Here is a 227,205-nt window from a genome sequence, read left to right as displayed (position 1 = left end):
ACGCGGTTGACGAGGCGCAACTGCTGACGGTTGCCGGCGATGGCGGCGGAGAGTTCCCGGGACAGGTCGAGCTGCCGCTGTACCAGCAAACGGGCTCTTTCGGTCAGTTCCATCGGCAGCGGGCCGATCCCCACCGGCGGCGTGAAGACGGCCCGCTCCGGCTCGGTGCCGAGCAGGTCGCGGTGGCGCAGCATCCGCTCGACGGCGTCGGCCTCGAGCTCCATCGCGTCCAGGGCGGCGCTCCAGGCCGCCGTCCACGAGCCCGTCATTGCCCGGCGGCGGTCACCTGCGCGGCCGCCTCCCGCCACGCGTCGCGCAGCTGCTCGGCGAAGCCCTGGACGGTCTCGACGCGCGCCCGGTCGCCGTTCACGTTCGCCTGGACGAGTTCGTTGATCATGTAGCTGTACAGCGCCGCGAGCCCGGGCCCGCCGCTCCACACCGTGGTGTCGAGCGTCGCGCGCAGCTCCATGATGATCTCCTGGGCGTGGTACACCCGGCTCGAGCCCGTGGCGGAGTCGCCCGCCTCCATGGCCTGGCCGGCGATCATCAGGTCGAGCACGAGCCGGTCGTACAGCATCACCAGCAGCTGCGCCGGCGGAGCGGTGGAGACGCTGTCGGCGACGTACCGGTTGCGCAGTGCTTGTGTGGTCATTCATTCTCCAGGCCGGGTGTCGGATACGCCGGGTGTCAGGGGTCAGCCCAGCGAGGACAGCTGGCCGGCCAGCCAGCTCGACTGGTTCTTGAGCGAACCCAGCGCGGTCTCCATCGCGGTGAACTGCTTCTGCAGCGTCTCCTGCCGGGCCTTCAGCCGGACGTCCCAGTCGCTGATGCGGTCGTTGAGGTCGGTGATCGCGTTGTTGCCGCTGGTGATCAGCTGGGCCAGGGTGCCGGTGTTGAGCTGGGTGGCCTTGTCGGCCATCGCGACCATCTTGTCGACCAGGCCGTCCTTGACACCGTCGTTGTCGGTGTCGGTCGTGGCGCTGAAGTACGACTGCGTCTTGACCGGATCGGCGTTGAGCGCCGCGGTGAACCTGGTCTTGTCGAACGTCAGCTGCCCGTCGCGGGTCAGCTCGATGCCCACGTCCTTGAGCGAGCCCAGCGAGCCGGCGCCGCCCGAGACGGTCTGCAGGATCGAGCTCGCGAGCTGCTGCATCGAGGAGTTGCCGGCCAGCGCCCCGCCGGGCACGCTGCCGCTGGAGTTCTTGGTCTGGGTGCCGATCTCCGTCAGCGCCGCGTTGGCCGCGTCGATCATCGCCTGGACCTTGCTCGCGATGCCGTCGGTGTCGCTTGCGACGTTGACCGTGACCGGCGGGTCGTTGTCGCCCGTCCTGGCCTTGGCGGTGATCGTGAGGCCGTCCATGACGCCCTTGAAGGTGTTCGACGAGGAGGAGATGTCGAACGCGTTCGTGGTGCCGATGGTGAGGATCGCGTCGGAGCCCTCGGTCGCGGCCACGTCCGCGCCCAGGCCGTCGATGCCGCTGATGGTGAACGCGGACTCGGCGCCCGTCTGCGCCGAGGTGACCTGCAGGGTGTACTTCCCGGGGGCGGTCTGGATCGCGGAGGCCTTGACGCCGAGATCGCTGGAGCCGTTGATCGCGTCGACCACGCCCTTGAGCGACGTGTCGGTGATCGACAGGTTCCTGGTCTCGCCGGTGGCCGTGTTCGTGATGGAGATGCTCGACGAGCTGGTGATGCTGTCGCTGGTCGCGCCCACCGAGCCGGAGGAGAAGACCCTCGACTCCGCCGCGGCGAGTTGCTTGACCCGGAACGTCACCGAGCCGCTCTGGTTGTTGCCCGTCGGGCTCGTGGTGGCGAGCACCGAGTCCGAGCTCGAGGTCGCGCTCGCCGCCTTCCACGCGGTGGGGTCGGCCAGCGCCTTCGCCGCGCTCAGCAGCCCGCTCATCTTGGTGTTGATGGACTGGTAGGAGCTGACGACCTTCTGCTGCGTGCTGACCTTGGCCTTCAGCGCCGTCTGGGGCGCGGCCTCGACCTGCATCAGCTGGGCGATGACGGCCGAGGTCTGCAGGCCCGAGACCAGGCCGTCGACGCTTCCGCCGGTGACCATGCGGTACCTCCTGTGGGAAGGCGAGCGGGGAGGAGATCGTGCCCCCTCCCCGGACGGTTCGGTGGTTTACCGCAGCAGTGACAGCACGTTCTGTGGTGCCTGGTTGGCCTGGGCCAGCATGCTGGTGCCGGCCTGGGTCAGGATCTGCGAGCGGGTGAAGGACACCATCTCCTGGGCCATGTCGGTGTCCCTGATGCGGGATTCGGAGGCCGAGAGGTTCTCGACGGCGACGTTGAGGTTGTTGATGGTGTGCTCGAAGCGGTTCTGGTACGCACCGAGCGTGGCCCGGGCGGTCGAGACGCCCTTGATGGCGAGGTCGATCGCGTCGATGGCCGTCGTGCCGGCGGTGTTCAGGTCCAGCGAGCCGACGCCGAGGCCGGCCGAGTCGAACCCGGTCACCGAGGTGAGGCTGCCGAACACGGCGGTGCCCAGGCTGACCGTGATCTGGTCCGCGTTCGAGCCGTTCGCGCCGACCTGGAAGGTGCCCTCGTAGGCGGTGTTGGACGTGTCGAGCAGCTTCTGCCCGCCGAACGCCGTGGTGTTGGCGATGCGGTCGAGCTCGGCGTTGAGCTGCTGGAACTCGGTCTGTGCCGCGTAGCGGGCGTCGGAGTCCTGCGATCCCGTGGACGCCGCCTGCACCGACAGGTCGCGCATGCGCTGCAGGATCGAGTGCGTCTCGGTGAGTGCACCTTCAGCGGTCTGGACGACGGAGATGCCGTCCTGGGCGTTGCGCACGGCGACCTTGAGGCCGCCGATCTGTGAGCGCAGGCCCTCGGAGATGGACAGGCCGGCCGCGTCGTCGGCGGCGCGGTTGATCCGGTAACCCGACGACAGCTTCTCCAGCGACTTGCTCATCTGGCTGTCCGTGATCGACAGGTTGCGGTAGGCGTTCTGCGCGGCGATGTTGTTGTTGATCCGTAGACCCATGGCGCTCCTCCCTGAGTCCGGGGGCCGGTTGTACGCGGCCGAGATCGCGTCTTCTTCCGGTCCCATCGGACCGCGCGGTCAGCGCTTGAGGTTTTCAGGGGGGTATGTGGCAGGGCACGGCGCCCTGGCTGGATGCCGTGCCCTGTCGTGTCCTCGGTTGAGGTCGAGCCCGTCAGTCCTAGCGCAGCAGCGAGAGGACGTTCTGCGGCGCCTGGTTGGCCTGGGCCAGCATGCTGGTGCCGGCCTGGGTCAGGATCTGCGAGCGGGTGAACGACACCATCTCCTGTGCCATGTCGGTGTCACGGATCCGCGACTCCGACGACGAGAGGTTCTCGACGGCGACGTTGAGGTTGTTGATGGTGTGCTCGAACCGGTTCTGGTAAGCACCCAGGGTGGCCCGAGCCGTCGAAACACCCTTGATGGCGATGTCGATCGAGTCGATGGCCGCGGTGCCGGCGCTGTTCAGGTCCAGCGAACCGACGCCGAGACCGGCCGAGTCGAACCCGGTCAACGTGGAACCGCTACCGAAGGCGGTGGTGCTCAGGTCAACCGCGATCTGGTCCGAAGACGACCCGTTCGCGCCGACCTGGAACGTGCCCACATAGGCAGTGGTGTTGACGTCAAGCAGCTTCTGGCCGCCGAACGCCGTGGTGTTGGCGATGCGGTCGAGCTCCTGACCGAGCTGCACGAACTCGGTCTGCGCGGCCGCACGCGCATCGGAGTCCTGGGAGCCAGTGGACGAGGCCTGAACGGACAGGTCACGCATGCGCTGCAGGATCGAGTGCGTCTCGGTGAGAGCACCTTCAGCGGTCTGCACGACCGAGATGCCGTCCTGAGCGTTGCGCACCGCGACCTTCAGACCACCGATCTGGGACCGAAGACCCTCGCTGATGGAGAGGCCCGCGGCGTCGTCGGCCGCGCGGTTGATCCGGTAACCCGACGACAGCTTCTCCAGCGACTTGCTCATCTGGCCGTCCGTGACCGACAGGTTGCGGTAGGCGTTCTGAGCAGCGATGTTGTTGTTGATACGAAGACCCACGATCTTCCTCCTTGAGCCGGGTCCAGCCGGTCCATCCGTGGTCCGGTCGTTCTTCCCATCGGCACGAACCCGTGCCGCTTAAGGGATTCCGAGTATTTTCCTGTTCTCGCGACTGAGGCCGGCCCCGGAGCGTGGAGCCGACCTCAGCCGGTCAGTGATCAGCGCAGCAGGGACAGCACGTTCTGCGGCGCCTGGTTGGCCTGGGCCAGCATGCTGGTGCCGGCCTGGGTCAGGATCTGCGAGCGGGTGAAGGACACCATCTCCTGGGCCATGTCGGTGTCCCTGATGCGGGATTCGGAGGCCGAGAGGTTCTCGACGGCGACGTTGAGGTTGTTGATGGTGTGCTCGAAGCGGTTCTGGTACGCACCCAGGGTGGCCCGGGCGGTGGAGACGCCCTTGATGGCGGTGTCGATCGCGGCGATCGCGGCGGTACCCGACGTGGTCAGGTCCAGCGAGGCGACGCCGAGGCCGGTGGAGTCGAACCCGGACAGCGTCGAGCCGCTGCCGAACGCGGACGTGCCGAGGTCGACGGCGATCTGGTCCGACGAGGAACCGTTGGCGCCGACCTGGAACGTGCCGGTGTAGGCCGCGGCGCTGGACAGCAGCTGCTGGCCGCCGAAGCTGGTGGTCGAGGCGATCCGGTCGAGCTCCTGGTTGAGCTGCGCGAACTCGGTCTGGGCGGCGGCGCGGGCGTCGGAGTCCTGGGAACCGGTCGAGGAGGCCTGCACCGACAGGTCGCGCATGCGCTGCAGGATCGAGTGCGTCTCGGTGAGCGCACCTTCAGCGGTCTGGACGACCGAGATGCCGTCCTGGGCGTTGCGCACGGCGACCTTGAGGCCGCCGATCTGTGAGCGCAGGCCCTCGGAGATGGACAGGCCGGCCGCGTCGTCGGCCGCGCGGTTGATCCGGTAACCCGACGACAGCTTCTCCAGCGACTTGCTCATCTGGGTGTCGGTGATGGACAGGTTCCGGTAGGCGTTCTGCGCGGCGATGTTGTTGTTGATGCGTAGACCCATGCTGACTCCTCCGTGAATGCGGGTCGTGCTGCGCGGGACCGTCCCTGGTCCGCTCGCTTGTCACATCGGCTCGGAAGCGTGCCGCTGAAGGCTTTCTTCAGAAAGTTCGGGGCACGCCGAGCGGATTGGTGATAGACAGGCGCACGCTGAGGTCGCCCTGGGCGGCGATGCCGGCGTAGTACGCCTCGCGCCGGCGGGCCACGCAGCCGTTGCCGCTGCGGGCCGCCGCCACCAGGTGCGGGTCGAGGTGGTTGTTGAGCCCGTCGCGCAGCAGCACGAGCGCCTCGGTGCGCAGCTGGCTGATCCGCGACTCGGTCACGCCGAGCTCGGCGGCGATGTCGCTCATGGGGCGCTCTTGGAAGAAGTACGCGGTCACCACCTTGCGCAGCCGCTCGGGCAGGGCGTTGACGGCGTGGTGGAGGTATCCGATGCGCTCCCGGTGCAGGATCAGCTCCTCGGGGCCGGCGGCGCGCTCGGGGACGAGATCCTCGGCGGTGCCGGCGGTGAAGCCCTGCAGCGACAGTACGACGGCGCGCTGGACGTCCTCGTCGATCGACTCGAGCTCGGCGACGGCCACGCCGAGCGCCTCGGCCAGCTCCTGCTGGGTGGGGGTGCGCCCGAGCCGGGCGGTGAGCTCCTGCCGGGTGGTCTCGGCCCGGCGGGCCCGGGTCCGCACCGAGCGGCTCGCCCAGTCCAGGCCGCGCAGATCGTCCAGCAGCGCCCCGCGGATCCGGGTGGTCGCGAAGCTGCCGAACGGGATGCCCCGCGCCGGGTCGAACGAGCGCGCGGCCGCGGCGAGGGCGGCCATGCCCGCCGACACGAGGTCCTCGCGCGAGACGTGCGCGGGCAGGCGCCCGAGCATCTCGCGCACGAGGTGCCCGACGAGGGGGAGATGGGCGCGTACGAGCTCCTCGCGCTCGGCGCCGGCGGTGCTGATCGCAGGAGTGGCAGTGCTGGTCACGGCGACCTCTTCGTGGCAGGAGGGGTTCTTCGTGGCCGGCGACGGTTCCGGCCGGCAAGATCCAGCCTCGGTCACTTCGGGTACACAATCGGTCTCGTTCGGTTGCGAACAGGTTGTTCTCGGCCGGCGGCGCGGCCTCCGTGCCGCGCCGCTGCCGACGTGCTCCCAGTTCTTCGCCGAGCGCCGCATCCGTGCGTCGCCGCTGTTGCGGACCTCCGTGTCCCGCGTCGTTCCGGCGTCCGTGCCACGCGTTCCCCGGGGGGGCTTCCGTGCCCGGTCTGCTCGCCTCCGTGCCTCGTGCCGACGTCCGCGTCCGTGCCTCGGGCTTCCGTGCCCTTCGTCCTGGCTCCTGCCGCCCCCGACTCCGTTCGGGGTCGCGGCTTTGCAGCGAGTTCGTCCGTCGCCTCCGGAGCTTCCGGGGCGACTCGCTGCGGGTCTTGGGCGATAAGTCGGGCGCTCCGCGCCGCGACTTATCGGATTTTTCGCCTGCCGGGGTATAAGTCCGAAATGTCGGGGCACGGAGTGCCCGACATTTCGTTTTCGGGGTGCGCAGCGCCCGGAATCTCGTTCGTCACGCCGCCTTCGGCATGCCCAGGGGCGTGGTGACGGCCAGGCGGGCGTTGAGGTCGCCCTGGGCGGCGATGCTCGCGTAGTACGCCTCGCGGCGACGGGCCACGCAGCCGCTGCCGATCGGGCCGGCCAGCATCTGCGGGTCCAGGTGATTGTTGAGGCCGTCGCGCAGCAGGACCAGCGCCTCGGCGCGCAGCTGGCTGATGCGGGACTCGGTCACGCCCAGCTCCTCGGCGATGTCGTTCATCGGGCGCTCCTGGAAGAAGTACGCCGTGACGACCCGGCGCAGCCGCTCCGGGAGGGCGTTGATCGCCTGGTGCAGGTAGCCGATCCGCTCGCGGTGCAGGATCAGGTCCTCCGGGCCGGCCGTGCGCTCGGGGACCAGCTCCTCGGCCGAGCCCGCGGTGAAGCCCTGCAGGGACAGCACGACGGCCCGCTGCACGTCCTCGTCGATGGTCTTGAGCTCCTCGACCGCCACGCCCATGGCCTCGGCGAGCTCCTGCTGGGTCGGCGTGCGGCCCAGGCGGCCGGTCAGCTCCTGCTGCACCGTCTCGACCCGGCGGGCCCGGGCGCGGACCGAGCGGCTGGCCCAGTCCAGGCCGCGCAGCTCGTCCAGCAGGGCGCCGCGGATACGGTTGGTGGCGAAGCTGCCGAAGGGGATGCCGCGGCTCGGGTCGAACGAGCGCCCGGCGCCGGCCAGTGCGGCCATGCCCGCGGAGATCAGGTCCTCGCGGGAGACGTGGGCCGGGAGGCGGCCGAGCATCTCGCGGACCAGGTGACCGACGAGGGGCAGGTGCGAGCGCACCATCGAGTCCAGTTCCGCGGCGGTCAGGGTGGTGGAGGCCTCAGCGGCGGTGGTGGTCACGGCAACCTCTTCGTGGCAGGAGTTGGTCGAGAACCAGGCTCGGCAGCCACGGGTGCGGGCCCGGGTGAGGAAAAGTTGCGGACCGGTTGTGCTCAAGCCGGGCATCGAAGTGCCGAACTATCGGGCGATCACGTCGCGATGAGGAGAGGCGGTACCGGATGGGGCTGGCGGATCTCGCGAGCATCCTCTGGCGGGAACGCGAGATGCTGGAGCTGCTGCTGTTCAAGCTCGAGGAGGAGCAGCTCGTGCTCGCCTCGGGCCGGACGCGCTGGCTCGCGCACGCCACCCGGGAGGTCGAGGTGGTGCTGGAGGAGATCCGGCGCACCGAGGTCGTGCGGGCCGCCGAGGTCGAGGCGATCGGCCAGGAGCTCGGGCTCGGGCCGAATCCCAGCCTGAGCCGGCTCGCGGAGGCGGCCCCGGCGCCCTGGACCGACCTGCTCAACCAGCACCGCAAGGCGTTCCTGACGATCACCGCCGAGGTGAGCGCGATCGCCGAGGCGAACCGCGACCTGCTCACCACCGGGGCGCGCGCGGCGCGGGAGACCATGCTCGCCGTCGTCGGCTCCGTCGAGACGTACGGGCGTAAGGGCGAGACCGTCGCGGCCGCCCCCCGTACCCGGCTGATTGACGAGGCGATGTAGATGAGCACCTTCTCGGGCCTGAACACGGCGCTGTCCGCCCTCTACGCCCAGCGCCGCGCCCTGGACCTGACCGGGCAGAACATCGCCAACGCCAACACCGAGGGGTACTCCCGCCAGCGCCTGGAGCTCTCGCCCGTCGAGGCGCTCAGCACCCCGGCCCGCTGGTCGACCGCGCGCGGGGCCGGCGACGGCGTGCGGATCACCGACGTCACCCGGCTGCACAACGAGTTCATGACCAACCGGACCCGGGCCGAGCGCGGGCTGAACGAGTACCTGCAGGCGCAGAGCGCCGCGTACGCCAACGTCGAGCAGACCCTCGGCGAGCCCAGCGACACCGGGCTGCAGTCGCAGCTGTCGAACTACTGGTCGGCGTGGTCGGACGTGGCCAACCGCCCCGGCGACACCTCGGCCCGCACGCAGCTGCTCGCGCGGGCCGGCACCATCACCGACACCATGCACGCGACCCGGCAGAATCTCGACAACCTCTTCGGCGCCACGCGCGAGCAGCTCGCCGCGGACATCGCCGTGGTCAACCAGACCTCGGCCGGCATCGCCGAGCTCAACCAGCGCATCGTGCTGGCCCGCAACGGGAACCTGCCGACCAACGAGCTGTCCGACCAGCGCGACACGCTGGTGCTGCGGATCTCCGCGCTCACCGGCGCGTCCGGGCAGCTCAACGAGGACGGCTCGGTCAACGTCGCGCTGGGCGGCAACCTGCTGGTGCAGGGGGACATCGTGCGCGACCTGCAGGCGGTCGGCTCGACGACCGTCGACGGGATCGGGATCAACCCGGTGCGGGTGCAGTACGCCGACAACGCCAGCCCGGCCGGGATCACCACCGGCAAGCTCGCCGCGCACCTGCAGGTGCTGACCCGGACGATCCCGGACGCGGTGGCCGGCCTGGACAGCATCGCCAACACGCTGATCACCACGGTGAACGCGCAGCATCAGCTGGGGTACGACATCTCGGTCACGCCGCCGTCGAGCACCCCGACGCCGCAGCCGGGCGGGCCGTTCTTCTCCGGCGCGAGCGCCAAGGACATCGCGGTGGCGATCACCGACCCGGCGAAGATCGCGGCGTCGAGCACGCCCGCCACGCCGTACCAGGGCGACAACGCCAACGCGATGGCCGCCGTCGCGCAGGACCCGCAGGGCGCCGACACGCAGTACCGCGACTTCGTGGTCGGCATCGGCATCCAAGCGCAGACGGTCAACCGGCGCGCCACCGCGCAGCAGGTCATCTCCGACGACGCCACCGCCGCCGAGCAGGCGGAGTCGGGCGTCAGCCTCGACGAGGAGATGACCAACATGATCTTGTACCAGCGGGCGTACGAGGCGGCCGCGAAGGTCGTCAGCACGATCGACACCACGCTCGACTCGCTGATCAACATGAAGCGATAGTTCGGGAAGGGGAACGGATGCCCGGCTTCCGCGTCACCGAGCGGTCGGTGGCCACGACCACCCTGGCCAACCTGCAGGTCAACCTGCAGCGCAACCAGGACCTGCAGAACCAGCTGTCCAGCGGCAAGCTCATCACCAAGGCCTCCGACGAGCCCGGCGGGGCGGTCGTGGCCATGCAGACCCGCAGCGACATGGCGACGCTCAACCAGTACTCACGCAACGCCGACGACGGGATGGGCTGGTTGAACCAGGCCGACACCGCGCTCACCAGCGCCTCGACGCAGCTCAACCGGGCCCGCGAGCTCGTGCTCACCGGCATGTCCAGCGGCACCGCGGGCAGCGCCCAGGCCCGCGAGGCGATCGCGCTGGAGGTCGAGAACATCCGCGGCTCGATGATCGACCTGTCCAACACCGCCTACCTCAACCGCCCGATCTTCGGCGGCACCGCCCCGGGCTCGCTCGCCTATGACCACAACGGCAACTACCTGGGCGACAGCGGTGCCGTGAACCGCACCATCGGGGCCAACGCGACGGTCCGCGTCGACACCGACGCGAACTCGGTGTTCGGCGCGGGCTCGAGCAACGTGTTCAACCTGCTGCAGCGCATCGCCGACAACATGCGCAACAACCCTGGCGCCCTGCAGGCCGACCTCGCCGATGTCGACACGGCGCAGCAACAGGTGCAGACGGGACTTTCGGGCGTTGGATCCCGATATAATCAGGTTTCGCAGATGCAGCAGGCCGCGGACAACCGGGTGCTCGACCTGAGATCCCAGCTGTCCGACGTCGAGGACATCGACCTGCCGAAGACCATCACCGAGCTGTCCCTGCAGCAGACCGCGTACCAGGCGGCCCTGGCCGCGACCGCGAGGGTCATCCAGCCGTCACTGGTGGACTTCCTGCGGTAACAGCTCCAGTCATCGTGAGGAATCTATGAGCGTCGCGACCGTTGAAGGCCCGGAGACCACAACGCTGCCGGTGATCGATTTCGTGGCACCGATCCCGGGTTTCCCCGACGATCGGCGCTTCGTGCTCGTCCGGCTCGACGACGCCGGCGTGCTCTACTCGCTGACCTCCGTGGACACCGCGGGTCTGCGCTTCCTCGTGGTGCCGCCGACCCAGTTCTTCCCCGATTACGAGGCCGACATCGACGACGAGACGCTCGCCGCGCTCGGTGTCACCGATGCGTCCGATCTGCTCGTGCTGCTCGTCGTCACCGCCGGTGAGTCGGGCGCCGGGGACGCCACGGCGAACCTGATGGCCCCGATCGTGCTCGACCAGAGCAGCCGCCGCGCGGTGCAGCTGGTGCTGAGCCACAGTGGCCTGCCGGTCCGCCAGAAGCTGATGGTCGCCTGAACGGGGTGGCGCCGGGCTTTCCCGTCCGGCCGAGCCGACAAATCGGGTACTGTTCGCGTATCGCCCAGCGAAGGAGCGGCTCGTGCTCGTCCTGACCCGACGTCCCGGTGAAAGCGTGATGGTCGGTGACGACGTCGTCGTCACCGTGCTCGACGTGCGCGGTGACGTGGTGCGGCTGGGCATCAAGGCGCCCCGCAGCATCCAGGTCCACCGCGAAGAGGTGTACCGGGAGCTGCAGAAGGCCAACCGCGAGGCCGCGTCGCCCAGCGACGTCGCCGTGCGCGCCCTCAGCCGCATGCTGCGCACCGAAACCAAGTAGCCACCGCGCGAAACCCGACTCCTCAGGACGTCCGGGCCGTCGCGGATAGGCCGGGCGGGACGCCTCGAGAAGGGCACGTCAATGGCCGCTCCGCGCAGCTGGTCGCGCAACCGATCGATCGCCGCGAGGCTCGGCGCGGTCATCGTGATCGCCGTCGTCACCGTGGCGGCGCTGCCGGCGGTCGGGGTCCGGGCCCTCGACGCCGACCGGGCTCACCAGCCGCCGGGCCTCGGTGTCCTGACCCGCGGCACGCTCGAGGCCGGCATGGCCCACGACACGCTCCGCGGTGACGTCCCGCGGATCCTGCCGGCCGCCACCGGCGACTCGGCCGCGTCCGGCGGGCCGAGCACGCGAAGATCCTCACGGACGCGATGACGCTGTTCACCGGGCCGGCCATGGACGCGCCGTACGTCGGCCTCGTCACCCAGATCGGGAACGCCGCGATCGCCGGGCCGCCCATCGCGACCGCCTTCGGCAGCTTCCAGACCGCCGATGAACGGCCTCGTCACACCTAGTTTCCTTCGGAGAAGCCCGGATGTTGTACGGCGACGCGGAGCTGTCCACGCTCAGCGGCCCCGACCGGTGGCGGCGGATCGTGCCGTTCCTGGCGGTGACCGTGCTCGCGTTCGCGATCGCCCTGGTGCCGCCGGGGGTCGATCCCGTCGCGCTCGCCGGGGCGGCCGGGCTGCTCGCGGTACTGCTGCTGATGGTCCTGCTGGTTCCCTGGCAACGCCTGCCGGTGCTGTTCGAGGCCGTGCCGCCGCTGGGGTACTTCGGGGTCGTCGTCCTGCTCAACGTCAGCGCCGGCGGCGGCCCGGCCGGCTACGGCCCGCTCGCGCTGCTGCCGGTGCTGTGGCTCGCGCTGTACCACGGCCGGGTCGCCACCGCGACCGGCGTGGCGGCGATGGCGGTGGTGCTGGTCCTGCCGTCCGCGCTGCGGGACGAGCGGATCCTGCACTCGGAGTGGCGCCGCGGCGTGCTCGTCATCGCCATCGGCATCATCGTCGCCACCGCCGCGCAGAGCTGGACGGGGCGCGCCCGCGCCGGCGGCCGCCGGCTCGTCGAGGCCACCCGCGCCGCGCGCCGCGACCGCGACTTCAACCAGGCCATCCTCGACTCGACCGGCTTCCTGGTCCTCGTCGTGGACGCCACCGGCACCGTCACCGCCTTCAACCGCCGGTGCGAGGAGCTGACCGGACGCGCCGCCGCGGACGTGGTCGGGCGGCCGTACCGCAGCCTCGGCCTGTCCGCCCTCGACCGCGACCGGCTCGACGCCGAGCTCGCCGAGCGGGCCGCGGACGGCTTGCCGGACACCGCCGAGCGCGACTGGATCGTGCCCGGCGGCCGGCGCCGGATCGCCTGGAGCGCCGCCCGGCTCACCGACGACGACGGCCGGTTCACGCACCTGATCTGCACCGGCATCGACGTCACCGAGCACCGGCGCACGGAGCGGCTCTTCGCCGGCGTGCTCGCCGCCGCGACCGAGCAGGCCATCATCGGCGTGGACCGGGGCGGGACGGTGACCGTGTTCAACGCCGGGGCCGAGCGGCTGCTGGGGTACCGCGCGGCCGACGTCGTGGGCACCGCCGGCCTCGCGCACTTCCACGCCCCCGGCGAGGTCGAGGACCCCGAGCGCGTCTTCGCGCCCGCCCGGGCCGGCGACACCGAGGCCCGCGACTGCCTCTACCGGCGCGCGGACGGCTCGCTGGTGCCGGTGGCGCGCACCGTGAGCGTCATCCGCGACGGGTCGGGGGAGGTGGGCGGGTATCTCAGCGTCGCCCGCGACGTCACCCGCGAGCGGCGCACGGTCGAGGCGATGCGGCACGCCCTGGACCGCGAGCGCGACGCCACCGCCCGCCTGCGCGAGGTGGACAAGGTGCGCGCCGACCTCGTGGCGACCGTCTCGCACGAGCTGCGGACCCCGCTCACAAGCATCCTCGGCAACGTCGAGGTGCTCGTCGACGGCGACGCGGGCGAGGTCGCCCCGCCGCAGGGCCGGCTGCTGGCGGCCGTGGAGCGCAACGCCCGCCGGCTGCTCGCCCTGATCGAGGACCTCCTCATGCTCTCACGCATCGAGGCCGGCGCCGTGAAGATCAACGCCGGTCCGGTGCCGATCGCCGCCGTGGTCAGCGGGGCGCTGGAGGCGCTGCAGGCGGTGCGGGGGCAGCGGGACGTACACCTGCAGATCGACCTGCCCGAGCGCCCCCTCGTGGTCGAGGGCGACCGCGACCAGCTCGAACGCGTGGTCATCAACCTGCTCGACAACGCGCTGAAGTTCACCCCGGCCGGCGGCAGCGCGCGGCTGGCCGCCGACCTGGAGGGGGAGCAGGTCCGCCTGACCGTCTCGGACACCGGGATGGGCATTCCGGAAGACGAGATCGACCAGATCTTCGAGCAGTTCTTCCGCTCCAGCCGCTCCCGCGAGCGGCAGAGCCAGGGCACCGGGCTGGGCCTGGCCATCACCAAGACGATCGTGGAGCGCCACGGCGGCCGGATCTGGGCCACGCCCGCGGCCGGGCAGGGCACCGTGGTCACCTGCCTGCTGCCGCACCACCCCTGAAGCTCACGGGCGCGCGCTCCCCGCGGCCTCTTCGAGCCACTGTTTCAGCCGGCCGTCGACCTGCTCCGCGGCGGTGATCCGCACGATGTTGACGACCCGCCCGCCGCCGATCGGCAGATGCCTGGCGATGCGCGGATCGTCGATGCGCCGCGGCAGGTAGAGCTCCACCGAGAGGCCGCGTGCCATGGGCCGGATCTCGGCGAACTTCCGCTCGTGCTTGAGGAACACGCCGACCTTGACGGCGTCCTCGTGCACGGGCCCGAGCCGGCGCAGGAACGCGACGATGGTGTCGTAGGCCTCGCGCTGATACCCGGGCCGCCCGGCGAAGGTCTCCTCGACGGTGCACCCCGGCACGCAGACGTGCGACTGCCGCGGCTTGTCGAACTCCCGCTCACACTCCGGACAGACCCACCGCGCCACGCCGACTCCTATCCCCGGGCTCTCCCGCGTTGCGAACCACGTTCTGTACCAGTTGATTCAAAGGCTCTCTGGTCGCTGGAAGCGAGCCCCGGCCCCCTCGATCGGCCTCGGCATCAGCGGCCAACCGTGAAACAGCCCTGGACCCTTTGGATCACGAGATCGGCTAAGACCGGTAGGCGAAGCCCAGCTCTTGCCCGCGATGGCGACGATGAGCACGATCGTCGCGGTGGGCGTGGAGAACATCGCCGAATTGATCGACGATCCCTGCGTGACACGTTGCTCAGCCCGGTAGGCGTGAGCGCTTATCGACGAAGCGCCATTCGCACGAGAAGCGCCGCGATCACGATTATGGCTGGACAAGTCAGCCAGACCCAATGACCACCAAGCAGGTTGCCGGCCCCTAGTGCAGCGATCGCGAGACCCTCCCACAGCAACTCACGCGAGCTTAGAGGCCGCGCGAATAGGTCAAGATCATGGGCCGGGGCGCTTGTCCCACCGGTACAGGGTCCACGCCTGTCGACGCACGCGCTCGTGCGTCGTCGTCGTTCTTGAGGCGCTGGGAAATGCTGGTCGGTGGTCCGTTGGGATAGGGCTGGACGGATTTCGTGCGTGAGATTTCCCCGGGAACAGTTCTCATGTGCTGGCAGGCGCTGATGCTCGCCGGTATTGCTTCGCGGTGTCGTGTCGGCGGGCCGGCGCGGATTCTCGCGGGCGTGCCCGCGCCGCGCCGACGGGCCGGCGGGATGGCGCTGATGCGGTGGGTGCGGCCCGGCGCTGCGAGGCGGGGCCGGGTTGATCGGCGCCATGCGTCGGGTGCGGCACTGCGGTGTGGTCGTCCGAGCCGGCATCGATCGCGGGGTGGTCCGGGCTGCGCGGGCGCTTCGGCCGGTGGCGGTGTTTCGGCCGGTGGCGGTGCTTGGGCCGGTGGCGGTGTTTCCGCCGGTGGCGTGCCGAGGCCCTGTCCTTGGCCGGCGGTGCCGAGGTCCTGGCTGGGGCCTTGGTCGGCGGCCGCGCCGTGGCCGTGGCCATGGCCACGGCGCGGTGCCGGGGTTGTGGCTGGGCCATGCCGGGGTCGTGCGCGGCGCCGAGGCCGGGGCGAGGGTCGTGGCCGTGCGTGGCGCCGAGGTCGGGGCCGTGGCGGGGGCCGGGGCCGGGGCTGTGGCGGGAGCCGGGGTGGCTGGTTCGTTCACTGCGTCTTCCCGGCCGTCGGCAGCCACGCTTGCCGGCGGGGTGCTCGCGCGTATTCGGCGGAGTTTCTCGGCATGTCGTTGAGCGAGACCCCACGCGCGATGCCGAGCATGTTCCCGACGGAACTCCTCATTCGCCGCAGAATAACGACGCGACCTGGTCCGGTCACGCATGGCAGCCAATTCAGACTTGCAAAACAATTGCAACTGCCCCATGCATTCATTCTCCCAGAATCCAGCCCGACCCGCCGCCCCGCACAGCCGGCGAAATGTCAAATGGTGCACGCACACACCGCGTCGAGGCTTGCCACCCCGACGCGACGGAAGCTGGGTCATCGGCCACGAACATGCCGAATACAGGGGCACCCGATCACCGCGCCGGGTCACTGCAATACCCCGCCCCGGCGTCGTGGTGCTTGACGCAGGAAACCTGGACCAAAGGCAGACGACAAAACGGCTCGACAACGCCGATGCCCCCGCCGTGGCAGGCCTCATCGAACGCTGCCCATGTGAGGTCAACAGATTGTCAGTCCGGCCCGGGAGGACATCGCCGTGGACGGATGCATCACCAAAGCTCCCGGCGGCGGTGAGGTCCCCGGCCGCCCCCCGGCCAACCGGGGCAAACATGGGATAAAACGCCCCAACACGGTCGAGGGTACAGGAATCCCCCAGGACCGGGTCCCAGCCAGCGCGAACCGACACGAACCACCACTGCCGCTGGGACCAACCCCCGACACACCAGACGCGTCCGATCCGCTGCCCCAGCAGGTGACGGCGCATCTAGGACACCGGCGACGACTCGGCGGTCACCCGCCGCCGTCGGGCATCAGGTGGCGCGGAGCCTTGTCCCGGCGTCTCGCAAGGCCATGATCTCGTTGTCCACGAAGATCAGTGCGCCGAATGGCGTCTTTCCTTCGTCTTCCAGCGCGTGGCGGGAGAACTCGATCGCGCGGCGCAGGAAGTTGCGGTCTGGGTTGCTGAGAGGGTCAGCCATCTTGCGATTCCCCCGCTCGCTGGTCGACGCTCGGACAACGCGCGACGGCGGCCACGCCCGGAGCGAACCGAGCATGACCGCCGTTGCTGAGGTTGTTCCCAATCCGTACCGGTGGAGAGGCGGGCCTAGCCGGCCACGTCGTACTGGTAGAGGTTGTACTTGGTCATCAGGGCGATGACCTTCGTCGTGTACTGCGGGTCCGTGGCGTAGCCGCCCTTGTGGACCTCGGCGATGAACTGGTTCGGGTTGTTCGTGTAGTTGAACGCGGCCGCGTATCGGGCCAGCGACTTCAGGTTCGAACCGTGGTCGCGGAACGAGTCCACCGATGCGCGATACGTGCGGAACGTCGCCACCGTCGTCGTGCACGTGCCCTGGGCGTCGCACTCCTGCGTGCTGTACGCCTTGCAGCCCGCCGCGTAGGACCCCGGCACGTTGTTGAAGCATTTCATGCCGAAGAAGTTGTTGTCGTTGGCCGACAGCGAACTGCGGCCCCAGCCCGACTCCAGGATCGCCTGGGCCAGGGTGACGGAGGTGGGGACCTTGGTGTCGCGCTGGCTCTGCTGGGCGGCCGGGATGGAGGCGGCGAGGAACTGCTCGTTGGTCATGGTGCCGGTCGGGCCGGCGGGGACCGCGGCGGGCGGTGCGGGCGGGGCCGGCGGGGCGCAGATCGGCAGCTTCGGATTGCCCGAGACGTAGGCGTGCGAGATGAAGTCGCCGAGGGCGGTGCGGTCCCACTGGGCGGTCCGGCGGACGTTGCCGCGCAGGTACTGGCCGCTCACCTTGCAGGTGACGGTCACCTTCTGCTTGTTCCTGACGATCCGGGTCTGGCCGAACCAGTTGGCGGCGCCGGTACGAGCGGCGAGCTGGCCCTTGACGCGAACGCTGACAACGGCGGCGTCGGCCGGTGCAGCGGCCACGACGAGGGTCGTGGCGGTCGCGGCAAGGGCCAGCGCCGGAGCGAAGACGTACTGCTTGAGGTTGCGCAACATCAACTGATCTCCCATGAGGGGTGGGCAGGTCCCCTCAAAGGTCGTCAGCCGGGGTTGCGCGCCTCGTTCCCCGCCAGGTGCCAGGCCGTTGCCGCCCCCACCCGGACGCCGGCGGCGCGCGGGCGCTCGAGCGCGGCGGTGCCCTGCGGCAGGCCGTGCCGGCGCAGGGTCTCCAGGCCGTTGCGGGGTGGGTGCGGGTCTCTGAGCCGGCGTAGCGACACGGGCACGCGCTCGGCGAGCAGCGCGCGGTCGCCGAGGCCGGTGAGCGGGTCGTGGGTGGCGCGACGGGCGAGATCGTCGGCGCGGCGGGTCGGCGGGCGGTTGCGCCGGATGCCGGCGCCGGTGGCCGCGACCGCGCTCGCCTGCAGGGCGGGCCAGGCGAAGCGGCACGGCGTCGAGCCGTCCACCGGCGCGGTCGGCGCCACCAGGGCGAACAGCACCAGGTACGCGTGCCCCGCAAGCGGGGGTCATTTGGTCCCGTACTGCCGTCACCTGGGCCTCCACCAGACGATCGGCCGACCATGATTCGCGCCAGGTCGTCATCAGGCCGTCTCAGACACGCGCCGCAACATGTGGTTGATCGCTCGCCGCGCGGTGATTAACACTTGAAATGTCGGAGTAGCCGCCGTCTGGGAGTTGCGAGCCGCACCACCCAGACGACCGTAAGCACCATTAGGCGCCATCCGTCACCCTGACGAGTGGCCTCAGCGGGCCACGCGAGCGGCAGCGATGAGGTGCCGGGGTCCGCTGAGGAGACGTAGACGACGTGTTAGGCGTGATCATCGTCAGGTTCCACACCGGCGGATGCTATCGCCAATCCCCTTAGCTTAGTGGTCCTTGCAGCCTCATCCGCCAGGCATGGACCCTCTACCGCTGGGACAGCGTCCCACCCGCCGACCATGAACGTCCACCCATTTGCGCGGCCTCTTATTCGGGCTTATCTGTCGGCCCGTTCTCGATCGAATCCCCAGCTTCAATAGCCCCAGTACGAACAAACAGCGGTAGATAGAAGGTCTCGATTCCGAGCCGGTTCGTCATGTTGGCGAGGAATTCGCGCACAAACGGTATAACCTGGCGCATAAGGCTGTTGTTGACGTAGCCCTGCAGGAAGCTCTCCGACAGGTCAGCTTGCCCACGTACGCGGTACCACGCCGAAAACGACACATCGATCGTAACGATCAACTCGCCATCGGCGTTATGGAAGTCATGACTACTCTGCACCAAAAAGCGCAAATCCCCTTCGCTATACGAAGGGTGAATATTGAAGTCTGAATCCACATTACCCGCATCGGCATTGGTGGCATCGCCGCGCTTAACGGCGCACTCTTCAAGCACAAGTGCCTGAAGCTCGATCATTTCCGATGTTTGCAATGATTGGGTAGTCGTCGTCACCGATTGCACCCTTACGCGGCCGTTGTAACGGGACCGGGTTCAGGCTCTTTCGCCTTCCACCCTGTCTTGCCAACGCGGACCGACCCAGTGTGGCCCGTTGAGAGGGATGAAATTCGCACCTTCCCTTTTGCGACAGGTCCGCCGGTCGGCGCACATCCAAGGGCACTGTCAGAAGGTACGTACATCGAATAGTCGACTACACCATGCGGCGTCAGGAATCGCTGCTCAAACAGTTCCACATGCTCGGAGCGTGCAGTCTCGGACAAGCCCGAGGACGCCGCCCCGCCGTCCCGCCGCCTACGCAACCGCTTTGCCGCGCCGTAAATCGGCTCGCGATCAGACCGAAGCGGCATCGCAACAATCTCCAAAGCATACCCCATGGCATGCATAAAACGCGCGAGAGTGCCGATGTGGATATTGCCATCGCCGTTAAGGACCTGAGAAACTCGACCCTCGGTCACATCCAGCTCATCTGCCAGATCTCGGTTAGTCAGCCGAGATTGACTCTTCGCCGTAACCAAAAGACGAACGATCTGAATGGCAAGTCTTGCGGCAGCCATTCCCTGTGCACCCTTACGCGTCGAGTCGACCTCATCGACCAACGATCGGCGATCGTTTTCATCCCGCTTCTTTGTCATGCTGGATGTCCTCCTCTCGCACGGCAACGGCCTCATCGATATCTTCCGACTCCGCCCACTTACCCATCTTGGGCCAGAAGTGACCGAGTCGAATTACCGGATCAAACTCGGGAAACCACCAAAAGTCATCGTCGTTAACGGCCAAATCGCGATCAAGGATCTTAGGCTTCGGCGTGAAGGTGCCGTCCCCTGGCGTATCAAAGAACGTAAGCCGCTTAGCTCCCAACTTGAACTCCCAAATACCCTCTTCCAGGTAGTTGACAGCCCGTTGGTAGGCCGGAAGGCCATCGTTGGCCAACATCTCGAACCACGTCATTAACTTGTAATAGTCGCCAATCTGGGCGTCATCCGGCAACCCAGTTGTGTCAGGATCCTCCTCCCAGGAACCCTGCCTCAGCTGCTCAAGGAACCAGGCCGCTGGCGACGACCCATCCTCCCGCACAGCACATTCGATCATGCAGTAGTCGCCACTGGCGATCCTCTTGCGCCGCACTTTAGCCAACTGTAAACCCTTCCGGCATGGTAGCGCAGCCGACCGTGGTGCCGAGAGTCGCCAATAGCGAACGCTCCGTCAAGCGTGATGTCCAGTATGTCCCGCGTCGCGCCCGACTGAAAGTTCCGATCCACCCGAACGATGGACCACGGACCCACCGCGCAGCCGACGGGTTCCGGCCTGTGAGAACTTTCTGTACGTCTTCAAGGCGGCGCGAAAACGGGCCGCTCGCCCGCGCCGCAGCGGAACTGGCGCAAGCGCCGGGCCGCTCGCCCTTGGCCTTCGGCTCGGGCGGCGGCGTTCCAGTCCGTGGCACCAGCGAACAGCACGAAATAGCGGCGGGCCACCAAAGACGCAAGGCAACAGCCCGGGGCTTTACGAGTTCGCTCTTCAGGAAGCTGAAGCAGCGCGTGACGACGAGTACCAGGGCCCCGGGCTGCACTGACGGTGCTGGGCACGTACGGGTCTTTGATGCCTCCGGCGGGGATCTCGGACTCCAGGATGATTACCGTTCGCTTGTGGTAGTCGGTGGTGCCTGGTGTCATGCTGCCCGCCACCATTAACCCAGGCGCAGCCAAGCGCCCCGCCGCCCGGGGTGGCAGCGTCAACTGTCAACTGTCAACGGCGAGTTGACGGGGCGTCCCGGGCGGAGGGGCGCTTCCAAATGGTGGCGGGTCGACGGCGGACGGGATGGCACCGGGCTGGGCGAGGTCTGGCGCTGCGCCAGGCCGTCTCCAGGCCGTCCGACGACGACCAGCCTTGACTAACACTGGCCGACGTCACGAGCGTTTGCCTAGGTCACGACGGGTGAGTACGGTGTCCACCAGCACCTCATCAAGACCACCTTCAGTTGGTCCCGTACTGTTGCTTGAGCGTCAGGTAGTCGCCGAGCCCGAGCCCGCGGTACGCGGTGGAGCAGTCCGGCAGCCCGTCGGTCATGGTGAGTGCCGAGTGCTGGGCGTATGCCACGTGCCCGAGCCCGAACACGTGCCCGAACTCGTGCGTGATCGTGCCCTCCAGGTCCCAGCGGTTGCTGCACGCCGGCGGGGTGTTGAGGAAGAACAGGCCCTCGGTGTCGTCGATGAGGATGTCGGCCTCGACGCTGCGGCCGTTACCCTTGCCGCCGAACCACCAGATGCACGTGACCGCGAGTAGCCCCTGGTTGAGCGGGCCGAACGACACCGCGTTGTGCCCGTCGCGCTCGCCGCACCCGCCGGAAGGGGTGACGCCGGCGACGTGGTCGGTCTTGCCGGCGTAGGACTCGGAGATGCCGAGGTTCTCCGGCAGGCCGCAGTCGTTTCGCCCGATGTCCACGGTGTAGGCCGCGCTGCGCAGTGAGTTGACGACGGCGGTGCGGTCGCCGAGGTACGCCGGGATGGTCTTCTCGTTCACCCGCCATTTGAACGCGTCGCGCCAGCGCATCCCCAGCCACGTGCCCGCCGGGTCCGCGCAGCGCCCGCCGTCCATGGCCGCCTCGGCCGGCTGTCCGGTCGGGGGCCCCGGGATCACGATCGCGAACCGGGCCGTCTGCATCGTCATGGGCGGTTCGCCCACCAGCCAGGCGGCGCAGAGCACGAGCGGGATCAGGGCCCGCAGTACCGTCGCCGCGAGACCAGTGTCGATCTTCGGCACAGACCCATTCTGGTCCGCATCGCCCCTGGCAGGGGTGACTTTCGGCAAATGCGCCCAAGACGCCATGGTGCTCAGGTTCCCGCCGGCGACGCGTCGACACCCGTCCGGAACCCGGCTGTCGGGTGATCGTCGCGTGTCCTCCGGGCGGCGACGGGACAGACCCGTTCGATCACGATCCGTCATAGTTTGGCTACACCAAGTACGAATCCTGGGGGTTCTGCATGAAGGATCTGCTGGCCAAGCGTTACGGGGACCGGGGCGCGGCGACGCTGGACGTCAGCCTCGCCGCCATCCTGCTGGGGATCACCCTGGTTGCCGCGGTCACGCTGGTCGGCGGCGCCTGGTAGTAGTCTCGGCGCCCGTGAAGGACGCGCTCCTGCTGTCCACCGAGGCGCTGGTGGAGGCCCCGAAACGCTTCGTCCGCGAGGCCCTGCGCATGCGCGACGGCCATGAGATCGACTGGTACTACGTGGACACGCCGCCGAGCGTCATGGTCGTGCCCGTCACGGCGGCGGGTGATGTGGTGTTCGTGCGGCAGTATCGGCACAACCTGAAGCTGGACACCCTGGAGCTTCCGGCGGGTCTCATCGCGGAGGGGGAACCCCCGTCGGCGGCCGCCCTGCGGGAACTGACCGAGGAGACGGGCTACACCCTGACCGGGGAGGGTTCTCTGCACGATCTCGGCCGCTACTACGCGTTGCCTTCGGAGACGAACAAGTACGTCCACGTCTTCCTGGCCACGCCGGTCCACCAATCCACGGCGCCGACGGGCGACACGGAGATCGAGCGCTACTTCGACATGAGCACGACGACGATCCCGTTCGCCGTGGCCCTGGAGGAGGTGGGCCGGACGATCCACGGCCTGGAGACGGCAGCGGCCCTGCTCCTGTCCCGCCGCCTCCTCTAGGGTGCCGAACCTTCCCCGCTACCGTGGCCGCATGGCCGGCAAAGCGGCCGGGCACACGCTGGGCGTCGATGACCGTCCTCTCGTCCCTCACCCAGGAATCCGCTGTCGCGCACTACCGCGGTGCGCTGGGCGGTGCCGCGTGGCCGGTCCGGGACCCGGGCGGCCCGAGCAACCTGCTCTGCGCCGATCGCCGGATCAACGGCCAGCAGGTCCGGTTCATCCTGAACACGGCCGGCCCGGCGTCATACGTCGCCGAGTTCAGCTTCCAGCCGCATCAGCAGGATTCGGCTGCGCCCGGTGACCCGCGGGGAAGGCGGTAGACGGTAGTGGACACCTTCGGCTACGGCAACCAGATCGTCGGGGCCGCGACCTTCATCGCGATGGCCATGCCCGGCGGCCTGGAGGCGTTCGCCGAGGACGTCGCGCACGAGGAAGAGAGGTGGGATCGGTCCACAACGCTTGGCGCCGCAATCGTTCGCGGCGGTAACCTCTGCAGGAGACTGCATAGTGAGCCAGGAAAGCATCCAGGAGCCAGGGCGCGGTGATCATGCGCTACCAACCGATGACCATTGCCGACCTCGCCGTTCACCTGGCTCGTCAGGCCGATGAGAAGACCCGATGGAAGCACGTCTGGGCGTTCCTGGAGGAGTACCGCTGGGAGCCGGCCGGGCGGCAACCTGCCCTTCTCCAGGAGGAACCTGCTCCGACCGGCGACGAACAGTGGGACGCCCTCCTGGCCGCCTTGGCGGAGCATCTCGCCGCCCGGCTCGACCAGGCGCCGCCGCAATGGTCGCGGTCCCGGGTGCTTGCCACCGCGTGGTTCCCGTCGTCGCTGCCGTCCAAGCGTATGGAAGCCCTGGTCTGGGCGCCTGCCGCGTTCCGCAAGCACGGCGTCTACCTGTCCGCTCGCGACCTTGAAGCAGCATGAGCCACGACGGACTCCTCGGTCGAGCGGAGCTCGAGCGGGCATTCGCCGCCTTGGGCGATCGGTTGGTTCGGCGAGGAGTGGTTGCCGACCTCTTCATCGTCGGCGGCGCCGCGACGGCCCTCGCGTACGACGCGAACCGGTGACCCGCGACGTCGATGCCACCTTCGTGCCACACGGCGTTGTCCTGGAGGAGGCACGAAACGTGGCCGAGGCGATGGGGCTGCCGCCGTGGTGGCTGAATGAGCAGGCCAGCACCTACGTCTCTACGCAGCAGGACGACGGCAAGCGCGAGGTGTTCGACCACCCCGGAATCCGGGTCATGGCGGCGTCTCCGGAACACGTCTTCGCCATGAAAGCATTCGCGGCCCGCAGCCGCGATGAGGACGACTTGCGCACCCTCGCCGACATTATCGGCATCAGCACCATCGACGCCGCGCTTGAACTTTGCGAACGCTTCTTCCCCGCCGAGCCGTTGCCGCCCAGATCGCGGGCGATGCTGGAAGATCTTCTCGGCGTGGGAAATCGCTGATCACACGACGTGCGGGACATCTGTGCGGCGGTGTTGGCCGGGGAGTGGGCACTTCGGCCACGGATCGGCGCTCTCATCGAGGATCGTGGGCGCTCAGCGGCCGCCGGGGCCCTGGTCGAGATCTGGACAGCACGACCGGCTACCGGCGCTGGCATGGCCACTTTTCCGCCATGCCAGCGGACGGATATGCGGGATGACCACACGAACCCGTCCCTGTCCTGGTCTCGACCCGAGACAGGCGGGTTCGCGTGTATCTTCGGTTGCTCGGGCGAGATCAGTTGGCGGGCTTGCCGAACCAGCGGGCGAGGTGGTCGTCCAGGTCCTGCTGATCGTCGCCGATCCAGGCGACGTGGCCGTCGGGGCGTAGCAGGACGCACGGAGCATCCAGTGCCGCAGTGGGATCCGCGAGGTAATCGACGCGGTCTGACCAGCCGCCGACGGTCAGGCGTTCGGTGCGGTCCAGTAGCAGGCCGCGGCCGCGATGCAGCAGGCCGTAGAGGTGGCCCTGTTTCACGTCGATGTCGCGCAGGCGGCGGCCGAGCAGGTCGGGGCCGGCGCCGAAGTCGTAGCGGATGCCGATCGCGGTGATCTTCTCGATCAGATAGCGGTTCACCTCGTCGAAGTCCATCAGTTCGGTGAGCAGCCTGCGTACGGCCTGCGGGCCCGGTTCGCCTGCCAGCAGTTCCATCTGGGCGCGGGTGTTGTCCAGCACGTCCTCGGCGACCGGATGACGTTCGGCCTGGTAGGTGTCCAGCAGTGTTCCCGGCGCCCAGCCGCGGATCTGTGCGGCCAGTTTCCAGCCGAGGTTGAATGCGTCCTGAACGCCCAGGTTGAGGCCCTGTCCGCCGATCGGTGGATGGATGTGTGCCGCGTCGCCGGCCAGCAGCACCCGCCCGACCCGATAACGTTCGGCCAGCCGGGTGGCATCGCCGAAGCGGGACAACCAGCGCGGGGAGTGCACGCCGAAATCGGTTCCGGCGATGGCGCGCAGCTGTTGTTGGAAGTCCTCGAGGGTGGGCGGTTTCGCGCGGTCGCTGACCCCGGCGGCGGGGACTACGACGCTGTAGACCCCAACGCCTGCGGGCCGGAGCCAGAATCGATGATGGGGCTCGCGGATTTCGGTCATCTTGGCGGCGATCTCCTCCTGCGGCACGCCCACTTCCATCTCGCCCATCAGCGTCTCGGTCCGCGCGGGCTCGCCGGGGAAGCCGACGCCGAGCAGTTTGCGCACCGTGCTGCGCCCGCCGTCACAGCCGACGAGATAGCGCGAACGCAGCTGTTCCCCGTCGGCCAGTTCGACGGTCACACCGTCGTCGTCCTGCTTGAAATCGGCCACCGCACAACCGCGCCGGACCTGCGCCCCCAGTTTGATCGCATGCTCTTCGAGCAGGTGAACGATGACCGGCTGCGGGATGCCCAGCAGATAGGCGTGCGCGGAATCCAGGCCCTCGGGCGCGGGTTTGCCGATGGCGGCGAAGAAGCCGCCGGCCGGACGCTGTCTTCCGCGTTCGTGAATGCGCTCCAGCAGCCCGCGCATGGCCATCAGCTCGATACTGCGAATGTGCAGACCGACGATGCGGACGAACGACACGGGCTCGGTTTCCTTCTCCAGGACGAGAACCCGCACGTCGTGCAGCCGTAGTTCGGCGGCCAGCATCGCACCGGTCGGCCCGCACCCGGCAATGATCACGTCGAACATGAGGGGCGCGCGCTCGGCGCCAGAGGCTGGCGACGGCTCGGCGGTGAACTGAGAGTGCATAGGTGTTGCCTTTCGGGAGTGCCTGGTTGGCGAGGCGCTCCCGGCGACACCTACGTCAATCGCCCGACCGTGACCGGCAGGGGGAGCACCCACATCGATACAGCGTTCATGGGTCTCACCTCCTCGAGCCGTGTCACGGTCAGCTGCAAGCTACAAGCCCGAGCATCATCCCGTCCAGTCCTTTACCGGCCACGTGATCACGACACGGCGACGTGGAGTAGTGGGTGTGTCCGCCTGGGTGGTTTTGCCAAAAGTTGGCGTTTCGTACAGTAAACAAAGTTAAACATTTGGTTGTTCGGGGTGTTTGGGTAGCACACACTGGGCGTTCCGAGACCCGTCCGCCAGCGGGAGATGCCCATGTTTCGATTGAAGGTTCAGCCGCGCAGCAGGGTGCTTGCCATTGTGGCCGGTGCGCTGCTCGTCGTGGGGATCAGTACCGCGCCTGCCTGGGCGCAGCAGCAACAGCAGCAGGGGCCGCCGGACCCCACGATTCCGGCCAACGACTCCGCCCGGGGGCTCGTCTACGACGGGTTCAAGGTCGGCGCCGGGCGCTGCAAGGGGCTCTTCGAGCTCAAGTCCGTCGCCGGGGCCTGCACGCACGGGCCCGACGCCGCCTTCGCCGGCACCGACGTGAAGCAGTCCGTCGCGCCGCTGTCGTCCGTCGCGGCGGCGCCGCTCAGCGTCGTGTGCGACGGGGACGGGCAGAGCGGCAACCGGGTGCAGGTGCTCTACATCCACGGCTCCGGCAACGCCGACCGGTACAGCCAGTATGTCGCCTCGATCCGGACCTGGACGGCCGGCGTCGACGACATCTACAGCGCCAGCGCGGCGCAGACCGGCGGGGTGCGGCACATCCGGTTCGTCACCGACTCGAGCTGCCAGATCTCGGTCACCAACGTGGCCATCGCCAACAGCGCCCTGGGCGACTTCGGCAACTCCGTCAATGCGATCAAGGCGCTGGGGTACAACCGGACCGACCGCAAGTACCTCATGTACGTCGACGCCACCGCGCTGTGCGGGGTCGCGTACGTGACCATCGACGATCGGCCGGGGCAGGAGAACTACAACAACTCCGGTGCCAGCTTCAGCCGGGTCGACTCCGGCTGCTGGGGGTCCGGGCCGGCGGCGCACGAGCTCACGCACGCCATGGGCGCGGTGATGAGCAGCTCGCCGAACCATACCGCGTACGGGCACTGCACCGACGACTACGACATCATGTGCTACAACGACGGGCCCGGCACCGTGCTGCGCGTGGTCTGCACCGACCAGGCGCAGGACAACCGGCTCGACTGCAACAAGAACGACTACTTCAACACCAACCCGCCGGCCGGGTCCTACCTGGCCACGCACTGGAACACGGCGAACAACAAGTTCCTGCTCGCCAGCGGCGGCGGGTCGAAGACCGGGCCCGTGACGTTCGTGCAACTCGGCAAATGCATGGACGTCAGCAACGCGGGGACGGCCAACGGCACGAAGATCCAGATCTGGGGCTGCAACGGTACCGGCGCGCAGCAGTGGTCGTTCCCCGGTGACGGGTCCGTGCGGGCGCTCGGCAAGTGCCTGGACGTGACGTCCGGGGCCACCGCGAACGGGACCAAGCTGCAGCTGTACGACTGCAACGGGACCGGCGCCCAGCAGTGGACCTACGTGTCCGGCAGCCAGGCGCTGCGCAACCCGCAGTCCGGCCGGTGCGTGGACGATCCCTCCAGCAGTACGACCGACGGGACCCAGTTGCAGCTGTGGGACTGCAACGCCACCAACGCGCAGCGGGTGACGATTCCGGCGTAGGAACGAGCGATAGTACGGCCCGGTCCCAGGGGGAGGGACCGGGCCGTCGTTCTGTGCGCCTACGCGGCGTCGACCGAGACCAGCAGGCCCTGGTTGACGGCGGCCATGAGCGCCTGGGAGCGGTTGTTCACGCGCAGCTTGCTGTACAGCCGGGACACGTACGTCTTGACGGTCGCCTCGGAGACGCTCAGGCGCTGGGCGATCGTGGGCAGGCTCAGCCCGTCGCGCATCAGCGACAGCACCTCCTGCTCGCGCTGGCTGAGCAGGCCGGTCTGGCCGCGGCGGCGGGACAGGGCCGAGGACAGGCCGGGCGCGGTGAAGGAGTGCGGCGCGACGGCGGCGTGGCGGATGGCGGCCAGGACCGACGAGATGGGGGCGGCCTTGGTGACGTACGCCGAGAGGCCCGCGTCCAGCGCCCGGTAGAGCAGGTTGTCGTCGCTGACCGCGCTGAGCAGCACCACGCCGAGGTCCGGGCTCGGGGTGCGCAGGCGGCGGGCCAGGGAGATGCCGTCGGTGTCGGCGAGCGACGCGTCGATGGTGACGACGTTCGCCTGCGTCTCGGCGACGACGCGCTCGGCCTCGGTCGCGCTGCCGGCCTCGCCGACGAGGGTGATGTCGGGAACGGTGGCCACGACCCGGCTGAGACCGAGACGGAGAAGGACGTGTTCGTCGACGGCGACCAGTCGGATCGTCATCAAGGCTCCTAAACGAGGTGTGGCCTGGGCGTTTACCCCTGCCCGAACAGCGTCGCAGCGGGCCGCGGCGCCCCGCCAGACGCTGCAATGGCCTTGCGCTCGTCGGCACCCGTGCTGCACCGAAGGACAATCGGACACCGGATGACACACGTCCCGTTCTAGGCTGGAATCCATGTCCGATCTGGTGACACGGGTGCGCGAGATCTGCCTGGCGATGCCGGGCGTCACGGAGCACGTCAGCCACGGCACGCCGCTGTTCAAGCGCGGGCGGAAGGCCTTCGTCCAGGTCTGGCCGGACGGGCATCACCAGAACCGGTTCCCGCACCTGTGGTGCGCCGCGCCGGAGGGCGTGCAGGAGCTGCTCGTCGCGCAGGACTCCACGGTGTACTTCCGGCCGCCCTACGTCGGGCACCGCGGCTGGGTCGGCGTGGACCTCACCGCGCCCGACTGGCAGGACGTGGAGGAGCGGATCGACTCGGCGTACGAGACGGTCGGATGACTACCGCACGGTGACTCGTGGTCGCAGCGGCCGGGGAATCGGGCGCTCAGCGGGCCGGAAGGGCGATGCGGACGGTCACCCCCGGCCGGTCGACCGACGTGACCATGCTGCCGCCGTGCCGTGCGGCGATCTCGCGGCCGAGCATGAGGGCCAGCGCGCCGGTGCGGTGCTCCTCGGGCCGCTCCGGGTGCGGGATGCGCATGGACAGCAGTCGCTCCGCGGTCAGGGAGGTGCCGGTGGCGGCGGTCACGACGACGTGCCAGCGCCCGGCGGCGTGCTCCGCGGTGACCTCGGCGGGGCCGGTGAGCGCCACGACCTGGACCGCGGTGTGGAACAGCTCGCGCAGCAGGGGGCGATCGCCCATGAGGTCGGGGCCCGGGGCGACCGTTCGCGGTACACCCGGGAAGTCCAGCAGTTCCGAGACGCGTAGCGGGGCCAGGTCCAGGGGCACCTCGTCCGTCTCCAGGTGACTGAGCAGGAGCAGGTCGGCCACGATGACCTGCATGTGCTCGGCGTTGCGCCGGATCACGCCGATCGCGGCCTGCCGGTCGGCGGGCGTGAGCGGGACGGACTCGTCGGCTGACTCGAGCATCGTCGCGAACGTGACGATCGACGTCAGCGGGGTGCGCAGCTCGTGCGACGCGACCCGGATGAACTCCGTGCGCAGCTGGGACAGGTCGGCGGCGCGCGGTTCGTCAGGTGATCGGTCTGCTGTGTCAGGCGATCGCCGGGATGGTACGTCAGCCATCGGCACTCGCTCGGTCCTCCGGAAACGTTACAGGACATGTCATTACATTGCGTAGGATATGTGTGTACCGACAGTAAGCGACAAACGCCGCCATCACTGTCGGCGAGGAGTGCTTTGCGTGGAGAGACCGACCGCCTGGTCGACACCGGCCTGATCGAGGACGCCGTGGTCGACCTGGTGGTGCGTGCGGCGAACGCGGCCACGGTGGTGGACGCGCAGCGGCTCGTGTCCGAGTTGCGGGGCTTCTCGGGCGTGCGCTCGGCCGACATCCTGCCCGCCCTCGCCCCGGTCGTCGGCGCGATCGACCTGCTGGAGCGGTTGCCGGTCGGCCCCGCGCAGTGGGGGCAGGAGCTGCGGGTCGAGTTCAGCGCCGAGCCCGCCCGTGCCGAGCTGCTGCCGGCCGCCGCCGAGATCGCCGCGGCGGCCGACCGGGCCCTGGCCCAGCCGTGCCGCCCGGTGCCGCCCCCGTCGATGCACGGCTCGCCGCTGGCGTGGGCGCTCACGGCCGGCGCCCGCGGGCTGATCCTCATCGTCGACCCGGCCCGCGGCTGGAGCGCGCTGTCCGACTCGTTCACCACGGTGCTCGGCTACGACCGGCACCGCCCGCCCGACTTCCGCCTGCTCGACATCGTGCACCCCGACGATCGCCCGGCGGCCGTCGCGCTGTTCCTGGCCTGCTGCGCCGGGCGGTCGCCGGAGTACTCCCTGGACCTGCGGGTGTGCACCGTCAACGGCCGCTTCCGAACCATCGAGATCGGCGCCCGCAGCTTCGTCGACGACGCGGACGTCGGCGCCGTCGTCTTCTACGGCCTCGACGTCACCGCCCAGCGCGAGGCCGAGCGGACCGCCCGCATCGAGCAGCAACGCCTGGCCCGGCTCGTCGAGACGATGGACGACGGGCTGCTCATGCTCGACGACGAGCGCCGCGTGTGCCTGGCCAACCGGGCCGCGCACCGGCTGCTGGACACCGGGGTGCTGGAGGTCAGTCCCGAGCACGACCCCGACGACGCCGAGCCGCTGGACTGGCCCCAGGTCATCGCGCGCACCATCGCCCGGCTCGGCCCCGACACGGGCCGCCTCGACCGGCTGCGCGCCGGCATGCGGGCCCGCCGCGCCGTCATCGGCGAGGAGCTCGCGTTCGAGGACGGGCGTGTGCTGGAGATCGATCTCGTGCCGGTGACGGGGCCGGCCGGCCCGGGCGGTACCGATGGGGGAACGCTCGTCCACCTGCGTGACGTCACCGCCCGCGTGGCCGTCCGGCGGGGCCTGGAGGAGCGCAGCCGCGGCCTGGAGGAGCGCAACCAGGCGCTGGTCGAGGCGACGGCGCTCAACAACGAGTTCATCGCGAGCGTCTCGCACGAACTGCGCGGCCCGCTGTCGTCGGTCGTGGCGTTCTCGCACCTGCTCGGCGACAGTACGAGCGGGGATCTGTCGGAGGACCAGCAGACGTATCTGTCCGTCATCGACCGCAACGCCAACCGCCTGCTGCGCCTCATCGAGGACCTGCTGCTGCTGTCCCGCCTCGAGGCGCGCACCCTGCAGCTCAAGCCGATGCTCATCCGGCTGCCGGAGCTGCTGGGCGTCGCGGTCGCCGAGCGTATTCCGGCGGCCCACGCGGCCGGCATCGGGCTGACCCTGGATTGCGCGGACGGCCCCGAGATCGTCTGCGACGACACCCGGGTCCACCAGGTCGTGGACAACCTCGTGAGCAACGCGGTGAAGTTCACGCCCAGCGGCGGCCAGGTCACGGTCAAGGCCTGGCCGGGCCCGGACGGCGACGGCTGGAGCGTCTCCGTCGCCGACTCCGGGGTGGGCATCCCGGCCGCGGACCTGCCGCGGCTGTTCAGCGCGTTCTTCCGCGGCTCCAACGTGACCGCGGCCGTCGGGCGGCAGGTCATGCCCGGCACTGGTCTCGGGCTGCTCGTCAGCCGGGCCATCGTCGAGTTACACGGCGGCAGCATCAGCGTCGCCAGCACTGAAGGGGTCGGCACGACGGTCACGCTGTCGTTGCCCACGCGACCGGCACGAAATGGGGGATGATCGTGAGCCGACTTCTCGTCGTCGAGGACGATCCGGATATCGCCATGGCGCTGCGCCTGCTGCTGACGCGGGCGGGGCACCAGGTCGCACACGCCAAGGACGGCCGTACGGGGCTGCGGGACGCCTACACCGAGCGACCGGAGCTGGTGATCCTGGACATCGGCCTGCCGGGGATGGACGGCTGGCAGGTCCTGGAGCGTCTCCGCGACGTCAGCGACGTGCCCGTCCTGCTGCTGACCGCGCACGGCCAGGAGTCCGACAAGGTCCGCGGCCTGCGCGGCGGTGCCGATGACTACCTCACCAAGCCGTTCACCAACGCCGAGCTGGTCGCCCGGGTGGAGGCCCTGCTGCGGCGCAGCGCCGGGCCGGCCTCGTGGGCCGACGAGGTGTACGACGACGGGGTCCTGCGCATCGACCCGGCGGCCCGGCGCACCTTCGTCGCCGGGGACGAGGTGCGCCTCACCCCGACCGAGTTCCGGCTCCTCAACGTGCTGGTCCGGCACGCCGGGGCGGTGCTGTCGCCGAACCAGCTGCTGGCGCAGGCCTGGGACGATCCGACGGGGATCGGGCCGGAGCGGGTGAAGTTCGCGGTGCTGCGGCTGCGGCGGAAGCTGGGCTGGACCGACCCGGACGCCTCGCCGATCGAGTCTGTGCGCGGGTTCGGGTACCGCTACCGGCGGCCGGTCATGGATCGCGCGGAGTAGGGTGATTTATCGCGATAAGTCGGGCGTTGTGCCGGGCGAGCGCGGCGCGCCGCCCGGCTGCGCCCGCCGCCCGTGGCGCGGCCGGTCCAAAGCGTCGCGGCGCCGTTGCGCCGGAGCGCGATCCAGTGCGCCGCCCGGCTGCGCCCGGCCGCCTGTGGCGCGGTCCGGTCCAAGCGCCGAGGCGCGGTCGCCCCGGAGCGGGATGCTGCGCGCCGCCCGGCTGCGCCCGGCCGCCTGTGGCGCGGCTGGTCCAAGCGTCGCGGCGCCGTCGCGCCGGAGCGCGATGCTGCGCGCCGCCCGGCTGGGCCTGCCCGCCCGTGGTGCGGCCCGGTCCAAGCGTCGAGGCGCCGTCGCGCCGGAGCGCGATCCAGTGCGCCGCCCGGGTGCGCCCGGCCGCCTGTGGCGCGGCTGGTCCAAGCGTCGCGGCGCCGTCGCGCCGGAGCGCGATGCTGCGCGCCGCCCGGCTGGGCCTGCCCGCCTGTGGCGCGGCCCGGTCCAAGCGTCGAGGCGCCGTCGCGCCGGAGCGCGATCTTGACGTGCCGTCGAGCGGCCATATCGGGATTTATGGCGTGTCGGGCGAAAAGTCCGAAATGTCGCGGTGCGGAGCGCCCGACATTTCGAGCCGCGGCGGCGGGTGGGGAACCGAGCCGCACCCCGGCGGGAACGTCGGGCGCGACCCGCGGCGACCAAGCTTGAGCAGTACGAAGCCACGACACCCGAAATGAGTGCCGAATGATCGACCTCTCCGCTGACGGTCACGTCCACACCGCGTTCTCGTCCGGTCGCGACAGCGTCAGCGTGCTCGTCGCCGCGGCCGAGCAGGCCGGCCTCACCGAGCTCACGTTCGCTGATCGCGTCGGGCCCGACACGAGCTGGCTGCCGCCGTACCTCTCGGCGATCCAGCGGGCCCAGCAGCGCACCGACCTCGTGCTGCGCCGCGGTGTCGAGGTCGAGGCGATCGGCATCGACGGCTGGCTCGCGTTCCCGTCCGACCTGAGCGGGCTTGAGGTCATCTCCGTCGGGCTCAACCGGCTGCCGCTGCCGGCCGGGCTGCTCAGCCCCGATGCCGTGCGGACCCGGATCGACGACGGCACGATGCGCGCGCTCGACGTCATCGACCAGGTCGTGACCGTGACCGGGCTCGCCGTGGAGCGGGTCTCGCGATACGCCCCGACGCGCCTGGCCCGCCCGCTGGACTTCCTGACCCGGGCCGGGATCGACGAGGCCGCAGTGCCGGACACGGCCATCGCCGAGCTCGTCGAGGCCTGCCGCGCCAACGGGACCGTGGTGGAGATCAGTGAGCGGCACCGGCTGCCGGGGCTGCGCCTGGTGCAGGCGTGCCTCGACGGCGGCGTGCGCCTCGCGGCGGCCAGCGACGCGGTGCGGGCGAGCGAGGTCGGCTACTACCGGTACGTCCGCGAGACCGCCGCGGCCGTGTCGCAGTCGGCGGCCGCCGCGTAACCCCGCGCCACCGCGCCTCGGACCCGCCGTGGGTTCCCCGGAAACCGGCGAATCCCGGCGGGTCCGGCAATTAGCATCAAGATGTGCCGAAGGATCGCGAACTCGTCCTCGTCTCACTTCTGCAGGAGGCGACCCGGATCGCGAACGAAGCCGATGACCTCCGCGACGCCGGGCTGCCGGTCATCAACGCGGTGTGCGCGGCGACCGGCTGGCCGGTGGGGCACCTCTGCCTGCCCGACGAGCGGGACCGGCGGGTGTTCGTCTCCACCGACGTGTGGCACGAGGACGTGCCGGGGGAGTTCGCCGAGCTGCGCAAGGCCAGCGAGGACGTGCGCTTCCCGTTCGGCAGCGGGATCGTCGGGCGCGTCGCGAAGACCGGGCGGCCACAGTGGATCGCCGACCTGAGGACGGAGACGAGCCTCGTCCGGCCCTTGGTCGACCGCGCCGGGTCGGCGATCGCGTTCCCGGTCTCCGCGCGCGGGATCGTCGCCGCGGTGCTGGAGTTCTTCACCCGGGAGCCGGTCGAGCCGGACCAGGGGCTGATGGAGATCATGGCCGACGTCGGCATCCAGCTCGGCCGGGTCGCCGACCGGATGGCCGCGCGGCAGGCGATGATGTTCGGCTCGCGGCGGCTGCAGCGCATCCTCGACAGCTGCATCGAGGCGTTCGTCGCCATGGATGAGGGCGGCATGATCACCTCCTGGAACGCGGCCGCAGAGAAGGTCTTCGGGCTGTCCAAGGAGGAGGCGATCGGGCGGCGGCTGGCCGACACGATCGTGCCGCCGCGGTTCCGCGAGGCCCACCATCTCGGCGTCGGGCGCTTCCTCACGACGGGGGAGAAGCGGTTCCTGGAGAGCCGGATCGAGATCAGCGCGTGGCACGCCAACGGCTACGAGTTTCCCATCGAGCTCGCCGTCTGGGCGGTCCAGGACCCGATGACGGGCTGGACGTTCAACGCGTTCGTGCACGACATCACCGACCGGAAGCGGACCGAGGACGCGCTGCGCCACGCGTACGAGCACGAGCGCGAGGCCGTCGCCCGGCTGCGCGAGCTCGACGTGGCCAAGAGCGACTTCGTGGCCACGGTCTCGCACGAGTTCCGCACGCCGCTGACCAACGTGATCGGGCACCTGGAGGTGCTCACCGCCGGCGACGCGGGGCCGCTCACCCCGGCGCAGACGCGCATGCTCGGCGTCATCAGCCGCAACTGCGACCGGCTGCGCGCGCTGATCGAGGACCTGCTCACCATCTCGAAGGTGGAGGCCGGCGTCTTCGATCTGGAGTTTCGCGAGACCGACCTGCACGAGGTGCTCGCCGCCGCCCGCGCGGCCGTCGAGCCGCGGGCCAAGCGGCGCGGGCACCGGCTCGTGCTCGCCGCCGAGGGGCCGCTGGGCACCGTGGCGGCCGACCCCGAGCAGCTGCGGCGGGCGCTTTCGAACCTGCTCGTCAACGGCGTCAACTTCACCCCGGACGGCGGGCTGATCGAGCTGACCGCGCGGATCGACGGCGACCACGTGGAGATCAAGGTCCGCGACAACGGCGTCGGCATCGACCCGGACGAGCAACCGCGGCTGTTCACGCGGTTCTTCCGCGGCACGTTCGCGGTTCGCGAGGCGGTGCAGGGCGCCGGGCTGGGCCTGGCGATCACCAAGACGATCGTGGAGGGCCACGGCGGCGAGATCGCCGTGGACAGCCTGGCCGGCCACGGCACGACGTTCACGATCCGGATTCCGCGCGAGCGTCCTGTCTGGCTCTAGACTCCGGCGGCTCCGGCGGCTTCGCCGCGAAGGGCTGCGTCTGTACCGTCTGGAAGCCCGTCCTCGTCATCTCGCCCCACACGTGCTTGCCGCCCCGGATCGCCGACCACATGCCCATGACGCGCCACAGCGCCGTGATCTGCCGGTAGCCGACGTTCTCGAAGATGGATGCGAGCACCGAGGCGACCAGGTCCGTCCACCGGTGGTAGCGGTGGAACGAGTACTCCTCGACGGTCAGCGCCACGAGGTTGAGCAGCAGCGCGTAGCCATAGGCGACGGCGATGAACATGAGCGCGAAGCGGGCGTCGACGGCGCCGGCGTAGAGCCCGAGCGGGACCAGGATCAGCCCGGCGAGCTCGATCACCGGCGCCAGCAGCTCGAACAGCACGTAGTACGGCATGGCGACGAGGCCGATCCGGCCGTACCGCGGATTCAGGATCATGCTCTTGTGTTTCGACAGGATCTCGGTGATCCCGCGGTGCCAGCGGCGGCGCTGCTTGCTCAGCACCCTGAACGTGCTCGGCGCCTCGCTCCACGACACCGGCTCGGCGACGAAGACGATCCGGTAGTCGCGCTTCTGCCGGCGCAGGTGCTTGTGCAGGCGCACCACGAGCTCGGCGTCCTCGCCGATGCAGTCGTGCGCCAGGCCGCCGACCTCCACGAGCAGATCGCGGCGGAAGATGCCGAACGCGCCGGAGATGATGAGCAGCCCGCCCAGCCGGGACCAGCCCGTGCGCCCGAGCAGGAAGGCCCGCAGGTACTCCACCACCTGCACCCGTGGCAGCCACTTTCCCGGCATCCGCACGTCGACGATGCGGCCGGCCACGACGGTGCAACCGTTGGCGATCCGGATGACCCCGCCCGAGGCGACCGTGCGCACCGGGTCGTCGGAGAAGGGCTTGGCCACGCTCAGCAGCGCCTGCGGGTCGAGGATGGAGTCCGCGTCGACCATGCAGACCAGGGGGTACTGCGCGACGTTGATCCCGGTGTTGAGCGCGTCGGTCTTGCCGCCGTTCTCCTTGCGCACCACCACGAGCGGGTCGGGCCGGTCCCGGGGCACGTGGATGGAGACGATGCCGCCGCGGGTGGGTGTCGCGTCCGGCACCACCCGGGGCACCTCGACGAGCCCGAACTCCTCCCGCAGCCGCTCGAAGGTGTCGTCGCTGGAGCCGTCGTCGATGACGATGACCTCGAAGACGGGGTACCGCAGCGCGAGCATCGCCTGGACCGACTGCACGATGCCGGCCGACTCGTTGTAGGCCGGCACCAGGACGGAGACGGGCTCGGTGAGCGGGCTGCGGTACGTCTCCTCGTGCCCGGCGAAGGGGACCCGGCGCAGGTGGTGCACGAACTCGGCGCTCGCCAGCACGATCAGCACCAGGTAGCTGCTGTTGATGACCAGGAAGTACGTGAGGATGAAGACATCCGTCACGGTGAGCAGCTGCCGTACCCACTCCGCCATCACAGCGCTGTCCTTGCTTCTGGCATCAGAGCACCTATTGCTTCCGCTTGTCGTCCAGTTCGGCCGCCGCGAGGGCCTCGCGGGCGTGGGCGGCGCCGAGCAGGACGCCGGGGTCGGGCTCCTCGTGCGGGTCGGCGCTGTGGCGGGGGCGCACGTGCGCGCGGTGCTCGGCGGCGACCAGCGCGGCCCGGCCGGCGTTGCCCAGCCGCAGCAGGGAGCGGGCGGCGTTGTGGGCGACGGCGTACTCGGGGTCGGCCAGCAGCGCGGTCAGGGCCGGGGCGGCGGTGACCGCGCCGAGCTCGCCCAGAGCGCGGGCGGCCTCGGCCCGCAGTACCGCCGGATGCTGCGGCTCCAGGGCGTCCATCAGCGGCGCGAGCGCCGTGCGCGTGCCGAGCCGGCCCAGGGTGCGCGCGGCGGCGGTCCGGACCTCCATGGCCGGGTCGGCGCGCAGGGCGCTCTCCACTCGGACCGTCGCGCCGGCCGCGCCGATCAGCCCGAGCACCTCGGCGGCGGTGGCCCGCACGGGGGAGCGGGGATCGTCGAGCGCGGCCAGCAGGGCGCCCTGGGCGGCGGTACCGAGGCGGGTCAGCGCGGTCGCGACGACGTGCGCGGGGATCGGGCGGCGGCTGGGCAGCGTGGCCAGCAGCGGCTGGGTGGCGCCGGCGTCGCCGATGCGGCCCAGCGAGCGGGCGGCGACCACGCGCACGTCGGCGTCGGGGTCGCCGAGCAGCTCGCACAGCGGCAGCAGCGAGTCTTTGCGGCCGAGGTTGCCCAGCACCTCCGCGGCCCGCGCCCGGGCCACCGGGTCGCGCCGCTTGAGCCGGCGGCGGGCCCGCCAGGCGGCGCCGCGGCGCTCGAAGACGTCCACGAGCGCGGCATGCGCCTCGCCGCGGACCTTGCCCAGCAGGGCGATCGCGTTGGGCTCGACCGCGAGCCACACGTCGTCGGGCAGTCGCACGAGTTCCTCGATCGGCGCGGGATCGTCGTCGCCGGCGGCGATCGCGAGCAGCAGCTGCCGGGCGGGTTCGGCCAGCCGGGCCCGCCGGGCCTCGCGGGCGCGGCGCACGGTGCGCCCGCCGACGATGAGGCCGCCGAAGACGAGCGCGGCGAAGAGCATGACGAACAGCGCCACCAGGGCGGCGCCGGCCAGGGTCACGTGCGCATGCGGGCCAGGACCGCCTCGACCCGGCTCACCAACTCCCGCGGGCTGAAGGGTTTGACGATGTAGTCGTCCGCGCCGGCGCCGAAGCCGACCTCGACGTCGCCCTCCTGGGCGCGGGCGGTGAGCAGGATGATCGGCAGGGCCTTGGTGCCCTGCTCCTGGCGCAGCTGGCGGCACACGTCGATGCCCGACATGCCCGGCATCATCACGTCCAGGACCACCAGGTCCGGCGGGTTCTCGGTGGCCGCGGTGAGCGCGGCGAGGCCGTTGTCCACGGCGACCACGTCGTAGCCCGCCTGCTCCAGCTTGAAGGCGACGAGGTCCCTGATGTCCATGTCGTCGTCGGCGACCAGGATCGCGGTCATAGGTCCGCTCGCTCCTCTCAACTGGTGTGAATTTCAGGATATGCGGGATTTGATGGTGATATCCGCCAGATGGCGAAAGGGCGCCGGCCGTTCGGCCGGCGCCCTTGGCGCGCGTCGGGTCAGAGGGGCTGCTGGGGCGCCGGCCGGGTGCGCGAGGCCCGCTCGGGCGCGTGGTGCATCCCCAGGTTGCCGTTGGTGGGCATCGGCTGCGCGGGGCGCTCGTTGGCCGCGTGGCTCGTACCGGAGGCCGAGGCGATGCCGCGGGGGACGCTCGCGGGGCCGGGCCGGGCGCCGGGCATGTTCGCCGGCGAGGGCTTGATCTCGCGGGTCGATGCGGTGGACGACGTCTTCGTCGCCGACTCCTCGCAGAAGCGCTTGAAGCCCTTGAGGTCGGCCTTGAGCCGGCGGTTGAGCACCTCCACGGCGTGCTCCTCGGCCGGCATCAGCTCGCGCGCGTCGATCTGCAGCTCGGCGATGATCCGGGTCATGTCGCCGGCCATCGGCTCCAGCCGCAGCGCCTCGCTGACCTGCGGGCCGTCCATCGCCTCCCAGCACAGGAACTCGTCCGTGCGGCGCTCGGTGATGCGGGCGTCGAACTCGGCCCGGTTGCCGCCCAGGTCGAGCACCATGTGCGCGGTGGAGGCGTCGATCGGGGACATGCTCATGACGCCGGACATGAACTGCGGATAGTTCTCGAAGCGGGTGAGCTGCTCGTAGGCCACTGCCACCGGTACGGCCACCTCGATCGATTCTCTGGCGGTACTCATGGTGGTCCCCCTTGCCGTCGGAGCTGATGTTGGTCACACCGTACGGCGGATTTGTTCGGATTGAGGGGGATTTGCGGGATAAAACGAAGGCCCCCGCCGGAACCCGGCAGGGGCCTTCTCGTCGCGGTGCCGCGATACGTCAGACGGTCAGCGTCCAGCCGGTCAGGGTGCCCTTGTCACCGCGGAAGACGTCCTTGGCCTGCAGCGTCCAGGTGCCGGCGCGGACCTCGGAGGACAGGTCGACCGTGTACGTCACGGTGGTGAAGGCCACGTCGTCGCCCGAGACCGAGCTCTTGAGCTTGTAGCCGGTGCCGTCCGGCGCGATCAGGTCGATGCGCAGGTCGCCACGGTCGGCGTGCTTGATGGAAACCTTGACGGTGGCGGTCTTCGAGGCGGTGCCGGCGCACTTCACGGTGACCTTGCTGGAGGCGGTGCCCGGGTCCGGGATCGCGACCGCCGTGGTGCTGGTGACCGCGGCGCAGGTGGCCGGGGTGGTGGGCGTGGTCGGGTTCGTGGTGGGCGTGGTCGGGTCGGTCGTCGGCGTGGTCGGCTCGGCCGGGGTGGTGCTGATCAGCGAGGTGGTGTTGAGCAGCTTGTTCGGCGAGCCGCTGCCAGCGCTCTTGACCACGCCGTTGGTGGCGCCGGCGACGAGCGCGTCGCGGACCTGCTGCGGGGTGGCCGCCGGGTGGCCGGCCAGGTACAGCGCGGCCGCGCCGGTGACCTCGGGGGTCGCCATGGAGGTGCCGCTCATGCGCTGCGTGCCGGTGTTCGACGCGTTCGAGCTGGAGGTGATGTTCACGCCCGGCGCGAAGAGGTCGAGGCAGTTGCCGAAGTTGGAGAAGCTGGCGCGGGTGTCGTTGGCGTCGGTGGCGCCGACGGTGATCGCCTCGGGCAGGCGGGCCGGCGACTTGCTGCAGGCGTTGGCGGAGTCGTTGCCGCCGGCGACCGCGTAGGTCACGCCGGACGCGATCGACTTCTTCACCGCGTTGTCCAGGGTAGTGCCCGCGGCCCCGCCGAGGCTCATGTTCGCCACGGCCGGCTTCACCGCGTTCTTGGTGACCCAGTCGACGCCGGCGATGATCTGCGAGTACGAGCCGTTGCCGGAGCAGTCCAGCACGCGCACCGCGACGAGCTTGACGTCCTTGGCCACACCGTAGGTCTTGCCGCCGACCGTGCCGGCGACGTGGGTGCCGTGGCCCTGGCAGTCGCTCGCGTCGCTGTCGTTGTCCACGAAGTCGTAGCCGGAGCGGGCGCGGCCGGCGAACTCCGAGTGGGTCAGGCGGACGCCGGTGTCGATGATGTACGCCGTGACGTTGCTCGCCGGGCCGTACGTGTAACTGTTGTCCAGCGGCAGCGCCGCCTGGTCGATGCGGTCCAGGCCCCAGGTGGCGGAGGTCTGCGTGGCCTCGATGGAGACCATGCGGTCCTGCTCGACGTACTGCACCGCGGGGTCGGCCGCGAGGCGGCGGGCCGCGGCGGCGTTCATGCGGCCGGAGAACCCGCGCACCGCGCTGTCGAACCGGTCCTCGATCCGGCCGCCGACCTTGCCGGCCAGCGCGTCCGAGGTCGTCGTGCTGCCGTCCTTCATGACCACGATGTAGCGGTCCTTGATCACGCCGGCCGCGTCCGTGCCCTGCACGGTGCCCTCGGCCGGGGCGGCGGAGGCGGCGGAGCCGAAGGTGAACGCGGTAGCGGCCGCGGCGGCGGTGCCGAAGACGATTCCGGTAATGGCGCGACGGGCGATGTTCTTCGTCATTATGTCTGCATCCCTTTACGGTAGCCGGCATATCGTTGCGTCATTTGATTTGCCGTATCTCGGTGGCGCATTTCCTTGCTGAGATAACAATGCGGCGCGCCGGTGGCGCGCCCGGGACCCCACCGGTAGCGGGGCGGTTGCCGCGATGCTTTTCGCGCTCGCGGCCCCGCGTTGCCGCCGGTTGCGAAACGGGTGAGCACGGCGAAGGCCGCCTGGGCAGAGCCCAGACGGCCTTCGCTCACCGGGGGGAACCGGGTATTACAGCTTGACGTTGAAGCGCGGGTCGGCGGCGATCTTCTGGAAGCCGGCGAGCGCCTCCGGGGTGTCGTCCATGCGGATGTCGTGGCCGCTCTGGTCCTTGGCGGTCTCGAAGTACACCAGGCCCTTGATCTGGGGCATCTTCGCCAGCTGCGGGAGCACGGTGGCGTACACGGCGGCCTTGTTCTTGCCCTGGACCGTCGCCGACGAGTCGTAGACGCCCCACTCGGCGACCATGATCGGCTTGGCCGGGTGCTTGGTGGTGGCCCAGTTGTAGAAGCCCGGGAACTTCGGGTCGTTGGTGCGGTTCATCAGGTAGTTGAAGTCGCCGTAGTGGAAGCCGCCCGGCTGCGCGTTGTTGTACGTGTCCACGCCGACCCAGTCCACGACGTCGTCGCCGGGGTACAGGTCGCCCCACCACGAGGTGTTGTTCCACTTCTCGTAGTTCATGTACGCCACGACGAACACGGCGTTGTTGACCCCGTCGGCCTTCAGGCGCGTCACGGTGTGGCGGAACATGGCCGCGTAGTCCTTGGCGGTCTGGCCCGAGCCGGCGGCCGGGTTCACGTCGTTCTCCGGCTCGTGGTGCAGCACCATGAAGAACGGCTTGGTGGCGAAGTTGGCCTTGAGGTAGGTGGCGAGCCGGTCGATGCGCGCGTCCTGGGCTCCCTTGGCGACGTTGGCCCACGTGGTGCCGTAGCCGACCTTCCAGTTCAGCATCAGGGTGCGCGGGTTCGCCGGGTCGTTGGTCATGGCGATCTCGGCCTTGGTCGGGAAGAGTTCGTCGCCCTTGTGGTACGTGTGGTAGATCGTCGATGTCCGGCCGCTCTTGGCCTCGAACGTCTTCAGGGCCTCATCGCGCGGCACGTCGGAGAAGCCGCCGGCGGCCGCGCCCCACAGCACGCCGCAGGACGGGACGAGCTTGGCGTCCACCTTGCACTCGGCCGGGCTCGTCGGCTCGGTCGGCGCCGGTGTGGTCGGCTGGGTCGTCGGCTGGGTCGTGACCGGTGTGGTCGGCTTCGTGCCCTCCACCGGCTTCGTCGCGACCGGGCGGGAGACGGTGACGTCCAGCGAAGGCTGGCCGGTGCTCGCCTCGGCCGAGCGGAAGCGGGCCGGGGTGTTGGCGACGGTCGAGGTCACGGCGAAGGTGTACGTCCCGGCGCCCTTGACCACGGAGCTCACGTCGAACGTCACCGCGTTCGCGGTGGCGGCCGGCTTCGCGGTGGCGACGACGCCGCCGAGCTTCGGAGCGCTCTTGCCCGACAGTGACGCCTCGGTCCACGCGGTGTCCGCGACGCGGCTCAGCGACAGCGAGCCCGGCAGGTTCTTCGCGTCGCGGGTCAGCGTGACCTTGGCGCCCTTGACCGTGGCCCCGGTGCCGGGGGCGGCGACCTTGAACTTGAAGAAGGCGACCATGGTGTCGCCGCCCTGGCGGCCGGCGACGACCGTCGGGGAGGAGCCGAAGTTGTACGTCGGGCGGGCGCTGGAACTGTAGGTGTCCTCCGCGGCGCCCGAGCGCACGACGTCGGTCGTCTCCGCAGCGGCGGCGGCACCGCTGTGAACGGTGGTGCCGAATCCGGCACCGATGGCGAGCGCGGCGATCGGCATCATCTTGCGGGCATTGCGGCGAATCATCTATTCAAAGCCCTTCCGTGGCTGGTGAAATCCGGTGGAGCGGGTTTTGCCTCCGGCGTTGTCATCCGGACCTCCACAAGATTCGGCAGCCCCGGTTACGGCCCTGGTTCGCCGGAAGTTGCCGTTGGGGTGTCTGCCCGCCGGCCGTTGTGTCCACAGTGGACTTCGCGTGCGGGGGCCACGCTCAGCCCCGCGATCGGCGCCCCGGCCGGGCGCCTGGTGTCGAAACGTTGCCGAGCGGGTATGTGAACTGCCCGCGTGATGCATCAGACGAACGGGCGGAACCGGCAACCGACAAGCGACCGAAAGCCAACGCTTCCGAACTAGGCGCGCAAATCCGGCGAACGTAGTGTTGGCCGAGTAAGCCGCAACACCTCCAAACTGGACACCTCTCACCCGTCGCGACCTCGAGGAGACTGAGATGACCCCGATGCTGATCTCGCGCCCGGCCGTTCACGTCGTCCCCGAGCTGGCGGGGGAGCGCTGCGACAGCTGCGGCGCGGCCGCCAAGCTGACGGTGACCTTCGGCAACGCCGGCGAGCTGGCCTTCTGCGGCCACCACGCCAAGAAGTTCGCGGACCGTATCGCCGCGACGGCCGACAAGGTCGTGGTGGAGTCCGGCTTCGAGTGGCGCAACTGAGTCTCTGGTCGTTTGCTTTGTGGCGCCGCGGCGATCTTCGCCGCGGCGCCACACTGCTGTTGTCGCGGTTTGTCGCGATAAGTCGGGCGCTCCGCGCCGCGACTGACCGGACTTAGAGGCCGCGCAAACAGGTCAAGATCATGGGCGGGGCGTTTGTCCCATCGGTGCAGGGTTCACGTCTGCCGGATCGGGCTATGTGGCGTGGTGATGGTGTCGGCGAGGTGAAGGAACGCGTTGATGACGCGTGCTGTGCGTTGGTAGCTGTTGTGCGAGGGAGTTCGTCCGCTCGACGTGCCATCTCCGGCTCGCCTGGATGGGCGCTTTGTCGCCTTTGTGGGTGGTTTCGCCGTTCAGGGTTCGGGCGGCCGGAACCTCGTGGGTGGCCGCCGGGTCGTCGCCGGTGTCCCAGATGCGCCGTCACCTGCTGGGGCGGCGGATCGGACGCGTCTGGTGTGTCGGGGGTTGGTCCCAGCGGCAGTGGTGGATCGTGTCGGTTCGCGCCGGCCGGGACCCGGTCCTGAGGGATCCCTGTACCCTCGACCGTGTTGGGGCGTTTTATCCCATGTTTGCCCCGGTTGGCCGGGGACCGGCCGGGGACCTCACCGCCGCCGGGAGCTTTGGTGGTGCATCCGTCCACGGCGATGTCCTCCCGGGCCGGGCTGACAATCTGTTGACCTCACATGGGCAGCGTTCGATGAGGCCTGCCACGGCGGGGGCGTCGGCGTTGTCGAGCCGTTTTGTCGTCTGCCTTTGGTCCAGGTTTCCTGCGTCAAGCACCACGACACCGGGGCGAGTACCGCAGTGACCCGGCGCGGTGATCGGGTGCCCGTGTATTCGGTATGTTCGTGGCCGATGACCCAGCTTCCGTCGCGTTGGGTGGCAAGCCTCGACGCGGTGTGTGCGTGCACCATTTGACATTTCGCCGGCTGTGCGGGGCGGCGGGTCGGGCTGGATTCTGGGAGAATGAATGCATGGGGCAGTTGCAATTGTTTTGCAAGTCTGAATTGGCTGCCATGCGTGACCGGACCAGGTCGCGTCGTTATTCTGCGGCGAATGAGGAGTTCCGTCGGGAACATGCTCGGCATCGCGCGTGGGGTCTCGCTCAACGACATGCCGAGAAACTCCGCCGAATACGTGCGAGCACCTCGCCGGCAAGCGTGGCTGCCGACGGCCGGGAAGACGCAGTGAACGAACCAGCCACCCCGGCTCCCGCCACAGCCACGGCCCCGGCTCCCGCCACAGCCGCAGCCACGGCCCCGGCTCCCGCCACAGCCGCAGCCACGGCCCCGGCTCCCGCCACAGCCGCAGCCACGGCCCCGGCTCCCGCCACAGCCGCAGCCACGGCCCCGGCTCCCGCCGCAGCCACGGCCCCGGCTCCCGCCGCAGCCACGGCCCCGGCGCGACGCACGACCCCGGCATGGCCCAGCCACAACCCCGGCACCGCGCATGGCCACGGCCACGGCCACGGCCACGGCCACGGCGCAGCCGCCGACCAAGGCCCCAGCCAGGACCTCGGCACCGCCGGCCAAGGACAGGGCCTCGGCACGCCAGCGGCGGAAACACCGCCAGCGGCGGAAACACCGCCAGCGGCGGAAACACCGCCAGCGGCGGAAACACCGCCAGCGGCGGAAACACCGCCAGCGGCGGAAGCACCGCCAGCGGTGGAAGCACCGCCAGCGGTGGAAGCACCGCCAGCGGTGGAAGCACCGCCAGCGGTGGAAGCACCGCCAGCGGCGGAAGCACCGCCAGCGGCGGAAGCACCGCCAGCGGTGGAAGCACCGCCAGCGGCGGAAGCACCGCCAGCGGCGGAAGCACCGCCAGCGGCGGAAACACCGCCAGCGGCCGAAGCGCCCGCGCGGCCCGGACCGCCCCGCGATCGATACCGGCCCGGACGACCACACCGCAGTGCGGCACCCGACGTATGGCGCCGGTCAACCCGGCCCCGCCTTGCAGTGCCCACCCGCACCCACCGCATCAGTGCCATCCCGCCGGCCCGTCGGTGCGGCGCGGGCACGCCCGCGAGAATCCGCGCCGGCCCGCCGACGCGACACCGCGAAGCAATACCGGCGAGCATCAGCGCCTGCCAGCACATGAGAACTGTTCCCGGGGAAATCTCACGCACGAAATCCGTCCAGCCCTATCCCAACGGACCACCGACCAGCATTTCCCAGCGCCTCAAGAACGACGACGACGCACGAGGCACGTGCGTCGACAGGCGTGGACCCTGTACCGGTGGGACAAGCGCCCCGGCCCATGATCTTGACCTATTCGCGCGGCCTCTTATCCGTTTTTCCTGATATTGAGCTGTCGTGCGTGCGCCACGCAGGGGGTGGCCGGACATCGCGGCGTCCGGTTGGGCCGCCGCGGGCTCGGCGCCGCCGCCGGACCTTGCCGTACGTCGAACAGGTTGTGCGCCCGGTGTACGTCGCGCCGATCGGGGAAATTCGTGGCGCGAAAGGGGCCCGTGCCGCGTGTTGCCCGCTAAGTCGGAAATATCGGACATTTGACCTATAGCATCGGGGCGTGCGTCGCAAGCCGAGCCCTCGTCCGCGGCGGCCCGGGCTGGTGGGTCGTGAGTGGGCGCCGCGCGCGGCCGTGTGGGTCGCGGGGGCGGCGTTTCTGGCCGCCGTACCGTCGATGGTCCGCCAGTTCTCGTCGGTCCTGGCCGGCGGTGTCGCGCTGGTCGCCGCCGTGGTCGCCCTCGCCCTGGTGCGCCGCCGGTCCCGGCGGCTCGCCTCGTCGCTTGCCCAGTCCTCGGCGCATCGGCGCGGGCTGGAGCGGGCCCTGCGGGAGCGGGCGACCCGCGACCCGGTGACGGGGCTGGCCAATCGGGCCCTGCTCACCGCGGTCCTGCACGGCGTACGCCCAGGGCTCACCGTGGTGCTGCTTGACCTCGACGGGTTCAAGGAGCTCAACGACGAGCTCGGCCACCAGGCCGGCGACGCGCTGCTGGTGCAGGTGGCCAGGCGGCTGCGGGCCGCGCTGCCGGACGCCGACCTGCTCGCACGGCTCGGCGACGACGAGTTCGCGGCGCTGTGGCGCGGCCCGGCCCCGGCGGACGCGGCCGAGCGGGCGCTGGCCCGGCTGCGCCCCGCGTACGAGGTCGAGGGGCGCACGGTGTACCTCACCGGCAGTGCGGGCGTCGTCGTCGCCGACAAGCAGCGGACCTCGGCCGAGGTGCTGCGCGACGCCGACCTGGCGCTGGAGGCGGCCAAGAGCGGCGGCAAGGACCGGATCGTCCGGTTCGACGCGGGGCTGCGCACCGCGGTCGACCGGCAGCGCGAGCTGGCCGCGGGGCTGCGCCGGGCGCTGGACGGTGGCGAGCTGGAGGTGCACTACCAGCCCGTCGTACGCCTGGCCGACGGGCGGATCACCGCGGTCGAGGCGCTGCTGCGCTGGTTCCCGCCGGGCGGCGAGGCGATCCCGCCGGGCGTGTTCATCCCCGTGGCCGAGGCGACCGGGCTGATCGTGCCACTGGGCTGGTGGGTGCTGGAGCGGGCGTGCGAGCGAGCCCGGGAGTGGCACGAGCGCGACGGCGTCGGCCTGACCGTCAACGTGGCCGCGCACCAGCTGCGCGAGCCGGACTTCGTGGAGCGGGTGCGGGGCGCGCTGGCCGGTAGCGGGCTGCCCCCGTCGGCGCTCGTGCTGGAGGTCACCGAGAGCACCCTCGTCGCCGACGCGGACTCGACCGCGCGCCTGGAGCAGTTGCGCGCCGACGGTGTACGGGTGGCGATCGACGACTTCGGCACCGGGTACTCGTCGCTGGCCTACCTCGTGCACCTGCCGGTCGACGTGCTCAAGATTGACCGTACGTTCCTGGCGACCGCGGTCGACACCACGCTCATGCGCGCGATCCTGCAGCTGGCCGGCGGCCTCGGCCTGCAGACCGTCGCCGAGGGCGTGGAGACCGAGGAGCAGGCCGCGACCCTGCGGGCGCTCGGCTGCGAGCACGCGCAGGGGTTCCTGTACTCCCGTCCGGTGCCCCCCGAGGCGCTCGACGCCCTGCTCGCGGGCGGCCTGGAACTCGGTGCGGCCCGGGTACGGTAGCGGGGTCTCACGCCGCCTCGAGCTCGCTGCGGCGCGGGCGCGGCAGCGGGGTCGGCCACTGCTCGGCGCCCGCCGGCCGCCTGGTCGCGGCGGGCGTGCCGGCCGCCACGACCAGGTCGCGGCCGGCGCGCTTGGCGGCGTAGAGGGCCCGGTCGGCCAGCAGTACCAGCTCGTCGGGGGCGGTGGTGTCGGCCGGCAGGACCGCGGTGCCGGCGGAGACCGTGACCGCGCGGACGACCCCCGCGCCCAGGTCGACGACGGCCGAGCCGATCGCCGAGCGCAGCCGGTCCGCCAGCGCGGCCGTCGCCGTGGCGTCCGCGTCCGGTACGAGCAGCGCGAACTCCTCGCCGCCGTAACGCGCCACGGTGACGCCCGGGCCGGCCGTCTCGCGCAGCCGGCGCGCGACCTCGCGCAGCACCAGGTCGCCGGCCGGGTGGCCGCAGGAGTCGTTGATGCGCTTGAAGTGGTCGATGTCGAGCAGGATCACGGCGAAGGGCCGCCCGGGCCGCCGCGCGCGCAGGCGCTCCTCGAAGGCGCGGCGGGTGTCCAGGCCGGTCAGCGCGTCGATGACCGCGATGCGGCGCTGCTCGGCGACCAGCAGCGCCATGCGGCCCAGGACCAGCAGGAACAGCACGGCGCACACGATCGCGATGACGGGGACGTCGTGCGTCTGGCCGCGGTGGTACTGCACGAGCAGTACAACTGGGGCCAGCAGTGACGCGGCCGCCAGCGCGACCAGGCGCGCCGAGGTGGTCGGCATCCCGTGTGCCGGCGCCGGCTCGTCGATGCGGCGCATGGATGGGTGCAGCGCGGCGCCGCCGAGCAGCGCGTACGTCAGTGGCCACAGGAAGCTCCCCCACCCGCCGAGCAGGGCTCCCGCGGCGTCGGCGGTCAGGGCCGCGAACAGGGCGCCCAGCAGCATCAGGTAGCTGGGGGAGCGTGCGCCACCGCGCAGCAGGCGCAGGCCGATGGCCAGCAGGAGGAGGTCGCCGGCGGGGTAGGCGACGCTCACCAGGCGCCCGAGCGTGGTCAGGCCCTCGTCGACGGTGTGGGGGCCGATGAGGTACACCCAGCTGACCAGGCCCGCGGCGACGGCCAGGATGCCCGCGTCGAGCAGGGCCGGGGCGTGGCGGCCGGGGGTGCGGCGGCGGATGAAGGTGGCGAGGGCGGCGATGACGAAGGGGTACTGCGCCAGGTAGAAGGCGTCTGCGACGCTCGGCAGGCGGGGATCGCCGCCGGTCAGGCGCTGGCCGAGCTGCAGGGATTCGCCGAGCGTGCGGATCACCTGGCCGGCGCCGAGCAGCAGCCAGCCGGCGCGGCCCGGGGGTCGGTAGCGCCAGGCGGCGGCAAGGATGGCGGCCGCGGTGACCGCGGACAGGCCGGTGTAGAGGATCGCGGCCAGGGCCGGGAGCGCACCGGTCAGGCGCAGCGCGATGAAGCCCGTGCCGGCCAGTGTCCCGAGCGCGACGAAGGTCGCCCAGAAGGGTCGCTGATCACGGACGGTATTCATATCACTATCTTCCGTCATCGGCGCACGGAATCCGTCGTCCAGTCGGATGATCCACAGCTCTGCCGGACCGTTTCGCTTCCACCCTGTCTGCAACCCGACCGGCACGGTCGTGCTCTGCCGGGAGCGTGGACTGGGCCGAGGCGAAGGGAGCAAGCGATGACGCCACAGCTGCTCGAACACGTCCGTGCCGAGGCGCTCTTCGTGTCGGACGTGCAGTCCTCGGATTCGCTCGATCCGGAGCGCATCCGCCGGGCCGTCATGATCAGCGTGCGGCGCCACGGGCCTCGCGGGTGCGCGGCGCTGGTCGCCCACGAGTTCGGCGAGCACCCGGACACCGCCGTCAGCCGGATGTCCTGGGTGCTCGACGCGATCCGCCGGGCGTACGCCCGCGCGCTGATCTGACGATCTTGCCGCGACCGGTTTTTGTCGTACCCCTGGTTCAGAATCTCGGTATGCGATTCGAGGAGCTGGCCGGGGTGTCGAGGGCGGTGGCGGCCACGCCCGGCCGCAACGCCAAGATCGACCTGCTGGCGGAGGCGCTGCGCGGCCTGGCCGGCTCCGGCGACGAGCGCACCGTGGCCGCCGGGGCCGGCTACCTCGCCGGCGAGCTGCGCCAGCGCCAGACCGGGGTCGGCTACGCGGCCCTGCGTGACCTGCCCCCGCCGGCCGTCGCGGCCTCGCTGAGCGTCGCCGACGTCGACCTCGCCTTCGAGCGCATGGCCGGCCTGTCCGGCAAGGGCTCCCAGGCCGCCCGCCGTGCCGAGGTCGCGACCCTGTTCGGCGCGGCCACCGACGCCGAGCGCCGGATGCTCGTCGGGCTGCTCAGCGGCGAGCTGCGCCAGGGTGCCCAGGCCGGGCTGCTCGCCGACGCCGTCGCCCGCGCCGCCGGGCTGCCCGCCGCCACGATCCGCCGGGCGCTGCTGCTCGCCGGCGACCTCAAGGCCGTCGCGGTCGACGCGCTGCTCGTCGGGGCCGGGGCCCTGGAGGCCTACAAGCTCACCGTCGGCCGGCCGCTCGCCCCGATGCTCGCCTCCAGTGCCCCCACCGCCGCCGAGGCGCTCGCCGCGACCGGAGTGCCCGCCGCGGCCGACATCAAGATCGACGGGGTGCGAATCCAGGTGCACCGGGACGGGGAGGCCATCCGGGTGTATAGCCGCAGCCTCGACGACATCACCGCCCGCCTGCCGGGTGTGGTCGCCGCGGTCGCCGCACTGGAGGTGTCGTCGGTCGTGCTCGACGGCGAGGCGGTCGGCGTCGACCCGGACAGCGGCCGGGCCATCCCCTTCCAGGAGACCTCCAGCCGCGCCGCGCGGCGCGACGGGGCGTCGATCCTGCAGCCGTTCTTCTTCGACATCCTCCACCTCGACGGCGCGGACCTGCTCGACCGGCCGGCCGGACAGCGGTGGGCGGCTCTGGAGAAGGTCGTCCCCGAGCCGCTGCGGGTCGGGCGCACGATGCTGGAAACGCCCGAGGAGGCCGAGGAGGCGTTCGCCCGCGCGGTCTCCGCCGGGCACGAGGGCCTGGTGATCAAGTCCGCCGCGGCGGCGTATGACGTGGGCCGGCGCGGAGCGGCCTGGGTCAAGGTCAAGCCACGGCACACGCTCGACCTGGTCGTGCTGGCCGTCGAATGGGGCCACGGGCGGCGCCGGGGCTGGCTGTCCAACCTCCACCTGGGCGCCCGCGACCCGCGGACCGGCGGGTTCGTGATGCTCGGCAAGACGTTCAAGGGCATGACCGACGAGATGCTGCAGTGGCAGACCGAGCGGCTGCGTTCGCTCGCCGTGGAGGAGTCGGAGTGGGTGGTGAAGGTCCGGCCGGAGCTGGTGGTCGAGGTGGCCTTCGACGGGGTGCAGACCTCGCCGCGATATCCGGGCGGGGTGGCGCTGCGCTTCGCCCGCGTGCTGCGATACCGCGAGGACAAGCGGCCCGAGGAGGCCGACACGATCGACGCGGTCCGGGCGATCCACCTGGGTCCGGCTGATCGAGGCGCGTCGTGAGGAGCCCGGCGGCGCGCGGGCTGCCGGCCTATGCCGGTCGAGGTGCGCTGTGAGCGGCCTCTTCTTCGTCGGCCTCCTCATCCAGGAGGTTCGCCGGGCGCGGGCCGCGGGCCTCGCGACGGGCCAGGTAGCCGAAGCCGTAGACGGTCATGGCGGCGAGGAGCCACCACTGCAGGACGTAGCCCGCGTTCTGCAGGGCGTTCTGCTTGTCGGCGGGGACGACGGCGAAGCCCGGGGCCGGCTCGTCGGAGCTGACGTAGGCGTCGAAGAGGGGATAGGGCAGCGCGGGGGCGATCACCGAGGGGGTGATCCGGCGGATCTCCGCGTGGCCGGCGACCTCCTGCGGCCGGCCGCCCCGGCTCTCCGGCGGGCGCAGCCGGCCGGAGACCGTGACGGTGCCGGTCGGCGCCGCCGGCACGTCGGGCGCGATGAGTGCGCCGCCGGCCGCGGGGCGCACCCAGCCCCGGTCGACCAGCACGGCGGTGCCGTCGTTGAGCACGAGCGGGGTGAGCACCTCGAAGCCGACGGCGCCCTCGACCGTCCGGCCGCGCACCAGAATCTCGTGCGCCGGGTCATAGCGGCCGGTCGCCGTCACGCGAGTCCACTCCGTGTGCTCGGCCGGCTGCGGTCCCACCGTCCCCGCCGCCCCGGGCGGGCGCCCGATCACCTCGGTCAGGGCCACCGGCGTGGCCGACGTGCCCGCGTCGATCCGGGCGTTGATCTCCGCCCGCTGGTGATAGCGGTCAAGCTGCCACAGGCCGAGCAGCACCATGACGGTCGCCGCAGCCACCGTGAGCGCGGCGTAGCCGAGCCAGCGGGGCGTCGCGAGAAACCGGTACACAACCATGCACGGTAGCCCGTCCCCTTCCGGACCGTCGCGGTGGCGCCCATTCGGTATCGTCCGGGACACACGTATGCCTCAGCGCCGGAGGAGCACATGAGCACGATCCCGCGGCTGGTGATCAGCGCACCGTCGTCCGGTCACGGCAAGACAGCCGTGTCCGTCGGGCTGCTCGCGGCGCTGTCGGCGCGCGGCTACCGCGCCGCCGGTTTCAAGATCGGGCCGGACCACGTCGACGCCGCCTATCTGGGGCTGGCCGCCGGCCGACCGGGCCGCAACCTCGACCCGCGCATGGTCGGCGCCAAGCGCATGGGGCCGCTGTTCGCCCACGGCGCCGCGTCCCTGGACATCGCCGTCGTCGAGGGCACGATGGGCCTCTTCGACGGCCTCGCCGGGCGCACCGACAGCGAGTCGACCGCGCAGATCTCCGGCCTGCTGCGCGCCCCCGTGATCCTCGTGGTCGACGTCGGGGCCATGGGGCAGTCGGTCGCGGCGCTGGTGCACGGCTTCCGGGCCTATGACGAGCTGCTGTGGCTCGGTGGCGTCATCCTCAACCGCGTCGCCTCCACCCGCCACGAGCAGCTGCTGCGCGAGGCCCTCGACGACATCGGCGTGCCCGTCCTCGGCGCCCTGCGCCGCCACGCCCTCACCGACGCCGGCGACTCCGGAGCCCCGCTGCCCTCCCGCCACCACGGCGTCGCCCCGGTCGTGCACCACAACCTCGACGCCGTGCGCGCCGTGCGCCGCCTCGGCGAGGTCATCGCCGGCGCCGTCGACATCGACCGCACCATGGCCCTGGCCCGCTCCGCGCCCCGGCTGACCTCCGACCCGTGGAACGCCGAGGCCGAGGTGGCCGCAGCCGCCTCCGGCGACGCCGCCCTCGCCTCGGTCGCCGCCACCCGCCTCGGTCGCCGCCCCGTCATCGGCGTCGCGTTCGCCTACCCGGAGACCGCCGAGCTGCTCACCGCCGCCGGCGCCGAGGTCGTCCCGTTCGACCCGCTGCGCGACGAGACCCTCCCGTCCGGCGTCGACGGCCTGGTCATCGCTGCCGCCCTGCCGGAGTCCTACGCGGAGGAGCTCACCTTCAACGGCCGCCTCCGCTCCGCCGTGGCCGCCCACGCCGCCGCCGGCAAGCCGATCGCCGCCGAGGGCACCGGCCTGGTCTGGCTCTGCCGCGACTTCAACGGCCGCCCGATGTGCGGCGTGGTCGACGCCTCGGCCCGCGAGACCGACCTGGTCGTCCTGGGCTACCGCGAGGCCACCGCCCGCTCCTCCTCGGTCATCCTCCCGGTCGGCGCCCAGGTCATCGGCCACAAGATGCACCGCACGAGCATCACCCCGCGCGCCGGCCTGCAGGCCGCCTGGACCTGGGCCGGCGGCCCGGCCGAGGGCTTCGTCCAGCGCGGCGTCCACGCCTCCTACCTGGGCCTGCACTGGGCCGGCACCCCGTCGATCGCGACCCGCTTCGTCGCCGCGGCCGCCGCGACGGCCCCGCCCGCGCCGGGGCAGTGGAGCACGCCCTCCACCAGCCCGTATGGTCGCCCCTCCGTCCCCCTCATGACCTTCCCGACGGCCCCGGTGACCACCGCCCCGGCCCCCGGCTCGTCCCCAGCGGCCCTGCCCGCCGCCGCCCCGGTGACCCCGCCCGCCCCGGTCCCCGCCGTGCTGGTTCCGGCTCCGGCCCCGCCCACTGCGGTCCCCGCCGTCGCGGCCCCGGCCACTGCGGTCCCCGCCGCTCCGGCCACTGCGGTGCCGGCCACCTCGGTCCCGGCCGCCTCGGTCTCGGGCCAGCCCGCGGCCTCGGCCCTTGCCGCGTCGCCGGTGACCTCCGCCGCGGCCGCGGGGCCTTTTGCCCCGTCCGTGGTCTCGCCGTTGGGCGAACTCAGCTATGTGGCCGACTACACGACGCCCGAGACACCGGCGCCGCGGGTGCCCATGACCGCCATTCCGGGCTCGATCCTGGCCAGCCCGTCGGGCCCCGGCTCGATCGCCGCGGGCTCGTTGGGCGCCGAGTCGGTCTCGTCGCCGCCCGCGGCCCCGGCCCCGACGGTGACGGGTTCCTATCCGGTGCGTGGCTCGTCGCTGATGAGCCCGTCGGCGCCACCGGCCGGGCCCGGCGGTTCCGCGCCCTCCGAGACGAGTCCGTTCGCGCCGTCCGAGACGGATGCCCCGGCGCCGTTCTCAGCCGCGGGCGCGCCCGGGCCTGCCGCGGGGGCCGGCACCTCGGTGTTCGCCCCTTCCGCTGGGGCCGGCGCATCCGTGTCCATCCCGTCCGTGGGGGCCGGCCCGTCTGTGTCCACCGCGTCCGCAGGGGCCGACGTGGCCGCGTCCACCCCTTCCATGGGGGTCGGCGTGGCCGCGTCCACCCCGTCCGCAGGGTCCGGCGCGTCCGTGTCCACCGCGTCCGCGGGGGCGAGCGCGTCCGTTTCGGTCCCTTCAGCGGGGGCGAGCGCGTCCGTCTCCGTGCCGTCCGCGGGGGCGAGCGGGTCCGTCTCCGCGCCGTCGGCAGGGGCGAGCGCGTCGGTGTCGGTGCCGTCCGGGGCGGTGAGTTCGTCCGCGCCGGCTTCCTCGGTGCCGGCCAGTGCGCCCACGTCGCCGGGCGCGTCGTCGCCATTCGGGCCGGCGCTCGGGCCGGCCATGCCCACGCCCTGGACCTCGCCGTCGCTCCACGCCGTCGCCCCGTTCCCGGCCTCCTCGGTCTCCCCCTCACCAGCGTCTTCGGTTTCGGCACCGGTCTTCTCCGATCCGTCCCTGGCGTCGTTCGGCCCGGCGCCCGTGCCGTCGCCGGTGTCTTCCACGCCGTCCTCGGGACCGGCCGATTCCGATTCGGCCGCGGCGGATGCGGAGTTCTCCAGCCCGGTGTTTCCGGGGCCGGGGGCGGCCTTCGAGCCTGCGACGGGTGCGGGTGGCGAGCCCGGGCCCTCGGCCGCGCCGGCGGCCTTCGAAGCTGCGACGGGTGTGGGTGGCGAGCCCGAGCCCTCGGCCGTGCCGGCGGCCCCGGCCGACGACTTGGCGCTCGGGGCCGGCGAGCGGGCGGGGCTGCCGGCCTTCGGGGTAGTGAGCGACGGGCCCTGGTCCGCGGGGGACGACGACGCCACGACGGTGCTCGGCGCGGCCGATGGGGCGAGCGCTGGGGCGGCGGGTGTGCCTGGCGCGACGGATGAGGCGAGCGTTGGGGTGCCTTCCGGCGGGAACGGGCCCGCGGGCGGCGCCGGGCTGCCATCGTCTGAGGTTGTGCCGTCGACCGTAGAGAGCCCTCCTCCCGTGCCGGTTCAGTCCTCGTCTCCCGTGCCGGTTCAGTCCTCGTCGTCCCAGCCGGTCTCCGCCCCTTCCGTCCCCTCCTTCGTCGAGCCCGGTGCCTCGGCGACCTCGGCCGCCATGCCGGTCTCGCCGGTGCCGGTGTTCTCGGACGCCATGGCGCAGGCGACGGCACCGGTGTCCGCCGCTCCCGGTGGGGTGACCGCGATGCCGGTCGCCGAGTCGGAGCTGGTGGGGCCGGGGGTGGACGAGGCCGTCGGGGCGTACGCGGCGTCGTCGCCGGCCGGGAGCGGGCCGGCGGAGCAGGCGCCGGTGTCGGCGCCGCCTGTTTCGGGTCCGCCGGCCGGGCAGGGTTCTGCCGGAAGCGCGTCGATTCCCGCCGCGCTCGTGTCGGGGCCGGTGTCGGCGCCTCCCGGTTCGGTAGTAGTGTCCGGTTCTGTGCCTTCTTTGCCGGTTTCGGGATCGACGTCCGATCCGTCCGCGTCGACCGCGGTGTCCGCTCCGCCTGCGCCCGGGTTCGGGCCGGCGGGCCACACCGCCGCGTATGCCTCGCCTCGCCCGAGCTCAGTGCCGTCCGCCGGCGTCACCGAATCGGGTGACGGCGTCGATGGCCAGGACGGCGCCGGCTCCGAGGACTCGGGCGGCGGGCGGGCCGCGGGGCGCCGGTCGGACGGGCCGGCCTAGTGTCCACGTGGTCGGTGGCGTTGCGGCGATTTCCGTCCCTGCTCGTGGAGACGCCTCGGCTCACGGTGCGGCCCCTGTGCGCCGACGACGACAAGCGGGTCGGGGAGATCTTCGCCGATCGGCTCGTGCGGCGGTGGCTGCCCGTGGCGCAGGACGAGATCGAGGAGTTCGACGGGCACGCGTGGTGCACCGAGTTGGCCGTTGAGCGGCGCGACAGCGGGGCCGGCGATCACTACGGGATCGTGCGGCGGGAGGACGAGCGGCTCGTCGGGTGTCTGTGGACCAAGAACACCGACTGGCTGACGCGCTCCACCGAGGTCGCGATCGCCGTGGCCGCCGACGCGCGGGGATACGGGGTGGCGCCCGAGGCCGTGGACGTCCTGGCGCTCTCGTTGCTGCTGGAGCATCGGTTCCAGCGGATCGAGCTGCGGGTCGCGCCCGGCAACCTCGGATCGCGGCGCGTCGCGGAGAAGGCCGGCTTCACCTACGAGGGGCTGCTGCGCAACGCCGGATCGCTGGCCAGCGGGCGAGTGGACCTCGAAAGCTGGTCACTGCTGCCGTCCGACATCCGCTGAAGCGGTGACCCCGGAACCTTGACCGGGGCGCCGCGGGCTTCAGCGGGCTCAGCCGCGTGAGGTGCCGGTGGCTGTGCGGGGTTTTGACCTGGCGGCCGGTTGCTTCTTGCCGACGATCTGTGAGCTTGGGGCGGTGAAGCCGCGGACCGGGGTGCCGGCCAGGGCGTCGCGCAGGGTTTCGGCCACCGTTTCGCGGGGCTTTCCGGCGTTGGCCGCGCCGACTCGGTGCAGGGGGTTGTCCGGATCCGCGGTGAAGGCGGCGATCGTCAGGTCCGGGGTCATCCCTACGAACCAGGCGGAGCGGTCGTCGTCGGTGGTTCCGGACTTGCCGGCGACTGGGCGGCGTACGGTCGGGAAGACCCGGGGAGCGGTCGACCAGCCGCCGCAGTCGCCGGTCGCGGCCTTGTAGCCGGTCACGCAGCGGGCCGCGTCCACCGCGGCGCGGGCGACGTCGGGGGAGAGGACCTGGGCGCAGCGGGGCTTGGCGACCTCGACGCCCTTGTCGTCGACGACCGGCTTGCCGTCGACGTCGGTGATCGAGGTGACCGGGATCGGATCGCAGTGGATGCCGTCGGCCACCACCGTGGCGAAGGCGCCGGCCATCTCCAGCGGGGTCGTGTCGGCCACGCCCAGGGTGAAGGCGCCCCAGCCCCGGGCCTTGGCGGGGGAGGCCTGCAGCTGGTCGACGCCGGTGCGCCAGCGCAGGCCGAGGCGCTCGGCCATGCGCACGGCGGAGTCGGCGCCGACGCGCTGTTCGAGCTGCACGAAGTACGTGTTGACGGATTTTCCGAAGCCCGACCACATCGTCTGGCGGCCGGTCATCGAGTTCGAGGCGTTGGAGGGGCACCAGAAGTCGTTGCCGCAGTGGGCGGGGCTGTTGCGGCCGGTCTTGTACTTCGTCTGGACCGTCTTCGGGCTGTAGATCGCGGTGGACAGCGGCAGGCCCTGCTCCAGCGCGGCGAGCATCGTGAACATCTTGAACGTGGAGCCGGCCTGGTAGCCGGCCATGTCGCCGCCGCCGCCCAGGAGCGGGTTGACCGTGTTCGGGTAGTTGCCGCGCAGGCGTTTGCGCTGGCGCGGGTCGGAGTGCGGGCCGTTGCTGGCGCGGTCCAGGGAGTACACCCGGTTGACGGCCATCGCCCGGATCAGCCCGGTGCCGGGCTCGATCGCGACCTGGCCGAGGGCGTAGGGGCTGCGGGTCTTCTCGCGCTTGAGGATCTGCTGCTCGGCGATGTCCTGCACGCGGGGATCGAGTGAGGTCACGATCTTGTACCCGCCGCGGCGCAGGGCCTCCAGGCGCTCGGTCGAGTTGGCGCCGAAGGCCGGCTGGTCGGCCCACCACGAGCGGAACATCGCGCAGAAGAAGCCCCAGCCGGGCCGGGTCGCCAGGCAGTCGTTCGGCGGGTCGCTGAGCTTCAGCGCGATCGGGGTGGCGTGCGCGGCGGCGGCGTCGGCCGGTGTGAGGTACTTCAGGTCGACCATGCGGTCGATGACGTAGTCGCGGCGGGTCGTCGCGGCCCTCGCGTCCGACCCGGCCGGGTCGTAGGACGACGGGGCCTGCACGAGGCCCGCGAGCAGGGCCGCCTCCGGCACCGTCAGGTCGGCGGGCTTCTTGGAGAAGTACACCTCGGCCGCGGCCAGGATGCCGTAGGCGCGGTGGCCGAAGTAGGCGACGTTGAGGTACCGCTCCAGGATCTCGTTCTTGCTCATCTGCTTCTCGAGCTGGATCGCGAGCTTCATCTCCCGCAGCTTGCGCGCCCCGGTCTGCTCCGTGGCCGCGTTGACCTCGGCGGGCGTGCGGGCGGTGTCGCGCAGGACGTTGCGCACGTACTGCATGGTGATGGTCGACGCGCCCTGCGATACGGCCCCGGCCTTCTGGTTGGCCACGAACGCGCGGGCGACGCCCTTGAAGTCGACGCCGTGGTGCTCCCAGAAGCGGGCGTCCTCGGCGGCGACGATCGCGTGCTGGATGCTGGGCGACATCGTGTCGAGCTTGGTATATGTGCGGTACTCCTCGTAGAACTGGGCCAGGAGGGTCGTACCGTCGGCGGCGTACACATGCGTGGTCTGGGCCGGCATGGCCTGCCGCAGCGCGTCCGGCGGCATCGCCAGCGCGTCCGCGCCCTTTTTCGCCCCCATGCCGCTGACGGCCGCCAGCGGGTAGATCAGCGCGGCCACGGCCAGCCCGACGATGAGTCCGGTCCGCAGGAGGGCGAGGAAGCCGCCGGCTACCCGCATCGTGCGCGTGATCACATTCTTAAGCTAGGGCAATTCGCCTCGCCGTACGCGACGATCGCGTGATGCTGCGGTTCCATGGCGATGCTGAGATCGCGCCCGGCCTCGTCGACCTCGCGGTCAACGTGCGGCAGGAGGCGCCGCCGTCCTGGCTGACCGGGCCGGTCGCGGCCTCGCTGGCACACCTCGGGCGGTATCCGGATCCGGCCGAGGCCACGGCGGCGATCGCGGCGCGGCACGGGCGGCCGGCCGGCGAGGTGCTGCTGACGGCCGGGGCGGCGCAGGCGTTCACGCTGCTGGGGCCGGCGTTGCGGCCGCGGCGGGCCGTGGTCGTGCATCCGCAGTTCACCGAGCCGGAGGCGGCGTTGCTGACCTCGGGGCACGCGGTCGAGCGGGTCGTGCTGCGCGAGTCGGACGACTTTCGGCTAATAAATCCGGAAATTCCGGACACGGCGGATCTCGTGGTTCTGGGAAATCCGACAAACCCGACATCGGTACTGCATCCCGCCGCCGAGATCGCGAAGCTCGCGAGGCCGGGGCGGGTCACCGTGGTCGACGAGGCGTTCGCGGACACCGTGCCCGGCGAGCCCGAGTCGCTCGCGTCGAACCGGGAGTTGCCGGGGCTGCTGGTGATCCGCAGCCTCACCAAGACATGGGGGCTGGCCGGGCTGCGGATCGGGTACGTGCTCGGCCCGGCCCCGCTCGTCGACCGGCTCCGCGAGCACGCTCCACTGTGGAGCGTGTCGACCCCGGCGCTCGCGGCCGCGCTCGCGTGCGCCTCCCCGCGGGCCGTGGACATGGAGCGTGAGATCGCCACGCGGCTGATGGCGGACCGCACGCACCTCGTCGAGGCGCTGGCACGGGCCGGCGTCCCGGTCGCCGGGCGGCCCGCGAGCTCGTTCGTGCTGATCCGGGTCCCGGACGGGGAGCGGGTGCGCGTCGCGCTGCGCGAGCGCGGGTTCGCGGTGCGACGCGGCGAAACCTTCCCAGGACTGGGCCCGGACTGGTTACGTATTGCCGTGCGGGACACTGCCACGAGTGACGCCTTCGTCGCGGTGTTGTCGAACGTACTGGGAGGGTGAACATGCTGAACGAGACAATTGCCGCGATCCGGCCGCTCGACGACGAGGCCATCGCGGCCGCCCGGGCCCTGCAGGCCCGCCTGACCAAGCCGATGGGGTCGCTCGGGGCGCTGGAGGCGCTGTCGCTGCGCCTGGCCGGGCTCGCGGGCGCGTGCCCGCCCCCGATCCCGGAGCCGGCCGTGCTCGCGATCTTCGCCGGGGACCACGGGGTGCACGAGCAGGGCGTGACGCCGTGGCCGCAGGAGGTCACCGCGCAGATGGTGGCGAACTTCGTGGCCGGCGGCGCGGTGGTCAACGCCTTCGCGCGGCAGGCCGGCGTGTCCGTCACCGTGGTCGACGTCGGGGTGAAGGCTACCCTGGACCCGGCCGAGGGGCTGCTGGAGCGCAAGGTCCGGGCCGGGACCCGCGACCTGAGCGTCGAGCCGGCGATGACCCGCGAGGAGGCGATCCGCGCGATCGAGGTCGGGATGCAGGTCGCCGAGGACCTCGTCGCGGGCGGCGCCCGGGCGCTGCTCACCGGAGATATGGGCATCGCCAACACCACCCCGTCGGCGGCGCTCATCGCGGCGTTCACGCACGCCGACCCGGCCGCCGTGACCGGCCTGGGCACCGGCATCGACAGCGAGACGCACGCCCGCAAGGTGGCCGTGGTCACCTCCGCCGTCGTCGGGCTGCACGCCGAGGACCCGATCGACATCCTTGCCGCGGTCGGCGGGCTGGAGCACGCGGCGCTGGCCGGGTACATCCTCAAGGCGGCCGCGCTGCGCGTGCCGGTCGTGCTCGACGGCGTGATCGCCGCCTCGGCCGCCCTGGCCGCCCATGCGCTCGCCCCGCACGCCGTCGGCGCCATGGTGGCCGGGCACCGCTCGGCCGAGCCGGGCGCCACCGTGGCCTTGGGCTATCTTGAGCTGGAACCGCTCGTCGACCTGGGCCTGCGCCTGGGCGAGGGCACCGGCGCCGTCCTGGCGCTGCCGATCGTGGCCAGTGCCGTCCGCGTCTTGCACGAGGTTGCCACTTTCGACTCTGCTGGAGTAGCCCACAAGTGAATCTCTACCCCCTCGGTCTTCAGCTCGACGGGGTGCGCGTCCTGGTGGTCGGCGGCGGGACCGTCGCCACCAGGCGCGTGCCCGCGCTGCTCGATGCGGGCGCCGACGTCGTGCTCGTGTCCCCGCACATCACTCCGGCGCTGCGGGCCCACGCCGACGCCGGCCGGCTCGCCTGGCGGGAGCGCCGCTTCGAGATCGGCGACCTCGACGACGTCTGGCTGGTCCACGTGGCCGTGAGCGATCCGGAGGCGGCCCGCGCGATCAGCGAGGCGACCGCCGCCCGGCGGATCTTCACCGTGCGCGCCGACGACCGCCACGCCGCGACCGCCTGGACGCCCGCGGTGACCAGGCACGGCCCGGTGACCGTCGCCGTCCTCGCCGGCGGCGACCCGCTGCGCGCCGTGGCGGTGCGCGACGCGATCGGCGAGCGGCTGGCCACCGGCGCCCTCGACGCCGGCCCCGGCCACCACGAGCGGGCCGGCACCGTCGCGCTGGTCGGCTCCGGCCCCGGCGACCCGGAACTGCTGACCGTACGGGGCCGGCGCCTGCTGGCCGCCGCGGACGTGGTCGTGATCGACCGGCTCGCGGCCGGCCTGCTCCTGGACGAGCTGCGCCCCGAGGTCGAGCTGGTCGACGCCTCCAAGATCCCCTACGGCCCGTCGGCCGCGCAGGAGGAGATCAACCGCGTCCTGGTCGAGCGGGCCAAGGCCGGCAAGTTCGTGGTACGACTCAAGGGCGGCGACCCGTACGTCTTCGGTCGCGGCGGCGAGGAGCTGCTCGCGTGCGCCGAGGCGGGCGTGCCGGTCACCGTGGTGCCCGGCGTGACCAGCGCGATCGCGGTCCCGTCGGCGGCCGGCATCCCGGTGACCCACCGCGGGGTGGCGCACGAGTTCACGGTCGTCTCCGGGCACCTGGCCCCCGGGCACGCGGAATCGCTGGTGAACTGGGCGGCGCTGGCCCGGCTGCGGGGGACCGTGTGCGTGCTGATGGGGCTGAAGAATCTGGCCTCGATCGCGGCCGTGCTGCAGGAGCACGGGCGGGCGCCGGACACGCCGGTCGCGGTGGTCCAGGAGGGGACGACCCGGGACCAGCGCGCGGTGCGCGCGACGCTGTCCACGATCGCCGACGCCGCGAAGTCGGCCGGCCTGCGCCCGCCGGCGGTCATCGTGATCGGCCCGGTCGTGGACGTCCTGCCGGAGGACGCCCTGCCCGAATGACCGCCGGACGACGGACCGCCCTGCCAGAGGACGACCTGACCGAATGACCGCCGGACGATGGCACCGCACCGGACGTCTCGGCCGCCCGCTCCGGATGGCCGCGGACTTCGGGCGGTGCCGCGCCGCCTTGATCCACCTACCTTAACATCCGCAGAAAAATCCTCGCCTTGATCGATTCGTGGAGTCACCGGATCGTTGCGGAACGGGGTGGCCCCCAAGGCGGCGGGGCGCCCCTCGCGAGAAGGGCGCCCCGAAGATACGTCAGGACCGGTCGAGCTCCAGGGCGCAGCGGATCAGGCCCAGGTGTGAGTAGGCCTGGGGGTGGTTGCCCAGGGCTCGCTCGGTCATCGGGTCGTACTCCTCCGGGATCAGCCCCGTCGGGCCGGCGCACTCGATGAACTGGGCGAACAGCTCCTCCGCGTCGGCGCGGCGGCCGGTGCGCAGGTAGGCCTCGATCATCCACGTCGTGCAGAGGTGGAAGCCGCCCTCGACGCCCGGCAGGCCGTCGTCCCAGCGGTAACGATAGACGGTCGGGCCCTCGCGCAGCTCCGCCTCGACGGCCAGCACCGTGGCCAGGAAGCGGGGGTCGTCGTCCTCCAGCAGGCCGGAGAGGCCGATCCACAGCACCGAGGCGTCCATCTCCTCGTAGCCGTAGGCGACCGTGTACGCCCCGATCTTCTCGTTCCAGCCCTTGTCCAGGACGTTGTCGGCGATGGTCTTGCGCAGGGTGTGCCAGCCGTCGGGGACGGTGCGGCCCTGGCGCTCGAAGAGCTGGATGCCGCGGTCCACGGTCATCCAGCACATGACCTTGGAGTACACGTAGTGCCGGGGCCGCCGCCGGGCCTCCCAGATGCCGTGGTCCGGCTCGTGCCAGCGGCGCTCGACCGCCTCGACCATGGCGTCCATGAGGGCGAAGTCGCCCTCCTCCGGCGGGCGGACGTCGGCCAGGGCGCAGATGAGGTCGGCGACCGGGCCGAAGACGTCCAGCTGCACCTGGCCGTTGGCCGCATTGCCGATGCGGACCGGGCGGGAGCCCGCGTAGCCGGGCAGCGCCTCGATCACGGCCTCGGGGCCGAGTTCGTTGCCGTCGAGGGTGTAGAGCGGGTGGAGCCGCTCCGGGTGCCCGTCGGTGTTGTCGGCGACCCGCAGCGTCCAGCGGATCAGGGACTCGGCCTCCTCCGTGGAGCCGAGGTCGACCAGGGCCTTGGCGGTCAGCGAGGCGTCGCGCAGCCAGCAGTAGCGGTAGTCCCAGTTGCGGGAGCCGCCGATCTCCTCCGGCAGCGACGAGGTCGCCGCGGCGAGGATCGCGCCGGAGGGCTTGTGCCACAGGCCGCGCAGGGTGAGGGCGCTGCGGCGGACGAGGTCCTTGGCGACCGAGGGCAGCTTCAGCGAGTCGGACCAGTCGCGCCAGGCGCTTTCGGCAGCGATCTGGCGCTCCGCGAGCGCGACCCGCGGGGCCTCGATCGAGTCGGTGCCCAGGCGCAGCTCCAGCATCGCGGTGCCGCCGACGGCGCCCAGGTCGACCGTGGCGCGCGCCAGGTCGCTGTGGCCGTCGGAGGTGATCTCCCACTCGATGCCGGGGGAGTACAGCGCGATCGGCTCGTTGGAGCCCAGTACCAGCAGGCCGTCGTCGCCGAGCGGCTGCAGGCGGATGTGCACCTGGCCGAAGTCGGGGCGCGGGACGAAGTCGATGCGTGCCCGGGAACTGCCCGACAGCACCCGGATCAGCGAGTTGCCGGTGCGGTGGTGGTCCAGCCAGTCGGTGACCGTGAGGCCCGACCAGCGCGTCTCCACCGTCATCGTGCCCGGCCGGTAGCGCTGCCCGAGCGGGATGCCGCCCTTCTCCGGCTGCACCGTGAAGTGCCCGGCCGCCGTGTCGCCGAGCAGGTCGGCGAAGACCGCGCCCGAGTCCGGCTTCGGGTGGCACAGCCAGGTGACCCGGGCCGCCGGGGTGAGCAGGGCGACGGTGTGGGTGTTGGACAGCATCGAGTGCCGCTCGATCGGCACCGCCTGCTCGCCGAAGAGCCAGCGGCGGCGGGTGTACAGCAGCAGCTCAAGGACCGCGACGGCCGCCTCGGCGCCGGAGATGCGCAAGCGCGCCTGCGTCTCCTCGTCGCCCGCCCCGACCTTGATGCCCAGGTCGGGGCCGTGCAGGTGGGCGAAGGCCTTCTCGTCGGTGGCGTCGTCGCCGAGGTAGACCACGGCGCTGGCCGAGACCTGCATGCGCAGCGCGTCGACGGCCAGGCCCTTGTCGGTCGGCACCACCGAGAGCTCGATGACCTCCTTGCCGGTGGTCATCTCGATGTCGGGCCACAGCGCCGCACCGCTGCGAACCGCGTCGAAGACCCGCTGGGCGACGTCGCGGGGCGCCGCCCGGGTGTGCACCGCGATGCTCGCGGGCTTGCCCTCCAGCCGCACGCCCGGCTGGTTGCTGCAGATGGCGTTGAGCGCGGCCTGCAGCTCGGCGCGGCGCTGGTGGCGCTCGGGCGGGAGCTCGTCGACGTAGCCGACGTCGAACTCGGAGCCGTGACTGCCGACCAGGCGCACCTCGGCGGGCAGGCGGGACAGCGCGGCGAGGTCGCGCAGGGCCCGGCCGCTGATCACGCCGACGGTCGTCTGCGGCAGCGACGACAGCGCGCGTACGGCGGCGACGGACTCGGCGGTCGGAGTCGCCTTGGTGGGGTCGGCGACGATCGGCGCCAGGGTGCCGTCGTAGTCACACGCCACCAAGAGGTTGGGCACGCGGGCGACGCGTAGCACCGCCGCGCGGAGGTCCGGGTCGAGCGAGAGGCCGCTGCCTGTCGCCGAGATCTGGTTCATGTCCGGCCTGTTCATGGAAGTCGGTTGTGCGTTCAGGGTGTCCGGCAGGGTGTCCGGTGTATCCAGGGTGTTGGATGCACCGGGTGGAGCGGTCGAGCCGGCGCCGGGCCGACGGGCGGTTCATGATGCGGCGCCGAGCGCGTCGAGGAACGTGTCCGCCCAGGTGCGGACATCGTGCGCGCGCAGGTGGGAATGCATAGCATGCATTCGCTTGCGGCCCTCGACCGGGTCGACCTGGATCGCACGCATGAGTGCCTCTTTCACCCCGTCGAGGTCGTGCGGATTGCACAGGAACGCCTGGCGCAGCTCGGCCGCCGCGCCCGCGAACTCGGACAGCACGATGGCGCCGCGGCCGTCGGCGTGGGCCCCGACATACTCCTTGGCCACCAGGTTCATGCCGTCCCTCAACGGAGTCACCATCATCACGTCGGCCGCGACGTACAGCGCGGCCAGCTCAGCCCGACTGTACGACTGATGGAGATAGTGCACGGCCGGTTGGCCAACTCGTCCGTACTCCCCATTGATCCGCCCGACCTCGCGCTCGACGTTCACCCGGAGCGTCTGGTAGTGCTCCACCCGCTCCCGGCTCGGCGTAGCCACTTGTACCATCACCGTCTCGGGCGCCGTGAGTCGTCCATCCGACAGCAGCTCCCGGAATGCTTTGAGCCTTCGCTCGATGCCCTTCGTGTAGTCCAGCCGGTCCACGCCCAGGATGATCGTTCGCGGATCCCCCAGCTCGGTGCGAATCGCGGCCGCCCTGGCCTGCACTTGCGGGGACGCGGCGAGGCGGCGCATCTCCTCGACGTCGATCGAGATCGGATAGGCCTCGGCACGGACCGTGCGCCCCTCCCACTCGACGATTCCGCGGCGCACGCGGGTGCCGAGCAGATGTCGGGCCAGTTGGACGAAGTTCTGTGCGCCGAGTGGCCGTTGGAAACCAACCAGATCGGCACCGAGTAGACCCTTGAGAATGTCGGCGCGACGCGGTAGTTGCATGAACAGTTCGACCGGAGGGAATGGAATGTGCAGAAAAAACCCGATCTTGAGATCGGGGCGGGTCTCGCGCAGCAGGGCCGGCACGAGCTGAAGCTGGTAATCCTGCACCCAGACCGTGGCGCCGGGTGCGGCGTCGTTCGCGACCGCCTTGGCGAATCGCTCGTTGACCAGCCGGTACGAATCCCACCATCGTCGCTTGAAGATGGGTGTCTCCACCGCGTCGTGATACAGCGGCCACAGGCTGGAGTTGGAGAAGCCCTCGTAGTAACGCTCGATCTCGCCCGCGCTGAGTGGCACCGTGTGCAGGTGAACCCCGCCGGCAGTGAAGGTCTCCTCCTGGGTCTCGGCGTCCCCGGTGCCGCCGGGCCACCCCACCCAGGTCCCGTTGCGCTGCTGGAGCACCGGCTCGAGCGCCGTCACCAGGCCGCCGGGGCTCCTGCGGTAGCTGACCTCTCCGTCCGGGCCGACCACCTTGTCGACGGGCAACCGGTTGGCGACCACTACGAATGCACTGTCTCCAGCCACGTGTCGTGTCCTCCCCCTGGGTGATCCACCCTCGTACTTTCAGCCTACTGATCCCCGTAGCGACCTGGCAGCATGCGGAGTGCTGGCTCACAGGTGCGATCCTGCTGTGCATGTCGCGCTACGAGGCCGAATCCGCACCGGAGTCGAACCGCTCCGTCACCGTCGTAATGCTCTCGGTGCTCATTCTCACGGTCATCGGGGCGCTCTTCGGATACGTCCTCGGTCTGCGTGACATTGATGAGGATAAGTCAGCGGCCGGTGACGGCCCGTCGGCGGGACCCACTGGTGTGACCTCCGCCGGCGGTTCGCGCCAGCCGGCGAGCACGCCGCAGAACTGCCCGGCCTTCATCGGCGCCGGTGCGCAGGCCCAGGATCCGGGGGTGGCGGTGCCGCTCAAGCTCGTGCAGTACATCCGGACCGACTCCAAGAAGGAGGCCTGGATCTGCCAGGAGAGCGACGGCTCCGGGCTGTGGTACCAGGGCCACGACATGAAGCGGGACTGGGCCGACGGCGGCGAGATTCCCGAGGAGGGCGAGAACGGCCTCCTGCGCCCCGGCGTCGTGGCCAAGGGGCGCAGCTGGTCGGTGACCAACCTCGACACCACCTACACGGTCACCCCGAAGGCGCTGACCGTGACGGGGAAGCAGACCTCCAGCTACATCGTGATCCAGGCCAACCCGCCGGCTTGAGGCCCGGGTTGGGAGCGTGGCCGCGGGCCTGGAAAGATTGGGGCGACACACACAAGCTGACCGGAGGTAGGGGCGCACCGTGGCGCAGTACATCTACGTGCTCGAGAAGGCGCGCAAGGCGCACGGCGACAAGGTCGTGCTCGACAACGTCACGCTGTCGTTCCTGCCCGGCGCGAAGATCGGTGTGGTCGGGCCCAACGGCGCCGGCAAGTCGAGCCTGCTCAAGATCATGGCGGGGCTGGACAAGCCGAGCAACGGCGAGGCGCGGCTCATGCCGGGATACACCGTCGGCATGCTCCAGCAGGAGCCGCCGCTGAACGAGAGCAAGACGGTCCTGGGCAACATCGAGGAGGCCGTCGCCGAGACCAAGGCCAAGCTCGCGCGGTTCAACGAGGTCGCCGAGCTCATGGCGACCGACTACTCCGACGCGCTCATGGAGGAGATGGGCCGGCTGCAGGAGGAGCTCGACCACGCCGACGCCTGGGACATCGACTCCAAGCTGCAGCTGGCGATGGACGCGCTGCGCTGCCCGGCGCCGGACGCCGAGGTCTCCCAGCTCTCCGGTGGTGAGCGCCGCCGTGTCGCGCTGTGCCGGCTGCTGCTCGAGGCGCCCGACCTGCTGCTGCTCGACGAGCCCACCAACCACCTCGACGCCGAGAGCGTGCAGTGGCTGGAGCAGCACCTGCAGAAGTACGCCGGCGCCGTGCTCGCCGTCACCCACGACCGCTACTTCCTCGACCACGTCGCCGAGTGGATCGCCGAGGTCGACCGCGGCCAGGTCCACGGCTACCAGGGCAACTACTCCACCTACCTGGAGAAGAAGGCCCAGCGCCTGGCGGTGCAGGGGCGCAAGGACGCCAAGCTGCAGCGGCGCCTCAGCGAGGAGCTCGAGTGGGTGCGCTCCAACGCCAAGGCGCGCCAGACCAAGTCCAAGGCCCGCCTCGGTCGCTACGAGGAGATGGCCAACGAGGCTGAGAAGACCCGCAAGCTGGACTTCGAGGAGATCCAGATCCCGCCGGGCCCGCGCCTGGGCAACGTGGTCATCGAGGCCGGCGACCTGCGCAAGGGCTTCGAGGAGCGCGGCCTGCTCATCGACGACCTGTCATTCACGCTGCCCCGCAACGGCATCGTGGGCATCATCGGCCCGAACGGTGTGGGCAAGACCACGCTGTTCAAGACCATCGTCGGGCTGGAGCAGCCGGACGCGGGCACGGTCAAGGTCGGCGAGACGGTCCAGCTGTCCTACGTGGACCAGAACCGCTCCGGCCTCGACGGCGACAAGACCGTCTGGGAGGTCGTCTCCGACGGCCTGGACCACCTGATGGTCGGCAAGGTCGAGATGCCCTCGCGGGCCTACGTGGCCGCGTTCGGCTTCAAGGGCCCCGACCAGCAGAAGCCGACCAAGGTGCTCTCCGGCGGTGAGCGCAACCGGCTCAACCTCGCGCTGACGCTCAAGATCGGCGGCAACGTGATCCTGCTCGACGAGCCGACCAACGACCTCGACGTCGAGACGCTGTCGTCGCTGGAGAACGCGCTGCTGGAGTTCCCCGGCTGCGCCGTGGTCATCTCCCACGACCGGATGTTCCTGGACCGGGTGGCCACGCACATCCTGGCCTGGGAGGGCGACGACGAGAACCCGGCGAAGTGGTTCTGGTTCGAGGGCAACTTCGAGTCGTACGAGAAGAACAAGATCGACCGGCTCGGCCCGGAGGCGGCGCGGCCCCACAGCGTCACCTACCGCAAGCTCACCCGCGACTGAGCGTCGTCAGGCACTCCGTTGGCCCGGTTCATCTACCACTGCGCCCTGCGCTGGTCCGACCTGGACGCGTACGGGCACGTCAACAACGCGCGCTTCCTCACCCTCTACGAGGAAGCGCGCGTTGCGCTGATGTTCACCGCCGCCCGGGCGGCCGGGATGGAGTCGTTCGAGAACGGCATCGTCATCTCACGTCATGAGATCGACTACCTCCGGCCGATCGACTACGGCGACCCGGTCCGCATCGAGCTGTGGATCGAGGAGATCCGGGCGTCCCGGCTGACGGTGGCCTACGAGCTCTTCGACGGCGACGAGCTCGCGTCCCGCGCGCGGACGGTCTGCGTGCCGTACGACCTCGAGGCGGGCCGGCCCCGCCGGGTCCGCGACATCGAGCGCGAGTTCCTTTCCCCCTGGCTCGGCTAGTGGGCTGGCTAGCTGACTCCGGCCGCTCCGACGCCTGCGCGTTCGTCGCGCGGGTGGCGCGGCTGGACCCCGGGGGTCTCGTGCGGTTGCGGCCCGCGGGGCAGGGCGCGGTCGCGCTGTGGTCGCGCCTTCCCTGGGGTGTACTCGTCTGTCGCGGCATTCCCGCGAACGTGGAGCGGGACCGGACCGTCGCGGCCCGTGACCTGCTCGCGTCGGTCGACGGGGACCTTCCCGCATCGCGGGACACGGACTGGCACTGGTCGCTGCCGCCGGTCCCCGGGACGCTCGTGGAGCGCATCCCGGCCGCCGACGTCCTGCGGGTCGGCGAGGCGGCGGCGCGGACCGTGCGGACCGCCGCCGCCGAGGGGGTCGGCGGCCGGCCGGTCGGCTCCCGGATCCTGCGCGACGCCCTCCTCGATCATGTGCCGATCGTGGTGACCACGGACGGCGGGGCCCATATACCCGTCTCGCAGCGCCTCGTCCAGGCGGTCGTGCGGATGGGGTTCGTCGCGCCGGGCTCCGGAGACTTCGTCGATGTCCGGATTTCGGGCCCATGGACGGCTCTGGCCTGCGCATATGGCTCTGCCTGGCATCGTGGGGGCGGAGGGGGCCTCATCGGATAGACGGCTGTAAGACCCTCACCCGAACGGGTGGTGCGAGGGTGAAATTGGGGGCTGCTGAATCTCGACCGAACGGGTACCGTCCTCTTTCGGGTCCACCGCCGAGCGAATTCGGGCGGCGACGGACCGCACATACGGGTGGAGGCGCACGGGGGAGCAGGGAGCCGGGAGATGCCAAGGTGGCCATGGCGGACCGAGCCGTCGAGCGGGTCGAAGACCGACTCGATCGTCGCTCAGCTGACGCGGGAAGACGCAACCCTGACGGTCGACGGAGTTGGCGAGGCGCCGCCGGAGGACAGCGCCGGCGAGATCGCGCCGATCACGCTGCTGCGGGTCGCGGAGGCGCTGGAGAAGCTGGAGATCCGATACCTCACCGACGGTGACGGCAGCCTGCTCGCGCTGTGGGAGCGCCACGCGGTGCTGTTCGCGCTGGAGGGCCCCTCGGACGAGATCCTGGTCATCCGGGCCCGGCCGCACGCGACCGTCCCGCCGGACTGGGCCGACCGGTCCTACCGCGTGGTCAACGAGTGGAACCACACGCGCCGCTTCTACAAGGCGTATGTCGGCGACCCCACGGACCGCGGCCAGCTGCCCATCTACGCCGAGATGCAGGTCCCGCTGCTCTCGGGCGTCCACGACACCCTCGTCGCCGAGCTGGTGGACTGCGCGGCCGTCGTCGCGCTGGGCTTCGTGGACTGGCTCCACGACGAGGGCGCCCTGCTCTGACCGGGCGCGGTTGGCAGCGCGCATGTGACACGGCACATGTGACAGGCGCGACTGTTCAGAACCGCTACAAGACGCAGAGCCTGCCGCAAGACGCAGAGCCTGCTACGAGACCAAAGCCTGCTACAAAACGCGCGACAGGGACCCGCTCCGGAGCGTGCCTGTCGCGACCCACGGCGGCGCCCGGCCGGCGAGGCCGGGCGTGGGGCCCTCTCGCCAACCCCCGTTCCGGACGCAACGGTGGATCGTGGCCAAGTATTCGATGCGCCGCTCTCGATGGCCTCTCGGCGGGCTCTCGCGAGACTCTCGGTGCTGGCGGCTCGGCCAGGAACGTCTATGATGCCCGATTTGGACGGCAAAATCCCCGGAATCCCGCGGAACGCGCGCGGGGCGGGGGCCCGGGTGGCACGGCCGTGAGCCGGTTTCGCCGCGGGCGTGGGACCATGTATGAGATCCCCAGCCCGATGAGGAACGGACGCCTGTGCCACCGACGATCGACCCCGGCGCGAACCGCCCCGGCGCCACCGTGCCGGACCGGATTCGCAACTTCTGCATCATCGCCCACATCGACCACGGCAAGTCGACCCTGGCCGACCGGATGCTGCAGCTCACCGAGGTGGTCGAGGCGCGGCAGATGCGGGCGCAGTATCTCGACCGCATGGACATCGAGCGCGAGCGCGGCATCACGATCAAGAGCCAGGCCGTGCGCATGCCCTGGAAGGTGCGCGACGGCGGCCTGGCCGGCGACGAGTTCGTCCTCAACATGATCGACACGCCGGGGCACGTGGACTTCACCTACGAGGTCTCGCGCAGCCTGGCCGCCTGCGAGGGCGCCGTCCTGCTGGTCGACGCGGCGCAGGGCATCGAGGCGCAGACCCTGGCGAACCTGTACCTCGCGCTCGAGAACGACATGCAGATCATCCCGGTGCTCAACAAGATCGACCTGCCGGCCGCGCAGCCGGAGAAGTACGCCGAGGAGTTGGCCCACCTCATCGGGTGCGAGCCGGACGACTGCCTGCGGGTCTCGGGCAAGACCGGCGAGGGCGTCGCGCACCTGCTCGACGAGATCGTGCGGCAGCTGCCGGCCCCGACCGGGCAGGTCGGCGGCGAGGCGCGGGCGATGATCTTCGACTCGGTCTACGACGTGTACCGCGGCGTGGTCACCTATGTCCGGGTCGTCGACGGGCGGATCGAGGCCCGCGACCGCATCCGGATGATGTCCACCGGGGCCGTGCACGAGCTGCTGGAGCTCGGCGTCATCTCGCCGGAGCCGATCAAGAGCGGCGGGCTGGGCGCGGGCGAGGTCGGATACCTCATCACCGGCGTGAAGGACGTGCGCCAGTCGCGGGTGGGTGACACCGTCACCATCAACGCGCGACCCGCGAGCGAGCCGCTGGGGGGCTACAAGGACCCCAAGCCGATGGTGTACTCGGGGCTGTATCCGATCGACGGCTCGGACTACCCGCTGCTGCGCGACGCGCTGGACAAGCTCAAGCTCAACGACGCGGCGCTGGTCTACGAGCCCGAGACGAGCGCGGCGCTGGGCTTCGGCTTCCGCTGCGGCTTCCTCGGCCTGCTGCACCTGGAGATCATCCAGGAGCGGCTGGAGCGCGAGTTCAACCTCGACCTCATCTCGACCGCGCCCAACGTGGTCTACCGCGTGATCATGGACGACGGCACCGAGCACATGGTCACCAACCCCAGTGAGTTCCCCGACGGCAAGAGCGGCCAGATCTTCGAGCCGACGGTCCGCGCCACGGTGCTGACCCCGAACGACTTCGTCGGCGCGGTCATGGAGCTGTGCCAGGGCCGCCGCGGCTCGCTGCTGGGCATGGACTACCTGTCCGCCGACCGGGTCGAGCTGCGCTACACGCTGCCGCTCGGCGAGATCATCTTCGACTTCTTCGACCAGCTCAAGAGCCGCACCAAGGGCTACGCGAGCCTCGACTACGAACCCTCCGGCGAGCAGCAGGCCGACCTGGTCAAGGTCGACATCCTGCTGCACGGCGAGCCGGTCGACGCCTTCAGCGCGATCGTGCACAAGGACAAGGCGTACAACTACGGCGTCACGATCGCGGGCAAGCTGCAGAAGCTCATCCCGCGCCAGCAGTTCGAGGTGCCGATCCAGGCCGCCATCGGCAGCCGGATCATCGCCCGCGAGACGATCCGGGCCATCCGCAAGGACGTGCTCGCCAAGTGCTACGGCGGTGACATCAGCCGCAAGCGCAAGCTGCTGGAGAAGCAGAAGGAAGGCAAGAAGCGGATGAAGATGGTCGGCCGCGTCGAGGTGCCGCAGGAGGCGTTCATCGCCGCCCTGTCGACCTCGGACGGCCCGGCCGGCGACAAGCCAAAGAAGTGAGGCACTGCCCGCGCTGCGGGGCGCAGACGGGCGACCTGCCCGCCGTGTGCCCCGCCTGCGGCTACGCCGCGTTTCTCAACCCGCGGCCGACCGCGACCGTGGTCATCGTCCGGGACGGGCACTTCCTGGCGATCCTGCGCTCGCTGGAGCCGCGGGCCGGCTGGTGGGACCTGCCCGGGGGCTTCTGCGACGGCTTCGAGCACCCCGCCGACGCGGCCGTGCGCGAGGCCCGGGAGGAGCTCGGGGTCACCGTCGAGCTGGGCGAGTTCGCCGGCATGTACATCGGCTCGTACGACTTCCAGGGCGAGCGGCTGCCCGTGCTGGAGTGCTTCTGGATCGCCACGATCACGGGCGGCGAGATCACCCTCGACCCGCTCGAGGGCAGCGAATACGCCTGGCTGCCGCTGTCCGACCCGCCCGAGATGGCGTTCCCGAACCAGGACGTGGTCCTGCGTGACCCGCTCGTGCGAGGTTCTTCGGTGCGTTTGGTCCCCTGAGCCCGCGGGCAACACAAGTTCAACCGCAAAGCACGGCCCCCTGGTTGAGCTTGGTAAGAGGAGGAAGACCAGTGACTGTCACCGGAATCATCACCGCGCTGATTGTCGGCCTTGTCATCGGCGCACTCGGGCGGCTGGTCGTCCCCGGGCGTCAGAGCATCCCGATCTGGCTGACGATGGTCATCGGCGTCGTCGCCGCGCTGCTCGGCACCGTGGTCGCGAACGCGATCGGCATCTCCACGGACACCCCGGGCATCGACTGGGGCGAACTGCTGATCCAGGTGCTGCTCGCCGCCGTCGGCGTGGCCCTGGTGGCCGGTCTCGGCGGTCGTGGCCGCCGCGCCCTGTAATTTCTCGAATACCGCACAACGCGTACGGCCCCCGGTTTCCCGGGGGCCGTACGCGTTTTTGCCAGGCTTTTCAGCGCAGCCAGGGAATCGAACGGTCCAGCAGACCGCGGGTCTTCAGCTCCTTGCGAAGCGGAATCTCCTCGTCGATGTAGCCGTTCCAGTTGATGCCCCAGTAGTTGGCCGTGTGCGTCGCCTCGCCGCACAGCTGGCGCTGCACGGGCGTGCGGTTGGCCCACCACTCGCTGTTGTGGTCGATCGGCATGTCGTCGAGCTGGCGGATCCAGCGATACGTGTAGCCGATGAACAGCATCTTGCGGGTGATGTCCGAGTAGTTGGGCGACCGCGAGTGCCAGAGGCGGCGGTCGAAGATGAAGCAGTCACCGGGGTTCGCGGTGATCTCCACGGTGCCCTCGGGGTCGGGGTTGTGCACCGTGGTGTCGGCCGGCCGGGGCAGCGAGTTCCACAGGTGGCTGCCGGGGATGACCTTGGTGGCGCCGCGGCCCTTCTCCGACAGGTCGGAGATGACGTAGGCGATCTTCAGCGAGAACATCGGCCGGGGCAGGTTCGGGTCCATCGTCTCCGGGTCGGAGTTCTGGCGATACCCGTCCTGGTGCCAGCCCCACGACGGCGGCTCCTCCTCGGAGGTGGGCGGAGTGACGTCGAGGTGGTTGTGGTGCGTGTAGATGTTCCACCCGGCCAGGCCCCACATGTAGGGGAAGAGGGTCGGCTGGGTCAGCAGGTGCCCGAACAGCTCGTCCCGCGTCAGGAAGCCCAGAAGGTGCAGCGTGCCGTCCTTCTTCATGCTCGTCGAGCCGGCGGCCTTCTCCTCGGCCCAGACCCGGTCCATGGCGGCCTCGAGCGCGGCCCGGTGGTCCTCCTTGAGGACGTTGCGGACCAGCAGGAAGCCGTTGTCCAGGAACTCCTTGCGGTCGGCCTCGCTGATCGGCTCGTAGCCGGTGAGGTCGCCGTAGTCGGGTGCAGCGGACGTCATGTCCTCCCCTTACTTTCGTCTACCCTGTGCTCGCGTTGATTCGAACGACCGATCGTAACGCGAGGTGTTGGCCGGGCCGATTCGGGAGTTGGCCACCTGACAATGTCCGAAGGTGTGACAACCCGCTGGTCGTGCGGAACGTCTAGGTCCTCAGTAGACCTCGGCGACGACCCGCTCGCCGCCGGGACCGGCATCGATGCCGCCACGCTCCGTCACGTGCGCCCACGCGCCGCTCTCCGCCGTCCACTGCATGCCGGCGTAGACGACCCGCTTCACGCCGTGCTCCTGGGCGTGGGCGACCAGCCAGTGCGCGTATTGCCAGCCGGACTTCGTCTCGCGGACCTTCAGGGCCACCCCGACCAGGTTGTTCACGTCGGCGGTGCTCACGTTGCCCCAGTCGAGCGTGAGGTTCGCCCCGAGGGAGCGGGCCGCCTCCGGCCCGCGGCTCTGCGCCTCGGTGACGTTGCACGCCACGGCCCCGGTGACCTCGCCGCTGAGCGCGCTGACCATGACCTCGGAGTCGTCGGCCCACTTCTCGTAGGCCTCCGGGTGGGCGCTGCGCTGCACCTGCTGGGCCGCGTCGGTGACCCGCATCTTCTCCCAGCCCTTGACCTTGAGCAGGCCGGTGAAGAACGCGTTGGCGGCATACCGCGGGTCGGCGATCTGCTCCGGCTTGCCCCAGCCCTGGCTCGGGCGCTGCTGGAACAGCCCGATGGAGTCGCGGTCGCCGCCGGTGAGGTTCTCCAGCTTCGACTCCTGCCAGGCGGTGGCCAGCGCGACGACCAGGCCGCGCCGGGGAATCTTGCGGGTCAGCCCGACGGCGGTGATCGTGGCGGCGTTGGCCAGCTGCTCGCTGTCGAGCTCGACCGCGGTCGCGTCGCCGGTGGCGTTCGCGGAGGCGTTGCCGGCGTTGACCACGCAGGCCCGCCCGGTGGCGATGCGCAGCGGGATGTTCTCACCGAGCTTGTGCACGACGACGTACGCGCACAGCGCCACGGCCACGGCCGCCAGGGCCGCGACTGTCACCACCCGCCGCGCACGCATCGCTCACCTTTCGCTAGATCGCACAGCGTACGGGGCAGATGCCACCGAAGGCTGTCAGGCAACGCCGCGGGAGGCCGTCAGGTGTCGCGGGGTACCCATTCGGGGTCGCGTTTCTCCCGAAAGGCCATGATGCCCTCCCGCCCCTCGGCGGATCCGAAATATGCGACAGACAGGGCGGTCATCGCCCGCACCTCGTCCTGGAAACCCTCCGGCCGCCGGCGCAGCAGCTCCTTGGCGCCGGCCAGGGCGCCCGGGGCACCGCGGACCAGGTCGCGCAGGTAGCCCTCGACCACCTCGTCCAGCCGCTCGGGCTCGACCGCGGCGCTCACCAGCCCGATCCGCTCGGCCCGCACCCCGTCGAAGGTCGCGCCGGTCAGGTACAGCTCGGCGGCGGCCCGTGGGGCGAGGCGGGGGAGCACTGTGGTGGAGATCACGGCGGGCGCGACACCGATGCGGACCTCGGTGAACGCGAACGTGGCGGTGGTGGTGCACACGGCGATGTCGGCGGCCGCGATCAGGCCCAGCCCGCCGGCCCGCGCCGGGCCCGCGACCCTCGCCACGACCGGCTTGCGGCCGTGCCAGATCGCGGTGAGCAGGTCGCCGAGCCGGCTCACCGGCGGCTTGCCGGAGGCGGCCGCGGCCGCGGTCTCCTTGAGGTCGGCGCCGGAGCTGAAGACCGGGCCGGTGTGGGTGAGCACGACCGCCCGGACCGAGTTGTCGGCGTCGGCCGCGGCCAGCGCCGCGAGCAGCTCCTCGATCAGGGCCGTGGACAGCGCGTTGCGGTTGGCCGGACTGTCCAGGGTGAGCGTCGCCACGCCCCGCCCGGTCTCGAAGCGCACGAAGGGCATGCGGGCACACTAGACAAATGCCGGGAGTACTGCCAGAAGGTGAGCCGATGCCGCGCGACGGTGCCCTGCCCGAGGGGGTCGCCGCCGGTGCGGGCCGCCACGGCTTCGGCGTGTACGTCCACGTCCCCTTCTGCGCCAGCCGCTGCGGGTACTGCGACTTCAACACCTACACCGCGAGTGAGGGCGTCCTGGCCGCCGGCTACGCCGAGCAGGTCCTCGACGAGCTCGCCCTGGCCGCGAAGGTGCTCCGCCCGCCCCGGGTCGACACGGTCTTCTTCGGCGGTGGCACCCCGACGCTGCTGCCCCCGGCCGAGCTCGCCCGCATCCTGGAGGGCATCGACCGCACCTGGGGCCTGGCCGCCGGCGCCGAGGTGACCACCGAGGCCAACCCCGAGTCCGTCGGCCCGGCGGGCCTGCGCGAGCTGCGCGCGGCCGGCTTCAACCGCGTCTCGCTCGGCATGCAGTCGGCGGCCCCGCACGTGCTGGCCGTCCTCGACCGCCGGCACACGCCGGGCCGGGCGGTCGCGGCCGCCGCCGAGGCCCGCGCCGCCGGCTTCGAGCGGGTGAACCTCGACCTGATCTACGGCACCCCCGGGGAGTCGCCGGAGGACTTCGCCGGCTCCCTGGCCGCCGTGATCGACGCCGGGGTGGACCACGTCAGCGCGTACGCGCTCATCGTCGAGGACGGCACCCGTATGGCCGCCCGGATGCGCCGCGGCGAGCTGCCGTACCCCGACGACGACGTCGCCGCCGACCGGTACATCGCCGCCGACGAGGCCCTGAGCGCGGCGGGCTTCGCGTGGTACGAGGTGTCGAACTGGTCGAAGGACTCGCCGTGCCGGCACAACGAGTTGTACTGGCGCGGCGGGGACTGGTGGGGGTTCGGGCCGGGCGCGCACAGCCACGTCGGCGGGGTGCGCTGGTGGAACGTGAAGCACCCGCACGCCTACGCGGCCCGGCTGGCCGAGTCCGCGTCGCCGGGGCAGGCTCGTGAGGTACTGACGCCGGACGAACGGCACATGGAGGACGTTCTGCTGCGCATCCGGCTCGCCGACGGCCTGGCGCTCGGGGCGCTCGACGAGGCCGGCCTGGCCGGGGCGCGCGACTGCCTCGCCGACGGGCAGCTGGAGCCGGACGCGTTCGCGGCGGGCCGGGCGGTGCTCACCCTGCGTGGCCGCCTGCTGGCCGACGGGGTGGCCCGGGCGCTGACATGACACGACGCCGGGGCGACCCGGCAGGGCCGCCCCGGCGTCTGACCTGAGCGCTTACTTGATGAAGCGGAACGTCATCGGGTAGCGGTACAGCTCCCCGTTGTTCGCCTTCATGCCGCCGATGATGGCGAAGATGATGATGATCGCCCACGGCACGATCAGCGTGATGAACAGCGTGCACACCGACAGGATGGCACCGACGAACAGGATGATGCCCCACGTGATGTGGAAGTTCAGCGCCTCGTTCGCGTGGGCCTTGACGGTCGGCGACTCGTTGCCCTTCGCCAGGAGCGCGACGAGCGGGGCGATGAAGCCGAAGAAGATGCCGCCGAAGTGGGCGATGAGCGCCCACGTCTTCTCGTCGCTGTTGGCGTAGCCGACCGGGGCACCCGGCTGGCCGTAGCCGCCGGGCTGACCGTAGGCGCCCGGCTGCTGATACCCGGGCTGCTGGTATCCGGGCTGCTGGTAGCCCGGCTGCTGGTACCCCGCGCCGGACGTGGGCGGCGGGGGGTAGGCGCCGCCACCGCTGGACGGCGGTGGACCGTAACCGCCACCCGAGACGGGGGGCTGGGGCGGGTACCCGAAGTTGGGGTCCGACGGCGGGCCGTAGTCCCCCGGAGGGCGAGGTGGTTCACTCATGGGGGCCACGGTAGGTGCATCGATCAAGTGGCGCCAGCGACACGGCATGACGACTTTAGGACATCTTTTGCCCAGTCCAGCGGCCGTACGGACGATCGTGCGCCAAACGATCATCGCGTGCCCCCGCGCGACTGACGTAGACTGGCACTCACGGTTTGGGAGTGCCAGTCCCCGAGGAGGTGCCATGGCCCTTGACGAGCGGAAGCTTGAGGTGCTGCGCGCCATCGTCGAGGACTACGTCGCCACTCAGGAACCGGTCGGGAGCAAAGCGCTCGTCGAACGGCACAACCTGCGGGTCTCTCCGGCGACGGTCCGTAACGACATGGCGGTGCTGGAGGAGGAGGGATACATCCGCCAGCCGCACACCAGCGCGGGCCGGGTGCCCACCGACGCCGGCTACCGGCTCTTCGTCGACAAGCTCTCCAGGGTCAAGCCGCTCAGCCCGGCCGAGCGCCGGGCGATCGAGCGGTTCCTGATCGGGGCGGTCGACCTCGACGACGTGGTCCACCGCACGGTGCGGCTGCTCGCGCAGCTCACCCGCCAGGTCGCCGTGGTGCAGTATCCGAGCCTGTCGCGGGCGAGCGTTCGGCACTTCGAGCTGGTGCCGATCTCCACCACCCGGCTCATGGTGGTGATGATCGCCGAGACCGGCCGGGTCGAGCAGCGCCTGGTCGACCTGCCCGGGCCGATCCTGGCCGACCACGTCACCGAGCTGCGCCGCCTGATCAACGACAAGCTCGTCGGCAAGCGGCTGGCGGAGACGCCTCCGCTGGTGGCGGCCCTGGTCGAGGAGGCGGCGCCGAGCCTGCGGCCGCCGATGACGGCCCTTTCGACAGTACTGCTGGAGACGCTGCTCGAGCGGTCCGAGGAGCGCATCGCGCTGGCCGGCACCGCGAACCTGGCCCGCGGCGGCCTTCTGGACTTCCAGGGCTCGCTGCGGCCGATCCTCGAGGCGCTCGAGGAGGAGGTCATCCTGCTCAAGCTCTTCGGCGAGGTGGAGCCGAGCATCACGCGGGTCCGCATCGGCGACGAGAACGAGATCGAGGACCTGCGTACGGCGTCCATCGTGGCGACCGGGTACGGCCCCGGCACGATGGTGGTCGGCGGGATGGGCGTGCTCGGCCCGACCCGGATGGACTACCCCGGCAACATCGCGACCGTGCGCGCCGTGGCACGCTACGTCGGCGACCTGCTGGCACAGAGTTGACATCTATCTCAGGGGCATAGGACTCAGTGGCGAAGGACTATTACGGGATTCTCGGGGTCAAGCGGGACTCCACGGCCGACGAGATCAAGCGGGCCTACCGAAAGTTGGCCCGCGAGTTTCACCCGGACGTGAATCCCGACCCGGCCGCGCAGGAGAAGTTCAAGGAGATCAACGCCGCCTACGAGGTCCTCTCCGACCCGCGCAAGCGCGAGATGGTCGACCTCGGCGGCGATCCGCTGGCCCCGAGCGGCGGCGGTGGCGGCCCCGCCGGCGGCGCGTTCGTGGGCTTCCAGGACATCATGGACGCCTTCTTCGGCACCCAGTCCGCCCGCGGCCCGCGCCCGCGCGTGCGCCCCGGCGCCGACGCGATCCTGCGCCTGGACCTCGACCTGCACGAGACCGCGTTCGGCGTCGAGGCCCCCATTCAGGTCGACACCGCCGTGGTCTGCACCACCTGCCAGGGCGCCGGCACCGCGCCCGGCACCCACCCGCAGACCTGCGAGATCTGCCAGGGCCGCGGCGAGGTCCAGTCCGTGCAGCGCACCTTCCTCGGCCAGGTCGTCTCGGCCCGCCCGTGTTCGGCCTGCCAGGGCTTCGGCACCGTCATCCCGCACCCGTGCGCGACCTGCGGCGGCGACGGCCGCGTCCGCACCCGCCGCTCGCTGACCGTCAAGATCCCCTCGGGCGTCGAGGACGGCATGCGCATCCGCCTCGCCCAGCAGGGCGAGGTCGGCCCCGGCGGCGGCCCGCCCGGTGACCTCTACGTCGAGATCCACGAGCGCCCGCACGACGTGTACTCACGCAAGGACGACGACCTGCACTGCCGCGTCACCGTCCCGATGACCGCGGCCGCCCTCGGCACCCGCCTGACCATCAAGACCCTCGACGGCGAGGAGACGGTCGACGTCAAGGCCGGCACCCAGCCGACCTCGACGCTGCGCATCCGCGGCAAGGGCGTGCCCCACCTGCGCGGCGCCGGCCGCGGCGACCTCTACGTCCACCTGGACGTGCGCACGCCGACCCGCCTGGAGCCCGAGCAGGAGCGGCTGCTGCGCGAGTTCGCCCGCACCCGGGGCGAGGAGGTCGCCGAGTTGTCCAAGCAGGGCGGATTCTTCTCCCGGATGCGGGACGCCTTCAACGGCCACGCGTGAGCCCGCCCCTCTTCCTCGTCCCTGAGCTTCCCTCCGGTTCGGCGTTCGTCCTCGACGGGCCGGAGGGGCACCACGCGGCGGACGTGCAGCGGCTCACGCCCGGTGAGGCGCTGCTGCTGTGCGACGGGCGCGGTGGCCTGATCCCCGCCGTCGTCGCCTCGGCCCGCAAGGGCGCGCTGTCGCTCAGCCTGGGGCCGGCCTCCTTCGAGCCCGCGCCCTCGCCCTCGATCACCGTGGTGCAGGGCATCGCCAAGGGGGAGCGGGCCGAGCTCGCCGTGCAGCTGCTCACCGAGGTCGGGGCCGACCGGATCGTGCCCTGGCAGGCGGCGCGGAGCATCGCCCGGTGGAAGGACGCCCGCCCGGTCGAACGGTGGCGCTCCACCGTCCGCGAGGCGGCGAAGCAGTCGCGGCGGGCGTGGGTTCCCTCCGTCTCCGACGCCTGCACGACCAGGCAGCTCCGGCCGGCCGGGACCGTGCTGGTGCTGCACGAGGAGGCGGACACCGCGCTGTCCTCGGTCGCCCTGCCCGCGGCCGGGGAGATCACGCTGGTGGTGGGGCCCGAGGGCGGGGTGGCGCCCGAGGAGCTCGAGGTCCTGGGCGGGACCCCCGTCCGGCTCGGGCGTGAGGTGCTGCGGACCTCGACCGCCGGGGCGGCCGCGGTGGCCGCGCTCTCCGTCCGCCTCGGGCGTTGGTGAGTCAGCTCTCTCGGTTCTTCGGTTCTTCGGTTCTTTCGGTTTTTTCGGTGAATCAGCGGAAATAGCTCGCGCCGTTGAGGTCGAGGATGGCGCCTCCGGGGAGGCCAGGTAGAGCACCGCGGCGGCGATCTCCTGCGGGGTGGCGACCCGGTTGAACGGGCTCTGGGCCCGGATCGCCTCGCCCTGCGGGGCCGCCAGCAGGTCCGCCACCAGGTCCGTCGCCACGAAACCCGGGGCCACCGCCGTCACCGCGATGCTGCTCGGGGCCAGGGCCCGCGCCAGGCTCTGGGTCATCGAGTTGAGGGCGGCCTTCGCGGCACCGTACGCCGGGTGGTCGGGCTCGCCGCGGAAGGCGCCGCGCGAGCTCACGTTGATGATGCGGCCGCCGCCGGTGAGGTGGCGGGCCGCGGCCCAGCAGACGTTCGCCGGGGCCAGGAGGTCGACGGCGAGGGTGTCGCGCCAGGCGGACTGCCACTGCTCGTACGTCGTGTCGAGGATCTTGTGCTCGATGTACACGGCCGCGTTGTTGACCACGACGTCCAGGCCGCCCAGGGCCTCGGCGGCCGCGTCGACCAGGGCGCGGGTCGCCTCCGGGTCGCTCAGGTCGCCGGTGACCACCGCATGCCCGTCGCCGGGCAGGCCCGGGTCCGCAGGGGTGCGGCGGTGGACGGCCACGCGGGCGCCGGCGGTGGCGAAGGCGTGCGCGATCGCGGCGCCGATGCCGCGCGCCGCGCCCGTGACGAGGACTCGTTGGGTAGGCATGCGCGTACCCTAATGGCGGTGACGAGTGACTGTCTGTTCTGCCGCATCGTCGCCGGTGAGATCCCGGCGACCGTGGTGCACGAGACCGAGACGACGCCGGCGTTCCGTGACATCAGGCCCCGTGCGGCGGCCGTCCATGGGCTGGTCATCCCCAAGAGCCGCCACGCCGACGTCGCCGCGCTTGCCACGGCCAACCCCAGGCTGGCCGGCGCGGTGCTCGCGACCTGCGCGGACGTCGCCAAGGCCGAGGGGCTGACCGGCAGCACCGGAGCCGACGGTGGTCAGGAAGTCTTCCACGCGCACGCCCACGTGCTGGGCGGGCAGCGTATGGGTCCGATGGTCCGCGCATGAGGGCGCCGCAGCAGTACGAGCGAATGACGCGCAAGGTCCAGGCGGAGGCCCGGGTCCCGGCCCTCAGCGTCGCGGTGCACCGCGCCGACCGTCCGATGTGGACCTTCCAGGTGGGCGAGGGCGTCGACGCCGCCAGCCAGCTGCGGATGGGCTCGATCACCAAGACCTTCACGGCCGTGCTCGTGATGCAGTGCCGCGACGCGGGGCTGCTCGACCTCGACGACCAGATCGCCCGCCACCTGCCCGTGAAGGCCCACGGCGAGCTCACGGTCGGGCGGATGCTCGCGCACGTGTCGGGGCTGCAGCGGGAGCCGCACGGCGACGTGTGGGACACGATGCGGGCGCCCGGCCTCGAGGACCTGCTCGCCCAGCTCGACCGGGCCGAGCAGGTCCTGCGCCCGGGCCTGCGGTTCCACTACTCCAACCTGGCGATCGCCCTGCTCGGCCACCTCGTCGGCCGGCTGCGCGGCGGCACCTGGGCCGAGGTCCTGCAGGAGCGCATCCTCGACCCGTTCGGCCTGCACGACACCGCGGTCACCCCGTCGCGGCCGGTCACCGGCTACCAGGTCGACGCCTGGTCCGACTACGCCCACCCCGAGCCGCCCACCGACTTCGGCGCGGTCGGGCCGGCCGCCCAGCTGTGGAGCACCGCCGCCGACCTGGCACGCTGGGCCGCGTTCCTGGCCGACCCGCGCGAGATGGACCCCAACGGCACCATCCTGTCGGCCGCGACCGTCGAGGAGATGCGCGCGCCGCAGGTCGTCACCGAGGACGTGCTGTGGGCCCGCGGCTTCGGGCTCGGCCTGATCCTGCACCCCCGGCCGGGCGGCGAGCGGATCGTCCACGTGGGGCACGACGGCGCGATGCCGGGCTTCCTGGCCGGCGCCTACGGGCGGGTCGGCGGCGCCGGCACGCCGAAGGCGCTCGGGGCGGCGGCGCTGGGCTCGAGCGGCACGGCGGGGGAGATCTGCGAGCTGCCCCACGACCTGCTCGACGCCGTCGTCGAGCAGGACCCGGCCGACATCGCCTCCTGGGTGCCGGGCCCGCCCGCGCCGGCCGTCTACCGCTCGATCCTCGGCCGGTGGTGGGGCGAGGGCTTCGAATACGCCTTCAGCTGGCGCGACGGCTCCTTGCACGCCCGCCCCGTGGACGCGCCGGGCAAGCGGCCGCCGGCGGTGTTCGCGCCCGTGGACGGCTCGCCCGACGTCTTGCGCACGGTCTCCGGGCGCGAGGCGGGGGAGCTGCTGCGGCTCACCCGCGACCCGGAGACCGGCGATGTGGTGCGGATGCACTGGGCGACCTACCGGTTCACGCGGGGCCAGGAGGCGTTCGACGGCTACCGGTTCTGACGGGTTCCGCGCCGCTTGATGACACCCTAGCATTGTGAAAATAATTCACGTTCCGCCCGTCACGGACCGCGAGAATCCATCACCCGCCGTCACCGGCTGATGAGGGTGAAGACGGCGCCGTTCGGATCCTCGATCACAGCCATGCGCCCGTGCGGGGAGTCGAACGGGCCGTGCTGCACGCTGCCGCCCGCGGCCAGGGCGCGCTTCGCCGCTGCGTCCGTGTCGTCGGTGGCGAAGTACACGCTCCAGTGGGCCGGGACCCCCTCCCAGGCCGGCGTCATCGTGAGACGGCCGGCGACCGGGTCGGCGTCGCCGAGGCTCCACGCCGAGTAGTCGATGGCCTCATCGCCCGAGTCGACCGTACCGGGGACCCTGGTCTGGCGGTAACCGAAGAGGTCGCGGTAGAAGAAGTCGGTCACCGTGGGTTCCCGGGTCGTCACCTCGGCCCAGCATAGGGCGCCGGTCTCGTCGTACAGCTGCGAGCCCGTGTGGCGGCCCGGCTCCCAGGCGCCGAACGCGGCGCCCGAGGGGTCCATGGCGAAGAGCATGCGGCCGTTGCCCGGGATGTCCATCGGCGCCACCAGCAGTTTTCCGCCCTGCTCCTCGATGCGGTACGCCGTCTCGGCCAGGTCGTGCGACATGAGGTACAGGCTCCAGGCGGCCGGCAGCTGCTCCGAGCCGGGCATCGGCGGGCTCATCCCGGCCACGATCCGGCCGTTCTTCAGGCACATCACGTAGTGGCCGAAGTCGGCGCCGGTGTCGGTGTACGTCCAGCCGAAGACGGACCCGTAGAAGTGCTGTGCGGCTGGGACGTCGGCCGCCACGACGTCCGCCCAGCAGGGCTCGCCGTCAACGTATCCGGTGCGCTCGACCATGGCGGGGGCCTCCAAACTGAATCGGTCAACTGCCTCCCTACCAGCACGGGTAGGTCTCGCGCGGGCGATTCGCCGCAGACCGCATGATCGGCCGAACCCCATCGTGGCGAAAAATGGGAACGGTCGCGCGAGCGCTCAGCCGATACCATGAAGAGCCTGGACAATCCGCCAGGCTGGAGCGAGCCCGGAAGCAGGTGCTTGAGGCCCAACGCGGCCAAGGTATGACCGAGACCCCAAACCCCGTGCCGGCAGCGTCGTCGGAGCAGTCCGTGCGGGCCATCAGCAAGATCACCGTTCCCGACCCGCACGTGATGGTCAGGCTGCTCGGGGCCGGCGACGAGATCCTCAAGCTCGTCGAGCGGTCGGTGCGCAGTGACGTGCACGTGCGGGGCAACGAGATCACCATCACCGGCGAGGCCGCGGACAACGCCCTGGCCGAGCGCATCTTCAGCGAGTTGATCGAGCTGGTTCGCAAGGGGGAGATCCTGACCCCGGACAACGTCCGGCGCACCGTCGGGATGCTGCAGCAGAACACCGCCGAGCGTCCGGCCGAGGTGCTGACGCTCAACATCCTCTCCCGCCGCGGGCGCACGATCCGGCCGAAGACGCTGGGGCAGAAGCGTTACGTCGACGCGATCGACCAGCATACGGTCGTGTTCGGCATCGGGCCCGCCGGCACCGGCAAGACCTACCTGGCCATGGCCAAGGCCGTGCAGACCCTGCAGGCCAAGCAGGTCAACCGGATCATCCTGACCCGCCCGGCGGTCGAGGCCGGCGAGCGGCTCGGGTTTCTGCCCGGGACGCTCTACGACAAGATCGACCCGTATCTGCGCCCGCTCTACGACGCCCTGCACGACATGATCGATCCCGAGTCCATCCCGAAGCTGATGGCCGCCGGGACGATCGAGGTGGCGCCGCTGGCGTACATGCGCGGCCGGACCCTCAACGACGCCTTCATCATCCTTGACGAGGCCCAGAACACCACGCCCGAGCAGATGAAGATGTTCCTGACCCGGCTCGGCTTCGGTTCGAAGATCGTCGTCACCGGTGACGTGACGCAGGTCGACCTCCCCGGGGGGACCCGCTCGGGGCTGCGGGTCGTCCGTGAGATCCTCGACGGCGTCGAGGATGTTCACTTCGCCCTGCTCGGCAGCGCCGATGTCGTGCGCCACCGGCTGGTCAGTGAGATCGTCGACGCCTACGCCCGCTGGGACGAAGCGCAAGAGGCTCAGCAGCCGGTGCGCGCCGTCCCGGACCGAGCCGCACAGGGCGGCCGGCCCGGGCGACGCAGATAGCCACGGGAGCTTTGTTGTCCATCGAGATCGCCAACGAGTCCGGCGTCGACGTCAACTCCGACACCATTCTCGCGGTGGCCCGGCACGCACTCGACGAAATGGGCGTGAACCCGCTCGCCGAGCTGTCGATCCTGTGCGTCGACGTGGAGTACATGACCGAGCTCAACCACCGGTGGATGGACGGCGAGGGCCCCACCGACGTGCTGGCCTTCCCCATGGACGAAGGTAGCGTCGACCACGGCCCCGGCGAGGGCTCCGGCGAGCCGGCGCTGCTCGGCGACATCGTGCTCTGCCCGGAGGTGGCCGCCAAGCAGGCCGCCGCCGCCGGGCACGCCGCGATCGACGAGCTGGCGCTGCTGACCGTCCACGGCATTCTGCACCTGCTCGGATACGACCACGCCGAGCCCGAGGAGGAGGCCGAGATGTTCGGCCTGCAGGCCCGGCTCCTGGAGAGCTGGCGAAAGTCGTGACTGACGGTTGTGAACGACTACCGAGGGCCGTGGACCGGTGAGTGACGTCACGCTCCTGACCACGGTTGCGGGGCTGGTCGTACTCGCGGGCCTGTTCGCGATGACCGACGCGGCGCTCAACGTGGTTTCCCCGGCGCGCGCGCACGAGCTGGCCCGCGAGGGCAAGCCCGGGGCCGGCGCGCTGGAGGTGGTCGCCGCCGACCCCGCGCGTTACATCAACCTCCTGCTCCTGCTGCGCCTGCTGTGCGAGCTGACCGCCACCACGCTGGTGGCCCTGATGACCGCCGCGGCCGTCGGCGGTCACCGGGACTGGCTCGCCGCCCTCATCACCGCCGGGGTCATGACGGTGATCAGCTTCGTCGTCGTGGGGGTCGCGCCGCGGACGATGGGGCGCCAGCACGCCTATCACGTGGCCCGCTTCGCCGCTCCGCCGGTGCGCTGGCTCGGCACGGCGCTGGGCCCGCTCGCCCGGCTGCTGATCCTCATCGGCAACGCGGTGACCCCCGGCAAGGGGTACCGCGAGGGCCCCTTCGCCACCACCATCGAGCTGCGCGAGCTCGTCGACCTCGCCGAGCAGCGCGGCGTCGTCGAGCACGGCGAGCGCGACATGATCCACTCGGTCTTCGCCCTCGGCACCACGATCGCCCGCGAGGTCATGGTCCCCCGCACCGAGATGGTCTGGATCGAGGCGCACAAGACCGTCCGCCAGGGCTTGATGCTCGCGATGCGCAGCGGCTTCTCGCGGATCCCCGTCGTCGGCGAGAACGTCGACGACGTGCTCGGGATCGTGTACCTCAAGGACCTCGTCCGGCGCACCGCGGGCAACGAGATCGGCGCCGCCGAGATGCCCGTCGCCCAGGTCATGCGCGACGCCACGTTCGTGCCCGAGTCCAAGCCCGTCGACGACCTCCTGCGCGAGATGCAGGCCGCGCGCACCCACATGGCGGTGATCATCGACGAGTACGGCGGAACGGCCGGGCTCGTCACCATCGAGGACATCCTCGAGGAGATCGTCGGGGAGATCACCGACGAGTACGACGTGGGCGAGCGCCCGCCGATCGAGGAGCTGCCCGACGGTTCCGTACGCGTGACGAGCCGCCTGCCCATCGAGGACCTCGGCGAGCTCTTCGGCGTCGAGCTGCCCGCCGACGAGGTCGAGACCGTCGCCGGCCTGCTCGCCCAGGCCCTGGGCCGCGTCCCGATCCCGGGCGCCACCGCCGTCGTCGGCGGCCTGGTCCTCGTCGCCGAGGGCACGGCCGGCCGGCGCAACCGCATCGACACCCTGCTGGTCCGGCGCTCCGAGCCCGAGGACGAGGAGCCGGCCGGCCACGAGAGCGAGAGGCAGCACGCCGATGCCTGATCTGTCCGCCGAAGACGCGAAGCTGGTGACCCTGGCCCGGGCGGCCCGGGGGCGCATCGGGGCCGTGGAGGGCGCCGCCGTCCGCGACCAGGACGGCCGCACCTACAACGCGGCGACCGTGGCGCTGCCGTCCGTGTCGCTGAGCGCGCTGCAGCTGGCGGTGGCGTCCGCCGTGTCCTCAGGCGCGACGAAGCTGGAGGCGGCCGCGGTGGTCACGGAGGCCTCGACGCTGGACGCGCTGGGCCGCGCGGCGGTCCGTGATGTGTCCCCCGCCGCGCCGATCCACCTGGCCGGCCCGGACGCAAAGGTCTTCGACACCATCGGCGACTAAACTTTAGTTTTAACCTGTGATCTTGGGTTTTGTTGCTGTTGGTTCGTCCGTTGCGGGCTTCTTCTTCCCGACGGGGTAGTGGGTTCGTGGTGGTCGGGTGCTGCCGGTGGGGCGGCCGGGTCCGGGGGCGGTGAATTTTGGTCTACCGGCCGGGGTGCCCAGGTGTCGGCGTAGTTGGCCGAAACCCCGCCGGACCCTGCCCGGGGTGATCGGTGTACCGGTTGGGATCGGTTGCTGCCAGGGCCGGCGCAGATCGGTGGTGAGGGTCCTGGCCAGCCGAAGCTGGGTGTGCGCGGCTATGATCAGCCAGGTCCAGCGCTGCGCCTGCTGCGGGGTGCGGATCTGCGGTGCGGTCCAGCCGAGGGTCTGCTTGAGCAGCCGAAACGTGTGTTCCAGATCGAACCGGCGCAGGTACGTTTTCCACAGCAGGTCCAGGTCGAACCCGGTGCCGGGCGGTGCGGTGTGCCACAGCCACACATCGTCTGGCTTACGGTTGCCGGGGAGGTGCTCGACCTGGATGCGGATGACCGTGCCGGGCACGATCGGTAACACACCGGCGAAGTCGGTCCAGCCGGCCTGCCTGCCCAGCTTCTGGTGCAGTCCATGCCAGGCACTGACCTGCACCTGACCATAGCGTGGACTCTGTGCGGACAACCGCTCATCGGCTGGTGGCAGCGACGCGGGCGTGGACAGTTCGAACCGGTCGCCGTGCCGGCGTGGCCGCCCCGGCCGGCCGTCGACCCGTCCGGCGTAGCCCGGCGCGGCGTAGAACACCCGGTCGCTGCGGACCCGGCCGAGCACCTGCACCCGCGCGCCGCGGGTGCCGAGGAGGTAGCTGATCCTGGTCAGGTCGTAGCCGGAGTCGAACACGAATATCGGGGCGGGCCGCCCCACCAACATGCCGGCCGTGTCCAGCCGCGCGGACACCTCGGCGACCTGCTCGACCGTGACCAGGGTCGGGTCGTCGTGCGGGCCGATCCGTACCGCGTCCAACAGCGTCGTCCACGACGAGGCGCCCCACTGCAGGCCGGCAGCGAACGAGAACGGCCACCCCGGGATCGTCTTACGGGCCCCGTCGCAGCGGCAGGCGGTGTAGCAGTGACACCGTTCCGGGGAAGTTTCCGCGTCCGGACGCGGCCACGACGACACATCCACCGCGATCTTCACCGGCCCGTCGTCCAGACCGTCCCACGAACCGGCAATCAGCTCGCGCAGCGCCGCAACATCGATCACCCCGCAGGCCAGGGCGTCGTACAACGCCCCATGACCCCGCCGGAACGCCTTCTCCAGCGACAGCTCCACCAGCGAACCCACCGGCCCCTGCGCGGTGAGCACCGCATCGACCAGTTCGAACAGGGCATCCGCACGCCTGCCGAAACACCGGTACAGCGCCGCCCGCCACGCGATCAGCCCGGCACGACACACCACCGGCTCAGCCGCGACCACCGCCCGCAAACCTGGCATAGTAGGCCCCACGGCCACCCCACATCCTTCGAAGCTTCAGCACTCCGAATGATCACGGGTGGCCGTACCCATGTCCTTACGACACACCGAAACCGGCCCAAAAGATCAAAGACCTCTGAACCGACCGGTTAAAACTAAAGCTAAAAGCGATCGGCGATAGGCGTCCTGCCAGCGTCTCCCGCCCGCGGTGCGGCAGGGGGGTGAGGGCCCGCCGCGACGAGGCGTGATCTTGACCAGTTCCAGCTGGGGCGTGATGAGTCGCGGCGCGTCAACGCCCGATTTATCGGCCGAAAGGTCCAGCCGTCGGTCGGCGTGGACAAAATGCGGATAAGAGGCCGCGCGAATAGGCCAAGATCATGGGCGGGGCGTTTGTCCCATCGGTACAGGGTTCACGTCTGCCGGATTGGGCTATGTGGCGTGGTGATGGTGTCGGCGAGGTGAAGGAACGCGTTGATGACGTGTGCTGTGCGTTGGTAGCAGCGTTGCGGGCGGTTGGTGGTGTTGTGTGAGGAGTTCGTGCGCTCGACGTGCCATTTCCGGCTGGTCTGGCTGGGTGCTTTGTCGCCGTTTGTGGGTGGTTTCGCCGGCCGGGGTTCGGGCGGCCGGAACCTCGTGGGTGGCCGCCGAGTCGTCGCCGGTGTCCAGATGCGCCGTCACCTGCTCGGGCGGCGGACCGGACGCGTCCGGTGTGTCGGGGGTTGGCCCCAGTAGCAGTGGTGGATCGTGTCGGTTCGCGCCGGCCGGGACCCGGTCCTGAGGGATCCCTGTACCTCGACCGTGCTGGGGCGTTTTATCCCATGTTTGCCCCGGTTGGCCGGGGGGCGGCCGGGGGCCTCACCGCCGCCGGGAGCTTTGGTGGTGCATCCGTCCATGGCGATGTCCTCTCGGGCCGGGCTGACAATCTGTTGACCTCACATGGGCGGCGTTCGATGAGGCCTGCCACGGCGGGGGCGTCGGTGTTGTCGAGCTGTTTTGTCGTCTGCCTTTGGTCCAGGTTTTCTGCGTCAAGCACCACGACGTCGGGGCGGGGTATTGCAGTGACCCGGCGCGGTGATCGGGTGCCCGTGTATTCGGCGTGTTCGTGGCCGATGACCCAGCTTCCGTCGCGTTGGGTGGCAAGCCTCGACGCGGAGTGTGCGTGCACCATTTGACATTTCCGTCGGCCGTTCGGGGCGGCGGGTCGGGCTGGATTCTGGGAGAATGAATGCATGGGGCAGCTGCAATTGTTTTGCAAGTCTGAATTGGCTGCCATGCGTGACCGGACCAGGTCGCGTCGTTATTCCGCGGCGAATGAGGAGTTCCGTCGGGAACATGCCCGGCATCGCGCGTGGGGTCTCGCTCAACGACACGCCGAGAAACTCCGCCGAATACGCGCGAGCACCCCGCCGGCAAGCGTGGCTGCCGACGGCCGGGAAGACGCAGTGAACGAACCAGCCACCCCGGCTCCCGCCACAGCCACGGCCCCGGCTCCCGCCACAGCCACGGCCCCGGCTCCCGCCACAGCCACAGCCACGGCCCCGGCTCCCGCCACAGCCACAGCCACAGCCACGGCCCCGGCTCCCGCCACGGCCCCGACCTCGGCGCCACGCACGGCCACGACCCTCGCCCCGGCCTCGGCGCCACGCACGACCCCGGCATGGCCCAGCCACAACCCCGGCACCGCGCGTGGCCATGGCCACGGCCACGGCGCGGCCGCCGACCAAGGCCCCAGCCGGGACCTCGGCACCGCCGGCCAAGGACAGGGCCTCGGCACGCCACCGGCCGAAACACCGCCACCGGCCCAAGCACCGCCAGCGGCCGAAGCACCGCCAGCGGCCGAAACACCGCCGCCGGTCGAAGCGTCCGCGCGGCCCGGACCGCCCCGCGATCGATGCCGGCTCGGACGACCACGCCGCAGTGCGGCACCCGACGTATGGCGCCGGTCAACCCGGCCCCGCCTTGCAGCGCCGGGCCGCACCCACTGCATCAGTGCCATCCCGCCGGCCCGTCGGTGCGGCGCGGGCACGCCCGGGAGAATCCGCGCCGGCCCGCTGACACGACACTGCGAAGTAATACCGGCGAGTATCAGCGCCTGCCGGCACATGAGAACTGTTCCCGGGAAATCTCACGCACGAAATCCGTCCAGCCCTATCCCAACGGACCACCGACCAGCATTTCCGAGCGCCGTAAGAACGACGACGACGCACGAGGCACGTGCGTCGACCGTGTCCCTCACAATGGGTGGCGCGAAGCTGCGCCGGTGCAAGAAGCTGCAGCAGTGCGTTGCGGCTCCGCTCGTCTTAATTTTATGGCCGGTGGTGCATCCTTTGCATCCGCTGGGCTGTCACCGTCCGCGGGTGGCGGATCGGTTGGTGTTCGAGAAGTTCCGGAACCGGCGTGACGAGTGGATCGCTTTGGGTGTGTTCAAACAACTCAACATGATCGTTTTGGGGCTTACGACCGGATTGTCGGCCCGGCCCGGGAGGACATCGCCGTAGACGGATGCATCACCAAGGCTCCTGGCGGCGGTGAGGTCCCCGGCCGGTCCCCGGCCGACCGGGGCAAACATGGGATAAAACGCCCCAGCACGGTCGAGGGTACAGGGATCCCTCTGGATCGGGTCCCGGCCAGCGCGAACCGACACGATCCACCACAGCTGCTGGGGCCAACCCCCGACACACTCGACGCGTCCGGTCCGCTGCCCGAGCAGGTGATGGCGCATCTGGGACACCGGCGACGACTCGGCGGTCACCCGCGAGGTTCCGGCTGCCCGGAACCCTGAACGGCGAAATCACCCACAACGGCGACAAAGCACCCATCCAGGCCAGCCGGAGATGGCACGTCGAGCGGACGAACTCCTCGCACAACGCCACCAACCGCCTGCAACGCTGCTACCAACGCAGAGCACGCGTCATCAACGCGTTCCTTGACCTCGCCGACACCATCACCACGCCACATAGCCCGATCCGGCAGGCGTGAACCCTGTACCGGTGGGACAAGCGCCCCGCCCGCCGCCCATGATCTTGACCTATATGCGCGGCCTCTAAGTCCGAAATGTCGGGCGCCTCGGCGCCCGACATTTTGTCGGATCGCTCAGGTGGTCAGGGTCGGGACGACCGGGTTCGGGATCGCCCCGCCGAAGCGGCGGTCGCGCTTGGCGTAGACCTCGCAGGCGTACCACAGGTGGCGGCGGTCGAAGTCGGGCCACAGGGTGTCGACGGAGACGAACTCGGCGTACGCGGCCTGCCAGATCATGAAGTTCGACGTGCGCATCTCGCCCGAGCTGCGGATCATCAGGTCGACGTCCGGGAGGTCGGGCTCGTCCAGGTACCGCGCGAAGGTCTTCTCTGTGATGCGGTCGGCCTTCAGCCGGCCGGCCTTCACGTCCGCGGCGATGCGCGCCGCGGCGTCGGCGACCTCGGCCCGGCCGCCGTAGTTGACGCACATTGTGAACGTCAGCTTGTCGTTGTGGCGGGTGAGCTGCTCCGCGTACTCCAGCTCGCTGATCACCGAGCGCCAGAGCCGGGGGCGGCGGCCGGCCCAGCGGACCCGGATGCCCATCGCGTGGAACTCGTCGCGGCGGCGGTGGATCGTGTCGCGGTTGAAGTTCATCAGGAAGCGGACCTCGTCGGGGGAGCGCTTCCAGTTCTCGGTCGAGAACGCGTACGCGCTGATGTACTTGACGCCGAGTTCCAGGGCGCCCTCGATCACGTCGAAGAGGGCAGCCTCGCCGGCGGTGTGGCCGGCGGTGCGGGGCAGGCCGCGCTGCTTCGCCCAGCGGCCGTTGCCGTCCATGATGATCGCCACGTGCTGTGGTACGGCCTCCTTCGGCAGCGCCGGCGGACGGGCACCGCTCGGGTGCGCCGACGGCGGGCGGAAGTCCCTGCTCACGAGCGTTCCTTTCCAGAGGAGGGGAGGGAGCGCGACGGGCGCTCCCCGGCGACGTCGTCGTCGGAAGCGGAGCGTGGGCGCAGCGGGCGCGCCTCGCGGTCGACCAGCGGCAGCGAGCGCAGCGAGCGCTCCAGGTGCCACTGCAGGTGGGCCGCCACCAGGCCGCTCGCCTCGCGCTGGTGGCTCGGGGCCGCGGCGTCGGCCACGGCCCAGTCGCCCACGGTCAGCGCCGACATCAGCTCGATCGTGGCCGGGGCGGGGTGGGCGGCGCCCGGCGGGCGGCAGTCGGGGCAGACCGCGCCGCCGGCCGGGACGGAGAAGCCGCGGTGCGGGCCGGGGGTGCCGCAGACGGCGCACTCGCGCAGCGCCGGGGCCCAGCCGGCGGTGCTCATGGCGCGCAGCAGGTACGCGTCCAGCACCAGGCCCCCGGCGTGCTCGGCCACGGCCAGCGCGCGCAGGGCGCCCAGGGTCAGCTGGAACAGGCGCAGCGAGGGCTCCTGCTCGACGGGCGTGAGCCGCTCGGCGGTCTCGGCGATGGCGCTGGCCAGCGTGTATCGCGAGTAGTCCGCCAGGAACCGCCGGCCGAAGAGGTCCACGCCCTCCACCTGGCTGATCACGTCGAGGCTGCGACCCTCCAGCAGCTGCACGTCGACGTGCCCGAACGGCTCCAGGCGCCCGCCGAACTTCGAGGTGGTGCGGCGCACGCCCTTCGCCACGGCGCGGATGCGGCCGTGGTGGCGCGTGAACAGGGTGATGATCCGGTCGGACTCGCCCAGCTTCTGCACCCGCAGCACGACGGCGTCGTCCCGATAGAGCTTCCCCTTGAAGCCGGATCCACCGGACATCAGCGAGTTCCCGGCGAAGGCCTGAGGAAAACAGTCATCAGAAGCCCAGGCGGCGCAGCTGCTTCGGGTCGCGCTGCCAATCCTTGGCCACGCGCACGTGCAGGTCCAGGTAGACGCGGCCGCCGAGGAGGTCCTCGATCTCGCGGCGGGCCCGGGTGCCGACCTCCTTGAGCCGGCTCGCCTGGTGGCCGATGACGATCGCCTTCTGGCTGGGGCGCTCGACGTAGATGTCGGCATAGACGCGGGTGAGGCCGTTCTCCTCGGACAGTACTTCCTCGACGAGCACGGCGATCGAGTGGGGCAGCTCGTCGCGGACGCCGTCGAGGGCCGCCTCGCGGATCAGCTCAGCCATGAGGACCTGCTCGGGCTCGTCGGTGAGCATGCCGTCCGGGTACAGCTGGGGCGAGCGCGGCAGGTGCGAGATCATCACGTCGACCAGGGTCGAGACCTGCTCGCCGGAGACGGCGCTGACCGGGACGATGTCGGCGAACTCGCCGAGCTCCTGCACCGCCAGCAGGCGCTTGGCCAGCGTCGCCCGGTCGACCAGGTCGACCTTGGTCACGATCGCCACCAGGGTCGCCTTGAGCTCGGCGATTTCGCCGCTGATGAACCGGTCGCCGCGGCCGATCTCCTCGTCGGCCGGCAGGCACAGGCCGATCACGTCGACCTCGCTCCACGTCGAGCGCACCAGGTCGTTGAGGCGCTCGCCGAGCAGCGTGCGGGGGCGGTGCAGGCCGGGGGTGTCGACGAGGACCAGCTGAGAGTCCGGCCGGTGTACGACACCGCGCACCGTGTGCCGAGTCGTCTGCGGCTTCGGTGACGTGATGGCGATCTTCTGGCCGACGATCGCGTTGGTCAGCGTCGACTTGCCAGCGTTGGGTCGGCCGACGAAGCAGGCGAAGCCCGCACGGTACTCACTGTGCTGCACAACGCTTCAGGGTACTCAGACTTCCAGCCGCAACTGGCGGGGGCGCTGTGAAGGTGTCGTGAGCTTGCCCGCGACGGGCTTCGGGGGAGCGGTGGCGACCTGCAGTTCGACGCTGCCCTCGACCAGTCCCCGGCCCGCCGTGCGCAGCACGATCCGGCCCGGCATGAGCCGCGACAGCGACGTCGGCACGGAGCTACGCTGCTCCGTTGCGAGCACGAGGTGTACGCCGACCCCGTTCCCGCCCGCCGCCACCGCCGTGAGCACCTCGTTGAGCAACGCGTCGTGCCCGTCGACCAGCACCAGGACCCGGGCGCCGTCGTGCTCGTCCAGCGCGGCCCGCTCGGCGACCAGCTTCTCGATCGTGCCGAGCAGCTTCGCGGCGGCCTTCACGTCGGTGGCGTCGACGCGGTACACGCGCAGCTTCGCCCCGTCGTACCGCCGCTCGAACGCGGCCGCGACGGTGTCCAGCAGCGTCGACTTGCCGGCCCCGGTCGGGCCGTAGACCAGCAGGTGCCCGAGCTCGTCGAGGTCGAGCGGCCACACCTGCACGGCCTGTGAGTTGGGCAGGTCCACCATCCCGATCGCCGCCGCGAACGCGTCCCGCGCTGATTCGGGCAGGTCGGGAATTTCCGAAATTTCGTAGGTGGGGGCGAGTGGCGCGTGCCACGCCTTCGGCTGGTCCGGGACGCGGGCCTCGCGGTGAGCGGCGGAGATGGCCGCGACGAGGCGCTGGAGATCGGTGACCTCGCCGTTGTCCGGGATGGGCTCGCGGTGAGCGGTCGGGTTGGATGAACCGGATTTATCGGAAATGTCCGAACCGAGCCGGGCGGCGGTCGAGGCGGCGCGGGAGGCGTCGCCGGGAGCGGTTGCGGCGGCGCGGGAGCCGGCCGAGGTCGCGGTGGAGGAGGCGGCTGAGGCGGTGCGGGAGTTGGCCGAGGTCGCGGTGCCGGGGGCGGTTGTGGCGGTGCGGGAGTTGGCTGGGGTCGCGGTGCCGGGGGCGGTTGTGGCGGTGCGGGAGTTGGCTGGGGTCGCGGTAGAGGAGGTGGTTGAGGCGTATCTGGCGGTGACGGTCGGGGTGGAGGCGGCGGTGCGGGGCTCGGGGGTGCGCGGGGTGGCGTCGGGGCCGGGGTCCAGCGGGGGGACCGGGGTGTGCAGGCCGGACTCGAAGCGCCATTCGGTGACGATTGTCGGGCCGGCGGAGCGGTCGGACGGGGAGCGGGCGCCGCCGTAGGCGATCTGGACCGCGTCCGGGTCCGAGGTTACCGTCCGGACGAAGGCGCGGCCGGGCAGCAGGGGGGACAGGTGGGCCGCGTCCGGGCGTTCCAGGACCTCCAGGCTGTCCTGCTCCTCCTCGACCCGCAGGGCGATGCGCAGCGGCGCCTCGGCGCGCAGGTCGTCGTCGACGGCGCCGTGCGGGTAGGCCGTGGACAGCAGCAGGTGGACGCCGGCCGGGCGGCCGCGCCGGGCCAGTTCCCGCAGGCCGGTGACGAACTCGGCGGGCGCGGCGGTGAACTCGGCGACGACGATGAGCAGGTTCGCCGGGGCCGCGGCCGGGTGGCGGCGCTCCATCTCCACGATGTCCTTCACCGAGTGCCGGCGCAGGACCGCCTCCCGGCGGCGGACCTCGGCGCCGAGGGAGACCAGGACGCGGCGGGCGAGGTATCCGTCGTCGCCGGTGAACACCCCGACCGTGTGGGGCAGCTCGGTGCACTCGGCGAACGTGGCGCCGCCGTTGTCGACGAGCACGAAGGTGAGGCGGTTGGCCGGGTACGTCGCGGCGAGCGCGGTCAGGTAGGAGCGCAGCAGCCAGGCGCGGCCGGAGCCGGGCGCCCCGGCGATGATGCCGTTGGGCCCGTCGCGGCGCAGGTCGACCACGAGCGGGCCGGTGCCGCCGAAGCCGATCGGGGCGGCCAGGCCGCGGTCGCGGGTCGAGGGGACCCAGCGCTTCACGATCGCGCTCGGGGCTGGCTCTCCGCCGAGGCCGAGCACCTCGCCGAGCGGGGCCATGCGCGGTGCCGCCCCGCCGGCCGCGTCGCGGTTGGCGGCCAGGGCGTGTGCGACCCGGTCGGCGACCGCCGCGCCGATGCCGTCGCCGGACAGCGCGACCACCCCGGCCGGCAGGTCCTCGGGCGTCTCGGCGCCGGTGACCAGGCTGATCCCGCCCCGGGGGCCGTCCTCGACGAGGCGGGCGAGCGACTCACGGGGTACGGAATCGGGGTCTGGAAGCACCACCACCACGTGCGGCGAGAACTGCTCGGCGATCGCGTGCCGGCCCAGCCGGCGCTGCCGCAGCAGGGCCTCGACCAGGGCGAGGACCCGGCGCCGGTCGTCGTCGGCGGCGGCGACCGTGCGGGCGCCGGGCGCGAAGGCGGCGGTCAGGGTGCGGGTGTGCGGCAGCCAGCCGGTCCACGTCCAGTGCTCGGCCTCCTCGGGCGTGGCCAGCACCACCAGGGCCAGGTCGTTCGGGCCGGCGAGGGTCGCCAGCTGCACCACCCACGAGCGCAGCACCGCCCGGCGGGTCCCGGCGTCCCCGGCGGCGCCCAGCGCCCCGAGCGCGCGCAGGTCGGCCTCGACGGGCACGTCGGGGTCGGTCGCGTAGCGCTGCCGCAGGGCGCTGATCCGATCGGTGTGCGTGGGGTCGAACTCGCCGGTGGTCGGCGCCTGCTCGAAGCGCAGCCGGCTGGGCTGGTCGGCGGTGGCGATCCGCAGCGTGAGGAAGTCCCGGTCGTCGGGGCGGCGGGCCGGCTTCTCCTGCCGGTCGGCGGCCCGGGCCAGGTGGGCCACGCTGGGCGACTCGGCCCGCCGCGCCTGGATCACGGCGCGGTGCTTGATCGCCGCGTCCGCCTCCGCGCGCTCCATGGCGGCCGCGAACTCGGCGGCCGGATCGGCCGGACGGCGCCGCAGGGTGAGGCGGCGGCGTTTGGGCGGCTGCGGTACGACCGGAAGCCACACCGCCGGCGGCGGCCCCTTGGGCGCGGGCGCGTCCGCGGGCACCTCCTCGACCGTGATCAGGGTCGCCCCGAGGCGCAGCAACTGTCCGCCGGTCAGCGTCGCGGTCCCGGTCAGCGGCTCGCCGTTGAGGCGGGTGCCCCCGGGGGAGCGCAGGTCCGTGGCGGCCACCTCGTGGCTGCCGATGCCCAGGTGCAGGTGGCGGCGGCCGGCCGTGGTGTCGGTGAGCACGAGGTCGCTCGCGGGGCCGGTGCCGATGACGAACTCGCCCGGGGCCAGCGGCACCCAGATCCCGGCGTCCGGGCCGGCCAGGACCAGCAGCTCGAAGCGTTGCCCCTCGACGCGGGCCGGCCGCTGCGGGCGCTGCTCCGGCGGGGCCAGCAGCACCGTGTCGCCGCAGCGCAGCCCCTGGTCGCCGAGGGGGCGGTTGGGGTCGAGGCGGCGGCCGGTGCGCAGCAGCCAGGCCCACGTCGTCTGCTGCGGCCGCTCGGCCGGGTCGAGCAGGCCCAGCAGCGCGGTGATCAGGTCCGGTACGGCGCCGCCCGGGTCGGCCCGCAGCCGGACCATCCGATCCAGCGTCGCGGCCGAGTCTCGCCTCGCCACTCGCACGTCGATCAGCAGGTCCATCGACCGGCCCCTTTCTTTCCCGCGCGGCATCGTCCATCGTCTTTGCCCAGAAAGCCTGGTGGCGGGGCGGACGCGCTGCAGGGCTTCCGCCCTCGACAGTAAGCGCCGCAACGCCGAGTGGATCGCATCGACGCGCGCCAGGATTTCGTGCTATACGCGAGTAAAACGGGCGGAACGGTGCATGGGTTACCCTCGTGGACCACGACGGTGCGAGTCGCGATGTGGTCCGGCCCCCGGAACGGCTCCACCGCGCGGCCCGACGCGGTGGAGGTCGACGAGCCGCCCTGCGCCCACTACCACCGCCGCGGCAGCTACTCCTCTTCCTTCGCGATGTCCCCGAGGGCGATCAGGAGCTCGCGCAGGCGGTCCGCGGCCTCGGCCACGAGCGCCTCCGGCACCGGGGCGAACAGCCGCGCCTGGGCGGCGGTGACCGCCCGCACGATCCGCTCGGCCGTGGCGACCCCGCGCTCGCTCAGCCGCACCCAGGCGACCCGGGCGTCGGCGGCGTCGGCGGCGCGCTCGATCAGCCCGCCCTGCTGCAGCCGGCGCAGCACGTTGCTGATCCCGCCGGAGGTCAGCAGCAGCCCGGCGGCGAGCTCGGAGGGCTTGAGCGCATAGGGCGGGCCGGCTCGGCGCAGCGCCGAGAGCACGTCGAACTCGGCCGGGGTGAGGCCCAGGGCCGCGGTCTCGTCGCGCACGGCCTCCTGCAGCCGCCCGGCGAGGCGGTGCACGCGCTTGCCCAGCTCCATCGACGGGCCGACGACGTCGGGCAGCTGCTCGCGCCACTCGCCGACGACGGCGTCGATCTGGTCCCTGGGCATGGGTACGACATTAGTAGGGCCCGCCGGGAAAACCCGGCGGGCCCGTTGTTCAGCGTTGGTTCAGTGATCGGCGCAGCAGGGCCGGTTGTTCGGCGGCTCGAAGGGGACCAGCACGCCGTTGCGGGCGAACTGGGTCACCAGTGTCAGGACGCCGTCGCGCCAGATCGGGCGGACGAAGTCCCGCGTGTCGACGAGCATCTCCGGCACCGCCCGCATGCCGCCCAGGATGACGACCTGCTCGATCGCGGACCCGGCCACGATGGCCGAGACCGGGATCGTGCCCTTCAGCCCGGCGGAGCCTTCGAACAGCACCTGGCGGGCCCCCTCCGGGGGCTGCTCCGCCTCGGCACCGACGTTGACCTGGCCGCCGGCGAAGTACGTGAACGCGGGGCGGCCTTCCGTCAGGATGTGATGGTCGGCCGCCTGGACGTCGGGAAACTGCATTACCGGGGCAGGACCCAGATCGGGTTCGCGTAGAACCAGAGGTCCTTCCACGGGTCGGCGTCGCCGAGCACGTCGATCGCCGGGCCGGCCGGGTCGATCGCCGCGCCGAGGTAGCCCGGGGCGGTGCGGTTGCCGTCGGTGCCGCGCAGGCGGACGTAGAACGGCTGGTCGGCCACGCCCAGGTCGTAGGTGAACGACACGGTGCCGGTGGACTTGTTGACCTCGAAGGACTTCACGACCTTCGTGTTCGGGGCCTTGAACGTGTCCTGGTCGGACACGGCGCCCTTCACGTCGCCGCGGATGACGTCGACACGGGCCAGCTTCGGCACGAAGTTCGCCCAGTTCGCCTTGTCCGCCAGGTTGATCCTGATGACCAGCTCGGCGCGCTGGCCGCGGCGCAGCACCAGCGAGTCGCCCAGCGTGACGCCGACCGGCGAGCCCTTGACGCGCACCTGCACGTCGAGGCCGCTGATCAGGCCGCCGTGGTCGACCCAGACGCGCCCGGCGCGCATTCCGTCCATGACCGCCGCGTAGCTGAAGTTGCGCGAGCCGACGTGGGTGCGGCTGTAGTAGCCGGGCCAGAAGTCACCGGGGGTGAGGTTGACCGGCTGACCGTACACCGGGTCGAAGTGGTAGCCGTTGGTGTTGAAGTCCGTGTTGTCGGGGCGCTTGGCCGTCTCCTCGTAGACGACGTGCGAGTCCGAGTTCGCGGTGATCCACCACGCCTTGCCCTCGGCCAGGAGGCTGTCCCAGAGGCCGCCGACGGTCGAGGTCATCCAGTCGAAGCCGCCCCAGGTGCGGTAGCTCTCCGGCGGGTAGGCGGGGAACGACTTGGCGTTGGGGGCGTTCTCGTAGTAGCCACGGCCGCCGCCGCCACCGTTGGGCTTGGCGATGCCCGCGGCCTGGTGGCCGGGCGCGCCCTCGAAGCCGATCGCGATCCGCGGGTTGGCGTCGCGCCAGCCGCGGATCTCGTGCGGCGAGTCGATGCCGTTGCGGGCCGGGTGGTTGGCCAGGAACAGCGCGTCCTGGACCCGCCGCTTGGTGACCTGGTCGCCGAGGAACTTGATGCCGGCGATGGCCAGCGCCTCGGTCACGTTGGCCGGGTTGACCGCGCCCTGGACCGTGCCGTCGAAGGTGTTCTCGAACTCCTTGAGGACCGCGACCTCGTTGGCGCCCGGGTGCACGAAGACGGTGCCGTGCTCCGCGGCCGGGATGTTCCACTCCAGGCCCTGGAAGACCAGCATGTCCTTGTAGTCGTCGCGGGCTTCCCGGATGAGCGGGTTGACCTTGTCGACGCCGATCTTCGAGTGCTGGACGGTGCCGTGGTCGGTGATGACCATCCAGTCCAGGCCGAAGGCGGAGGCGTGCTTCACGTGGTCGTCGACCCGGTACATGCCGTCGCTGGAGAACTGGGTGTGGATGTGGTGGTCGCCCGCCAGCCACTTGTAGTTGTTGGACGTCGGACGGTTGTGGCCGTGGCGGTTCCAGCCGTCGAAGTCGTGGTTGTCGTCCTCGCCGTGCGCGTGCGCGATCCCGGCGTTGGCCAGCGCACCGCCCGCGGCGGCGGCCGCGCCGAGCAGGCCGGCGCGGCGCAGGAACCCGCGGCGGGAGACGTCGCCGGGGGAGAGCTCGCTGTCCGGGATCGAGGCGTCGAGCACCGCGGGGACGTCCCCGGCGGCCTGTGGCATGTCGTCGTGGTGATGGTGGTGGCCGTGGCCCATGAAGGCTCCTTGCAGGTTCGATGGTCCTCACGGCCGACCCTCGACGCCGAAACCGAACAACAGGTAGCGATACTCCTATGTCCGCGCGAACTTCAGCAAGATCACTACCATTGCCAGGGCCAGGCCGGCCGCCACCACCAGCGCATCCGGCCAGCCGAAACGGGTATCCCGGGCGATCGTGCGCGAATCGCCCCCGTCGAAACCGCGGGCCTCCATGGCCGTGGCGAGGCGGATGCCCCGCCGGATGGCGGCCACCAGCAGTCCGAAGAGCGTGGAGAACACCCCGGCCCTCGTACCGCGGGCGCGCCGGGCCAGCCGGATCAGCCGGTACTCGTCGGCGAGCAGCGGCGCCAGGCGCAGGGCCGCCAGGGCGCCGATCGCGAACCGGGGCGAGACCCGCAGGTGCGCGACGAGCGAGTCGGCGAGGTCGGTCGGGTCGATGGTCGCGAACACCACGAACCCCGGCAGCCCGACGGCGAGCAGGCGCAGCGCGTACCCGGCCGCGTTCTGCCGCACGTCGAGCCCGCCGAGCCAGTCCAGGTGGGCGACGACCGGCGAGTCGCGGGCACCGAAGAGCACGGTGAAGACGAAGATCCCGGCCGCCGAGGCGAGGATCGGCCAGCCCCGCCGCCACAGCGTGCCGAGCCCGACCCCGGTGAGCGGCAGCAGTACCAGCAGCGCGCCGATGACGCTCAGCGACGCGACGGGGTCGAGGGTGCTCACGACGGCCGCGGTGACCAGCAGCGCGGCGAACAGCTTGGCGATCGCGTCGCGCCGGGCCAGCCAGGTGCTCACCGGGTCAGCTCCAGCCGCCGGTCGCCGATCGCCGCGACCAGCTGCGGGTCGTGGGTGACCAGGACCAGGGCCCGGCCCTCGTCGCGCAGGTCGGCCAGCAGGGTCACCAGCTCGCGCCAGGTGCGCAGGTCCTGGCCGAACGTCGGCTCGTCGAGGATCAGCACCCGCGGGGCCGCGGCGAGGGCGGTGGCGACGCTGAGCCTTCGCTGCTCGCCGCCGGAGAGCGTGAACGGGTTGGCCAGGGCCAGGCGGTGCAGGCGCAGCCGCTCCAGCAGGGCGTCCACGGTGGACGCCGGCGCCCCGCTCAGGGCCAGCTCGGCGCGCACGGTGTCGGTGACGAACTGGTGCTCCGGGTTCTGGAACACCGAGCCGATCCGGGCCGCGAGCCGGGCGGCACGCCAGCGGTGCGGCGGGCGGGCCGCGTCCCGGCCGGCCAGCGCCGCGGAGGCCACCACGCGGCCGCGCGCCGGCCTCGTCAGGCCGCCGAGCAGCAGCGCCAGGGTGGTCTTGCCGGCGCCGTTGGGGCCCTCGACGGCGAGCGCCTCTGCCTGCCGTACGACTTCGGAAATGGTGGTGTCGTTGTGCGGCAGGCCGAGCGCCTCCGCGGTGAGCAGCGTCTCGCCCGGGGCGGTGGCCGCCCGGCGGGACGGCAGCGGGGCGCCCGGCGTCCACACCGCGCCGGGATCGTCGCCGATGACGATCGTGCGGTCCACCAGCGGCAGCGCCTCGTCGACGCGGTGCTCGACCAGGACCAGGGTCGCGTCGAGGTCCTGAACGACCTTGGCGATCGCGGTGCGGACCAGCTGGGCGCCGTCCGGGTCGAGGTTGGCGGTCGGCTCGTCGAGCAGCAGCAGGCCCGGGCGCAGGGCGATCACCCCGGCGATGGCGAGGCGCTGCTGCTCGCCGCCGGAGAGCGCGGCGGTGCCGCGGCCCCGCTCGTACGGAAACCCCACCGCCGACAGCGCCGCGTCGACCCGCAGCCAGATCTCCGCCCGCGGCAGGCCCCGGTTCTCCAGGCCGAACGCGACGTCGTCGCCGGCCCGGCTCATCACCAGCTGGGTCTGCGGGTCCTGGAAGACGATCCCGGTCTCGCCGCGGGCCTGCCGGGCCGGGCGGCCGTCGACGAGCACCTCGCCCTCCTGCTCGCCGGAGTCCTCGGCGAGCAGGCCGGCGAGCGCGGCGAGCAGGGTCGACTTGCCGGCCCCGGAGGCGCCGGCCAGCAGGACCCGCTCGCCGTGCTCGATGCGCAGGTCGAGGTGGCGGACCGCCCAGGCCTTGCGCCCGGCGTGCCGCCACCCGAAATCACGAAACTCGACGGTGCTCACGCTCAGACGGCGACGCGTTCCCGGCCGGAGGGGAACCGGTCCAGCACACCCGTCTTGGACAGCGCGCGCTGCAGGGCCCAGCTGCCGGCCCCGGCCACGATCGCGCCGCTGGCCACCACCAGGGCCGCGTACGTCCACTTCTGCGCGGCCGTGAACGCGTCACCGTAGTAGACGCTCAGGTCGAACAGCGCCGCGCCGGCACCGGACAGCGCGCCCGCGACCAGGGCGTTGACCAGCCGGTACCCGCGGTAGCCGGTCGCGGCGAAGCCGAACTCGCCGCCGATGCCCTGCACCAGGCCGGACACCACGACGGTGAGCCCCCAGGCCGAGCCGAACAGCGCCGAGACGATCGCGGCGACGAGTTCGGTGTAGAGGCCGGCGCCGGGCTTGCGGATGACCAGCGGCCCGAGCACGGCCGGGATCAGCCACACGCCGTAGATCACCGCGCGCCACGGCAGCGCGAAGCCGCTCTCCAGCGCGTTCCACAGGTTGTTCCAGGCGTAGAACACCGCCGCGAAGGCCACGGCGACGACCGACGCCACGACGATGTCGACGGTGCGCCAACGGGTTTGCATTGCTGGATGCCTCCCAGTTCTCGTGAACCAGAAGGAGACGCGACGCCATGCCGCCACTGGCGCGGGCATGGCGGCTGGCATGAGGTGACCGAACTCCCTGCGCTGGCATTACCCAGATCAGGTTCGAGGGTCTGCGGCGCCGCCCCGGCGGCCGCCGCACTCTCAGCGCTGTGCGCTCCCCTGTCGGATGTGAAGTTGTTTCCTGACGGTAACAGTGAATGCCGCCGGCTCGTAGTCTCGGGTCATGAAAATCACGGCGCGCTCGATGGTCTTCGACGTGTTCGAGGGTGGCCCGGCCGGCGGCGAGCCGGTCCTGCTGCTGCACGGGTTCCCGCAGCACAGCGGCGAGTGGGCGGCCGTGACGCCGCTGCTGCACGCGGCGGGCCTGCGCACCTACGCGCTCGACCAGCGGGGGACCTCGCCAGGCGCCCGGCCCGAGGGCGCCGAGGCCTACCGCATCGAGGAGTGCGCGCTCGACGCCGTGGCCGTGCTCGACGCGCTCGGGGTTTCGTCGGTACACCTGGTGGGCCACGACTGGGGCGCCGTCTGTGCCTGGCACGTGGCGCTGCGCCACCCGGCCCGGGTGCGGACGCTGACCGCGATCTCGGTGCCGCACCCGCACGCGAGCGCCTACGCCTACGCGCACGATCCCGACCAGCAGGAGCGTTCGGCGTACATCAAGCTGTTCCGGCACGTGGACAAGGCTGAAGAGGTGCTTCTCGGCGACGGTGCGCGGCGGCTGCGCGGCCTCTTCGCCGGGGCCTCGATCGACACCGACGTCTACGTCCGGCCGCTGCTGGAGCCCGGCGCGCTGACGGCGGCGCTGAACTGGTACCGCGCGATGAGCCCCCTCGACCTGGTCGGCCTCGGCCCGGCGAGCGTCCCGACCACGTACGTCTGGAGCGACGGCGATGTGGCGATCGGCCCAGCGGCGGCCCGCGCGTGCGCGGAGCACGTGGCGGCGGACTACCGCTTCGTCCCCCTCGCGGGGATCAGTCACTGGATCGCCGACCAGGCGCCGGCCGAGGTCGCCGCGGCCGTCGTGGCACGCTGCCGCTCCTGGGGCATAGGCAAAGCTACCCGCGGGTAATAACCTGGCAGCAGGAGCGTCTACCTGGGGGTGTCCATGGTTGCGACGTCGGTGCGCGCAGAGCGGGAGGCGCGCAAGGTCATCGAGGAGAACCGCGAGATCGAGTGGAAGAAGCCCAGCTTCGGCAAGGAGCTCTTCCTGGGGCGGCTCCGCCTCGATCTCATCGACCCGCTGCCGGAGCTCGATCCGGCCGCCGAGGCGCGCGGCGTCTCGTTCCGCCAGAAGCTCGAGGCGTACCTGGCCGCCGAGGTCGACGGCCAGCAGATCGAGCGCGACGCGCGCATCCCGGACGAGGTGCTGCGCTGCCTCGCCGAGCTGGGCGCCTTCGGGATGAAGATCGACGAGAGGTACGGCGGCCTGGGCCTGACCAACCTCGACTACTGCCGGGCGCTCATGCTCACCGGCTCGGTCAACCCGTCGATCGGCGCGCTGCTGTCGGCCCACCAGTCCATCGGCGTGCCGCAGCCGCTGAAGCTGGTCGGCAACGACGAGCAGAAGCAGCGTTTCCTGCCCCGCCTGGCCGCCGGCGAGGTGTCCGCGTTCCTGCTCACCGAGCCCGAGGTCGGCTCGTTCCCGGCCAACCTGCGCACCTCCGCGGTGCCCACCGAGGACGGCGACTACCTGCTCAACGGCGTCAAGCTGTGGGCCACCAACGGCACCCTGGCCACCCTGTTCGTGGTCATGGCCCTGGTGCCCAGCGGCGATGGGCACCGGGGCGGCATCACCGCCTTCGTCGTCGAGGGCGACGCCCCCGGCGTGACGATCGAGCGCCGCAACGCCTTCATGGGGCTGCGCGGCCTGGAGAACAGCGTCACCCGCTTCCACGACGTGCGGGTGCCGAAGGAGAACGTGATCGGCGGCGAGGGCCACGGCCTGCGCATCGCCCTGAGCACGCTCAACACCGGCCGGCTCTCGCTGCCCGCGATGTGCGTCGGCGCCGGCAAGTGGTGCCTGGGCGTCGCCCGCGAGTGGGCCGCCGAGCGCGTGCAGATGGGCCGCCCGATCGGCGCCTTCGAGGCGATCGCGAAGAAGATCGCGTTCATGGCGGGCTCGACGTACGGCATGGAGGCCATGCTCGAGGTCGCCTGCCGCCTGGCCGACGACAACCGCAACGACATCCGCATCGAGGCCGCCCTCGTCAAGCTCTACGCCAGCGAGCTGGCCTGGAAGATCGCCGACGAGCTGGTGCAGATCCGCGGCGGGCGCGGCTACGAGACGGCCGACTCGCTGGCCGCCCGCGGCGAGCGGGGCATCCCGGCCGAGCAGATCCTGCGCGACCTGCGGATCAACCGCATCTTCGAGGGCTCGACCGAGATCATGCACCTGGCCATCGCCCGCGAGGCCGTCGACGCCCACCTCAGCGTGGCCGGCGACATCATCGACCCCGAGGCGGGCCTGGGGCGCAAGGCCAAGGCGGCCGGCCGGGCCGGCGGCTTCTACGCCCGGTGGCTGCCCACCCTGGTGGCGGGCAAGGGCCAGCTGCCGACCGGATACGGCGAGTTCGGCCACCTGGCCCCGCACCTGCGCTACGTCGAGCGCGCCTCCCGCCGCCTGGCCCGCGAGACCTTCTACGCGATGGCCCGCTGGCAGGGCAAACTGGAGCACAAGCAGGGCTTCCTCGGCCGGGTCGTGGACATCGGGGCGGAGCTGTTCGCCATGTCGGCGGCCTGCCTCAAGGCCCGCACCGAGCGCGACGCGCGGCCCGAGGGCATTGAGCTGGCGGACCTGTTCTGCCGCCAGGCGACCCTGCGGGCCGAGGCACTGTTCCGCGAGCTGTGGGACAACGCCGACTCGGTCGAGGTGTCCGCGGCGAAGCGGGTGCTGGCGGGGCGGTACCGCTCCCTGGAGGACGGCATCGTGCCGGCGCCCGCCGACGGCCCGACGACCGCGACCTGGTCGCCGGGGCCATCGACCGAGCAAGACGTCCGGCGCCGCCTGTAGATTCATCGGTTTTGTTCGAACGTTCGGTGGAGATCGGGGCCGCGGCGGGCGGGATATTGTCGGGGCCGTGACGCGGGAGGCCAGGCCATATGTGGTGGCCACCGTCAGCGTCGTGGCCCTCGGCACCGGCTGGTATCTCGCCTTCGCGACCGTCGGGGCCGGCAGCGAGGCCATCGCGTACGTCTTCGTCCCCGTCGGCGGCGTCTTCGCCACCGCGTCCGTGCTGCACCTCTACCGCCGCGGCGACCTCGACCCGGTCGCCCGGCGGTTCTGGCGCGGCGTGCTCACCGCCGCGGCCGCGATGACGTTCGGATACGGCTGGCTGGCGCTGGACATGCTCACCCACGCGGCCGAGGCGCACACCCGCAGCATGCCGCCGGCCGCCGCGGCCTGCGTGGCCGCCGGGTTCGCCGTCGCCATCTGGGCGGTCGGCCGGGTCCCGGTCGTGCCGACCGGCGGCGAGCGGTGGCGCATGCTGCTGGACCGCACCATCGCGTTCCTCGGCTGCGCGGCCGTGCTGTGGTACGCCGGGCTGGCCCCCATGCTCGCCGCCGCCGAGCCGTGGAGCCCGCAGGCGATGCTGCTCACCGGGCTCGCGTTCCTGGTCACGGTCGGGGCCGCGACGAAGGTGTCGTACATCGCCGGCGGCCCCGTCGACCGCACCGCGCTGCGGCTCATCGCGGCCGCCGGGGGCGTCACCGCCGCGGGCGTGGCCGTGCTCGCGGCCTGGTTCGGCATCTCCGCCAGCATCCCCGCCCAGGCGATCGTGATGCCGCTGACCCCGGTCCTGGCCGCGCTCGGCGTGGCCGCCCAGTGGCGCACCGGCGCCGGGCCGCGCCGCGAGCCGGGCCGCGTCGGCATCCTGCTGCCCTACCTGGCCGTGGCCGCGGTCGACCTGCCGCTCGTCGCGATCGCGCTCGGCGCGCCGCTACGCTGGCCGGGGCGCGTGGTGCTCGTCGTCGCCGTGGTGGTGACGGCGCTGGTCACCGTCCGGCAGTACATCGCCTTCCAGGAGAACGCACGGCTGCTTGCCAACACCCGGGTGCAGGAGGAGCGGCTGCAGCACGAGGCCAGCCACGACGGCCTCACGGGCCTGGCCAACCGGGCGCTGTTCCGGGACCGGCTCGCGGCCGCCCTGGCCACGGGGGGCCACGCGGCGGTCCTCCTCGTCGACCTCGACGACTTCAAGGCCGTCAACGACCTGCTCGGCCACGGCGTCGGCGACCGGCTGCTGGTCTCGGTCGCCCAGTTGCTGCGCGCCGAGGCCGGGGCCGGCGGCCTGCCGGTGCGCGTCGGCGGCGACGAGTTCGCGGTGCTGCTCACCGGCGCCGGCGCCGACGCCGAGGAGCTGGCGGTGCGGCTGCTGGCCGCGCTCGACCGGCCGATCAGCGAGTACCGCCTGCTGGTCCAGGCCAGCATCGGCATCGCGGAGGCCGGGCCCGGCGCGACCGTCGACTCGGTGCTGCGGGACGCCGACGTGGCCATGTACACGGCCAAGCAGCGCGGCAAGGCGGGGTTCGTGCGATACGCCGAGGGCATGGGCGAGCCCGTGCTGGCCCACATGCAGCTCGGCGGCGAGCTGCGCCGGGCCCTGGACAACGGCGAGTTCCAGGTCGTCTACCAGCCGATCCTGCGCCTGGACGACGGCTGCGCGGTCGGCGTCGAGGCCCTGGTCCGCTGGCATCACCCGACCCGGGGCGTGGTCGGTCCGGCCGAGTTCATCCCGGCGGCCGAGCGCACCGGGCTGATCGTGCCGCTGGGCCGGTACGTGCTGCGCGAGACCTGCCGCCAGGCGGCCGCGTGGCTGGCGGCGTTCGGCCCGGACGCCCTGCAGGAGGCGGCGCTGAACGTCTCGGCACGACAGCTGCACGATCCCGACTTCGTCGCCGACGTGCGCGCGGCCCTGGCCGAGACCGGCCTGCCCTGCTCGCGCCTGGTGCTGGAGGTGACCGAGTCGGCGGTCCTGCGCGGCCAGCAGGTCTCCCGCACCCTGCACGAGCTGGCGCGGATGGGCATCCGGCTGGCGCTGGACGACTTCGGCACCGGCGAGTCCTCGCTGAGCCTGCTGCGCGCGTTCCCGGCCGCGATCGTCAAACTGGACAAATCGTTCGTCGACACGATCGAGATCGACGACGGTCAGCCGGCCGCGGCTGAGGCCCGCCGGGCGGTGGCGCGGGCGGTGATCCAGCTTGCCCGGGCGCTGGGCCTCTCGACGGTGGCGGAGGGCGTGGAGAGCGCCGAGCAGGCGGCGGTGCTGCGGGAGCTGGGCTACACGCTGGGCCAGGGCTACCACCTGGCCCGGCCCCTGAGCGCGGAGGACGTGTCCGGTCTGCTGGCCCGCCAGCAGACGGTGGCGATCGCCGACCTCTGATGAGTCACATCCGCTGTTTGCGCTGCGCTCCGCGTCGGGCCGTGCGGGTGTTCAGCTTGTCCTTGAGGCGCGGGGCCTGCCGAAAAGTCGGGCGCTCCGCGCCGCGACTTTTCGGATTTTTCGCCTGACGGGGTATAAGTCCGTTATGTCGTGGCGCGCCAGCGCCCGACATAACGGGTGGTGTTGCTGGTCGGCGCAGGGTGAGGCGGCGCGGTTTCAGGCGGGTGCCTGTTGGTCGGGCGCTGCTGCGCCGTGGCGTGGCAGCGCCCGATACGGCGGGTGCGTAAGTGGGCTCAGCGCAGGCCGAAGGAGCGCAGTTGCAGGCTGGCCAGGGCCTCGACCGCTTCCGGGTCGCCGCGGCGCCAGCGGGCCGCGATTTCGGGGTCGATTCTCAGCAGGCGCTTCAGGGGTTGTGTAGCCAGGGCGCGCAGGGCCAGCAAGTCGCGGCCCGCGGTCGCGGCGCGCAGGCGGGCGGCCGAGCCGGCCCGGCGTACCCAGCGAATGCGCAACGGCAGCCACACGCCCACGACCAGCAGGACCGGGACGACCACGATCACGACCGAGAGGATCCACGCCAGGTCGTTGACGATGTCCTGCTGTTCGCGGCCCGCGTTGGCCAGGGACGTCGCGGCGTTCGCGGCGTTGGTGAAGGGGGTCGCCATCGAGTCCGGGACGCCCGGCAGATCCTTGATGTGCTCGCCGGCCGAGTTCAGGTTCGACGCCAGGCCGTCGCCGGCGCCCTCCAGCTTCCGGCCGGGGGCCGCCAGCTTCTGGACCAGGTCGAACAGGGCCATCCCGAGTCTGATCCAGGCATAGACCCAGATGACGACCAGGGCGTCGGTCAGGAATTGCCGGGTGGCGACGGGGGCGCGGTCGGCGTAGAGCTTCATGGCTGCAAGCCTGGCGTACGCGGCGGGTTACTGCAGGGCCTGGTACACCGCGTCGGTGGCCTGCTCCACCTCCGCCGAGTCGGGGCGGTCGATGGTGATCGGCTGGGCGAAGGCGGCCAGCTGGGTCGTGGACGTCGCGGCCGGCGCAGTGCCCACGGGCGGAGTGTGGGTGACCAGGCTCGTGACGTACCCCTGCGAATTGACCTTCGCCTCGAACGGGACGCTCTTGAGGGCATCGGCGGCGTCGGTGCCGCTCAGCAGCGGGCTTTTCGTGCGGTCCAGGGTGCCGCTGAACGAGCCGGGCGCCGTCTGCCGCACCGAGACGATCTCGTCGGACAGGGAGCCCAGGCCGGTGGGGTTGCCGGTCGGGTCGAGGCCGAGCCGGGCCAGCGACTTGATCTTCGTCATGTCGACGTGGGCCCAGCGGTCGGTCGTCAGGCCGGTGACCTTCAAGTAGAGGTCCTGGCCGACCAGGATCGCGTCGATCTCGACCTTGCGGTCGGCGGTGAGCAGCTCGCCGTGGTAGCCGGTCGACTTCTTGCGCGGGTCGGCCGCGCCGCTGCCCTTCTGGCTGCCAAGGGTGCCGAGGTCGGTGTCGATCGTGAACGTCATCGTGTTCTGGTTCGTCTTCGCCACCGCGGCCTTGAAGATCGCGACGGGATCGGTGCTCGCCGGGGCCGGGGCCGCGGTCGTCGCCGCCGGGCTGTCAGGTTCGTCCGATTTGGTGGTACACCCTGTGAGAGTCATCACCGCGACCACCGCGACCGCCACGAGGCGCCTAGCCCTCGCGAACGTGGCTGACCGCGTCGGCGACGATGTGCGCGACGTGTTCATCGATCAGAGCGTAGGCGATCTCCCGGCCGCGCCGGGAACCGCGCACCACGCCCGCCCCGCGCAGCACGCGCAGGTGCTGGGAGACCAGTGGCTGTGGGGCACCCAGCGTCTCCACCAGCTCGTGGACGCACCGCTCGCCCTCGGCCAGCTCGGTCACGATCCGGATGCGAAGCGGGGCGGAGAGCGCCTTGAGCAGCTCGCCGGCGGCCTCGTAGCCGTCGGGCTCAGGCGCCGGCACGGGCCCCGGCCTCCTGCGGTACGGCCGCCTCCCGGTGCCGCGCCCGGCGGGCGGCCCGCACCGCCGCGACGCCGACGGTCACCGCGAAGAAGCCGGCGATGGCCAGGAGCACCACCGTGGCGCCCGGGCCGGTGTCGATCGCGGTCGACAGCCACACGCCCAGGCCGGAGACGAGCAGGCCGAGGCCGATGGCGGCGAGCATGGTGGCGCGGAAGCCCCTGGTGATCTGCTGGGCGGTCGCCACCGGCACCACCATGAGCGCGCTGACCAGCAGCAGCCCGACCGCGCGCATGGCGACGGTGACGGTGACCGCGGTGGTGACGGCGAGGACCAGGTTCAGTGTGCGCACCGGCAGGCCGGAGACGCGGGCGTACTCCTCGTCGTGGCAGACCGCGAACAGCCACGGGCGCAGCAGGATCGCGACCGCGAGCACGGCGGCGCCGAGGATCAGCATCACCGTGAGGTCCTGGGGGCTGGTGGTCAGGGGCGAGCCGAAGAGGTACGTCACGAGGCTGCGGCTGCTCTGCGCGTCGGACAGGTTCACCAGGACCACACCGCCGGAGATGCCACCGTAGAAGAGCATCGACAGCGCGATGTCGCCGGACGTGCGGCCCCGCTCCCGGACCAGCTCGATGACGACGGCGCCGGCCGCGGCGGCCAGCACCGCCATGATCACGGGGGAGCGGTGCAGCAGCAGCCCGAGCCCGACGCCGGTGAGCGCGACGTGTCCGAGGCCGTCGCCGATGAGCGAGAGCCGGCGCTGGACCAGGTACGTGCCGATCGCCGGGGCGGACGCGCCGGTGATGAGCGCCCCGAGGAGGGCGCGGATCATGAAGTCGTACGTGAAGATGCTCATCGCGCGTCAGGCCGCGGCGGCGTGCGGGTGCACGTGGTCGTTGTCGGCCACCGGCGGCGCGCCGTCGTGCACGATCTCGCCCCGGCTCACGACGACCGCCCGGGTGATCAGCGGCCGTAGCGGCCCCAGCTCGTGCGCGACGAACACGACCGTGCCACCCTGCCCGACGAACTTGCGCAGGCACGCGGCGAACAGCTCCTGGCTGACCGCGTCGACGCCGGCCGTAGGCTCGTCGAGCACGAGCAGTTCGGGCCCGCCGGCCAGCGCGCGGGCGATGAGTACCCGCTGCTGCTGCCCGCCGGAGAGCACCGAGACGGGCTCGCGCGAGCGCGCGGCGAGTCCAACGGCGGTGAGGGCCTCCTCGACGGCCCGCTTGTCCGCGGAGGAGGCCGGGCGCAGGAAGCCGCGCCGGGCGAGCCGCCCCTCGGCGACGACCTCCCCGACGGTCGCGGGCACGCCGGCTCCGGCCCCGACCCGCTGCGGAACGTATCCGATACGGTGCCACCCACGGAAGCGCCGCAGCGGCGTGCCGAAGAGCCGGACCTCCCCACCGGCCAGCGGGGCCAGCCCCATGGAAGCCTTGACGAGGGTGGACTTACCCGAGCCGTTGGCGCCGAGAATGGCGACGACCTCACCGGCGCGCACCTCGAGCGAGATACCGTCGAGCACGGGCCGCCCATCGTAGGCGACGACCGCCCGTTCGACCTGGAGAACCACGTTTCGAGCGTGCCTGATAATGGGAATCGTTGTCAACTTCGGCCGTTAGTGGCGTGTCCGACAACCCAGGGTGCTCCGCGCCGCAACTGAGTACTTCGCACGCGACGAACTCGGCCGCTTCGCGCTGCGGCGCAGAGCTCGGCAAACTGGCCCCTGCCTGCGCTTTTGCCCGCCCGTCGGTGCGCTCGCGTCGCGGCGGCTCACGCCGCGCAGCATGGTCTGGCTCACATCGGTCGGTCGGTGATGCCGGGTGGCCGTTCGGCAACCAGGGCGACAGCGGAGCGCGCAACCGTTGCACTCGCGGCCGTTTCGGGGCCTGGCCTGACAGTGCTCGCTAGCCGCGCCGGGGTCGTTGGACGAACGCGTGCGAAATGTCCTACCACATGCGTCGAAGCGAGTATTGGGTTCGTGCTGCCCGAACTAGCGCAACAAAGGTGGACGGAGACATGACGCGGCTGTGAAGGCTGAGTGCTCGGCGCTGGTACGCCGCCAGAAATCCTCGATCTCTCGTGACGCAGTACACGTGAGCTAGAGGATCGTCCCCTGCTAGCGTTCTGCACGCGCCATAGACCATGCCGTCCTCATGGTCGAGAGGCGGATTACCGTCCGGGAACTGGTCTCCCAGGGTGCCGCCGTCGGAGCGTTCGACAAGGCCATATATCAGCTCGTCGACGAGCGTTTGGGCCTGCTCCCTGCTCCAGCCCAGGCCTCGATGGCCAGTTGCTGGATCAACAACAGCCGGTTGTTGCGCCTTGCCTCGCACGATGGTGTCGATGTGGCTCGACGTCCACACCTCGAGTGCTTCCTCGCCCGCGAAGCGTCCGGACGTACACACTGCCATCGCGCGAAGAGAGTCGTACGCCCGATCAGTGGGATGCGGAACGGGCTCACGGGAGTTTCGTGCCACAGCGGCATCGAACTTGGGCCACGTAAACGGCGGCCCCAGCAAGCCTGCTGCGTCTAGGAACACGTTGCAGTCGAACACGATCACATGTCGTTGGAGCTCGTCGGCAGGGTCCACGGACTAGGCACCGGCATGCGCCCGGCGGCGCTCCTTCCGAATCCCGTCGGCGTTGTAGTCAAGCGCAGACGCCAGGTTCGCGCCTCCCCATGCGTCGTCGCCTGGATCCGACAAGGCATCTCCGAGTGAATCGAGTATTTCATCCACGCTTACCGGACCGGCAGTGGCGGGCGACGCCAGGTGGACGCCTGCCGCCGCGAGGTCTGCGGCGGTACGTCCACCGAGCCGACGATGCGACCGGTAGAAGCGCGCCATCGTTTCAGTGCTGATTGGACCGGCGCCGTGGGCATCAGGTGGAAGGTCGCCTCGTGCCTCCAGCCACGGTGCCTCGACGTGCGTGAGCGCGCTGAGCTCGTCGCCCGACATGGATCCATAGGTGGCCAGGACCAGGTCGATCAGGTCCAACGTGTCAACGCTGAGCTGTATCTCGTCGACAGCCTGATTCCTGGCGCGGCGCGACGATTGCTCCTTCCGTGCGTGCCACACCTCAGGCACCACAGGCCCGTCGCGCCAAGCTTTGAAACGGTCCTCGAACAGCGGTTCATCTGTGATCGCCAGATGCCATGCCTGGACGTAGTAGAGCAGCTTCTGAAGGGTCATGGCATCGAGCCACAATCCAGATCGCACGATGATCACGGAAGCTACCTCATTGGCTGTTGGCACGTGATCACCCCTTGTTACAGCTTCCGGCGGTCCGCAACATTACGGCGCAGTGCAGCTGCCTGCCCTGCTTGCGTCAAGGATCGCACACTGCTATGAGGTCGGCGGATCTGTCATATCGAACACGTGTTCGATCATACGCGAACACGTGTAGTTCCTTCAACCCACGAACCGGGGCCGGGTGCAGTAGTGACCGCGGCGACGTGCATGGTTGCGGTCAGGTGGCCTTGTAGGCCGCGATGGCGATGACCAGGATGAGGATCAGCACGCGGGGTGTGCGTGCCGTTGGTGGGGTGGCCGGCCATGTTGTGGCCAGGAGCCAGGCCATGCCTGCGGCGAAGATCAGCAGGACCGCGGCGCCGATGATGCCGGGGAGCAGTAGGCCCAAGAATGTCACCGCGGCGGCCGTCAGGAAGACCAGGGTCTTGTTGAGGCGGGCCAGGCGCAGGAGCACGCGCTCGGTCATCAGGGGTCCTTCCGTATGCTCGGCGGCATGCTCGTGGTGACCAGGTTCGTCGTCGACGGCGAGGCCGATGACTTCGTCAGGCGGGCGCATGCCGCGCTCGGCGCCCTCGCAGCCTGCAAAGGGTACCTTCGCGGACGCCTCGGCCGGGCGTACGACGACCCGGCGCACTGGAGCATCGTCACCGAGTGGGAGTCCGTCGGGGCCTACCGGCGGGCGCTGTCCAACTTTGACGTCAAGGTTCACGCGACCCCGCTGCTCGCCCAGTCGCTGGACGAGCCGTCGGCGTTCGAGGTGCTGGCGGAGAGTACACCCGGCGGTGATCTCAAGGTCACGACGAGTGACCGGGCTTGAGGCGCTTGATCGCGTTGCCGGTTGGATAGGCTGATCGCATGATGCCGCCGCAGGTCGGCCAGCAACCCGACCCGCAACCGCTGTGGAACACGGCCGACGACGTTCCGCCGCCGCCGCGTGGGCCGGGCGTGGTCGCGCCCTTCGCCTCGCCGCCGCGCGACCGTGACCTGCGCGGGCTGTGGATCGGCCTGGGCGTCGGTGGGTTGATCATGGTCCTGTGCTGCGTCGGCGGGGTCATCGGCATCGCGTTCCTGCTGCCCTATGCGGACTCCATCGGCAAGGGCCAGGTCGCCGCGGTCGTGGAGAACTACCTCACCGCGGTGCGTGACCGGGACTTCGTGGCCGCCCGCCGTCAGTTGTGCGAGAGCGAGCAGCGCACGCACTCGCTGGGCTGGTTCTCCGACCATTTCGGTGCCAACCCGGTCACCGACTTCACGGTCAACGCGGACGACGTCGTGATCAGCAACCGGATCACGGTGCCCGCGCGCGTGGAGGAGGGCTCGCAGTGGACGCAGAAGGAATTCCTCATGCAGCAGGACGGCGCGCAGTATGTGATCTGCGGCGGGGTCGACTGACCCGACCGGAGCGCGGGGCGCCTGGGGCCGCCGGTTAATCTGGTGCGGCTCGCCGCGGCGTAACCGTACCGTCGATGGTGGCGTTTGATGGTTTGCCCAGCTCTTCCTGCCCAGCTCGACATCCGACCACGACCAGCCTTGCCGACAGCCAGTCGCCGTGAGGCCGAGGAGGAACCATGGCCGTAGATCGCATCGATTCCGTCGTCAGCCTCGCGAAGCGCCGCGGCTTTGTCTTCCCGTCGAGCGAGATCTACGGAGGCACGCGCTCGGCCTGGGACTACGGCCCGCTCGGCGTGGAGCTCAAGGACAACGTCCGCCGCCAGTGGTGGAAGACGATGGTCCAGCAGCGCGACGACGTCGTCGGTCTCGACTCCGCCGTGATCCTCGCCCGTGATGTCTGGGTCGCCTCCGGCCACGTCGACGCGTTCGTCGACCCGCTGACCGAGTGCGCCTCGTGCCACAAGCGGTTCCGCGCCGACCACCTCGAGGAGGCGTGGGTCGAGAAGAACGGCACCGCGAAGGCGTTCGTGCTCGGCGAGATCAACTGCCCGAACTGCGGCAACAAGGGCACGTTCAGTGAGCCGCGGATGTTCAACGGCCTCATGAAGACCTACCTGGGCGCGGTCGAGAACGACGAGGGCCTGCACTACCTGCGGCCGGAGACGGCGCAGGGCATCTTCGTCAACTTCAACAACGTCTCCGGCGCCGCCCGCAAGAAGCCGCCGTTCGGCATCGCGCAGGTCGGCAAGAGCTTCCGTAACGAGATCACCCCGGGCAACTTCATCTTCCGTACCCGCGAGTTCGAGCAGATGGAGATGGAGTTCTTCGTCGAGCCCGGCAGCGACGAGCAGTGGCACGAGTACTGGCTGCAGGAGCGCTGGAACTGGTACATCGACCTGGGCATCTCCGAGGCGAACCTGCGCTTCTACGAGCACCCGAAGGAGAAGCTGTCGCACTACTCGAAGCGGACGGTCGACATCGAGTACCGCTTCCGCTTCGGTGGCCAGGAATTCTCCGAGCTCGAGGGCGTCGCCAACCGCACGGACTTCGACCTCAACACGCACTCCAAGCACTCCGGCGTCGACCTGTCCTACTTCGACCAGGAGAAGAAGGAGCGGTGGGTGCCGTACGTCATCGAGCCCGCCGCCGGCCTCACCCGCGCGGTGCTGGCGTTCCTGCTGGAGGCGTACGACGAGGACGAGGCGCCCAACACCAGCGGCAGCGTGGACAAGCGCACGGTCATGCGCTTCGACAAGCGGCTCGCCCCGGTGAAGGCGGCCGTGCTGCCCCTGTCGCGCAACGCCGACCTCTCGCCGAAGGCTCGCGACCTCGCCGCCCAGCTGCGCAAGCGCTGGACGGTGGACTTCGACGACGCGCAGGGCATCGGCCGGCGGTACCGCCGCCAGGACGAGATCGGCACGCCGTTCTGCCTGACGGTCGACTTCGAGACCCTCAACGACAACGCCGTGACGGTCCGCGACCGTGACTCGATGAGCCAGGAGCGGGTCTCCCTCGACCAGGTCGAGCGGTACCTGATCGAGCGGCTCCCGGGCTGCTGAGCTGCATCAGAAGGCGAATCCGCCGGGCCGGTCGTTCCTGTCGGCGACCAGCCCGGCGAGGGCCGCCAGGGCGATCTCCGGCGGCGTCTTCGAGCCGATGTTGAGCCCGATCGGGCGGTGTACCCGGGCGATCTCCTCCTCGGCCACGCCGAGCGCGCGCAGCGCCGCGAGGTGCGGCCCGGCGTGCCGCGGGCTGCCCATCACCCCGACCCAGCGGGCCGGGGACGCGAGCGCGTCGCGCAGGACCGTGCCCAGCTCGGGCCGGTCGTGGTCGCACACCACGACGTCGGTGTTCGCGTCGATCTCGATCCCCGCCAGGCCCGGCTCGGCCAGCGCCACCCGGTAGCCCAGCGTCGCCGCGAGGTGCAGCAGGTGGGTGGCGACGGGGGAGTCGAAGACCGCGACGACCGCCCGGCCGTCGGGGGCCTGTTCGACCGCGCCATGAGCGAGGGCGCACGCCTGGGAGTCGAATTCGGTAGCCATGCGATCACACTCCGTGTGTTCGTTTGCGCTTTGTCCCGACGGTACCAATCGACGCGGTAGCCTCCTGAGCGTGACGCTGACCCAGGAATCACCCGCCCCAACCGAGGAGGCGCCTCCCCGGCGCGGGTGGCGCCCCGGCTCCGTCGAGGTGCTCGCGGCACTGCTCGTGCTCGTGGTCCTGCTGCGCGGCCCGATCACCCGGTCGCTGGCCACGCCGGCGCTGCAGACCTGGCTCACCGTCTTCGTCTCCGTGCTCACCCAGGCGATCCCGTTCCTGGTCTTCGGCGTCGTGCTCTCCGCGATCATCGCCGTGTTCGTCCCGCCGTCGTTCTTCGCCAAGGCGCTGCCGTCACACCCGGCGCTGGCCGTGCCGACCGCGAGCGTGGCCGGCGTGGTGCTGCCCGGCTGCGAGTGCGCGTCGGTGCCAGTCGCCGGCGCGCTGGTCCGCCGCGGGGTCACCCCGGCCGCCGCCTTCGCGTTCCTGCTCGCCTCGCCGGCCGTCAACCCCGTCGTGCTGGTCTCCACCGCGGTCGCCTTCCCGGGCCAGCCGCGCATGGTGCTCGCCCGGGCCGTGGCGAGCCTCGTCGTCGCCTGCGTGATGGGCTGGCTGTGGCAGGCGTTCGGCAAGGGCAGCTGGCTGCGGATGCCCTCCCAGGCCCACCTGGACGGGATGGCGCGCTGGCCGGCGTTCTGGGCGTCCGTGCGCCACGACGTCCTGCACGCCGGCGGCTTCCTGGTCATCGGGGCCGCCTCCGCCGCCGTGATCGCCGTCGTGGTCCCCAAGACCTGGCTGGAGCACGTGGCCTCCAACCCCTTCCTGGCGATCGTGGTGCTGGGCCTGCTCGCGGTGCTGCTGTCGATCTGCTCGGAGGCCGACGCGTTCGTGGCCGCCTCGCTGACCCAGTTCTCGCTCACCGCGCGCCTGGCGTTCCTCGTCGTCGGCCCGATGATCGACCTGAAGCTCTTCGCGATGCAGGCGGGCATCTTCGGCCGAAGGTTCGCGCTGCGCTTCGCGCCCGCCACGTTCGTCGTGGCGATCCTCGTCTCCGCGTTGTTGGGTCCGGTGCTTCTATGAGGATGCCGTTGTGAACAAGCAGGCTCAGGCCGTGATCCTTCTGCTGGTCGGCGGCGCGGTGCTGCGGGCCAGCCTCTCGGGGCAGTACCTCAACTACGTCAAGCCCGGGCTGCAGCCGTACCTCATCGCGGCCGGGGCGATCCTCGTGGTCGCCGGGGCCTTCACGCTCTGGTACGAGCTGCGCGGCGCCCGCCGCGTCGAACAGGAGCACGACGACGGGCACGGCCACGCGCCCGGGGGCCCGAAGGTCGCCTGGCTGCTGCTCGCGCCGGTGCTCGGGCTGCTGCTCTTCGCGCCGCCGGCCCTGGGCTCCTACGCGGCCGGGCGCTCCGGATCGGCGGTGACCGCCCGGTCGGAGTATGCGCCGCTGCCGGCCGGCGACCCGCTGAGCCTCCCGATGCTCGACTACGCCTCGCGGGCCGTGTTCGACAAGGGCGTCTCGCTCGGCGAGCGGCGCATCCGGCTCACCGGCTTCGCGATGCGCGGGCCCGAGAACTCGTGGCTGCTGGCGCGCATGATGGTCAGCTGCTGCGCGGCCGACGCCCGGCCGGTGAAGATCGCGCTCGGCGGTGAGCTGCCCGACGGGCTGCAGGACCAGCAGTGGCTGCGGATCACCGGGAAGTACAGCGGCCGCCAGCTGCAGGACAACGTCAACGGCGAGGCGATTCCGTTCATTGAGGTGTCCGAGGTCACCTTGATTCCGGTGCCGCAGGAACAGTACGAGTCATAGGTGGAAACCTCGCGCCCCGCCCTGCTGGTCCTTGTCCGCCACGCCGAGTCGGCGCGGAACCAGGCGAAGAAGGGCAGTGTGTACTTCGCCGACGACGCCGCCCGCCAGGTCGTCCGCGGCGTGCCCGACCACCTGATCGAGCTGACCGCCGACGGGCGCAAGCAGGCCGAGCAGACCGGGGTCGGCATCCGGGAGCGGTTCGGCACCTTCGACCACGTGTTCACGAGCGGATACGCGCGGACCGAGCAGACCGCCGAGGGCATCCTGGCCGCCTACCCGGCCGTCGAGCGGGCCCGGATGCGCGTCAAGGCTGACCTGTTCATCCGCGAGCGCGACCCCGGCTTCGCCTACGACATGACGACCGCCGAGGCCGAGGCGGCGTTTCCGTGGCTGAATGAGTACTGGCAGACCTTCGGCGGCTTCATGGCCCGCCCGCCCGGCGGCGAGAGCCTGGCCGACGTCACCGGCCGGGTCCACACCTTCCTCAACTCGCTGTTCCGCGACCACGCCGGCCAGAAGATCATGGTGGTCACGCACGGCGGCACCCTGCGCTGCTTCCGGTTCCTGCTGGAGGGCTGGAGCTACGCGCAGGCCCAGCGCTGGCCGGACGGCGTGGCCCCGGCCAACTGCGGCGTGACCACGTATCGCGACGCCGGCGATCGGCTCGCGCTGGCGGAGTACAACCGCGTCTACTGGACCGTGGGTTCGGCCGCCGACGGGATCTGATCGCCCCGCCGTCGTGATCGTCACGCAGGCCCACCACCGGGCCTCGCCGTAGCTGCCGATGTTCGCGTCCGGGTGGCCGCGCTCGGCGTCGGGTCATGCCAGCACCGCGACGAAGATCAGCAGGACGCTGGTCGCGCCGGTGTACAGCACCGCCTCATGTGCAGCGTGAACCGGATCGCGGCGTACGCCACGAGGAGCGCATCCACCCGGCCGCCGTGCACCGCTCCCAGGCGTCGGCGCGCCGGTCACTGCGCATGGTTCTCGGGCACAGCACGCACCCCGGGGGCGGCGCGGGGGAGCGATTCAGATGGCGTACTGTCGCGGCAGCAATCGATGAACGGGGAGCGATGCACATCACGCTGACGGTCCAGCCGGACCGCGGCCGGACGCGCAGGTCGGTGCGGGCGCGCATGCGCCGCAAGCTGCGTTCGTGGAACTTCGTCGCGGGCGGCCTCTCCGTGGCCGGCCTCGGCGCGCTCCTGCTCGGCACCCCCGTCGGCGCCGGCGTCCTGCTCGCCCCCGGGGTGACGATGCTGCTCGGCCCCTGGCTGCTGACCCACGCGGCGGCGAAGGCCCGCACGGGCGTGTTCGTGGAGACGGCGACGTACGTGCTGACCGACGAGGCGGTGCGCGTGCAGACGAAGAGCCTCCGGGCCGGGCACGCGTGGTCGTCGGTCGAACGGGTCGAGGACAACGGCGAGTTCTGGATCGTCGTCGTGGGCGGGAGCGGGGCGCTGGTGCTGCCGTTCACGCTGCTGCCGGAGCCGGAAGAGCGCAAGCTGCGCGACTTCCTGACCGAGCGGCGGCTGCTGATGCCGGTCTAAGGCCGACAAGTCGGGCGCTCCGCGCCGCGACTTGTCGGATTTTTCGCCTGTCAGGGTATAAATCCGATTCAGGGTGCGGGATGGCCTGGCCGGGCTCGGGAGGGCCTGAAGCGTTCGGGTTCGAAGCGACAAGTCGGGCGCTCCGCGCCGCGACTTGGTCGGATTTTTCGCTCGCCAGGCGAAATGCCCGACTCGGGCGGGATGGTGGCGAAGTGCGAGGGCATGGAGGCGATTCGCGGTGTCGTCGTGGTCGGTCGGTCGGGCGGCGGCTGGTGGGAGGCCGTCAAGTGGCGGATCGGGCGGGATGGTGGCGGAGTACGAGGCGGTTCTCGGTGGCGTCGTGGTCGGTCGGGTGGGCGCCGGTCGGCGGATGGTGGAGGTCGTTAGCTGCCGGATCGGGCGGGACCGGTGCGCAGGGCGAGGGCGTAGAAGTGGTCCTCGGCGTCGTCATAGTCGCTCAGGTGCCAGCCGGCGGTGTGGCAGGAGGCTGCCAGCGGGGCCTTTGACAGGGGCTCGTCGGGGCGCAGGGTGCGGCCGTGGCGGGCGGCCAGGGCGGCGCGGCCCGATGGGTGGAAGAGGACCAGGCGGCCGCCGGGTGCCGTGGCGCGGGCCAGTTCGCGCAGGCCCTCGGTCGGGTCGGGCAGGTGCATGACCAGGCCGGCGGCGAAAATAGCGTCCAGGGCCGCGTCGGCGAACGGCAGGCGGCGGGCGTCGCCGAGGATCAGGGGCTCGGCTCGGGTGCGGGCCACGTCGAGCATCTGCGGGGTCAGGTCGAGGCCGATGACGGTCCCGGCTGGGCCGACCGCGGCGCGCAGGGCCGGCAGGGCTCGGCCGGTGCCGCAGCCGGCGTCGAGGACCCGGCCGCCGGTGGGGAGCCCGGCGCGCTGGACGGCGGCCGCGTAGGCGGGCAGGTCGTCGCCGAACTTGCTGTCCCAGGTGGCGGCGCGCACGCCGAAGAAGGCGCGGGACTCGCGCAGATACCACGTGCCGTGGTCCAGCAGGCGAGGGGCGATGTGGCGCACGACTGGCCAGGCCCGGTCGTGGAGGTCGACCACGATGTCGGCGGCGTCGCCCCGAGCCGCCTCCTCGGTGTGGCGGTCGCGGGATGTGCGCAGCCAGACGAGCACCCGCGGGCCGCCACCGGCCACGGCGATCGTCGCGGCTGGTGGGCTCGCGTCGGCGTCCCGTGATGCGGTCATCGTCCGCTTGGCGCCCGCCGTGGTCCTGGGGTCCGTGACCGGGTCGGCCGTCGCGGTCTCGGCCACGGCGATCGTCGCGCCTGGCGGGCGGCCCGCGTCGGTGTCCTGCGGTGCGGCGGCGGGGTGGCCCGCCGGTGCGGTCTCCCCGTCTGCGTCGCGGTGTGGGTGGGTCGCGGTGGTCTTGGTGGATGTGCCGGCTTCGCGTAAGGCGGTGGCGAGGCGGGCGGTCGTTGATGCTACGGCCTCGGGGTCTGTGCCGTCGACCACGATCGTGGCGGGGCCGGGGATCACCGCGTGCGTCACGAGGTTCAGCACCTCGGTCCATCGCTGCGTCATGGGTACATCATGCCTGGGTCGATTATCTGGGGCAGATGCCAGACCTCAGGCCCATTCTCCCTCGCAACTGCGGAGGATAGGCTTTCGCCCATGAACACCTTCCGCATCGGCGAGGCGGCCGAGTTGCTCGGTGTCAGTGCCGACACCATGCGCCGCTGGGTCGATGCCGGCCGGCTCGCGGCGGAGCGGGACGACAACGGGCACCGGGTGATCGAGGGCGTGGACCTGGCCGCGTTCGCGCGGGCGCGGGCTGCCGAGGACGAGGGGACCGAGACGTCGTCGGCGCGTAACCGGCTGCGGGGCATCGTCACCGCTGTGGTCAAGGACACCGTGATGGCCCAGGTCGACATCCAGGCCGGGCCGTTCCGGGTCGTGTCGCTGATGAGCCGGGAGGCGGCGGACGAGCTTGATCTGCAGGTCGGATCGCTCGCTGTCGCCGTGATCAAGTCGACCACCGTCGTGGTGGAGCGGGACCGAGGGAGGAGTCACTCATGAGGCGTGCCATGCTGGCGGGGCTCGTGGCCGTCACGGTCGGCCTGACCGGGCTGGCCGGATGCGGCGATGACAGCAAGACCGACTCGAACAACCAGCCCGCTGCGCCCACGTCGGGTGCGGCCGCGGGCGTGACCGGCACCATCAACGTCTTCGCGGCCGCGTCGCTGACCGAGTCCTTCAACAAGATCGGCAAGGACTTCGAGGCGGCCAACCCGGGTGCCAAGGTGACGTTCAACTACGGCGGCAGCTCGGCGCTGGCGACCCAGATCAACCAGGGCGCGCCCGCGGACGTGTTCGCCTCGGCGGCGCCGGCCAACATGAAGACGGTCACCGACGCCGGCAACGGCTCCGGCGACCCGGTGACGTTCGTCAAGAACCAGCTCGTGATCGCCGTACCCAAGGGTAACCCCAAGGCCATCAAGGGCCTGGCCGATCTCACCAAGCCCGGCGTGAAGGTGGCGCTGTGCGCGGAGCAGGTGCCGTGCGGCGCGGCGGCGAAGACGGCCCTGGGCGCGGCCGGCGTCAAGCTGACCCCGGTGACCCTGGAGCAGGACGTGAAGGCGGCCCTGTCGAAGGTGACGCTGGGCGAGGTGGACGCCGCGCTGGTGTACCGCACCGACGCCAAGGCCGCGGCGGCCAACGTCGAGGGCGTCGAGTTCCCGGAGTCGGCCGGCGCGATCAACAACTATCCGATCGTCGTGCTGAAGAGTGCCCCCAACGCCGCGGGCGGCAAGGCGTTCGTCGACTATGTCCTGTCGGACAAGGGCAAGACCGTCCTCGCGGGCGCGGGCTTCCAGGCCCCGTGACGATCCGCGGCGGAGCGCGGCCGTGAGGCGGCGCGACGGAGGCCGCCGGGTGCCGGTCGCGCTGCTGGTGCCCGCCGGCGCCGGGCTGGCCTTTCTCGTACTGCCCCTCGCTGGGCTGCTGATCCGGGCGCCGTGGACCACGCTGCCCGAGCGGATCACGCAGCCCGGCGTGCTCACCGCGCTGCGGCTGTCGCTGCAGAGCGCGACGATCGCCACGGTGCTGTGTCTCGTGTTCGGCGTGCCGCTGGCCTGGCTGCTGGCCCGGGTCGACTTTCCCGGGCGGCGGCTGGTGCGGGCGCTGGTCACGGTGCCGCTGGTGCTGCCGCCCGTGGTCGGGGGCGTGGCCCTGCTGCTGGTGTTCGGGCGGCGGGGAATCGTGGGACAGTGGCTGGACAGCGCGTTCGGGATCACGCTGCCGTTCACGACCAGCGCGGTGGTGCTGGCCGAGGCGTTCGTCGCCATGCCGTTCCTGATCATCGCGGTGGAGGGGGCGCTGCGGGGGGCCGACAGCCGATACGAGGAGGCGGCCGCCACCCTCGGGGCCGGGCGGTGGACGACCTTCACACACGTGACGCTGCCGCTGGTGGCGCCCGGGATCGCGGCCGGCGGCGTGCTGTGCTGGGCGCGGGCGCTGGGCGAGTTCGGGGCGACGATCACCTTCGCGGGGAGCTTCCCGGGGCGCACGAGGACGATGCCGCTGGAGGTGTACCTCGCGCTGGAGACCGATCTGCAGGCCGCCATCGTGCTGAGCCTCATCCTGCTCGCCGTCTCGGTCGCGATCCTCGCCTCGCTGCGGGACAGGTGGATCGGCACATGAGCGGAGCGGGGGTCGCATGAGCGGTCCGGAGCGAAGCGGGGAGGCCTATCTCGACGCGCGGATCGTGGTGGATCGCGGGGCGTTCCGGCTCGACGCACAGCTGCGGATCGCCGCGGGGGAGGTGGTCGCGCTGCTCGGGCCGAACGGGGCCGGGAAGACCACCGCGTTGCGGGCGCTGGCCGGGCTCAACTCTCTCACCGACGGGCACATCGCGCTGGAGGACAAGGACCTCGATCGGCCGGCGCGGCGGGTCTGGATACCGCCGGAGAAGCGGCCGATCGGGGTGGTGTTCCAGGAGTACCTGCTGTTTCCGCACCTCACGGTGCTGGACAACGTGGCGTTCGGGCCGCGTCGGCACGGGGTCGACCGCAGGCAGGCCCGGGCGGAGGCGCTTGCGTGGCTGGGCCGGGTCGGACTCGCGGACTTCGCCAGGCGCAAGCCCCGGCAGCTTTCGGGTGGGCAGGCGCAGCGGGTGGCGCTGGCGCGGGCACTGGCCGTACGACCCCATCTGCTTCTGCTTGATGAACCGCTCGCCGCGCTCGACGCGGGGACACGGGCCGACACGCGGGCCGAGCTGCAGCGTCATCTCGCCGATCATCCGGGCGCCACGCTCATCGTGACGCACGATCCGCTCGACGCTCTGGTGCTCGCGGACCGGCTGGTGATCATCGAGGGCGGCGCGGTGGTGCAGGAGGGGGACGCGGCCGAGATCACGGCGCGGCCGCGGACCGAGTACGTGGCGCGGCTGGTGGGGCTGAACCTGTACCGGGGGCGGGCCGACGGGCACGCGGTCGACCTCGGGGGCGTGGTGCTGACGGCCGCGGACGAGCTGCACGGGGACGCGTTCGTGGCGTTCGCGCCGTCGGCGGTGGCGCTGTATGCGACCCGGCCCGACGGCAGTCCGCGCAACGCGTGGCCGGCGACGATCGCGGGGATGCAGCGGCACGGGGACAACCTGCGTATCCAGCTGGCGGGGGTGCTAACGGCGGCGGCGGACGTCACGCCCGCGGCGGCGGCGCACCTGGAGCTGACGGCCGGGCGGGAGGTGTGGGCGGCGGTGAAGGCGGCCGAGACCCGGGCCTATCCGGCCTGACCCTACGATGGCGGCATGCGCAAGGTGTTGATCATCGGGGTCGGGGCGGGGGATCCGGAGCACGTCACAGTACAGGCGATCAACGCGATGAACGCCGTCGACGTGTTCTTCGTGCTCGACAAGGGCGAGGCGGCCGCGGAGCTGACCGAGGCGCGGCGGGCGCTCGTCGAGCGATACGTCACCCGCGCGGACTCGCGCACCGTCATCGTCGCCGACCCGCCGCGGGACCGCGCGGCCGCGGACTACCAGGGGGCGGTGAAGGACTGGCGCGACGAGCGGGCGCGGCGGCTCGCGGCGGCGATCGAGGCCGAGCTCGGGCCGGACGGGGTCGGCGGGATTCTCGCCTGGGGGGACCCGGCGCTGTACGACGGGACGATCCGGGTGCTGGACGGCATCGGCGTGCCGTACGACGTCGTCCCGGGCATCAGCAGCGTGCAGATCCTCACCGCGCGGCACCGCGTGACGCTCAACCGCGTGGCCGGGGCGGTGCTGATCACGACCGGGCGGCGGCTGTCCGCCGGGTGGCCCGACGGCGCCGAGGACGTCGTGGTGATGCTCGACGCCGGGCTCGCCTGCCGCGCGTACCGCGACCAGGAGATCGACATCTACTGGGGCGCGTACCTCGGCACACCCGACGAGATCCTGCTCGCCGGCCGCCTCGGGGACGTGATCGACGAGATCGAGTCCGTGCGGCGGGCGGCGCGGGAGCGCAAGGGCTGGATCATGGATACGTACCTGCTGCGGCGCATAGGGTCGTAGGCATGCATCAGCCGATCATGCCGGCGGGGATGGCCCCGCCCGCCGCACCGTACGCGCACGCCATGCTGGTCACGAACCCCACCCGCTGGCTGCACACCGCCGGGCAGGTGGGCATCGACGCCGACGGGACCGTGCCGGACGGGGTCGCGGCCCAGGCCCGGGTCATCTGGCGCAACATCGCCATACTGCTCGCCGAGGCGGAGATGACCGCCGCGGACATCGTGAGCGTCACGACGTTCATGGTCGCGCCGGCCATGGGCGACGGGCTCGCCGAGGCCATGGCCGAGCGCGACGCGTTCATGCGGGGGCGGATCGTGGCGAGCACGCTGCTGACCGTGCCCGCGCTGGTCCGCCCCGAGTGGCTGATCGAGATCCAGGTGGTCGCGGCTCGCTAGATCGCGACGGCGGCCCAGGACCACGGCTCGTCGACACGCTGGCCCCCCTCTGGACGACCCCGCACTCTTAGAACCGTCTTAGGTGCGGGTGGAACTTCCCCGGCGCGGGCGGCGACAATCCAACCGTGGAGTGTGAGCAGTACCGCGAGGCGTTGTCGGCAAGGCTCGACGGCGAGGACGAACCGATCGAGCCGGCGCTGGTCGACGCCCACCTGGCGGCGTGCGCGCCGTGCCGCGAGTGGGAGCGCGAGGCCCGGTCCGTGACCCGGCTCGTGCGGCTGCAGCCGATGACGGCCACCCCGCCCCCGGCCGAGTCCCTCCTCGCGGGCTTCCGCGCCCCGTCACCGCGCCGGCCCCGCCGGCTCGTCCTCGTGCTGCGGGTCCTGCTCGGCGCGTTCGGCGCCGCGCAGTTCGTGCTCGGCATCGCCCAGGCCGCGACCGCCGCGAGCACCAACCATCTCCACGGCGCCGGCCACGTCTTCCACGAGTCGGCCGCCTGGAACGTGGCGATCGGCGCCGGCTTCGCCTGGATCGCGACCCGCCGCGCCACCCCCGCCGGCGCGCTGCCGATGCTGACCGCGTTCGTGGCGCTGCTGGCCCTGCTCAGCGCCAGCGACCTCATGAACGGCACGGTGGAGACGACTCGCCTGATCAGCCACGCCTTCGTCCTGGCCGGATACGCGATCGTCGTGGCCCTGTCCCGCCCGGCGCTGGACCCGGGCCGCCCACCGGCCGGTCGTCAGGGCCCGCCGTGGCGCTGGCGCCGGCCGGCCGCGCTCGACGAGGAGCCCGCCGCCCCGGCCCCGGCCGCCCCGGCCCGCCTGCGCCTGATCCAGGGCCAGGCCCGGGTCGAGGATCCGCTGCGCCGGGCCGCCTAGTAGTGCTTTGTTAGGTCTGGTGGTGTTTGTTGTGGTGTAACGGTTTCACCGTTTGGTGGCAGGTGGGGCATGCGCCGGTCCAGGTCGCGAGCAGGTGTTGCAGCTCGTGGATGACCTTGTAGAGGGTCAGGCCGGCGCATCCGCTTTTGGGTCGAGTCGCAGCATGGTGATGAACAGGTGCGCGGCGGTGACGAGGGTGACGTGGCGGTGCCAGCCGGTCCAGGAACGGCCTTCGAAGTGGTCGAGGCCGAGGCCGGTCTTGAGTTCGCGGTAGTCGTGTTCGATCCGCCAGCGGATCTTCGCGTACCGGATCAGGTCGGTGGCGGGGGTGTCGGCGGGCTGGCTGGACAGCCAGTAGGTGACGGGTTCGGGTGCGGTGTCGGGCCATTCGGCGATCAGCCATCGTTCGGGCAGGCTGCCGTCGGGGTCGCGGGGGATGCGGTGCCCGGCCGGGCGGACGCGCAGGAAGACGAACTGTGAGGTGAGGGTGCCTTTGCTGCCTTCCCGCCAGGAGACGGCGACCGCCGTGTCGCGGCTGGCGGCGGTGATGTGCTCGGCGAGGCTGACCGCGTCGTCGGGGTAGACGGGTGTTGTGGACGACGGTGGGCGGCCCAGCCCGGACCATGCCCGGGCGGCGGGGACCGCGTCGGCGGTGTGGGCGAGGGCGTCGCCTTTGACCTGCACGCTGTAGACGACGTTGCGTTCGTCCAGCGCCGTGCGGAACTGGCTGGTGTCACCGTAGCCGGCGTCTGAGGTCAGCAACGGCGGCCGGAGCCCTTGGGCGGCGAGCGCGTCGAGCATCTCGACCACCAGTGTCCACTTCGGACGGTGTCCCTCTGAATCGGGGATCGCGCACCGGCGTCGGCGCAGCCGCGCCGCCTCGGTCACCGCCTCGACGTCCACCGCGCCGGCGGCATCCCGGCCGGCCGGTGCCGGCGCGGCCGCTCGCGGCGCGTTCTTCAAGGTCTTGCGCTGCCTGGCTTTCGCTGCCCGGATCGCGGCCGGGGCCGCTTTCGCCTCGTCCCACGACTCCGGCAGGAACAACCGCCAGTCCAGGGGGCAGGACGCGGTGTCGGTGACCGCGTGGACACTCACGCCGATCTGGCAGTTGGCGACCTTGCCCAGGGTGCCGGAGTACTGCCGTGCGACACCGGGCGAGCCGGTGCCGTCCTTCGGGAAGCCGGTGTCGTCGACCACCCACGCCACCGGCTCCACCAGGTCCACCGCCCGGCGGGCCAGCCGGGCCCGCACCGCAGCCGTGTCCCAGGTCGACGTGGTCACGAACTGCTGCAGCCCTTGATGATCCACGCCGAGCCGTTCCGCCATCGGCTGCATCGACTTGCGCCGACCGTCCAGCAACAGCCCACGCAGGTACGTCACACCCTTGGCCCGCTGATCCGACCGGGGCAGCGGCGCGAACACGTCCGCCGCGAACGCCTCAAGGCGTTGCCGCACAACCGAAAGCTCGTCAGGGGTCACCGGACCATGAAACTACCGATCCGGCTCGAGGATGCCCACGACACGCCGACCTAACAAAGTACTACTAGGCCGTGTCGCAAAGTTTCGGCACAGCGATGGCACTGGGGGCCGTGTGGCCCTATATTGGTCGGTGTGGCGGCAGCGGGGTCGATACGGCGGCGCGGACCGAACCAGGCGACGCCGTGGCGGTACGACGGTCCGGTGTCGGTGTTGCGGCTGCCGTTGGATGTGCATGAGCCGGGGGTGCGGCGGCATGTGGAGCGGGTGTTCGCGGCGGTGTTCGCGGTGCGGCGGGCGGTGCAGCGTGACGCCCGCGCCAAGGTCGACGCGTACTGGGCCGCGCATCACGTGCGAGCCGTCGCAGGTCCGGCCGCGGTCCGGGATCGGCTGGGGTTGTCCAGGGCGGGGTTGGAGTATGCCGCGTACCGGCACGTGGATCGTGCTCCGCATCTGCGCCGCTCCTGTACGAAAGCGGTGGCGATGCACGTCGCCGACAGCGTGTGGCAGGCTGCCGATCGGCACCTGTTCCCCGACGCGACCGGACGCCGCCACGGCCGGCCGAAGGTCGGCGGCTGGTGGACGTTCAGCCGCATCCCAGGGCGGGCACGTTCGCACACCAGGGCACGGAAGTGGGAGACATTCCGTCTGGCCGGCACCCTGGCGGGGCATGACGCGGTGTTCGACCGGGCCGGCCGGTTGTGGCAGCCACGGCGGATGCCCGCCGTCACCCCCACTGCCGGTGGCCGGCCGGTGCGGTCGTGGTGGGACCACGACGGCCCCTTCGCCGTCGTGCTGACCGGCACCGGCGCCCCGGGACCTGGTCCTGCCGGTCCGCCTCCCCCAGGGCCCCCGTCGTCAGCCGGTGCTGGAGCACTACCTCACCGACCCGCGCCGTTGGCACAAGATCGACCTCGTGCGGTATCGCGACCCGGGTTCCCCGGGTGGGTGGCGGTACGAGGCCCATGTGATGGTCCTCGGCCCCGGCTACACCTCCCCCACGGTCACGGCCCGCCGCCAGACGGCCGCGGCCCTGCACCGGCGCGGCGGCGTCGACGTCAACGTGTCCAACCTGGCCGTCGTCTCCGTCCCGATCGCCGGTGGTGGTGCCGGGGTGCGGGCCACACAGATCACGAAGACCGGCGCCGACGCCGACCGGCTCGCGGCGGAACGGTTGCGGCAGCGGCGGCGTAACCGCGCCCCTGCAACGCTCCCGCCGCGCCACCAACCCCACCCAATACCGGCTCTCGCCCCGGCAGCAGCGGCGAGCCGACCGTCGCCAAGCCGCCGGCCTGCCCCCGGCACAGGTCGCGGTGCCGGGCGGCGCCCGCATCGCCAACACGGCAGGTATCCCGGTGCAGGCCTACCGCCGCGACCAACTCTCCGCCGGCTACCTGCGGCTGCGCGGGCAGGCGGCTGCTGACGGCGCGGCCCGTACCCAGGCCGGGCGTACCCGCGCCCGGATCGTCGCCGCCGGCATCGTGGCCAGCCACGGCCCGGACCTGGTTGTCGAGGCCGGTGACCTGCGGGCGTGGGCACGGCGGTGGGGCCGTAGCATCCACGCGTTCACCCCCGGCATCCTCGTCGCCGCCCTTGATCGGGAAGCCGCCAACGTCGCTCAACGTGGGCTGGTCCGGGCCGGGACCCGGCACACCGCCTGGACCCAGCACTGCCTCTGCACCGCCCGCGTCCCCAAACACCTCCACCACCGCCGCCACACCTGCCCACAGTGCGGCCTCACCGGCGACCGCGACCTCGTCGCCGCCCTCATCGGCGCGCACACCGTGCTGAGCGACCCAGCCGTGCCCGGCACCGCCCGGGTGGATTGGGCCGCCGCACAGACCACCCTCGCCACCCACGGCATCGAAGCGATCCATGAAGGGCTGCAAGGAGCCCTGCCCGAGTCAACCGGACACCACCGCCCCGACCGGCACCCAACCAGTGCCCGACCGCGGCGGCCGCAGCGCAGCACCAGCCACCCCAGACGGCCGGTGCCGGCGTGCTCGGCGAACTCCCGGAACGACGCCCTCGACAACCCCGGACCAGACCCGCACCCCAACATGCGGGACCACACCGGAACGACGAGACGCACAACCCGGACTGTTCCATCTCGCGGACACCAAACCCGAGTTTGCAACAGGCCTTAGTCGTACTCCTTGGTGACAGTCGGCTGATCGGGGGTTGGCCCATTCTTGAACTGTTCGACCTTGCCGTTGGTCCGCGGGGGAGCTCGATTTGACTCGTTCCAGAAACGGTGTCAGGTTGGAGTGGACGGAATTGGTCCGGGGGATATTCCGGGTTCCGCCGTCGCGCGGGCGTCGCACGAGGAAACGTCGGTTGGCGGAGAAACCGGATTCCCGTTCGAGGCATTGGAGGTCCGCGTGACGACCAACGAACGCCCACCGACCACGACCGACGCCGGGATTCCCGTCGCCAGCGACGAGCATTCGCTGTCCGTCGGCCCCGACGGGCCGCTGCTACTGCAGGATCACTACCTGATCGAGCAGATGGCGGCGTTCAACCGCGAGCGCATTCCCGAGCGCCAGCCGCACGCGAAAGGTGGCGGCGCCTTCGGCACGTTCAGGACGACCCAGGACCTGAGCGGCTTCACCCGGGCGGCGGTGTTCCAGCCCGGGGCCGAGACCGACGTGATCGTCCGGTTCTCCACCGTCGCGGGGGAGCGGGGCAGCCCCGACACCTGGCGCGACCCGCGGGGATTCGCGGTCAAGTTCTACACGAGCGAGGGCAACCTCGACATCGTCGGCAACAATACGCCGATCTTCTTCATCAAGGATCCGCTGAAGTTCCAGCATTTCATCCGGTCCCAGAAGCGGCGGGCCGACAACAACCTGCGCGACCACGACATGCAGTGGGACTTCTGGACGCTCTCGCCCGAGTCGGCGCACCAGGTCACCTATCTGATGGGGGACCGGGGGATCCCGCGGACGTGGCGGAACATGAACGGGTACGGCAGCCACACGTACATGTGGATCAACGCCAAGGGCGAGCGGTTCTGGGTCAAGTACCACTTCAAGACCGACCAGGGCATCGAGTGCTTCACGCAGGAGGAGGGCGACCGGATGGCCTCGGCCGACGGCGACTTCCACCAGCGCGACCTGTACGAGCACATCGCCGCGGGGGAGTATCCGAGCTGGACGCTCAACGTGCAGATCATGCCGTTCGAGGACGCCAGGACGTACCGGTTCAATCCCTTCGACCTCACCAAGATCTGGCCGCACGGGGACTATCCGCTGCGCGAGGTCGGCCGGATGACGCTCAACCGTAACGTCAGCGACTACCACACCGAGATGGAGCAGCTCGCCTTCGAGCCGAACAACGTCGTGGCCGGCACCGGCCTGTCGCCGGACAAGATGCTGCTCGCCCGCGGCTTCAGCTACTCCGACGCGCACCGGGCCCGGCTCGGCGTCAACTACAAGCAGATCCCGGTCAACACGCCGAAGGTGGAGGTGCACAGCTACTCCAAGGACGGCGCGATGAGGATCAAGAACGTGACCGATCCGGTGTACGCGCCCAACTCCTACGGCGGCCCGCAGGCCCGCCCGGAGCTGACCGACGACGGCGGCAAGTGGTACGCCGACGGCGACATGGTCCGCGCGGCCGCGACGGCGCACGCCGAGGACGACGACTGGGGCCAGCCCGGCACGCTGGTCCGCGAGATCATGGACGACGCGGCCCGCGACCGCCTGGTGAACAACGTCGTCGGCCACCTTCTGGAGGGCGTGAGCGAGCCGGTGCTGGTACGCGCGTTCGAGTACTGGCACAACATCGACAAGCACGTCGGCGACCGCATCGAGGCGGGCGTACGCGCCGGACAACGCTGAGCTACTCGGCGCCGCGACCCGGGCACCGTCCGGGGTCAACGCGACCGCGGCGGCCTACTCCATGGCGCCGGTCACCGCGTCGTACACCTGCACCAGGTTGCCGCGATCCGGGTGCCGTTCGGGCTCCAGGCCACGTCTTGGATGCTGCGCCACCTGGCCAGCCGGCAGGTCGCCCCGGACTCGACGTCGGCGATCGTGATCTGGGACGAGCCACCCGTCGGGGCCGAAGGCGAGCCCGTTGGCGTTCTGGCCGTCGGCCAACACCAGGTGGTCCGCGTCGGCGGCGGCATGCTTCACGACCGCGCGCTCGTCGCAGGAGGCGATCCAGCGCCGATCGGGCGACTAAGCGACGCCGAACACGGTGCTAGGGCCGTCGCGTCTCCGAATCCGCCACGCTGGCCGGCCCCTTGAACCTGGTTGAGTCCGCGTCGTCCCATCCGGCGTGGTTCCCCTGCGCTACCGCCGAGAAGGTGGCAACGCCGACAACCGGCGACGGACGTCGAGCAGACAGGCGCCCTTTCCTGAAGTGGGGTCGCCGAGGCCCTTTTTGCGGGCGGGATAATCACGGGCGTGCATGGAGCTCGGGATCGGACCTGAGCCACTGCCGAGTTTCTTGAGGTATGGAGTGCCGGAAAGCGCCCGCGCCACCACCTTGTCTCGTTCGTGAGTTTCACGTCAACGGTCCGGGACATGCTGAGATGACGGCTTTGAACTTCATCGAGAAGAACGGTTGGACCCTCCTGGGCGGTGCCACGAACCGCATCACATGAGCCTATTGTGAGAATGCCATGCGAGAACGTCGCATCGGACTCGAGGGTTCGAAGTTCAAGGGACGCGTGACTATGGGTGGCTTCTTCAGCTACGTGGGTGAGAGGATCTTCGGGCCAAACGCGCGCCTCGTCGAGATGGTTCCGCCGCCCAGCGCTGGGCGGCCAGCTCCGGACTGGCGCGATGTCGAGTCGCGTCTCGGCGTCGTACTGCCCGCGGATTACAAACGGCTGGTCGAGGTGTACGGGCCGGGCAGGTTTGGAGACTTCCTGGAGGTCTATACGCCCGGAGCTGCAAGCCAATGGGTGGACATCTTCCATCAGGCGGGCCGGGGCGAGTGGCGGGTCCAACAATTTGTTCAGCACGGCGAGCAGTTGCCGGTCGAACCGTCATCGCTCCTGCCCGTGGCCGGGACCGATAATGGTGATACGGTCTACTGGGTCAGGAAGCCGCTGGATCAACCCGACCGGTGGACGATAGTCGTGAATCAGGCGAGAAATTTTCTCGATTGGCCTGCATTCGATGGAGGCTTGGTAGAGTTTCTCGTGGCGGTGTTCTCCAAGGAGCACAAGAACAGGGCGTTCCCCGACGATTTTCCTGATCCGGTGGAGCCCACTGTGTTCACTCCGTCGACGTATTCCTCGCCGGACGAATGAGGCGGGCGCCGCAACGCGCCGAAACTCGCCCGCCGACCCGGGCCGGCAACGCCACACCGATCACCACCGCCGATTGACTCGGCACGCTTCCATTCCGACGCCCAGGCCGCGCTCGCCCGGCAGCGCATCCAGGCCCACCTTCTGCTCTGCTGGCTGGCGCTGCTGCTCGTGCGGGTCGCCGAGCGGCGCACCGCACAGACCTGGAACTTCATCAACACCCAGCTGTCGCGGGTGCACCAGGTCCTGTTGCAGGGCCCCGACGGTCAGGTCCTGCAAACGACATCTCTCAATGAACCACAGCAGGCATTGTTCACCGCCGTCGGCGTGCCCAAACCACCGCGAATCACCGCGATCCACCCCGCCTGACCAGGTCAGCGCGTAGGCACACGACCATCCGGCCTCACCCTGCCCATTTTCGCAGCCCACAGCCCAGATTCGGCATGATCGTCTGCCCACCAACTGTGGGACGCGGGTGGAGTGCAGGCATCCCTGGGATGGGCCGGATGCGCTGAGCGGGGGACCTGGAGTCGATCGGTAGCGCGATCTTCGACCCGCGCACTGGCGACCTGCGAGATGACCTTGAGGATTTCGGGGTCGGTGGCGGCGGTTCGGTTCCCGTCGTCGACCGTATCGAACTTGGCAAGCGCTGGCGAGGACACGGCCTCGGCCCCCTACTCGCGGGCCACGCAATCAGACGGCTTGGGCGCGACGCCCGTTTCGCGGCGTGCCTTCCTTTTCCGATCGGCGTACCCCGCACGGATGTTCGCCACACCGAAGCCCTGAAAAAGGTGCAGCAGGCGTGGGAGATCCTCGGTTTCGTGCCCTACGACCACGGTGTTCATGCGCTGGACCTCACGATGGTCCACCTCGACAACGGCCTCGCGGCGCTGCGGGACGCGTTTGGCCTCCGCGATCCGTGGTGATCCGGGGGTGAACGGCCTGGGCGCGGGAGCCGGCGCCTGCGCCCCCGGTGGCTCCGCGCCACGTACTTGCGTTGGACCCACGCCACGCGGCCCGGCTGGATGGCCAGCATGCCAGGATCGTCCGCTGTTGCGGGGTGCCGAGGATGCGCAGGGCCACGCGTCCGGTGTACGGCGGGCGAGCCTCGGTCTCTCTGGAGTTTCCGGCGTCCATCTCCTAGCGTGTGCGCCGCGGAAGGCGACGACGGGGGAGGGCATCTCATGGCTCGCAAGAAGACGAAGCAAGAACCGGTCGCCTGGTGGCGGCGGTACACGATTGCTCAGCGCTGGCTCGCGGGCGGCGCGGCCGCGCTCGTCGTCGCGATCGTGTTGGCGATCGCGCTGTGGCCGGACCCGGCGCCCGAGCCCTCCCGGGAGCGCGAGTACCTGCAGTTCACTGCCTGCCTGCTCACACCGCAGGACGGGGTCCGGGACCTGGCGGCCGAGCCGATCTGGGCGGCGATGCAGGACGCGTCGCGCCAGACCAGGGCGAAGGTGCAGTACCTCGAGATCACCGGCGTCCAGACCGTGGAGAACGCGGTCACGTTCCTGAACAGCCTCGCGCAGGGCGGCTGCGGCCTCATCTTCGCCGCCGGCGACCTGCCGGTGCGGGCCGTCGCTCAGGGCGCGAAGACCTTCCCGGCCAAGCGGTTCGTCACCGTGGGTGGTAACGCGACGGCCAACGTGTCCACTGTGGACGGCATCACCCCGCACGATGAGGTTGTCCGTTTGATCACGAATGCGGTGGCAGCGGCTCAAACTGATGACAGTGACTCCTATCCCAGTGATGATGGCCAGTCTGTTAGGCAACCGTCATATTGGCTGCCCAGGTGGGGTGTGGGGGAGTATCTGCATGACGTTGATCAATGTTGCTGAAATCGGACACAGGGTGATCATTCGTCGATGTCTATCGGTTGAACGGTCATTGTTTCTGTGAGTCTGCTGGGTGAGCCTCTCCGTGGCAGTTGTTGCTTCACGGGGAGGCACCGGCATGACCGCTGGTGGCCTCCGTGCCGCCGGGCGTCGTGCACGACGCCCGGGGTGCGGGCTTCCCGCTGCACCTGCCATCGTGGCTGCAGCCGGACTCTTCGCGAGACCTCGGCCGCGAGGCGTTCAACGGCGTGCCGAAGCAGCAGTCCGCGCCGCCGGCCAGGGCGCTGAGTCGCGAGCAGCTCGACGCGCTCGGGCGCGCCGAGCGCGGCGCCGGTAGCCCGGCCGGCAAGGGCATCGGGGCGACCGGGCCCTACGAGGCGCCGAAGCACAAGGTCGCGGTCGGCAAGTCGGCGACGAAGTCGGGGCCGGCGAGCTTCGACGCCAAGACCAGCAAGCTGGTCCCGGCCAAGGGCAGCGAGGATTCCGAGCTGTACCAGAACGCCGACGGTTCGTTCACCCGCAAGCAGTTCGCGGGCCGGGTCAACATCAAGGCCGCGGACGGCACCTGGAAGCGCATCGACACCGGCCTTGTGGCGCAGGGCGATCGGTTGCAGCCGAAGGTCTCCGCCGCCGACGTCTCGGTCGCCAAGACGGCCGACGACCCGAACCTGGTGACGCTGAAGAACATCGGCGGGGGCACGTTCGGCTACTCCCTGTTGGGTGCGGCCAAGGCGCCCGCCGAGGTGAAGGGCGACACGGCCACCTACAAGGCGGTGCTGCCGGGCGTCGACCTGGAACTGCGGGCGACCGGCGACGGCGTCAAGGAGAACCTCGTCGTCGCCTCGGTGGACGCCGGCAGCGAGTGGGTGTTCCCGCTGAGCCTGACGAACCTGACGGCGCGCACCGGAGCCGACGGCGCGATCGAGCTGGTGGGCAAGGACGGCAAGGTCGCGGGCACCATCCCGAGCGGCGTCGTGCACGACTCGAAGTTCGACCCGCAGTCGGGCGGGTTCGAGCAGGCGACCGAGGCGAAGTACCAGCTGACCACGGTGAACGGCAAGCCGGCGCTGAAGGTGAGCGTCGACGAGGCGTGGCTGGCGGATGCCGAGCGGGTGTGGCCGGTGGTGGTCGACCCGACGGTGACGACGGCGCAGGAAGCGTCGCAGGACACGACCGTGCGCAACGACCGCACGAGCGACCAGCAGACCCAGCACGAGATGTCGATCGGCAACAACGGCTTGGGCGTCAAGGCGTACTCGTTCGTGAAGTTCAACAACTTCTACAGCCAGTTCGCCAACGTGAATGTGACGGCGGCGAAGCTCAACGTCTACGACTCGTGGGCGTACACGTGCGCGCCGAAGTCCTTCGAGGTCAACCCGATCACGGTCGGCTGGAACCCGGGCAATCTGACCTATCCCGGCCCGGCGTTCGGCGGCGCGATCGGCTCGCTGACCGCCAACCCTGGCGTCGCCTGCACCAACGACGACGGCCACCGGGACATCGGCGTCTGGATGACCGTCAACCTGACCACGGGCACGTTCAACAACTGGGCTCGCAACGTCGGCAACAACGGCCTGGCGATCACGACGTCGCAGACCGACCCGATGCACTGGAAGAAATTCACGACCGCGAACTTCGGCATCGAATACGCGCCGTTCCTCGAGATCACGTACCAGTTCGAGACGCCGGTCGTGACGAGCAACCTGCCGCCGTACGGCTACTCGGTCACCTCACTCACCCCCGAGCTCCAGGTCGTGGCGTACGACCCCGACCACGCGCCGAACGCGAACCTCCAGTACAACTTCGTCGTCCAGGACAAGAACGGCGCCAACGTCTGGACGTCGGGCTTCCAGGCCTCGCCTGCCCTCCGCGTCCCTGCCGACAAGCTCAAGTGGGGCGAGCAGTACTACTGGATCGCCTACGCCAACGACGGCGCCTCCACGCAGATCAATGAGGACTGGTACACCTTCTCCACCAACGTGCCGCAGCCCGACATCACCTCGACGCTGTCGCAGAACGGCGACCTGGGCTACGAGCCGAGCGTGCGCAACTACACGACGTCCGCGACCGACGCGAGCGTGGCAACTGTCGGCCCGGCGCTGACCATCGAGCGCGACTACAACAGCCTCGACCCGCGGACCAACTCCGCGTTCGGCCCGGGCTGGTCCAGCGTCTTCGACCTGTCCGTCACCGAGGTCATGTCCGGCGATGCCACGCCCGCGGTCAACACCGTCACCGTGCGGTACCCGGCCGGCCAGGAGATCGCGTTCGGTCGCAACAGCGACGGTACGTTCTCGCCGCCGTCCGGGCGGTATGCCACCTTCACCTCGCTCGGGGCGGGCGCGGGCTACAAGCTCGTCGACAAGGACGGCACCACCTACCTGTTCACCGCGCCGCTGGTGACGGGCAGCGCGACCACGCCGTACACGTGGGGCATCACCTCGATCACGGACTCTTCCGACCGGACCGAGACGTTCACGTACACCAACAACCGCATCGACACCATCACGTCGGCATCCGGCCGCGCGCTGCACGTCACGTGGTCCGCTTCCGGCGCCGGCACACCGAGCTACACGCAGACCAGCGGCCCGGCGACGTTCGTCGACCAGACCGATGACCCGGCCGCCACCGTCCTGGCGCTGACCGGCGACGACGCGACGACCGAGGTGACCCTGCCGTTCACCTTCCCGCTGTACGGCGAGAATCACACCACCGCGCGGGTGTCCACCAACGGCGTCATCGCCTTCGACGCCATGGCGGGATTCGCCGACGGCATCAACAGCGATATCCCCAACACCGCCGCCCCGAACAACGCGCTGTACCCGTTCTGGGACGACTTCGAGATCGACGGCTCCTCGAAGATCACCACCAAGACCAGCGGTACGGCCCCCAACCGGTCGTTCAGCGTCGAGTGGTACAACGCCCTCCTGCTCGGCCGCGGGACCCGGGTCACGGTCAAGGCGACGCTCAGCGAGAACGGCGTCATCACCTTCTCGTACAACGACATCGACAGCACCAACAACGAGGACAAGGGCATCAGCGCCGTCGTCGGTGTCGAGAACGGCACCGGCACGGCCGCAGTCAAGTACTCGTACCACCAGGCGGTGCTGGCCAGCAACACCCAGATCACCTACAGCCCGACCGTCGTCGTGCCGCCCGGCGCACCCGCCCGGATCGCCACCGTCACCACCGACCCGGCCGTGGCAGGGGATCCGGGATCGGCGTTGACCTGGTCGTACACCTATGACGGAAACGGTCAGCTGCGGACGGTCTGCCCGCCCACGTCCAGCACCGAGTGCCACAGCTACACCTACGGCGACGCCTCGCTGTATCAGTCCGCCGTGCAGAACCTCGGGCCGCGGGGCTACTGGCGCCTCGGCGAGACCTCCGGCGCGACGGTCGCGACCAGCGAGGTCATCGAGAACCAGGGCGCGGACAACGGCAACTACGGCAACGTCACGCTCGGCGGGGCAAGTCCGCTGCCCGGATCGGGCATGACCTCCGCCGCGTTCAACGGCACGTCATCGTACATGTATGTGCCGTCCCAGGAACTGCCGTTCAGCGGCGGGTACCAGTCGGTCAGCATGTGGTTCAAGGCCGCGCCCGGCGACAAGGGCGTGCTGCTCGGGTTCGCCAAGGACCCGGTCACGGCGGGCAGCCAGACCGGCGGATACACCCCGGCGCTGTACATCGGCACCAGCGGCAAGCTCTACGGCGAGTTCTGGATGGGCTCGGCGCAGCCGATCCCGAGCCTCGCCGCGGTGAACGACGGCAACTGGCACCACGTGGTGCTGTCCGGCGCCGGCAGCACCCAGAGGCTCTACCTCGACAACGTGTTCCAGGGCTCCCGCGACGGCACGATCGACATGCTGCAGTACAACACCGCCACCACCGCGACCTTCGGCGCCGGCTGGTGGGGCGGCACCTGGCCGGACGAGCCGGCCGCGAACGGCGGCCCGGCGGTCGGCTGGTTCAAGGGCTCGATGGCCGAGGTGTCCACCTTCGACCGTCCGCTGTCGACGGCCAACATCGCCTCGATCTACAAGGCCGGCACCGCGACCGCCCGCCCGCTGACCGGAGTCATCCGCCCGTCCGGCAACGCCACCGCGACCGTCGTCTACGAGCCCAAGGACTCGACGGTCAAGACGGTGACCGACTCCAACGGCGGAGTGTGGGAGCTCACCCCGCCGACCACCCGGGGCTCCAGCAAGGTGTACGCGTCCGCAGTGCTCGCCGGCTCCCCGGCCGACTACTACCGGCTCGGCGACGGCGGCGGCGTGGCCTACGCGACCAACGAGGTCAACGGCAACCCGGCGGCCTACAACAACGTCGACCTCGGCCTGCCCAGCGGTCTGTTCGAAGACTCGACCGCGGCCCAGTTCGACGGCTCCTCGTCGTACCTGCAGCTGCCCGACACCGGTCCCGGCAGCGACGTGCCGACCTCGAACGCCTTCTCCGCCAGCCTGTGGTTCAAGACCCAGACCGCGGGCGGGATGCTGCTCGGCTCGTGGAACAACACCATGGCCACGGCGACGTGGTACACGCCGCACCTGTACGTCGGCACCGACGGCAAGCTGCGGGCCGGGTGGTGGACCAACTCCGGCGCCCTGCAACTCGCCTCGGCGGCGACCGTCAACGACGGCAATTGGCACCACGCCGCCGTCGCCTCGTCCGGCACCAGTCAGAAGCTGTATCTCGACGGCGTCGAGGTCGCGTCCGGCTCGAGCACGCTCGCCTCGGACAACACGACGCACTTCACCGTGGGCGCCGGCACCTGGCCGAACTGGGCCAGCACCAGCGGCACCGTCAGCTACTTCAAGGGCTTCATCTCCGACGTCGCCTACTACCGCAACCAGATCTCGGCCGGGACGGTCGCGAATCAGTACGCGGCCTGGCGGAAGAGCAAGAACGCCAGCGTGCCGGTGAAGATCGTGACCGTCAAGGCCCCCAAGGACCCTCAGGACCCCAACGACCGGGTCCTGACGTACACCTTCGACCTCGGCACGGGCCGCAAGGTTGCCGAGACGGACGCGTTGGGGAACGAAACCCGCTACGGCTACAGCGAGAACGGCTTCCTGCGCACCACCACCGACCCGCTGGGCAACATCACGACCAACGAGCACGACGTGCGCGGCAACGTGGTCTCGACGGCGACGTGTCAGCTGCAGAAGAACAACGTGTGCAGCACGGTCTACTTCGAGTACTTCCCAGACGGCGGCGCGAGCAACAAGACGCCGAGCCCGGACCGCCGCAACGACATGCTCATCCGGCAGCGTGACGGCCGCTCCACCAGCGCCACCGACAACCGGTACGTCACCGAGTACACGTACGACGAGAACGGCAACCGGACGTCCACCAAGGACCCGCTGGGCCGGATCACCAAGACCGACCTGACGACGGCGACCACGCAGGCGTTCGGCGCGCCGGCCGGCACCTACGTGCCGAAGGGCCTCCAGCGGCAGGTGACGCTGCCGTCGGGCGCGCTGCAGACGATCGACTACTACGCCAACGGCGACATCGCCAAGCTGACCGACCCGGCCGGCAAGACGGTCACGTTCACCTACGACAACCTCGGCCGCATCAAGACCCAGATCGAGGTCTCCGAGTCGACGCCGGCCGGGTCCGGCAGCACGTTCACCTACGACGGCCAGAACCGGGTGCTGACCCAGACCGGCGCCGCGGTGACGAACCGGGTGACGGGCGCCAACCACACGACGGTGACCACGACGACCTACGACGTGGACGGGCACGTGACGTCGCAGGTCGTGTCGGACCCGACCGGCGGGGACGCGTCGCGGACGGACTCGAGCACGTACAACAACTACGGGCAGACTGCGACCGAGACGGTCGGCGGGAAGACGACGACTTACGAGTACGACGTCTCCGGCGACGTGGTGAAGGAGATCGAGCCGGACGGCGGGGTCACGCTCAACGAGTACGACGCCGAGCACCGGCTGCGGTTCACCCGCATCCAGAACTACACCGGCGACCCGAACGCACCGTCCGCGCCGACGACGCTGACGCTGGCCGAGAAGCAGTACGACGCCAACGGGCGCCTGGTTGTCGAGATCGACGCCATGGGCTTCCAGACCGTCCACAAGTACACGGACAATGGGCTCGAGGCGCAGGTCATCCGCAAGAACCCGACCGCGGGTCAGCCGGACTTCATCGAGGTTGATAACTACTTCGACGGCGCCGGCAACGTCGTGAAGAGCATCACCGACAACGGCACCGCGACCAAGACGTACACGTTGGACAACGCCTCCCGGGTCACCGGGGAGACGTTCGACCCGGCCGGGATCAACCGGATCACCACGCTGTCGCTGTCGCCCGACGACCACGCGATCGCCAGCGTCGTCACCGACGGCTCCGGCACGGTCCTGTCGCGCTCGGAGAACACCTACGACGAACTCGGCCGCGAGACCTCGCAGACCATCTACAACACGCCCGGCCTTACCCCGGTCGCCCGGTGGAAGCTCGACGAGGGCTCCGGCGCCCAGGCCGGCGACTCGGTCGGTAACGCGGGCGCGAGCGGCTCGGCAGTCACCTGGTCGACCGACCACCCGGCGACGACGAGCGGGTCGATGGCCTTCAACGGCCAGACGTCGTACGTCTCCACGCCGGGCACGGTGCTGGACACGACGAACGGCTTCACCATCTCGGCGTGGGTGAAGACGCCCGGCGGCAGCGGTCTCAACGCGAGCACGATCGTGGCGCAGCGGGGCATCAACCGGTCCGCCTTCGCGCTGCAGTACATCCCGGACAACAGCGGCCGGTGGAGCCTGACCTTCGCCTCCGCTGACGACGGCCTCGCCCCGGAGACCCGGGTGACGGCCGCCTCGACGGCGCCGCTCAACGCGTGGACCCACCTGGTCGGCGTCTACAACGCCGAGGCGCACACGATCTCGCTGATCGTCAACAACGGCACGCCCGTGACGACGTCGTTCACGCAGGGCTGGAAGCCGCGCGGCCCGATGGAGATCGGCCGCGTCTCGCCCGGCGCTCAGGCGCCGTACCTGACCGGCCTCATCGCGGACGTGCAGGCGTACTCGCGTCCGCTGAGCTCGGCCGAGATCGGTCAGGTGTACTCGGGCGCCGCCCCGGCGGCCGGCGCGACCGTCACCCGCTCGACGTCGAAGCTGGACAAGGCCGGCCGAGTGCTGTCGGAGACGGACCCGATGGGCAACGTCACCGACAACACGTACGACCAGGCCGGCCGTCTCGCGGTCGTCACCGGGCCGGCCGTGCAGGCCGAGTCCGACGGCGGAGCCCCGGTGTCGACCCGCCCGGTGACGTACATGGGCTACGACACCTTCGGCGCGCGCACGCACGTCAAGGACCCGCGCGGCAACGTGACGCGGACGACCTACGACTCGGCGGGCCGCGTCCTGACGAGCATCGCGCCGTCCTACACGCCGCCGGGCTCGTCCACGGCCGTCACGCCGACCACGACCCGCGTCTACGACGACACCGGTCAGCTGGTGAAGCTGACCGACGCGCTGAGCCACGACACGCTGTACTACTACGACCAGCTGGGCCGGGTGTCCAAGACGGTCGCGGCGGACACCGGCGTGACGAAGTTCGAGTACGACCTCAACGGCGACCAGCTCAAGGTCACCGACCCGACCGGCGCGGCGACCACGAACACCTATGACTTCCTGGCCCGCAGGCTGACGACCTCGGCGGTCGTGCGTCAGGACAACACGCACTACGACACGACGTTCGAGTACGGCACCGACGGCAAGCTGAAGAAGACGACCTCCCCGACGGGCGTCGCTCAGGAGCTGACGTACACGGCCGCCGGCGACGTGCAGACGTCGAAGGACGGCGCGGGCAACGTCACGACGACGACGTACGACGCCGTCGGCCGCCCGATCCGCACGACGCTCGCCGACAACTCGTACACCCAGGTCACCTACGACGTCAGCGGCCGCCCGACGAAGACGGAGACGTTCGCCGCCGGCGGTGGGACGGCGCTGACCACGACGTCGCAGACGTACGACCGTGGTGGCAACATCCTGACCAAGACCGACGCCCGCAACACGACGAACACGTTCACCTACGACGTCGAAGGCCGGGTCACGTCGCAGATCCAGCCGGTCGACACGGTGGCGGCGAACAACATCGTGACGTCGTTCGGCTACGACGTGGCGGGCAACCAGACCCGGTTCACCGATGGGCGCGGGAACGCGTTCATCACGAAGTACAACTCCTGGAATCTGCCCGAGGAGCAGATCGAGCCGTCGACGACGGCGCACCCGAACCTGTCGGACCGCACGTTCACGGTCGCCTACGACGCGCTCGCCCGCCCGGCGACGCAAACGCTGCCCGGCGGCGTGACGATCACGAATACGTACAACGAGGTCGGCAAGCTCACCGGCCAGACGGGCACCGGGGCGGAGGTGACGACCGCCGCGCGGAGCTTCGGCTACGACCTCGCGGGCCACCTCACCTCGACCACGGTCTCCGGCGACGCGAACACCTTCACCTATGACGACCGTGGTCTGTTGCGTACGACGTCGGGCATCTCGGGTTCGGCGACGTTCGGGTACAAGGCCGACGGCCAGCTGGGCAGCCGACTGGACGCGGCCGGGACGACGGCGTACGCCTACGACTCGGCCGGCCGTCTCGACACGGTCACGAACACGGGCACGTCGGTCGCGACGAAGCTGACGTACAACACCATCAACCAGCCCAAGACCGTCACCTACGGCGGCACGGGCAACGTGCGCACCTTCGGCTACAACAACCAGCACCGCCTGGAGACGGACGAGCTGAAGACGTCGGGCGGCGCGTCGGTCGCGAAGATCACGTACGGCTACGACAACAACGGCAACGAGACGTCGAAGGCCACGGTCGGCTTCGGCGGCACGGTCACCAACACCTACACGTACGACCTGGCCGACCGCCTGACGTCGTGGAACAACGGCACCACCACGACGAACTACACCTTCGACAAGTCGGGCAACCGGCTGACCAACGGCGCCAAGACGTTCACCTATGACCAGCGCAACCGCCTGCTGACCCAGTCCAGCGGTACCACCTACACCTACACGCCGCGCGGAACGCTCGCCTCGGTCAACGGCACGCTGACGAAGACCGACGCGTTCGGCCAGGTGCTGCAGCAGGGCACGACGACCTACACCTACGACGGTCTGGGCCGGCAGACGAAGACGGGCCTGTCGTACTCGGGTCTCGAGAACGACCTCGCCGCGGACACGACGGCGACGTACACCCGGGATCCGGGCGGCGCGGTCGTCGGGGTGAAAGGCGCTTCGGCGCAGTACGCCTACACCGACCTGCACGACGACATCACCGGTCTGTTCACGGCGACGGGTACGGCCCTGTCCGGAACGACGGTCTACGACCCGCTGGGCAAGGTCCTCGCCACTACCGGCATGCAGGGCAGCCTGGGTTACCAGTCGGAGTGGACCGACACGACGACCAACCGGGTCAACATGATGGCCCGCTGGTACAACACCGACACCGGCCAGTTCGACACCCGCGACACGGTATCGAACAGCCCGGTCCCGAGTTCGGCGGCGGCCAACCGCTATGCCTACGGCGACGACAACCCGCTGACGACCACGGACCCGACCGGCCACTGGGGCCTGAAAACGCTGACGAAGGCGTGGAACGCGACCACGAACTTCATCAAGACGGTCACTCCGCCGGTCGTCTACAACGCGGTCAGCTCGTTCGTGTCGGCCGCGGTCGACTTCGGCAAGGCGGCGTGGAAGGTCGCGGCGCCGTTCGTCGCCCCGATCGTCAACACCGTCAACTCCGCCGTGCAGGCGGGCAGGAAAATGGTCGCGGCGGTCGGCCACAAGATCTCGAAGGCCTATACCGCGACCGTCGCGAAGGCCAGACAGGCGGGCAGCTACGCCAAGACCCAGGCGATGAAGATGCCGGTGGTCAAGAAGATCGCCGACGCATCCAAGGCCGCGGTCAAGTTCGTCAAGGACCATAAGAACGCCATCATCGAAGGCCTGGCGGTCGTCGGCGGCATCGCAGCCGGCCTGGCCTGTACGGCGGCGACTGGTGGCGTCGGAGCGGTCGCTTGCATGGTTGGCGCGTCGGCGTTGATCAACCTGGCGAAGGACGCCGCGCAGGGCAATATCCACAGTTGGAAGGACGCCCTGGGCTCGGCCGGTACAGGTGCTCTGCAGGGTCTGGCCGGCGCGGCGGGCGGCTACCTGGGCGGCGTGGTCGGCGGCAAGGTGGCGTGCTGGGCGGCGAACAAGCTGGGCGGCCTGGCGGTCAACACCTTCGGCAAGGTGGTCGCGGGCGCGCTCTCGGGCGGTCTGAGCGGCGTGGTGAACGGCGCGATCTCGGACGTGGTCAGCCAGGTCGGTACGACCGGCAAGGTCGACTGGGGCCAAGTCGGCACCAGTGCCGCTATCAGCGGCGTCACGGGTGCGTTCACCGGGGGTAGGGCCGGTAAGAGGTCGCCGTGCGGCAGACACAGCTTCGACCCACAGACCGCCGTCCTGATGGCCGACGGCTCGACGAAGAAGATCGAGGACGTCAAGCTCGGCGACGAGGTCGCGGCCACCGACCCTGACACCGGCACGACGTCGGCGAAGCCCGTTATAAGGCTGTGGCTCAACCACGACACCGAACTCACCGATCTGACGATCCGCGTGAAGTCCTCGAGCGCCGACAAGGCGGCGTCCTCGAAGACCTCGAAGGTGGCCAAGGTCGGCGCGGCCCTGGTCGCGGCGGCGGTGGTCGCGGTCGGCGTCACGACGACGGTCCTGCACACCACGCAGCACCACCCGTTCTGGAACCGCACCACCAACGAGTGGTCAAACGCGGTCGACCTGAAGCCCGGCGACGAACTCAAGACGGACGAGGGCGCGACCGCCGAGGTCGTCGAGGTCCACAACTTCACCGGCGCCCAGGACATGCGCGACCTCACCGTCGCCGACGTCCACACGTACTATGTTGTGGCTGCCGGCCGGTCGCTGCTGGTGCACAACATCGCCGGCTGCCCCATTGACGATCCAAAGATCAACGTCACCGACGCTAACGGTGATAACGTACGGCTGCCGGTACATGAGATCGATTCTGACCGCTTCCCAGACATCGCGGACAACTTCCGGAACTACAAGAGAAACGGTGGAAGTCCGATCTTGACTCGTCAGACCGGCAGGGCGAACATCGATACCAATCGGCGTAGGGCTCAGGCTGGCCTTCCTCGGCCGAACGGGCTCGGCACCGATGTGAATGACCAGGAACTATCGTGGGAGGAGTTCCCGCCGGCTTCAACGAAGGAAGGCGGACCCGGGGCGACCGTTCGACTGGTTAACAAAGAGCAGAATGTCACACATGGCCGTGACCATCTGAACGAGTTCTACAAGCGCAACAATATTAGCAACGGCGACCAGTTCTATGTACGTGTGAAGGGTGAGTGACGTTGAGTGACCTTACGGATGAACTCGCGCGATTGGAGCGGTTCCTGGTTGAGTTGGATCGTCCGGTAGTCGCCAACCTGTTGCCCGGCCTTGATGTTACTGCGATCGATTCGCCGCTCGGCGAGTTACCGCAAGGGGTTGTCGAGTGGTTCGCTTGGCACAATGGTGTCGGTGGTGAACGGGGGCAGACAATTGAGGAGGCGAGCCTGATTCCCGATTACATGCTTATCTCCTTCGAGGAGGCGCTGAGGCAGATCTCTGTCTATGCTGGCGACCCGGTCCTCGGCGACTTCTGGCTACCAATCATGGAGAATGGTGGCAGTGATATCTATGCCGCCGTCTGGTCGCCTGGCAGCGAAGCGCGTGTGGCCCGCTTCATCGTCGGAGAGGATACCGAAATCGACTTTGAGAACCTTGTCAATATGGTTCGCATGTTCAATGCATGCTACGACTCTGGCGTCTATTTCGTTGGCGATGATGGCTTCATTGACATTGCCGGTGATAGGTACGAGGAAATTTATGCGCGTTACGCGTTACATGCTTGATGGTACTTAACTTCCCTCGTCATGCCAGTTAGGTGGACGTGCTTCCCGCGAGTGTCGATCGCGGCTCGGTAGGCAGGGTCATTGCGTTCTCGGGTAACTGCTGGTTACGGCGGTAATTAGGTCGTGGGAGCGGCGGTTGGCTTGGCGGGTGGCGCAAACGATGTTGGTCGCGCCGGTGGTGCGGTGCCAGCCGATCGCGGTGTTACACATCGCGGTCAGCGTGCTCCGACCGGCCGGCACCACCACGATCGCCCGAGCGCTCCGCGCCAACGCCAGAGACCCCCGCCGACCGCTGCGGGTTCTCGGCCTACTGACGTAGCGCAAAAGCGGTCAAATACCTACCTTGCAAAGGCCCTGTGGCCAAGCCGGGTGTCCATTCACGGGTGGGGTGTGATCTGCGGGTTGTGAGTTTGAGCGGCTCTGGCTTGTGACGCGCCGGGCTGGGGTGCTTGATCTTTCGGCGTGGATAGCGATGATCGTGACTTTTGTCCGATGTGTCTGCTGTGGAGCTGGTTGAGCAGTTCCGCCGTGCCAACGCCGGGCTGCGGGAAGTGCTGGCGGCCCGCGACGCCCAGATCGGCGAGTTGCAGGCGGTGGTGCACGCGCTGGGCTTGCAGGTCGCGGAGTTGCAGCGGCGGCTGGGCTCGGGGAGCGACGATTCGGGGACGCCGTCGTCGAAGGAGTCGATCGAGGCGAAGGCCCGCCGCAAGGCCGAGCGCGTGGCCCGCCGGGAAGCCGGGGGTGGATCGTCGCGGCAGCGTTCGAAGGACAAGTCTCAGGGTGGTCAGCCGGGGCATCCCGGGCACGGGCTGCGGCGGGATCCGGACCCGGCCCAGCGGTTGCCGGTGAACCCGCCGGTCGAGTGCCGGGACTGCGGTGACGATCTGACTGGCGCGGCCGATGCCGGTACGGCCTGGTCACAGATCTGGGATGTGAAGATCCTCCCGTGGCGGGCCGAGTACCTGCTACCCCGGCGGCGCTGCGCGTGCACAGCGACGACGACCGCCCGGCCGCCGGACGGCGGGGTCGTCAACGGGATCAGTTTCGGGCCGGTCCTGAACACCGCCGCGGTCGCGTTGACCGCGTTCGGGAACGTCCCGACCGAACGCGCCAGCAATCTGATCACGATCCTGTACGGCCAGAACGTGTCGGTCGGGTTCGTCGACCGGGCCAACGCCCGCCTGGCTGCGAAGCTGACCCGGGCCGGGTTCGACACGGCGATGCTCGCCGCCCTGATGGCCGAGCCGGTCCTGACCGCGGACGAGTCGCCCGTGCAGGTCGTCACCCCCGCAGTCGATGAGGACACCCGGCAGCCGATACCCGGCAGCCCGCACGTGCTGGCCATCCGCACCCCCGACGAGCGCCTCGCCTGGCTGACTGGGCTGACCTCCCGCAGCTACGACACCGTCATCGCCGCCCTGCGCACCTTCGCCGGACATCTGATCGTCGACGGCTACGGCGCCTACCAAGGGCTACTGTCCGGCGTCGACACGGTCCTGGCCGGTATCCAGCAATGCTGCCAGCACGTCATGCGCCGCTGCCGCGCCGTGGCAAAAATCGGCCCCGGCACCCTGCAATCACACTGGACCGGCCAGGTCACCGATGCCCTGACCACAGCCCACACCACCGTGCAGGAAGCGAAAGCCAGCCACCACAACGCCCTGGACCCCGACCTGCTCGCCCGGCTACGCGAACGCTACGACAAAGCCGTCGACAGCGGCATCGTCCACAACCGGCACCGCGACTGGCACGACGGCAACCACCCCGGCTACACCCTGGCCACCTGGCTCGCCACCCACGCCGGCCAAGTCTGGCACTTCACCAGTCACCTCAACGTCGACTGGACCTCCAACGCCGCCGAACGCGGCGTCAAACCCGCCAAACGACACCAAGCCGTCTCCGGCTACTGGCAAACCCACCACACCCTCAACCGCTGGTGCCTGATCAACTCCTACCTCACCACCACCCGCAACCACGGCCTCACCGCCCTCGACGCCATCACTCGTGCCCTGACCGGCCGACCCTGGCTACCCACACCCGCCACAGCGTAACGAGACCCGTTCACGACGCCAACCCGTGAATGGACGCCAAGCCGGGGGAGTATTCCGGCGCGGGAATTCCGCAGTACTGGACGATCGACCGGGACGCCGGCCAGACGGTCACGATGTACCGCCTGGTCGATGATCGTTACGAGATTCGCGAGACTACCCCGCTGGCGTGGGTGCTCAACACATCCGTTGCCGACCACCTCAGCGTTGGCTGACAAGTGCATCAAGGAAGCACGCTGCGGGCTGAGAAATGGGCGAAGCGCCGGATGGGAACGGCGTAGGGGCAGTCGCCGGAATCGTCTAGTTCCGCGTCGTGGGGAATGTGGTCCAGTCGCGGTCGTTCAGCCAGCGGTCGGGGACGATCGCCTTGCCGGGTGTGCCTGTTCGACCTCTGGGTTGGCCGAGGACTTCGTGGGGGAATTCGGCGGTGTGGTTTTGCTGGTGGGCGGCGACAAGTCCGGCAACTGGCGGCGGTGGTACCACACGGCGATACCGATCGCCGGATCGGCATATTCCGAGCACCTGCGTCGGCTGCAAGAGAAGGACGGCGAGCGATGATGGACCACCTCAGGGACCCCCAGGCGATCTCCTGGGAAGACATGCAGGACGAACTCGGCTTCACCGACGACGAGCGGGCGCGTATCGATGCCGGTGCGAAGGAGTTGATCGCGCAGGCTCGTGCTTACCGCCTGGCCGAGGTGCGCCGTCGTCAGCATGCGACGCAGACGGACATTGCGAAGGCGATGGGCGTGACGCAGGCGCGAGTGTCTCGGATCGAGAAAGGTGAATTAACCCGCAGCGAGGTCGATACGCTCGCCGCCTATGTGCATGCGCTTGGCGGAAAGCTGAAGATCATTGCCGACTTCGGCGACGAAAGCTATGTTTTGGGATAGCTGATCCGGTCGCGGTAGGGCTCCGGCCGCCGCGCTGGCGTCCCCAGTATCGTGTCGCCGGCACGTTCGGCCGGCGTCGCGCTCGTCAGCGCGGAGCGGACCGACCCGCGCGTTCAAGGGCACCCTCGACCCGGTCAGGGCGGACAAGACCGCGATGATCTTCAGGGTCAACGCGGGGTCGCACGAGACTGGGCGGCGTGGTTCGGCTCAGGCGCTCCCATTCGAGGTCGCGCTCGACGCCCGGCGCCATGTCACGACCCTCGTCTTGCGCGGGGCCGCGGTGATCGACGCTCAAGCCGGCTGCGACGACGATCCACCTGAGCGACTACGCCAGCCTTGGCTGTCGGGAGCGCATCGAAGGAAGAATCACGCAGCGGGTGCGGGAATGGACGAAGTGTCGTGTGTGAATGGCGCGGGATCAGCCGCCGGAGTCGTCTAGTTCGGCGTCCTGGGGAATGTGGTCCGAGTCGCGGTCGTCCAGCCAGCCTTCCGGGAGGGTCACCTTGCCCGGTGTGCCTGTTCGGCCCCTTGGCTGGCCCAGGATCTCGCGCGGGAACTCGGCGTTGTGGTCCAACTGGCCGAGTAGGTCCGACAGCTCCGCCAGGGACGAAGCCATGGCCATTGAGCGGCGTAGTTCGCCGCCTGCCGGGAAGCCCTTTAGATACCAGGCCACGTGTTTGCGGAAGTCCGTCACGCCGTCGCGTTCCGTGCCCAGCCACTCGGTGAGCAGTTCGGCGTGGCGGTACATCAGCGCGGCCACCTCGCCCAGTGTCGGGAGCCGGCGCTCGGACGAGCCGGCGAACGAGGCCGCCAGGTCGGCGAAGAGCCAGGGGCGGCCCAGGCAGCCGCGGCCGATCACCACGCCGTCGCAGCCCGTTGACGTCATCATGCGGTGGGCGTCCGTGGCCTCCCAGATGTCGCCGTTGCCCAGGACGGGAATGTCCAGGGTCTGCTTCAGTTCGGCGATCGCGGACCAATCCGCCTCACCCGAGTAGCGCTGGGCGGCGGTGCGGGCGTGCAGGGCGACCCAGGCCACGCCGGCGTCCTGGGCGGTCAGGGCCGCGTCCAGGAACGTGCGGTGATCGTCGTCGATGCCGATGCGCATCTTCACCGTCACTGGCAGTGGGCCGGCGGCCGTCACCGCCGAGCTGACGATGTCCCGGAACAGCCGGCGTTTCCACGGTAGGGCGCTGCCGCCGCCGCGGCGGGTGACCTTCGGTACCGAGCAGCCGAAGTTCATGTCGATGTGGTCGGCCAGGTTCTCCTCGACGATCATCTCGACCGCCTTGCGGATGGTGGCCGGGTCCACGCCGTACAGCTGCAGGCTTCTGGGGTGCTCGCCCTCGGCGAAGCGGATCATCGACATGGTCTTGGGATTGCGCTCGACCAGGGCGCGGGTCGTGATCATCTCGCACACGTAGAGGCCGGCGCCCTGCTCGCGGCACAGCCGGCGGAACGCCACGTTGGTGATGCCGGCCATCGGGGCCAGCACCACCGGGGGGTCGACCGTGTACGGGCCCAGCTGCAGCGGCACGCCTTCGAGGATCGCACGGGGCGCGAGGGTGACCCAAATCGTGTCGCTGCGCGAAAGTGCGTGAAAACGGCTTCTGTGATTCATCAACAAACATTCTCGGAAAACGGGAAAGAGAGCGCTCTCTGACTGAACTTGCGCATGGAACCGCTCCCAAAAGCACGCTGAATCGAAAAGCGTGCCAGTTGCCGTGCAACTCCTATGGGACATGTCACCCGGCATGGCAAACGATCGAAAAGAAGCCTTACGGTGTCCCGCACCACCTGATACCTAACGCGGGTTCAGGGGTATGGAGGCGTTGTGCAGAAGTTCGTGTACGACTTCGAAGAAGGCAACCGCGAGCTCAAGGAGCTGCTCGGGGGCAAGGGCGCGAACCTGGCCGAGATGACCAATCTCGGGCTTCCGGTCCCGCCCGGCTTCACGATCACCACCGACGCCTGCCGGGCGTTTCTGGAGTCCGGCGAGATCCCGGGCCGCGCGGAGATCACCGAGCACCTCATGGCGCTGGAGCGGCGGATGGGGCGCCGGCTCGGGGACCCGGGCGACCCGCTGCTGGTGTCGGTGCGTTCCGGGGCCAAGTTCTCCATGCCCGGGATGATGGAGACGGTGCTCAACGTCGGGCTCACCGACGACAGCGTCGCCGGGCTGGCCGCGCAGGCCGGCGGGGACGAGCGCTTCGCCTGGGACTCCTACCGGCGGCTCATCCAGATGTTCGGCAAGACCGTCTGCGACGTGCCGGGCGAGAAGTTCGAGCACGCGCTGGACGATGCCAAGCACGCCGCCGGGACCCGCGACGACGTGGGGCTGAAGGCCGGGCACCTCAAGGACCTCGTGCAGCGGTACAAGGAGATCTTCCGCGAGCACACCGGCCGGGACTTCCCCCAGGACCCCCGCGAGCAGCTCGACCTCGCCGTCGGCGCCGTGTTCCGGTCCTGGAACGCCGACCGTGCGGTGCTGTACCGCCGCCAGGAGCGCATCCCGAGCAGCCTCGGCACCGCCGTCAACGTGGTGGCGATGGTGTTCGGCAACCTCGGCGCGGACTCGGGCACCGGCGTGGCGTTCACCCGCGACCCGGCCACCGGCGAGCGCGGGGTCTACGGCGACTACCTGGTCAACGCCCAGGGCGAGGACGTCGTGGCCGGCATCCGCAACACCATGCCGCTGCAGGACCTCGAGCAGCGTGACAAGGCCAGCTACGACGAGCTGATGTCGATCATGGCGAAGCTCGAGGAGCACTACAAGGACCTGTGCGACATCGAGTTCACCATCGAGCGCGGCAAGCTGTGGATGCTGCAGACCCGGGTCGGCAAGCGCACCGCCGCCGCCGCGTTCGTCATCGCCACGCACCTCGTCGACGAGGGCGTCATCGACCTCGACGAGGCCACCCACCGGGTGAACGGCGCGCAGCTGGCGCAGCTGATGTTCCCGACGTTCGACCTGTCCCACGAGCCCGAGCAGCTGACCCGCGGGGTCGGCGCGTCGCCGGGCGCGGCCGTGGGCAAGGCCGTCTTCGACGCGCAGCACGCGGTGGCGATGGCCAAGGAGGGCGAGGCGGTCATCCTGGTACGCCGGGAGACCAACCCCGACGACCTGCCCGGCATGATCGCCGCCCAGGGCATCCTCACCAGCCGGGGCGGCAAGACCTCGCACGCCGCCGTGGTCGCCCGCGGCATGGGCAAGACCTGCGTCTGCGGCGCCGACGAGCTCACCGTGGACCTCCACAAGGGACAGTTCACGGTGGACGGTCACGTCGTGAGCGAGGGCGACGTCATCTCGGTCGACGGCACGACCGGCCGCGTCTACCTCGGCGAGGTGCCGGTCCAGCCCTCGCCCGTGGTGCAGTACTTCGAGGGCACCCTCGAACCCGGCGCGGACCCGCTCGTCTCCGCCGTGCACCGTATCCTCACCCACGCCGACGAGCGCCGGCGGCTGCGCGTGCGCACCAACGCCGACACCGGCGAGGACGCGGCCCGGGCCCGCCGCTTCGGCGCCCAGGGTATCGGCCTGTGCCGCACCGAGCACATGTTCCTCGGTGAGCGCCGCGCCCTCGTCGAGCGGCTCATCCTGGCCCGCACCGGCGAGCAGCGCGACGCCGCCCTCGCCGAACTGCTGCCCCTGCAGCGCGCCGACTTCACCGAGCTGTTCCGCGAGATGGCCGGCCTGCCCGTGACCGTACGGCTGATCGATCCGCCCCTGCACGAGTTCCTTCCGCCGCTCACCGACCTCGCCGTGAAGGTGGCCGTGGCCGAGGAGCGCGGCGAGGACCCGGGGCGGGACAAGGACCTGCTCGACGCCGTACGCCGCATGCACGAGGAGAACCCGATGCTGGGCCTGCGCGGCGTGCGCCTCGGCCTGGTCATCCCGGGCCTGTTCGCCATGCAGGTGCGGGCGATCGTCGAGGCGGCCGCGGCCGTCGAGGGCGCCCACCCGGAGATCATGGTGCCGCTGGTCGGCGCGGTGCAGGAGCTGGAGACGATCCGCGCCGAGGCCGAGAAGATCATCGGCGAGTTCGCCGTGGACGTGAAGATCGGCACGATGATCGAGGTGCCGCGGGCCGCGCTGACGGCCGGCGACATCGCGCAGGCCGCCGACTTCTTCTCGTTCGGCACCAACGATCTGACCCAGATGGGCTGGGGCTTCTCCCGCGACGACGTCGAGGGCGCGTTCTTCTGGCGATACCTGGAGCTGGGCATCTTCGGCGTCTCGCCGTTCGAGTCCATCGACCGCGACGGGGTCGGCCGCCTAGTGCGCATCGCCGTGGAGGAGGGCCGCGCGGCCCGCCCGGACCTGCACTTCGGCGTCTGCGGCGAGCACGGCGGTGACCCCGACTCCGTGCACTTCTTCCACGAGGTGGGCCTGGACTACGTGTCCTGCTCGCCGTTCCGCGTCCCGGTCGCCCGCCTGGAGGCCGGCCGCGCGGCCATCGAGACCACCGGCTCCGACTCCCGATGACGTGAGTCGAGCGGTGCCCGATCACCGGGTTTCGAGTCCCCGGTGAACATATAGAGAAAGGCCGGGGCAATGGCGCCCCGGCCTTTCCTCTGTGCGGCGTCACATCTCCAGCTCGTCCTCGACGCGCAGCAACTGGTGGCGGGCCAGGGCGAGGTTGGCCCGCGAGCGCGCGAGCGCCAGGTAGAGGAACAGGCCCTTGCCGGAGCGGCCGGTGACCGGGCGGATCAGGTGGTACTGGTTGTTCAGCGTGATGAGGATGTCCTCGATGCCGTCCTTGAGGTTGAGCATCTCGATCGTGCGCATCTTGGCCCGCACGACGTCGGTGTTGCCCGCCGCGGCGACGGTCAGGTCGAGGTCCTTGGAGCCGCCGAGCACACCCAGCGCCATCCCGCTGTTGTAGTCGACGAGCGCGACGCCGATCGCGCCGTCGATCTGCATGAGTTCCTTGAGCGCAGTCTCCATGTCCGCCATGGCTACCTCCGTGAGTCGCTTGCTTGGTGAAGTGGGGGAAGTGGGGGAAGTCGGTGATGCATTACTTCGTCCGTACCTGCGGTGGGCGCCACCGTTGCGGCTCACTGTGCCGCCGGCTCCGGTACTGCCTGCGCGAAGCCCAGCGCCGCGTCGGTCATCACCCGGGACACCACCGCGATGGCGCGCCGGGCCTCGTGGTGCAGCCGCGCCACGTTCGCGTCGGCCCTCGCCAGCAGGACCAGGACCGCGCCGTGCCCGGCCATGTACATCGCGACGTGCCCGCCCGAGCTGCTGATGAGCACCTCCTGGAAGTCCTGGTGACCGGCGCTGTCGGCGATCCGCTGGCTGACACCGAGGCAGGCGGCCGAGAGTGCGGCCACGCCCTCCACGGCGAGCGAGTGGGTGTCGTCGGCGATGAGCAGGCCGTCGGTGGTGGCGACCAGGCAACCGGTGATCTCCGGCACGACTCGGCGTAGCCGGCCGAGCTCCTGCAACAGCTCGCCGCGCAGCTCCGCGTCGGTCCTCATCGAGCCGGTTCCTCCTCTGCGAGGTCTTCGATACTTTTCGAGGTCTCCCATGTGTGCCGGCCTATCGCAGCGCCTGCAGTGCCGCCCGGATGCGCTTGAGCAGCGATTCGTCCGGGGCCTTGTCGATCGCCCCGGGCAGCACCGCCAGCGCGCTGACCCCCGCCGGCAGCTCGCGCCGCGCCGCCACGGGCGGGGGCTCGTCGAACGTGAAGGTGCCGGGGACGCGTTGCGGCAGCGACTCCGGCTCCGGCTCGGGCTCATGGGGTACGACCGCGATCGCCCTGATGACCGGCGCCTCCTGCGGCGGCGCCGGCGGCACGATCAGCCCCGCCGCGGCGAGCCGGCGCACGTCCAGCGTCACGGCGTAGGCCGAGCGGCCCAGGAGGCCGGCCAGGTCCTGCGGCGTGCGCTGCCCGTCGGCGTGCAGGATGATCTCCCACTGCAGTCCGGACAGCAGCACCCGGTCGAGGCCGGGCCGCAGGACCGGAACGACCGGGGCCATGTCCGTAGCCGCCGAGGGGTGCACCTCGTCGAGCATGCGCCGTTGCCGGGTGACGTGGTCGCACACCTGGTCCGCCGTCACCGTGCCGTCCGCGCCGAGCCAGTGCTCGATGCCCGGGTTGAAGCGCAGCTCGGGCCGGGCGGTGCCGAGCACGAAGAACGCGGCGTCGTACAGCGACTGCAGGGCACACAGCTCGATCTCCGCCACCGTCACGTGCCCGCCCTCGACGAGCGCCCGCGCGGGGCGCGACGGGATGGTCTCCCACACCCGCTCGGCCACCTTGCCGCAGGCGGTCAGCAGCCGGTCCACGCTCGGCGCCGCCGGCGACTCGCAGCCGTTGACCAGGCCGTCGCGCAGGAACACCACGCCGCCGGGCTCGCCGTGCACCGTCAGCGCGCCCGTGGCGCCCTCGGCGGCGAGCTGCCCCAGGGCCTTCGCGGGTGTCGTGCCCCGCGGAAAACGTGGCTGCTTACCGGGGGCGCTCGCCTTCGCCCCCACCGCGACCGAGTTCACGCGAGGTCGTCGGCCAGGGAGCGGACGCGGCGGCGGGCGATGGCCAGGTTGCCCTCGTTCCGGTCGAGCCAGACGTACAGGACCAGTCGCGAGTCGAAGCTGGTGCGTACCGGCCGGATCAGGTGGTAAGCGGCCGATGTGCTGATGATGACGTCCTCCACGGTGTCGCCCGGCACGGCCGGAGCATAGGCCGCCGTCTGCATCGCGGCATGGATGACGCTCGCCGTGCCCAGGGCGGCGGCGGTCGGGTCGGCGTGCGGCGCGACGTTCTCCTGACCGCCTTCGAGGCCCAGGGTCTGGCCGGTGGTGTAGTCGATGAGGCTGGCCCCGATCGCGCCCCGGATGGTCATGGCGCGGCGGAGACATTCATCGATCACAGGCACAGGTGCTCCCGGTTCGCGGTGCGGAGTCGCGCAGGCGCCGTCCAGTGGCGTACGACGATGCGCTCCCGGAAAATTACCAAGCGTTCATTGATCCACTACTCCGGGCTTCGGACAGTAAGGTCTGACTGATCGTCTTTTGAATTTTGCATTTTGCACGTTTCGCCTTCGGAGGTGACGGAAACGTACTAGGCTGCCCAACCCCTCCGCCGCCGCACGTGGCTGCGACGGGCGGGGACCCGGCGTATGGTGGGTCCCCACGTCGACCGTGGAGGTGTTTATGGGGAGTCGGTGGTACGCCCTGATCGTGGACGCGGTCGACCCGGAGCGCCTGGGGCGATGGTGGGCCGAGGTGCTGGACCATCGCGTGGAGAGCGTGTCCCCGCGCGAGGTCGTGATCGGGCCGGCGATCGACGGTCATCCCCGTATCGTCTTCACCTCCCACGACCCGGAGGCCCCGGCCCGCAACCGGCTCCACCTCGACCTGCGCCCCGACGACCTCGACGCCGAGCTGGAGCGACTGGTGAACATGGGCGCCCGGCACGTGGACGTCGGTCAGCCCGAGAATGCCGCCTGGGTGGTCCTCGCCGACCCCGAGGGCAATGAATTTTGCGTCATCCGGCCAAAACGATGACCTTCGCAAAAACCTACCGGCTGGCGATCGCCGCGGGGCTCGGGCTGCTCACCGTCGGCCTGGGCGCGTTCGCGGTGTACTCCGTCCGGCAGGTGCTGGTCCAGGTGATCATCGCGCTGTTCGTGGCGGTCAGTCTCGATCCCGCCGTACGCCTGCTGATCCGCCACGGCGTGCGCCGTTCGATCGCGGTCGGCATCATCCTGGTCCTGGCGCTTTCCATCCTCGCCTCGTTCATCTGGTCGCTGGTGCCGCCCCTGGCCGGGCAGGCCGGGCAACTGCTGGACAACGTCCCGAAGTACCTGCAGGAGCTGCCGCAGCGCTCGCGGGCCTACCAGGAGATCGCCGAGCGCTACGGGCTGACCGAGAAGCTGACGGAGTACGCCAGGACGCTGCCCGGCGAGATCGGCGGCGGCGCGCTCGGCGTGGTCACCGGAATCTTCAGCGCGCTGGTCAACGTGCTGCTGGTCGCGGTGCTCACGATCTACTTCATGGCCGACCTGCCCCGCATCCGCCGCGGCCTGGTGCGCCTGGTCCCGCGGGCGAACCGGCCCCGCGCCGCGCGGGCGATCAACGTCGTGGTCGACAAGGTCGGCGGGTACATGATCGGAAACCTGATCATCTCGCTCTTCGCCGGCGTATCGTCCTTCGTCTGCCTGTTCGCCCTCGGCGTGCCCTTCGCGCTGCCGCTGGCCGTGTGGGTCGCGCTCACCGACCTCATCCCGATGATCGGCGCCACCGTCGGGGCCGTCGGCTGCTGCATCGTCGCCCTGGTCACCGGCGACGTCACGTCCACGATCGTGCTGATCGTGTTCTTCGTGGCGTACCAGCAGCTGGAGAACTATCTCATCGCCCCGCGCGTGCTGCGCGACACCGTCGACCTGTCCTCGGTCGCGGTGCTGCTCGCCGCCCTCGTCGGCGGGGCGATCCTCGGCGTCGTCGGCGCGCTGATGGCCATCCCGGTCGTGGCCGCCGGCAAGGTCCTCATGACCCCGGTGGTCGAGGCGCTCAACGAGCCGCCGGTGCCGATCCCGGCGCCGGGAGATGAGGACTCTTCTAAGCTCGAAGCGTGACCAGCGCTGACGAAGACCGATTCGTGCCGGAACCGCTGAAGGACACGGTCACGAACTCCGCCGACAACGGCCGGACGCCCTTCCAGCGCGACCGCGCCCGGGTCCTGCACTCCGCCGGGTTCCGCCGGCTGGCCGCCAAGACCCAGGTCCACACGGCCGGCACCGACGCGTTCCTGCGCACCCGGCTCACCCACTCGCTGGAGGTCGCGCAGATCGGCCGCGAGATGGGCGCCCGGCTCGGCTGCGACCCCGACGTCGTGGACACCGCGTGCCTGGCGCACGACCTCGGCCACCCGCCGTTCGGGCACAACGGCGAGGACGCGCTGGACCAGGTCTCCGCCGCGTGCGGGGGCTTCGAGGGCAACGCGCAGACGCTGCGGGTGCTGACCCGGCTGGAGGCCAAGGTCGCGGGCGCCGGGCTCAACCTCACCCGGGCCTCGCTGGACGCGGTGTCGAAGTATCCGTGGCCGCGGGAACCCGGCCGACGCAAGTTCGGGGTGTACCCCGACGACGCTTCGGTCTTCGCCTGGCTGCGCGACGGCGCCGGGCCGGGTAAGTGCCTCGAGGCGCAGGTCATGGACTGGGCCGACGACGTCGCCTACTCCGTGCACGATCTCGAGGACGGGATCCATGGGGGGTACGTCCACCTCACCCCGCTGCGCATCGACGCCGCCGAGCGCGTGGCCCTGTGCGCCGACGTGGCCGCCGCCTACTCCCACGAGTCCCTCGCCGACCTCGACGCCATCCTGATCGACCTGCTCGCCGACCCCGTCTTCGAGCCGCTGGACGACTACGACGGCAGCCACCCCGCGCAGATCGCTCTCAAGCGGATGACCAGCGTGCTGACCGGCCGGTTCGCGGCGGCCGCGGTCACGGCGACCCGCGAGCGCTACGGCCCCGCCCAGCTGCGGCGGTACGACGCCGACCTGCTCGTCCCGCCGCTCGTGCGGGCGCACTGCGCCCTGCTCAAGGGCATCGCGCTGCGATACGTCATGCGCCGCCCCGGCTCCGAGCAGCGCTACGCCGACGAGGCGGCCCTGCTGCAACGGCTGGTTTTCGTGCTGCTGGAGCGCGAGGGTCGTGACCTCGACCCGGTTTTCGCGCCCATGTGGCGTGTCGCCGATTCTGATCATGCTCGTCTTCGTGTCGTCATCGACCAGGTCGCCAGTTTGACCGACCCCGCGGCGGTGGCGTGGCATGCGCGGCTCGCGGCTCCTGACAGCTCTGTGTGAAAGGCTTGTCCCCATGGCTGATGAGCGCACGTTCGTGATCGTCGGGGCGAGCCTGGCCGGCGCGAAGGCGGCGGAGACGCTGCGCGCCGAGGGCTTCACCGGCAAGATTGTCCTGATCGGCGAGGAGACCGAGCGCCCCTACGAGCGCCCGCCGCTGTCCAAGGCCCACCTGCAGGGCAAGGAGGGCGCCCGCGAGAAGGCGTTCGTGCACGAGCCGGGGTGGTATTCCGAGCACGACGTCGACCTGCGCCTCGCCACCCGCGTCACTCACCTGGACCCGCCCGCCCACACCGTCACCCTCGACGGCGTCGACGAGCTGCACTACGACAAGCTCCTGCTGACCACCGGCTCCCGCGTGCGCACCCTGCCCGTCCCCGGCGCCGACCTCGCCGGCGTGCGCTACCTGCGCACGCTCGACGAGTCCGACGCCCTGCTCGCCCACCTGCGCACCGCCGCCAACGTCGTCATCATCGGCGCCGGCTGGATCGGCCTGGAGACGGCCGCCGCGGCCCGCCATCACGGCGCGAGCGTCACCGTCGTCGAGCAGGCCGACCTGCCCCTGCAGCGCGTGCTCGGCGACGAGGTCGGGCGCATCTACGCCGACCTGCACCGCGCCCAGGGCGTCGACTTCCGCTTCGGCACCTCGGTCGCCTCCTTCACCGGCGCCGACGGCCGGCTGAGCGCCGTCGAGCTCTCCGACGGCACGTCCCTGCCCGCGGACCTCGCCGTGGTCGGCATCGGCATCCAGCCCAACACCGAGCTCGCGGTCGACGGCGGCCTGGCGGTCGACAACGGGATCGTCGTGGACCCGGGCCTGCGCACGTCGGCCGACGACGTCTACGCCGCCGGCGACGTGGTGAACCTCGACCACCCGCTCCTGGGCCGCCGGATTCGCGTCGAGCACTGGGCCAACGCGCTCAACGGCGGCAAGGCGGCGGGCCGCGCCCTGCTGGGCGAGGACGTCGTGTACGACCGGGTGCCGTACTTCTTCTCCGACCAGTACGACCTCGGGATGGAGTACAGCGGGTACGCGCCGCCGGGGGAGTACGACCGGGTGGTGTTCCGCGGCGACCCGGCCGGCCAGGACGGGTTCATCGCGTTCTGGGTGAAGGACGGCCGCGTGCTGGCCGGCATGAACGCCAACGTCTGGGACGTGACCGACCCGATCCAGGCCCTGATCCGCGCCGGCTACCAGGGGCGCGCGATCGACCTGGACCGCCTCGCCGACCCGGCCGTCCCCCTGGCGGACCTTTTGGCCTGACCGCGCTGCCGGGGCGGCCGGCTCAGAATTCCTCCCACGTCGCCGGGTCCTGCTTGACCGGTATGCCCGCGTCGACGGCGTCGACGGCCGTCATGTCCTCGGCGGTCAGCTCGAAGCCGAACAGATCGGCGTTGGCGCGCTGGCGGCCCGGGTCGCCGGAGTGCGCAACCACGGTGATGTCGCGCTGCAGCAGCCAGCGCAGCACGACCTGGGCGCCGGTGACGCCGAGGCGCGCGGCGATCGCGGCGATCGACGGGTGCTCGAGGACGCCGGTGTTGCGCTCCAGCGGGCTCCAGGCCTGCACGACCGTGCCCTGCTGCGCCACTTCATGGACGAGCCCGGGCCGCGAGTGCGACGGGGACACCTGCAGCTGATCGACGGCCGGCTGGATGCCGGTCTCGGCGACGACCGCGGCCAGGTGCTCGGGCAGGAAGTTGGACACGCCGAGCGAGCGGATCAGGCCCTCGCGCTGCAGCTGCGCCATCTCGGCGTAGGACTCCACGTACTTGCCGACCCGAGGCAGCGGCCAGTGGATGAGGTACAGGTCGACGTACGACAGGCCGAGGCGCGTGAGCGACCCCTCCAGGCCCGCTCGGGTCGAGCCGCGGCCCTGGTCGCTGCCGCGCAGCTTGGTGGTGACGAACAGCTCGGCGCGCTCCAGGCCGCACTCGCGCACCGCCGCACCGACGGCGTCCTCGTTGCCGTACGCCGAGGCCGTGTCGATGAGCCGGTAACCGGACTCGATCGCGGCCAGGATCGCGTCCGTGGCCCGGCGGCCCCGTAGCGGATAGGTGCCGTAGCCCAAGACCGGCATGTCGTACCCGGAGTTGAGTCTCACCGTCGGGATGCTCATGACTCCACCCTAAGCAGGATCTCCAGCCCGTCGAGCTCGAAGCGGGCCTCCTGGGCGGCGCGCGGGAACCTCAGCCCTCATGATCCGGGCGATGATGCGCGAGGCCCGCCGCGCCGCCTACGCATTGCGATTTCTTGACCTCATGGGGTTTACTTCAGATCCGGTTTGATGCGTCGATGTATAGGGTGCAGGGTCGGCCGGATCTGGGTGGGCGCGCGATGAGTCGTGATCGGGATGCGGAGATGGCCGCGATCCGCTCCGTGCATCGCATCACCGGCCGGATCAACACCGGCACCACCCTGGCCGAGACGCTGGAGCTCATCGTCGACGCCGTGGTCGACGGGGCCGGGTTCTCCGTCGCCGTCGTCAACTACCTGCACCCCGAGGGCGTCTACGAGGCGGTCGCCCTCGCCGGCTCCGAGGAGGCCCGCGCGGCGCTGCTCGGCACGCGATACCCGCGGGAGGAGCTGGAGGAGTACCTGGGGCGGGCGGAGGAGTGGGGGCAGCTGCGGTACCTGCCGCACGAGCGCCATAGCGACCACATCCACTCCTGGGTGCCCGACGAGGTGCCGGGCGGCGACGGCGTGCCCGAGGACGAGCGCTGGCACCCGCTCGACGCGCTCTTCGCCCCGCTGCGCGCACCCGGCGGCGAGCTCGTCGGCATCCTCGGCGTCGACCTGCCCACCGACGGCCGCCGCCCCGGCCCCCTGCAGCGCGAGCTGCTGGAGATGCTCGCCGCGCAGGCCGGCATCGCGATCGACAACGCCAACCTGGTCGAGGCCCTGCAGCGCGAGCGCCGCCACCTCGCCGCCAGCGAGGAGGCCTTCCGCCTCGCCTTCGACGGGGCCGGCACCGGCATGTGCATGATGAACCTCGACGGCGACGAGACGGCCCGCATGTCCCGGGTCAACCCCGCCCTGTGCGAGCTGCTGGGCCGCACCGAGCCCGAGCTGGTCTCCAAGCGCGTCGCCGACCTGCTGCACCCCGACGACGTCGACCGTGCCCGGCTCGCCTTCGCCGCCGCCCTCACCCACGAGGGCACCCCCGTACGCGACTACGAGGTCCGCTGTGTCCGCGGCGACGGCCGCGCCATCTGGATCGCCGTCACGATGTCGATCGTCGCCGGCCCGCCCGCCTTCGCGATCCTGCAGGTCCAGGACATCACCGGCCGCAAGGCCACCGAGGCCGACCTGGTCCGCCGCGCCTCCCGCGACCCGCTCACCGGCCTGGCCAACCGCGACGCCCTGGCCGCCCCGCTGGCCGCCGCGATCCGGCGCGCCCATGCCGGCCAGGCCCGAAGCGCCCTGCTCTTCTGCGACCTCGACGACTTCAAGGTGGTCAACGACACCCTCGGGCACGACGCCGGGGATGCCGTACTCGTCGCCGTCGCCGAACGCCTCCGCGCCCTCGTCCGCCCCGGCGACACCGTCGCCCGCCTCGGCGGCGACGAGTTCGTGGTCCTGGCCGGCGACGGCCCGGACGCCGCCGGCGCTGCCTCCGGTGGTTTGGACGTCGCCGCCGTGGCCGCCCTGGTCGACCGCATCGAGAGCGCCGTCTCCTCACCGGTGGTGCACGACGGTCACGTGATACGCGTCCAGGTCAGCGTCGGCGCCGCCGTGATCGACGACACGGCCCAGGATGCCGTCGCCGTCCTGCGCGCCGCCGACCGCGCGATGTACCAGGTGAAGGGCCATCGCCACGGCCGCGGGATGACGGACCGGGTGACAGCGCACGGTGAGCGAGCCGGTGCGTCGGGTGGTATCCCGTTGCTGCGGTTGGCCGAGGCGGAGAAGGCCTAGTACGGTCGGGTGGTCTGCTACGGGCGACGCGTCTTCCAGCCGGGAGGCCACCGAGCAGGCGCCGTCGAGCCGCGCCGCACACTTCGGCGTCGCGGGCCGGGGACCCAGGCACCATCTGGGGTGTATCCGTGACCGAGTCACGGTAGGGCGAATCCTCCCGTCCGAACCCGTCAGCTAACCCGGTAGGCGGCACCGGAAGGAGAACCACTGTCATGCTGCACTTCGATGCCCATCGCATTCCTCTGGGACAGGTATCCACTGGAACCTGACCGTCCCGGCGTCTCCCGGATCTTGCCGGCGCTTCCCGGTCCTGCACCGACCGCCTGAGCCAAGGCGCGCCTTCTCCCGCGCCGCAAGGGGTTCTGTCCGCGCCCGTGTCCTTTCGTGCCGACGGCCTGAACCACGCAGCGATTCCCCGGAAGCGGGTCCTCGCGACCGTGCCTCTGACGCCAACCGCGTGAGGTACGCAGCGATGTTCCCGGACCGCGGGGTCCTCGCGACCGTGCCTTTGACGCCGACCGCGTGAGGTGCGTAGCGAGGTCCCCCGCACCGTGGGTCCTTGCGACCGTGCCTTTGACGCCAAGCGCGTGAGGTGCGTAGCGACGTTCCGCGCACCGCGGGGTCCTCGCCCACGCCCTGACGCCGACCGCCTGACTGACCGCGCGATCCCTTCCGCACCACGGGATCACGCCGATGCCGCGCGCCCTGTTCTCGTGCGCCGCGCTCCTGCATGCCCTATGCGGCATGCGGCTTCGCCGTGCGCTCTACCCAGAGGAAGCCTTTCTTGAAATCATTACCGCGCCAGTTCAGTCCTCGACATCGCCGCGCCGCCCGGCCGGCGGTAAAGATCGGAACCTTCTCCGCCGTAGTCCTCTCCGCCACCCTGCTGGCGTCGGCCTCCGGCTCAGGCCCCGGCGCCCGCCCGGCCGCCCCGCTCCCGTTCGCGGCCCCCGCCCCCGCGCACGCCGAGGACGTCTCGCTGATCTTCCCCACCAAGTCCCCATCCGCTTCCGCGTCCCCAACCCCGTCGAGCACCCCGCCCGCGCCGGCGTCGACGACCCCGCCCCCACCGCCGCCCCCCGCCCCACCGCACCCGGTGGCCGGCCTCAACCAGACCCAGATGAACAATGCGGCCGCGATCGTCCGCCAGGGCCGATCCCAGGGCATGCCGGAGAAGGGCCTGATCGTCGCGGTGGCCACCGCAATGCAGGAGAGCGACCTCTACAACGTGGCCAGCACCGCCGTCCCGTCCTCCCTCAAGCTCCCGCACGACGGCGTCTCGGTCGACCACGACTCGGTGGGCCTGTTCCAGCAGCGAGCAAGCCAGGGCTGGGGCACCGTGTCCGAACTCATGGACCCGTCCCACTCCGCAATGCTGTTCTACAACGCACTGGGCCGGGTAGCGGGCTGGCAGAAAATGAGCGTGACGGCCGCCGCCCAGGCGGTCCAGCGCTCCGCCTACCCCAGCGCCTACCAGAAACACGCCAACCGCGCGACCCAGGTAGTCGCCGCCTTGAAGTAACCGCACCGCCAAGCCCGCCGCCGCGCCCAGTCCGCCCACCGAGCACGGACCGCCCACCGAACACGGGCCGGTCGCCGTGCTCGGGCCACTGACCGCGTCCAGCCCGCCCGCCATGCGCACGCCTCCCGTCGCGTTTGAGCCGCTCGTTGCGTTCAGCCCGCCCGTCGCTTCGGATCGCTGATCGCCCCGGAGTTCGCTCCCCCTAGCCATCTGCTGTACCTGAGCCGTTTGGCGTGTCCAGGCCGCGCGTTGCGCCTGGGCCCTCCGCTGTCCTTGGGCCGTCTGTTGCGCCTGGGCCCTCCGCTGTCCTTGGGCCGTCCGCTGCGTTGGGCAACTTGGTGCGGCCCAGGCCACCCGCAGTGCCCGAGCCGCTCCTGCGTCCGAGCCGTGGCGCGGTTCTGGCGATGGCGCGCTGCGGTCGGCTGGGCGCATTTCCCGAGCCGCTCCGTTGCCGCGCCCGAGCCGCTTCGTACGCCCGAGCCGTGGCGCGGTTCCGCATGCCCCACTGTGGTCGGCTGGGTGCAGGTCCCGAACCGCCTGCCGTGACCGAGCCGCCGGGCAGCGGGTCACGGCTGTGGTGGCGAGCAGCCCGATCGCCCCGGGCCTGAGCTGCTCGCTGTGCTCGGACCGGCCCCGCGCCGCGCCGGACTGCCCGCTGTGCCTGGCCGCCGGTGCGGTCGGGCGTCGGCTTAGTAGCGGATCGGGTCGATGGTCCAGTCCTTCACGTCATCGAGCACGTGTACGGTGCCGAGGTAGGTCGGGCCGGGGCCGGGCAGGTCTACGCCGGTGTCGGGCTCGAAGACAGCCGGCATAGGGCCGCCCGGGGTGATTTGGATGCGCATGCCGGGGCCGTTCCGCTCCGGTGCTGGGACGTACGCATGGGTGTTCAGCGTCAGCGTGGTGCGTGTCAACCCCGTGGCCGGGTTTCGGGCGCGGTCAAAGCCCACGAGGAACAGGCCTGACGGGACTGATTCGACATACGCGGCGATCGGCACCGGCCGCTGCGCGTTCGTGGCGAGTTCCTCGGCGATGTGCCGCCAAAGCGCCTCGTCTTCGGTCCTGGTGCCCGGCGCGAATCCGTCGATGGTCGCATACGAGTCCGGGGCCCACTTCCAGAGCATGCCGGTGTGGTCCGGGTTGCCGGTGTAAGAAAACCACTTCGCGTGCCCGGCGTCCGGCTGCCGTGACTCGTCGGCCGACCCGGTGGACTGCGGCCCGGCGCCGGCTGATTCCGTGGATCGGGTCGTCCCAGGGGCGGTGCCAGCCTCGGCGTGGTTCAACGAGTTGGGGACGAAGCCCTTGGCGTAAAGCGTGATGGTGAAGTCGATCGTGCCGTCCTGATTCTTGTAGTGCTCGGACTGCATCGCCGCCCACAACGACGGGTCGGGGTCGGCCGTCACGCCCTGGGGGAGCCAGCCTGGTTTCAGGCGGAGCAGGAGCACTGGGTCGAAGCCGCCCGCGCTGGGGCGCTGCGGCATGACCGACTGGCCTGCGTCCTGCGACGGCATCCCGTCCGGCCGGCCGCTCTGGAGGGCGAGCGCCACGGTTCCGGTCAGGGCGAGTATCGCCGCGGCGGATACGGCGCTCGTGGCCAGGCCGCGTCGGCGGCGCACGCGGCGGCCGTCGCTGACCACGCGATCGAGGTCGACGCGCGACGCCGGTGGGGCGTCGTCGCGATGCATGAGGACCCGTAGGTCCCCCTCGTCCAGCTCGTTCACTTTGTCCTCCCCGTGTCGATGAGTGTCGGGGCCAGGATGCGGCGCATCGTGCCCAGCGCCGCCGACGTCTGGCTTTTCACGGTGCCGGGCGCGCAGCGCAGCGCGTCCGCGGTCTGTTCGACGGACATGTCGCAGAAGAACCGCAGCACCAGTACGGCCCGCTGGCGCGGCGGAAGCTCGGCGAGGGCGTTTCGCAGGTCCAGCCCGACCGCGACGCTCTGCAGTGCCACGTCCTCGACCGAGCGGTCGGGTAGTCGCTCCACCAAGTGGACCCGTGACCACCAGCCGCGCCGCTGCTCGTCGATGAACCGGTGAACGAGCACCGTGCGCACGTACGCATCGATGTTGTCGAACCCGCGCACCCGTTTCCACCGCGCGTAGACGTCCGTCAGCGTCCGCTGGACGACGTCGTCGCCGCGCGACCAGTCGCCGCATAGCAGATACGCCGCTCGGCGCAGCGCGGGCATTCTTGACCGCGCGAACTCGTGAAACTCTTCCTCGACGGCGTCCGCCATGACTCGCCCTCCCCGTGCTTCAACCCATTAGGCGTGAGCGGGGGCCGATCCGGTTCGGCGGAACGGAGAAAATCTTGAGACGCCCGAGACGCATGGGATATGGCCGGTAAAGGCGGCGAAATCGGCCACGCTCCGGGTGGAGGAGAGCGGCCGGACGGTGACCGACGGTGAAGGACCGGCCGGAGCGGTCAACAGCCGGCGGGGAAGTCCGGTGGGCGGCGAACGAACCCGGCGCCGGTCGGGAAACGCTGAAGGGGTGGCGGCGGATGAGATCCGGCGGGCGGCCGACGAACCTGACGCGGGTCGCGGAACGCCAAGAGGGTAGCGGGTGAGATCTGGCGAGTGATGCAGCAGAGGGACGGTGGTGCCGCAGGGGTCGACGGTTGCGCAGATGAACTGGCGGACGGTTTACGGGAAGCGGGGAGTGGTGCAGGTGAAGTCCGTGAGCGTCGTACGAGAGGCCTGGCAGCAGTGCCGGGAAGGCTGGCGAGCGTCGGCGCGACGGCGGGGCTGGTCAGCGGGGCGTGGCGGTCGCGCGGCGGGCCAGAGCGACCAGCTCGGCCACCGCCGCCGGGGAGGGCGAGGCCAGGTCGAGCGCCAGCAGGGCCTGCGACAGCAGCTCCTCGGCCTGCCGCCGGCACCAGTCGCGCGCCCCGGACTGCTCGATGGTCTTCGCCGCGCGCTCGGCGTCGGCGTCGCTGAGCCGGCCACGGCCGTCGAAGAGCGCGACCAGCTCGTCCGCGCCGGCGGCGATCGCAGCGGCGACGGGGAGGGAGCGACGGCGGCGGCGCAGGTCGGGATACGACCGTGGGGAATGCCGGCCGTCGCCCCAGATGCCCAGGAGATCCTCGGTGAACTGCACGGCCAGGCCCAGCCGGACGCCGAACAGGCGCAGCCGCTCGACCTGAGCCGCGTCCCCGCCGCCGGCGACGGCGCCGAGCGCGCAGGCACAGCCGAACAGGGCGCCGGTGCGCTGCTCGACCATGGCCAGGCAGTCGCGCAGCAGGTCGGTGCGCTCCTCGCCGCCGGTCTCGGGGCGGGTGTCGCGCAGGGCGAGGGACGCGTGCTGGCCGTGCAGCAGCTCCTGCACCGTGTCACCCAGGATGCGCAGCATCGCGCGGTCGGGGCCGGCCTGTCCGGATCGCTGCCGCGGCCGGGCTGGTGCGTCAGGGTCGAGCAGGGTGAGACGGCGCGCGGGGGAGCTGTGCGTCGGGTCGCCGGTCGCGATCACGTCGAAGGCGAGCGCGAGCAGCGCCTCGCCGCCGAGCGAGGCGGGCTCGGCACCGAGGATGCTCCAGGCCGTGCCGTCGGCGCGCTCGTCGACCAGGTCACGGCGGATCGCCGACCAGTGGTGCATGAGCTCGACCGCGACCGCGGAGGGCATCGCGTCGTGCGGGTCGCCGCCGACAGCGTCCGCGCATACCAGGGTGAGCGCGCTGCGCAGCGAGGCGGCCGGGGCATCGTCCCCCGCGTGCCAGCCGAGTTGCAGCTCGGCGACCTCGCGGGACGGCTCGGGCAGTCGTCCGATCGCCGTACGCAGCGGCGGCTCGACCAGGCGGCCGGCCCAACGCAGGACGTCGTCCGTGGTCCGCAGGACGATGACCACCGGCAGTCGCACCACCCATCGGGGAAGAGGTTCTCAACGGATCGGGCCGTGCCGATGCGGTCGCCGGCGCCACGAACCTGGTCAAGTATGCCGTCGCGGCCGGGCGCGCACGACGAAAACCGCAATGGCGGGGCAGTGTGGCGAAGTCGGTTGTCGCCCGTCTGGTGCGTGTCGTGGCGAAATCCGCGTGTTGTCCCGGCGGACGTGCCCGGTTCATTCCGGACCCCGGAGGTTCGAGTAGCCATAGGGCCTTACTTGGCCCGGCGGTCCGCCGAGAGCTCGCGAGTCGTAGATTGTCGTAGCCGCGAGGCAGGATGTATGGCGTCGGACTGCGGGGAGGTGGCGGTTGGCCGGCAAGATCAAGGACGAGGACATCGCCCTGGTCCGGGAGCGCACGTCGATCGAGGACGTGATCTCCGAGCATGTCACGCTGCGCTCGGCGGGCGGCGGCAACCTCAAGGGGCTGTGCCCGTTCCACGACGAGAAGACCGCCTCGTTCAACGTTTCGCCCACCCGGAACGTGTATTTCTGTCACGGTTGTGGCGCCGGTGGCGACGCGATCAAGTTCCTGATGGACCACGACCACCTCACGTTCGTGGAGTCGGTCGAGCGGCTGGCGTCGCGGGCGGGCCTGCAGCTGCACTACGTCGAGGCCGGCAGCGCCCCCGTGCGGCCCAGCGGGCAGAAGCACCGCTTGGTCGCCGCGCACGCGGAGGCCGCCCGCTTCTACTCCGAGCAGCTCGGCACGCCCGGCGCTCGCAAGGCCCGTGAGTTCCTGGCCCAGCGCGGGTTCAGCAAGGAGGCGGCGGAGCGCTACGGGTGCGGGTTCGCCCCCGAGGGCTGGGACAACCTTGCCAAGTACCTGCGGCTGAAGGGGTTCACGGCGCAGGAGTTGACCACCGCCGGTCTGTGCCGCGAGGGGCGCTCCGGCGGCCTGATCGACCGGTTCCGGCGCCGGCTGGTGTGGCCGATCAAGGACATCTCGGGTGACGTGATCGGCTTCGGCGCGCGCAAGCTGTTCGACGACGATGACGGGCCGAAGTACCTCAACACGCCCGAGACGCCGCTCTACAAGAAGTCGCATGTGTTGTACGGCATCGACCAGGCCAAGCGCGAGATCGCCAAGCAGAGTCGGGTCGTGATCGTGGAGGGTTACACCGACGTGATGGCCTGTCACCTGGCCGGCGTCCCTGTCGCCGTGGCGACCTGCGGCACCGCGTTCGGCGGTGACCATATCTCGGTCCTGCGCCGCCTGCTCATGGACGCCGACGGCTACGGCGGCGAGATCATCTTCACGTTCGACGGCGACGCGGCCGGGCAGAAGGCGGCGTTGCGCGCGTTCGAGGACGACCAGCGGTTCGTCGCGCAGACCTTCATCGCCGTCGGCCCCGACAACATGGACCCGTGCGAGCTGCGTCTGGCCAAGGGCGACGCGGCCGTGCGTGACCTGGTCGCCGACCGCCAGCCGCTGCTCGACTTCGCGCTGCGCTCCGTCATCCAGCGCTTCGACCTCGACACCGCCGAGGGCCGCGTCGGCGCCCTGCGCGCGACCGCGCCCCTGGTCGCGAAGATCAAGGACCGCACGCTGCGCCCCGAGTATGCCCGTAAGCTCGCCGGCGACCTCGGCATGGAGCTCGAGACCGTCCAGCGCTCGGTCGCCGCGGCCGCGAAGGGCGTCGTCGACCCGCTGCCGGCCTCGGCCCAGCGCCGAGTGCTCGCGCCCGACAGCGCCGAGGCCCTCGTGGAGCGGGAGGCGCTGAAGCTCGCGCTGCAGCAGCCCGCGCTCGCCGGGCCGATGTTCGACGCGATCGGCCCGGAGATGTACACCCATCCGACCTATCACTCGCTGCGCACGGCGGTCCTGGAGGCGGGCGGCGCCTCGAGCGCCGCGGGCGGGGCGGTCTGGATCGAGCAGGTCCGCGAGGCCTGCTCGGAACTGACGGCCGGCGCGATGGTGGCCGAGTTGGCGGTGGAGCCGCTGCGGCTGGACGGGGACCCGGACCCGCGATACGTCGAGGTGACGATCAACCGGCTGCAGCTGATGGCGCTGAACCGCACGATCGGGGAGCTGAAGTCGAAGCTGCAGCGGATCAACCCGGTGAGCAGCGCGGACGAGCACCTGCGGCTGTTCAGTGAGCTGGTGTCGATGGAGCAGCACGCCCGCGCCCTGCGGGACCGCGGTGCGAGCCGCTGGTGATCGTCGTGGCCGTGGCGGCGGTCGTGTCGTCGCCGGACGCCGCGGTGATAGGCGCGACGGCGGCGAGCCGGATGTCGGCACCGGGGTGTGGCGAGATTCGTCGTCGGCGGGGTAGCGGGGGCGGGCGGAAGGTGCCGTGCCGGGATACTGCAGACATTTCATGAAGTAGAGGGCACTGTGTTCGGCTTTTTGAAGCGGCGGCATTTGCCCGCCGGGCAGCGGCCCAAGCTTGGGCCGGACGAGCGGGTGGTTGCGTGGGCCGGGGCGAGCGGGGACAACGTTGTCGTGGCGACCAACCACGGGCTGTGGCTACCGGGGGCTGATGATCGGCTCGGGTGGCACGAGATCCACAAGGCCACGTGGTCGGGGCGGCAGCTGGCCGTCGTCGCGGCGCGGGAGGTGCCGGTGGACGACGAGGAGTACGCGGTGATGGAGGACCTTCCGCCGCTCATCGTCACGCTGCTCGATCCGGACCGGGTGCCGGAGCAGGTGCGGGTGCGGGTCAACAAGTCGATCGCGCACACCTCGCACCACCCGCTCGACGGGCTGACCGGAGCCAGGGGCGGGGTCCGGGTGGTCGGGCGGCGCGTGCCTGGGGTGAACGGGCTGCGGTGGACGGTTCGCTACGACGAGGGCGTCGACCGCGAGGCGCCGGGCGTGGCCGAGCAGACACGCGAGCTGGTCAGCTGGGCGAGGTCAGGCGTCGGCACCGTCGCCTGAGCGCGCGGTCGCCCGGCCGTGGAGGCCGGGTAGTGCCACAGGTCGGCGGCGGGTTCGGGCGAGACGCACTATTAGCGCCACGACCAGGGCGAGGTCCAGGAACGCGCCCGGCACCTTGGTCTTCGTCGCGAGGCCGAGGCTGTCGGGGAGCGTGAGGAACGGCAGCGCCACCACGGCCACGTGCACGCCTGTGCGCAGGCGGCCGGTCAGGCGCGTGCCGGCCAGGACCGTGATGCCGGCCAGCGCGTACCACGCGTAGAAGACCGGGCCGAGCACGGCCATGGCCAGCAGCGCCAGCCCGGCGGCGGTGAGCACGGGATCGACGGCGGGCGCGGCGTTCGGGTCGGCGTGGCGGACCGTGCGCAGGGTCCGCAGCCACAGCCACAGCAGCAGGGCGGCCAGCGTCACGAAGCCTACCGCGCGGGCAACGGCCACCGCGGTGCCGAATGCGCCGGGTTGACCGCTCCAACGCAGAACGTAACCGATCGCCATGCCGACGCCGCTGGGGATGGACAGCCACTGCACGAGGCCGGCGGTGGCGCCCAGCGCGCGCAGGAAGCCCAGGCCGTGGCCGGTGACGGCGGCGAGCGCCGCATAGACCGCGATCGCGGTGGCGGTGAACGTGACAGGATCGCGGCGCCTTCGCGAAAGCAGCAGCAGTACTGCAAAAGGGGCTGCAACCAGCGCGGTCACCTTGATCGCGGCCGCCAGGCCGAATGCCAGGCCCGACAGGGCCGGGCGGGCCCGGGCCGCCAGGGCGAACCCGGCGAGCACGAAGGCCGCGAGCAGGATGTCATTGTGCACGCCGGAGACGACGTGGACGAGGACCAGCGGGCTCGCGGCCAGCACCGCGTTGCTGCCGGTGAGGCGGTGTGCGGCGGCCACGCAGAGGATCAGCCCGAGCACGGCGACGAGGCGGAACAGGCCGACGGCGACGGCGAGGTGGCCGTGCGCGAGCCACGAGACGCCGCCCGAGATCGCGAACCACAGCGGGCCGTAGGGGGTGGGGGTGTCGCGCCACAGCGGCGGGACCTCGGACAGCCACGTGCAGGGCAGCGCCGACGGGCCGTGTTCGTAGAGGTTGATGCCGGCGTCGAAGAGCTGGCCCTGGCAGGCGTACGCGTACACGTCCAGGGCGCCCATCGGCGGCGCGACCAGCAGCGGCAGGCTCCAGATCGCGGCCGTGACGAGCAGTTCGCGCGGGCGGGTGACCCCGCGCAGCCCCCACCACGCGTAGCCGAGCGCGAGCAGCGCGACGAACCACACGCAGACGCCGCTGACCCAGGCGGCGTCGTGGTGATACGGCTTGCCGGCCAGGAAACCGCTGACGGCCAGCAAGGTGGTCGCGGCCAGCCCGAGCCAGCGCGGGTTGAGGCGCACGAGGGCGATAGTAATGGCCGCGAAAATTGTCGTACCCCACGGCTATGGTCGGGGCGTGGCTGACAACGGGGCTTTGATTGCGGCGACGGCACTGGTCAAGCAGTTCGGGAACTTTACGGCAGTCGATGGGATCGACGTGCGGGTGCGGGCGGGGGAGGCGTTCGGGTTCCTCGGGCCCAACGGGGCGGGCAAGTCCTCCACGATGCGGATGATCGGGTGCGTGTCGCGGCCGACGAGCGGGTCGCTGCGGATCCTCGGCATGGACGCGGCGCGCGACGGGCCGGCGATCCGGGCGCGGCTCGGGGTGTGCCCGCAGCAGGACACGCTCGACCCGGAGCTGACGGTGCTGGAGAACCTGGTGGTCTACGCGCGCTACTTCCGCGTGCCGCGCCGGGTGGCCCGGGAGCGGGCCCGCGAGCTGCTCGACTTCGTGCAGCTCGGTGACCGGGCCGGCGACAAGGTCGAGCCGCTGTCGGGCGGCATGAAACGGCGCCTGACGATCGCGCGGGCGCTGGTCAACGAACCCGACCTGGTGCTGCTCGACGAGCCGACGACCGGGCTCGATCCGCAGGCCCGGCACCTGGTGTGGGAGCGGCTGTTCCGGCTCAAGCAGCGGGGCGTGACGCTGGTGCTCACCACGCACTACATGGACGAGGCTGAGCAGCTGTGCGACCGGCTCGTGGTGATGGACGCGGGCCGGATCGTGGCGGAGGGCTCGCCCCGGGAGCTCATCGAGCGCCACTCCACCCGGGAGGTGGTCGAGGTGCGCTTCGGCGCCGAGCCGGCGCAGGACGCCTCCGGCAAGCTCGACGGCGTCGGGGAGCGCATCGAAGTGCTGCCGGACCGCGTGCTGGTCTACACCGACGACGGCGACGCGGCGCTCGCCGAGATCGCCGCCCGCGGCCTCGCCCCGGCGAGCACCCTGGTGCGGCGCGGGTCGCTGGAGGACGTGTTCCTGCACCTGACCGGCCGGACGCTGGTGGAGTGAGCGATGGGCACGCTCGCCGCGCTGGAATATCACCTGGTCGCGTATCGGCGCGTGTGGCGCGCGTCGGTGTTCGGCACGTTCGCACTGCCGGCGATGTTCCTGGTCGCCATGGGCTTCACGGTCGGCGGCTATGTCGATGAGCGATCGTCCGGCCTCGGCGCGCCGTATCTGGACTGGATCGGGCCGGGGCTGCTCGCCTCGACCGCGCTGCAGGTGGCGGTCGCCGACTCGACGTGGCCGGTGTTCTCGATGTTCAACTGGATCAAGGTGTATCACGCGATGCGCGCCTCGCCCTTGACGGCGGCCGCGATCGCGCGGGGGCACCTGCTGTTCGTGGCGCTGCGGGTGGCGATCGCCGGGGTGGCGTTCCTGCTGGTCATGCTGCTCTTCGGCGCGGTGCACTCGTGGTGGGCGGTGGCCACTCCGCTGGCGGCGGTGCTGGTCGGGCTCGCGTTCGCCGCGCCGACGTTCGCGTTCGCGGCGGCGGTCGACAGTGACGGGTATTTCGCGGTCCTGTTCCGCCTGGTGGTCGTCCCGATGTCGCTGTTCGCCGGGGTGTTCTTCCCGGTCGGCGGGCTGCCGGCGCCGGCGCGGGTCCTGGCCTACGCGTCGCCGCTGTGGCACGGCGTCGAGCTCTGCCGCGCGGCGACGCTGGGCACGGCGACGGCGTGGGGCGCCTGGGTGCACGCCGGGGTGCTGGTGGCGTATGTCGCGGCGGGATACGCCCTGGCGCGCCGGGGTTTCACGCGCCGGTTGGAGGACTGATGCCGGCGCGCACGGTTCACGGCCGGTCGATCGACAGGCGGCCGATGGTGGCGATCTCGGGCCCGGCGGCGGTCGATGGGGCGGCCTTCCGGGCCGGTGAGGGGAGTGGGCTGATGGTCGCGGTCTCGGGCTGCGGGCGGCCGGTGGGGCGGTTCGCGGGGCCGGTCGGGGGAGTGGGCTGATGGTCACGGCGATGGTGTACGGGCGGGTCGCGCGGGACTCGGGCGGGGCGCTGTCGGTGGTGGGGCGTAACCTGGCGGCGGCGCGGCATGTGACGTACTGGATGGTGCTGCTGTCGGGCTTCGCCGAGCCGCTGCTGTATCTGCTCTCGATCGGCGTCGGGGTCGGGCGGCTGGTGGGCGACGTGCCGCTGCAGGACGGGCGGCTCGTGTCGTATGCACAGTTCGTCGCGCCCGCGATGCTCGCCGCCTCCAGCATGAACGGGGCGATGGCGGAGACGGTCATGAACTTCTACGGGAAGTTGAAGTTCATGAAGCTCTACGACGCGACGCTCGCCACGCCCGTGACGCCCGTGCAGCTGGCGTCGGGCGAGCTGGTCTGGGCGATGGTGCGCGGCGCGTTCTACTCGGCGGCGTTCCTGGCCGTGATGGCCGGGCTGGGGCTGACCACGACGCTGTGGGCGCTGGTCGCCTTCCCGGCGACGATGCTGGTCGGGATCGCGTTCGGCGGGCTGGGCATGGCGCTGTCGACGCTGCTGCGGTCGTGGCAGGACTTCGACTACGTCAACGTCGCGCAGTTCGGGCTGTTCCTGTTCAGCGGGACGTTCGCGCCGCCGGACAGCTATCCGCTCGCGGCCCGGCTGCTGGTCGAGCTCACGCCGCTGTATCACGGGGTGGCGCTCGTGCGGGGGCTGTGCACGGGCTCGCCCGCGTGGGGGTTGGGGTGGCATGCGCTCTATCTGGTCGGGCTCGCGGTCGCCGGCCTCTGGTTCGCCAGCCGCCGGCTGGGGAGGCTGCTGCTGACCTGATCCGGGACCGATCGGGCCGGACCAAGGCCGGCGTCGCTCCGGTCGCAGCGTGGGGAGGATGCCGATCGGCACGAGCCGGGCGTCGGACGATCGGGAAGCTGACCGGATCAAGGCCGGATCGGTCGAAGCGATGGGGTCGGTGTGTATGGGAGCGCTCACGGTCGGTGGGTCGGCCCGGCCGGCGGAGAAGTTTCTGTGGGTGGTTTGACCGCATTTGGCGGGCCTGGATGCTGTCGGCGTGGCGGCTCTGAGCTGCCGAAACGCGGCAATTTTTGATAGCGTCGGAACTTCCGTTGGAATCAGCAAAAGTTTGGTAACGGGCGCCAGAAGCTCTAGACGGCGGGTGGGATAGCCGCCTAAAGTCTCGACGCAACACGGGTGTAACGCCGCCCACACGCCCCGGCAACCAGGGGCGTTTGGGCGGTGTGGTGGTGTAGCCGCATGTCGCGGTGCGTCCTGGCCCTGCGACCTGATGAGGGGGTGCCCGATGAACACGGTCAGCGCCATTGACAGCCCGGTTCAGTCGCGCCTGCTCCGGCTGTTGCGGGACACCGGGGCGCTGTCGCGGGCCGAGCTGGCGGATCGGCTCGAGGTGCCGCGGCCCCGGCTCCTGGCGGACCTGGACGCGCTGGTCGCGACCGGGCTGATCCGGGAGGCCGGGCCGGCGGCGAGCCGGGGCGGGCGGCGCTCCACGCTGGTCGAGCTCAACCCGGGGCTGCGCTTCGCCGCGGTCGACCTCGGGGCGAGCTCGGTCGACGTGGAGATCACGGACGGGCGGCTGGAGCCGGTGGCGGCATACCGGGAGCCGGCGGACATCCGCTCCGGGCCGAAGACGATTCTCCAGCGGGTCAACGAGATCCTGCACAAGTTCCGGGCCGAGGGCGCGTACGAGCGGCTCAACGCCATCGGGATCGGGGTTCCGGGGCCGGTGAGCTTCCGGGACGGGGTGCCGGTGTCGCCGCCGATCATGCCGGGCTGGGACCGGTTCCCGGTGCGCGAGGTGCTCGGCCGCGAGCACAACTGCCCCGTGGTCGTGGACAACGACGTGAACATCATGAGCATCGGCGAGCGCTACGGCGGTGTCGCGCACTCGGTCGACAACCTGCTGTTCCTGAAGGTGGGGACGGGCATCGGGTGCGGGATCTACCTCAACGGCGAGGTGTACCGCGGCACCGACGGCTGCGCCGGCGACATAGGGCACATCCAGGTCGACAGCCACGGGCCGGTCTGCTCGTGCGGCAACGTCGGCTGCCTGGAGGCGCTGTTCGGCGGCGGTGCGCTCGCGCGGGACGCCATGGCGGCGGCGCGCAGCGGGGCCTCGCCCGCGCTCGCGGACCGGCTGGCCGCGAACGGGTCGGTGACGGCGAAGGACGTCGCCGACGGGGCGGCCGAGGGCGACGTGACCTGCATCCGGCTGATCCGCGACGGCGGGCGGCGCGTCGGCGGGGTGCTGGCCGGGTTGGTCAGCTTCATCAACCCCTCGATGATCGTGATCGGCGGCGGGCTGGCCGGGCTCGGCCACATCCTGCTCGCCGAGATCCGCAGCGTGGTGTACCGGCGCTCGCTGCCGCTGGCGACCGGCAACCTGCCGGTCGTCCTGTCCGAGCTCGGCCCCCGCGCCGGCGTCGTCGGCGCCGCGGTGCTGGCCAGCGAACTCGCATATGGGCGGCCATCATGACCGAACCACCGGCGGAATCCTCCCCGGCCCGACCCGACGTGACCCAGCCGGACGTGGTGCTCCGGCTCACGGACGTGGTCAAGACGTTCCCCGGCGTCCGCGCGCTGGACGGCGTCCAGCTCGAGGTGCGCGCGGGCGAGGTGCACTGCCTGCTGGGGCAGAACGGGGCCGGCAAGTCGACGCTGATCAAGGTGCTCTCCGGGGCGCACACGCCGGACTCCGGTGAGATCCGGTGGCTGGGCGAGCCGGTCGCCTTCAGCGGCCCGCAGGCGGCCATGAAGGCCGGGATCGCCACCATCTACCAGGAGCTCGACCTCGTCGACGGGCTGAGCGTGGCCGAGAACATGTACCTCGGGCACGAGCCCAACAGCGGCGGCTTCGTCGGCCGCCGGACGATGCGCCGGGGCGCGGAGGCGATCCTGAAGCGGCTCGGCCACCCGGAGATCCCGGCGGGGCGCGAGGTCGGCAAGCTGCCGGCCGCGGCGAAGCAGATCGTGAGCATGGGCCGGGCGCTGTCGCGCGAGGCGCGGCTGATGATCATGGACGAGCCGAGCGCCGTGCTGGCCCACGACGAGGTCGAGAACCTGTTCCGGATCGTGCGCGGGCTCACCGCGCAGGGCATCGCGGTCATCTACATCTCGCACCGCCTCGACGAGATCCGCGAGATCGGCGACCGGGTCACGGTGCTCAAGGACGGGCGGACCACGGCCGCCGACCTCGACGCGAAGTCGACCCCCAACCGCGAGCTGGTGAGCCGGATGACCGGCCGCACGATCGAGTACGTCTTCCCGCAGCGGCCCGCGTCGCGCGAGTTCAGCGACCAGCCGCTGCTTCGGGTCGAGGGGCTCACGCTGCCGGGGCGGTTCAGCGACGTCTCGCTCAGCGTCCACGGCGGAGAGATCGTGGGCATCACCGGGCTGGTCGGCTCCGGCCGCTCCGAGGTGCTCGAGTCCATCTACGGCGCCCGCCGGCCCGTCGCCGGGACGGTGGAGCTGGCCGGCCGCCGACTGCGCCCGGGCAGCGTCGGCGCCGCCGTGCGCGCCGGGATCGGCATGGCGCCGGAGGAGCGCAAGAGCCAGGCACTGCTGCTCGGCGAGCCGATCTACCGCAACGTCACGCTGGCCGGCTTCGCACGGTACGCCCGCGCCGGCTTCACCGACTCCGGGCGCGAGCGGCAGGCGGCCGAGGAGATCACCCGCGGCCTCGACCTGCGCCCCGCGGACGTGCGCCGGCCGGTGCGCACGCTGTCCGGCGGCAACCAGCAGAAGGTCGTGGTCGGGCGCTGGCTGCTCGGCGACACGCGGCTGCTGCTGCTCGACGAGCCGACCCGCGGCGTCGACGTGGGCGCGCGGGCCGAGCTGTACCAGGTGATCCGCCGCCTCGCCGACGACGGCGTCGGCGTACTGCTCGTATCCAGCGAGGTGCCCGAGGTGCTCGGCCTCTCCGACCGCGTGCTGGTCATGCGCGAGGGCCGCATCGTGCGCGAGGCGCCTGCCGGCGAACTCGATGAAGACACCGTGCTCGACCTGGTGATGGCCGGCTCGCTGCTCGACGGGGCCAGCCTTACGAGCACCACCCCCGAAGGGACCGCCGCATGAGCACCGCCACCGAACCGGTCGACGTCCACGACCCGCCCCGCGTCGCCGCGCCGGGCTGGTGGAACCGCGACGGCGCCGACAACATCAAGCGCAACCTGGCCCTGATCGGCGTCCTGATCCTGCTGCTGATCATCGGCGCGATCACCCGCCCGGACGTGTTCCTGGACGTCGAGCAGCTGTGGAAGAACGAGCTCGTGGTGCTGTCGCTGGCCTCCAGCATCGGCGTGATCACGGTCGGCATGACCTTCGTGATCATCAGCGGCGGCATCGACCTGTCGGTCGGCGCGATCCTGGCGCTGGCGAGCGTCTGGTGTACGACGGTGGCCACCCAGAGCTACGGCCCGGCCGTCATGGTCATCACCGCGCTGCTCGTCGGGGCCGGGGCCGGGCTGGTCAACGGGGTCCTGATCGCCTACGGGCGGCTGGTGGCGTTCATCGCGACGCTCGCCATGATGGTCTCCGCTCGGGGCCTGGCCCAGAACATCTCCGGCTCGCACACGCAGATCATCAAGGACCCGTTCATCAAGAGCCTCGCCGCCGACAAGCTCCTCGGCGTGCCGTACATCGTCATCATCTTCCTGGCCGTCACCGCACTCGGCTGGGTGCTGCTCAACCGCACCACGTTCGGCCGGCGCACGGTCGCCATCGGCGGCAACGCCGAGGCGGCCCGCCTCGCCGGCATCAACGTCCGGCTGCAGACCGTGCTGCTCTACGTCCTGTCGGGCCTGTGCTGCGGCATCGCCGCCATCATGGTGGTCTCCCAGACCACGTCCGGCAGCAACACCAACGGCGACGGCTACGAGCTCAGCGCGATCGCCGCCGCGATCATCGGCGGCACGCTGCTCACCGGCGGCCGCGGCACCATCGTCGGCTCGCTGCTCGGCGTGCTGATCTTCAGCCAGATCACCAACCTGTTCATCGTCAACCTGCTGCCGCTGGACCTCCAGCGGGTCATCAACGGCGGCATCATCGTCGCCGCCGTGCTCGTCCAGCAGTTCCGGGTCGGGTCGTTCCCGTTCCGGCGACGCCCCGCTTCCGCTTCCAAATAACACCCCAACGCCAGCACGCCGCCGCCCACGCCGGGACGGCAGCGCTGCTCAGTGCACCCAAAAGCACCGGAAGTACACCCCCGAAAACTCCCACCGACGACCTGGAGGTCGTGATGAGCGCAACCTTCCCCGACGTTTCCCGCCGCCGGCTGCTGCTCGGCGGGGCCGCGCTCGGCACCGGCGCGCTGCTGGCCGGCTGCACGTCCAACGAGACCAACGACAGCGAGCCGCAGACCAACACCAAGGAGAACGCCGCCAGCCAGGCCCCCGGCCGGGCGGTCACCATCGGTTTCTCCGCCCCGGCCGCCGACCACGGCTGGATCGGCGCCATCACCGCCAACGCCAAGGCCCAGGCGGCGAAGTTCTCCGACGTCACGCTCAAGCCCGTCGACGCCGGTAAGGACGCGCCGGCGCAGATCGCCGCGCTGGAGTCGCTGATCGCCAGCAAGCCGGACGCGATCGTGCTGCTGCCGCAGGACGGCGCCCAGCTCACCGCGATCGGCAAGAAGGCCATGGACTCGGGCATCATCGTGATCAACCTCGACCGCGAGTTCACCGACGCCGCCGCGTCGTTCTGCCTGATCAAGGGCGACAACTACGGCATGGGCGTGGCCGCCGGGCACTACATCGGCGAGAAGCTCAAGGGCAAGACGGACGCGGTGATCGGCGAGATCCCCGGCATCGACGACCTGCCGCTGACCAAGGACCGCTCGCGGGGCTTCGCCGACACGCTCAAGACGTACGGGCTGTCGGTGAAGCACCGGGTCCCGGCCGGCTTCACGGTGCAGACCGGCCAGGCCGCCGCGGCGAACCTGCTGCAGGCCGCGCCGAAGCTCGACGCGGTGTGGAACCACGACGACGACCAGGGCGTCGGCGTGCTCGCCGCGATCCAGCAGGCCGGGCGCAAGGAGTTCTTCCTGGTCGGCGGGGCGGGCTCCCGCGACGCCATGGACCACATCAAGGCGGGCGACAGCGTGCTCGTCGCGACGGTGACCTACCCGCCGTCGATGGCCTCGTCGGCGATCATCCTGGCCCGGCTCGCGGCCCAGGGCAACGGCATGCGCGACCTGGTCGAGCTGCAGGTACCCAAGCAGATCGTGCTGCAGTCCGAGACGATCACCAAGGACAACGTCGACAAGTACCTGCCGCTGGGCTTCAAGTCCTGACCAGGATTTTGTGAGACCGGATTTTCTAGGAGAGGAACCGCCAGTGTCCAGTCAGGGCAGCAGCGGGGAGCTGCGCGTCGGCATGGTCGGCTACGCCTTCATGGGTGCCGCGCACTCCCAGGCGTGGCGCACCGTGAACCGGGTCTTCGACCTGCCCGCACGGGCGACGATGGTCGCCGTCTGCGGTCGCGACGAGGCGAAGGTGACCGACGCCGCGCGACGGCTCGGCTGGGCCGAGGCGGTGACCGACTGGCGCGAGCTGATCGCCCGGGACGACATCGACGTGATCGACGTGTGTACCCCGGGCGACAGCCACGCCGAGATCGCCATCGCCGCGCTCGAGGCGGGCAAGCACGTGCTGTGCGAGAAGCCGCTGGCCAACACGGTCGACGAGGCGCGGGCGATGGTCGCCGCCGCGGCCAAGGCCCGGGCGGTGGGCGTGCGCTCGGCGTGCGGGTTCAACTACCGCCGGGTCCCCGCCGTCAGCCTCATGCACAACCTGATCGCGGCCGGCCGGCTCGGCGCGATCCGCCACGTCCGGGCCGCCTACCTGCAGGACTGGATCGTCGATCCGAGCTTCCCGCTGGTGTGGCGGCTGCGCAAGGAGCTGGCCGGCTCGGGCGCGCTCGGCGACATCGGCGCGCACATCATCGATCTCACGCAGTACGTCACCGGCCAGCGCATCACCGGGGTGTCCGGGCTGACCGAGACATTCATCAAGGAGCGGCCCCTGCCGGAGGCCGCGAGCGGGCTCTCGGCGTCCGGCTCGGCCACCGGTACTGCCACAGGTGAGGTCACCGTGGACGACGCGGCGCTGTTCATCGCGCGTCTCGACGGGGGTGCGGTGGCCAGCTACGAGGCGACCCGGTTCGCCACCGGCCGCAGGAACGGGCTACGGGTCGAGGTCAACGGGGAGCACGGCTCCCTGGCCTTCGACCTGGAACGCCTCAACGAGCTGGAGTTCTTCGACGCCACCCGGCCCACCGCCGAGCAGGGGTGGAGCCGCATCCTGGTGACCGAGGGCGAGCACCCGTACCTCGGGGCCTGGTGGCCGCCGGGGCACATCATCGGCTACGAGCACTCCTTCACCCACGAGATGCGCGACTTCATCGAGGCCGTCGCCACCGGCGCTGACCCGAGCCCGTCGTTCGAGGACGCGCTGCAGGTGCAGCTGGTGCTCGACGCGGTGGCGCGCTCCGACTCCTCGTGGGTGAGTGTGTCGTGAGCGGTACGGAGCGAAGCGGCGCCTGGTCTGGGTCGATCAGCGCGAAGCGTCATCGAGCCAGACTGGGCGGAGTGGCCGCTCACCAGAGGCTCAGTTTCAAATGCCAGGGCCGGAGCGAAGCGGAGGCCATGGCGTGAGCGATCCGTACGCCCCCACGCCCGCGGACCGGTTCTCGTTCGGGCTCTGGACGGTCGGCTGGCAGGCCCAGGACGTCTTCGGCCCGGCGTCGCGCCCGGCGCTCGACCCGGTCGAGACCGTGCACCGGCTGGCGGACCTGGGGGCGTACGGTGTGAGCTTCCACGACGACGACCTGATCCCCTTCGGCAGCGATCAGACCGAGCGGGACAAGGCCGTGACCCGATTCCGTGCCGCGCTGGACGGCACCGGCCTGGTCGTGTCGATGGCGACCACGAACCTCTTCGGCCACCCGATCTTCAAGGACGGCGCGTTCACCGCCAACGACCGCGCCGTGCGCCGCTTCGCGCTGCGCAAGGTCCTGCGCAACATCGATCTCGCCGCCGAGCTCGGTGCGCCCACGTACGTGCTGTGGGGCGGGCGCGAGGGCGCCGAGTCCGGTGCCGGCAAGCTCATGCGGGCCGCGCTGGACCGCTACCGCGAGGCGATCAACGCCCTCTGCGCGTACATTCGCGAGCAGGGGTACGACATCAGGCTCGCGATCGAGCCGAAACCCAACGGGCCCCGCGGCGACATCCTGCTGCCCACCATCGGCCACGCCCTCGCGCTGATCGCCACGCTGGACGAGCCGTCCCGGGTCGGGCTGAACCCCGAGGTCGGGCACGAGGAGATGGCCGGGCTGAACTTCGCGCACGGCATCGCGCAGGCGCTGTGGCACGGCAAGCTGTTCCACGTCGATCTCAACGGCCAGCACGGGCCGCGCTTCGACCAGGACCTGCGCTTCGGCGCGGGCAACCTGCGCGGCGCGTTCTGGACCGTCGACGCGCTGGAGAACAGCGCCGGCTACCCGACGGCGTACGCGGGCCCGCGCCACTTCGACTACAAGCCGCCGCGCACCGAGGACGCCGACGGCGTCTGGAGCACCGCGGCGGCCTGCATGCGCAACTACCTGATCCTGCGTGAGAAGGTCCGCGCCTTCCGCGACGACCCCGAGGTGTCCGCGGCCCTGGCCACCGCCCGGGTCGACGAGTTGTCGGTGCCGACGCTGCTGCCGGGGGAGTCCCTGGCGCAGCTGCGCGCCGAGGAGATCGACGTCGATGCGGTCGCGGCCCGCGGCATGGCGTTCGAGCGCCTCGACCAACTGGCCACGGAGCACCTGCTGGGCATTCGAGGCTGAGACTTCTTCGCCGCCTCCGGCAGCGAGGGACCATTCGCGGTTGCGCCCCGCGGGTGGGGTGCCGGGGACGGGGAAGAGCAAGAACCGGGGCGCCGGCGCGGTGCCAGCCAGGCAGCGCGCCGGCCCCGGAAAACCGCAGAAGTCGTACCCCATGACAGCGCGGCGGCGCGCGCCGACCCGACCCGACCCGACCCGACGAGATCGATCGTGAGGGAGTCGATCGTGAGGAGACTGCCATGACCATCCGCTCGTGGCTCGCCGCCGCTACGGCGGTCCTCGCTGCCTCGTGCGCGCAGAACGCCGCCCCCGATCTCGTGCGATTCCAGACCGTCGCCGCGGCGCGCTGAACGGCGGCCCGCCCCGTCACCTGCTGCAAGGCGATCGACTTCCGCACCGGCCTCGGCCACACCGCGTTGTCGCTCAGAGCGTTCGCTGACCGCTCGGTGGCTCTTTTCGTTCAGGCCGGCGGGCAGCGGGCCGACTACATCGGCAAGGCCAACCGGGCCGTGTACGCGAGGTCGCTGTTCGGCATCGACGAGTTCACGCTCATCGGCTGACCCCGGCTTCGGCCGGGTACGACGGAGGAGAAGGCGAGACGCCGACCGCCCCACTCCTTCGAGCCCCGCCCGCCCGGGCAGTCTCCGGGCCGCCGAGCGCGTTCCGGGCCGGTGACGCCGACACCGCCCGGAACCCGGTGGCGCCCGTCCGGGCGGGCGGGGATCCTCTTTTGCTTTGTATGCAGGTCTTTTAGGATTGCCGGCGTGGGGGCGCAACCCACTCGTGTTTGAGTTCACGTTGTTCACAGGTCTCCCTCGCGCCTGAACCCCCTTCATCGGAGGACAGCAGCATGGCGCGTCCAATCACGCTCTTCACCGGTCAGTGGGCCGACCTTCCGTTCGAGGAGGTCTGCCGCCTCGCGTCCGAGTGGGGCTACGACGGCCTCGAGATCGCCTGCTGGGGCGACCACTTCGAGGTCGACAAGGCCCTGGCCGACGATTCCTACGTGGGCCGGAAGCTGGAGACGCTCGCGAAGCACAATCTCAAGGTCTGGGCCATCTCCAACCACCTCGTCGGCCAGGCCGTCTGCGACCACCCGATCGACCAGCGCCACCAGGGCATCCTGCCGGCCCGCATCTGGGGCGACGGCTCGCCCGAGGGCGTACGGCAGCGCGCCGCCGAGGAGATCAAGAACACCGCCCGGGCCGCCCGCAAGCTCGGCGTCGACGTGGTCGTGGGCTTCACGGGCTCGTCGATCTGGCACACCCTGGCCATGTTCCCGCCGGTCCCGCCGGAGATGATCGAGGCCGGCTACCAGGACTTCGCGGACCGCTGGAACCCGATCCTCGACGTGTTCGACGAGGTCGGGGTCAAGTTCGCCCACGAGGTCCACCCGAGCGAGATCGCGTACGACTACTGGACCACCCGCCGCGCGCTGGAGGCCATCGGCCACCGCCCGGCCTTCGGTCTCAACTGGGACCCGTCGCACTTCGTGTGGCAGGAGCTCGACCCGGTGAACTTCATCTTCGACTTCGCCGACCGCATCTACCACGTCGACTGCAAGGACGCCAAGGTCCGCACCGGCGACGGCCGCCGCGGCCGGCTGTCCTCGCACCTGCCGTGGGCGGACATGCGCCGCGGCTGGGACTTCGTCTCGACCGGCCACGGGGACGTGCCGTGGGAGGACTGCTTCCGCGCCCTCAACGCGATCGGATACGCGGGCCCGCTCTCGATCGAGTGGGAGGACGCGGGAATGGACCGCCTGGTCGGCGCGCCCGAGGCCGTGCAGTTCGTGCGCCGGCTGGCCTTCGATGCTCCCGAGGCCGCCTTCGACGCGGCCTTCTCGTCGTCGTCCTGAATCGTTCCCGCCCCCGGTCCCTTTCGTAGGGGGCCGGGGGCGTGTTCGGATATGTCGGGCGCTGGCGCGCCGCGACATATCCGACATTTCGGTTATGCGCGGTTCTGTCTGGGTCGTAGCGGAAGGTCCAGACCGGCCTCACACGATTGGGTGTACCGCTAGAAATTCGTGCCCGCCGACGGAGTCTTGGGCGCTCCGCTCGTCGCCAGATCCCGCTCGATCGCGGGCGGCTGCGACGTGTGCAGGAGGCGCTGACCCATCTCGGTCTCCGCGAACCGGCTGTTGGCCAGCTTGTCGGTAACCTTGGTCTTGCCCTCGCTGTACAGCCGCGTCGCCTGCTCCTGGACGACGCCCGCGGCCTCCTGGACCGTCGGGCTCTCCCTGATCTTCAGAGCAGTGGCCTTGAGCTCCTCATACTTCTCCCGACCCGCCCGGGCGCCGAGCACAAAGCCCGCGGCCAGACCGCCGAGGAACAGTAGCTTGCCGCGCATGGCGACGACCTCCTTCTGGCGGCGCGGGGTCACCGGTGCCTGCTGCGCCGCCTCTGTTGACATACCCGTCCATCGTCGTCCCGACACATCGATCTTGCCCCGGTTTGCCAAACTTCGGCCCCCGAAGCGTGGTCCCCGCGCGGCGAGGGGATACCCGCTGGCGCAGAGCCCCCGAGTCGTGCTGTACTCTTTCCCGGTCGCCCTCGAACAGAGGAAGACAGTGATCCCGCGTAGCTCAATTGGCAGAGCAGCCGGCTGTTAACCGGCAGGTTATAGGTTCGAGTCCTATCGCGGGAGCACCGAACGGGCCTCTTCGGAGGCCTTTTTCATGTCAGCTCGCCGTCCGGGGCGGCATTGGACTTGCGCGGCTCGGTAAGCTTGCGACGCCTGGGGCGGTAGCTCAGCAGGTTAGAGCTGGGGACTCATAATCCCTTGGTCGCGGGTTCGAGTCCCGCCCGCCCCACAGTCTTCGGGTCTCCCGGCGAGCCGTCCCTTCGGGACGGCTCGCCGGGAGCCTGTGGGTTCTCGGCATGGGCTTCGCCACCAGCACCCCCACCACGGCGGTCGGGGCCGTTGCGGTCGCCGCTTGCGGCCTTGCTGTTCGTATGGCGCATCGTCTGCTCCACCACTGTGCCGTTGCGCGCCTTCGGCGCGGACGGGGGATTCCACTCCGCACCCCCATACCGCGCTGGCCCGGCACTGGCTGCGCTCTGGTGGCCACACCACCAAGTCTCACGGTCGGCCTTCGGTCCTCTGCGGTGGTGGCTGGGCGGCAATCACCTTGAGCGCCGCACGGGCACCCGTGGCCTTCGCCCCACTTGCCTTTTTCGCCGCGTTCGGGGTCAGTCTAGTCGGCCGGTATGACAGATTCTGGCGTCGGCGGCGGTCGGCCCGGCTATTGTCGGTGGCTGGTTGTCCGCGCGGCCGGGTTACCGTCGCTCGTGAGGATTCTGCTGGGCAACGGTCATCCGGGTCCGATCGACGTTGTCGTCGAACAGGCGGGTGTTCGGCGGTCGCTTGCTCCGGATCAGCGGGTTCTCGTCGAGTAGACCTGGTCCACCTCGCGACCCCTCAGTGCCGCGCTTGGGCACGGCACCGGCTGCGCCGACACTTGCCAGACCGGCAAGTACTCACGGCCGAGGCCGCCGCGTGCCGGCAGGTTGGGCAGACCACCACAATGGCCACTGCAGGCTTGCGCCGCATTCGCCCGACTCGCCCTTTGGGGCGCATTTGAGTCTCAACGATGTTGAGTGCATACGGCACTATAGTGTCCGTGGCTCAGCAGAGACCGGTTTCCCTTAAAGAACCAACGCGCCCAACGTGGCTGGCGCAGTTGACGTCGCTGCTCATGGGCGCCGTTGGAAGCATGCTGATCAACGTCTTGAGCAATGACTACCGCTACAAGGGTGTTGTTGCCCTGCTCGCTGGTGGTGTGACCGCAGCGGCCGCCGGGTGGCTACGAAGTCTTCCGTCACGCGCGCCGATGGTCCGGTATGCCCGCGTCGGCCTGCTGTGTGCAGCGGCAGGAAATGCAATTGTCGCCGCGGTGGGGCCAAGGACGTGGGTTGTTCCCACGACCATTGCCGCCAGCCTTCTTGTAGTAACGGCAGTTCTCGTCGTCGCTGGTGTCCGTGAGTCGACGAGGACGCTGTTCGGCGCTGCTCTCGCCGGCGGTGGCATCGTGGCATTGCAGCATGGTGCTACGTTGCTGGGCAGCGGCAACTGGTTGTCCGCGTCGCAGCTGTTGATCGCCGGCCCGGTCGGAATTGCTGGTTGTCTCGCAACTGTCCGTGACAGTATGAGGCTCCGTTTGGTTGTTCTAGGTGCGATGAGGGTGATATGCGCACTCCTTGCGGCGGCTTTTCTGCTGGTGGGACAGCCGTTAGAAGGCCTGTCCACTGCGTTTGCTGGGCTGACGGCTCACTATTTCTATGTGCGTGCGCCCAAGCAGGGAACCCCTCTGCGAGAGGTTGCGCCTGGCGTTTCGGTGGCAATTGGTTCGTCGATCAGGTCACCTTCTCGGCTCCGTCGCTTCATTGACCGTCGGGCCGTTTCGGCGGCCGTGTTTGGGCTGGCTGTCCTGGTCATAGCTGCATTGGCGCTGGTCTCTGGCGAACGCCTGTTTGCTGCCGCGTTCACCGCCGGAGGAATCGCGTGCTTCGGCCGATGTGTGCAGCTTCTGCCCTACGGGAGGCTGTGGCCGGCTGCGCGCGGGAAACTTCGGGCTCTGCTTGTTGACCCACAGCAGTCGATGTCATCAACATGGAAGTCAAGTGAAGAAGCGGACCCGGTGCCCAGTGACGGCGTGGCGACGGCAACCGTCGGTGACGGTTCCAAACCGCGATCTTCCAATCGTTCAAGGCCTTCCAATGTCAAGCGACGAAAGAAGGGCCGTCACTGAGGACGAACATTGAACCCGTCAATTGGGCTTCCTGCGTTTGGTATGTGTCGGCGTAGTTGGTTCGAGGCGGATGCCGAGCAGGCCGTGGTCATGTTGGGCGAGTTGACTGCGTGGGTGGCGCGTGTGCTGATCCGGCACGAGGCGGCTCGCGAGGCTTTGCCGGAGTGCTGGATGTTGCACGGCGAGGTGGTGGAGAACCTGCTGTGGATCATGGATACATGGATGATCGCCTATCATGACCCCGCGTCCACGGCGGTTCAGGTGGCCGACTGGCACGAACGCCGCTTGCCGGGGCTGGATCGTGGACCGGTTGCCCGCCGGCGTCGCCCGCCGGCTGCGGGCTCCGGATGACGGTGCTGGGGATGCTGGGTATTGCGGGCGTAGGAAACGCATACGCTCCCGCAACAGTGCTCCGTTTTGAATGGGAGCATGAACCGCGACGCATCCCTGTCCGCACCGCCCCGCCGCACGCGCACGGTCGTGCTGCTCGGCCTGGCGATCCTCGGCGTGGCGGGCGCCGTGTTCGTCGTGTGGCGGCCGCTCATGATGTCCGCTCCGAGGTGCATGGCCGGGCGGTGGCACGGCTGCTTCGATACGGAGAACGGTGTGCTGCTCATGATGCTGGTCGGGATGCCGTTGGCCGCGCTGGTGGTGTGGGCTCTGGCGCGCTCTCGGCGTGCCGTCGGCGTCGCATCGGCGTGGCGGATGTCGCTGGCCGAGGTGGGCATGGTCTACGGGACGGTGCCGTTCGTATGGATCACCATGATGCCGGGCCTGGGGGCCGGCACCGTTGCCGGGCGGGTGAGCCTGGTACCGCTGCGGGATCTGCTCACGATGGGGCCGCTCGGGATCTTCGGCAACCTGTTGATCTTCGCGGCGCTGGGGTTCTTCGCCCCGATGCGGTTCGCGGCGCTGGCGTCCGTGCCGCGGATCCTGGCGCTCGGGGCAGGCTGCTCGGTCCTGGTCGAAACCGCACAATACGTCCTGCGCCTGGACCGGGTGTCCTCCGTGGACGACGTCCTGGTCAACGCCGCCGGCGCCGTGCTGGCCGCGCTGGCGTCGCGCCACTGGTGGCGCACTACGGCGGCAGCGCCGTCGCAGCCGCCTCGCCCCGTGTCGGCGCCGGCGGGCTGAGCGGCACATTCGAGGTCGGCGGACGAGACGTCGGGCTCGCCCGAAACCTTGATCCACTGGTTCGCTCCGCCCGTCACCGGAGCCGCCGGTACTCCGACTCAACGAACCCGCCCGTCGCAGGCCAAGAGCCGGTCGCTGCCGATGTTCATACTGTTGTAGACTGTTCGGTATGACGACGGTCAGGCTCACCGTGTCCCTTCCGGAGGACGTCGCGGGTCCGCTGAAGGATCTGCCCGCGGGGCAGGTTTCGGCATATGTGGCCGAAGCGCTACGGCGCCGTCAGCTCGTCGAGCGGATGCAGGACGCGCTGACCGGGGCCGGGCATCGACGATTCGCCCCTGATCCTGCTGAGGCGGCCGCGCTGCGGGAGCAGTTGCACGTGCCGCGCGAGGTGCGCGACGAGGCGATCGCACGGTTGAAGTCCGAGGGCGTTCTTCCGGCGGACTGGCAGCCACGGCGGTGATCGTCGAGGCGGTTCTCGACAGCGGTGCGTTGATGGCGTACGTGCACGGCGTCGACCGGGTTGGCGAACTGCTGTTTCGTGCGGCCGAGGACAGCTTCGCCGTGGCGGTTCCGAGCACTTGCCTGATCGAGGCGTATCAGGCGTTGAGCTTCGACGACGAGTTCGACATGCTGCGGGTGCTTCGGCTGCTGCCGGTCGTGCTGATCGACGAGCCGCAGTCGAATGTGAACGGGCCGGACGATCTGCCGATCATCGGGGGAATGGCGGCGAAGGCAGGCCGACTCGGCGCCGGCCACGCGGCGCTGAGCGCCGCCGGCCACTCGGTCGCGGTCTATACGTCGCTTCCGCAGCAGATCGAGGCCGTACTCGGCAAGAACTGGCCGATCGTCGAGGTGTAGACACCGCTCAGTGCGCTCCTCTGAGTGGCGTTCGCCCGCGGTTTCGCCCTCGACATCGGCTCACGGTACGTCCACCTCTGCCTACGCTCGGCGCATGCTCGTCCGTGTCGTCAAGGTGCGCTGGGTTCGCCTGCTGGTGGTCGCGTTGTTGCTGGTCGCGTTCGTCGTGGCGGACCGTGACGTCGGCGCTCGCGACGCGCGTCTGCTCCCCGCCGGTGCCCATCCGTCGGCATTGCCGGTTGCCGGGCCGGGCGCGTCGGGGTCCCCGAGCGCCTCGCCGTCCGCCGGTGTCTACGCCGACCGCTTGCCGCGGTTCGACAAGGCCCCACCCGCCGTCCGTACGGCCGCGGCCGTCGAGGACGGCGCCCTGCCGTGGGTCGCGCGGGTGCCGACCGACCAGCGGGTCGCGTTCGTCACCATCGACGACGGCTGGGTCAAGCATCCGAAGGCGGCCGAGCTGCTGCGGGAAGCGCACGTGCCGGTGACGCTGTTCCTCACGATCAACGCCATCAGCGACAATCCGGAGTACTTCCGGACGCTGCAGGACCTCGGCGCCGTGATCGAGGCGCACACGATCACCCACAACAAGCTGACCGGCCTGTCGTACGACATGCAGCGGCAGGAGATCTGCGGCTCGGCCGACCGGCTCGGCGAACTCTACGGCCGGCGGCCGACGCTGTTCCGGCCACCGTTCGGTGAGAAGGACGCGACGACGCTGCGGGCCGCGCACGACTGCGGGCTGAAGGCCGTGTTCTTCTGGAAGGAGTCGGTCAATCAGGGCAACGTCTGGTATCAGGAGGTCAAGGTCGTCCAGCCGGGCGACGTGATCCTCATGCATTTCCGGGACCAGTTCGTCGAGGACTTCATCGCCGCGCTGCAGGGCATCAAGGCGGCCGGGCTGACGCCGGCGCGGCTGGAGGACTACTACCCCTGACTCCCGGTCGAGGAACGGTTGTCGCAACCCGGGAATTTCTCCGGGTGCTCGTGCCGGCGTCCGGTGATTACGGTGACCTCGTGTCGAAGCACTCTCACCCTGCCCTGCGCGCCCTCGTCGCCGCTCTCGCACTCCTCGGTGCCGGCGGCTGCGCCGCACACGACGCCGAGGGCGGCGCAGCCTCACCCAAGGTGGACGGGTCATCGACGGCCGCCGCTGGGCCGGACACGCAGCCGAGGAAGCTCAAGTTCGACTGCGGGACGATCATGACCAAGACGACCGCGCTGCTGCGGACCAGCGAGGTGCTCACCCATACCTACAACGAGCCACGCGCGGGCGCCATGCCGACCTCGGAGGCGCAGTGGCAGTCCAAGAACTTCGATTCGTACCCGGGCACCGAATGCGGCTGGGGTGCCGGCGACTCCACCGCCACCGCTGACGGGCTGAGCGACCTGACGAGTCTGGAGGTCCAGGTCCTGCCGCCCGGTGACTGGTACCGCGACCACGTCCTGTTCTTCCTCGGCAACGACGGCGGACCCGCGTTCTCATGCTCACCGGCAACGCTGACCGGTGCGGCCCGTGCGACCTGGTGTTCGACCTCCGGGGCGTCGCCGATCTACAACTTCGCCGCCGACCTGGGAGTCGCACTCGTGGAAGTCAAGGCGAACACCGACTCGCAGGCGCACCGAGTCGACCCCGCGGCCCTCAAGACCGCCATCGCGGCGGATCTCGCCACGCTGCCCTTGTAGGAGGGCAGTCCGCTGCTCAGCCGTCGAAGTCGAGCAGGTCTCCGGGGCCGAGGCCGAGGTGACGTTCGAGGTCGGCGGCTGAGTGGTCCCTGAGGAACTGGGCGAACCGCGCCGTCACGATGCTCATGTACTCGTGGGCGACCTTCTCGGAGATGTCCAGGCGGCGCGCGATCCTGCGGTAGCTCTCGCCCCGCGACCGGCCGCGCAGCACCTGACATTGCCGAGGACTCAGCGATGGGAGGGCACCCTGCCGCTGGGCCAGTTCGGCCAGCCCCACGAGTGCCGAGGTGATCACGATCTCCCCCCGGTGCACGGCGTGTACGGATTCGCTGAGCCGCTCCAACGGCTCGGTCTTGTGCACGATGCCGCTCGCGCCGGCGCTCAGGCACCCGGCGAGGACGGCGAGCCGATGCTCGTTGGTGTAGATGAGCACGCGGTAGCCGGCCGCGGCCACGTCCGCCACCGCGTTCGCGCCATGGCGTACGCCTCCGGTGCCGAGCCCGTCGAGGTTCAGGTCGAGTACCACCACGTCCACCCCGGGCGCGGCGTCCAGCAGTTGCCCATGACTTCCGTACGCCCCCACGACGTCCACCGTGGACAACAGGACGCGGAGCCCCTCGCGGACGACCGTATCGTCATCGACGACGGCGACGCGGCGCGTTCTCGGGTCCATCGCTCGTGCCTTTCGTCGGTACACGCAGGGTTATCCGGGTGCCGTCGCCCGGCGCCGAGTCGATCTCCGTCGTGACGCCCCAGCGCCGCAGATGGTCTCCGGCCTGGTGGGACAGCCCGTATCCGAGTGGCGTGCGGTCGGGGTCGAAGCCCACGCCGTCGTCGACGACCGTGATCTCCCAGCCGTCCGCCTCGGCGTCGGCGTGTACGGTCACGGCGTGCGCCCCGGCGTGGACGCGGACGTTCAGCAGGACGGTGCGCAGCGCACGCATGATGGCGGTGGCGAGCCCGTCGGGCACCTCGACTCCGCTGACCAGTTGCGTGTTCAGGGTGATCGGCAGGTCACGGAACTCATTCGCGGCCGCGGTGATCACGTCGCGAAGGTCCACCGGTCCGTCCTCGATCGGCGGGTCGCGGCGCTCGGCGCTGAGGAAGAACCGGATCTCGTGGCTGGCCGCTGCGGCCTGGCGCCGCAGTAGCGCCAGCAGGCGCGGGTCCGTGACCGGCTCGCTGAGCAGCCGCAGCACGGTGGCCTGGTCGTGGAGCAGGAGCCGGTGCTTGTCGAGTTCGGAGCGCCGAGCCGCCAGCACCGCCTCGGCCCGCGCCTGGTCGGCGAGGGCGGCGAGCCGGCGCAGGTACGACGCGACCAGTCGTGACACCACGGCGAAGCTCACCAGTCCGACCGCGTTGGTGACAGCGGTGGACGTCTGGCCACCCGGAATGCTGACCGTCAGGTAGACGCCGGCGATCAGGAGGCAACCGGCGATCGTGTGCCACCACCGTGGCAGCGCCGCGCCGGCCGTGACGGCCGCCACCGCACCGGCACCGAACCCCCATGCCACCCAGGTTCCCACCCGGTCATCCGGTGCGCTGTACCAGCGTTCGGCGCCGATGAGCACGGTGATGATCGCGACGTCGGCGCCGCCCAGCCCCAGCCCGGTGAACTTCCGCGCTCGCATCGCGCAGGTCGTCACGACTACAGACTCCACAATCATCAAAGCCAGCAGGAGCAGGAAGAGCCACGGCCTGGTCGCGCGGTCGAGCCCTTCGCGGATGGCCAGCAGGAGCTGCACGACCAGGTTCAGCCGGATTCCCAGGACGCCGAGCAGCATTACGAGCTCCGCTTCGGCCGCCAGGGTGTGGCCGCGAAGCCCGGCGACGCGGCGCCACGGTGATTGCCCGAATGCCAACGGCGGTTCTTCCCCGGCGGGTCGACCGCCGTCATCGACAGCCTCACCGGCCAAGCCTTGCCCCGGCAACCCCGGACCATTCCGGGGTGGTTGCGAACGATTCTCCTCAGCATCATAGGCGCATGATCACGAGCCGCTCGATCGGCGGCTTCAGCTGCGGGTGGCGCCGATGCCCATCAGGACCGCGATGCCGAGGGCGCTGCGGGCGGAGTACGGCTGGCGCCACAGCCCGCCGTGGGCCGCCGCGTAAGCCTCGTCCTGCCACGGGTGCTCGTGGACCGGACGAGCGGCGTTGAGATCGTGGACGAGCAGCGCGGCCATGAGCGTGTTGCTGGTCGCCGGCTCGAAGACCTCGATGCCGAACCGGTGGGCGCCGGCGAACGCGGCGGCCAGGAGGCGGTTCTTCACCACACTGCGGGTGCGGGTGGCCGGTGCGACCGCGAACGACACCGGCACACCAGCGGCCCGGGCCTCGGCCGCCCGCCAGCGCTGCAGCCGTTTCGCGAGGGCGTAGTTCGGGCCCTGCTGGGGTACCAGACTGTCGTTGATCCCCGGATAGCGGCCGGGCGGGTAGTTGCGGGTGAGCAGCCGGCCGGCGCTGAGCACCCGCAGCGGCCGCCGGAACCGCCCGATGCCGGTCGCCGCCGCGTAGCGCCGGTTCGCCTCGTCGACGGCGTCGTCGGGTACGGCGAACACGTCGGTCGGTGTGGCCAGGAACGCGAGCCCGAGGTCGGGCCGGCGCTGCCGAAGGCGGACGGTGAGCGCGTCGACGGCCATCGCGACCCGGACGTTGAGGGCCCCGTCGGCATAGACGTAGTTGCCGAGCACGAGCCGACCGTCGAGGCCCTCGATCCACTCGGTGATCCGGCCGAGATCGTGCAGCAGGTCGGCGCCCCGTTCCTCGCCGGCCACCGGCAGGTGGAGGCGGCCCGCGTGCCGCTCGGCCAAGTCGGTCAGCCGCTGCCAGATCGCCGGCCGGGGCAGGTCGACGGCGACCACGTCGGCACCCCAGCGCAGCAGCGCCCACAGCGGGCCCATCTCCGCGCCGGCGCCGAGGACGACGACGCGCCGCCCCGGCAGCGACAGCCAGCCGGGGTTCGCGGCAACGGTCCTGACCGTGTCGGCGCAGGAGCGCTCGATCGCACCGGCGGCGACCCAGTGCCCGAGCTGGCGGTCGAGCTCCGCACCGGCGAGGTGGCGGCCACGGTACGGTACGATCAGCTCACGCTCCGGCTCCGCCCGTCCCGTCACGGTCACCGTCGAAAGCGGGGGACCACCCGCAATGAACGCGGCATCGAGGGCTTCCTCGCCACCGTCCGATTTTCCCCGGTACCGCATCCGCTCGTGCAGCGACGCGAGCCCGTCGCGGGCGATCCTCAGCGCCGCGTCGCGGGACGGCAGCCCCGCCTCGACAAGCCGCCGGAAGTGCACCAGGTAGTCGTGGCGCCAGTCGGTCGACGCCTCGGCGGCCCGCGCCCCGACCGGATCGACACCGCGCAGCGCGTCGGCCACCACGGCCCGCCCCAGCGCCGATGTGCTGGGCCTGCCCTCGACGCTCGGGACGACCACACCGGTCGGGTACACATTCGGCATGGCGAGAAGTCTGCCAGCCGGCGACCCGCCGGCCCGTCGACCCGCAAGGGCGCCCGGTGCCGGCCGCCGTAGCGAACACTTTCCCCGCCTGCGGCGAACTATGGGTGTGATGCACCTGTGGACGACGTGGAGGAGGCGGACTTGGTCGTGGTGACACAGCCCGGCACGGCGCAAGGGCCGGACGCCGACGCCAACCTCATCGAGCAGGCCAAACGGGCGCCCGAGCGATTCACCGCCGTGTTCGACCGGCACTACCGGCAGATCTACGCGTACGCGGCCCGCCGCCTCGGCCCCGACCTGGCCGAGGACGTCGCGTCGGAGACGTTCCTGATCGCGTTCGACCGGCGGCACGGCTACGACAGCGCACGCGCCGACGTGCGGCCCTGGCTGTACGGCATCGCCTCGAATCTCATCGCCCGCCACGCGCGGGCCGAGACGCGCCGTTACCGGGCCCTGGCCAAGGCCGCCGGTCCGCAAGAAGCGGGCGACCACGCCGACGCCGTCGCCGGGCGGCTCGACGCGATGGCCGTGCGCGGCCGGCTCGCCCACGCGTTACGGCGGCTGCCCGAGCCCGTCCGAGCGGTGCTGCTGCTCGTGGCGTGGGCGGGGCTCACCCAGCAGGAGGCCGCGGCGGCGCTGGACATTCCCGCCGGTACGGCCAGGTCCCGGTTGCACCGGGCGCGACAGGAGATGCGGCAGGCGCTCGGCGCCGAGATCGAGGTGAGTGAGTGATGGACGTGACGGGTGTACTGCATGAGGCGTTCGGGCCCGACGACGTCCCCAGCCAGGCGGCGGAGAACCGGGCCCGCGCGGCCCTCCAGCAGCGGATGTCGTCGAGGGAGCCGCGAGTGACCAGCAAGGACCGGCGACACCGCATCCGTTTCGCGATTACCGCCGGGGTCGCCGTGGCGGCCGCCGCCGCGGTCGTCGCCGCCGTGGCGGTGACAAGGGGCGACGACCATGCGCCGGCGCCGAAGGCCGCGCCGGCGACGAGCGCCGTCCTGCCGTTCGCCCGCCCGGCCAGCGCCGCCGAGTATTTGGAGAATGCCGCCTGGACGGCCGAGCGCCGGCCGTGGACCGACCCGCGGCCCGACCAGTTCATGTACATCGAGACGCTCGAGCTGCGCAACAAGCCGGCCTACGAGAACCAGCACCCGAACGACCCGATCCGGCCCGGCCAGGGCGAGACTCGCAAGATCCAGGAGTGGAACAGCGTCGACGGGCAGACCAGGGCGAGCTACCGGGATGGCCGGCTCGTGGTGACGAAGCGCGGGGAGGGCGGCGATTTCTTCGACCGGATCGCCTGGTCGACGATCACCTCGATGACCGACCCGGACACGATTCCGGACGGCGTGCCCGGGCCCGGGTCGATGGGCGTCAACCTGGATGCGTTCATCGGCCAGTACGTGGTGCCGCCGAACGTGCAAGCGGCGATCTTCCGGCACCTGGCACGGAAGCCCGAGATGACGGTCAACCCCGACGCGGTGAACATCGACGGACGACCGGCGGTCGGTCTCGGCCGGATCATCGAGGGCTATCTGTCGCAGGAGCTGCTGTTCGACAAGCAGACCTACCAGTTCATCGGCGAGCGGATGGTCGCGATCAAGGACCACGTGACCCACGGTGACGACGGTGACGCCGTCATCCACCGAGGAGACGTCTACCGCCAGATCATCTACGCAAAGATGATCATCGTTGACCGCCCCGGCGATACGCGATAGTCGGGCCGGATCGCGGTGGCGCACGCCGCGCGACCTGGTGCGGACGACGCACCCAATACTGCCCGGTTCGGCCGCCCGGTCCTGTAGCGGGTCTGCGGCGATAGTGCGCGCGCCGGGCGGCGGCCTGGTCGCATCGGCGCCAGTTTGACCAGCGCAGCAGGTGGGCCAAGCGCTTGCGGAAGCAGAGCCGGCGTGACGGCCGCACACCTGGACGCCGCGCGCTGCCGGCCGGTCGATGAAGGTCGCCGTCCGGCAGCGCGCAGCTGGTTGTGAGCTGTCGGGCCTATCGCCGTATGGCAGGCCGCCTGCTGTGGGTCCACGCGCGCAACGCCCATTCGACGGGGCCGTACCGGAAGCGCCGCATCCACCACGAGCTGGCCGCCACCTGCACCACAACGATCGTCAGTGCGATGAGCAGCGTCCGCGCCGGCGAGGTGTGGCCGGCCAGGCCCAGCCCGGCGCCGGTGAAGACGAGCACGCAGATGAGCGACTGGCCCAGATAGTTCGTCAGCGCCATGCGTCCCGCGGGCGCCAGGGCGGCCGCGACGCGCGGCCGCCGGGTGAACAGCCGCAGCAGGGTCGCGGCGTAGGCCGCCGCGAGCAACGGCGCGGTGACGATGCTGACCATCAGCCCGGTCAGGTTCGCCGTGCCGCCGCCGATCGCGAACAAGGTGGCGCCGGCCAGACCGACCGGGTAGCCGACCCGCTCGCATCGGCGCAGCAAGGCCTCGTGGGTGTGCACGTCGGCGAGCATCCGGTGCTTGCCGGCGGCGAGACCGACGAGGAACGCGGCGAAGGCCAACGGCCCCTGCACGGCAAGTGCGCCGAGCATCGCCGGCAACGAGCGCAGGTGTTCCAGGACGACATCACCGAATCCACCGCGGAGGGCCTCCGTCGAACGCGCACCGGCGGCGATCGCGGCGGCCTCGTCCGGGACCACCGCGGCACCGAGCACCGCGGCCAGACCGACCACGAACGCGATCACGCCCACGATGACCGCCGCCGCGAACAGGGCGGTGCGCGGCTCGATCCGCCGGACGGCGAACAGTACGAGACCGAGCAGTGCGTACGTGGTGAGGATGTCGCCGTGGAACAGCAGCACCGCGTGCAGCGCCCCGAGCACGAACAACCCGGACAGCCGGCGCAGGAACGACCGGCCGAAGGCCGCCCCACGCCGGGCCGCCGAGTCGAGTTGCAGGGTGAAGCTGTAGCCGAACAGGAATGAGAACAGCAGGTACGCCTTCATCGCGAACAGCAGTTCCACCGCACCTGCGACCAGCCGGTCGAGCGCACCGTACGCCGGATCGTCGACCAGTTGGAACTCATATCCGGAGCTGAAGTACCACACGTTGACCAGCAGGATGAGCAGCAGCGCAATCCCGCGCAACGCGTCCACAACGGTGATCCGGGCGTCGTCGTTGTTCTCGGCGGCCACATCCAGGACATGGCCCTGCCGGTCGGGTCGGAGCACATTCATGGCGTCGAGCCTCGCGAGACCACGGTGCCGGCGTACGAGGCCGCGACCGGGTTGTGGGTCGCCATGACCACGGTGCGGCCGTACTGGTCGACGCCCGAGGGTAGAAGGGCGAGCACCTCCCGGACCCGCTTGCCGTCGGCCCGCGGCCCGGCCAGCCGCAGCGGCAGGTTGTAGTCCTGGAACACGAAGCCGACCCGCCGTCGGCGGAACTTCGTCATCGCGGCGCCCCGGTGGTGGTGGGCTCGGTGCCGTCGATGAATACCCGCCCGGCGGTGGCAGACGAACGACATTCAGTCATGTCGTACAGCGTATGAGTGCACTAGTACCGGTGATAGTGAGGCTGTCCCCCGGATTCGTCCTCGGGGTACCGTGACTGCTCTAGTGCACGGGAGGCTGTTGTGGAGGACCCGCCGTACCGCCGGATCGCCGCCGATCTCGCCGACCGGATCACCTCTGGCGAGTTCGCGCCCGGAGCGAGGATTCCGTCGACCCGGCAGCTCATGGCCGAGTACGGGGTGGCGATGGCGACCGCGACGAAGGTCCTGGCAACCCTGCGCGAGCGGGGCCTCGTCGAACCGATGCGGGGCGTCGGCACCGTGGTCGCCGCGGCCGGTGCGGGTAGAGCACCCGGCCCCGACCGCGAGCAGGTGGTCGCCACCGCCGTGGCCATCGCCGACGCCGAGGGCCTGCACGGCCTGTCGATGCGCCGGCTCGCCGGCCAGCTCGACATCCCCACGATGTCGATCTATCGGCACGTGGCCGATCGCGAAGAGCTGGTGCTGCTCATGATCGACAAGGTCATGGGCGACAATCCGCCGCCCGGCCTCAACCCGGACCGCGACGGCTGGCGGGCCTGCATCGAGGCCATCGCCCAGCTCCAGTGGGCGATGTACCGCCGGCACACCTGGCTGGCCCAGGCGGTCTCCTTCACCCGGCCGCTGCCGGCCCCGCACGCCATGGCCCACACCGAGTGGACGATGCGGGCCCTGGACGGGCGCGGACTCGACCTGAACGCACAGTTCACGGCAGCGGTGACGGTGGCCAACTACGTGCGCGGCACGGCGGTGAACCTGGCCGAGGAGGCACAGGCCGAGCAGGACAGCGGCCTGACCGACACCCAGTGGATGCAGGCCCAGGAAGAACGGATCGGCACGGTCCTGGCCGACGGGCGGCTCCCGCTGATGGCCCGCTTCATCGCCGCCGACGACGGGGTCTGGAACCTGGACATGCTCTTCGAGTTCGGCCTCCAGCGCCTCCTCGACGGCCTCGCCCCGCTCCTGCGATGACGCAATCCGCCTCGACCATGACGACAATCTGGATGATCACTCCGCTGACGGACGCCGCGTTCGGCCCGCCGCCCCTGCCCTGCCTGGATGTGGACCCGCTGGACGACGTTGCCGATCGACTTCGGCCCGCTGGTACCCGTCGCGACGTGGCGGCCCGCACCCGGGACTGGCTGCACCGCGTCGGCGGCGAACTTCGCCATCTAACGCGCTCAGTCACAGGAGACCTTCCCGCCGAGCGGGACGACGTCGGCTACCGCGAGCCCTGACGGGGCCGGGGATTCGGACGTGCTCGCCGCCCCTTCACCCCGGCCCACGCCGGCCGGGTGCCGCGCCGCGAGGAGCCGGTCCCGGGTCGGGCGCATCTGCGGATCGTCGATCTCCTCGATGAGCGCCAGCGCCTCCGCGCGGCGGCAGGCTGCGAGCGCCTCGTCGCCCGACGCGGTGAGGGCGTCGGTCAGGACGGCCAGGGCATGGCACCGGCGGCGGGTGTCGGCCAGATCGAGGCTCAGCGCGGTCGCTTGCTCGGCGTCGCGCAGCGCCTCGTCGGGCCGTGCGAGCCGGCGATGGATGTCGGCCATGGTGATGAGCGCATCGCAGAGGCCCGGATCGTCCCGGGTGCCGCCGTGGATGTCCAGCGCGCGCTCGCCGTGGCCGAGCGCCCGGTCGGGGCGGTCGAGGTCCAGGTACAGCATGGCGAGCGCGCGGTGGATCGCGCCCTGCCCGCGCAGTGAACCGGTGCGCTCACGCAGGCCCAGCGCGGCGCGGTAGTGGGCGGCCGCCTCGTGGTGCTCACCCAGCTGGCGCAACGCGTCGCCGAGCCTGTGCAGCGCCGACGCCTCGCCCATCGGGTTGCCGGTAGCACGGCAGACGGCGACCACGTCGCGGTGGATACGAGCGGCGAGCGCGGCGTCGCCGTCGCTGAGGTGCACCGTCGCGAGGTTGTGCAGGCACGCCGCCTCCGCCTCGGCGAAGCCGATCCGGCGGGCCAGCCGCAGCGCCTGCTCGATGCTGGCCGCCGCATTCGCATGGTCGTGCAGCGCGAAGTACGCGGTGCCGATGTTGTTGAGCGTGCCGACCTGGGCGACGTGGTGCCCGTCGCGCTCGGCCGCGGCGAGGGCGGACTTGAGCAGGGGAAGCATCTCCTCCTGGTGCCCACGCCGCTGGAACGGCTCCACCAGAATCTCGGGCAGTTGCCACGCATGCCGGTCGAAGCCGTGCCGCCCGGCCCACAGGCCGACGGCGGCGAGGTTCTCCCGCTCCACCTCGCACCAGGCCATGGCGTCGGTGTCGCCGGTGAACGTCTGCGGCCGGACCGTGGTCGCCTTGGGGAGGTCGGGCACCGGTTGCCGGTCGGGCGCCAGGACCGCCACCGCGTTGACGCCGCTCAGCAGCGACCAGTCCAGCAGCCGCCGCAAGGCGTCGGTGCGCACCTGCGGGTCGTCCTCGCCGGCCCGATCGGCGGCGAACCGGCGCAGCAGGTCGTGCAGCCGGTACCGGCGGGCCGTGTCGTGGTTGATCAGGCACATTCTCGCCAGGATGTCGAGCAGGGCCTCCGCCGGTGCGACGCCGGTGCCGAGCAGCGCCGCCGACGCCTCGGGTCCGATGCTCGTACCGGGGTACAGGCCGAGCATCCGGAAGAGGCGGGCCGCTTCCGGGACGAGCGCCTGATAGGACCACGCGAACATGGTCCGCAGGCTCGCCTCCTCGTCGTCCTCCCCGTCCGCGTCCAGCAGGCGGGCGGTGAGCTCGTCGACCAGGTCGGCGATGGCCGCCCGGGGCCGCTCGGCGACGTGCTCGCCGATGATGCGCAGTGCCAGCGGGTGCCCGCAGGACAGCCGGGCCAGCGCGCCGACCGGGCCCGGTTCCGCGTCGGCCCGCTCGGCACCGACGGTCCGGCGCAGCAACGCGAACGCGTCGGTGTCCGGCAACGGCGGAACGGTGATGCTGGGCACCCCCTCGCGGACGGTCAGGCCGCGCAGCCGGTTCCGGCTCGTGATCACGGTGAGGCACTCGGCGGCGCTGGGGATCAACGGTCGTACCTGGCGGGAGTCGCGGACATTGTCGAGCACGACGAGCAGCCGCCGGCCCGCGAGCAACTGGTTGAACCGGTTCCTTCGCCGGTCCAGGCCGGCCGGCATCCGATCGGCCGGCACGTCCAGGGCCTCGAGGAAGCGCCCGAGCGCGTCTTCGGGGTCGACCGGTGCGGTCGGCCCGTAGGCGTTCGCGTCCAGAAAGAGCTGCCCGTCCGGGAAGCGATGCCGGTGGCGGTGGGCCCAGTGGACCGCAAGGCTGGTCTTGCCGACGCCCGGCATGCCGCTGAGCGCCACCACGCCGGTGCCGTCCGGCTGGACCAGCGTGTCGATGGCGGCCAGCAGCGGCTCCCGCCCGGTGAAGTCGCTGACGTCCTTGGGCAGCTGTCTGGGCGCAGCGGTGCTCGCCGGCGGCAAGGAATGTACGACCACGGTGGCGCGCTCGCCTGCGCCGGGCGTCGCCGGTGGCAGCGCGACGGCGGGCTCTGCGCGCATCAGCCGGCGGAACCGGCGCCGGAACGCGTGAAAGTACTTGCGCGCCTCGTGGTCGCGGCCGGCCGCGCACAACGCATCCATCCAGAGCTGGGCGAGTGTCTCGTCGACGTCGTCGGCGCCCATGAGCGGCTCGAGCTCGACGAGGGCCCGATGATGCTGTCCGAGCCGCAACCGGTTCGTCGCCAGCAGCTTGCGGGCCTCCAGCAGCGTGTTGCCCATGGTTTCGCGAAGGTGTTCGGCCGGCGCGGTACGCAGGTCCGCGAGTGGCTCGTCCTGCCACAGGGCAACCGCGTCGCCGAGCAGTTGCGATGCGGCTGTGAAATCGCGCCGTTCGGCGGCGGCGCGGCCGGCGGACACGAGTCGCCGGAACCGATGAAAATCAACCAGCCCGGGGTCGACGTCGAGCCGGTAGGCGCTGGTGCTCGGCGAGCGCAGCAACGCGTGGCCGAGGCCCACCCGGTGCAGTGCGGCACGGATTCTGCTGGCCAGCGCGTACATATTCGTCCGGTGATCGGTCTGGCCGTGATCCGACCAGAGGAATTCGGTTATCGTGTCGATCCGAACGTTTTCTCCGGCGTAATACAACAGTACCGCCAGCATGCCGCGCTGCTTCGCGGCCCCGAGCGGAATGCGTCGCCCGTCGACCTTCAGCGCCGTGGGCCCGAGGATCACGAAGTCCATGCAGCTGCCCCCAATCGCACCCCTGCGGTCGCATTCAGTGTGTTCCCGCGCGGTGCGGCGCAACAAGCCGGTGTGCAGATAGACGGAGATCTGACACCGCGCCGTCCAGCCTGTCGGCAAGCGGGTTGCAAGGTGCGGATCAATGGGTCAGGCAATCGGTGAACCGCACGCTTCCTCTACCGCGAAGATCGCTGAGGGGGTTGTTCACATGATCGCGCAAGGCTGGCTCAGAATGCCGATGAGTATTGACTCTGACGCATGGAGTACTCGATCTGGGTGTCGCTATGTACTCGTCGTGGTGCACACGCTCGCAACCAGCCACCGACTGCTCGACATCGTCGACCAAATTGAATGTGATTCACGCATTCAAGTCGTTTTCACGGTCGCGCCCGACGTATTCAATCACGCGGTGCCGCAGGTTTTGGCGGAGCTGGGCGCCTGCGTCCTGCCGTGGGAACAGGCGACCCGGCACCGCTTCGACCTGGCGGTCGCCGCGGCCTACGGCGGGCTGCACGAGCTGCACGCTCCGATCGTGGTGACGGCGCACGGCGCCGGGCGCGGGAAACGCTCCCGTCCCCGCCGGTCCGGCGGTCCGGTCCTCGCGGACCCCGTCGTCTACGGGCTGGACGCCGCACGGCTCACGCGCGACGGCCGGGTCCTGGCGTCCGCGCTCATCCTGGCGCACGAGAACGAGCGTGCGGTGCTGAGCCGGCAGTGCCCGGAAGCCCTCGACGTCGCGGTGCTCGCCGGTGACCCGTGCTTCGACCGGCTGGTCGTGAGCCTGCCACTGCGCCGGCGGTACCGCGACGCCATGGGCCTCAGCGACGACCACCGGCTGGTCGTGGTCAGTTCCACCTGGGGCGGTGACGGGCTCTTCGGCGGCACGCCGGATCTGCTCCCGCGACTGCTCGACCAGCTGCCGGCCGGGTACCGTGTGGCCGCCATGCTGCACCCGGCCATCTGGGGCGCCCACGGCCGCCGGCAGGTGTCGGCATGGCTTCGGGACTGCCGCGAGGCCGGTCTGCTCCTGCTGGATCCGACCGCTGACTGGCGCAGCCTGGTGATCGCGGCCGACTGCGTGATCGGCGATCACGGGTCGGTCACCGTATACGCCGCGGCGATCGGGCGGCCGCTGCTCTACGTCGGTGGCCGCCGGCCCGCGACCGCACCGGGCTCCGCGCACGACCTGGTTGCCGCGGCGGCCGCCCGGCTGGACCCCGGCCGGCCACTCCTGCCACAGGTACGCGAGGCCGGCCCGCTCGACGCACCGGCCGTCGCCGCCGCGCTGACGTCCCGGCCCGGTCAGGCCGGCCCGCAGATCCGGCGCGCCATGTATCGGTTGCTGCGGCTGCGTGTGCCGGGGCAGCACCGACGGCCCGAGCCGGTCCCGGCCCCGCGGTTCCTCGGCCCGGCCCGCTGACGGCCTATCCCGGCTCGCCTGAGCGGCGTAGTTCGTCGCCGACCTCCGACGCCCGGGGCGATCCCGCGGCGGCGAACAGCTCGATCGCCGCCAGATAGTGGCGCCGGGCCGCGGCGACGTCACCGCGCCGTCGCGCGATGCGACCGAGCAGTACCGTTGCCTCCGCTTCCTCGTGCACCGCGCCGAGGGCGCGCATCCGCTGCGCGGCCTCGGTCGCGGCCTCCTCCGCGGCGGCCGGGTCACCGACGGCGAGCAGCGCACCGGCGAGCCCCGCCGTCGCGCGGACCCCGTTGTACGGGTCGACGTGAGTCAACCCGTCGAACACGGCCCGGGCCTCTCTGAGCAGCGGCAGGGCCTGCGCCGCCCGGCCGGCCTTCGGCAGCGCCGTGCCCAGCGTGATCAGCGCCAGACCGATGGAATGCGGTTCACCGAGCCGGCGGCTTCCGGCGAGGACCTCCTCCAGCAGGTGTACGGCCGGCCCGACCCGGCCCGCCGCGAGGTATGCGGAGGCGAGCCCCTCCTGCGCGTCGAGCCGTCCCTTCGCATCGCCCGCGGTTTCGTACAGCCGGATCGCGGCGTGCAGGTTCGATTCGGCGGCCGCGGCGTCGCCCAGCCTCGTGCAGACCCGGCCGAGCCGGGTCAGCATCACGGCCTCGGCCCAGGCGTCGCCCCACAGCCGCGCCGCGGCCACGCCCCGGCGGTGGATCTCGAATCGGTCCCGCAGCGGCGGTTTGAGCAACAGCAGCAGCGGCCACAGTACGTCGCACAGGTGCCAGGCCAGCTCCGCGTGGGGGAGTTCCAGCGCGACCTGCCCGGCCGTCACCACGTTGACCCGCTCACGCTCCAGCCAGGTCAGGGCCCTTTCGCGGGCGTCGAAGCGCGGCAGGCCCGCCGGTCCGGTCACCGGCGTGTATGCGGGGCGCCGCCGGTACGGGGTCAGCACCGCGTCGGCCCGCCGCGCCGCCGCGTGGTACCACTCGACCTGCGTCAGGACCGCCGTACGCAGCTCGTCGCGCGGCTCGTCCAGGTCGGCCTTCAACCGGGCGTGCAGCCGGACCAGATCGTGGTAGCGGAACCGCTCCTCGTCGATCTCCTGCAGCAGGCTGGCCTGGAGCAACGGCTCGATCGACCGGTGCGCGGTCGCCGGGTCGATCGCGGTGGCGACGGCGCGGACCACGCCCGGCCCGAACTCGGTGCCGGGGTGCAGGGCCAGCCGCCGGTACAGCGCGGCCGCACCCGGGTCGAGGTGGCGGTACGAGACGTCGAAGGCCGCTTGTACCGTGCGGTCTTCCGCCACGCCGACCCCGGTCAGCCGCGTCGCCTCGTCGGCGAGTTCGTCGGCCACGTTGCGGACGGAGAGCATCGGCCGAGCCGCCAGCCGGGCCGCCGCCACACACAGCGCGAGCGGCAGCCCACCGCAGATCTCGGCCAGCCGTTCGGTCTCTTGAGGCTCCCGGGCGACGCGCCCGGGCCCCACGGTCCGGGCGAGCAGCTCCACCGAGTCACGGGTCGGCAGCGGTGACACCTCGACGAGATGCGCACCGTCGGCAACCAGCTCCGACAACCGGCGCCGGCTGGTGAGCACTACCGTGCTCGTCGCGGACGCGGGAATCAGCAGCCGGACCTGGGCGGCCGAGAACGCGTTGTCGAGCAGCACCAGCAACGACCGCTCGGCGGTGAGCGTGCGATACAGCGCGGCCTGCTCGGCCACCATGGCGGGAATGCCGCCGGGCGCGACGCCGAGCGCCCGGAGGAACGCGCCGAGCGCGTCGGCGACGTCGACCGGCTCGGCGGCGCCGAACCCTTCGAGGTCGACGTGGAGCTGACCGTCCACGAACCGCCGCCGGACGCTGTGCGCCCAGTGCAGCGCGAGCGCGGTCTTGCCCACGCCGCCCGGCCCGGTCAGCACGATGAGCGTCCGGCCGCCGCCGTCGAGCAGCGCGTCGAGGTGCGCGAGCGTGCCGGCCCGGCTGGTGAAGTGGGCGGCCGGCGGCGGCAGCTGGCGTGGTATCGGTGCGGAGGCCGCCGGCTGGTGGATGTGCACGTCGCGGATGGAGCCGGCCTGCACGGCGGGGCCCAGGACGGTGCCGGAGAGGTCGTTCGACGCCGGTGGGGGCGGTTCGCCGTACACGTCAGAGGGTGATGTCGCCGTGGACGTCCCTGGCCTGGACGACCTTGTCCGCGGCGCCGCTGAAGTGGTTGATCACCGCGCCGCGCTCGAGCGTCAACTCCTCCTGGACGGCGCGCCACTGGGCGAGCACGCGTCCGGCGAACCGCGGGTCGTCGGCCAGCGCCCGGCCGAGCAGCTCGGCCAGGACGAGCTGCCGCTCCCGGTCCTCCGGACGGGCGACCGCCTCCCGCAGGGCGTCGGCCTCGCGGCTGCCGCGGCGGAACCGGTCGCGGATCATCCCGGCAAGCGCGGCGAGGGCGGTCCGGCCTTCGGCGACGACCGCCTCGGCGCCTTTGGTAGCGAGCGTGGTAGCGATGGCGAGCGCGATTTCGTCGGGCATCACGGCCTCCAGTGACAGTCCCGCGAGGACGCGCACACCGGCGACATCGATGTGACAGGGAGTGCCGTCTCTCGATCTGTACGTGACTGTACCGGCAGTGGTGGACGCCGTCCCTGGCCGAAATCCGCACATGTGGCCCGAACTCTGTGCGCATGTGCACAAAGTTAAATTCGCCATTAGTCTGACGATTTACCCGAAGTCATCACAAATTGATCACGATGCTTCGGTCACGTTGTGTTGTGGTGCGGCGGGCCGCTTTCATGATCCAGCACACTTAACCCCAAGGAGGAATTGCGGTGCTGAGCGCAGCACTCCCCGCACTCGCAGCACTCGCTGTCTGTGCCTGGATCATCTGGCTGTAGTAGCAGCCAGATGTCGCCGCTCGTGCGCAGTGGCCCCCAACGTGTCCGCTCTATCGGGCAGCGTCCGAGTCATAAGGTCACGATCGGTGTAGATGTAGCAACAGGTGGTGCGGCGGTCGTCCTGCGGTCAAGTCGGGATGGCCGCCGCTTCTGTGTTCGGGTATCCGTAGCTCGTGGTGAAGATGTTAGGGCCACAACCTCGCCACCGCAAGCCGGTGTCGGCAAAGGATGCCGAGCGGGCCGCAAACGCTGGAATATGCAGGCGATGCCGGCACTGCTCTCGGTTGCGGAGTCGAGCCGCAGGTCACGCCGGTTGCTAGGCTTCGGCTCATGACCCAGTCCGAGCTCGCTTACCGATGGAGCCAAAGCGAGTTCGTGCGCGCCTGGGAAGCCAAGGCTTTCGACCACCGGGCGGAGTTCGTCGAAGGAGAGATCTGGCCAGTAGTAGTCGGTTCTTGGCACGGCGACACTGTTGGCCAGCTGCTTGCACTGCTGCCGCGAGCCGGGGTGCGGGTGACGACCGCGACACTGCCAACCGGAGGGTCGCTTCCAGATCCTGACTGCTGGGTCCGTCGGGCTGATGCGGAGCCGATCGGGACGATCGGGACGAGGCTGTCAGTCTGGAATGCTGCTGACGTGCTGCTCGTGATTGAGGTCGCCGACGAGACCACAATCCAAGATCTCAATGTCAAAGCCAAGCTCTACGGCCGGGCCGGCTATCCCGTCTCCTGGGTGATCACCCAGGAAGCGATCTACGAGCACTCCGGACCGATCTCGACGGGCTATCGGTCGCGGGTCGAGTATCTTCAGGGGGAGCGCATTCCCGTTCCGTATGCCTCCGCGGAACTCGACGTCGACGAGCTGATCGCCTCGATCCCTTCGTAAGCGGTTGAGGACGGCCGGGATCAGCGTGGGCCGCGCCGGTTCGGTCGTCGGGGGCGGCGTTCGCCGATGCTGTGGAGCTTTCGGGCCGGTGCGCGGTCCGTCGCGCGGGCGTACGTCTCGGCGAGCCTGCGGTGGTTGGGGTCGTCGGTTCGGGCGGCCAGCGCGAGGAGTTCCTTCGTGGCGATGCCCGGGTCGGCCTGGCGCCAGCGGTCGAGGAGGGCGTCGCCGACCGCGGGTGGCGCGTCGGCCGCGTGGGCGATGACGACCTCGGCGGTCTCGGTGAGCAGGTTCTCCAGCGTGGGGACGGTGACGCCCTGCCGGCGCAGATGATCGGCGAAGAGGGCGAAGCCGAGTGGCGAGAGCGCGGCGTGGCCAGGCTGGAGTTCGACCACGCCGAGCAGGGCGAGCTGTTCGAGCAGGGCGGCGAGGTCGTCGTCGCACGCGTGCCGCAGGGGCCGGGCGTCGGGTGCCTCGGTGTCGATGAAGGCCGCCTCGCCCGCGACCGCGAACGCGAGGTCGCCGAGTTCCCGCACGCTGACCGGCTCGCGGGCGACGTACAGTGCCATGCCGAGCGCGAAGGTCGCCTCCTCGAAGCGCCAGCCGATGACCGATGCCGCATAGCCGGCGGGGCAGACCGCTTCACGGAGGCCGAAGAAGGCCTCGAAGGCCCGGTGAGCGAGCGCGGCGGGATCGGCGAGCAGCCGCGCGGCCACCTTGACCGGCAGGAGCCTGCCCTTGACGACCCGGACCACGCGGGCCGCCTTGGCCCAGGCGAACACGACCGAGGTCTCGTACAGCTCGTCGGTGCTGCGGGTCTTGGACACCTTGTCGCCGATCACCGGATCGAGCTCGTCGGCAAGGCCGAGCATCGGGATCAGCTCGGCCGCGTCGGCGAGCGGCAACCGGCCCGTCGTCGTCAGTGGACGGCCGGCGCCGACCCAGTCGGCGAAGCCACGGATCCGGCCGAGCATCACCGATGATGCCGCGAGCGCCGCGGTCTCGGCATCGGTGGGCACATCCGCGGGTGGTACCGGTGGCGGCCGGTCGTTGCCCATGGCGTGCTCGTGGTTGGCCATCACCCGATCGAGGAGGCGCTGGTCCACCTCGATCCGGCCGGCGTGGAGGTCGTCGATGTAACGTTGGGTCTGCTGCGGATCGTCGATGTCGACCCCGGCCGCGAGCATTCGCATGGTCCAGAACTTCGCCGGGCCGTACCGGCCCTCGTCGCGCATCGCGGCCGCCACCTCGGCCGCGACCTCGTCGATCAGCGCGTGCAGCGTCGGGGGCTCGGCACAGCGTGCATCCGCCAGGTCCTCGGCGAACAGGAAGTCGACGAACGTGTGGACGCTCGCCAGCAGTGCGGAGGTCTCCTGCGCCGTCAGGTTGACCCGGCGCGGAAACCAGTCGCACAACGCCTCACGCAGATCCTCCGGCTGCCACCGGCACAGCAGGCCGTCGCCGTCCGCCCAGCGGTGCTCGACCAGCGCTTCGATCACGAACGGATCCACATCGCGGCGCTGCTTGCGGGCCCACCGCTCGACGGCGGCGGCAAGACGTTCCTGGGCGGGATAGAACACATCGTCGGGCACCGCCGTGAACACCATCCGCATGGCTCGGCAGCCTACGGGGGCAGCAGGGCGAGTCGCACGGCGGTACCGGCAAGGACCTGCCCGCTGGCCAGGTGCCGGGCGGCGGATGTCGCGGAGGCGCCGCGTCGCGGCCTAGCGTTGGGAGGCGACAGGACACCGTTCGGCTCGGTGGAAGCGAGGTTCTCGGGTGGCTCGACGCATTGACTTCTTTGACGATCCCAATGCTCCGGTGGTGGGCAGGATCGTGCCGTCCGCCAATGCCGTGGTGGTCAACGACGCCGGCGAGTTGTTGCTGATTCACCGTGCGGACAACGACAACTGGTCGCTGCCGGGCGGGGCGATGGAGCCCGGTGAGTCGTTGACCGGCTGTGCGGTGCGGGAGACCTTCGAGGAGACCGGAATCCACGTCGAGGTTACCGGGCTGGTGGGCATCTACACCGACCCGCGGCACGTCATCCTCTATGTTCCGGACAACGAGGTCCGCCAGGAGTTCTCCGTTGTCTACACCGCCCGGCCGCTCGGTGGCGAGCCGACGCCGAGCGACGAGTCGCGCGAGGTCGCGTGGGTCGCGCCGGGCGTTGTCGGTGGTCTCGTGATGCACCGCTCCATGCGCATGCGAATCGAGCACTACCTTACCGGCGGCGGTCGCCCGTACCTCGGATAGCGGTGGCTTCGATCAGCCGACCGCCCGCTTGATGAGCTCGGCGATGCTCGTCTCGTCGGCCGGGGTCAGTTCCTTGAGCGCGTAGGCGACCGGCCACAGGTTGCCGTCGTCGAGTTGGGCGTCCTGGTTGAAGCCCAGGGTCGCGTAGCGCGTCTTGAACTTCTGGGCGGGCTGGAAGAAGCAGATCGTCTTGCCGGCGTTGGCGTAGGCGGGCATGCCGTACCACAGTTTCGGCGCGAGCTGCGGGGCGGCGGCCATGATGACGGCGTGGACCCGCTGCGCCATGGCGCGGTCCGGGCCGGGCATCTCGGCGATCTTCTCGAGTACGGCGGCGGCTTCCTCCGCGGCCTTCTCCGCCTTCGAGGCGCGGCTCTTGCTGGTGCGCAGCTCCGCGGCGCGCTCCTTGATCGCGGCCCGCTCCTCAGCGGTGAAGCCGTCGGTCGCCGTGGCCTTCTTCGTGCTCGCCATTGGAGCTCGTCCTCCTGCATCTCTGGGGTCCGGATGCCCTCAATGCTAGAGATCCGCAGGTCGGACGGCCTCTCGAAAACTGATCAGGTCGCGCCGGGTCCCACTCCGCCGGACGCTGCCGGCGGAGTGGGAGGGTGGCGCGGGTCAGCAGGTGCCGTTGCAGGCCAGGACCTTGAGGCGGTCCAGGGTGCCGTTCCACTGGTTGGAGTCGCCGGCGAAGGGGCCGCTGCTGGAGTACTGCCAGAAGGACCACGTCGGCGCGCCCGCCGGGAGGGTGCCGGGGCTGCTGCTGTACCGGGCCAGCCACAGCGGCGAGTTGGCCCAGAACCCGCTGTAGTTGCCGGTGCACGTGACCCACCAGTCCGTGGTGGTGTAGATGGTCGCCCAGCGGCCGGTGCGCGTGTGGTACTGGTTCAGGAACGCCTGGATCCAGCTCACCATGCCCGACTGCGACAGCCCGTAGCAGGTCGCGCCGTACGGGTTGTACTCGATGTCCAGGGCGCCGGGCAGCGTCTTGCCGTCCTTGGACCAGCCGCCGCCGTGGGCGATGAAGTAGTCGGCCTGGGCCGCGCCGCCGCCACCGTTGGGGATCGCGAAGTGGTACGAGCCGCGAATCATGCCGATGTTGTAGGAGCCGTTGTACTGCTGGGCGAAGTACGGGTTGGTGTAGTACGTGCCCTCGGTCGCCTTGATGTAGGCGAACCGCGAGCCGGCGTTCCACTGCGCCGACCAGTTCACGTTGCCCTGGTGGCCGGAAACGTCCTGGCCGTACGTCACGGTGGCCGCCTGCGCCGGGGTGCCGATGAGTGCGGTGGTGACCAGGGCGGCCGCCATGGCGAGCGCGCCGAGCCATCGATGGGACACGGTGCCTCCTGGTGGGGGTGTGTCAAGGAACTTCGCCGATTAGCTCATGGGTGTCGGAAATTTTCAATAGGAGTCTGTCTATAGACACCCCCTGTTGAGCAGGCGTAGTGTGCCGCGTTGCCAGAATTTTACGAAGCTCTATGGGTTTGGAAAGTTGGCACCATGGCCCATCTGACCCGTCGTGCCGTCCTGCTCGGCGGCGCCGGCGTGCTGCTCGCCCCGGCCCTCCCCGCGAGCGCGGCGCTCGAGCAGCCCTCGATCGCCAGCTGCGGCGCCTGGGGCGCACGTCCGCCGTCGGGGCCGCTCACCATCGATCAGCATCGACCAAACAAGATCATCGTGCACCACACCGCGATGGCCAACTCCACCGACTACTCGCAGGCGCACGCGTTCGCGAACTCGCGCGACATCCAGAACCTGCACATGGACACCAACGGCTGGACCGACAGTGGCCAGCACTTCACCAACAGCCGCGGCGGCTGGCTGACCGAGGGGCGCAACGGCAGCCTGTACGCGCTCCTGCACGGCCAGACCATGGTGCAGGGCGCGCACTGCGTGGGCCAGAACGACCAGGCGATCGGGATCGAGAACGAGGGCACGTACCTCACCGAGCAGCCGCCGGCCGCCCTGTGGAACAGCCTGATCGCGTTCTGCGCGTTCACCTGCCGGCAGTACGGCATCCCGGCGAGCGAGATCTACGGCCACAAGGACTTCAACACCACGCAGTGCCCCGGGCTGCTGCACGACCGGCTGCCCGAACTGCGCTCCGCCGTCGCCGCCCGGCTGTGACGCACACGTCGCCCGCCCCGGCGCGGAAGGGCCCGGCCGACGCTCGGCCGGGCCCCTCGAAGGCGAAATCAGCGGGCAGCGCGGTACTGGCCGTCCATCCGTTGATCTGGCTCGCGCCGGCGGTGACCCGGATGGTCGCTACGAAACACTTACCGCCGGCGGCGGGCGGCGGGGGGAACGATCCGCACCCGGGCCGTGGCCGGGCGGGTCTCGATGTCGCCCAGCTGCTCGCTCACCGTGGCGGTCAGTTCGGCGTAGTCGTCGAACGCGCTCTCGCCGAACAGCGTGTAGCCGGCCCACATCAGATTGGCGCACACCTGCGGCGGCACCTTGCCGGTCGCGGCGCCCATGCCGACGAGCGCGACCGAGGCGATGCTGCCCGGCTCGCGCTCGTTCTGCATGTGGATCGCCTGGAACGCGGCGGCGCAGGCCAGGGCCACGTTCAGCGTCTCGCGCACGTTTTCCGTCTGGTGGTACATCGTCGGCGTCGAGATGAGGTACTTCGGGTTCGCCGCCCCCGACGGCACGCACACGGCCGCGCCGACCGGCAGCACGCCCTTGAACTCGTCCCGGATCGCGTGCTGCACCCGCAGCTGGATGCCCGGCCCCAGGTGGCGCAGGATGACCGCGTCGACGCCGCCGCTCATCAGGCCGTGCGAGTTGGTCGGCGACACCCAGGCGTCGACCTGCTGGTTGATGATCGAGCCCTTCACGATCTCGACCTCGGGCGTGTCGGCGAAGGCCGATATCCAGGCCTGTACGACCTTCGCGTTGATGTCACTGAGCACAACCCGTAGTTGCGTCATCGCAGTCCCTCCGTCAGACATACCCCACGCGTAAGCCCCGAAAGGTACACGCCTAGTCTGGCTCGGCGTGCTCCCGCGGTAGCCGACCCAGACCAGGCGCCGATACGGTCCACAGTGGAGCCGGGGGAGGGCGTAATGACTGACACTGAAGACCCGTTGGGCCTTGCCGAGCTGTTCGACGGCGGCGGCGAGCCGTGGCTGCCGCTGCTGAAGCCGGTCATCGAGGCGCAGTACAACGCCGAGCAGTTCATCGGCCCGAAGCGCAGCCCCCAGATCGTGCCGGTGCGCGAGCTGACGTTCCAGGCGCTCAAGCCCAACCCGCCGCACAAGTGGAAGGTCGTGGTCTTCGGCCAGAACCCGTATCCGCGGCCGGAGAGCGCCACCGGCATCGCGATGTTCGACAACACCTTCCACGACTGGTCGGACAGCCAGTTCGGGCGGGTGGTGAGCATCCGGTGCATCATCAAGGCCGCGGCGATGTGGAAGTACGGCATCCCGAAGAAGACCCCGATCGCCGACATCCGCGCGCTGCTCAAGCAGCACGACACGGTGCAGCCGCCCGAGTGGTTCTCCTCGATGCTCACGCAGGGCGTGCTGCTGCTCAACGCCTCGCTGACCGCGAGCGCCGACGGGGCGATCGGCACCGACCAGCACACCGGCTTCTGGCGGCCGGTCGTGGAGCGGCTCGTCGAGGAGATCCTGCGGGCCAAGCAGAGCGCGCCGGAGGAGGACCGCGGGGTCGTCTTCGCCTGGTGGGGCGCGCACGCCCGGAGCCTCAAGAGCCTGGTGCAGCGGCTGCAGAAGAAGTACCCCGCCGTCGAGGTCCGCCACATCGACCATCCGAACCCGGCCGCGCAGGGCGACATCTTCTGCGACAACGAGCACTTCGCGACCGTCAACGAGGCGCTGCGCTCGCTGGGCGCCGACGAGATCGACTGGCTGCCGAGCACGGGCTGGAACGCACAGCAGGACCCGGCGGCCGAGCGCATGGGCGCGTTCATCGCCTCCACGATGGAGCTGCACAAGCTGTACCTGGAGCGGCTGGAGAGCGTCAAGGACGAGGGCCTCGCCCTGCCCGCGATCAGCGGCGTCTTCGACACCCCGCTCATGGACTTCCGCGCCGCGATCGCCCCCGCCGCCGGCGTGCTGCGCGGGCTGGACTGGCACGTCGAGGCGTCCCACGCGTTCGGCCAGAAGCAGGCCGAGACCGCGGCCCTGAGCGCCGACGAGGTGGCCGCGCTGTATCTGTACACCTGCGAGTCCGCGTTCTACCGCCAGATCAACGCCACCCTGCGCGACCCCGACCGCGGGCGGATCGTGCCGTATCTGCCGTACCTCCGCCTGCTCTTCTCCGCCGTGTCCCGCCTGCCCGCACGACGCGAGCCGCTGTGGCGCGGGGTGCGGCTGGATCTGCGGGCGCAGTACCCTGTCGGGCAGACGGTCACCTGGTGGGGCGTCTCCTCGTGCACGTCCGAGCTCGGCGTGGCCAAGGCGTTCATGGGCGGGCGCGGCAAGCGAACCCTGTTCGAGGTGACACCGCTGCGGGCGGTCGGCATCCGCGACTTCTCCGCCTTCACGGGCGAGGAGGAGTACATCCTCGCCCCCGGCACCCAGCTGACGGTGACGGACGTGCAGTCGGAGCGCGGCGGGCTGTGCACCGTCAAGCTCGCCGAGCTTGAGGAGCAGAGCCAGGTACATTAGGTGACGGCCTGGTCGCGCTCCGGCGGATCGGCAAGGTCGATTAGGTGGGGCCGGGTAAGGTGCCAGAGGGCGGAAGCGGCACCGGACCGGAATCCCATTGTCTACATCGAGAGCAGCCGGACGGCGTGACCAAGCCCCACGCCGTATCAAGCCCTACGCACGCCGTATCAAGCCCTACGCCGCGAACAGCCCCGCACCACCCGCGAGTACGCCCTGCGCCGAGAGTAAGCCCCCACGCCGTGGGGCGAGCCCTGGGCCGAGGACGACTCCGCCAGCCGGGAGCACATCCTGTGCCGAGAGCAGGCCCCACGCCGTGGGGCGAGCCCTGGGCCGAGGACGACCCCACTCACCGGCCGGGAGCACGTCCTGCGCCGAGAGAACGAGCCCCAGCCCGGGAAGAGGCACACGCCAGCCGGGTACGGACCTACGCCGTGAACAGCAGTGACACGTTGAGGCCGCCGAAGCCGAAGGAGTTGCACACCGCGGCGGTCATCGCGAGCCGGCGGGGCTCGCCCGTGACCACGTCCAGGGTGACGTCGGGGTCCTTGTGCTCCAGGTTCAGCGTGGCCGGGACGACCCCCTGCGTCACCGACAGCAGCGTGACGATGCTCTCCACGGCGCCCGCGGCCCCGACCAGGTGTCCGAGCGCCGACTTCGGGGCGGTGAGCACGACGTCGCCGCCGAGTGCCTGCCGGATCGCCGCCGCCTCACCGGCGTCGCCGACGACGGTCGAGGTGGCGTGGCAGTTGACGTGGGCGACGTCGGACGGCTGCAGGCCCGCGTCGGCCACGGCCCGGCGGATCGCGCGCACCTGCCCGGCGCCGCTCGGGTCGGGGCCGGTGATGTGATACGCGTCCGACGTTATCCCGACGCCGGCCAGCCGCCCGTGCACGCGCGCGCCGCGGGCCGCCGCGTGCTCGGCGCGCTCCAGGATCACGATGCCGGCGCCCTCGCCCATCACGAAGCCGTCCCGGTCGGTGTCGAACGGCCGCGAGGCGCGCTCCGGCTCGTCGTTGCGCTTGGACAGCGTGCGCGCCTGCGCGAACCCGGCGAGCGTCAGCGGCGTGATCGCCGCCTCCGAGCCGCCCGCGATGACGACGTCGGCCTCGCCGAGGCGGATCAGCCGCGCCCCGAGCGCGATCGCCTCGGCGCCCGACGCGCAGGCCGACACCGGGGTGTAGACGCCCGCGTGCGCGCCGAACTCGATGCTCACCCACGCGGCCGGGCCGTTGGGCATGAGCATCGGCACGGTCAGCGGCGAGACCTTGCCCGGGCCCTTCTCCTCCAGCAGGTCGTCCTGGGCCAGTAGCGTCGACACGCCGCCGATCCCGGTGCCGATCACCACCGCGAGCCGCTCGGTGTCGACCTCCGGCGCGCCCGCGTCCGCCCACGCCTGCCGCGCCGCGACGACCGCCGCCTGCTCGCACCGGTCCATCCGCCGCGCCTGCACCCGGGTCAGTTGCGTGTCCGGCGGGACGGCCATCGTGGCCCCGATCCGCACCGGCAGCTCGTCCAGCACCCCGGGCGGCAGCAGATCGTCGATCCGCCGGATGCCGGACCGGCCCGCCAGCAGGCCCTGCCACAGCGAGTCCACGTCCCCGCCCAGCGGCGAGAGCGCCCCCATCCCCGTGACGACCACGTCTGCGCCCACGCAGCGCCCTCCCTCGGTCGATTGCCTCCCCATACTTGTATCGCATACAAATATGACATGTCCATCAGCGAGCCGGCCCGCGCGCGGGGCCGCCGCACCCGCGCGCGGATCCTCGGGTGTGCGGCCGGCCTCTTCGCCGAGCGGGGCCTGGCGGGGGTGAGCGTGGCCGCGATCGCGCAGGCCGCCCAGGCCTACCCGCACCAGATCACGTACTACTTCGGCTCGAAGGACGCGCTGTTCGTCCACGCGGCCCTGTCCACGCTGCTGCGCGAGGCCTCGCGGCTGGAGGACGTGGGCCGGCGCCGCCGCACCCCGGAGACGTTCCGCATCGCCCTGGCCCGCACCGCCCTGGCCCTGCCGTCGATCCCGCCCGCCGTCCAGGCGATGTCGATCGCGCGGGACCGCCCGGAGCTGCACCCGGCCGCGCAGATGTATCTGGCGGTGCTGTTCCGCCAGGCCGAGCACTACCTCGTCACGCAGCTGGACCGCCGCGCCTGGACGCTCGACCGCCCGCCCGCGGTCGAGGTCCGCACCTTTTGGAGCGCGGTCCTCGGCGCCCGCCTCATCGCCGACTCGGGCTACGGCGGCCGCCCCGCGGACGTCGACCTGGCCGGCCTGCTCACCGTCCGCGCGCGGTAGGAGAAACTAGACTGAGGTCGGCATCGGGCCGCCGCGCCAGGTGACGGCGTCCCGCAGCGCGGCGACGAGATCCATCTCGGTGCCGAAGCGCGAGGCATAGGCCCGGTGCAGGTTCAGCACGATCCGCTCCGCGTCGGCCCACGCCGCGAATTCGCCCAGGTCGCAGTCGTGGGCGGCCGCCAGTGGCGACAGGCCGGGTTTCACGTGGTCAAGCACGAGTTGGCAGTACCGCCGGAGCTTGCCGAACGCCTCGCCGATCGCCGGGCCGCCGTGCAGCAGCGGCCCGTGCCCCGGCACGAGGTGCTCGGGTTCCAGCGCCGCCATCCAGTCCAGCGCCCGCATCGCGCCCTCGACCGAGCCCATGAACACCAGCGGCGTGAGCCCGCTGAAGACGAGATCACCGGTGAAGAGCACCCGCTGCTCGGGCAGCCAGGCGACCAGGTCGCCGGTGGTGTGGGCCGGCCCGCCGGGGTGCAGCAGCTCGATCCGCGTCGGCCCGGCGTGCACGGTCAGCGAGTCCCGCACCGCCACGTCCGGCACCCGCCGGGTCACGTCACCCCAGTCCGGCACCGGCTCCCAGAACGGCGGGCAGCCGTCGATGATCGGGTCGGTCCGCAGCGCCTCCCGCATCAGCTCGTGCCCGATGAGCACGCTCGCGCGGGGCAGGAGGCTGTTGCCGTACGTGTGGTCGCCGTGCTGGTGCGTGTTGACCGCCATGCGCACCGGCCGGCCGCCCGCGGCCTCGTCGACGGCGGCGAGGAAGCGGCGGGTGCGGGCCTCGGTCGCGCACGTGTCGACCACGAACACGTCGTCGCCGCCGACGACCGCGCCCGCGTTGTTGACCCACCAGGTGCCGTCAGGCTGGACCCACGCGTACACGCCGGGAACGACGGTCTCGAGCATGGCGGCAGTGTAGTTCAGGCGAACGCGGTGCCGGAGCCGAAGCCGCGGGCCTCGGCGTGCCCGCCCGGCTCCACGATCAGGACCCGGATGCCGAACGGGGCCATCTCGCCGGCCAGGGACTCCGACATCGCGTCCAGGGCGGTCTTGCTGCCCACGTACGCGGCGCCGCCCGGGCCCGGGACCACGCCGACCAGCGGGGACATCCGCGCGATCCAGCCGGTGCCGGCCGCGCGCATGGCGGGGGTCAGGGCCAGCGCGCCGAACAGGTTCGTCTCGAACTGGGTGCGCGGCCATTCGGTCCGGGGCCAGGGCGACGAGGTCCCGCACGGACGACAGGTCACGGGCGGTGGCCAGGACCCGTTCGCGGCCGAGGCCGCTGGAGCTGCCGTGATCAGCCAGGTCCTCATGCCGGCGGCCAGGTGGACAGGGCCCGGTCGATCGCGTCGAGGATCAGCGACCAGCTGGTGTCGAGGTTGCGGGCGTGGTGGAAGCCGCCGTCGGTCTCCAGGTGGATGAAGCCGTGCATGGTGCTGTAGACGAACCGGACCGCGTCGACGGCGCGAGTGTCCTGCAGGCCGTAGCCGCGCAGCAGGGTCGCGCAGCCGGCGACGATGCGGGCCTGGGCCGCGGCGCCGGCGGGGTCGGTCAGCGGCCGGACGGTCGCCGCGTAGCGGCCCGGGTGGGCCAGGACCCAGGTGCGCAGCGCGGTCGCGTAGGCGAACAGGGCGTCGCGGCCGGCCCGGCCCTGCAGCGCCTCGCCCAGCCGGTCGGCCAGCTCGTTCGTGGCCTGGCCGGCGACCGCGTCGAGCAGGTCCGGCACGCCGCGGACGTGCTCGTAGAGGCTGGGCACCGCCACGCCGAGCCGCCGCGCGAGGGCGGTCATCGTCACGTGGTCGATGCCCACCTCGTCGGCCAGCTCGAGCGCGGCGGTGCACACCTGTGCGCGGGACAATCCGGCTCGTACCATGCGGTACAGCCTAATGGCTTTAGGTTTTGCCCTACAAGGGACAATGCTTCCAGCTGAGGACCGGCGAAAATCGACCTTCAGGGCGGTGTCGGAGACCGGTCGATCGCTCGCGCTCGTAGCGAAGGTCATTTACCGTGCTAAGGCACACCCGAGGGGGCAGACGATGAGGCGTTCCAAGTCCGTACCGCTAGGCCGAAGCTACCTCGCGCTCGCGGCGCTGGCGACGACGGGCGGGCTGGCGGCATGCGGACGCCAGCAGCAGACCTACTGCGCGGACCAGAACGGCGTGATCGTGCCCGACTACCGCTGCGACGACGGCTCGCCCGGGCACTACTACTACACCGGCAGCTACGGCCGCGGCCGCTCGCCGGGCTACCGGCTCAGCGGCGGCAGCCGGGTGGCCTCGACCGACTCGATCGGGCGCTCCAACGCCGGGCTGCCCGCGACCGGGCACGTGAGCAACGGCCACGTCACCTCCGGCGGCTTCGGCAGCAGCAGCCACGGAAGCTCGGGCAGCTGACGTGCGCCGGATCGCCGATGGGGTCGTCCGTCCGGACTGGCGCCAGCAACTCGCCACGCAGGGGATCGTCTACAACGACACCCCGACGCCGGACGGCGGCACCATGTCGTACTGGCGCGAGGGCCCGTTCTACGACTTCACCTCGTCCGAGATCGACGTGCTGTCGGCGAGCGCCGCGACGCTGTTCGAGATGTGCGTCGCAGCCGGCGACTTCATCATCGACCACAACATGTTCCAGCTGCTGGGCATCCCCGAGTTCGCCTGGGAGCAGATCAAGCGCACCTGGTGGGACGACGAGACCGAGCCCGGCGGCCGGAGCAAGGGGGATTACTCGCCGAGCGTCTACGGCCGCTTCGACCTGCGCTACGCGGGGGAGTACGCCGGCCGGCCCCAGCTGCTGGAGTTCAACGCCGACACTCCCACGTCGCTGCCCGAGTCCGCGGTCTCGCAGTGGTACTGGCTCCAGCAGACCGGCCAGGGCAAGGACCAGTGGAACATGATCCACGAGATGCTGGTCGCCGCCTGGCAGCGCAACATCAGCCGGCTGCGGCAGGCCCGCACCCACCTGCTCGACCCGCTCACCATCCACTTCGCGTGCGACCGGTCCGAGGAGAGCGGCGAGGACCTGTTCAACACCGAATACCTGATGGAGACCGCGCGGCAGGCGCTCGCCCCGCTCGGGTACCGCACCAAGTTCCTCTGGATGGACGAGATCGGCGCCGGTGACGTCCAGGCCGGCGACCGCTTCTACGACTCCGACGGCCAGCACATCGACGTCGTCTTCAAGCTCTACCCGTGGGAGTGGATGCTCGGCGAGCAGTTCGCCAAGCAGTGCTTCCGCGACATGAGCGACCCGCGCCGCGACAGCACGGTCTGGATCGAGCCGCCCTACAAGATGCTGTGGAGCAACAAGGGGCTGCTGCCCGTGCTCTGGCATCTGTACGGTGACGACCCCGCCAAGCGCGACCTGCTGCTGCCCGCCTACTTCGAGTCCGAGCGCCCGGCGTGGATGACCTCCTACGTGCGCAAGCCCCTGCTCGGCCGCGAGGGTGCGAACGTGTCGATCGTCGTCGACGGCGTCACGACCGCCAGCACCCCCGGCGACTACGGCGGCCCGTTCGTGTGCCAGGCCTTCGCCCCGCTGCCGTCCTACCCCGACCAGCGGGGTGGCGAGTGGCACCCGGTCCTCGGCGTCTGGATGATCGACGGCGAGCCGGCGGGCCTGGGCATCCGGGAGAGCGCCGGGCTCATCACCGACAACCTGAGCAACTTCGTTCCCCACACCATCGACCACAACGGCCCTCAGTAGTGGCCTTTCCTAGGAGAACGGCATGAACGGTACCGCCGCCCTGATCGCGGTGCTCCAGGTGCTCATCGTGATCGTCGGCGTGGGCGGCGGCTGGTGGCTGCTCAACGCCGTCACGTCGTTCGACGACCACGACGAGCTGTGGCAGCGGGCCAACTGGGGATACCTTGTCCAGCGGGTCGGCTTCGTCGCCGTCCAGGTCATCGGCGTGTCGAGCCTGATCGGCCAGGATCTGACCAACTGGAACTCCCTCGCGTGGGTCGGCGGCGGGATCGTCTGGGCGACCGTGCTGGCCATCCTTGGCTTCTGGATCACCGACTGGATGATCCTGCGCACCCGGGCCACCCCGCTGGGCGCGCTCAATACCGTGCCGCTGTCCATCGGCCTGGTCCGCCTCGGCTTCTACCTCGGCCTGGCCCTGGTCGTGCGGGCCACCTTCATCGGCCACGCCCCCGACCTGCGCACCTCGCTGCTGTCGACCCTGGTGTTCACCATCGCCGGCATCGCGGGCCTGGTCATCGCCTTCGCCCTGCACGGCCTCGTCGCGCACGGCAACCCGCGGGCCGCGATGGTCGACGGCGAGGGCGTCACCCAGGGCCTCGAGTCCGCGGCCGTGCTCACCGCCGTGGGCCTCATCCTGTACGGCTCGATCGCCGGCGACTTCACCACCTGGCCCGAGAGCCTGGCGGGCTTCGGTGCGGCGCTCGGCATCGCCTACGTGGGGCTGTACGTGGCGCGGTACCTCATCGACTGGTTCGTCCTGACCGGCGAGTGCACGCTCAGGACGATCCACGCCCAGCAGCAGAAGGGCGCCGCGGCGCTGCTCGCCTTCCTGCTCGTGATGGTGGCGCTGCCGATCAGCGCGGTCATCAACCTCTACGTCGAGTGACGGTCCTGAGCACGCCGCGGCTGCTCCTGCGGGAGATGGACGAGGGCGACCTGGACGACTTCGCGGCGCTGCTCGGCGATCCGCAGGTCATGCGGTACTACCCGCGGCCGAGGACCCGCGCGGAGACGCTGGAGTGGATCGGGCGGAACCGGCGCCGGTACCACGACGACGGCCACGGCCTGTGGACCATGCGCCTGCGCGCGGACGACTCGTTCGCGGGCGACTGCGGGCTGACCGTCCAGCGCGTCGACGGGGTGGACGAGCTGGAGCTCGGCTACCACGTGGTGCCGCGTCTGCAGCGCACCGGCCTGGCGTCCGAGGCGGCCCGGGCCTGCCGCGACCACGCGCACCGCGTGCTCGGCGCCCGGCGGGTGATCGCGATCATCCACCCCGGCAACATCGCGTCCCAGCGGGTGGCGCTCAACGCCGGTCTCCGCCTGCAGAAGCGGACCCTCGGCTACGGGGACGGGCAGCAGGAAGTTCTGATCTTCGCTGGAGAAGCATGACGATCGAGGCGGATCGCGGGTGACGGCGCCGAGGCATACGAAGATACCTATTACGCCTCCAGGTGGTGCGAAGGCAAGGGTCTGGACCCGACTTCGCACCTTACGGAAATTGAGGAGTACCTCACACCCTGAAGCGTTTTATCTCGCGTTTCCAGGGCATTCTATTAGGTATGGATAGCGCGGTGCTCAGCAAGGACGTCCGAGAACAACAGACGAACGCCGAGCCAGAGGACGCGTCGGACGATCTGTTCTGGTTGCCGGCGGAGCCCGGCGCCTCGATCGCCGGCCCGCTTGCCGACAGGCGGTTCATCCTCTGATTCGGGGCCGAACGGTCCCGCTATAACATGACAAGTACGAAAAAGTCCGGCGACGATGTCGCCGGACTTTTTCGGCCATGTCAGCCGTACGTGGGCCGCTGCGGCCAGCCGGCGGGCGAGTCCTCCCAGTCCTCCTGCCGCCCGTACGGGGTCAGGTCGAAGATGCTGTTGGCGAACACGAGCCGGTCCACGCCCCGCTGGGTGGTGTCGTACGTCCGGTAGACCTCGTCCCCGTCGCGCAGGAACACGCTGAGCATGAACCCGCCCCCGGCGCCGCAGTCGTCGGCGAACGTCGTGCCCCGCGAGGAGACGAACGGGACGCTCCAGCCGCGCTCGGCCTTGTACTGCTCGATCTGCGAAAGCGGCATGTTCGACACGTTCACCCAGGTCACGCCGCGCTCGGCCAGGCGGGGCAGGGCCGTTGCCGGCACACCGTCGGTGAACCAGGTGCAGCCGGGGCAGTAGCGGTCCGGGCCCAGGTCCATGAACTGGTACACCACCAGCTGCTCGCGCCCCTCGAACAGCTCCACGAGGGTGCGCGGGCCGGCCGGGGTGTCGAACGTGTACTCCCCGAAGCGCACCATCGGCAGCCGCCGGCGCCGCGCGGCGATCGCGTCCAGCTGCCGGGTCGCCTCCTTCTCGGCCCTGAGCAGCTCGTCGCGGACCTGCCGGTACTCCTGCTCCGAAACGATCCGTGGCTTGTCCATGCGTCCGATTCTGCCCCGGTGCCGGCCCGCCCGCGCGGTTACGATCGCAAGGGTGAAACCCAATCGCTCGATCCCGGACGCCCAGGTCATCCCGGTGCTGACCTATCCCGACGTGCGCCGCGCGGTCGCCTGGCTCGAGGCCGCGTTCGGTTTCCAGGAGCGCGTGCGCATCGGCGAGGCCCACCGCGCCCAGCTGCGCTTCGGCGCCGGCGCGGTCATCGTCGCCGACGACGGCGGCGAGCGGCGCGCCCCCGAGCCCGGCGCCGGCGTGACGCACTCGGTGATGGTCCGCATCGACGACGCGCGGGCGCACTGCGAGCGGGCCCGGGCCGCCGGGGCACGCATCGTGCTGGAGCCGGCCGATTTCGAGTACGGCGAACGCCAGTACCAGGCCGAGGACCTCGCCGGGCACCGCTGGACCTTCTCGCAGACCCTGGCCGACGTCGAACCGGAGCGGTGGGGCGGCATCACGGTTGCGCCCCCGGACGGCCGGCGTCAGCCGAAGTAGCCGGTCAGCACCAGGGCGTAGAGCAGCGCCTCGGCCAGCCAGGCCGCGTAGAGCAGCACGGGGGCCGGCGGCGGCACCGGGGCCGGCGGCAGCGACACCACGTCGCGCACCCGGTCCCGGTCGCGGGCCGCGGCGCGCTCGGAGGTCAGGCGCAGCGCCCCCGACAGCTGCGCCCCGGTCCGCTCGTCGCCGGACAGGAACCTCGGCAGCAGCGACTGCTCCCCGCGGGCGGTGACGACGAGCCCGGCCCCGTGCTGGTCGGTCTCGATGGTCACCGCCCCGTGCCGGTCGGCCCGGATCGCGTGCACCTCCGACCAGACCAGCAGCCGCGC

204 protein-coding genes, 2 tRNA genes, 2 pseudogenes and 2 riboswitches (2 of these 210 running past the window's edge) are annotated in these 227,205 nt (G+C 70.8%); of the genes and pseudogenes, 120 read left to right on the top strand and 88 right to left on the bottom strand.

Going from position 1 to position 227,205, the window contains the following annotated elements:
• From ACQPY0_RS51310 to ACQPY0_RS51275, 8 genes are all read right to left on the bottom strand, one after another.
• Positions 1 to 269: the 5' portion of a hypothetical protein gene (locus ACQPY0_RS51310; RefSeq protein WP_432978681.1), read on the bottom strand. 58 nt of this gene lie to the left of the window's left edge; only the first 269 of its 327 coding nucleotides appear in the window; its start codon is at positions 267 to 269; its stop codon lies beyond the left edge, outside the window.
• Complete coding sequence (fliS, locus tag ACQPY0_RS51305) at positions 266 to 652, bottom strand: flagellar export chaperone FliS (RefSeq protein WP_432978679.1); 387 nt, start codon at positions 650 to 652, stop codon at positions 266 to 268. Before fliS ends, ACQPY0_RS51310 begins: the two co-directional genes overlap by 4 nt.
• A gap of 42 nt (positions 653 to 694) precedes the next feature.
• Positions 695 to 2,065 carry a flagellar filament capping protein FliD gene (fliD, locus tag ACQPY0_RS51300; RefSeq protein WP_432978676.1) on the bottom strand — a complete coding sequence of 457 codons (1,371 nt, stop codon included), beginning with the start codon at positions 2,063 to 2,065 and terminating at the stop codon, positions 695 to 697.
• A 66-nt stretch (positions 2,066 to 2,131) separates the two neighbouring features.
• Positions 2,132 to 2,992: a flagellin gene (locus ACQPY0_RS51295; protein WP_432978673.1), complete on the bottom strand. Its 861-nt coding sequence runs from the start codon at positions 2,990 to 2,992 to the stop codon at positions 2,132 to 2,134.
• Positions 2,993 to 3,170: 178 nt separating this feature from the next.
• The gene (locus ACQPY0_RS51290) at positions 3,171 to 4,031 is read right to left on the bottom strand and encodes a flagellin (protein WP_432978670.1); all 861 of its coding nucleotides are present in this window, start codon (positions 4,029 to 4,031) and stop codon (positions 3,171 to 3,173) included.
• A 158-nt stretch (positions 4,032 to 4,189) separates the two neighbouring features.
• Positions 4,190 to 5,047 (bottom strand): flagellin, encoded by an 858-nt coding sequence (locus tag ACQPY0_RS51285; RefSeq protein WP_432978667.1) that lies wholly within the window; start codon positions 5,045 to 5,047, stop codon positions 4,190 to 4,192.
• A 97-nt stretch (positions 5,048 to 5,144) separates the two neighbouring features.
• Positions 5,145 to 6,008 (bottom strand): sigma-70 family RNA polymerase sigma factor, encoded by an 864-nt coding sequence (locus tag ACQPY0_RS51280; protein WP_432978664.1) that lies wholly within the window; start codon positions 6,006 to 6,008, stop codon positions 5,145 to 5,147.
• 571 nt (positions 6,009 to 6,579) lie between these two features.
• Entirely contained in the window at positions 6,580 to 7,386 is an 807-nt protein-coding gene (locus tag ACQPY0_RS51275) for a sigma-70 family RNA polymerase sigma factor (protein WP_432995755.1), read from the bottom strand.
• 215 nt (positions 7,387 to 7,601) lie between these two features.
• On the opposite strand from ACQPY0_RS51275, the gene flgN reads away from it, so the two are divergent.
• From flgN to ACQPY0_RS51235, 8 genes are all read left to right on the top strand, one after another.
• Entirely contained in the window at positions 7,602 to 8,084 is a 483-nt protein-coding gene (gene flgN / locus ACQPY0_RS51270) for a flagellar export chaperone FlgN (protein ID WP_432978661.1), read from the top strand.
• On the top strand, positions 8,085 to 9,485 hold the full coding sequence (gene flgK / locus ACQPY0_RS51265) for a flagellar hook-associated protein FlgK (protein ID WP_432978658.1): 1,401 nt from the start codon (positions 8,085 to 8,087) through the stop codon (positions 9,483 to 9,485).
• Between the two features lie 17 nt (positions 9,486 to 9,502).
• Positions 9,503 to 10,393, top strand: coding sequence for a flagellin (locus ACQPY0_RS51260; RefSeq protein ID WP_432978655.1), 891 nt, complete (start codon positions 9,503 to 9,505; stop codon positions 10,391 to 10,393).
• 25 nt (positions 10,394 to 10,418) lie between these two features.
• A complete protein-coding gene (gene fliW, locus ACQPY0_RS51255; protein WP_432978652.1) occupies positions 10,419 to 10,841 on the top strand; it encodes a flagellar assembly protein FliW in 423 nt (140 codons plus the stop codon).
• A gap of 82 nt (positions 10,842 to 10,923) precedes the next feature.
• Complete coding sequence (csrA, locus tag ACQPY0_RS51250) at positions 10,924 to 11,160, top strand: carbon storage regulator CsrA (protein WP_432978649.1); 237 nt, start codon at positions 10,924 to 10,926, stop codon at positions 11,158 to 11,160.
• An 81-nt stretch (positions 11,161 to 11,241) separates the two neighbouring features.
• Positions 11,242 to 11,535 (top strand): hypothetical protein, encoded by a 294-nt coding sequence (locus ACQPY0_RS51245; RefSeq protein WP_432978646.1) that lies wholly within the window; start codon positions 11,242 to 11,244, stop codon positions 11,533 to 11,535.
• Positions 11,532 to 11,675, top strand: a complete 144-nt coding sequence (locus tag ACQPY0_RS51240) for a hypothetical protein (RefSeq protein WP_432978643.1) — start codon at positions 11,532 to 11,534, stop codon at positions 11,673 to 11,675. The genes ACQPY0_RS51245 and ACQPY0_RS51240 overlap by 4 nt, the downstream gene beginning before the upstream one ends.
• 20 nt (positions 11,676 to 11,695) lie before the next feature.
• A complete protein-coding gene (locus ACQPY0_RS51235; RefSeq protein WP_432978640.1) occupies positions 11,696 to 13,720 on the top strand; it encodes an ATP-binding protein in 2,025 nt (674 codons plus the stop codon).
• A gap of 3 nt (positions 13,721 to 13,723) precedes the next feature.
• On the opposite strand, the gene ACQPY0_RS51230 is transcribed toward ACQPY0_RS51235, so the two are convergent.
• The 9 genes from ACQPY0_RS51230 to ACQPY0_RS51190 form a co-directional block, all read right to left on the bottom strand.
• The gene (locus tag ACQPY0_RS51230) at positions 13,724 to 14,140 is read right to left on the bottom strand and encodes a DUF5655 domain-containing protein (RefSeq protein ID WP_432978637.1); all 417 of its coding nucleotides are present in this window, start codon (positions 14,138 to 14,140) and stop codon (positions 13,724 to 13,726) included.
• 2,013 nt (positions 14,141 to 16,153) lie between these two features.
• Positions 16,154 to 16,321 carry a hypothetical protein gene (locus tag ACQPY0_RS51225; RefSeq protein WP_432978634.1) on the bottom strand — a complete coding sequence of 56 codons (168 nt, stop codon included), beginning with the start codon at positions 16,319 to 16,321 and terminating at the stop codon, positions 16,154 to 16,156.
• 125 nt (positions 16,322 to 16,446) lie between these two features.
• Entirely contained in the window at positions 16,447 to 17,310 is an 864-nt protein-coding gene (gene gsmA / locus ACQPY0_RS51220) for a sporangiospore maturation cell wall hydrolase GsmA (RefSeq protein ID WP_432978631.1), read from the bottom strand.
• Between the two features lie 44 nt (positions 17,311 to 17,354).
• Positions 17,355 to 17,750: a hypothetical protein gene (locus tag ACQPY0_RS51215; RefSeq protein WP_432978628.1), complete on the bottom strand. Its 396-nt coding sequence runs from the start codon at positions 17,748 to 17,750 to the stop codon at positions 17,355 to 17,357.
• A 487-nt stretch (positions 17,751 to 18,237) separates the two neighbouring features.
• Entirely contained in the window at positions 18,238 to 18,702 is a 465-nt protein-coding gene (locus ACQPY0_RS51210) for a hypothetical protein (protein WP_432978625.1), read from the bottom strand.
• A gap of 11 nt (positions 18,703 to 18,713) precedes the next feature.
• Entirely contained in the window at positions 18,714 to 19,340 is a 627-nt protein-coding gene (locus tag ACQPY0_RS51205; protein WP_432978622.1) for a hypothetical protein, read from the bottom strand.
• A complete protein-coding gene (locus ACQPY0_RS51200) occupies positions 19,321 to 19,833 on the bottom strand; it encodes a hypothetical protein (protein WP_432978620.1) in 513 nt (170 codons plus the stop codon). The genes ACQPY0_RS51205 and ACQPY0_RS51200 overlap by 20 nt, the downstream gene beginning before the upstream one ends.
• Before the next feature lie 203 nt (positions 19,834 to 20,036).
• Complete coding sequence (locus ACQPY0_RS51195) at positions 20,037 to 20,378, bottom strand: hypothetical protein (RefSeq protein WP_432978617.1); 342 nt, start codon at positions 20,376 to 20,378, stop codon at positions 20,037 to 20,039.
• A gap of 301 nt (positions 20,379 to 20,679) precedes the next feature.
• On the bottom strand, positions 20,680 to 21,465 hold the full coding sequence (locus ACQPY0_RS51190; RefSeq protein WP_432978615.1) for a hypothetical protein: 786 nt from the start codon (positions 21,463 to 21,465) through the stop codon (positions 20,680 to 20,682).
• Between the two features lie 221 nt (positions 21,466 to 21,686).
• Here ACQPY0_RS51190 and ACQPY0_RS51185 point away from each other — a divergent pair, with 221 nt between their 5' ends.
• The 6 genes from ACQPY0_RS51185 (at position 21,687) to ACQPY0_RS51160 (ending at position 23,829) form a co-directional block, all read left to right on the top strand.
• Positions 21,687 to 21,812 carry a hypothetical protein gene (locus ACQPY0_RS51185; RefSeq protein WP_432978612.1) on the top strand — a complete coding sequence of 42 codons (126 nt, stop codon included), beginning with the start codon at positions 21,687 to 21,689 and terminating at the stop codon, positions 21,810 to 21,812.
• A gap of 14 nt (positions 21,813 to 21,826) precedes the next feature.
• Entirely contained in the window at positions 21,827 to 22,372 is a 546-nt protein-coding gene (locus tag ACQPY0_RS51180; RefSeq protein WP_432978609.1) for an NUDIX hydrolase, read from the top strand.
• Positions 22,373 to 22,440: 68 nt separating this feature from the next.
• Complete coding sequence (locus ACQPY0_RS51175) at positions 22,441 to 22,692, top strand: hypothetical protein (protein ID WP_432978606.1); 252 nt, start codon at positions 22,441 to 22,443, stop codon at positions 22,690 to 22,692.
• Positions 22,693 to 22,698: 6 nt separating this feature from the next.
• Entirely contained in the window at positions 22,699 to 22,917 is a 219-nt protein-coding gene (locus tag ACQPY0_RS51170) for a hypothetical protein (RefSeq protein WP_432978603.1), read from the top strand.
• Entirely contained in the window at positions 22,914 to 23,300 is a 387-nt protein-coding gene (locus ACQPY0_RS51165; protein WP_432978600.1) for a hypothetical protein, read from the top strand. The genes ACQPY0_RS51170 and ACQPY0_RS51165 overlap by 4 nt, the downstream gene beginning before the upstream one ends.
• Before the next feature lie 139 nt (positions 23,301 to 23,439).
• A complete protein-coding gene (locus tag ACQPY0_RS51160; protein ID WP_432978597.1) occupies positions 23,440 to 23,829 on the top strand; it encodes a hypothetical protein in 390 nt (129 codons plus the stop codon).
• A 274-nt stretch (positions 23,830 to 24,103) separates the two neighbouring features.
• Here ACQPY0_RS51160 and rox read toward each other — a convergent pair whose 3' ends face one another.
• Positions 24,104 to 25,528: a rifampin monooxygenase gene (gene rox, locus ACQPY0_RS51155; RefSeq protein WP_432978594.1), complete on the bottom strand. Its 1,425-nt coding sequence runs from the start codon at positions 25,526 to 25,528 to the stop codon at positions 24,104 to 24,106.
• A gap of 417 nt (positions 25,529 to 25,945) precedes the next feature.
• Here rox and ACQPY0_RS51150 point away from each other — a divergent pair, with 417 nt between their 5' ends.
• Entirely contained in the window at positions 25,946 to 27,376 is a 1,431-nt protein-coding gene (locus ACQPY0_RS51150) for a ricin-type beta-trefoil lectin domain protein (protein ID WP_432978591.1), read from the top strand.
• 59 nt (positions 27,377 to 27,435) lie between these two features.
• Here ACQPY0_RS51150 and ACQPY0_RS51145 read toward each other — a convergent pair whose 3' ends face one another.
• Positions 27,436 to 28,071, bottom strand: coding sequence for a response regulator transcription factor (locus ACQPY0_RS51145; RefSeq protein ID WP_432978588.1), 636 nt, complete (start codon positions 28,069 to 28,071; stop codon positions 27,436 to 27,438).
• A 172-nt stretch (positions 28,072 to 28,243) separates the two neighbouring features.
• On the opposite strand from ACQPY0_RS51145, the gene ACQPY0_RS51140 reads away from it, so the two are divergent.
• On the top strand, positions 28,244 to 28,570 hold the full coding sequence (locus ACQPY0_RS51140) for an MmcQ/YjbR family DNA-binding protein (protein WP_432978585.1): 327 nt from the start codon (positions 28,244 to 28,246) through the stop codon (positions 28,568 to 28,570).
• A 46-nt stretch (positions 28,571 to 28,616) separates the two neighbouring features.
• On the opposite strand, the gene ACQPY0_RS51135 is transcribed toward ACQPY0_RS51140, so the two are convergent.
• A complete protein-coding gene (locus tag ACQPY0_RS51135; protein WP_432978582.1) occupies positions 28,617 to 29,318 on the bottom strand; it encodes a sensor histidine kinase in 702 nt (233 codons plus the stop codon).
• 114 nt (positions 29,319 to 29,432) lie between these two features.
• Here ACQPY0_RS51135 and ACQPY0_RS51130 point away from each other — a divergent pair, with 114 nt between their 5' ends.
• From ACQPY0_RS51130 to ACQPY0_RS51115, 4 genes are all read left to right on the top strand, one after another.
• Positions 29,433 to 31,358: a PAS domain-containing sensor histidine kinase gene (locus tag ACQPY0_RS51130; protein WP_432978579.1), complete on the top strand. Its 1,926-nt coding sequence runs from the start codon at positions 29,433 to 29,435 to the stop codon at positions 31,356 to 31,358.
• Positions 31,355 to 32,062 carry a response regulator transcription factor gene (locus ACQPY0_RS51125; RefSeq protein ID WP_246655778.1) on the top strand — a complete coding sequence of 236 codons (708 nt, stop codon included), beginning with the start codon at positions 31,355 to 31,357 and terminating at the stop codon, positions 32,060 to 32,062. The genes ACQPY0_RS51130 and ACQPY0_RS51125 overlap by 4 nt, the downstream gene beginning before the upstream one ends.
• Positions 32,063 to 32,794: 732 nt before the next feature.
• Complete coding sequence (locus tag ACQPY0_RS51120) at positions 32,795 to 33,523, top strand: hydrolase (RefSeq protein ID WP_432978575.1); 729 nt, start codon at positions 32,795 to 32,797, stop codon at positions 33,521 to 33,523.
• 83 nt (positions 33,524 to 33,606) lie between these two features.
• The gene (locus tag ACQPY0_RS51115) at positions 33,607 to 35,280 is read left to right on the top strand and encodes an ATP-binding protein (protein WP_432978572.1); all 1,674 of its coding nucleotides are present in this window, start codon (positions 33,607 to 33,609) and stop codon (positions 35,278 to 35,280) included.
• Here the strand turns inward: ACQPY0_RS51115 and ACQPY0_RS51110 are convergent.
• The 6 genes from ACQPY0_RS51110 to ACQPY0_RS51085 form a co-directional block, all read right to left on the bottom strand.
• The gene (locus ACQPY0_RS51110; protein ID WP_432978569.1) at positions 35,240 to 36,742 is read right to left on the bottom strand and encodes a glycosyltransferase family 2 protein; all 1,503 of its coding nucleotides are present in this window, start codon (positions 36,740 to 36,742) and stop codon (positions 35,240 to 35,242) included. The two genes, ACQPY0_RS51115 and ACQPY0_RS51110, sit on opposite strands and share 41 nt — an antisense overlap.
• Positions 36,743 to 36,776: 34 nt before the next feature.
• Positions 36,777 to 37,898, bottom strand: coding sequence for a HEAT repeat domain-containing protein (locus tag ACQPY0_RS51105; RefSeq protein ID WP_432978566.1), 1,122 nt, complete (start codon positions 37,896 to 37,898; stop codon positions 36,777 to 36,779).
• Positions 37,895 to 38,269: a response regulator transcription factor gene (locus ACQPY0_RS51100; protein ID WP_432978563.1), complete on the bottom strand. Its 375-nt coding sequence runs from the start codon at positions 38,267 to 38,269 to the stop codon at positions 37,895 to 37,897. Before ACQPY0_RS51100 ends, ACQPY0_RS51105 begins: the two co-directional genes overlap by 4 nt.
• A gap of 119 nt (positions 38,270 to 38,388) precedes the next feature.
• The gene (locus ACQPY0_RS51095) at positions 38,389 to 39,036 is read right to left on the bottom strand and encodes an SRPBCC family protein (RefSeq protein WP_432978560.1); all 648 of its coding nucleotides are present in this window, start codon (positions 39,034 to 39,036) and stop codon (positions 38,389 to 38,391) included.
• A 139-nt stretch (positions 39,037 to 39,175) separates the two neighbouring features.
• Positions 39,176 to 40,792: a S8 family serine peptidase gene (locus tag ACQPY0_RS51090; protein WP_432978557.1), complete on the bottom strand. Its 1,617-nt coding sequence runs from the start codon at positions 40,790 to 40,792 to the stop codon at positions 39,176 to 39,178.
• Positions 40,793 to 41,050: 258 nt separating this feature from the next.
• Positions 41,051 to 42,685: a CBM96 family carbohydrate-binding protein gene (locus tag ACQPY0_RS51085; protein WP_432978554.1), complete on the bottom strand. Its 1,635-nt coding sequence runs from the start codon at positions 42,683 to 42,685 to the stop codon at positions 41,051 to 41,053.
• A gap of 421 nt (positions 42,686 to 43,106) precedes the next feature.
• On the opposite strand from ACQPY0_RS51085, the gene ACQPY0_RS51080 reads away from it, so the two are divergent.
• Together ACQPY0_RS51080 and ACQPY0_RS51075 are read left to right on the top strand one after the other, a co-directional pair.
• Complete coding sequence (locus tag ACQPY0_RS51080; protein ID WP_432978551.1) at positions 43,107 to 43,325, top strand: DUF7455 domain-containing protein; 219 nt, start codon at positions 43,107 to 43,109, stop codon at positions 43,323 to 43,325.
• Positions 43,326 to 45,848: 2,523 nt separating this feature from the next.
• Positions 45,849 to 47,372, top strand: a complete 1,524-nt coding sequence (locus ACQPY0_RS51075; RefSeq protein ID WP_432978548.1) for a putative bifunctional diguanylate cyclase/phosphodiesterase — start codon at positions 45,849 to 45,851, stop codon at positions 47,370 to 47,372.
• Positions 47,373 to 47,379: 7 nt separating this feature from the next.
• Here ACQPY0_RS51075 and ACQPY0_RS51070 read toward each other — a convergent pair whose 3' ends face one another.
• Complete coding sequence (locus tag ACQPY0_RS51070) at positions 47,380 to 48,882, bottom strand: diguanylate cyclase (protein WP_432978545.1); 1,503 nt, start codon at positions 48,880 to 48,882, stop codon at positions 47,380 to 47,382.
• A 156-nt stretch (positions 48,883 to 49,038) separates the two neighbouring features.
• Here ACQPY0_RS51070 and ACQPY0_RS51065 point away from each other — a divergent pair, with 156 nt between their 5' ends.
• Together ACQPY0_RS51065 and ACQPY0_RS51060 are read left to right on the top strand one after the other, a co-directional pair.
• On the top strand, positions 49,039 to 49,284 hold the full coding sequence (locus ACQPY0_RS51065; RefSeq protein ID WP_432978542.1) for a hypothetical protein: 246 nt from the start codon (positions 49,039 to 49,041) through the stop codon (positions 49,282 to 49,284).
• 50 nt (positions 49,285 to 49,334) lie between these two features.
• Entirely contained in the window at positions 49,335 to 50,879 is a 1,545-nt protein-coding gene (locus ACQPY0_RS51060) for an ATP-dependent DNA ligase (protein ID WP_432978539.1), read from the top strand.
• Positions 50,880 to 50,907: 28 nt separating this feature from the next.
• Here ACQPY0_RS51060 and ACQPY0_RS51055 read toward each other — a convergent pair whose 3' ends face one another.
• Entirely contained in the window at positions 50,908 to 51,726 is an 819-nt protein-coding gene (locus ACQPY0_RS51055) for an SURF1 family cytochrome oxidase biogenesis protein (protein ID WP_432978536.1), read from the bottom strand.
• A 90-nt stretch (positions 51,727 to 51,816) separates the two neighbouring features.
• On the opposite strand from ACQPY0_RS51055, the gene ACQPY0_RS51050 reads away from it, so the two are divergent.
• Complete coding sequence (locus ACQPY0_RS51050) at positions 51,817 to 55,662, top strand: cobyrinate a,c-diamide synthase (protein WP_432978534.1); 3,846 nt, start codon at positions 51,817 to 51,819, stop codon at positions 55,660 to 55,662.
• Positions 55,663 to 55,706: 44 nt separating this feature from the next.
• The gene (locus tag ACQPY0_RS51045) at positions 55,707 to 56,237 is read left to right on the top strand and encodes a GNAT family N-acetyltransferase (protein ID WP_432978531.1); all 531 of its coding nucleotides are present in this window, start codon (positions 55,707 to 55,709) and stop codon (positions 56,235 to 56,237) included.
• Positions 56,238 to 56,285: 48 nt separating this feature from the next.
• Here the strand turns inward: ACQPY0_RS51045 and ACQPY0_RS51040 are convergent, their stop codons facing one another.
• Positions 56,286 to 58,490: a transglycosylase domain-containing protein gene (locus tag ACQPY0_RS51040; RefSeq protein ID WP_432978528.1), complete on the bottom strand. Its 2,205-nt coding sequence runs from the start codon at positions 58,488 to 58,490 to the stop codon at positions 56,286 to 56,288.
• Positions 58,491 to 58,537: 47 nt separating this feature from the next.
• Between ACQPY0_RS51040 and cobC the strand changes: the two genes are divergently transcribed.
• From cobC to cobA, 3 genes are read left to right on the top strand one after another with little or no spacing between them, the layout of a single operon-like run.
• Complete coding sequence (cobC, locus tag ACQPY0_RS51035) at positions 58,538 to 59,554, top strand: Rv2231c family pyridoxal phosphate-dependent protein CobC (protein ID WP_432978525.1); 1,017 nt, start codon at positions 58,538 to 58,540, stop codon at positions 59,552 to 59,554.
• Between the two features lie 2 nt (positions 59,555 to 59,556).
• Positions 59,557 to 60,600, top strand: coding sequence for a nicotinate-nucleotide--dimethylbenzimidazole phosphoribosyltransferase (cobT, locus tag ACQPY0_RS51030; protein ID WP_432978522.1), 1,044 nt, complete (start codon positions 59,557 to 59,559; stop codon positions 60,598 to 60,600).
• Complete coding sequence (gene cobA / locus ACQPY0_RS51025; protein WP_432978519.1) at positions 60,597 to 61,817, top strand: uroporphyrinogen-III C-methyltransferase; 1,221 nt, start codon at positions 60,597 to 60,599, stop codon at positions 61,815 to 61,817. Before cobT ends, cobA begins: the two co-directional genes overlap by 4 nt.
• A gap of 261 nt (positions 61,818 to 62,078) precedes the next feature.
• Here cobA and otsB read toward each other — a convergent pair whose 3' ends face one another.
• Together otsB and ACQPY0_RS51015 are read right to left on the bottom strand one after the other, a co-directional pair.
• Entirely contained in the window at positions 62,079 to 64,652 is a 2,574-nt protein-coding gene (otsB, locus tag ACQPY0_RS51020; RefSeq protein ID WP_432978516.1) for a trehalose-phosphatase, read from the bottom strand.
• A gap of 105 nt (positions 64,653 to 64,757) precedes the next feature.
• A complete protein-coding gene (locus ACQPY0_RS51015) occupies positions 64,758 to 66,158 on the bottom strand; it encodes an alpha,alpha-trehalose-phosphate synthase (UDP-forming) (protein ID WP_432978513.1) in 1,401 nt (466 codons plus the stop codon).
• A gap of 110 nt (positions 66,159 to 66,268) precedes the next feature.
• On the opposite strand from ACQPY0_RS51015, the gene ACQPY0_RS51010 reads away from it, so the two are divergent.
• From ACQPY0_RS51010 to ACQPY0_RS50975, 8 genes are all read left to right on the top strand, one after another.
• Positions 66,269 to 66,847 (top strand): hypothetical protein, encoded by a 579-nt coding sequence (locus ACQPY0_RS51010; protein ID WP_432978510.1) that lies wholly within the window; start codon positions 66,269 to 66,271, stop codon positions 66,845 to 66,847.
• Between the two features lie 79 nt (positions 66,848 to 66,926).
• Positions 66,927 to 68,606 (top strand): energy-dependent translational throttle protein EttA, encoded by a 1,680-nt coding sequence (gene ettA / locus ACQPY0_RS51005; protein ID WP_432978507.1) that lies wholly within the window; start codon positions 66,927 to 66,929, stop codon positions 68,604 to 68,606.
• An 18-nt stretch (positions 68,607 to 68,624) separates the two neighbouring features.
• The gene (locus tag ACQPY0_RS51000) at positions 68,625 to 69,026 is read left to right on the top strand and encodes an acyl-CoA thioesterase (RefSeq protein ID WP_432978505.1); all 402 of its coding nucleotides are present in this window, start codon (positions 68,625 to 68,627) and stop codon (positions 69,024 to 69,026) included.
• A 53-nt stretch (positions 69,027 to 69,079) separates the two neighbouring features.
• Positions 69,080 to 69,649 carry a hypothetical protein gene (locus ACQPY0_RS50995; protein WP_432978502.1) on the top strand — a complete coding sequence of 190 codons (570 nt, stop codon included), beginning with the start codon at positions 69,080 to 69,082 and terminating at the stop codon, positions 69,647 to 69,649.
• Positions 69,650 to 69,817: 168 nt separating this feature from the next.
• The gene (locus tag ACQPY0_RS50990; protein WP_432978500.1) at positions 69,818 to 70,372 is read left to right on the top strand and encodes a YbjN domain-containing protein; all 555 of its coding nucleotides are present in this window, start codon (positions 69,818 to 69,820) and stop codon (positions 70,370 to 70,372) included.
• Between the two features lie 478 nt (positions 70,373 to 70,850).
• Positions 70,851 to 72,728: a translation elongation factor 4 gene (lepA, locus tag ACQPY0_RS50985; protein ID WP_432978497.1), complete on the top strand. Its 1,878-nt coding sequence runs from the start codon at positions 70,851 to 70,853 to the stop codon at positions 72,726 to 72,728.
• Complete coding sequence (locus ACQPY0_RS50980) at positions 72,725 to 73,225, top strand: NUDIX domain-containing protein (protein ID WP_432978494.1); 501 nt, start codon at positions 72,725 to 72,727, stop codon at positions 73,223 to 73,225. The genes lepA and ACQPY0_RS50980 overlap by 4 nt, the downstream gene beginning before the upstream one ends.
• Before the next feature lie 71 nt (positions 73,226 to 73,296).
• Complete coding sequence (locus ACQPY0_RS50975; protein ID WP_432978491.1) at positions 73,297 to 73,575, top strand: GlsB/YeaQ/YmgE family stress response membrane protein; 279 nt, start codon at positions 73,297 to 73,299, stop codon at positions 73,573 to 73,575.
• 70 nt (positions 73,576 to 73,645) lie between these two features.
• Here the strand turns inward: ACQPY0_RS50975 and ACQPY0_RS50970 are convergent, their stop codons facing one another.
• The 3 genes from ACQPY0_RS50970 to ACQPY0_RS50960 form a co-directional block, all read right to left on the bottom strand.
• On the bottom strand, positions 73,646 to 74,566 hold the full coding sequence (locus ACQPY0_RS50970) for a phytanoyl-CoA dioxygenase family protein (RefSeq protein ID WP_432978488.1): 921 nt from the start codon (positions 74,564 to 74,566) through the stop codon (positions 73,646 to 73,648).
• A gap of 150 nt (positions 74,567 to 74,716) precedes the next feature.
• A complete protein-coding gene (locus ACQPY0_RS50965; RefSeq protein WP_432978485.1) occupies positions 74,717 to 75,610 on the bottom strand; it encodes a hypothetical protein in 894 nt (297 codons plus the stop codon).
• Between the two features lie 77 nt (positions 75,611 to 75,687).
• The gene (locus tag ACQPY0_RS50960) at positions 75,688 to 76,458 is read right to left on the bottom strand and encodes an enoyl-CoA hydratase-related protein (RefSeq protein ID WP_432978482.1); all 771 of its coding nucleotides are present in this window, start codon (positions 76,456 to 76,458) and stop codon (positions 75,688 to 75,690) included.
• A 17-nt stretch (positions 76,459 to 76,475) separates the two neighbouring features.
• Between ACQPY0_RS50960 and hemW the strand changes: the two genes are divergently transcribed.
• Positions 76,476 to 77,672, top strand: coding sequence for a radical SAM family heme chaperone HemW (gene hemW, locus ACQPY0_RS50955; protein WP_432978479.1), 1,197 nt, complete (start codon positions 76,476 to 76,478; stop codon positions 77,670 to 77,672).
• 51 nt (positions 77,673 to 77,723) lie between these two features.
• Here the strand turns inward: hemW and ACQPY0_RS50950 are convergent, their stop codons facing one another.
• On the bottom strand, positions 77,724 to 78,308 hold the full coding sequence (locus tag ACQPY0_RS50950; protein ID WP_432978476.1) for a DUF4870 domain-containing protein: 585 nt from the start codon (positions 78,306 to 78,308) through the stop codon (positions 77,724 to 77,726).
• A gap of 184 nt (positions 78,309 to 78,492) precedes the next feature.
• Between ACQPY0_RS50950 and hrcA the strand changes: the two genes are divergently transcribed.
• From hrcA to ACQPY0_RS50935, 3 genes are read left to right on the top strand one after another with little or no spacing between them, the layout of a single operon-like run.
• On the top strand, positions 78,493 to 79,515 hold the full coding sequence (gene hrcA / locus ACQPY0_RS50945) for a heat-inducible transcriptional repressor HrcA (protein WP_432978473.1): 1,023 nt from the start codon (positions 78,493 to 78,495) through the stop codon (positions 79,513 to 79,515).
• Between the two features lie 26 nt (positions 79,516 to 79,541).
• A complete protein-coding gene (gene dnaJ / locus ACQPY0_RS50940; RefSeq protein ID WP_432978470.1) occupies positions 79,542 to 80,666 on the top strand; it encodes a molecular chaperone DnaJ in 1,125 nt (374 codons plus the stop codon).
• Positions 80,663 to 81,361, top strand: a complete 699-nt coding sequence (locus ACQPY0_RS50935) for a 16S rRNA (uracil(1498)-N(3))-methyltransferase (RefSeq protein WP_432978467.1) — start codon at positions 80,663 to 80,665, stop codon at positions 81,359 to 81,361. The genes dnaJ and ACQPY0_RS50935 overlap by 4 nt, the downstream gene beginning before the upstream one ends.
• A 135-nt stretch (positions 81,362 to 81,496) precedes the next feature.
• On the opposite strand, the pseudogene ACQPY0_RS50930 reads toward ACQPY0_RS50935, so the two are convergent.
• Positions 81,497 to 82,123 (bottom strand): annotated as a pseudogene (locus ACQPY0_RS50930) (SDR family NAD(P)-dependent oxidoreductase); the annotation flags it as partial.
• A 12-nt stretch (positions 82,124 to 82,135) separates the two neighbouring features.
• Here ACQPY0_RS50930 and ACQPY0_RS50925 point away from each other — a divergent pair.
• Both ACQPY0_RS50925 and ACQPY0_RS50920 read left to right on the top strand, forming a co-directional pair.
• On the top strand, positions 82,136 to 82,474 hold the full coding sequence (locus ACQPY0_RS50925; protein ID WP_432995753.1) for an HIT domain-containing protein: 339 nt from the start codon (positions 82,136 to 82,138) through the stop codon (positions 82,472 to 82,474).
• On the top strand, positions 82,471 to 83,823 hold the full coding sequence (locus ACQPY0_RS50920; protein WP_432978464.1) for a serine hydrolase domain-containing protein: 1,353 nt from the start codon (positions 82,471 to 82,473) through the stop codon (positions 83,821 to 83,823). The genes ACQPY0_RS50925 and ACQPY0_RS50920 overlap by 4 nt, the downstream gene beginning before the upstream one ends.
• Before the next feature lie 89 nt (positions 83,824 to 83,912).
• Here ACQPY0_RS50920 and ACQPY0_RS50915 read toward each other — a convergent pair whose 3' ends face one another.
• Positions 83,913 to 84,698 carry a VOC family protein gene (locus ACQPY0_RS50915; protein ID WP_432978461.1) on the bottom strand — a complete coding sequence of 262 codons (786 nt, stop codon included), beginning with the start codon at positions 84,696 to 84,698 and terminating at the stop codon, positions 83,913 to 83,915.
• A gap of 221 nt (positions 84,699 to 84,919) precedes the next feature.
• On the opposite strand from ACQPY0_RS50915, the gene ACQPY0_RS50910 reads away from it, so the two are divergent.
• The 4 genes from ACQPY0_RS50910 to ACQPY0_RS50895 are packed head-to-tail and all read left to right on the top strand — an operon-like array spanning position 84,920 to position 88,154.
• Entirely contained in the window at positions 84,920 to 85,993 is a 1,074-nt protein-coding gene (locus tag ACQPY0_RS50910) for a PhoH family protein (RefSeq protein ID WP_432978458.1), read from the top strand.
• Between the two features lie 14 nt (positions 85,994 to 86,007).
• A complete protein-coding gene (gene ybeY, locus ACQPY0_RS50905) occupies positions 86,008 to 86,463 on the top strand; it encodes an rRNA maturation RNase YbeY (RefSeq protein WP_432978455.1) in 456 nt (151 codons plus the stop codon).
• Positions 86,464 to 86,500: 37 nt separating this feature from the next.
• Positions 86,501 to 87,823 (top strand): hemolysin family protein, encoded by a 1,323-nt coding sequence (locus ACQPY0_RS50900; protein WP_432978453.1) that lies wholly within the window; start codon positions 86,501 to 86,503, stop codon positions 87,821 to 87,823.
• Positions 87,816 to 88,154, top strand: a complete 339-nt coding sequence (locus ACQPY0_RS50895) for a cytidine deaminase (RefSeq protein ID WP_432978450.1) — start codon at positions 87,816 to 87,818, stop codon at positions 88,152 to 88,154. Before ACQPY0_RS50900 ends, ACQPY0_RS50895 begins: the two co-directional genes overlap by 8 nt.
• A gap of 9 nt (positions 88,155 to 88,163) precedes the next feature.
• On the opposite strand, the gene ACQPY0_RS50890 is transcribed toward ACQPY0_RS50895, so the two are convergent.
• Complete coding sequence (locus tag ACQPY0_RS50890) at positions 88,164 to 89,600, bottom strand: NF041680 family putative transposase (protein ID WP_432995309.1); 1,437 nt, start codon at positions 89,598 to 89,600, stop codon at positions 88,164 to 88,166.
• 2,249 nt (positions 89,601 to 91,849) lie between these two features.
• Between ACQPY0_RS50890 and ACQPY0_RS50885 the strand changes: the two are divergent.
• Positions 91,850 to 92,576 (top strand): annotated as a pseudogene (locus tag ACQPY0_RS50885) (IS5/IS1182 family transposase).
• A gap of 114 nt (positions 92,577 to 92,690) precedes the next feature.
• Here ACQPY0_RS50885 and ACQPY0_RS50880 read toward each other — a convergent pair.
• From ACQPY0_RS50880 to ACQPY0_RS50835, 10 genes are all read right to left on the bottom strand, one after another.
• Positions 92,691 to 93,488: an isoprenyl transferase gene (locus ACQPY0_RS50880; protein WP_432978447.1), complete on the bottom strand. Its 798-nt coding sequence runs from the start codon at positions 93,486 to 93,488 to the stop codon at positions 92,691 to 92,693.
• On the bottom strand, positions 93,485 to 94,333 hold the full coding sequence (gene recO / locus ACQPY0_RS50875) for a DNA repair protein RecO (protein ID WP_432978444.1): 849 nt from the start codon (positions 94,331 to 94,333) through the stop codon (positions 93,485 to 93,487). The genes ACQPY0_RS50880 and recO overlap by 4 nt, the downstream gene beginning before the upstream one ends.
• 37 nt (positions 94,334 to 94,370) lie before the next feature.
• Positions 94,371 to 95,261: a GTPase Era gene (gene era, locus ACQPY0_RS50870; protein WP_432978441.1), complete on the bottom strand. Its 891-nt coding sequence runs from the start codon at positions 95,259 to 95,261 to the stop codon at positions 94,371 to 94,373.
• Positions 95,262 to 95,276: 15 nt separating this feature from the next.
• Positions 95,277 to 98,837, bottom strand: a complete 3,561-nt coding sequence (locus ACQPY0_RS50865) for an FtsK/SpoIIIE domain-containing protein (RefSeq protein WP_432978438.1) — start codon at positions 98,835 to 98,837, stop codon at positions 95,277 to 95,279.
• Between the two features lie 311 nt (positions 98,838 to 99,148).
• On the bottom strand, positions 99,149 to 99,658 hold the full coding sequence (locus tag ACQPY0_RS50860) for a MarR family winged helix-turn-helix transcriptional regulator (RefSeq protein WP_432978435.1): 510 nt from the start codon (positions 99,656 to 99,658) through the stop codon (positions 99,149 to 99,151).
• A 60-nt stretch (positions 99,659 to 99,718) separates the two neighbouring features.
• Positions 99,719 to 100,102, bottom strand: a complete 384-nt coding sequence (locus ACQPY0_RS50855; RefSeq protein ID WP_432978432.1) for a hypothetical protein — start codon at positions 100,100 to 100,102, stop codon at positions 99,719 to 99,721.
• Positions 100,102 to 101,823, bottom strand: a complete 1,722-nt coding sequence (locus tag ACQPY0_RS50850; RefSeq protein WP_432978426.1) for a PHP domain-containing protein — start codon at positions 101,821 to 101,823, stop codon at positions 100,102 to 100,104. Before ACQPY0_RS50850 ends, ACQPY0_RS50855 begins: the two co-directional genes overlap by 1 nt.
• A gap of 75 nt (positions 101,824 to 101,898) precedes the next feature.
• Positions 101,899 to 102,618 carry an energy-coupling factor transporter transmembrane component T family protein gene (locus ACQPY0_RS50845; RefSeq protein WP_432978423.1) on the bottom strand — a complete coding sequence of 240 codons (720 nt, stop codon included), beginning with the start codon at positions 102,616 to 102,618 and terminating at the stop codon, positions 101,899 to 101,901.
• The gene (locus ACQPY0_RS50840) at positions 102,615 to 103,943 is read right to left on the bottom strand and encodes an ABC transporter ATP-binding protein (RefSeq protein WP_432978420.1); all 1,329 of its coding nucleotides are present in this window, start codon (positions 103,941 to 103,943) and stop codon (positions 102,615 to 102,617) included. The genes ACQPY0_RS50845 and ACQPY0_RS50840 overlap by 4 nt, the downstream gene beginning before the upstream one ends.
• A 2-nt stretch (positions 103,944 to 103,945) precedes the next feature.
• Entirely contained in the window at positions 103,946 to 104,518 is a 573-nt protein-coding gene (locus tag ACQPY0_RS50835) for an ECF transporter S component (protein ID WP_432978417.1), read from the bottom strand.
• Positions 104,519 to 104,594: 76 nt separating this feature from the next.
• Positions 104,595 to 104,710, bottom strand: a riboswitch (TPP riboswitch).
• Positions 104,711 to 104,762: 52 nt separating this feature from the next.
• On the opposite strand from ACQPY0_RS50835, the gene ACQPY0_RS50830 reads away from it, so the two are divergent.
• The 3 genes from ACQPY0_RS50830 (at position 104,763) to ACQPY0_RS50820 (ending at position 109,920) form a co-directional block, all read left to right on the top strand.
• Positions 104,763 to 105,608 (top strand): alpha/beta fold hydrolase, encoded by an 846-nt coding sequence (locus tag ACQPY0_RS50830; RefSeq protein WP_432978414.1) that lies wholly within the window; start codon positions 104,763 to 104,765, stop codon positions 105,606 to 105,608.
• A gap of 36 nt (positions 105,609 to 105,644) precedes the next feature.
• Complete coding sequence (locus tag ACQPY0_RS50825; protein ID WP_432995751.1) at positions 105,645 to 107,549, top strand: acyl-CoA dehydrogenase family protein; 1,905 nt, start codon at positions 105,645 to 105,647, stop codon at positions 107,547 to 107,549.
• A gap of 67 nt (positions 107,550 to 107,616) precedes the next feature.
• On the top strand, positions 107,617 to 109,920 hold the full coding sequence (locus ACQPY0_RS50820) for a putative bifunctional diguanylate cyclase/phosphodiesterase (protein WP_432978411.1): 2,304 nt from the start codon (positions 107,617 to 107,619) through the stop codon (positions 109,918 to 109,920).
• 293 nt (positions 109,921 to 110,213) lie between these two features.
• Here ACQPY0_RS50820 and ACQPY0_RS50815 read toward each other — a convergent pair whose 3' ends face one another.
• From ACQPY0_RS50815 to ACQPY0_RS50785, 7 genes are all read right to left on the bottom strand, one after another.
• Positions 110,214 to 110,810, bottom strand: a complete 597-nt coding sequence (locus ACQPY0_RS50815; RefSeq protein ID WP_432978408.1) for a hypothetical protein — start codon at positions 110,808 to 110,810, stop codon at positions 110,214 to 110,216.
• Between the two features lie 27 nt (positions 110,811 to 110,837).
• Positions 110,838 to 111,560 carry a hypothetical protein gene (locus tag ACQPY0_RS50810; protein ID WP_432978405.1) on the bottom strand — a complete coding sequence of 241 codons (723 nt, stop codon included), beginning with the start codon at positions 111,558 to 111,560 and terminating at the stop codon, positions 110,838 to 110,840.
• A gap of 28 nt (positions 111,561 to 111,588) precedes the next feature.
• Positions 111,589 to 111,882: an ArsR/SmtB family transcription factor gene (locus tag ACQPY0_RS50805; RefSeq protein ID WP_432978402.1), complete on the bottom strand. Its 294-nt coding sequence runs from the start codon at positions 111,880 to 111,882 to the stop codon at positions 111,589 to 111,591.
• Positions 111,869 to 112,738, bottom strand: a complete 870-nt coding sequence (locus ACQPY0_RS50800) for a metal ABC transporter permease (protein WP_432978399.1) — start codon at positions 112,736 to 112,738, stop codon at positions 111,869 to 111,871. Before ACQPY0_RS50800 ends, ACQPY0_RS50805 begins: the two co-directional genes overlap by 14 nt.
• Before the next feature lie 6 nt (positions 112,739 to 112,744).
• Entirely contained in the window at positions 112,745 to 113,455 is a 711-nt protein-coding gene (locus tag ACQPY0_RS50795; RefSeq protein ID WP_432978396.1) for a metal ABC transporter ATP-binding protein, read from the bottom strand.
• Positions 113,456 to 114,479: 1,024 nt separating this feature from the next.
• Entirely contained in the window at positions 114,480 to 115,112 is a 633-nt protein-coding gene (locus ACQPY0_RS50790) for a Panacea domain-containing protein (protein WP_432978393.1), read from the bottom strand.
• A gap of 241 nt (positions 115,113 to 115,353) precedes the next feature.
• Positions 115,354 to 115,602, bottom strand: coding sequence for a DUF6703 family protein (locus ACQPY0_RS50785; protein ID WP_432978391.1), 249 nt, complete (start codon positions 115,600 to 115,602; stop codon positions 115,354 to 115,356).
• A 27-nt stretch (positions 115,603 to 115,629) separates the two neighbouring features.
• Between ACQPY0_RS50785 and ACQPY0_RS50780 the strand changes: the two genes are divergently transcribed.
• From ACQPY0_RS50780 to ACQPY0_RS50770, 3 genes are all read left to right on the top strand, one after another.
• Entirely contained in the window at positions 115,630 to 115,953 is a 324-nt protein-coding gene (locus ACQPY0_RS50780; RefSeq protein ID WP_432978388.1) for an antibiotic biosynthesis monooxygenase family protein, read from the top strand.
• Positions 115,954 to 115,991: 38 nt separating this feature from the next.
• A complete protein-coding gene (locus ACQPY0_RS50775) occupies positions 115,992 to 116,528 on the top strand; it encodes a hypothetical protein (RefSeq protein WP_432978385.1) in 537 nt (178 codons plus the stop codon).
• 176 nt (positions 116,529 to 116,704) lie between these two features.
• Complete coding sequence (locus ACQPY0_RS50770; RefSeq protein ID WP_432978382.1) at positions 116,705 to 118,087, top strand: glycine--tRNA ligase; 1,383 nt, start codon at positions 116,705 to 116,707, stop codon at positions 118,085 to 118,087.
• A 6-nt stretch (positions 118,088 to 118,093) separates the two neighbouring features.
• Here the strand turns inward: ACQPY0_RS50770 and ACQPY0_RS50765 are convergent, their stop codons facing one another.
• Positions 118,094 to 118,570, bottom strand: coding sequence for an XdhC family protein (locus ACQPY0_RS50765; RefSeq protein WP_432978380.1), 477 nt, complete (start codon positions 118,568 to 118,570; stop codon positions 118,094 to 118,096).
• A gap of 70 nt (positions 118,571 to 118,640) precedes the next feature.
• Here ACQPY0_RS50765 and ACQPY0_RS50760 point away from each other — a divergent pair, with 70 nt between their 5' ends.
• The 4 genes from ACQPY0_RS50760 to ACQPY0_RS50745 all read left to right on the top strand — a co-directional run bounded on the left by ACQPY0_RS50760 (position 118,641) and on the right by ACQPY0_RS50745 (position 121,925).
• Positions 118,641 to 119,645, top strand: a complete 1,005-nt coding sequence (locus tag ACQPY0_RS50760) for a permease (RefSeq protein WP_432978377.1) — start codon at positions 118,641 to 118,643, stop codon at positions 119,643 to 119,645.
• 10 nt (positions 119,646 to 119,655) lie between these two features.
• The gene (locus ACQPY0_RS50755) at positions 119,656 to 120,375 is read left to right on the top strand and encodes a TIGR03943 family putative permease subunit (RefSeq protein WP_432978374.1); all 720 of its coding nucleotides are present in this window, start codon (positions 119,656 to 119,658) and stop codon (positions 120,373 to 120,375) included.
• The gene (locus ACQPY0_RS50750) at positions 120,376 to 121,101 is read left to right on the top strand and encodes a histidine phosphatase family protein (RefSeq protein ID WP_432978371.1); all 726 of its coding nucleotides are present in this window, start codon (positions 120,376 to 120,378) and stop codon (positions 121,099 to 121,101) included.
• 347 nt (positions 121,102 to 121,448) lie between these two features.
• Positions 121,449 to 121,925 carry a YcxB family protein gene (locus ACQPY0_RS50745; protein WP_432978368.1) on the top strand — a complete coding sequence of 159 codons (477 nt, stop codon included), beginning with the start codon at positions 121,449 to 121,451 and terminating at the stop codon, positions 121,923 to 121,925.
• Between the two features lie 383 nt (positions 121,926 to 122,308).
• On the opposite strand, the gene ACQPY0_RS50740 is transcribed toward ACQPY0_RS50745, so the two are convergent.
• The gene (locus tag ACQPY0_RS50740; RefSeq protein ID WP_432978365.1) at positions 122,309 to 123,460 is read right to left on the bottom strand and encodes a class I SAM-dependent methyltransferase; all 1,152 of its coding nucleotides are present in this window, start codon (positions 123,458 to 123,460) and stop codon (positions 122,309 to 122,311) included.
• A 90-nt stretch (positions 123,461 to 123,550) separates the two neighbouring features.
• Here ACQPY0_RS50740 and ACQPY0_RS50735 point away from each other — a divergent pair, with 90 nt between their 5' ends.
• The 7 genes from ACQPY0_RS50735 to ACQPY0_RS50705 all read left to right on the top strand — a co-directional run bounded on the left by ACQPY0_RS50735 (position 123,551) and on the right by ACQPY0_RS50705 (position 128,703).
• Positions 123,551 to 123,955, top strand: coding sequence for a TOBE domain-containing protein (locus ACQPY0_RS50735; protein WP_432978362.1), 405 nt, complete (start codon positions 123,551 to 123,553; stop codon positions 123,953 to 123,955).
• Positions 123,952 to 124,761 (top strand): molybdate ABC transporter substrate-binding protein, encoded by an 810-nt coding sequence (gene modA, locus ACQPY0_RS50730; RefSeq protein WP_432978359.1) that lies wholly within the window; start codon positions 123,952 to 123,954, stop codon positions 124,759 to 124,761. Before ACQPY0_RS50735 ends, modA begins: the two co-directional genes overlap by 4 nt.
• Positions 124,703 to 125,578, top strand: a complete 876-nt coding sequence (locus ACQPY0_RS50725; RefSeq protein ID WP_432978356.1) for an ABC transporter permease — start codon at positions 124,703 to 124,705, stop codon at positions 125,576 to 125,578. The genes modA and ACQPY0_RS50725 overlap by 59 nt, the downstream gene beginning before the upstream one ends.
• A 16-nt stretch (positions 125,579 to 125,594) precedes the next feature.
• Entirely contained in the window at positions 125,595 to 126,671 is a 1,077-nt protein-coding gene (locus ACQPY0_RS50720) for an ABC transporter ATP-binding protein (protein ID WP_432978353.1), read from the top strand.
• Between the two features lie 15 nt (positions 126,672 to 126,686).
• Positions 126,687 to 127,430 (top strand): precorrin-6A synthase (deacetylating), encoded by a 744-nt coding sequence (gene cobF, locus ACQPY0_RS50715; protein WP_432978350.1) that lies wholly within the window; start codon positions 126,687 to 126,689, stop codon positions 127,428 to 127,430.
• Between the two features lie 2 nt (positions 127,431 to 127,432).
• The gene (locus ACQPY0_RS50710; protein WP_432978347.1) at positions 127,433 to 127,825 is read left to right on the top strand and encodes a RidA family protein; all 393 of its coding nucleotides are present in this window, start codon (positions 127,433 to 127,435) and stop codon (positions 127,823 to 127,825) included.
• A gap of 125 nt (positions 127,826 to 127,950) precedes the next feature.
• Positions 127,951 to 128,703, top strand: a complete 753-nt coding sequence (locus ACQPY0_RS50705; RefSeq protein ID WP_432978344.1) for a zf-HC2 domain-containing protein — start codon at positions 127,951 to 127,953, stop codon at positions 128,701 to 128,703.
• Between the two features lie 126 nt (positions 128,704 to 128,829).
• Here ACQPY0_RS50705 and ACQPY0_RS50700 read toward each other — a convergent pair whose 3' ends face one another.
• Positions 128,830 to 130,182 carry an IS701 family transposase gene (locus ACQPY0_RS50700; protein WP_432978341.1) on the bottom strand — a complete coding sequence of 451 codons (1,353 nt, stop codon included), beginning with the start codon at positions 130,180 to 130,182 and terminating at the stop codon, positions 128,830 to 128,832.
• Between the two features lie 1,352 nt (positions 130,183 to 131,534).
• Between ACQPY0_RS50700 and ACQPY0_RS50695 the strand changes: the two genes are divergently transcribed.
• Together ACQPY0_RS50695 and ACQPY0_RS50690 are read left to right on the top strand one after the other, a co-directional pair.
• Entirely contained in the window at positions 131,535 to 132,326 is a 792-nt protein-coding gene (locus tag ACQPY0_RS50695; RefSeq protein WP_432978338.1) for a hypothetical protein, read from the top strand.
• 234 nt (positions 132,327 to 132,560) lie between these two features.
• A complete protein-coding gene (locus tag ACQPY0_RS50690) occupies positions 132,561 to 134,021 on the top strand; it encodes a catalase (RefSeq protein ID WP_432978335.1) in 1,461 nt (486 codons plus the stop codon).
• 54 nt (positions 134,022 to 134,075) lie between these two features.
• On the opposite strand, the gene ACQPY0_RS50685 is transcribed toward ACQPY0_RS50690, so the two are convergent.
• The gene (locus tag ACQPY0_RS50685) at positions 134,076 to 134,318 is read right to left on the bottom strand and encodes a hypothetical protein (protein ID WP_432978333.1); all 243 of its coding nucleotides are present in this window, start codon (positions 134,316 to 134,318) and stop codon (positions 134,076 to 134,078) included.
• Between the two features lie 545 nt (positions 134,319 to 134,863).
• On the opposite strand from ACQPY0_RS50685, the gene ACQPY0_RS50680 reads away from it, so the two are divergent.
• From ACQPY0_RS50680 to ACQPY0_RS50635, 10 genes are all read left to right on the top strand, one after another.
• On the top strand, positions 134,864 to 135,445 hold the full coding sequence (locus ACQPY0_RS50680) for an SMI1/KNR4 family protein (RefSeq protein ID WP_432978330.1): 582 nt from the start codon (positions 134,864 to 134,866) through the stop codon (positions 135,443 to 135,445).
• A 168-nt stretch (positions 135,446 to 135,613) separates the two neighbouring features.
• Positions 135,614 to 135,811 carry a hypothetical protein gene (locus tag ACQPY0_RS50675; protein WP_432978327.1) on the top strand — a complete coding sequence of 66 codons (198 nt, stop codon included), beginning with the start codon at positions 135,614 to 135,616 and terminating at the stop codon, positions 135,809 to 135,811.
• A 422-nt stretch (positions 135,812 to 136,233) separates the two neighbouring features.
• On the top strand, positions 136,234 to 136,368 hold the full coding sequence (locus ACQPY0_RS50670) for a hypothetical protein (protein WP_432978324.1): 135 nt from the start codon (positions 136,234 to 136,236) through the stop codon (positions 136,366 to 136,368).
• 258 nt (positions 136,369 to 136,626) lie between these two features.
• On the top strand, positions 136,627 to 137,280 hold the full coding sequence (locus ACQPY0_RS50665) for a hypothetical protein (RefSeq protein ID WP_432978322.1): 654 nt from the start codon (positions 136,627 to 136,629) through the stop codon (positions 137,278 to 137,280).
• A gap of 125 nt (positions 137,281 to 137,405) precedes the next feature.
• Complete coding sequence (locus ACQPY0_RS50660; RefSeq protein WP_432978319.1) at positions 137,406 to 148,694, top strand: LamG-like jellyroll fold domain-containing protein; 11,289 nt, start codon at positions 137,406 to 137,408, stop codon at positions 148,692 to 148,694.
• Positions 148,695 to 148,696: 2 nt separating this feature from the next.
• On the top strand, positions 148,697 to 149,239 hold the full coding sequence (locus ACQPY0_RS50655) for a hypothetical protein (RefSeq protein WP_432978316.1): 543 nt from the start codon (positions 148,697 to 148,699) through the stop codon (positions 149,237 to 149,239).
• Positions 149,240 to 149,742: 503 nt separating this feature from the next.
• Entirely contained in the window at positions 149,743 to 151,290 is a 1,548-nt protein-coding gene (locus tag ACQPY0_RS50650; protein WP_432978313.1) for an IS66 family transposase, read from the top strand.
• Between the two features lie 29 nt (positions 151,291 to 151,319).
• A complete protein-coding gene (locus ACQPY0_RS50645) occupies positions 151,320 to 151,502 on the top strand; it encodes a Uma2 family endonuclease (RefSeq protein ID WP_432978310.1) in 183 nt (60 codons plus the stop codon).
• Between the two features lie 181 nt (positions 151,503 to 151,683).
• Complete coding sequence (locus tag ACQPY0_RS50640; protein ID WP_432978307.1) at positions 151,684 to 151,845, top strand: hypothetical protein; 162 nt, start codon at positions 151,684 to 151,686, stop codon at positions 151,843 to 151,845.
• Positions 151,842 to 152,180 carry an XRE family transcriptional regulator gene (locus ACQPY0_RS50635; protein WP_432978304.1) on the top strand — a complete coding sequence of 113 codons (339 nt, stop codon included), beginning with the start codon at positions 151,842 to 151,844 and terminating at the stop codon, positions 152,178 to 152,180. The genes ACQPY0_RS50640 and ACQPY0_RS50635 overlap by 4 nt, the downstream gene beginning before the upstream one ends.
• Positions 152,181 to 152,598: 418 nt before the next feature.
• Here the strand turns inward: ACQPY0_RS50635 and dusB are convergent, their stop codons facing one another.
• A complete protein-coding gene (gene dusB, locus ACQPY0_RS50630; RefSeq protein WP_432995749.1) occupies positions 152,599 to 153,660 on the bottom strand; it encodes a tRNA dihydrouridine synthase DusB in 1,062 nt (353 codons plus the stop codon).
• A gap of 351 nt (positions 153,661 to 154,011) precedes the next feature.
• Between dusB and ppdK the strand changes: the two genes are divergently transcribed.
• Positions 154,012 to 156,663 (top strand): pyruvate, phosphate dikinase, encoded by a 2,652-nt coding sequence (ppdK, locus tag ACQPY0_RS50625; RefSeq protein WP_432978301.1) that lies wholly within the window; start codon positions 154,012 to 154,014, stop codon positions 156,661 to 156,663.
• 99 nt (positions 156,664 to 156,762) lie between these two features.
• On the opposite strand, the gene ACQPY0_RS50620 is transcribed toward ppdK, so the two are convergent.
• From ACQPY0_RS50620 to ACQPY0_RS50605, 4 genes are all read right to left on the bottom strand, one after another.
• A complete protein-coding gene (locus ACQPY0_RS50620; protein WP_432978298.1) occupies positions 156,763 to 157,134 on the bottom strand; it encodes a hypothetical protein in 372 nt (123 codons plus the stop codon).
• Between the two features lie 101 nt (positions 157,135 to 157,235).
• The gene (locus ACQPY0_RS50615; protein ID WP_432978295.1) at positions 157,236 to 157,661 is read right to left on the bottom strand and encodes a roadblock/LC7 domain-containing protein; all 426 of its coding nucleotides are present in this window, start codon (positions 157,659 to 157,661) and stop codon (positions 157,236 to 157,238) included.
• A 61-nt stretch (positions 157,662 to 157,722) separates the two neighbouring features.
• Positions 157,723 to 158,676 carry an ADAM 12 protein gene (locus ACQPY0_RS50610; RefSeq protein WP_432978292.1) on the bottom strand — a complete coding sequence of 318 codons (954 nt, stop codon included), beginning with the start codon at positions 158,674 to 158,676 and terminating at the stop codon, positions 157,723 to 157,725.
• Complete coding sequence (locus ACQPY0_RS50605; RefSeq protein WP_432978289.1) at positions 158,673 to 159,026, bottom strand: hypothetical protein; 354 nt, start codon at positions 159,024 to 159,026, stop codon at positions 158,673 to 158,675. Before ACQPY0_RS50605 ends, ACQPY0_RS50610 begins: the two co-directional genes overlap by 4 nt.
• 310 nt (positions 159,027 to 159,336) lie before the next feature.
• On the opposite strand from ACQPY0_RS50605, the gene ACQPY0_RS50600 reads away from it, so the two are divergent.
• Genes ACQPY0_RS50600 through ACQPY0_RS50585 form a run of 4 tightly spaced genes read left to right on the top strand, consistent with a single transcriptional unit; the run spans position 159,337 to position 163,253 of the window.
• A complete protein-coding gene (locus tag ACQPY0_RS50600) occupies positions 159,337 to 159,690 on the top strand; it encodes a VOC family protein (RefSeq protein ID WP_432978286.1) in 354 nt (117 codons plus the stop codon).
• A complete protein-coding gene (locus ACQPY0_RS50595) occupies positions 159,687 to 160,760 on the top strand; it encodes an AI-2E family transporter (RefSeq protein WP_432978283.1) in 1,074 nt (357 codons plus the stop codon). Before ACQPY0_RS50600 ends, ACQPY0_RS50595 begins: the two co-directional genes overlap by 4 nt.
• Positions 160,757 to 161,992 (top strand): deoxyguanosinetriphosphate triphosphohydrolase, encoded by a 1,236-nt coding sequence (locus ACQPY0_RS50590; protein ID WP_432978280.1) that lies wholly within the window; start codon positions 160,757 to 160,759, stop codon positions 161,990 to 161,992. Before ACQPY0_RS50595 ends, ACQPY0_RS50590 begins: the two co-directional genes overlap by 4 nt.
• A 13-nt stretch (positions 161,993 to 162,005) precedes the next feature.
• Positions 162,006 to 163,253, top strand: coding sequence for an NAD(P)/FAD-dependent oxidoreductase (locus tag ACQPY0_RS50585; protein WP_432978277.1), 1,248 nt, complete (start codon positions 162,006 to 162,008; stop codon positions 163,251 to 163,253).
• A 22-nt stretch (positions 163,254 to 163,275) separates the two neighbouring features.
• Here the strand turns inward: ACQPY0_RS50585 and ACQPY0_RS50580 are convergent, their stop codons facing one another.
• Positions 163,276 to 164,106: an aldo/keto reductase gene (locus tag ACQPY0_RS50580; RefSeq protein WP_432978274.1), complete on the bottom strand. Its 831-nt coding sequence runs from the start codon at positions 164,104 to 164,106 to the stop codon at positions 163,276 to 163,278.
• Between the two features lie 218 nt (positions 164,107 to 164,324).
• Between ACQPY0_RS50580 and ACQPY0_RS50575 the strand changes: the two genes are divergently transcribed.
• Positions 164,325 to 165,905 (top strand): diguanylate cyclase domain-containing protein, encoded by a 1,581-nt coding sequence (locus ACQPY0_RS50575; RefSeq protein ID WP_432978271.1) that lies wholly within the window; start codon positions 164,325 to 164,327, stop codon positions 165,903 to 165,905.
• A 62-nt stretch (positions 165,906 to 165,967) separates the two neighbouring features.
• Positions 165,968 to 166,109: riboswitch (cyclic di-AMP (ydaO/yuaA leader) on the top strand.
• 580 nt (positions 166,110 to 166,689) lie between these two features.
• On the top strand, positions 166,690 to 167,427 hold the full coding sequence (locus tag ACQPY0_RS50570; RefSeq protein ID WP_432978268.1) for a hypothetical protein: 738 nt from the start codon (positions 166,690 to 166,692) through the stop codon (positions 167,425 to 167,427).
• Positions 167,428 to 168,116: 689 nt separating this feature from the next.
• Here the strand turns inward: ACQPY0_RS50570 and ACQPY0_RS50565 are convergent.
• From ACQPY0_RS50565 to ACQPY0_RS50555, 3 genes are all read right to left on the bottom strand, one after another.
• Complete coding sequence (locus tag ACQPY0_RS50565; RefSeq protein WP_432978265.1) at positions 168,117 to 169,145, bottom strand: hypothetical protein; 1,029 nt, start codon at positions 169,143 to 169,145, stop codon at positions 168,117 to 168,119.
• Complete coding sequence (locus ACQPY0_RS50560) at positions 169,142 to 169,660, bottom strand: SigE family RNA polymerase sigma factor (protein WP_432978262.1); 519 nt, start codon at positions 169,658 to 169,660, stop codon at positions 169,142 to 169,144. The genes ACQPY0_RS50565 and ACQPY0_RS50560 overlap by 4 nt, the downstream gene beginning before the upstream one ends.
• Positions 169,661 to 170,174: 514 nt before the next feature.
• Positions 170,175 to 171,278 (bottom strand): polyprenyl synthetase family protein, encoded by a 1,104-nt coding sequence (locus tag ACQPY0_RS50555; RefSeq protein WP_432978259.1) that lies wholly within the window; start codon positions 171,276 to 171,278, stop codon positions 170,175 to 170,177.
• Between the two features lie 334 nt (positions 171,279 to 171,612).
• Here ACQPY0_RS50555 and dnaG point away from each other — a divergent pair, with 334 nt between their 5' ends.
• Entirely contained in the window at positions 171,613 to 173,463 is a 1,851-nt protein-coding gene (dnaG, locus tag ACQPY0_RS50550; RefSeq protein ID WP_432978256.1) for a DNA primase, read from the top strand.
• A gap of 177 nt (positions 173,464 to 173,640) precedes the next feature.
• Entirely contained in the window at positions 173,641 to 174,183 is a 543-nt protein-coding gene (locus tag ACQPY0_RS50545) for a hypothetical protein (RefSeq protein WP_432978253.1), read from the top strand.
• On the opposite strand, the gene mptB is transcribed toward ACQPY0_RS50545, so the two are convergent.
• A complete protein-coding gene (gene mptB, locus ACQPY0_RS50540) occupies positions 174,160 to 175,563 on the bottom strand; it encodes a polyprenol phosphomannose-dependent alpha 1,6 mannosyltransferase MptB (RefSeq protein ID WP_432978250.1) in 1,404 nt (467 codons plus the stop codon). The two genes, ACQPY0_RS50545 and mptB, sit on opposite strands and share 24 nt — an antisense overlap.
• Before the next feature lie 55 nt (positions 175,564 to 175,618).
• Between mptB and ACQPY0_RS50535 the strand changes: the two genes are divergently transcribed.
• The 10 genes from ACQPY0_RS50535 to ACQPY0_RS50490 all read left to right on the top strand — a co-directional run bounded on the left by ACQPY0_RS50535 (position 175,619) and on the right by ACQPY0_RS50490 (position 188,187).
• Entirely contained in the window at positions 175,619 to 176,551 is a 933-nt protein-coding gene (locus ACQPY0_RS50535) for an ABC transporter ATP-binding protein (protein WP_432978247.1), read from the top strand.
• Positions 176,552 to 176,554: 3 nt separating this feature from the next.
• Positions 176,555 to 177,316, top strand: a complete 762-nt coding sequence (locus ACQPY0_RS50530; protein ID WP_432978244.1) for an ABC transporter permease — start codon at positions 176,555 to 176,557, stop codon at positions 177,314 to 177,316.
• Between the two features lie 181 nt (positions 177,317 to 177,497).
• Positions 177,498 to 178,304: an ABC transporter permease gene (locus tag ACQPY0_RS50525; protein ID WP_432978241.1), complete on the top strand. Its 807-nt coding sequence runs from the start codon at positions 177,498 to 177,500 to the stop codon at positions 178,302 to 178,304.
• A gap of 487 nt (positions 178,305 to 178,791) precedes the next feature.
• On the top strand, positions 178,792 to 179,982 hold the full coding sequence (locus ACQPY0_RS50520) for an ROK family protein (protein WP_432978238.1): 1,191 nt from the start codon (positions 178,792 to 178,794) through the stop codon (positions 179,980 to 179,982).
• On the top strand, positions 179,979 to 181,580 hold the full coding sequence (locus ACQPY0_RS50515; RefSeq protein WP_432978235.1) for a sugar ABC transporter ATP-binding protein: 1,602 nt from the start codon (positions 179,979 to 179,981) through the stop codon (positions 181,578 to 181,580). The genes ACQPY0_RS50520 and ACQPY0_RS50515 overlap by 4 nt, the downstream gene beginning before the upstream one ends.
• Positions 181,577 to 182,629 carry an ABC transporter permease gene (locus tag ACQPY0_RS50510; protein WP_432978232.1) on the top strand — a complete coding sequence of 351 codons (1,053 nt, stop codon included), beginning with the start codon at positions 181,577 to 181,579 and terminating at the stop codon, positions 182,627 to 182,629. Before ACQPY0_RS50515 ends, ACQPY0_RS50510 begins: the two co-directional genes overlap by 4 nt.
• A gap of 113 nt (positions 182,630 to 182,742) precedes the next feature.
• A complete protein-coding gene (locus ACQPY0_RS50505; RefSeq protein ID WP_432978229.1) occupies positions 182,743 to 183,795 on the top strand; it encodes a substrate-binding domain-containing protein in 1,053 nt (350 codons plus the stop codon).
• An 82-nt stretch (positions 183,796 to 183,877) separates the two neighbouring features.
• The gene (locus ACQPY0_RS50500) at positions 183,878 to 185,020 is read left to right on the top strand and encodes a Gfo/Idh/MocA family protein (protein WP_432995747.1); all 1,143 of its coding nucleotides are present in this window, start codon (positions 183,878 to 183,880) and stop codon (positions 185,018 to 185,020) included.
• A 133-nt stretch (positions 185,021 to 185,153) separates the two neighbouring features.
• Positions 185,154 to 186,332 (top strand): xylose isomerase, encoded by a 1,179-nt coding sequence (gene xylA, locus ACQPY0_RS50495; protein ID WP_432978226.1) that lies wholly within the window; start codon positions 185,154 to 185,156, stop codon positions 186,330 to 186,332.
• 847 nt (positions 186,333 to 187,179) lie between these two features.
• Positions 187,180 to 188,187 (top strand): sugar phosphate isomerase/epimerase family protein, encoded by a 1,008-nt coding sequence (locus tag ACQPY0_RS50490; RefSeq protein ID WP_432978223.1) that lies wholly within the window; start codon positions 187,180 to 187,182, stop codon positions 188,185 to 188,187.
• Positions 188,188 to 188,345: 158 nt separating this feature from the next.
• Here ACQPY0_RS50490 and ACQPY0_RS50485 read toward each other — a convergent pair whose 3' ends face one another.
• Positions 188,346 to 188,678, bottom strand: a complete 333-nt coding sequence (locus tag ACQPY0_RS50485) for a hypothetical protein (protein ID WP_432995746.1) — start codon at positions 188,676 to 188,678, stop codon at positions 188,346 to 188,348.
• 224 nt (positions 188,679 to 188,902) lie between these two features.
• Here ACQPY0_RS50485 and ACQPY0_RS50480 point away from each other — a divergent pair.
• The 9 genes from ACQPY0_RS50480 (at position 188,903) to ACQPY0_RS50440 (ending at position 194,757) form a co-directional block, all read left to right on the top strand.
• Positions 188,903 to 188,975: transfer RNA gene (locus ACQPY0_RS50480), tRNA-Asn, on the top strand.
• 92 nt (positions 188,976 to 189,067) lie between these two features.
• A tRNA-Ile gene (locus ACQPY0_RS50475) sits at positions 189,068 to 189,141 on the top strand.
• Positions 189,142 to 190,044: 903 nt separating this feature from the next.
• Positions 190,045 to 191,079 carry a hypothetical protein gene (locus tag ACQPY0_RS50470; RefSeq protein ID WP_432978220.1) on the top strand — a complete coding sequence of 345 codons (1,035 nt, stop codon included), beginning with the start codon at positions 190,045 to 190,047 and terminating at the stop codon, positions 191,077 to 191,079.
• 114 nt (positions 191,080 to 191,193) lie between these two features.
• Positions 191,194 to 191,430, top strand: coding sequence for a hypothetical protein (locus tag ACQPY0_RS50465; RefSeq protein ID WP_432978217.1), 237 nt, complete (start codon positions 191,194 to 191,196; stop codon positions 191,428 to 191,430).
• 78 nt (positions 191,431 to 191,508) lie between these two features.
• Positions 191,509 to 192,213, top strand: a complete 705-nt coding sequence (locus ACQPY0_RS50460; protein ID WP_432978214.1) for a VanZ family protein — start codon at positions 191,509 to 191,511, stop codon at positions 192,211 to 192,213.
• 169 nt (positions 192,214 to 192,382) lie between these two features.
• Positions 192,383 to 192,676 carry a hypothetical protein gene (locus ACQPY0_RS50455; protein WP_432978211.1) on the top strand — a complete coding sequence of 98 codons (294 nt, stop codon included), beginning with the start codon at positions 192,383 to 192,385 and terminating at the stop codon, positions 192,674 to 192,676.
• Complete coding sequence (locus tag ACQPY0_RS50450; RefSeq protein WP_432978208.1) at positions 192,673 to 193,074, top strand: hypothetical protein; 402 nt, start codon at positions 192,673 to 192,675, stop codon at positions 193,072 to 193,074. Before ACQPY0_RS50455 ends, ACQPY0_RS50450 begins: the two co-directional genes overlap by 4 nt.
• Positions 193,075 to 193,168: 94 nt before the next feature.
• Positions 193,169 to 194,008 carry a polysaccharide deacetylase family protein gene (locus ACQPY0_RS50445; RefSeq protein WP_432978205.1) on the top strand — a complete coding sequence of 280 codons (840 nt, stop codon included), beginning with the start codon at positions 193,169 to 193,171 and terminating at the stop codon, positions 194,006 to 194,008.
• A gap of 80 nt (positions 194,009 to 194,088) precedes the next feature.
• Positions 194,089 to 194,757 carry a hypothetical protein gene (locus ACQPY0_RS50440; RefSeq protein WP_432978202.1) on the top strand — a complete coding sequence of 223 codons (669 nt, stop codon included), beginning with the start codon at positions 194,089 to 194,091 and terminating at the stop codon, positions 194,755 to 194,757.
• A gap of 16 nt (positions 194,758 to 194,773) precedes the next feature.
• Here ACQPY0_RS50440 and ACQPY0_RS50435 read toward each other — a convergent pair whose 3' ends face one another.
• The 3 genes from ACQPY0_RS50435 to ACQPY0_RS50425 all read right to left on the bottom strand — a co-directional run bounded on the left by ACQPY0_RS50435 (position 194,774) and on the right by ACQPY0_RS50425 (position 198,212).
• The gene (locus tag ACQPY0_RS50435; protein ID WP_432978199.1) at positions 194,774 to 195,430 is read right to left on the bottom strand and encodes a response regulator; all 657 of its coding nucleotides are present in this window, start codon (positions 195,428 to 195,430) and stop codon (positions 194,774 to 194,776) included.
• Positions 195,393 to 196,541 (bottom strand): sensor histidine kinase, encoded by a 1,149-nt coding sequence (locus ACQPY0_RS50430; RefSeq protein WP_432978196.1) that lies wholly within the window; start codon positions 196,539 to 196,541, stop codon positions 195,393 to 195,395. The genes ACQPY0_RS50435 and ACQPY0_RS50430 overlap by 38 nt, the downstream gene beginning before the upstream one ends.
• 228 nt (positions 196,542 to 196,769) lie before the next feature.
• A complete protein-coding gene (locus ACQPY0_RS50425) occupies positions 196,770 to 198,212 on the bottom strand; it encodes a hypothetical protein (RefSeq protein ID WP_432978193.1) in 1,443 nt (480 codons plus the stop codon).
• A 117-nt stretch (positions 198,213 to 198,329) separates the two neighbouring features.
• On the opposite strand from ACQPY0_RS50425, the gene ACQPY0_RS50420 reads away from it, so the two are divergent.
• On the top strand, positions 198,330 to 198,944 hold the full coding sequence (locus tag ACQPY0_RS50420) for an RNA polymerase sigma factor (protein WP_432978190.1): 615 nt from the start codon (positions 198,330 to 198,332) through the stop codon (positions 198,942 to 198,944).
• Complete coding sequence (locus ACQPY0_RS50415; protein ID WP_432995744.1) at positions 198,944 to 199,933, top strand: CU044_5270 family protein; 990 nt, start codon at positions 198,944 to 198,946, stop codon at positions 199,931 to 199,933. Before ACQPY0_RS50420 ends, ACQPY0_RS50415 begins: the two co-directional genes overlap by 1 nt.
• 283 nt (positions 199,934 to 200,216) lie before the next feature.
• Here the strand turns inward: ACQPY0_RS50415 and ACQPY0_RS50410 are convergent, their stop codons facing one another.
• Entirely contained in the window at positions 200,217 to 201,410 is a 1,194-nt protein-coding gene (locus ACQPY0_RS50410; RefSeq protein WP_432978187.1) for a DUF418 domain-containing protein, read from the bottom strand.
• Positions 201,407 to 201,628 (bottom strand): hypothetical protein, encoded by a 222-nt coding sequence (locus ACQPY0_RS50405; protein WP_432978184.1) that lies wholly within the window; start codon positions 201,626 to 201,628, stop codon positions 201,407 to 201,409. The genes ACQPY0_RS50410 and ACQPY0_RS50405 overlap by 4 nt, the downstream gene beginning before the upstream one ends.
• Before the next feature lie 180 nt (positions 201,629 to 201,808).
• Here ACQPY0_RS50405 and ACQPY0_RS50400 point away from each other — a divergent pair, with 180 nt between their 5' ends.
• Positions 201,809 to 202,696 carry a TetR/AcrR family transcriptional regulator C-terminal domain-containing protein gene (locus ACQPY0_RS50400; protein WP_432978182.1) on the top strand — a complete coding sequence of 296 codons (888 nt, stop codon included), beginning with the start codon at positions 201,809 to 201,811 and terminating at the stop codon, positions 202,694 to 202,696.
• Between the two features lie 209 nt (positions 202,697 to 202,905).
• Here the strand turns inward: ACQPY0_RS50400 and ACQPY0_RS50395 are convergent, their stop codons facing one another.
• Positions 202,906 to 205,719, bottom strand: coding sequence for an ATP-binding protein (locus ACQPY0_RS50395; protein ID WP_432995742.1), 2,814 nt, complete (start codon positions 205,717 to 205,719; stop codon positions 202,906 to 202,908).
• Between the two features lie 592 nt (positions 205,720 to 206,311).
• Between ACQPY0_RS50395 and ACQPY0_RS50390 the strand changes: the two genes are divergently transcribed.
• Positions 206,312 to 207,322, top strand: a complete 1,011-nt coding sequence (locus tag ACQPY0_RS50390) for a hypothetical protein (protein ID WP_432978179.1) — start codon at positions 206,312 to 206,314, stop codon at positions 207,320 to 207,322.
• 4 nt (positions 207,323 to 207,326) lie between these two features.
• Here the strand turns inward: ACQPY0_RS50390 and ACQPY0_RS50385 are convergent, their stop codons facing one another.
• Both ACQPY0_RS50385 and ACQPY0_RS50380 read right to left on the bottom strand, forming a co-directional pair.
• The gene (locus ACQPY0_RS50385; RefSeq protein WP_432978176.1) at positions 207,327 to 209,453 is read right to left on the bottom strand and encodes an ATP-binding protein; all 2,127 of its coding nucleotides are present in this window, start codon (positions 209,451 to 209,453) and stop codon (positions 207,327 to 207,329) included.
• Position 209,454: 1 nt separating this feature from the next.
• Positions 209,455 to 209,832 (bottom strand): hypothetical protein, encoded by a 378-nt coding sequence (locus ACQPY0_RS50380; protein ID WP_432978173.1) that lies wholly within the window; start codon positions 209,830 to 209,832, stop codon positions 209,455 to 209,457.
• 692 nt (positions 209,833 to 210,524) lie between these two features.
• Here ACQPY0_RS50380 and ACQPY0_RS50375 point away from each other — a divergent pair.
• Positions 210,525 to 211,079: a Uma2 family endonuclease gene (locus tag ACQPY0_RS50375; RefSeq protein WP_432978170.1), complete on the top strand. Its 555-nt coding sequence runs from the start codon at positions 210,525 to 210,527 to the stop codon at positions 211,077 to 211,079.
• 20 nt (positions 211,080 to 211,099) lie between these two features.
• Here ACQPY0_RS50375 and ACQPY0_RS50370 read toward each other — a convergent pair whose 3' ends face one another.
• A complete protein-coding gene (locus ACQPY0_RS50370; protein WP_432978167.1) occupies positions 211,100 to 212,689 on the bottom strand; it encodes a hypothetical protein in 1,590 nt (529 codons plus the stop codon).
• 211 nt (positions 212,690 to 212,900) lie between these two features.
• On the opposite strand from ACQPY0_RS50370, the gene ACQPY0_RS50365 reads away from it, so the two are divergent.
• Complete coding sequence (locus ACQPY0_RS50365; protein WP_432978165.1) at positions 212,901 to 213,332, top strand: NUDIX domain-containing protein; 432 nt, start codon at positions 212,901 to 212,903, stop codon at positions 213,330 to 213,332.
• Positions 213,333 to 213,344: 12 nt separating this feature from the next.
• Here the strand turns inward: ACQPY0_RS50365 and ACQPY0_RS50360 are convergent, their stop codons facing one another.
• On the bottom strand, positions 213,345 to 213,800 hold the full coding sequence (locus ACQPY0_RS50360; protein WP_432978162.1) for an iron chaperone: 456 nt from the start codon (positions 213,798 to 213,800) through the stop codon (positions 213,345 to 213,347).
• A gap of 144 nt (positions 213,801 to 213,944) precedes the next feature.
• A complete protein-coding gene (locus tag ACQPY0_RS50355) occupies positions 213,945 to 214,634 on the bottom strand; it encodes a lysozyme (protein ID WP_432995740.1) in 690 nt (229 codons plus the stop codon).
• 192 nt (positions 214,635 to 214,826) lie between these two features.
• Between ACQPY0_RS50355 and ACQPY0_RS50350 the strand changes: the two genes are divergently transcribed.
• A complete protein-coding gene (locus tag ACQPY0_RS50350) occupies positions 214,827 to 215,453 on the top strand; it encodes a peptidoglycan recognition protein family protein (protein ID WP_432978159.1) in 627 nt (208 codons plus the stop codon).
• Between the two features lie 149 nt (positions 215,454 to 215,602).
• On the opposite strand, the gene ACQPY0_RS50345 is transcribed toward ACQPY0_RS50350, so the two are convergent.
• The gene (locus ACQPY0_RS50345; protein ID WP_432978156.1) at positions 215,603 to 216,259 is read right to left on the bottom strand and encodes a macro domain-containing protein; all 657 of its coding nucleotides are present in this window, start codon (positions 216,257 to 216,259) and stop codon (positions 215,603 to 215,605) included.
• A 135-nt stretch (positions 216,260 to 216,394) separates the two neighbouring features.
• On the opposite strand from ACQPY0_RS50345, the gene ACQPY0_RS50340 reads away from it, so the two are divergent.
• Positions 216,395 to 217,960 carry an ADP-ribosyltransferase domain-containing protein gene (locus ACQPY0_RS50340; protein ID WP_432978153.1) on the top strand — a complete coding sequence of 522 codons (1,566 nt, stop codon included), beginning with the start codon at positions 216,395 to 216,397 and terminating at the stop codon, positions 217,958 to 217,960.
• Between the two features lie 424 nt (positions 217,961 to 218,384).
• On the opposite strand, the gene ACQPY0_RS50335 is transcribed toward ACQPY0_RS50340, so the two are convergent.
• Entirely contained in the window at positions 218,385 to 219,644 is a 1,260-nt protein-coding gene (locus ACQPY0_RS50335; RefSeq protein ID WP_432978150.1) for a beta-ketoacyl-[acyl-carrier-protein] synthase family protein, read from the bottom strand.
• A 24-nt stretch (positions 219,645 to 219,668) separates the two neighbouring features.
• On the opposite strand from ACQPY0_RS50335, the gene ACQPY0_RS50330 reads away from it, so the two are divergent.
• Complete coding sequence (locus ACQPY0_RS50330) at positions 219,669 to 220,250, top strand: TetR/AcrR family transcriptional regulator C-terminal domain-containing protein (RefSeq protein WP_432978147.1); 582 nt, start codon at positions 219,669 to 219,671, stop codon at positions 220,248 to 220,250.
• Positions 220,251 to 220,256: 6 nt separating this feature from the next.
• On the opposite strand, the gene ACQPY0_RS50325 is transcribed toward ACQPY0_RS50330, so the two are convergent.
• From ACQPY0_RS50325 to ACQPY0_RS50315, 3 genes are all read right to left on the bottom strand, one after another.
• Positions 220,257 to 221,153, bottom strand: a complete 897-nt coding sequence (locus ACQPY0_RS50325) for an MBL fold metallo-hydrolase (protein WP_432978144.1) — start codon at positions 221,151 to 221,153, stop codon at positions 220,257 to 220,259.
• A gap of 14 nt (positions 221,154 to 221,167) precedes the next feature.
• A complete protein-coding gene (locus tag ACQPY0_RS50320) occupies positions 221,168 to 221,494 on the bottom strand; it encodes an SDR family NAD(P)-dependent oxidoreductase (RefSeq protein WP_432978141.1) in 327 nt (108 codons plus the stop codon).
• 62 nt (positions 221,495 to 221,556) lie between these two features.
• Positions 221,557 to 222,120: a TetR/AcrR family transcriptional regulator gene (locus tag ACQPY0_RS50315; protein ID WP_432978138.1), complete on the bottom strand. Its 564-nt coding sequence runs from the start codon at positions 222,118 to 222,120 to the stop codon at positions 221,557 to 221,559.
• 163 nt (positions 222,121 to 222,283) lie between these two features.
• Between ACQPY0_RS50315 and ACQPY0_RS50310 the strand changes: the two genes are divergently transcribed.
• The 5 genes from ACQPY0_RS50310 to ACQPY0_RS50290 all read left to right on the top strand — a co-directional run bounded on the left by ACQPY0_RS50310 (position 222,284) and on the right by ACQPY0_RS50290 (position 225,658).
• Positions 222,284 to 222,640: a hypothetical protein gene (locus ACQPY0_RS50310; protein ID WP_432978135.1), complete on the top strand. Its 357-nt coding sequence runs from the start codon at positions 222,284 to 222,286 to the stop codon at positions 222,638 to 222,640.
• Position 222,641: 1 nt separating this feature from the next.
• Positions 222,642 to 223,949 carry a glutathionylspermidine synthase family protein gene (locus ACQPY0_RS50305; protein ID WP_432978132.1) on the top strand — a complete coding sequence of 436 codons (1,308 nt, stop codon included), beginning with the start codon at positions 222,642 to 222,644 and terminating at the stop codon, positions 223,947 to 223,949.
• Between the two features lie 22 nt (positions 223,950 to 223,971).
• On the top strand, positions 223,972 to 224,835 hold the full coding sequence (locus ACQPY0_RS50300) for a hypothetical protein (protein ID WP_432978129.1): 864 nt from the start codon (positions 223,972 to 223,974) through the stop codon (positions 224,833 to 224,835).
• Positions 224,832 to 225,341, top strand: coding sequence for a GNAT family N-acetyltransferase (locus ACQPY0_RS50295; protein WP_432978126.1), 510 nt, complete (start codon positions 224,832 to 224,834; stop codon positions 225,339 to 225,341). Before ACQPY0_RS50300 ends, ACQPY0_RS50295 begins: the two co-directional genes overlap by 4 nt.
• Before the next feature lie 182 nt (positions 225,342 to 225,523).
• Positions 225,524 to 225,658, top strand: coding sequence for a hypothetical protein (locus ACQPY0_RS50290; RefSeq protein WP_432978123.1), 135 nt, complete (start codon positions 225,524 to 225,526; stop codon positions 225,656 to 225,658).
• Positions 225,659 to 225,738: 80 nt separating this feature from the next.
• Here ACQPY0_RS50290 and ACQPY0_RS50285 read toward each other — a convergent pair whose 3' ends face one another.
• Positions 225,739 to 226,365: a DUF899 family protein gene (locus ACQPY0_RS50285; protein ID WP_432978120.1), complete on the bottom strand. Its 627-nt coding sequence runs from the start codon at positions 226,363 to 226,365 to the stop codon at positions 225,739 to 225,741.
• A gap of 52 nt (positions 226,366 to 226,417) precedes the next feature.
• On the opposite strand from ACQPY0_RS50285, the gene ACQPY0_RS50280 reads away from it, so the two are divergent.
• Positions 226,418 to 226,873, top strand: coding sequence for a VOC family protein (locus ACQPY0_RS50280; RefSeq protein ID WP_432978117.1), 456 nt, complete (start codon positions 226,418 to 226,420; stop codon positions 226,871 to 226,873).
• On the opposite strand, the gene ACQPY0_RS50275 is transcribed toward ACQPY0_RS50280, so the two are convergent.
• A protein-coding gene (locus ACQPY0_RS50275; protein WP_432978114.1) for a PH domain-containing protein crosses the window boundary here: on the bottom strand, positions 226,861 to 227,205 show its 3' end. The gene runs 1,461 nt beyond the window's last position; 345 of the gene's 1,806 nt are visible here — the last part of the coding sequence; the start codon falls outside the window, past its right edge; the stop codon is at positions 226,861 to 226,863. The genes ACQPY0_RS50280 and ACQPY0_RS50275 overlap by 13 nt on opposite strands.

It is taken from the genome of Dactylosporangium sp. CA-233914, from assembly GCF_050942935.1.
Classification (GTDB): Bacteria; Actinomycetota; Actinomycetes; order Mycobacteriales; family Micromonosporaceae; genus Dactylosporangium.
Note: the sequence above shows the minus strand (reverse complement) of the source record. Positions and strands in the feature narration are given on the sequence as shown.

Excerpts from the sequence above, each read along its gene's own strand:
- ACQPY0_RS51120 (WP_432978575.1), top strand. The coding sequence starts at position 32,795 with ATGATCGACCTCTCCGCTGACGGTCACGTCCACACCGCGTTCTCGTCC.
- flgK (WP_432978658.1), top strand. The coding sequence starts at position 8,085 with ATGAGCACCTTCTCGGGCCTGAACACGGCGCTGTCCGCCCTCTACGCC.
- ACQPY0_RS51150 (WP_432978591.1), top strand. The coding sequence starts at position 25,946 with ATGTTTCGATTGAAGGTTCAGCCGCGCAGCAGGGTGCTTGCCATTGTG.
- ACQPY0_RS51080 (WP_432978551.1), top strand. The coding sequence starts at position 43,107 with ATGACCCCGATGCTGATCTCGCGCCCGGCCGTTCACGTCGTCCCCGAG.
- ACQPY0_RS50490 (WP_432978223.1), top strand. The coding sequence starts at position 187,180 with ATGGCGCGTCCAATCACGCTCTTCACCGGTCAGTGGGCCGACCTTCCG.
- ACQPY0_RS50510 (WP_432978232.1), top strand. The coding sequence starts at position 181,577 with ATGAGCACCGCCACCGAACCGGTCGACGTCCACGACCCGCCCCGCGTC.
- ACQPY0_RS50835 (WP_432978417.1), bottom strand. The coding sequence starts at position 104,518 with ATGCAAACCCGTTGGCGCACCGTCGACATCGTCGTGGCGTCGGTCGTC.
- fliW (WP_432978652.1), top strand. The coding sequence starts at position 10,419 with ATGAGCGTCGCGACCGTTGAAGGCCCGGAGACCACAACGCTGCCGGTG.
- ACQPY0_RS50580 (WP_432978274.1), bottom strand. The coding sequence starts at position 164,106 with ATGAGCATCCCGACGGTGAGACTCAACTCCGGGTACGACATGCCGGTC.
- ACQPY0_RS50405 (WP_432978184.1), bottom strand. The coding sequence starts at position 201,628 with ATGACGAAGTTCCGCCGACGGCGGGTCGGCTTCGTGTTCCAGGACTAC.
- ACQPY0_RS50600 (WP_432978286.1), top strand. The coding sequence starts at position 159,337 with ATGGGGAGTCGGTGGTACGCCCTGATCGTGGACGCGGTCGACCCGGAG.
- ACQPY0_RS51240 (WP_432978643.1), top strand. The coding sequence starts at position 11,532 with ATGACGCTGTTCACCGGGCCGGCCATGGACGCGCCGTACGTCGGCCTC.
- ACQPY0_RS50915 (WP_432978461.1), bottom strand. The coding sequence starts at position 84,698 with ATGGTCGAGCGCACCGGATACGTTGACGGCGAGCCCTGCTGGGCGGAC.
- ACQPY0_RS50860 (WP_432978435.1), bottom strand. The coding sequence starts at position 99,658 with ATGCCCAGGGACCAGATCGACGCCGTCGTCGGCGAGTGGCGCGAGCAG.
- ACQPY0_RS50825 (WP_432995751.1), top strand. The coding sequence starts at position 105,645 with ATGGTTGCGACGTCGGTGCGCGCAGAGCGGGAGGCGCGCAAGGTCATC.
- ACQPY0_RS50710 (WP_432978347.1), top strand. The coding sequence starts at position 127,433 with ATGCATCAGCCGATCATGCCGGCGGGGATGGCCCCGCCCGCCGCACCG.
- ACQPY0_RS51260 (WP_432978655.1), top strand. The coding sequence starts at position 9,503 with ATGCCCGGCTTCCGCGTCACCGAGCGGTCGGTGGCCACGACCACCCTG.
- ACQPY0_RS51095 (WP_432978560.1), bottom strand. The coding sequence starts at position 39,036 with ATGAGTACCGCCAGAGAATCGATCGAGGTGGCCGTACCGGTGGCAGTG.
- ACQPY0_RS50775 (WP_432978385.1), top strand. The coding sequence starts at position 115,992 with ATGATGCCGCCGCAGGTCGGCCAGCAACCCGACCCGCAACCGCTGTGG.
- hemW (WP_432978479.1), top strand. The coding sequence starts at position 76,476 with ATGCCGGGAGTACTGCCAGAAGGTGAGCCGATGCCGCGCGACGGTGCC.
- ACQPY0_RS50340 (WP_432978153.1), top strand. The coding sequence starts at position 216,395 with ATGACTGACACTGAAGACCCGTTGGGCCTTGCCGAGCTGTTCGACGGC.
- dusB (WP_432995749.1), bottom strand. The coding sequence starts at position 153,660 with ATGGCCGGCATCACCAACGTGGCGTTCCGCCGGCTGTGCCGCGAGCAG.
- ACQPY0_RS51100 (WP_432978563.1), bottom strand. The coding sequence starts at position 38,269 with ATGACCGCGATCCTGGTCGCCGACGACGACATGGACATCAGGGACCTC.
- ACQPY0_RS51085 (WP_432978554.1), bottom strand. The coding sequence starts at position 42,685 with ATGATTCGCCGCAATGCCCGCAAGATGATGCCGATCGCCGCGCTCGCC.
- ACQPY0_RS50720 (WP_432978353.1), top strand. The coding sequence starts at position 125,595 with ATGAGCGGTCCGGAGCGAAGCGGGGAGGCCTATCTCGACGCGCGGATC.
- ACQPY0_RS51125 (WP_246655778.1), top strand. The coding sequence starts at position 31,355 with ATGATCGTGAGCCGACTTCTCGTCGTCGAGGACGATCCGGATATCGCC.
- ACQPY0_RS50350 (WP_432978159.1), top strand. The coding sequence starts at position 214,827 with ATGGCCCATCTGACCCGTCGTGCCGTCCTGCTCGGCGGCGCCGGCGTG.
- ACQPY0_RS50990 (WP_432978500.1), top strand. The coding sequence starts at position 69,818 with ATGCCAAGGTGGCCATGGCGGACCGAGCCGTCGAGCGGGTCGAAGACC.
- ACQPY0_RS50745 (WP_432978368.1), top strand. The coding sequence starts at position 121,449 with ATGCACATCACGCTGACGGTCCAGCCGGACCGCGGCCGGACGCGCAGG.
- ACQPY0_RS50375 (WP_432978170.1), top strand. The coding sequence starts at position 210,525 with ATGACCCAGTCCGAGCTCGCTTACCGATGGAGCCAAAGCGAGTTCGTG.
- ACQPY0_RS50595 (WP_432978283.1), top strand. The coding sequence starts at position 159,687 with ATGACCTTCGCAAAAACCTACCGGCTGGCGATCGCCGCGGGGCTCGGG.
- ACQPY0_RS50910 (WP_432978458.1), top strand. The coding sequence starts at position 84,920 with ATGACCGAGACCCCAAACCCCGTGCCGGCAGCGTCGTCGGAGCAGTCC.
- ACQPY0_RS50960 (WP_432978482.1), bottom strand. The coding sequence starts at position 76,458 with ATGCCCTTCGTGCGCTTCGAGACCGGGCGGGGCGTGGCGACGCTCACC.
- ACQPY0_RS50815 (WP_432978408.1), bottom strand. The coding sequence starts at position 110,810 with ATGAAGCTCTACGCCGACCGCGCCCCCGTCGCCACCCGGCAATTCCTG.
- ACQPY0_RS50430 (WP_432978196.1), bottom strand. The coding sequence starts at position 196,541 with ATGCTGCTCGGCGTCCTGGGAATCCGGCTGAACCTGGTCGTGCAGCTC.
- ACQPY0_RS50515 (WP_432978235.1), top strand. The coding sequence starts at position 179,979 with ATGACCGAACCACCGGCGGAATCCTCCCCGGCCCGACCCGACGTGACC.
- ACQPY0_RS50950 (WP_432978476.1), bottom strand. The coding sequence starts at position 78,308 with ATGAGTGAACCACCTCGCCCTCCGGGGGACTACGGCCCGCCGTCGGAC.
- ACQPY0_RS50315 (WP_432978138.1), bottom strand. The coding sequence starts at position 222,120 with ATGGTACGAGCCGGATTGTCCCGCGCACAGGTGTGCACCGCCGCGCTC.
- ACQPY0_RS50505 (WP_432978229.1), top strand. The coding sequence starts at position 182,743 with ATGAGCGCAACCTTCCCCGACGTTTCCCGCCGCCGGCTGCTGCTCGGC.
- ACQPY0_RS51175 (WP_432978606.1), top strand. The coding sequence starts at position 22,441 with ATGACCGTCCTCTCGTCCCTCACCCAGGAATCCGCTGTCGCGCACTAC.
- ACQPY0_RS51225 (WP_432978634.1), bottom strand. The coding sequence starts at position 16,321 with ATGGCTGACCCTCTCAGCAACCCAGACCGCAACTTCCTGCGCCGCGCG.
- ACQPY0_RS50830 (WP_432978414.1), top strand. The coding sequence starts at position 104,763 with ATGAAAATCACGGCGCGCTCGATGGTCTTCGACGTGTTCGAGGGTGGC.
- ACQPY0_RS50665 (WP_432978322.1), top strand. The coding sequence starts at position 136,627 with ATGGCTCGCAAGAAGACGAAGCAAGAACCGGTCGCCTGGTGGCGGCGG.
- ACQPY0_RS51285 (WP_432978667.1), bottom strand. The coding sequence starts at position 5,047 with ATGGGTCTACGCATCAACAACAACATCGCCGCGCAGAACGCCTACCGG.
- ACQPY0_RS50500 (WP_432995747.1), top strand. The coding sequence starts at position 183,878 with ATGGTCGGCTACGCCTTCATGGGTGCCGCGCACTCCCAGGCGTGGCGC.
- ACQPY0_RS50485 (WP_432995746.1), bottom strand. The coding sequence starts at position 188,678 with ATGCGCGGCAAGCTACTGTTCCTCGGCGGTCTGGCCGCGGGCTTTGTG.
- ACQPY0_RS50395 (WP_432995742.1), bottom strand. The coding sequence starts at position 205,719 with ATGTACGCGCTGGCCAGCAGAATCCGTGCCGCACTGCACCGGGTGGGC.
- ACQPY0_RS50300 (WP_432978129.1), top strand. The coding sequence starts at position 223,972 with ATGAACGGTACCGCCGCCCTGATCGCGGTGCTCCAGGTGCTCATCGTG.
- ACQPY0_RS50635 (WP_432978304.1), top strand. The coding sequence starts at position 151,842 with ATGATGGACCACCTCAGGGACCCCCAGGCGATCTCCTGGGAAGACATG.
- modA (WP_432978359.1), top strand. The coding sequence starts at position 123,952 with ATGAGGCGTGCCATGCTGGCGGGGCTCGTGGCCGTCACGGTCGGCCTG.
- ACQPY0_RS50380 (WP_432978173.1), bottom strand. The coding sequence starts at position 209,832 with ATGCCCGACGAAATCGCGCTCGCCATCGCTACCACGCTCGCTACCAAA.
- ACQPY0_RS51295 (WP_432978673.1), bottom strand. The coding sequence starts at position 2,992 with ATGGGTCTACGGATCAACAACAACATCGCCGCGCAGAACGCCTACCGC.
- ACQPY0_RS50520 (WP_432978238.1), top strand. The coding sequence starts at position 178,792 with ATGAACACGGTCAGCGCCATTGACAGCCCGGTTCAGTCGCGCCTGCTC.
- ACQPY0_RS50725 (WP_432978356.1), top strand. The coding sequence starts at position 124,703 with ATGTCCTGTCGGACAAGGGCAAGACCGTCCTCGCGGGCGCGGGCTTCC.
- ACQPY0_RS50925 (WP_432995753.1), top strand. The coding sequence starts at position 82,136 with ATGGCGGTGACGAGTGACTGTCTGTTCTGCCGCATCGTCGCCGGTGAG.
- ACQPY0_RS50370 (WP_432978167.1), bottom strand. The coding sequence starts at position 212,689 with ATGCGGATGGTGTTCACGGCGGTGCCCGACGATGTGTTCTATCCCGCC.
- ACQPY0_RS50530 (WP_432978244.1), top strand. The coding sequence starts at position 176,555 with ATGGGCACGCTCGCCGCGCTGGAATATCACCTGGTCGCGTATCGGCGC.
- ACQPY0_RS51050 (WP_432978534.1), top strand. The coding sequence starts at position 51,817 with ATGAGCACGATCCCGCGGCTGGTGATCAGCGCACCGTCGTCCGGTCAC.
- ACQPY0_RS50435 (WP_432978199.1), bottom strand. The coding sequence starts at position 195,430 with ATGGACCCGAGAACGCGCCGCGTCGCCGTCGTCGATGACGATACGGTC.
- recO (WP_432978444.1), bottom strand. The coding sequence starts at position 94,333 with ATGTCCGGTGGATCCGGCTTCAAGGGGAAGCTCTATCGGGACGACGCC.
- cobC (WP_432978525.1), top strand. The coding sequence starts at position 58,538 with ATGCTGCGGTTCCATGGCGATGCTGAGATCGCGCCCGGCCTCGTCGAC.
- ACQPY0_RS50585 (WP_432978277.1), top strand. The coding sequence starts at position 162,006 with ATGGCTGATGAGCGCACGTTCGTGATCGTCGGGGCGAGCCTGGCCGGC.
- ACQPY0_RS50575 (WP_432978271.1), top strand. The coding sequence starts at position 164,325 with ATGAGTCGTGATCGGGATGCGGAGATGGCCGCGATCCGCTCCGTGCAT.
- ACQPY0_RS50865 (WP_432978438.1), bottom strand. The coding sequence starts at position 98,837 with ATGGACCTGCTGATCGACGTGCGAGTGGCGAGGCGAGACTCGGCCGCG.
- ACQPY0_RS51140 (WP_432978585.1), top strand. The coding sequence starts at position 28,244 with ATGTCCGATCTGGTGACACGGGTGCGCGAGATCTGCCTGGCGATGCCG.
- ACQPY0_RS50460 (WP_432978214.1), top strand. The coding sequence starts at position 191,509 with ATGAACCGCGACGCATCCCTGTCCGCACCGCCCCGCCGCACGCGCACG.
- ACQPY0_RS50895 (WP_432978450.1), top strand. The coding sequence starts at position 87,816 with ATGCCTGATCTGTCCGCCGAAGACGCGAAGCTGGTGACCCTGGCCCGG.
- ACQPY0_RS50615 (WP_432978295.1), bottom strand. The coding sequence starts at position 157,661 with ATGAGGACCGACGCGGAGCTGCGCGGCGAGCTGTTGCAGGAGCTCGGC.
- ACQPY0_RS51135 (WP_432978582.1), bottom strand. The coding sequence starts at position 29,318 with ATGGCTGACGTACCATCCCGGCGATCGCCTGACACAGCAGACCGATCA.
- ACQPY0_RS51205 (WP_432978622.1), bottom strand. The coding sequence starts at position 19,340 with ATGACAAAGAAGCGGGATGAAAACGATCGCCGATCGTTGGTCGATGAG.
- ACQPY0_RS50455 (WP_432978211.1), top strand. The coding sequence starts at position 192,383 with ATGACGACGGTCAGGCTCACCGTGTCCCTTCCGGAGGACGTCGCGGGT.
- ACQPY0_RS50970 (WP_432978488.1), bottom strand. The coding sequence starts at position 74,566 with ATGACGTCCGCTGCACCCGACTACGGCGACCTCACCGGCTACGAGCCG.
- ACQPY0_RS50740 (WP_432978365.1), bottom strand. The coding sequence starts at position 123,460 with ATGACGCAGCGATGGACCGAGGTGCTGAACCTCGTGACGCACGCGGTG.
- cobF (WP_432978350.1), top strand. The coding sequence starts at position 126,687 with ATGCGCAAGGTGTTGATCATCGGGGTCGGGGCGGGGGATCCGGAGCAC.
- fliD (WP_432978676.1), bottom strand. The coding sequence starts at position 2,065 with ATGGTCACCGGCGGAAGCGTCGACGGCCTGGTCTCGGGCCTGCAGACC.
- ACQPY0_RS50765 (WP_432978380.1), bottom strand. The coding sequence starts at position 118,570 with ATGGCTACCGAATTCGACTCCCAGGCGTGCGCCCTCGCTCATGGCGCG.
- ACQPY0_RS50470 (WP_432978220.1), top strand. The coding sequence starts at position 190,045 with ATGCTGATCAACGTCTTGAGCAATGACTACCGCTACAAGGGTGTTGTT.
- ACQPY0_RS50645 (WP_432978310.1), top strand. The coding sequence starts at position 151,320 with ATGGACGCCAAGCCGGGGGAGTATTCCGGCGCGGGAATTCCGCAGTAC.
- ACQPY0_RS50800 (WP_432978399.1), bottom strand. The coding sequence starts at position 112,738 with ATGAGCATCTTCACGTACGACTTCATGATCCGCGCCCTCCTCGGGGCG.
- ACQPY0_RS51065 (WP_432978542.1), top strand. The coding sequence starts at position 49,039 with ATGACGCCACAGCTGCTCGAACACGTCCGTGCCGAGGCGCTCTTCGTG.
- fliS (WP_432978679.1), bottom strand. The coding sequence starts at position 652 with ATGACCACACAAGCACTGCGCAACCGGTACGTCGCCGACAGCGTCTCC.
- ACQPY0_RS50345 (WP_432978156.1), bottom strand. The coding sequence starts at position 216,259 with ATGACGCAACTACGGGTTGTGCTCAGTGACATCAACGCGAAGGTCGTA.
- ACQPY0_RS50335 (WP_432978150.1), bottom strand. The coding sequence starts at position 219,644 with ATGGGGAGGCAATCGACCGAGGGAGGGCGCTGCGTGGGCGCAGACGTG.
- ACQPY0_RS50525 (WP_432978241.1), top strand. The coding sequence starts at position 177,498 with ATGGTCACGGCGATGGTGTACGGGCGGGTCGCGCGGGACTCGGGCGGG.
- ACQPY0_RS51145 (WP_432978588.1), bottom strand. The coding sequence starts at position 28,071 with ATGACGATCCGACTGGTCGCCGTCGACGAACACGTCCTTCTCCGTCTC.
- ACQPY0_RS51110 (WP_432978569.1), bottom strand. The coding sequence starts at position 36,742 with ATGGCGGAGTGGGTACGGCAGCTGCTCACCGTGACGGATGTCTTCATC.
- ACQPY0_RS51245 (WP_432978646.1), top strand. The coding sequence starts at position 11,242 with ATGGCCGCTCCGCGCAGCTGGTCGCGCAACCGATCGATCGCCGCGAGG.
- ACQPY0_RS50355 (WP_432995740.1), bottom strand. The coding sequence starts at position 214,634 with ATGGCGGCCGCCCTGGTCACCACCGCACTCATCGGCACCCCGGCGCAG.
- gsmA (WP_432978631.1), bottom strand. The coding sequence starts at position 17,310 with ATGTTGCGCAACCTCAAGCAGTACGTCTTCGCTCCGGCGCTGGCCCTT.
- ACQPY0_RS51055 (WP_432978536.1), bottom strand. The coding sequence starts at position 51,726 with ATGGTTGTGTACCGGTTTCTCGCGACGCCCCGCTGGCTCGGCTACGCC.
- ACQPY0_RS51275 (WP_432995755.1), bottom strand. The coding sequence starts at position 7,386 with ATGGTGCGCTCGCACCTGCCCCTCGTCGGTCACCTGGTCCGCGAGATG.
- ACQPY0_RS51090 (WP_432978557.1), bottom strand. The coding sequence starts at position 40,792 with ATGACGAAGAACATCGCCCGTCGCGCCATTACCGGAATCGTCTTCGGC.
- cobT (WP_432978522.1), top strand. The coding sequence starts at position 59,557 with ATGCTGAACGAGACAATTGCCGCGATCCGGCCGCTCGACGACGAGGCC.
- hrcA (WP_432978473.1), top strand. The coding sequence starts at position 78,493 with ATGGCCCTTGACGAGCGGAAGCTTGAGGTGCTGCGCGCCATCGTCGAG.
- ACQPY0_RS50425 (WP_432978193.1), bottom strand. The coding sequence starts at position 198,212 with ATGCCGAATGTGTACCCGACCGGTGTGGTCGTCCCGAGCGTCGAGGGC.
- ACQPY0_RS50285 (WP_432978120.1), bottom strand. The coding sequence starts at position 226,365 with ATGGACAAGCCACGGATCGTTTCGGAGCAGGAGTACCGGCAGGTCCGC.
- ACQPY0_RS50965 (WP_432978485.1), bottom strand. The coding sequence starts at position 75,610 with ATGCGTGCGCGGCGGGTGGTGACAGTCGCGGCCCTGGCGGCCGTGGCC.
- ACQPY0_RS50310 (WP_432978135.1), top strand. The coding sequence starts at position 222,284 with ATGAGGCGTTCCAAGTCCGTACCGCTAGGCCGAAGCTACCTCGCGCTC.
- otsB (WP_432978516.1), bottom strand. The coding sequence starts at position 64,652 with ATGAACAGGCCGGACATGAACCAGATCTCGGCGACAGGCAGCGGCCTC.
- ACQPY0_RS50770 (WP_432978382.1), top strand. The coding sequence starts at position 116,705 with ATGGCCGTAGATCGCATCGATTCCGTCGTCAGCCTCGCGAAGCGCCGC.
- ACQPY0_RS50680 (WP_432978330.1), top strand. The coding sequence starts at position 134,864 with ATGGGTGGCTTCTTCAGCTACGTGGGTGAGAGGATCTTCGGGCCAAAC.
- ACQPY0_RS51070 (WP_432978545.1), bottom strand. The coding sequence starts at position 48,882 with ATGAATACCGTCCGTGATCAGCGACCCTTCTGGGCGACCTTCGTCGCG.
- ACQPY0_RS50445 (WP_432978205.1), top strand. The coding sequence starts at position 193,169 with ATGCTCGTCCGTGTCGTCAAGGTGCGCTGGGTTCGCCTGCTGGTGGTC.
- ACQPY0_RS50735 (WP_432978362.1), top strand. The coding sequence starts at position 123,551 with ATGAACACCTTCCGCATCGGCGAGGCGGCCGAGTTGCTCGGTGTCAGT.
- rox (WP_432978594.1), bottom strand. The coding sequence starts at position 25,528 with ATGTTCGACGTGATCATTGCCGGGTGCGGGCCGACCGGTGCGATGCTG.
- flgN (WP_432978661.1), top strand. The coding sequence starts at position 7,602 with ATGGGGCTGGCGGATCTCGCGAGCATCCTCTGGCGGGAACGCGAGATG.
- ACQPY0_RS51185 (WP_432978612.1), top strand. The coding sequence starts at position 21,687 with ATGAAGGATCTGCTGGCCAAGCGTTACGGGGACCGGGGCGCGGCGACG.
- ACQPY0_RS50410 (WP_432978187.1), bottom strand. The coding sequence starts at position 201,410 with ATGAATGTGCTCCGACCCGACCGGCAGGGCCATGTCCTGGATGTGGCC.
- ACQPY0_RS50780 (WP_432978388.1), top strand. The coding sequence starts at position 115,630 with ATGCTCGTGGTGACCAGGTTCGTCGTCGACGGCGAGGCCGATGACTTC.
- ACQPY0_RS50855 (WP_432978432.1), bottom strand. The coding sequence starts at position 100,102 with ATGCAGTTTCCCGACGTCCAGGCGGCCGACCATCACATCCTGACGGAA.
- ACQPY0_RS50620 (WP_432978298.1), bottom strand. The coding sequence starts at position 157,134 with ATGGCGGACATGGAGACTGCGCTCAAGGAACTCATGCAGATCGACGGC.
- ACQPY0_RS50560 (WP_432978262.1), bottom strand. The coding sequence starts at position 169,660 with ATGGCGGACGCCGTCGAGGAAGAGTTTCACGAGTTCGCGCGGTCAAGA.
- ACQPY0_RS50325 (WP_432978144.1), bottom strand. The coding sequence starts at position 221,153 with ATGCTCGAGACCGTCGTTCCCGGCGTGTACGCGTGGGTCCAGCCTGAC.
- ACQPY0_RS50920 (WP_432978464.1), top strand. The coding sequence starts at position 82,471 with ATGAGGGCGCCGCAGCAGTACGAGCGAATGACGCGCAAGGTCCAGGCG.
- ACQPY0_RS51195 (WP_432978617.1), bottom strand. The coding sequence starts at position 20,378 with ATGACACCAGGCACCACCGACTACCACAAGCGAACGGTAATCATCCTG.
- ACQPY0_RS50850 (WP_432978426.1), bottom strand. The coding sequence starts at position 101,823 with ATGGGCCACGGCCACCACCATCACCACGACGACATGCCACAGGCCGCC.
- ACQPY0_RS50330 (WP_432978147.1), top strand. The coding sequence starts at position 219,669 with ATGTCCATCAGCGAGCCGGCCCGCGCGCGGGGCCGCCGCACCCGCGCG.
- ACQPY0_RS51010 (WP_432978510.1), top strand. The coding sequence starts at position 66,269 with ATGTCGCGCTACGAGGCCGAATCCGCACCGGAGTCGAACCGCTCCGTC.
- ACQPY0_RS51235 (WP_432978640.1), top strand. The coding sequence starts at position 11,696 with ATGTTGTACGGCGACGCGGAGCTGTCCACGCTCAGCGGCCCCGACCGG.
- ACQPY0_RS50360 (WP_432978162.1), bottom strand. The coding sequence starts at position 213,800 with ATGGCGAGCACGAAGAAGGCCACGGCGACCGACGGCTTCACCGCTGAG.
- ACQPY0_RS50785 (WP_432978391.1), bottom strand. The coding sequence starts at position 115,602 with ATGACCGAGCGCGTGCTCCTGCGCCTGGCCCGCCTCAACAAGACCCTG.
- ACQPY0_RS51060 (WP_432978539.1), top strand. The coding sequence starts at position 49,335 with ATGCGATTCGAGGAGCTGGCCGGGGTGTCGAGGGCGGTGGCGGCCACG.
- ACQPY0_RS50605 (WP_432978289.1), bottom strand. The coding sequence starts at position 159,026 with ATGACCATCCGGGGCGCGATCGGGGCCAGCCTCATCGACTACACCACC.
- ACQPY0_RS50415 (WP_432995744.1), top strand. The coding sequence starts at position 198,944 with ATGGACGTGACGGGTGTACTGCATGAGGCGTTCGGGCCCGACGACGTC.